The sequence below is a fragment of the Pseudomonas spartinae genome, assembly GCF_965197125.1.
In the GTDB taxonomy this organism is placed as follows: Bacteria; Pseudomonadota; Gammaproteobacteria; order Pseudomonadales; family Pseudomonadaceae; genus Aquipseudomonas; species Aquipseudomonas composti_A.
This window is the reverse complement of sequence record NZ_CBDAMB010000008.1, coordinates 55,737-272,669: the sequence shown is the minus strand read 5'-3', so window position 1 is coordinate 272,669 and position 216,933 is coordinate 55,737. Positions and strand designations below refer to the sequence as shown.

Annotated in this window: 223 protein-coding genes, 4 tRNA genes, 2 pseudogenes and 3 riboswitches (2 of these 232 running past the window's edge); of the genes and pseudogenes, 112 read left to right on the top strand and 117 right to left on the bottom strand. The window is 63.0% G+C overall.

Annotated elements, in window-relative coordinates:
- Positions 1 to 124: the 5' end (the start) of an OprD family porin gene (locus ACN8M7_RS18600; protein ID WP_490261725.1), read on the bottom strand. It extends 1,148 nt beyond the left edge of the window; only the first 124 of its 1,272 coding nucleotides appear in the window; it begins with the start codon at positions 122 to 124; its stop codon lies beyond the left edge, outside the window.
- Between the two features lie 657 nt (positions 125 to 781).
- On the opposite strand from ACN8M7_RS18600, the gene ACN8M7_RS18595 reads away from it, so the two are divergent.
- A complete protein-coding gene (locus ACN8M7_RS18595; protein ID WP_061241809.1) occupies positions 782 to 1,213 on the top strand; it encodes an HIT family protein in 432 nt (143 codons plus the stop codon).
- Positions 1,210 to 1,416: a SlyX family protein gene (locus ACN8M7_RS18590; RefSeq protein ID WP_061241807.1), complete on the top strand. Its 207-nt coding sequence runs from the start codon at positions 1,210 to 1,212 to the stop codon at positions 1,414 to 1,416. Before ACN8M7_RS18595 ends, ACN8M7_RS18590 begins: the two co-directional genes overlap by 4 nt.
- Positions 1,417 to 1,458: 42 nt before the next feature.
- Here ACN8M7_RS18590 and ACN8M7_RS18585 read toward each other — a convergent pair whose 3' ends face one another.
- From ACN8M7_RS18585 to ACN8M7_RS18565, 5 genes and pseudogenes are all read right to left on the bottom strand, one after another.
- Positions 1,459 to 1,683, bottom strand: coding sequence for a cold shock domain-containing protein (locus tag ACN8M7_RS18585; RefSeq protein WP_197432222.1), 225 nt, complete (start codon positions 1,681 to 1,683; stop codon positions 1,459 to 1,461).
- 81 nt (positions 1,684 to 1,764) lie between these two features.
- Positions 1,765 to 2,073 (bottom strand): annotated as a pseudogene (locus ACN8M7_RS18580) (cold shock domain-containing protein membrane protein); the annotation flags it as partial.
- Positions 2,074 to 2,245: 172 nt separating this feature from the next.
- Positions 2,246 to 3,313 carry a GGDEF domain-containing protein gene (locus tag ACN8M7_RS18575; RefSeq protein ID WP_490261724.1) on the bottom strand — a complete coding sequence of 356 codons (1,068 nt, stop codon included), beginning with the start codon at positions 3,311 to 3,313 and terminating at the stop codon, positions 2,246 to 2,248.
- A 96-nt stretch (positions 3,314 to 3,409) separates the two neighbouring features.
- The gene (locus ACN8M7_RS18570) at positions 3,410 to 3,880 is read right to left on the bottom strand and encodes a Dps family protein (protein ID WP_037003703.1); all 471 of its coding nucleotides are present in this window, start codon (positions 3,878 to 3,880) and stop codon (positions 3,410 to 3,412) included.
- A 174-nt stretch (positions 3,881 to 4,054) separates the two neighbouring features.
- Positions 4,055 to 5,173: an HD domain-containing phosphohydrolase gene (locus tag ACN8M7_RS18565; protein ID WP_490261723.1), complete on the bottom strand. Its 1,119-nt coding sequence runs from the start codon at positions 5,171 to 5,173 to the stop codon at positions 4,055 to 4,057.
- A 198-nt stretch (positions 5,174 to 5,371) separates the two neighbouring features.
- Between ACN8M7_RS18565 and aspS the strand changes: the two genes are divergently transcribed.
- The 16 genes from aspS to nadA all read left to right on the top strand — a co-directional run bounded on the left by aspS (position 5,372) and on the right by nadA (position 18,573).
- The gene (gene aspS / locus ACN8M7_RS18560; protein WP_490261722.1) at positions 5,372 to 7,147 is read left to right on the top strand and encodes an aspartate--tRNA ligase; all 1,776 of its coding nucleotides are present in this window, start codon (positions 5,372 to 5,374) and stop codon (positions 7,145 to 7,147) included.
- 94 nt (positions 7,148 to 7,241) lie between these two features.
- Entirely contained in the window at positions 7,242 to 7,991 is a 750-nt protein-coding gene (locus tag ACN8M7_RS18555) for a YebC/PmpR family DNA-binding transcriptional regulator (protein WP_490261721.1), read from the top strand.
- A gap of 154 nt (positions 7,992 to 8,145) precedes the next feature.
- On the top strand, positions 8,146 to 8,670 hold the full coding sequence (gene ruvC / locus ACN8M7_RS18550; protein WP_061241795.1) for a crossover junction endodeoxyribonuclease RuvC: 525 nt from the start codon (positions 8,146 to 8,148) through the stop codon (positions 8,668 to 8,670).
- Between the two features lie 21 nt (positions 8,671 to 8,691).
- Positions 8,692 to 9,297: a Holliday junction branch migration protein RuvA gene (ruvA, locus tag ACN8M7_RS18545; protein ID WP_061241793.1), complete on the top strand. Its 606-nt coding sequence runs from the start codon at positions 8,692 to 8,694 to the stop codon at positions 9,295 to 9,297.
- Positions 9,298 to 9,310: 13 nt separating this feature from the next.
- Positions 9,311 to 10,363: a Holliday junction branch migration DNA helicase RuvB gene (gene ruvB, locus ACN8M7_RS18540; protein WP_061241790.1), complete on the top strand. Its 1,053-nt coding sequence runs from the start codon at positions 9,311 to 9,313 to the stop codon at positions 10,361 to 10,363.
- 53 nt (positions 10,364 to 10,416) lie between these two features.
- Positions 10,417 to 10,869: a tol-pal system-associated acyl-CoA thioesterase gene (gene ybgC / locus ACN8M7_RS18535; protein ID WP_490261720.1), complete on the top strand. Its 453-nt coding sequence runs from the start codon at positions 10,417 to 10,419 to the stop codon at positions 10,867 to 10,869.
- A gap of 2 nt (positions 10,870 to 10,871) precedes the next feature.
- Positions 10,872 to 11,567 (top strand): protein TolQ, encoded by a 696-nt coding sequence (tolQ, locus tag ACN8M7_RS18530; RefSeq protein WP_490261719.1) that lies wholly within the window; start codon positions 10,872 to 10,874, stop codon positions 11,565 to 11,567.
- A 27-nt stretch (positions 11,568 to 11,594) separates the two neighbouring features.
- Positions 11,595 to 12,047, top strand: coding sequence for a protein TolR (tolR, locus tag ACN8M7_RS18525; protein WP_061241785.1), 453 nt, complete (start codon positions 11,595 to 11,597; stop codon positions 12,045 to 12,047).
- Positions 12,044 to 13,030: a cell envelope integrity protein TolA gene (gene tolA, locus ACN8M7_RS18520; protein ID WP_490261740.1), complete on the top strand. Its 987-nt coding sequence runs from the start codon at positions 12,044 to 12,046 to the stop codon at positions 13,028 to 13,030. The genes tolR and tolA overlap by 4 nt, the downstream gene beginning before the upstream one ends.
- Before the next feature lie 5 nt (positions 13,031 to 13,035).
- Entirely contained in the window at positions 13,036 to 14,334 is a 1,299-nt protein-coding gene (tolB, locus tag ACN8M7_RS18515; protein ID WP_490261718.1) for a Tol-Pal system beta propeller repeat protein TolB, read from the top strand.
- Between the two features lie 54 nt (positions 14,335 to 14,388).
- A complete protein-coding gene (gene pal / locus ACN8M7_RS18510; protein WP_061241778.1) occupies positions 14,389 to 14,886 on the top strand; it encodes a peptidoglycan-associated lipoprotein Pal in 498 nt (165 codons plus the stop codon).
- 6 nt (positions 14,887 to 14,892) lie between these two features.
- Positions 14,893 to 15,702 carry a tol-pal system protein YbgF gene (gene ybgF / locus ACN8M7_RS18505; RefSeq protein WP_490261717.1) on the top strand — a complete coding sequence of 270 codons (810 nt, stop codon included), beginning with the start codon at positions 14,893 to 14,895 and terminating at the stop codon, positions 15,700 to 15,702.
- Between the two features lie 216 nt (positions 15,703 to 15,918).
- Positions 15,919 to 16,566 carry a 7-carboxy-7-deazaguanine synthase QueE gene (gene queE / locus ACN8M7_RS18500; RefSeq protein ID WP_061242148.1) on the top strand — a complete coding sequence of 216 codons (648 nt, stop codon included), beginning with the start codon at positions 15,919 to 15,921 and terminating at the stop codon, positions 16,564 to 16,566.
- Between the two features lie 2 nt (positions 16,567 to 16,568).
- The gene (gene queC / locus ACN8M7_RS18495; RefSeq protein ID WP_061241774.1) at positions 16,569 to 17,243 is read left to right on the top strand and encodes a 7-cyano-7-deazaguanine synthase QueC; all 675 of its coding nucleotides are present in this window, start codon (positions 16,569 to 16,571) and stop codon (positions 17,241 to 17,243) included.
- Between the two features lie 58 nt (positions 17,244 to 17,301).
- Positions 17,302 to 17,377, top strand: a tRNA-Lys gene (locus ACN8M7_RS18490).
- Positions 17,378 to 17,514: 137 nt separating this feature from the next.
- The gene (gene nadA, locus ACN8M7_RS18485) at positions 17,515 to 18,573 is read left to right on the top strand and encodes a quinolinate synthase NadA (RefSeq protein ID WP_061241772.1); all 1,059 of its coding nucleotides are present in this window, start codon (positions 17,515 to 17,517) and stop codon (positions 18,571 to 18,573) included.
- Between the two features lie 120 nt (positions 18,574 to 18,693).
- On the opposite strand, the gene ACN8M7_RS18480 is transcribed toward nadA, so the two are convergent.
- Together ACN8M7_RS18480 and ACN8M7_RS18475 are read right to left on the bottom strand one after the other, a co-directional pair.
- On the bottom strand, positions 18,694 to 19,767 hold the full coding sequence (locus ACN8M7_RS18480; protein WP_490261716.1) for an LOG family protein: 1,074 nt from the start codon (positions 19,765 to 19,767) through the stop codon (positions 18,694 to 18,696).
- Positions 19,768 to 19,899: 132 nt separating this feature from the next.
- On the bottom strand, positions 19,900 to 21,303 hold the full coding sequence (locus ACN8M7_RS18475; RefSeq protein WP_490261715.1) for an MBL fold metallo-hydrolase RNA specificity domain-containing protein: 1,404 nt from the start codon (positions 21,301 to 21,303) through the stop codon (positions 19,900 to 19,902).
- A gap of 381 nt (positions 21,304 to 21,684) precedes the next feature.
- Here ACN8M7_RS18475 and ACN8M7_RS18470 point away from each other — a divergent pair, with 381 nt between their 5' ends.
- Positions 21,685 to 21,879, top strand: coding sequence for a hypothetical protein (locus ACN8M7_RS18470; RefSeq protein WP_061241767.1), 195 nt, complete (start codon positions 21,685 to 21,687; stop codon positions 21,877 to 21,879).
- Positions 21,880 to 21,892: 13 nt separating this feature from the next.
- Here ACN8M7_RS18470 and ACN8M7_RS18465 read toward each other — a convergent pair whose 3' ends face one another.
- Complete coding sequence (locus ACN8M7_RS18465) at positions 21,893 to 22,294, bottom strand: quorum-sensing-regulated virulence factor family protein (RefSeq protein ID WP_061241765.1); 402 nt, start codon at positions 22,292 to 22,294, stop codon at positions 21,893 to 21,895.
- Between the two features lie 292 nt (positions 22,295 to 22,586).
- On the opposite strand from ACN8M7_RS18465, the gene ACN8M7_RS18460 reads away from it, so the two are divergent.
- Positions 22,587 to 24,284 (top strand): OmpP1/FadL family transporter, encoded by a 1,698-nt coding sequence (locus tag ACN8M7_RS18460; RefSeq protein WP_061241763.1) that lies wholly within the window; start codon positions 22,587 to 22,589, stop codon positions 24,282 to 24,284.
- 59 nt (positions 24,285 to 24,343) lie between these two features.
- On the top strand, positions 24,344 to 25,066 hold the full coding sequence (locus tag ACN8M7_RS18455; protein WP_490261714.1) for a tRNA-uridine aminocarboxypropyltransferase: 723 nt from the start codon (positions 24,344 to 24,346) through the stop codon (positions 25,064 to 25,066).
- Here ACN8M7_RS18455 and ACN8M7_RS18450 read toward each other — a convergent pair.
- Positions 25,026 to 25,952, bottom strand: coding sequence for a DMT family transporter (locus tag ACN8M7_RS18450; RefSeq protein ID WP_490261713.1), 927 nt, complete (start codon positions 25,950 to 25,952; stop codon positions 25,026 to 25,028). The two genes, ACN8M7_RS18455 and ACN8M7_RS18450, sit on opposite strands and share 41 nt — an antisense overlap.
- Before the next feature lie 204 nt (positions 25,953 to 26,156).
- On the opposite strand from ACN8M7_RS18450, the gene erdR reads away from it, so the two are divergent.
- Positions 26,157 to 26,807, top strand: coding sequence for a response regulator transcription factor ErdR (erdR, locus tag ACN8M7_RS18445; protein ID WP_061241757.1), 651 nt, complete (start codon positions 26,157 to 26,159; stop codon positions 26,805 to 26,807).
- A 137-nt stretch (positions 26,808 to 26,944) separates the two neighbouring features.
- Entirely contained in the window at positions 26,945 to 27,310 is a 366-nt protein-coding gene (locus tag ACN8M7_RS18440; protein WP_061241755.1) for a diacylglycerol kinase, read from the top strand.
- A gap of 5 nt (positions 27,311 to 27,315) precedes the next feature.
- Here the strand turns inward: ACN8M7_RS18440 and ACN8M7_RS18435 are convergent, their stop codons facing one another.
- Positions 27,316 to 28,242 carry a LysR family transcriptional regulator gene (locus ACN8M7_RS18435; RefSeq protein ID WP_490261712.1) on the bottom strand — a complete coding sequence of 309 codons (927 nt, stop codon included), beginning with the start codon at positions 28,240 to 28,242 and terminating at the stop codon, positions 27,316 to 27,318.
- Positions 28,243 to 28,354: 112 nt separating this feature from the next.
- Between ACN8M7_RS18435 and fpr the strand changes: the two genes are divergently transcribed.
- Positions 28,355 to 29,134: a ferredoxin-NADP reductase gene (fpr, locus tag ACN8M7_RS18430; RefSeq protein WP_490261711.1), complete on the top strand. Its 780-nt coding sequence runs from the start codon at positions 28,355 to 28,357 to the stop codon at positions 29,132 to 29,134.
- Between the two features lie 246 nt (positions 29,135 to 29,380).
- On the opposite strand, the gene ACN8M7_RS18425 is transcribed toward fpr, so the two are convergent.
- The 3 genes from ACN8M7_RS18425 to ACN8M7_RS18415 are packed head-to-tail and all read right to left on the bottom strand — an operon-like array spanning position 29,381 to position 31,675.
- The gene (locus ACN8M7_RS18425; RefSeq protein ID WP_490261710.1) at positions 29,381 to 29,935 is read right to left on the bottom strand and encodes a peptidylprolyl isomerase; all 555 of its coding nucleotides are present in this window, start codon (positions 29,933 to 29,935) and stop codon (positions 29,381 to 29,383) included.
- A gap of 5 nt (positions 29,936 to 29,940) precedes the next feature.
- Positions 29,941 to 30,738, bottom strand: coding sequence for an alpha/beta fold hydrolase (locus tag ACN8M7_RS18420; protein ID WP_061241749.1), 798 nt, complete (start codon positions 30,736 to 30,738; stop codon positions 29,941 to 29,943).
- A 10-nt stretch (positions 30,739 to 30,748) separates the two neighbouring features.
- A complete protein-coding gene (locus ACN8M7_RS18415) occupies positions 30,749 to 31,675 on the bottom strand; it encodes a PA3225 family LysR-type transcriptional regulator (protein ID WP_061241747.1) in 927 nt (308 codons plus the stop codon).
- A gap of 77 nt (positions 31,676 to 31,752) precedes the next feature.
- On the opposite strand from ACN8M7_RS18415, the gene ACN8M7_RS18410 reads away from it, so the two are divergent.
- From ACN8M7_RS18410 to rarD, 4 genes are all read left to right on the top strand, one after another.
- Positions 31,753 to 32,067: a hypothetical protein gene (locus ACN8M7_RS18410; protein ID WP_061241745.1), complete on the top strand. Its 315-nt coding sequence runs from the start codon at positions 31,753 to 31,755 to the stop codon at positions 32,065 to 32,067.
- 135 nt (positions 32,068 to 32,202) lie between these two features.
- Complete coding sequence (locus ACN8M7_RS18405; protein WP_490261709.1) at positions 32,203 to 32,802, top strand: FMN-dependent NADH-azoreductase; 600 nt, start codon at positions 32,203 to 32,205, stop codon at positions 32,800 to 32,802.
- 163 nt (positions 32,803 to 32,965) lie between these two features.
- Entirely contained in the window at positions 32,966 to 33,838 is an 873-nt protein-coding gene (locus ACN8M7_RS18400; RefSeq protein ID WP_490261708.1) for a carboxylate/amino acid/amine transporter, read from the top strand.
- The gene (gene rarD / locus ACN8M7_RS18395; RefSeq protein WP_490261707.1) at positions 33,838 to 34,743 is read left to right on the top strand and encodes an EamA family transporter RarD; all 906 of its coding nucleotides are present in this window, start codon (positions 33,838 to 33,840) and stop codon (positions 34,741 to 34,743) included. Before ACN8M7_RS18400 ends, rarD begins: the two co-directional genes overlap by 1 nt.
- Here rarD and ACN8M7_RS18390 read toward each other — a convergent pair.
- Together ACN8M7_RS18390 and ACN8M7_RS18385 are read right to left on the bottom strand one after the other, a co-directional pair.
- On the bottom strand, positions 34,730 to 35,308 hold the full coding sequence (locus ACN8M7_RS18390; protein WP_061241737.1) for a dihydrofolate reductase family protein: 579 nt from the start codon (positions 35,306 to 35,308) through the stop codon (positions 34,730 to 34,732). The genes rarD and ACN8M7_RS18390 overlap by 14 nt on opposite strands.
- A 98-nt stretch (positions 35,309 to 35,406) precedes the next feature.
- Positions 35,407 to 35,814: an anti-virulence regulator CigR family protein gene (locus ACN8M7_RS18385; RefSeq protein WP_061241735.1), complete on the bottom strand. Its 408-nt coding sequence runs from the start codon at positions 35,812 to 35,814 to the stop codon at positions 35,407 to 35,409.
- A gap of 197 nt (positions 35,815 to 36,011) precedes the next feature.
- Between ACN8M7_RS18385 and ACN8M7_RS18380 the strand changes: the two genes are divergently transcribed.
- Positions 36,012 to 37,337, top strand: coding sequence for a DEAD/DEAH box helicase (locus tag ACN8M7_RS18380; protein WP_061241733.1), 1,326 nt, complete (start codon positions 36,012 to 36,014; stop codon positions 37,335 to 37,337).
- 102 nt (positions 37,338 to 37,439) lie between these two features.
- Here the strand turns inward: ACN8M7_RS18380 and ACN8M7_RS18375 are convergent, their stop codons facing one another.
- Both ACN8M7_RS18375 and ACN8M7_RS18370 read right to left on the bottom strand, forming a co-directional pair.
- Positions 37,440 to 39,275: an ABC transporter ATP-binding protein gene (locus ACN8M7_RS18375; protein ID WP_490261706.1), complete on the bottom strand. Its 1,836-nt coding sequence runs from the start codon at positions 39,273 to 39,275 to the stop codon at positions 37,440 to 37,442.
- 46 nt (positions 39,276 to 39,321) lie between these two features.
- Complete coding sequence (locus ACN8M7_RS18370; RefSeq protein WP_490261705.1) at positions 39,322 to 40,386, bottom strand: metal-dependent hydrolase; 1,065 nt, start codon at positions 40,384 to 40,386, stop codon at positions 39,322 to 39,324.
- 131 nt (positions 40,387 to 40,517) lie between these two features.
- On the opposite strand from ACN8M7_RS18370, the gene arfB reads away from it, so the two are divergent.
- Complete coding sequence (arfB, locus tag ACN8M7_RS18365) at positions 40,518 to 40,931, top strand: alternative ribosome rescue aminoacyl-tRNA hydrolase ArfB (RefSeq protein ID WP_490261704.1); 414 nt, start codon at positions 40,518 to 40,520, stop codon at positions 40,929 to 40,931.
- Here arfB and ACN8M7_RS18360 read toward each other — a convergent pair.
- Both ACN8M7_RS18360 and gap read right to left on the bottom strand, forming a co-directional pair.
- Complete coding sequence (locus ACN8M7_RS18360; RefSeq protein ID WP_061241726.1) at positions 40,928 to 41,392, bottom strand: methylglyoxal synthase; 465 nt, start codon at positions 41,390 to 41,392, stop codon at positions 40,928 to 40,930. The two genes, arfB and ACN8M7_RS18360, sit on opposite strands and share 4 nt — an antisense overlap.
- Positions 41,393 to 41,405: 13 nt before the next feature.
- Positions 41,406 to 42,407, bottom strand: a complete 1,002-nt coding sequence (gene gap / locus ACN8M7_RS18355; RefSeq protein ID WP_490261703.1) for a type I glyceraldehyde-3-phosphate dehydrogenase — start codon at positions 42,405 to 42,407, stop codon at positions 41,406 to 41,408.
- Positions 42,408 to 42,537: 130 nt separating this feature from the next.
- Between gap and edd the strand changes: the two genes are divergently transcribed.
- A complete protein-coding gene (gene edd, locus ACN8M7_RS18350) occupies positions 42,538 to 44,361 on the top strand; it encodes a phosphogluconate dehydratase (protein WP_490261702.1) in 1,824 nt (607 codons plus the stop codon).
- A 77-nt stretch (positions 44,362 to 44,438) separates the two neighbouring features.
- On the opposite strand, the gene rdgC is transcribed toward edd, so the two are convergent.
- Positions 44,439 to 45,359 (bottom strand): recombination-associated protein RdgC, encoded by a 921-nt coding sequence (gene rdgC / locus ACN8M7_RS18345; protein ID WP_045734751.1) that lies wholly within the window; start codon positions 45,357 to 45,359, stop codon positions 44,439 to 44,441.
- Between the two features lie 294 nt (positions 45,360 to 45,653).
- Here rdgC and ACN8M7_RS18340 point away from each other — a divergent pair.
- The 4 genes from ACN8M7_RS18340 (at position 45,654) to ACN8M7_RS18325 (ending at position 47,517) form a co-directional block, all read left to right on the top strand.
- A tRNA-Val gene (locus ACN8M7_RS18340) sits at positions 45,654 to 45,729 on the top strand.
- Between the two features lie 15 nt (positions 45,730 to 45,744).
- A tRNA-Asp gene (locus ACN8M7_RS18335) sits at positions 45,745 to 45,821 on the top strand.
- Positions 45,822 to 46,009: 188 nt separating this feature from the next.
- Positions 46,010 to 46,738, top strand: coding sequence for a BamJ family beta-barrel-assembly machinery protein (bamJ, locus tag ACN8M7_RS18330; RefSeq protein WP_490261701.1), 729 nt, complete (start codon positions 46,010 to 46,012; stop codon positions 46,736 to 46,738).
- Positions 46,739 to 47,073: 335 nt separating this feature from the next.
- Positions 47,074 to 47,517 carry a YkvA family protein gene (locus tag ACN8M7_RS18325; RefSeq protein WP_061241718.1) on the top strand — a complete coding sequence of 148 codons (444 nt, stop codon included), beginning with the start codon at positions 47,074 to 47,076 and terminating at the stop codon, positions 47,515 to 47,517.
- Here ACN8M7_RS18325 and ACN8M7_RS18320 read toward each other — a convergent pair.
- Positions 47,468 to 48,238: a substrate-binding periplasmic protein gene (locus ACN8M7_RS18320; RefSeq protein ID WP_490261700.1), complete on the bottom strand. Its 771-nt coding sequence runs from the start codon at positions 48,236 to 48,238 to the stop codon at positions 47,468 to 47,470. The genes ACN8M7_RS18325 and ACN8M7_RS18320 overlap by 50 nt on opposite strands.
- Before the next feature lie 170 nt (positions 48,239 to 48,408).
- On the opposite strand from ACN8M7_RS18320, the gene ACN8M7_RS18315 reads away from it, so the two are divergent.
- The 3 genes from ACN8M7_RS18315 to ACN8M7_RS18305 are packed head-to-tail and all read left to right on the top strand — an operon-like array spanning position 48,409 to position 49,572.
- Positions 48,409 to 48,732 (top strand): helix-turn-helix transcriptional regulator, encoded by a 324-nt coding sequence (locus ACN8M7_RS18315; RefSeq protein WP_490261699.1) that lies wholly within the window; start codon positions 48,409 to 48,411, stop codon positions 48,730 to 48,732.
- On the top strand, positions 48,729 to 49,094 hold the full coding sequence (locus ACN8M7_RS18310) for a hypothetical protein (protein ID WP_061241712.1): 366 nt from the start codon (positions 48,729 to 48,731) through the stop codon (positions 49,092 to 49,094). Before ACN8M7_RS18315 ends, ACN8M7_RS18310 begins: the two co-directional genes overlap by 4 nt.
- The gene (locus ACN8M7_RS18305) at positions 49,087 to 49,572 is read left to right on the top strand and encodes an SEL1-like repeat protein (protein WP_061241710.1); all 486 of its coding nucleotides are present in this window, start codon (positions 49,087 to 49,089) and stop codon (positions 49,570 to 49,572) included. Before ACN8M7_RS18310 ends, ACN8M7_RS18305 begins: the two co-directional genes overlap by 8 nt.
- On the opposite strand, the gene ACN8M7_RS18300 is transcribed toward ACN8M7_RS18305, so the two are convergent.
- Positions 49,561 to 51,315, bottom strand: a complete 1,755-nt coding sequence (locus ACN8M7_RS18300) for a bifunctional diguanylate cyclase/phosphodiesterase (protein WP_061241708.1) — start codon at positions 51,313 to 51,315, stop codon at positions 49,561 to 49,563. The two genes, ACN8M7_RS18305 and ACN8M7_RS18300, sit on opposite strands and share 12 nt — an antisense overlap.
- 97 nt (positions 51,316 to 51,412) lie before the next feature.
- Positions 51,413 to 53,491: a carboxy terminal-processing peptidase gene (locus tag ACN8M7_RS18295; RefSeq protein ID WP_197432216.1), complete on the bottom strand. Its 2,079-nt coding sequence runs from the start codon at positions 53,489 to 53,491 to the stop codon at positions 51,413 to 51,415.
- Between the two features lie 128 nt (positions 53,492 to 53,619).
- On the opposite strand from ACN8M7_RS18295, the gene ACN8M7_RS18290 reads away from it, so the two are divergent.
- From ACN8M7_RS18290 to ahpF, 3 genes are all read left to right on the top strand, one after another.
- Entirely contained in the window at positions 53,620 to 54,582 is a 963-nt protein-coding gene (locus ACN8M7_RS18290; protein WP_490261698.1) for a zinc-binding dehydrogenase, read from the top strand.
- 156 nt (positions 54,583 to 54,738) lie between these two features.
- Positions 54,739 to 55,302 (top strand): alkyl hydroperoxide reductase subunit C, encoded by a 564-nt coding sequence (ahpC, locus tag ACN8M7_RS18285; protein WP_061241701.1) that lies wholly within the window; start codon positions 54,739 to 54,741, stop codon positions 55,300 to 55,302.
- Positions 55,303 to 55,556: 254 nt separating this feature from the next.
- Positions 55,557 to 57,113, top strand: a complete 1,557-nt coding sequence (gene ahpF, locus ACN8M7_RS18280) for an alkyl hydroperoxide reductase subunit F (protein WP_490261697.1) — start codon at positions 55,557 to 55,559, stop codon at positions 57,111 to 57,113.
- 121 nt (positions 57,114 to 57,234) lie between these two features.
- Here ahpF and ACN8M7_RS18275 read toward each other — a convergent pair whose 3' ends face one another.
- Positions 57,235 to 58,077: a bifunctional allantoicase/(S)-ureidoglycine aminohydrolase gene (locus tag ACN8M7_RS18275; RefSeq protein WP_061241698.1), complete on the bottom strand. Its 843-nt coding sequence runs from the start codon at positions 58,075 to 58,077 to the stop codon at positions 57,235 to 57,237.
- 143 nt (positions 58,078 to 58,220) lie between these two features.
- On the opposite strand from ACN8M7_RS18275, the gene ACN8M7_RS18270 reads away from it, so the two are divergent.
- Positions 58,221 to 59,075, top strand: coding sequence for a LysR substrate-binding domain-containing protein (locus ACN8M7_RS18270; protein ID WP_490261739.1), 855 nt, complete (start codon positions 58,221 to 58,223; stop codon positions 59,073 to 59,075).
- A gap of 52 nt (positions 59,076 to 59,127) precedes the next feature.
- Here ACN8M7_RS18270 and ACN8M7_RS18265 read toward each other — a convergent pair whose 3' ends face one another.
- The 6 genes from ACN8M7_RS18265 to ACN8M7_RS18240 form a co-directional block, all read right to left on the bottom strand.
- Complete coding sequence (locus ACN8M7_RS18265; RefSeq protein WP_490261696.1) at positions 59,128 to 59,781, bottom strand: HAD family hydrolase; 654 nt, start codon at positions 59,779 to 59,781, stop codon at positions 59,128 to 59,130.
- Positions 59,781 to 60,767 (bottom strand): ABC transporter ATP-binding protein, encoded by a 987-nt coding sequence (locus ACN8M7_RS18260; RefSeq protein ID WP_490261695.1) that lies wholly within the window; start codon positions 60,765 to 60,767, stop codon positions 59,781 to 59,783. Before ACN8M7_RS18260 ends, ACN8M7_RS18265 begins: the two co-directional genes overlap by 1 nt.
- Positions 60,764 to 61,561, bottom strand: coding sequence for an ABC transporter permease (locus ACN8M7_RS18255; RefSeq protein WP_490261694.1), 798 nt, complete (start codon positions 61,559 to 61,561; stop codon positions 60,764 to 60,766). The genes ACN8M7_RS18260 and ACN8M7_RS18255 overlap by 4 nt, the downstream gene beginning before the upstream one ends.
- Entirely contained in the window at positions 61,548 to 62,393 is an 846-nt protein-coding gene (locus ACN8M7_RS18250; protein WP_490261693.1) for an ABC transporter permease, read from the bottom strand. Before ACN8M7_RS18250 ends, ACN8M7_RS18255 begins: the two co-directional genes overlap by 14 nt.
- Entirely contained in the window at positions 62,390 to 63,196 is an 807-nt protein-coding gene (locus ACN8M7_RS18245) for an alkaline phosphatase family protein (RefSeq protein ID WP_490261692.1), read from the bottom strand. The genes ACN8M7_RS18250 and ACN8M7_RS18245 overlap by 4 nt, the downstream gene beginning before the upstream one ends.
- A 201-nt stretch (positions 63,197 to 63,397) precedes the next feature.
- Entirely contained in the window at positions 63,398 to 64,456 is a 1,059-nt protein-coding gene (locus ACN8M7_RS18240; RefSeq protein WP_061241686.1) for an ABC transporter substrate-binding protein, read from the bottom strand.
- A 316-nt stretch (positions 64,457 to 64,772) separates the two neighbouring features.
- Between ACN8M7_RS18240 and ACN8M7_RS18235 the strand changes: the two genes are divergently transcribed.
- The 4 genes from ACN8M7_RS18235 to ACN8M7_RS18220 all read left to right on the top strand — a co-directional run bounded on the left by ACN8M7_RS18235 (position 64,773) and on the right by ACN8M7_RS18220 (position 67,263).
- On the top strand, positions 64,773 to 65,489 hold the full coding sequence (locus tag ACN8M7_RS18235) for a UTRA domain-containing protein (protein ID WP_490261691.1): 717 nt from the start codon (positions 64,773 to 64,775) through the stop codon (positions 65,487 to 65,489).
- Positions 65,490 to 65,647: 158 nt separating this feature from the next.
- Positions 65,648 to 66,010, top strand: a complete 363-nt coding sequence (locus tag ACN8M7_RS18230; protein WP_490261690.1) for a YciI family protein — start codon at positions 65,648 to 65,650, stop codon at positions 66,008 to 66,010.
- 28 nt (positions 66,011 to 66,038) lie between these two features.
- Positions 66,039 to 66,818, top strand: coding sequence for a DUF899 domain-containing protein (locus tag ACN8M7_RS18225; RefSeq protein ID WP_490261689.1), 780 nt, complete (start codon positions 66,039 to 66,041; stop codon positions 66,816 to 66,818).
- 22 nt (positions 66,819 to 66,840) lie between these two features.
- A complete protein-coding gene (locus tag ACN8M7_RS18220) occupies positions 66,841 to 67,263 on the top strand; it encodes a YybH family protein (RefSeq protein WP_490261688.1) in 423 nt (140 codons plus the stop codon).
- Between the two features lie 16 nt (positions 67,264 to 67,279).
- On the opposite strand, the gene ACN8M7_RS18215 is transcribed toward ACN8M7_RS18220, so the two are convergent.
- The gene (locus ACN8M7_RS18215; RefSeq protein WP_061241676.1) at positions 67,280 to 67,816 is read right to left on the bottom strand and encodes a tetratricopeptide repeat protein; all 537 of its coding nucleotides are present in this window, start codon (positions 67,814 to 67,816) and stop codon (positions 67,280 to 67,282) included.
- A 247-nt stretch (positions 67,817 to 68,063) separates the two neighbouring features.
- On the opposite strand from ACN8M7_RS18215, the gene ACN8M7_RS18210 reads away from it, so the two are divergent.
- On the top strand, positions 68,064 to 69,191 hold the full coding sequence (locus ACN8M7_RS18210) for a M14 family metallopeptidase (RefSeq protein WP_490261687.1): 1,128 nt from the start codon (positions 68,064 to 68,066) through the stop codon (positions 69,189 to 69,191).
- Between the two features lie 25 nt (positions 69,192 to 69,216).
- On the opposite strand, the gene ACN8M7_RS18205 is transcribed toward ACN8M7_RS18210, so the two are convergent.
- From ACN8M7_RS18205 to soxR, 3 genes are all read right to left on the bottom strand, one after another.
- Entirely contained in the window at positions 69,217 to 69,672 is a 456-nt protein-coding gene (locus ACN8M7_RS18205) for a GNAT family N-acetyltransferase (RefSeq protein WP_061241670.1), read from the bottom strand.
- Positions 69,673 to 69,859: 187 nt separating this feature from the next.
- Positions 69,860 to 71,119, bottom strand: a complete 1,260-nt coding sequence (locus ACN8M7_RS18200) for an OprD family porin (RefSeq protein WP_061241668.1) — start codon at positions 71,117 to 71,119, stop codon at positions 69,860 to 69,862.
- A 732-nt stretch (positions 71,120 to 71,851) separates the two neighbouring features.
- A complete protein-coding gene (gene soxR / locus ACN8M7_RS18195; protein ID WP_156458639.1) occupies positions 71,852 to 72,304 on the bottom strand; it encodes a redox-sensitive transcriptional activator SoxR in 453 nt (150 codons plus the stop codon).
- Positions 72,305 to 72,388: 84 nt separating this feature from the next.
- Here soxR and ACN8M7_RS18190 point away from each other — a divergent pair, with 84 nt between their 5' ends.
- Positions 72,389 to 72,967 (top strand): NADPH-dependent FMN reductase, encoded by a 579-nt coding sequence (locus ACN8M7_RS18190; protein ID WP_061241664.1) that lies wholly within the window; start codon positions 72,389 to 72,391, stop codon positions 72,965 to 72,967.
- A gap of 126 nt (positions 72,968 to 73,093) precedes the next feature.
- On the opposite strand, the gene gcvT is transcribed toward ACN8M7_RS18190, so the two are convergent.
- From gcvT to gcvH, 3 genes are all read right to left on the bottom strand, one after another.
- The gene (gene gcvT, locus ACN8M7_RS18185) at positions 73,094 to 74,218 is read right to left on the bottom strand and encodes a glycine cleavage system aminomethyltransferase GcvT (protein ID WP_490261686.1); all 1,125 of its coding nucleotides are present in this window, start codon (positions 74,216 to 74,218) and stop codon (positions 73,094 to 73,096) included.
- A 312-nt stretch (positions 74,219 to 74,530) separates the two neighbouring features.
- Complete coding sequence (gene gcvP / locus ACN8M7_RS18180) at positions 74,531 to 77,383, bottom strand: aminomethyl-transferring glycine dehydrogenase (RefSeq protein WP_490261685.1); 2,853 nt, start codon at positions 77,381 to 77,383, stop codon at positions 74,531 to 74,533.
- A 9-nt stretch (positions 77,384 to 77,392) separates the two neighbouring features.
- Positions 77,393 to 77,776, bottom strand: a complete 384-nt coding sequence (gcvH, locus tag ACN8M7_RS18175; protein WP_490261684.1) for a glycine cleavage system protein GcvH — start codon at positions 77,774 to 77,776, stop codon at positions 77,393 to 77,395.
- Positions 77,777 to 78,119: 343 nt separating this feature from the next.
- Here gcvH and sodC point away from each other — a divergent pair, with 343 nt between their 5' ends.
- Positions 78,120 to 78,671, top strand: a complete 552-nt coding sequence (gene sodC / locus ACN8M7_RS18170; RefSeq protein ID WP_061237561.1) for a superoxide dismutase family protein — start codon at positions 78,120 to 78,122, stop codon at positions 78,669 to 78,671.
- Between the two features lie 103 nt (positions 78,672 to 78,774).
- Here the strand turns inward: sodC and ACN8M7_RS18165 are convergent, their stop codons facing one another.
- Positions 78,775 to 80,295: a sigma-54-dependent transcriptional regulator gene (locus ACN8M7_RS18165; RefSeq protein ID WP_061237560.1), complete on the bottom strand. Its 1,521-nt coding sequence runs from the start codon at positions 80,293 to 80,295 to the stop codon at positions 78,775 to 78,777.
- A gap of 73 nt (positions 80,296 to 80,368) precedes the next feature.
- Between ACN8M7_RS18165 and ACN8M7_RS18160 the strand changes: the two genes are divergently transcribed.
- Positions 80,369 to 80,566 (top strand): hypothetical protein, encoded by a 198-nt coding sequence (locus ACN8M7_RS18160; RefSeq protein ID WP_490261683.1) that lies wholly within the window; start codon positions 80,369 to 80,371, stop codon positions 80,564 to 80,566.
- A gap of 103 nt (positions 80,567 to 80,669) precedes the next feature.
- Here the strand turns inward: ACN8M7_RS18160 and ACN8M7_RS18155 are convergent, their stop codons facing one another.
- Together ACN8M7_RS18155 and ACN8M7_RS18150 are read right to left on the bottom strand one after the other, a co-directional pair.
- Positions 80,670 to 81,368 carry an endonuclease gene (locus ACN8M7_RS18155; RefSeq protein ID WP_490261682.1) on the bottom strand — a complete coding sequence of 233 codons (699 nt, stop codon included), beginning with the start codon at positions 81,366 to 81,368 and terminating at the stop codon, positions 80,670 to 80,672.
- 111 nt (positions 81,369 to 81,479) lie between these two features.
- Entirely contained in the window at positions 81,480 to 82,931 is a 1,452-nt protein-coding gene (locus ACN8M7_RS18150) for a high affinity choline transporter 1 (protein ID WP_061242826.1), read from the bottom strand.
- Between the two features lie 96 nt (positions 82,932 to 83,027).
- Here ACN8M7_RS18150 and ACN8M7_RS18145 point away from each other — a divergent pair, with 96 nt between their 5' ends.
- Entirely contained in the window at positions 83,028 to 83,360 is a 333-nt protein-coding gene (locus ACN8M7_RS18145) for a hypothetical protein (protein ID WP_156458653.1), read from the top strand.
- On the opposite strand, the gene ACN8M7_RS18140 is transcribed toward ACN8M7_RS18145, so the two are convergent.
- Positions 83,357 to 84,490 (bottom strand): mechanosensitive ion channel family protein, encoded by a 1,134-nt coding sequence (locus ACN8M7_RS18140; RefSeq protein ID WP_490261681.1) that lies wholly within the window; start codon positions 84,488 to 84,490, stop codon positions 83,357 to 83,359. The genes ACN8M7_RS18145 and ACN8M7_RS18140 overlap by 4 nt on opposite strands.
- Before the next feature lie 925 nt (positions 84,491 to 85,415).
- Here ACN8M7_RS18140 and ACN8M7_RS18135 point away from each other — a divergent pair.
- The 13 genes from ACN8M7_RS18135 (at position 85,416) to ACN8M7_RS18075 (ending at position 92,544) form a co-directional block, all read left to right on the top strand.
- Positions 85,416 to 85,694 (top strand): hypothetical protein, encoded by a 279-nt coding sequence (locus ACN8M7_RS18135; RefSeq protein WP_153020740.1) that lies wholly within the window; start codon positions 85,416 to 85,418, stop codon positions 85,692 to 85,694.
- Between the two features lie 86 nt (positions 85,695 to 85,780).
- A complete protein-coding gene (locus ACN8M7_RS18130; RefSeq protein WP_061237386.1) occupies positions 85,781 to 86,014 on the top strand; it encodes a hypothetical protein in 234 nt (77 codons plus the stop codon).
- Positions 86,015 to 86,123: 109 nt separating this feature from the next.
- Positions 86,124 to 86,612: a contact-dependent growth inhibition system immunity protein gene (locus ACN8M7_RS18125; RefSeq protein ID WP_490261680.1), complete on the top strand. Its 489-nt coding sequence runs from the start codon at positions 86,124 to 86,126 to the stop codon at positions 86,610 to 86,612.
- A 119-nt stretch (positions 86,613 to 86,731) separates the two neighbouring features.
- Positions 86,732 to 87,040: a hypothetical protein gene (locus ACN8M7_RS18120; RefSeq protein ID WP_490261679.1), complete on the top strand. Its 309-nt coding sequence runs from the start codon at positions 86,732 to 86,734 to the stop codon at positions 87,038 to 87,040.
- Positions 87,041 to 87,125: 85 nt separating this feature from the next.
- Positions 87,126 to 87,329 carry a hypothetical protein gene (locus ACN8M7_RS18115; RefSeq protein ID WP_490261678.1) on the top strand — a complete coding sequence of 68 codons (204 nt, stop codon included), beginning with the start codon at positions 87,126 to 87,128 and terminating at the stop codon, positions 87,327 to 87,329.
- Positions 87,330 to 87,384: 55 nt separating this feature from the next.
- Complete coding sequence (locus ACN8M7_RS18110) at positions 87,385 to 87,771, top strand: hypothetical protein (RefSeq protein WP_490261677.1); 387 nt, start codon at positions 87,385 to 87,387, stop codon at positions 87,769 to 87,771.
- Between the two features lie 571 nt (positions 87,772 to 88,342).
- A complete protein-coding gene (locus ACN8M7_RS18105; protein WP_266208074.1) occupies positions 88,343 to 88,561 on the top strand; it encodes a DNA-binding protein in 219 nt (72 codons plus the stop codon).
- Positions 88,558 to 88,722, top strand: coding sequence for an Arc family DNA-binding protein (locus ACN8M7_RS18100; protein WP_490261676.1), 165 nt, complete (start codon positions 88,558 to 88,560; stop codon positions 88,720 to 88,722). Before ACN8M7_RS18105 ends, ACN8M7_RS18100 begins: the two co-directional genes overlap by 4 nt.
- A complete protein-coding gene (locus tag ACN8M7_RS18095; RefSeq protein WP_074940771.1) occupies positions 88,719 to 88,934 on the top strand; it encodes a hypothetical protein in 216 nt (71 codons plus the stop codon). Before ACN8M7_RS18100 ends, ACN8M7_RS18095 begins: the two co-directional genes overlap by 4 nt.
- Positions 88,927 to 89,268 (top strand): hypothetical protein, encoded by a 342-nt coding sequence (locus ACN8M7_RS18090; RefSeq protein WP_490261675.1) that lies wholly within the window; start codon positions 88,927 to 88,929, stop codon positions 89,266 to 89,268. Before ACN8M7_RS18095 ends, ACN8M7_RS18090 begins: the two co-directional genes overlap by 8 nt.
- Positions 89,261 to 89,659, top strand: coding sequence for a hypothetical protein (locus ACN8M7_RS18085; RefSeq protein WP_490261674.1), 399 nt, complete (start codon positions 89,261 to 89,263; stop codon positions 89,657 to 89,659). Before ACN8M7_RS18090 ends, ACN8M7_RS18085 begins: the two co-directional genes overlap by 8 nt.
- A 542-nt stretch (positions 89,660 to 90,201) precedes the next feature.
- Positions 90,202 to 91,449 carry a hypothetical protein gene (locus ACN8M7_RS18080; protein ID WP_490261673.1) on the top strand — a complete coding sequence of 416 codons (1,248 nt, stop codon included), beginning with the start codon at positions 90,202 to 90,204 and terminating at the stop codon, positions 91,447 to 91,449.
- A gap of 69 nt (positions 91,450 to 91,518) precedes the next feature.
- Positions 91,519 to 92,544: a phage integrase gene (locus tag ACN8M7_RS18075; RefSeq protein ID WP_490261672.1), complete on the top strand. Its 1,026-nt coding sequence runs from the start codon at positions 91,519 to 91,521 to the stop codon at positions 92,542 to 92,544.
- A 25-nt stretch (positions 92,545 to 92,569) separates the two neighbouring features.
- On the opposite strand, the gene ACN8M7_RS18070 is transcribed toward ACN8M7_RS18075, so the two are convergent.
- The 9 genes from ACN8M7_RS18070 to ACN8M7_RS18030 form a co-directional block, all read right to left on the bottom strand.
- A tRNA-Gly gene (locus ACN8M7_RS18070) sits at positions 92,570 to 92,643 on the bottom strand.
- A 73-nt stretch (positions 92,644 to 92,716) separates the two neighbouring features.
- A complete protein-coding gene (locus tag ACN8M7_RS18065; protein WP_490261671.1) occupies positions 92,717 to 93,604 on the bottom strand; it encodes an alpha/beta fold hydrolase in 888 nt (295 codons plus the stop codon).
- A gap of 395 nt (positions 93,605 to 93,999) precedes the next feature.
- On the bottom strand, positions 94,000 to 94,692 hold the full coding sequence (locus ACN8M7_RS18060; protein WP_490261670.1) for a pseudouridine synthase: 693 nt from the start codon (positions 94,690 to 94,692) through the stop codon (positions 94,000 to 94,002).
- A gap of 3 nt (positions 94,693 to 94,695) precedes the next feature.
- Positions 94,696 to 94,899, bottom strand: coding sequence for a cysteine-rich CWC family protein (locus ACN8M7_RS18055; protein ID WP_061242849.1), 204 nt, complete (start codon positions 94,897 to 94,899; stop codon positions 94,696 to 94,698).
- Entirely contained in the window at positions 94,899 to 96,365 is a 1,467-nt protein-coding gene (locus ACN8M7_RS18050) for a sensor domain-containing diguanylate cyclase (RefSeq protein ID WP_061242851.1), read from the bottom strand. Before ACN8M7_RS18050 ends, ACN8M7_RS18055 begins: the two co-directional genes overlap by 1 nt.
- Before the next feature lie 648 nt (positions 96,366 to 97,013).
- Entirely contained in the window at positions 97,014 to 100,724 is a 3,711-nt protein-coding gene (gene uca, locus ACN8M7_RS18045; protein WP_490261669.1) for an urea carboxylase, read from the bottom strand.
- A 466-nt stretch (positions 100,725 to 101,190) separates the two neighbouring features.
- Positions 101,191 to 101,826 carry an urea amidolyase associated protein UAAP2 gene (locus ACN8M7_RS18040; RefSeq protein WP_061242855.1) on the bottom strand — a complete coding sequence of 212 codons (636 nt, stop codon included), beginning with the start codon at positions 101,824 to 101,826 and terminating at the stop codon, positions 101,191 to 101,193.
- Between the two features lie 10 nt (positions 101,827 to 101,836).
- The gene (locus tag ACN8M7_RS18035; RefSeq protein WP_490261668.1) at positions 101,837 to 102,565 is read right to left on the bottom strand and encodes an urea amidolyase associated protein UAAP1; all 729 of its coding nucleotides are present in this window, start codon (positions 102,563 to 102,565) and stop codon (positions 101,837 to 101,839) included.
- Positions 102,566 to 102,660: 95 nt separating this feature from the next.
- A complete protein-coding gene (locus ACN8M7_RS18030; RefSeq protein ID WP_490261667.1) occupies positions 102,661 to 103,728 on the bottom strand; it encodes a putative urea ABC transporter substrate-binding protein in 1,068 nt (355 codons plus the stop codon).
- Between the two features lie 68 nt (positions 103,729 to 103,796).
- Positions 103,797 to 103,896, bottom strand: a riboswitch (guanidine-I (ykkC/yxkD leader).
- A gap of 332 nt (positions 103,897 to 104,228) precedes the next feature.
- Between ACN8M7_RS18030 and ACN8M7_RS18025 the strand changes: the two genes are divergently transcribed.
- Both ACN8M7_RS18025 and ACN8M7_RS18020 read left to right on the top strand, forming a co-directional pair.
- Positions 104,229 to 105,254, top strand: coding sequence for an isopenicillin N synthase family dioxygenase (locus ACN8M7_RS18025; protein WP_490261666.1), 1,026 nt, complete (start codon positions 104,229 to 104,231; stop codon positions 105,252 to 105,254).
- The gene (locus tag ACN8M7_RS18020; protein ID WP_490261665.1) at positions 105,251 to 106,183 is read left to right on the top strand and encodes a hypothetical protein; all 933 of its coding nucleotides are present in this window, start codon (positions 105,251 to 105,253) and stop codon (positions 106,181 to 106,183) included. Before ACN8M7_RS18025 ends, ACN8M7_RS18020 begins: the two co-directional genes overlap by 4 nt.
- 298 nt (positions 106,184 to 106,481) lie before the next feature.
- Here the strand turns inward: ACN8M7_RS18020 and ACN8M7_RS18015 are convergent, their stop codons facing one another.
- The 3 genes from ACN8M7_RS18015 to ACN8M7_RS18005 all read right to left on the bottom strand — a co-directional run bounded on the left by ACN8M7_RS18015 (position 106,482) and on the right by ACN8M7_RS18005 (position 109,689).
- Positions 106,482 to 107,297, bottom strand: coding sequence for an ABC transporter ATP-binding protein (locus tag ACN8M7_RS18015; protein WP_490261738.1), 816 nt, complete (start codon positions 107,295 to 107,297; stop codon positions 106,482 to 106,484).
- 41 nt (positions 107,298 to 107,338) lie between these two features.
- Positions 107,339 to 108,154, bottom strand: a complete 816-nt coding sequence (locus ACN8M7_RS18010) for an ABC transporter permease (RefSeq protein WP_061242866.1) — start codon at positions 108,152 to 108,154, stop codon at positions 107,339 to 107,341.
- A gap of 199 nt (positions 108,155 to 108,353) precedes the next feature.
- Positions 108,354 to 108,454: riboswitch (guanidine-I (ykkC/yxkD leader) on the bottom strand.
- 173 nt (positions 108,455 to 108,627) lie between these two features.
- Entirely contained in the window at positions 108,628 to 109,689 is a 1,062-nt protein-coding gene (locus ACN8M7_RS18005; RefSeq protein ID WP_490261664.1) for a putative urea ABC transporter substrate-binding protein, read from the bottom strand.
- Between the two features lie 52 nt (positions 109,690 to 109,741).
- A riboswitch (guanidine-I (ykkC/yxkD leader) is annotated at positions 109,742 to 109,859 on the bottom strand.
- A gap of 233 nt (positions 109,860 to 110,092) precedes the next feature.
- Here ACN8M7_RS18005 and ACN8M7_RS18000 point away from each other — a divergent pair.
- Positions 110,093 to 110,533, top strand: coding sequence for a hypothetical protein (locus ACN8M7_RS18000; protein ID WP_490261663.1), 441 nt, complete (start codon positions 110,093 to 110,095; stop codon positions 110,531 to 110,533).
- 8 nt (positions 110,534 to 110,541) lie between these two features.
- On the opposite strand, the gene ACN8M7_RS17995 is transcribed toward ACN8M7_RS18000, so the two are convergent.
- Positions 110,542 to 111,462 carry a LysR family transcriptional regulator gene (locus tag ACN8M7_RS17995; protein ID WP_490261662.1) on the bottom strand — a complete coding sequence of 307 codons (921 nt, stop codon included), beginning with the start codon at positions 111,460 to 111,462 and terminating at the stop codon, positions 110,542 to 110,544.
- Positions 111,463 to 111,558: 96 nt separating this feature from the next.
- On the opposite strand from ACN8M7_RS17995, the gene ACN8M7_RS17990 reads away from it, so the two are divergent.
- Together ACN8M7_RS17990 and ACN8M7_RS17985 are read left to right on the top strand one after the other, a co-directional pair.
- On the top strand, positions 111,559 to 113,346 hold the full coding sequence (locus ACN8M7_RS17990; RefSeq protein ID WP_490261661.1) for an alkyl/aryl-sulfatase: 1,788 nt from the start codon (positions 111,559 to 111,561) through the stop codon (positions 113,344 to 113,346).
- A 77-nt stretch (positions 113,347 to 113,423) separates the two neighbouring features.
- The gene (locus tag ACN8M7_RS17985; RefSeq protein WP_231740211.1) at positions 113,424 to 113,672 is read left to right on the top strand and encodes a DUF1145 domain-containing protein; all 249 of its coding nucleotides are present in this window, start codon (positions 113,424 to 113,426) and stop codon (positions 113,670 to 113,672) included.
- Between the two features lie 83 nt (positions 113,673 to 113,755).
- On the opposite strand, the gene mmsB is transcribed toward ACN8M7_RS17985, so the two are convergent.
- From mmsB to ACN8M7_RS17950, 7 genes are all read right to left on the bottom strand, one after another.
- Positions 113,756 to 114,640: a 3-hydroxyisobutyrate dehydrogenase gene (gene mmsB, locus ACN8M7_RS17980; RefSeq protein ID WP_061242875.1), complete on the bottom strand. Its 885-nt coding sequence runs from the start codon at positions 114,638 to 114,640 to the stop codon at positions 113,756 to 113,758.
- A 134-nt stretch (positions 114,641 to 114,774) separates the two neighbouring features.
- Positions 114,775 to 115,611 (bottom strand): isocitrate lyase/PEP mutase family protein, encoded by an 837-nt coding sequence (locus tag ACN8M7_RS17975; protein WP_490261660.1) that lies wholly within the window; start codon positions 115,609 to 115,611, stop codon positions 114,775 to 114,777.
- Positions 115,612 to 115,703: 92 nt separating this feature from the next.
- Positions 115,704 to 116,807, bottom strand: coding sequence for an enoyl-CoA hydratase/isomerase DspII (gene dspII / locus ACN8M7_RS17970; RefSeq protein ID WP_490261659.1), 1,104 nt, complete (start codon positions 116,805 to 116,807; stop codon positions 115,704 to 115,706).
- Positions 116,808 to 116,908: 101 nt separating this feature from the next.
- Positions 116,909 to 117,727: an enoyl-CoA hydratase gene (locus ACN8M7_RS17965; RefSeq protein WP_061242884.1), complete on the bottom strand. Its 819-nt coding sequence runs from the start codon at positions 117,725 to 117,727 to the stop codon at positions 116,909 to 116,911.
- Between the two features lie 83 nt (positions 117,728 to 117,810).
- On the bottom strand, positions 117,811 to 118,974 hold the full coding sequence (locus ACN8M7_RS17960) for an isobutyryl-CoA dehydrogenase (protein ID WP_061242887.1): 1,164 nt from the start codon (positions 118,972 to 118,974) through the stop codon (positions 117,811 to 117,813).
- 6 nt (positions 118,975 to 118,980) lie between these two features.
- Entirely contained in the window at positions 118,981 to 120,228 is a 1,248-nt protein-coding gene (locus ACN8M7_RS17955; RefSeq protein WP_490261658.1) for an ABC transporter substrate-binding protein, read from the bottom strand.
- Between the two features lie 97 nt (positions 120,229 to 120,325).
- Positions 120,326 to 121,822, bottom strand: coding sequence for a CoA-acylating methylmalonate-semialdehyde dehydrogenase (locus ACN8M7_RS17950; RefSeq protein ID WP_490261657.1), 1,497 nt, complete (start codon positions 121,820 to 121,822; stop codon positions 120,326 to 120,328).
- Positions 121,823 to 121,942: 120 nt separating this feature from the next.
- On the opposite strand from ACN8M7_RS17950, the gene ACN8M7_RS17945 reads away from it, so the two are divergent.
- The gene (locus ACN8M7_RS17945) at positions 121,943 to 122,824 is read left to right on the top strand and encodes an AraC family transcriptional regulator (RefSeq protein WP_490261656.1); all 882 of its coding nucleotides are present in this window, start codon (positions 121,943 to 121,945) and stop codon (positions 122,822 to 122,824) included.
- Positions 122,825 to 122,835: 11 nt separating this feature from the next.
- Here the strand turns inward: ACN8M7_RS17945 and ACN8M7_RS17940 are convergent, their stop codons facing one another.
- Together ACN8M7_RS17940 and ACN8M7_RS17935 are read right to left on the bottom strand one after the other, a co-directional pair.
- Complete coding sequence (locus tag ACN8M7_RS17940) at positions 122,836 to 123,249, bottom strand: PaaI family thioesterase (RefSeq protein WP_490261655.1); 414 nt, start codon at positions 123,247 to 123,249, stop codon at positions 122,836 to 122,838.
- Between the two features lie 98 nt (positions 123,250 to 123,347).
- Positions 123,348 to 124,160 carry an HDOD domain-containing protein gene (locus ACN8M7_RS17935; RefSeq protein ID WP_490261654.1) on the bottom strand — a complete coding sequence of 271 codons (813 nt, stop codon included), beginning with the start codon at positions 124,158 to 124,160 and terminating at the stop codon, positions 123,348 to 123,350.
- A 141-nt stretch (positions 124,161 to 124,301) separates the two neighbouring features.
- Between ACN8M7_RS17935 and ung the strand changes: the two genes are divergently transcribed.
- Positions 124,302 to 124,991 (top strand): uracil-DNA glycosylase, encoded by a 690-nt coding sequence (gene ung / locus ACN8M7_RS17930; RefSeq protein WP_490261653.1) that lies wholly within the window; start codon positions 124,302 to 124,304, stop codon positions 124,989 to 124,991.
- A gap of 8 nt (positions 124,992 to 124,999) precedes the next feature.
- Here ung and ACN8M7_RS17925 read toward each other — a convergent pair whose 3' ends face one another.
- From ACN8M7_RS17925 to ACN8M7_RS17900, 6 genes are all read right to left on the bottom strand, one after another.
- On the bottom strand, positions 125,000 to 125,860 hold the full coding sequence (locus tag ACN8M7_RS17925) for a DUF6279 family lipoprotein (RefSeq protein ID WP_490261652.1): 861 nt from the start codon (positions 125,858 to 125,860) through the stop codon (positions 125,000 to 125,002).
- 978 nt (positions 125,861 to 126,838) lie between these two features.
- The gene (locus tag ACN8M7_RS17920; protein WP_036998952.1) at positions 126,839 to 127,540 is read right to left on the bottom strand and encodes an ABC transporter ATP-binding protein; all 702 of its coding nucleotides are present in this window, start codon (positions 127,538 to 127,540) and stop codon (positions 126,839 to 126,841) included.
- Positions 127,541 to 127,543: 3 nt separating this feature from the next.
- Positions 127,544 to 128,311 carry a high-affinity branched-chain amino acid ABC transporter ATP-binding protein LivG gene (livG, locus tag ACN8M7_RS17915; protein WP_061242910.1) on the bottom strand — a complete coding sequence of 256 codons (768 nt, stop codon included), beginning with the start codon at positions 128,309 to 128,311 and terminating at the stop codon, positions 127,544 to 127,546.
- Positions 128,308 to 129,579 carry a high-affinity branched-chain amino acid ABC transporter permease LivM gene (locus ACN8M7_RS17910; protein WP_061242913.1) on the bottom strand — a complete coding sequence of 424 codons (1,272 nt, stop codon included), beginning with the start codon at positions 129,577 to 129,579 and terminating at the stop codon, positions 128,308 to 128,310. Before ACN8M7_RS17910 ends, livG begins: the two co-directional genes overlap by 4 nt.
- Positions 129,576 to 130,499, bottom strand: a complete 924-nt coding sequence (gene livH / locus ACN8M7_RS17905; protein WP_061242916.1) for a high-affinity branched-chain amino acid ABC transporter permease LivH — start codon at positions 130,497 to 130,499, stop codon at positions 129,576 to 129,578. The genes ACN8M7_RS17910 and livH overlap by 4 nt, the downstream gene beginning before the upstream one ends.
- 119 nt (positions 130,500 to 130,618) lie before the next feature.
- Positions 130,619 to 131,740, bottom strand: coding sequence for a branched-chain amino acid ABC transporter substrate-binding protein (locus tag ACN8M7_RS17900; RefSeq protein ID WP_061242918.1), 1,122 nt, complete (start codon positions 131,738 to 131,740; stop codon positions 130,619 to 130,621).
- 295 nt (positions 131,741 to 132,035) lie between these two features.
- Here ACN8M7_RS17900 and ACN8M7_RS17895 point away from each other — a divergent pair, with 295 nt between their 5' ends.
- A complete protein-coding gene (locus tag ACN8M7_RS17895; protein WP_061242921.1) occupies positions 132,036 to 132,353 on the top strand; it encodes a DUF2288 domain-containing protein in 318 nt (105 codons plus the stop codon).
- Positions 132,354 to 132,449: 96 nt separating this feature from the next.
- Positions 132,450 to 132,818: a DUF5064 family protein gene (locus ACN8M7_RS17890; RefSeq protein WP_061242924.1), complete on the top strand. Its 369-nt coding sequence runs from the start codon at positions 132,450 to 132,452 to the stop codon at positions 132,816 to 132,818.
- 77 nt (positions 132,819 to 132,895) lie between these two features.
- Here ACN8M7_RS17890 and ACN8M7_RS17885 read toward each other — a convergent pair whose 3' ends face one another.
- The 3 genes from ACN8M7_RS17885 to pyrC all read right to left on the bottom strand — a co-directional run bounded on the left by ACN8M7_RS17885 (position 132,896) and on the right by pyrC (position 135,007).
- Positions 132,896 to 133,114, bottom strand: coding sequence for a bacterioferritin-associated ferredoxin (locus tag ACN8M7_RS17885; RefSeq protein WP_004423711.1), 219 nt, complete (start codon positions 133,112 to 133,114; stop codon positions 132,896 to 132,898).
- Between the two features lie 175 nt (positions 133,115 to 133,289).
- Positions 133,290 to 133,964: a ribonuclease T gene (gene rnt, locus ACN8M7_RS17880; RefSeq protein WP_490261651.1), complete on the bottom strand. Its 675-nt coding sequence runs from the start codon at positions 133,962 to 133,964 to the stop codon at positions 133,290 to 133,292.
- Positions 133,961 to 135,007, bottom strand: coding sequence for a dihydroorotase (pyrC, locus tag ACN8M7_RS17875; protein WP_061242931.1), 1,047 nt, complete (start codon positions 135,005 to 135,007; stop codon positions 133,961 to 133,963). Before pyrC ends, rnt begins: the two co-directional genes overlap by 4 nt.
- Before the next feature lie 153 nt (positions 135,008 to 135,160).
- On the opposite strand from pyrC, the gene ACN8M7_RS17870 reads away from it, so the two are divergent.
- The 3 genes from ACN8M7_RS17870 to gloA all read left to right on the top strand — a co-directional run bounded on the left by ACN8M7_RS17870 (position 135,161) and on the right by gloA (position 138,048).
- Positions 135,161 to 136,108, top strand: coding sequence for a flagellar protein MotY (locus ACN8M7_RS17870; protein ID WP_061242934.1), 948 nt, complete (start codon positions 135,161 to 135,163; stop codon positions 136,106 to 136,108).
- A 117-nt stretch (positions 136,109 to 136,225) separates the two neighbouring features.
- Positions 136,226 to 137,443, top strand: a complete 1,218-nt coding sequence (locus ACN8M7_RS17865; protein WP_490261650.1) for an argininosuccinate synthase — start codon at positions 136,226 to 136,228, stop codon at positions 137,441 to 137,443.
- 212 nt (positions 137,444 to 137,655) lie between these two features.
- Entirely contained in the window at positions 137,656 to 138,048 is a 393-nt protein-coding gene (gloA, locus tag ACN8M7_RS17860; protein WP_490261649.1) for a lactoylglutathione lyase, read from the top strand.
- Positions 138,049 to 138,103: 55 nt separating this feature from the next.
- Here the strand turns inward: gloA and ACN8M7_RS17855 are convergent, their stop codons facing one another.
- The 10 genes from ACN8M7_RS17855 to metG all read right to left on the bottom strand — a co-directional run bounded on the left by ACN8M7_RS17855 (position 138,104) and on the right by metG (position 148,138).
- The gene (locus ACN8M7_RS17855) at positions 138,104 to 138,283 is read right to left on the bottom strand and encodes a PA3496 family putative envelope integrity protein (protein ID WP_004423730.1); all 180 of its coding nucleotides are present in this window, start codon (positions 138,281 to 138,283) and stop codon (positions 138,104 to 138,106) included.
- Positions 138,284 to 138,394: 111 nt separating this feature from the next.
- Positions 138,395 to 139,033 carry an endonuclease III gene (nth, locus tag ACN8M7_RS17850; RefSeq protein WP_490261648.1) on the bottom strand — a complete coding sequence of 213 codons (639 nt, stop codon included), beginning with the start codon at positions 139,031 to 139,033 and terminating at the stop codon, positions 138,395 to 138,397.
- Complete coding sequence (locus tag ACN8M7_RS17845; protein ID WP_061242947.1) at positions 139,030 to 139,737, bottom strand: electron transport complex subunit E; 708 nt, start codon at positions 139,735 to 139,737, stop codon at positions 139,030 to 139,032. Before ACN8M7_RS17845 ends, nth begins: the two co-directional genes overlap by 4 nt.
- Complete coding sequence (gene rsxG / locus ACN8M7_RS17840) at positions 139,734 to 140,369, bottom strand: electron transport complex subunit RsxG (RefSeq protein WP_490261647.1); 636 nt, start codon at positions 140,367 to 140,369, stop codon at positions 139,734 to 139,736. Before rsxG ends, ACN8M7_RS17845 begins: the two co-directional genes overlap by 4 nt.
- Before the next feature lie 2 nt (positions 140,370 to 140,371).
- Positions 140,372 to 141,403: an RnfABCDGE type electron transport complex subunit D gene (locus ACN8M7_RS17835; RefSeq protein WP_490261646.1), complete on the bottom strand. Its 1,032-nt coding sequence runs from the start codon at positions 141,401 to 141,403 to the stop codon at positions 140,372 to 140,374.
- Positions 141,404 to 141,545: 142 nt separating this feature from the next.
- A complete protein-coding gene (gene rsxC, locus ACN8M7_RS17830) occupies positions 141,546 to 144,035 on the bottom strand; it encodes an electron transport complex subunit RsxC (RefSeq protein WP_490261645.1) in 2,490 nt (829 codons plus the stop codon).
- Positions 144,032 to 144,607 carry an electron transport complex subunit RsxB gene (gene rsxB, locus ACN8M7_RS17825; RefSeq protein ID WP_061242956.1) on the bottom strand — a complete coding sequence of 192 codons (576 nt, stop codon included), beginning with the start codon at positions 144,605 to 144,607 and terminating at the stop codon, positions 144,032 to 144,034. The genes rsxC and rsxB overlap by 4 nt, the downstream gene beginning before the upstream one ends.
- Positions 144,604 to 145,188: an electron transport complex subunit RsxA gene (gene rsxA / locus ACN8M7_RS17820; RefSeq protein ID WP_061242958.1), complete on the bottom strand. Its 585-nt coding sequence runs from the start codon at positions 145,186 to 145,188 to the stop codon at positions 144,604 to 144,606. The genes rsxB and rsxA overlap by 4 nt, the downstream gene beginning before the upstream one ends.
- 124 nt (positions 145,189 to 145,312) lie before the next feature.
- Positions 145,313 to 146,080 (bottom strand): DUF4349 domain-containing protein, encoded by a 768-nt coding sequence (locus ACN8M7_RS17815; RefSeq protein WP_490261644.1) that lies wholly within the window; start codon positions 146,078 to 146,080, stop codon positions 145,313 to 145,315.
- Between the two features lie 21 nt (positions 146,081 to 146,101).
- The gene (gene metG, locus ACN8M7_RS17810) at positions 146,102 to 148,138 is read right to left on the bottom strand and encodes a methionine--tRNA ligase (protein ID WP_490261643.1); all 2,037 of its coding nucleotides are present in this window, start codon (positions 148,136 to 148,138) and stop codon (positions 146,102 to 146,104) included.
- Positions 148,139 to 148,298: 160 nt separating this feature from the next.
- Between metG and apbC the strand changes: the two genes are divergently transcribed.
- The gene (gene apbC, locus ACN8M7_RS17805; protein WP_490261642.1) at positions 148,299 to 149,387 is read left to right on the top strand and encodes an iron-sulfur cluster carrier protein ApbC; all 1,089 of its coding nucleotides are present in this window, start codon (positions 148,299 to 148,301) and stop codon (positions 149,385 to 149,387) included.
- A 400-nt stretch (positions 149,388 to 149,787) separates the two neighbouring features.
- Here the strand turns inward: apbC and ACN8M7_RS17800 are convergent, their stop codons facing one another.
- Positions 149,788 to 149,997, bottom strand: coding sequence for a cold-shock protein (locus ACN8M7_RS17800; protein WP_013714598.1), 210 nt, complete (start codon positions 149,995 to 149,997; stop codon positions 149,788 to 149,790).
- Positions 149,998 to 150,297: 300 nt separating this feature from the next.
- On the opposite strand from ACN8M7_RS17800, the gene dcd reads away from it, so the two are divergent.
- On the top strand, positions 150,298 to 150,864 hold the full coding sequence (gene dcd, locus ACN8M7_RS17795; RefSeq protein ID WP_061242969.1) for a dCTP deaminase: 567 nt from the start codon (positions 150,298 to 150,300) through the stop codon (positions 150,862 to 150,864).
- A gap of 55 nt (positions 150,865 to 150,919) precedes the next feature.
- Here the strand turns inward: dcd and nadE are convergent, their stop codons facing one another.
- From nadE to ACN8M7_RS17780, 3 genes are read right to left on the bottom strand one after another with little or no spacing between them, the layout of a single operon-like run.
- On the bottom strand, positions 150,920 to 151,747 hold the full coding sequence (nadE, locus tag ACN8M7_RS17790) for an NAD(+) synthase (RefSeq protein ID WP_490261641.1): 828 nt from the start codon (positions 151,745 to 151,747) through the stop codon (positions 150,920 to 150,922).
- A gap of 10 nt (positions 151,748 to 151,757) precedes the next feature.
- Entirely contained in the window at positions 151,758 to 152,957 is a 1,200-nt protein-coding gene (pncB, locus tag ACN8M7_RS17785) for a nicotinate phosphoribosyltransferase (protein ID WP_061242974.1), read from the bottom strand.
- Entirely contained in the window at positions 152,954 to 153,598 is a 645-nt protein-coding gene (locus ACN8M7_RS17780) for a nicotinamidase (RefSeq protein WP_490261640.1), read from the bottom strand. Before ACN8M7_RS17780 ends, pncB begins: the two co-directional genes overlap by 4 nt.
- A 141-nt stretch (positions 153,599 to 153,739) precedes the next feature.
- Between ACN8M7_RS17780 and ACN8M7_RS17775 the strand changes: the two genes are divergently transcribed.
- Entirely contained in the window at positions 153,740 to 154,432 is a 693-nt protein-coding gene (locus tag ACN8M7_RS17775; RefSeq protein WP_490261639.1) for an NUDIX hydrolase, read from the top strand.
- Positions 154,433 to 154,679: 247 nt separating this feature from the next.
- Here the strand turns inward: ACN8M7_RS17775 and ACN8M7_RS17770 are convergent, their stop codons facing one another.
- From ACN8M7_RS17770 to ACN8M7_RS17755, 4 genes are all read right to left on the bottom strand, one after another.
- Positions 154,680 to 157,193: a penicillin acylase family protein gene (locus tag ACN8M7_RS17770; RefSeq protein ID WP_490261638.1), complete on the bottom strand. Its 2,514-nt coding sequence runs from the start codon at positions 157,191 to 157,193 to the stop codon at positions 154,680 to 154,682.
- 98 nt (positions 157,194 to 157,291) lie between these two features.
- Positions 157,292 to 157,756, bottom strand: coding sequence for a DUF2489 domain-containing protein (locus tag ACN8M7_RS17765; RefSeq protein ID WP_490261637.1), 465 nt, complete (start codon positions 157,754 to 157,756; stop codon positions 157,292 to 157,294).
- Between the two features lie 7 nt (positions 157,757 to 157,763).
- Positions 157,764 to 157,958, bottom strand: a complete 195-nt coding sequence (locus tag ACN8M7_RS17760; RefSeq protein ID WP_037049080.1) for an SEC-C metal-binding domain-containing protein — start codon at positions 157,956 to 157,958, stop codon at positions 157,764 to 157,766.
- A gap of 4 nt (positions 157,959 to 157,962) precedes the next feature.
- Entirely contained in the window at positions 157,963 to 158,460 is a 498-nt protein-coding gene (locus ACN8M7_RS17755; protein WP_197432236.1) for an LEA/WHy family protein, read from the bottom strand.
- Positions 158,461 to 158,650: 190 nt separating this feature from the next.
- Here ACN8M7_RS17755 and ACN8M7_RS17750 point away from each other — a divergent pair, with 190 nt between their 5' ends.
- Entirely contained in the window at positions 158,651 to 159,205 is a 555-nt protein-coding gene (locus tag ACN8M7_RS17750) for a hypothetical protein (RefSeq protein WP_490261636.1), read from the top strand.
- A gap of 69 nt (positions 159,206 to 159,274) precedes the next feature.
- Here the strand turns inward: ACN8M7_RS17750 and ACN8M7_RS17745 are convergent, their stop codons facing one another.
- The 3 genes from ACN8M7_RS17745 to ACN8M7_RS17735 form a co-directional block, all read right to left on the bottom strand.
- Complete coding sequence (locus ACN8M7_RS17745; RefSeq protein WP_490261635.1) at positions 159,275 to 160,390, bottom strand: hypothetical protein; 1,116 nt, start codon at positions 160,388 to 160,390, stop codon at positions 159,275 to 159,277.
- 66 nt (positions 160,391 to 160,456) lie between these two features.
- Positions 160,457 to 160,939: a YchJ family protein gene (locus ACN8M7_RS17740; protein WP_490261634.1), complete on the bottom strand. Its 483-nt coding sequence runs from the start codon at positions 160,937 to 160,939 to the stop codon at positions 160,457 to 160,459.
- A 4-nt stretch (positions 160,940 to 160,943) separates the two neighbouring features.
- A complete protein-coding gene (locus ACN8M7_RS17735; RefSeq protein WP_061243001.1) occupies positions 160,944 to 161,441 on the bottom strand; it encodes a DUF6231 family protein in 498 nt (165 codons plus the stop codon).
- Positions 161,442 to 161,880: 439 nt separating this feature from the next.
- On the opposite strand from ACN8M7_RS17735, the pseudogene ACN8M7_RS17730 reads away from it, so the two are divergent.
- The 4 genes and pseudogenes from ACN8M7_RS17730 to ACN8M7_RS17715 form a co-directional block, all read left to right on the top strand.
- Positions 161,881 to 162,231 (top strand): annotated as a pseudogene (locus ACN8M7_RS17730) (OmpA family protein); the annotation flags it as partial.
- A gap of 141 nt (positions 162,232 to 162,372) precedes the next feature.
- On the top strand, positions 162,373 to 163,104 hold the full coding sequence (locus ACN8M7_RS17725) for a PA1041 family peptidoglycan-binding anchor lipoprotein (protein WP_490261633.1): 732 nt from the start codon (positions 162,373 to 162,375) through the stop codon (positions 163,102 to 163,104).
- A gap of 152 nt (positions 163,105 to 163,256) precedes the next feature.
- Complete coding sequence (locus ACN8M7_RS17720) at positions 163,257 to 163,562, top strand: DUF1145 domain-containing protein (RefSeq protein WP_490261632.1); 306 nt, start codon at positions 163,257 to 163,259, stop codon at positions 163,560 to 163,562.
- Positions 163,555 to 164,316 carry a collagen-like protein gene (locus ACN8M7_RS17715; RefSeq protein ID WP_490261631.1) on the top strand — a complete coding sequence of 254 codons (762 nt, stop codon included), beginning with the start codon at positions 163,555 to 163,557 and terminating at the stop codon, positions 164,314 to 164,316. Before ACN8M7_RS17720 ends, ACN8M7_RS17715 begins: the two co-directional genes overlap by 8 nt.
- Before the next feature lie 49 nt (positions 164,317 to 164,365).
- Here the strand turns inward: ACN8M7_RS17715 and ACN8M7_RS17710 are convergent, their stop codons facing one another.
- Entirely contained in the window at positions 164,366 to 164,830 is a 465-nt protein-coding gene (locus ACN8M7_RS17710) for a CopD family protein (RefSeq protein WP_061243018.1), read from the bottom strand.
- A 139-nt stretch (positions 164,831 to 164,969) separates the two neighbouring features.
- On the opposite strand from ACN8M7_RS17710, the gene dinG reads away from it, so the two are divergent.
- Positions 164,970 to 167,114, top strand: a complete 2,145-nt coding sequence (gene dinG, locus ACN8M7_RS17705; RefSeq protein ID WP_061243021.1) for an ATP-dependent DNA helicase DinG — start codon at positions 164,970 to 164,972, stop codon at positions 167,112 to 167,114.
- A gap of 3 nt (positions 167,115 to 167,117) precedes the next feature.
- Here the strand turns inward: dinG and mnhG are convergent, their stop codons facing one another.
- From mnhG to mbhE, 6 genes are read right to left on the bottom strand one after another with little or no spacing between them, the layout of a single operon-like run.
- Entirely contained in the window at positions 167,118 to 167,459 is a 342-nt protein-coding gene (mnhG, locus tag ACN8M7_RS17700; RefSeq protein ID WP_490261630.1) for a monovalent cation/H(+) antiporter subunit G, read from the bottom strand.
- Positions 167,456 to 167,767, bottom strand: coding sequence for a monovalent cation/H+ antiporter complex subunit F (locus tag ACN8M7_RS17695; RefSeq protein ID WP_490261629.1), 312 nt, complete (start codon positions 167,765 to 167,767; stop codon positions 167,456 to 167,458). Before ACN8M7_RS17695 ends, mnhG begins: the two co-directional genes overlap by 4 nt.
- Positions 167,764 to 168,261, bottom strand: a complete 498-nt coding sequence (locus ACN8M7_RS17690; protein WP_490261628.1) for a Na+/H+ antiporter subunit E — start codon at positions 168,259 to 168,261, stop codon at positions 167,764 to 167,766. The genes ACN8M7_RS17695 and ACN8M7_RS17690 overlap by 4 nt, the downstream gene beginning before the upstream one ends.
- Complete coding sequence (locus tag ACN8M7_RS17685) at positions 168,261 to 169,757, bottom strand: proton-conducting transporter transmembrane domain-containing protein (RefSeq protein ID WP_490261627.1); 1,497 nt, start codon at positions 169,755 to 169,757, stop codon at positions 168,261 to 168,263. Before ACN8M7_RS17685 ends, ACN8M7_RS17690 begins: the two co-directional genes overlap by 1 nt.
- Complete coding sequence (locus ACN8M7_RS17680; protein ID WP_061243036.1) at positions 169,754 to 170,158, bottom strand: sodium:proton antiporter; 405 nt, start codon at positions 170,156 to 170,158, stop codon at positions 169,754 to 169,756. Before ACN8M7_RS17680 ends, ACN8M7_RS17685 begins: the two co-directional genes overlap by 4 nt.
- Complete coding sequence (gene mbhE / locus ACN8M7_RS17675) at positions 170,158 to 172,878, bottom strand: hydrogen gas-evolving membrane-bound hydrogenase subunit E (protein ID WP_490261626.1); 2,721 nt, start codon at positions 172,876 to 172,878, stop codon at positions 170,158 to 170,160. Before mbhE ends, ACN8M7_RS17680 begins: the two co-directional genes overlap by 1 nt.
- A gap of 240 nt (positions 172,879 to 173,118) precedes the next feature.
- On the opposite strand from mbhE, the gene ACN8M7_RS17670 reads away from it, so the two are divergent.
- From ACN8M7_RS17670 to ACN8M7_RS17605, 14 genes are all read left to right on the top strand, one after another.
- Positions 173,119 to 174,264 carry a serine hydrolase domain-containing protein gene (locus ACN8M7_RS17670; protein WP_490261625.1) on the top strand — a complete coding sequence of 382 codons (1,146 nt, stop codon included), beginning with the start codon at positions 173,119 to 173,121 and terminating at the stop codon, positions 174,262 to 174,264.
- Positions 174,265 to 174,346: 82 nt separating this feature from the next.
- Entirely contained in the window at positions 174,347 to 174,997 is a 651-nt protein-coding gene (locus tag ACN8M7_RS17665; RefSeq protein ID WP_061243045.1) for an OmpA family protein, read from the top strand.
- A 95-nt stretch (positions 174,998 to 175,092) separates the two neighbouring features.
- Positions 175,093 to 175,740: a pyridoxamine 5'-phosphate oxidase gene (pdxH, locus tag ACN8M7_RS17660; protein ID WP_061243048.1), complete on the top strand. Its 648-nt coding sequence runs from the start codon at positions 175,093 to 175,095 to the stop codon at positions 175,738 to 175,740.
- A gap of 77 nt (positions 175,741 to 175,817) precedes the next feature.
- The gene (locus ACN8M7_RS17655) at positions 175,818 to 176,945 is read left to right on the top strand and encodes a sugar diacid recognition domain-containing protein (RefSeq protein ID WP_490261624.1); all 1,128 of its coding nucleotides are present in this window, start codon (positions 175,818 to 175,820) and stop codon (positions 176,943 to 176,945) included.
- A gap of 185 nt (positions 176,946 to 177,130) precedes the next feature.
- Positions 177,131 to 178,498, top strand: coding sequence for a GntP family permease (locus ACN8M7_RS17650; protein ID WP_490261623.1), 1,368 nt, complete (start codon positions 177,131 to 177,133; stop codon positions 178,496 to 178,498).
- Between the two features lie 55 nt (positions 178,499 to 178,553).
- Positions 178,554 to 179,687 (top strand): glycerate kinase, encoded by a 1,134-nt coding sequence (locus ACN8M7_RS17645; RefSeq protein ID WP_490261622.1) that lies wholly within the window; start codon positions 178,554 to 178,556, stop codon positions 179,685 to 179,687.
- A 113-nt stretch (positions 179,688 to 179,800) separates the two neighbouring features.
- A complete protein-coding gene (locus ACN8M7_RS17640) occupies positions 179,801 to 180,262 on the top strand; it encodes an outer membrane lipoprotein (RefSeq protein ID WP_490261621.1) in 462 nt (153 codons plus the stop codon).
- 296 nt (positions 180,263 to 180,558) lie between these two features.
- The gene (locus tag ACN8M7_RS17635) at positions 180,559 to 183,351 is read left to right on the top strand and encodes a monovalent cation/H+ antiporter subunit A (protein WP_490261620.1); all 2,793 of its coding nucleotides are present in this window, start codon (positions 180,559 to 180,561) and stop codon (positions 183,349 to 183,351) included.
- Position 183,352: 1 nt separating this feature from the next.
- Positions 183,353 to 183,682 (top strand): Na+/H+ antiporter subunit C, encoded by a 330-nt coding sequence (locus ACN8M7_RS17630; protein ID WP_061243067.1) that lies wholly within the window; start codon positions 183,353 to 183,355, stop codon positions 183,680 to 183,682.
- Positions 183,679 to 185,190: a monovalent cation/H+ antiporter subunit D gene (locus ACN8M7_RS17625; protein ID WP_061243070.1), complete on the top strand. Its 1,512-nt coding sequence runs from the start codon at positions 183,679 to 183,681 to the stop codon at positions 185,188 to 185,190. Before ACN8M7_RS17630 ends, ACN8M7_RS17625 begins: the two co-directional genes overlap by 4 nt.
- Complete coding sequence (locus ACN8M7_RS17620) at positions 185,187 to 185,684, top strand: Na+/H+ antiporter subunit E (RefSeq protein ID WP_490261619.1); 498 nt, start codon at positions 185,187 to 185,189, stop codon at positions 185,682 to 185,684. The genes ACN8M7_RS17625 and ACN8M7_RS17620 overlap by 4 nt, the downstream gene beginning before the upstream one ends.
- Entirely contained in the window at positions 185,669 to 185,938 is a 270-nt protein-coding gene (locus ACN8M7_RS17615) for a K+/H+ antiporter subunit F (protein WP_061243076.1), read from the top strand. Before ACN8M7_RS17620 ends, ACN8M7_RS17615 begins: the two co-directional genes overlap by 16 nt.
- 12 nt (positions 185,939 to 185,950) lie before the next feature.
- A complete protein-coding gene (locus tag ACN8M7_RS17610; protein ID WP_061243297.1) occupies positions 185,951 to 186,289 on the top strand; it encodes a Na+/H+ antiporter subunit G in 339 nt (112 codons plus the stop codon).
- A 109-nt stretch (positions 186,290 to 186,398) separates the two neighbouring features.
- Positions 186,399 to 186,908, top strand: coding sequence for a GNAT family N-acetyltransferase (locus tag ACN8M7_RS17605; protein WP_490261618.1), 510 nt, complete (start codon positions 186,399 to 186,401; stop codon positions 186,906 to 186,908).
- Positions 186,909 to 187,005: 97 nt separating this feature from the next.
- On the opposite strand, the gene ACN8M7_RS17600 is transcribed toward ACN8M7_RS17605, so the two are convergent.
- From ACN8M7_RS17600 to ACN8M7_RS17590, 3 genes are all read right to left on the bottom strand, one after another.
- Positions 187,006 to 188,619: an NAD(P)/FAD-dependent oxidoreductase gene (locus tag ACN8M7_RS17600; RefSeq protein ID WP_490261617.1), complete on the bottom strand. Its 1,614-nt coding sequence runs from the start codon at positions 188,617 to 188,619 to the stop codon at positions 187,006 to 187,008.
- Between the two features lie 95 nt (positions 188,620 to 188,714).
- The gene (locus ACN8M7_RS17595) at positions 188,715 to 189,914 is read right to left on the bottom strand and encodes an MFS transporter (RefSeq protein ID WP_490261616.1); all 1,200 of its coding nucleotides are present in this window, start codon (positions 189,912 to 189,914) and stop codon (positions 188,715 to 188,717) included.
- Between the two features lie 115 nt (positions 189,915 to 190,029).
- Complete coding sequence (locus ACN8M7_RS17590) at positions 190,030 to 190,701, bottom strand: COG3650 family protein (protein WP_490261615.1); 672 nt, start codon at positions 190,699 to 190,701, stop codon at positions 190,030 to 190,032.
- 126 nt (positions 190,702 to 190,827) lie between these two features.
- Between ACN8M7_RS17590 and ACN8M7_RS17585 the strand changes: the two genes are divergently transcribed.
- Entirely contained in the window at positions 190,828 to 191,709 is an 882-nt protein-coding gene (locus ACN8M7_RS17585) for an RluA family pseudouridine synthase (protein ID WP_490261614.1), read from the top strand.
- A gap of 69 nt (positions 191,710 to 191,778) precedes the next feature.
- Here ACN8M7_RS17585 and ACN8M7_RS17580 read toward each other — a convergent pair whose 3' ends face one another.
- The 9 genes from ACN8M7_RS17580 to ACN8M7_RS17540 all read right to left on the bottom strand — a co-directional run bounded on the left by ACN8M7_RS17580 (position 191,779) and on the right by ACN8M7_RS17540 (position 201,997).
- On the bottom strand, positions 191,779 to 192,753 hold the full coding sequence (locus ACN8M7_RS17580) for a Bug family tripartite tricarboxylate transporter substrate binding protein (RefSeq protein WP_061243091.1): 975 nt from the start codon (positions 192,751 to 192,753) through the stop codon (positions 191,779 to 191,781).
- A gap of 105 nt (positions 192,754 to 192,858) precedes the next feature.
- Complete coding sequence (tcuB, locus tag ACN8M7_RS17575; protein WP_490261737.1) at positions 192,859 to 194,025, bottom strand: tricarballylate utilization 4Fe-4S protein TcuB; 1,167 nt, start codon at positions 194,023 to 194,025, stop codon at positions 192,859 to 192,861.
- 4 nt (positions 194,026 to 194,029) lie between these two features.
- Entirely contained in the window at positions 194,030 to 195,484 is a 1,455-nt protein-coding gene (gene tcuA / locus ACN8M7_RS17570) for an FAD-dependent tricarballylate dehydrogenase TcuA (protein ID WP_490261613.1), read from the bottom strand.
- 132 nt (positions 195,485 to 195,616) lie between these two features.
- The gene (locus ACN8M7_RS17565) at positions 195,617 to 196,552 is read right to left on the bottom strand and encodes a LysR family transcriptional regulator (RefSeq protein ID WP_490261612.1); all 936 of its coding nucleotides are present in this window, start codon (positions 196,550 to 196,552) and stop codon (positions 195,617 to 195,619) included.
- A gap of 104 nt (positions 196,553 to 196,656) precedes the next feature.
- Positions 196,657 to 197,679 carry an AbrB family transcriptional regulator gene (locus ACN8M7_RS17560; protein WP_490261611.1) on the bottom strand — a complete coding sequence of 341 codons (1,023 nt, stop codon included), beginning with the start codon at positions 197,677 to 197,679 and terminating at the stop codon, positions 196,657 to 196,659.
- Entirely contained in the window at positions 197,663 to 199,183 is a 1,521-nt protein-coding gene (locus ACN8M7_RS17555) for a tripartite tricarboxylate transporter permease (protein ID WP_061243104.1), read from the bottom strand. The genes ACN8M7_RS17560 and ACN8M7_RS17555 overlap by 17 nt, the downstream gene beginning before the upstream one ends.
- A gap of 1 nt (position 199,184) precedes the next feature.
- Positions 199,185 to 199,628, bottom strand: coding sequence for a tripartite tricarboxylate transporter TctB family protein (locus ACN8M7_RS17550; protein ID WP_061243107.1), 444 nt, complete (start codon positions 199,626 to 199,628; stop codon positions 199,185 to 199,187).
- A gap of 90 nt (positions 199,629 to 199,718) precedes the next feature.
- Entirely contained in the window at positions 199,719 to 200,699 is a 981-nt protein-coding gene (locus tag ACN8M7_RS17545) for a Bug family tripartite tricarboxylate transporter substrate binding protein (protein ID WP_061243110.1), read from the bottom strand.
- A 32-nt stretch (positions 200,700 to 200,731) separates the two neighbouring features.
- Complete coding sequence (locus ACN8M7_RS17540; protein ID WP_061243303.1) at positions 200,732 to 201,997, bottom strand: OprD family porin; 1,266 nt, start codon at positions 201,995 to 201,997, stop codon at positions 200,732 to 200,734.
- A gap of 267 nt (positions 201,998 to 202,264) precedes the next feature.
- Here ACN8M7_RS17540 and ACN8M7_RS17535 point away from each other — a divergent pair, with 267 nt between their 5' ends.
- On the top strand, positions 202,265 to 202,936 hold the full coding sequence (locus tag ACN8M7_RS17535; protein ID WP_490261610.1) for a response regulator: 672 nt from the start codon (positions 202,265 to 202,267) through the stop codon (positions 202,934 to 202,936).
- Positions 202,933 to 204,330, top strand: a complete 1,398-nt coding sequence (locus ACN8M7_RS17530) for a sensor histidine kinase (RefSeq protein ID WP_490261609.1) — start codon at positions 202,933 to 202,935, stop codon at positions 204,328 to 204,330. The genes ACN8M7_RS17535 and ACN8M7_RS17530 overlap by 4 nt, the downstream gene beginning before the upstream one ends.
- Here ACN8M7_RS17530 and ACN8M7_RS17525 read toward each other — a convergent pair.
- The 3 genes from ACN8M7_RS17525 to ygfZ form a co-directional block, all read right to left on the bottom strand.
- Positions 204,313 to 205,068 carry a substrate-binding periplasmic protein gene (locus ACN8M7_RS17525; RefSeq protein ID WP_061243115.1) on the bottom strand — a complete coding sequence of 252 codons (756 nt, stop codon included), beginning with the start codon at positions 205,066 to 205,068 and terminating at the stop codon, positions 204,313 to 204,315. The genes ACN8M7_RS17530 and ACN8M7_RS17525 overlap by 18 nt on opposite strands.
- A gap of 139 nt (positions 205,069 to 205,207) precedes the next feature.
- The gene (locus tag ACN8M7_RS17520; protein ID WP_061243117.1) at positions 205,208 to 206,044 is read right to left on the bottom strand and encodes an HDOD domain-containing protein; all 837 of its coding nucleotides are present in this window, start codon (positions 206,042 to 206,044) and stop codon (positions 205,208 to 205,210) included.
- Between the two features lie 46 nt (positions 206,045 to 206,090).
- Positions 206,091 to 207,032: a CAF17-like 4Fe-4S cluster assembly/insertion protein YgfZ gene (ygfZ, locus tag ACN8M7_RS17515; protein ID WP_490261608.1), complete on the bottom strand. Its 942-nt coding sequence runs from the start codon at positions 207,030 to 207,032 to the stop codon at positions 206,091 to 206,093.
- 145 nt (positions 207,033 to 207,177) lie between these two features.
- On the opposite strand from ygfZ, the gene ACN8M7_RS17510 reads away from it, so the two are divergent.
- Complete coding sequence (locus tag ACN8M7_RS17510; RefSeq protein ID WP_013714656.1) at positions 207,178 to 207,432, top strand: FAD assembly factor SdhE; 255 nt, start codon at positions 207,178 to 207,180, stop codon at positions 207,430 to 207,432.
- The gene (locus ACN8M7_RS17505) at positions 207,416 to 207,883 is read left to right on the top strand and encodes a protein YgfX (protein WP_490261607.1); all 468 of its coding nucleotides are present in this window, start codon (positions 207,416 to 207,418) and stop codon (positions 207,881 to 207,883) included. The genes ACN8M7_RS17510 and ACN8M7_RS17505 overlap by 17 nt, the downstream gene beginning before the upstream one ends.
- Here the strand turns inward: ACN8M7_RS17505 and nadB are convergent.
- Positions 207,837 to 209,468 (bottom strand): L-aspartate oxidase, encoded by a 1,632-nt coding sequence (gene nadB / locus ACN8M7_RS17500; protein WP_490261606.1) that lies wholly within the window; start codon positions 209,466 to 209,468, stop codon positions 207,837 to 207,839. The two genes, ACN8M7_RS17505 and nadB, sit on opposite strands and share 47 nt — an antisense overlap.
- A gap of 367 nt (positions 209,469 to 209,835) precedes the next feature.
- Between nadB and rpoE the strand changes: the two genes are divergently transcribed.
- The 8 genes from rpoE to ACN8M7_RS17460 all read left to right on the top strand — a co-directional run.
- Positions 209,836 to 210,417 carry an RNA polymerase sigma factor RpoE/AlgU gene (rpoE, locus tag ACN8M7_RS17495; protein ID WP_037001376.1) on the top strand — a complete coding sequence of 194 codons (582 nt, stop codon included), beginning with the start codon at positions 209,836 to 209,838 and terminating at the stop codon, positions 210,415 to 210,417.
- A 30-nt stretch (positions 210,418 to 210,447) separates the two neighbouring features.
- Positions 210,448 to 211,020: a sigma-E factor negative regulatory protein gene (locus ACN8M7_RS17490; RefSeq protein ID WP_061243129.1), complete on the top strand. Its 573-nt coding sequence runs from the start codon at positions 210,448 to 210,450 to the stop codon at positions 211,018 to 211,020.
- A 15-nt stretch (positions 211,021 to 211,035) separates the two neighbouring features.
- Positions 211,036 to 211,983 (top strand): MucB/RseB C-terminal domain-containing protein, encoded by a 948-nt coding sequence (locus tag ACN8M7_RS17485; RefSeq protein WP_061243132.1) that lies wholly within the window; start codon positions 211,036 to 211,038, stop codon positions 211,981 to 211,983.
- Entirely contained in the window at positions 211,980 to 212,435 is a 456-nt protein-coding gene (locus ACN8M7_RS17480) for a SoxR reducing system RseC family protein (RefSeq protein ID WP_490261605.1), read from the top strand. The genes ACN8M7_RS17485 and ACN8M7_RS17480 overlap by 4 nt, the downstream gene beginning before the upstream one ends.
- A 35-nt stretch (positions 212,436 to 212,470) precedes the next feature.
- Complete coding sequence (locus ACN8M7_RS17475) at positions 212,471 to 213,895, top strand: DegQ family serine endoprotease (RefSeq protein ID WP_490261604.1); 1,425 nt, start codon at positions 212,471 to 212,473, stop codon at positions 213,893 to 213,895.
- Positions 213,896 to 214,045: 150 nt separating this feature from the next.
- Positions 214,046 to 215,845, top strand: a complete 1,800-nt coding sequence (gene lepA / locus ACN8M7_RS17470; protein WP_490261603.1) for a translation elongation factor 4 — start codon at positions 214,046 to 214,048, stop codon at positions 215,843 to 215,845.
- 6 nt (positions 215,846 to 215,851) lie between these two features.
- Complete coding sequence (gene lepB / locus ACN8M7_RS17465; protein ID WP_061243143.1) at positions 215,852 to 216,706, top strand: signal peptidase I; 855 nt, start codon at positions 215,852 to 215,854, stop codon at positions 216,704 to 216,706.
- A gap of 87 nt (positions 216,707 to 216,793) precedes the next feature.
- On the top strand, positions 216,794 to 216,933 hold the start of the coding sequence (locus tag ACN8M7_RS17460; protein ID WP_490261602.1) for a DUF4845 domain-containing protein. It continues 238 nt past the right edge of the window; 140 of the gene's 378 nt are visible here — the first part of the coding sequence; it begins with the start codon at positions 216,794 to 216,796; its stop codon lies off the right edge, out of view.

Here is a 216,933-nt window from a genome sequence, read left to right as displayed (position 1 = left end):
TGAAGATGTTGAAGCTGCTGTCTTCGATGAAACCGTTCGACTCGGACTGGCTGGAAGCCACTGCCATTTGGCTGGTGCCCGCGGCTACTGCCAGGGCGATTACGCTCCACTTCATCACTTGCATCGTGATTGCTCCTTGGGTTTAGAAGAGTTGTGCTGCCCACTGTTTTGTTATATGGGCGGCTCTTTCTTTTTGTGTCGGCGGTAACTTATAGCACGCAGCCAATATTGGCGATAGTTGCAGTCTATTCAGTGCGACTTCATTCATGTCGGTGTCGCATCGAGTCATGAGGAATGTCGCAAATCTGTAGCTCTGTACTTGCGCTTCGTTATGCCAACGCTTTCGCGGCTCTGAGGTGCCTGGGGCCGCTGTTATTGATCGACTGCACGGCTTGCCGAGCATTGATCTCACCGGTAGCAAAAGTCGTGCTCAAAACCCGAATGCGCTTCTAAAACCTTGATTTTCTGGCATGCAGTGCACCTCGTAGAGGCGTTGACGCCGCGCCCGGTGCGGGTTTGGCCAAGCGTTGCGCAGTTCTTGTGATCAGTCGGTGACACGTGCTGCCACCTTCGTTCACATCGCTCTCGCGGTAACGCTTGGGGATGTCTATTACGGGAAGAAACAAAATGGTGCACGCCGGCGGTGCGTGTGGGGGTGGGGTGCCTTGCCGTGGTGCGCGTCCTGCGAGTGAATTGTCCACCGAGGCGGCGTATGCTGCGCGCCATTGCGCGGCTCTCTTGGTGCTGCGCTCGAATGATCCGTTTACAAAGGAGGGCCGCCATGTTCACTCTGGATTCACGCCTTCAGCAGGATTGCCTGCTGGTCGGGGACTTTCCCCTCTGTCACCTGCTGTTGATGAATGACGCCAGCTATCCCTGGTTCATCCTCGTGCCGCGCCGCGAGGAGGTCAGCGAGTTGTTCCAGCTCGATGCTGCCGACCAGCGCCAGCTCTGGCACGAAACTACTCTGTTGGCTGAAACGCTGAAGGACACCTTCGCAGCTGACAAGATGAACGTGGCCACGCTCGGTAATGTAGTCAGCCAGCTGCATATGCATGTGATCGTGCGCCGGCGCGAGGACGCTGCCTGGCCTGCTCCGGTTTGGGGGCGGCATCCGGCGCAACCTTATAGTGAGCAGCAGGTGGTACAGGTCGTCGACAAGCTGCGTCTGGTGCTGACCGAGGATTTTCAGTTCACCGGAGCCTTCGCATGAACTTCGAGTCGCGGATCATGGAGCTGGAGAGTCGTCTGGCTTTTCAGGACGACACCATTCAGGCGCTGAGCGATGAACTGCTCGAACAGAATCGCCGCATCGAGCGGATGCAGTTGCAATTGACGGCACTGGCGCGGCGTCAGGAGGAGCTCAATGGGCTGTCGGGAATTGCCGAAGACGAGGCGCCTCCACCGCATTACTGATATGAAAAAGCCCGGTTTCCCGGGCTTTTTCATGCGCGTTGCTTAACGCCGCGCGGGGGCTGCTGCGATCACGTCTTCCGCCTGCAGGCCTTTGTCGCGCTGCATGACCGAGAACTCCACGCGTTGACCTTCGATCAGCACGCGGTGGCCTTCACCACGAATGGCGCGGAAATGCACGAAGATATCCTCGCCCGAGTCGCGGGAAATGAAGCCAAAGCCCTTGGAGGTGTTGAACCACTTGACCGTGCCGGTCTCGCGGTCTTCCAGAGGGGCGCTGGGGCTGGTTTGCGCGAAAGGCTCCTGCTTCTGCGGGCGCGGCTGTGTGCTCAGCTGCGCTGCAAGGCTCAGTGCCACGGCGACGACGATGATCAGCAGCGGCAACCAGATGGCCGGTTGGCCGCCAATGCTGGGCAATGGAGCGAGCAGGATAAGGCTCTGTACCACGGTGGCCAGGATCAGTAGTGCGGAGGTCAGGCCCAGCAGTTGCTGGCGTGCGGTGGGCGTGTTCTGTTGCAGCGACGCGGCGAGCAGGTTGAGCAGGCCGGTCAGGGCCAGGTAGATGGCATCCGGAGTGGAGAGCAGTGAAGTGGAAAAACCGGGTACGGCAGACAACAGTAGGGCGGCGAACCCTGTGACGAGATGGGCGATCTTCAACATCTTTGATGAACTCACTGATTGAATGATGACTCAAGGTGCTGCGGAGGGAGCGCACTTTGCTGGTGGCCAGATGAAAGGCCACCGCGCGCGCCGGCAAACAAGGTTAGTGGCGCCGCGAGATGGTAGCGCGGCGCGCGGAGCTATTTAACAGCAAAGCCGAGGGCTTCTCAAATCAAGCGCTTAGCATCGTTTCGCTGGTAGTCGGGTGCACCTGGTTGCGTCCGGCCCGCTTGGCCTGATAGAGCGCATCGTCGGCGCGCGTCAGCAGCGATTCGAGCGTGTCGTCGGCTTGCGCCATGGAGCAGCCGAAGGAGGCGGTTATGCTGTCGAGAACCTGATCGGTACGGCGAATCTTCACCCGCAGTGACTGGATCTTGTGGCGCAGCCGCTCGGCGAAATCGAGCACTTCGCTGAGGTTGGCGCAGTTACGCAGTACCACGCAGAACTCTTCGCCACCGTAACGTGCAGCGAATGCGCCGGGTGGCAGAAGGTCGCGCAGCAGTTGTCCGACATGCTGTAGTACGCGGTCTCCCAGCGGATGGCCGTACTGGTCGTTGAACTGCTTGAAGTGGTCGATATCCAGGATCACCAGCGCCAGGCCCTGCTGCGACTCGTTCAGGGCGCGCTCCAGCAAACGAGTGAAGGCATGGCGGTTGAACACGCGGGTCAGGCTGTCCAGCGTTGCGGCCAGGTGCGCGCGTTCCAGTTGACTGCGCAGGTGGCTGATCTCCTGTTGCGCGGCGCGCAGGCGATAAAGGAACTTCTCCTGATGCTCATGCATCATCTGGGTACTTTCCTGCAGCTCGCTGAGCACGCTGGGCAAATCGTCGATGATCGGCTCCTGCAGTGCGCTGAGACCCTGGCTCAGGCTTTGCTGGTAATGCTGGCTGCCGAGCACGCTGCGTGAAACATCGCCTTCGATATCGTCGACCAGTTCGATGACTTGCTGCTGTCCAGCGCGTGCTTCTTCCAGCTCGCCGCGGATGATGTAGTCGCGAAACAGCCGGCTGGCGGTTTCCGGGGGGAATACGTCGAAGTCTTCGACTACCTTGTCCAGGCGGCGATTGAGTTCTGGTTCGCTACCTCTGCTGTAGGTGTACCACAGCGCGTAGTGCACGGGGTTCGGCGGTATATCGTGACGCATCATCAGCGGCACGGCCTGCTTCAGGAGTTCGGCCGCCTTGCGGGTTTCCTCCGGATACAGGTCGATGATGCTGGGCGATTTGGTTGGCTGACTCATGGATGCTGGAAACTCACTGGCGAATGGCCAGAGCATAGATCAGGCTGGGGCTGCATGCCTAATGAAAAGGCCCGGATAGCCGGGCCTTAGAGTTTCTCAGGCAGCAAGTAGGCTGCGCAGCATCCAGGCGGTTTTCTCGTGCACCTGCATGCGCTGGGTCAGCAGGTCCGCGGTGGGCTCGTCGCTGACCTTGTCCAGCAGCGGGAAGATGCCACGGGCCGTGCGTACGACGGCTTCCTGGCCTTGTACCAGCTGCTTGATCATGTCTTCGGCGCTGGGTACACCTTCCTCTTCCTTGATCGAGGACAGGCGAGCGTAGGCGGCGTAGGTGCCAGGCGCCGGGAACCCCAGGGCGCGAATGCGCTCGGCGATGGCGTCGACGGCCAGCGCCAGTTCGGTGTACTGACCTTCGAACATCAGGTGCAGGGTATTGAACATCGGGCCAGTGACGTTCCAGTGAAAGTTGTGGGTCTTCAGGTACAGGGTATAGGTGTCAGCCAGCAGGCGCGAAAGGCCTTCAGCGATTGCGGCGCGGTCCTGTTCGGCGATTCCGATATTGATTTCCATGGTTTTTCTCCTTTCAGGTGAGCCCAGGGTTTCTATCCCGCAGTGTTGGAACGAGCCTAACACGCAGGGCGTCGAGATGATCTTGGCTTATATCAATGGAAGCGATGTTTAGAGGCTATTGATAACTCGCGGTTCAATTCTGGCCAGGAAATCTTACCGCTCGTCGCGGGCTGTTCAGCGACGGGCCAGTGTTGGCCTCTGCTGCAGGGTATGGTTGAAGGCCTCTACCCAGCGGGCACTGAATTGCTGGCCAGACAGGTTGTTGATTTCGAGGATGGCGCGAAGCAGTGGGCGTTTGCTCAAGGTCTGATGCGCGCGCTCATGGGTGCGTGCGTCGAAGGTGTCGACTATATGAAGGATCAGGGCGCCGGGGGTGATCTCCACTTCGCGCAGGCCTTTCGGGTAGCCGCTGCCGTCCGCGTGTTCCTGGTGCTGCACGATGATCTCCATCGCGGCTGACCAGCCAGGCATGCGTTTGAGCAGGTCACTGGCCAGGCGAGGGTGGCCTTGCATCATGCGCCGTTCCTCGCGGCTGAAGTGGCTCTGCTTGTGCAGCAGTTCCAGCGGTAGAAACGCCATGCCCAGGTCATGCAGGCAGACTGCTGCGGCCAGTTGCTCCGGCTGCTCCGCGTAACCGCCTGCGGCGTTGATGCTCAGCGCCAGCTCCAGCAGGCGCAGGGTGCGCCCGTGCCAGTATGGCGAGCGCTGCTCCGCCGCTTCTGCAAGGGCGTAGAAGAATTGCAGGTCGGACGTAGGGTCGATTTCGTGGCGGGCAAACAGCGCCTCGGCATGGCTGGGCTCTGCTGTTTCCGGCGCTTGCAGGCGAGTGCCCGGGTCCAGTTGCTGTAGCAGTTCGCTGCGCCGCTCGGTCTGCTGCGTGGGGGGAGCCATGGCCAGCGCCTGCAGCGCGCCGCACAGTTGCTGTGTTTGTGCGTCCTCTGGCGGCGCTGCCGTTCCAGCCAACGCCTGAGCTATCAGTGCGCGCAGGCGGTCGAGGCTAAGCAGCAGGATGTCGCCGAGCAGGCTGTCGAAGGTCATGCGACCTGAGCGCAGGGCATCGAGCACATCCTCCATGGCCTGCGGCAATGGCATCAGTTCGTTGAGCTCGACGTAACCGAGATTGCCCTTGAGCGTATGGATCAGGCGAAACAGTTCGCGCAGTCGCTCCGCGCTCCTCGGGGCTCGTTCCAGTTCGATCAGTAACTGTTCGCAGCGGGGAAACTGCTCGGCGGCGTCAAGGCGAAAGTCTTCCAGCAGATCATTGGGCAGGTCGCTGTGATGGGGGAGGGCCATGCTCGTTCTCCAGGCAGGAGGCGCTGTTCATTATAGAAGCCATCTGCCGGGCGGCTGCGTCATGACGATTTAAGCTATATAATCCCGCTCTTTATCGAAGCGCGGCGTGCGGTTGGACGTTCTCCGCGGTGTAGCTCCTGCCCAGGGCGTTGGGGGCTGCCTGACCTATCCAAGACCTTAGAGAAGCGAAACACGATCATGATGCGCAGCCACTATTGCGGCCAGTTGAACGAGAGCCTGGATGGCCAGGAAATCACCCTTTGCGGCTGGGTACACCGTCGCCGCGACCATGGCGGGGTGATCTTCCTCGATATTCGTGATCGTGAAGGCCTGGCTCAGGTGGTTTTCGACCCGGATCGTGCCGACACCTTCGCCAAGGCCGACCGCGTGCGCAGCGAGTATGTGGTCAAGATCACCGGCAAGGTGCGTCTGCGTCCGGAAGGCGCGCGCAACCCGAACATGGCCTCCGGCGCCATCGAAGTGCTGGGTTACGAGCTGGACGTGCTCAACGAGGCGGAAACCCCGCCGTTCCCGCTCAACGAATACACCGACGTCGGTGAAGAAACGCGTCTGCGTTATCGCTTCATCGACCTGCGTCGTCCGGAAATGGCCGAGAAGCTCAAGCTGCGTTCGCGCATCACCTCGAGCATCCGTCGTTACCTCGACGAGAACGGTTTCCTCGACGTCGAGACGCCGATCCTGACCCGCGCCACCCCGGAAGGCGCGCGCGACTATCTGGTGCCGAGCCGTACTCACGCTGGCAGCTTCTTCGCCCTGCCGCAGTCGCCACAGCTGTTCAAGCAGCTGCTGATGGTGGCCGGCTTCGACCGCTACTACCAGATCGCCAAGTGCTTCCGCGACGAAGACCTGCGTGCCGACCGTCAACCGGAATTCACCCAGATCGACATCGAGACCAGCTTCCTCGATGAAAAAGACATCATGGGCATCACCGAGACCATGGTGCGCAACCTGTTCAAGGAAGTGCTGGACGTCGAGTTCGGTGAGCTGCCGCACATGACCCTGGCCGAGGCCATGCGTCGCTTCGGTTCGGACAAGCCGGACCTGCGTATCCCGATGGAACTGGTGGATGTCGAGGACCAGCTCAAGGACGTCGAATTCAAGGTCTTCGCCGGCCCGGCCAACGATCCCAAGTGCCGCGTCACCGCGCTGCGCGTTCCGGGCGGGGCGAGCATGCCGCGCAAGCAGATCGACGACTACACCAAGTTCGTCGGCATCTACGGCGCCAAGGGCCTGGCCTACATCAAGGTCAACGAGCGTGCCGCCGGCGTCGAAGGTCTGCAGTCGCCGATCGTCAAGAACATCCCGCTGGACAACATCAACGTCATCCTCGACCGCGTCGGTGCCGTTGACGGCGATATCGTGTTCTTCGGCGCCGACAAGGCCAAGATCGTCAGCGAAGCCCTGGGCGCGCTGCGCATCAAGCTGGGTCACGATCTGAACCTGCTGACCTGTGAGTGGGCGCCGCTGTGGGTCGTCGACTTCCCGATGTTCGAGGAAAACGACGACGGCAGCCTGACTGCCATGCACCACCCCTTCACCGCGCCGAGCTGCAGCCCGGCCGAGCTGGAGGCCAATCCGGCCGCCGCGCTGTCGCGTGCCTATGACATGGTGCTCAACGGCACCGAACTGGGTGGCGGTTCGATCCGTATCCACGACAAGGCCATGCAGCAGACCGTGTTCCGTGTACTGGGCATCAGCGAAGACGAGCAGCAGGAGAAGTTCGGCTTCCTCCTCGATGCGCTGAAGTACGGTGCGCCGCCCCATGGTGGCCTGGCCTTCGGTCTGGATCGCCTGGTGATGCTGATGACCGGCGCGCAGTCGATTCGTGAAGTGATCGCCTTCCCGAAAACCCAGAGTGCAGCCTGTGTCATGACCCAGGCGCCGGGCGAGGTGGACAACAAGTCGCTGCGCGAGCTGCACATCCGCTTGCGCGAGCAACCCAAGGCCGAATAAGCCTGTACAAGAAGCCTGGATTTCCAGGCTTCTTCGTTATGGGGCATGCACATCCATGCCTTGGCAATCATCAGTGGAAAAGACGGAGTGAGTTATGGCTGGTCATTCCAAATGGGCCAACATCAAGCACCGCAAAGGGCGCCAGGACGCCAAGCGCGGCAAGATCTTCACCAAGCTGATTCGTGAGCTGACCGTGGCGGCCAAGCATGGCGGCCCGATTCCGGCAGACAACCCGCGCCTGCGCCTGGCCGTAGACAAGGCGCTGACCAACAACATGTCGCGTGACGTGATCGATCGCGCCATCGCCCGCGGCGCTGGCAACAACGAAGCCGACAACGTCGTCGAGTTCAGTTACGAAGGCTATGCGCCGAGCGGCGTGGCGATCATCGTCGAAGTGATGACCGACAACCGCAACCGTACCGCCGCCGAAGTGCGGCATGCCTTCACCAAGTGCGGTGGCAACCTGGGTACCGACGGTTCGGTCGCCTACATGTTCGACCGCAAGGGACAGATCAGCTTCGCGCCAGGTGTCGATGAAGATGCTCTGATGGAAGCGGCGCTGGAGGCGGGTGCCGATGACGTGGAAATGGGCGAGGATGGCTCCGGCCTGGTATCGACCAGCTTTACCGACTTCCATGCGGTCAACGAAGCGCTGAATGCGGCTGGCTTCAAGGCAGAGGAAGCGGAAATCGCCATGATTCCTTCGATCAGTGCGCCGATTGCCGATCTGGAAACTGCGCAGAAGGTGTTCAAGCTGATCGACATGCTCGAAGACCTTGATGACGTGCAGAATGTCTACCATAACGCCGAAGTTGCCGACGAGATCATGGAGCAGTTGGGCTGAGGCTCTGGTCTCCACCGAACTGGATTCAGGATTCGACGAAGCCGGAAGCGCTGCAAGGCGCTTCCGGCTTTTTTCGTCAGGTCGGCGCTTGGCGGATGACGTTGCCAAGGGCGGCCCGTATACTCGCCAACTGGATAAATAGACAGTTGCTGATATGACTCTGATCCTAGGCATCGATCCCGGCTCGCGCATCACCGGTTATGGCGTGGTGCGCGATACCGGGCGTAGCTGCGAGTACGTGGCCTCGGGCTGCATACGCACCGGTAACGGCTCGTTGGCCGAGCGCCTGCAAATCGTCTTCCGTGGCGTCAGTGAGGTGATTCGCACCCACGGCCCGGTGACCATGGGCATCGAGCAGGTGTTCATGGCGCGCAATGCCGATTCGGCGCTCAAGCTGGGGCAGGCGCGAGGCGCTGCCATCGTCGCCGCAGTGGAAGCCGGGCTGGAGGTCAGCGAGTACACCGCCACCCAGGTCAAGCAGGCCGTGGTCGGTACTGGGGCCGCGGACAAGCAGCAGGTGCAGATGATGGTCATGCACCTGCTGGGGCTGGTGCAGAAGCCGCAGATCGACGCCTCCGACGCCCTGGGTATCGCCTTGTGCCATGCGCACCACCGGCAGAGTCTTATTCCCCATGGGCTGGCCGGCGCCAAGCGGCGCGGCGGCCGTCTTCGTTTGTAATCGATATAAAGGAAAGCGCTGGTGATCGGACGTTTGCGCGGCACCTTGGCGGAAAAGCAGCCGCCGCATTTGCTTCTGGATGTGAATGGCATTGGTTATGAGCTGGAAGTGCCGATGACCACCCTTTATCGTCTGCCTGCGGTGGGTGAGCCGCTGACGCTGCACACTCATCAGGTGGTGCGTGAGGATGCGCATCTGCTGTATGGCTTCTTCGAAAAGCGTGAGCGCGAGTTGTTTCGCGAGCTGATTCGTCTCAATGGCGTCGGCCCCAAGCTGGCGCTGGCGTTGATGTCGGGGCTGGAGGTCGATGAACTGGTGCGCTGCGTGCAGGCACAGGACACGGCGGCGCTGGTCAAGGTGCCTGGGGTGGGCAAGAAAACCGCAGAGCGTCTGCTGGTCGAACTCAAGGATCGCTTCAAGGCCTGGGAGTCGATCCCGTCCATTGCGCCCCTGGTGGTTGAACCTCAACTGGCTCAGGCAGTCTCAAGCGCGGAGAATGACGCCGTCAGTGCCCTGATTTCCCTCGGTTACAAGCCGCAGGAGGCCAGTCGAGCCGTTGCAGCGGTCAAGGAAGAAGGTATGAGCAGCGAAGATTTGATCCGACGCGCACTGCGCGGCATGGTTTAGTGGAACCTTATTGATGATCGAAGCCGATCGCCTGATTACCTCCAGCCCACGAGAGCGCGAAGAGCAGCAGGACCGTGCCATTCGTCCGCTGCGCCTGGCCGACTACATCGGTCAGCCCGTCGTGCGTGAACAGATGGCGCTGTTCATCCAGGCCGCACGGGGCAGGGCGGAAGCGCTCGACCATACATTGATCTTCGGCCCGCCAGGTCTGGGCAAGACCACCCTGGCCAATATCATTGCCGAAGAAATGGGCAGCTCGATCAAGAGCACCTCCGGCCCGGTGCTCGAACGCCCGGGGGATCTGGCTGCGCTGCTGACCAATCTGGAAAGCGGCGATGTGCTGTTCATCGACGAAATTCATCGTCTTTCCCCGGTGGTCGAGGAAGTGCTGTACCCGGCCATGGAAGATTTCCAGCTCGACATCATGATCGGCGAAGGCCCTGCAGCGCGCTCGATCAAGCTGGACCTGCCGCCCTTTACCCTGGTTGGCGCTACCACTCGCGCCGGCATGCTGACCAACCCGCTGCGTGACCGCTTCGGCATCGTCCAGCGCCTGGAGTTCTACGGCATCGATGACCTGGCCACCATCGTCTCGCGCTCTGCCGGGATTCTCGGCCTGGCTATCGAGGCCAAAGGTGCTTACGAGATTGCCCGACGTGCCCGTGGCACTCCGCGTATCGCCAACCGCCTGCTGCGCCGTGTGCGCGATTTCGCTGAGGTGCGCGGGAACGGACAGATCTCCCAGGCTACTGCCGATCAGGCATTGAACCTGCTGGACGTCGATGAGCGTGGTTTCGACCATTCCGACCGGCGTCTGCTGCTGGCCATGATCGAGAAGTTCGATGGCGGTCCGGTGGGGCTCGATAGCCTGGCAGCAGCCATCGGCGAAGAGCGTCACACCATCGAGGATGTGCTCGAGCCGTACCTGATTCAGCAGGGCTACATGATGCGCACGCCGCGCGGGCGCGTGGTGACCCGTCACGCCTACCTGCACTTCGGCCTGAATATCCCAAAACGCTCGGGTGAACAGCCCGGTGGCGATCTGTTCTCGGCAGGTGATCAATGACGAAAAAATTGTTATCAGCCCGGATTGGCAAGCGGCAGGCCGGAGACTAGAGTATGCGCGCGCCAAACGAAGTGCAGCCGTTCAGCCACCGCTGCCGGGTCTATTACGAAGACACCGATGCGGGCGGCATCGTCTACTACGTCAACTACCTCAAATTCATGGAGCGGGCTCGCACCGAGCGCCTGCGTGAGCTGGGTTATGCCCAGTCGACGCTTGCCGGTGAGGGCCTGTTGTTCGTCGTGCATTCAGCCGAAGCGCGTTACCACGCGCCGGCGCGACTGGACGACGAGCTACTGATCAGCGCCGATGTGATCGAATTGAACCGTGCCAGCCTGCGTTTTCGTCAACAGGTCAGGCGGGCTGCGGATGATGTGCTGCTCTGCGAAGGGCAGTTCCTGGTGGCCTGTGTGCGCGCCGACAACTTGAAACCCCGGGCTATCCCCGAAACCCTGCGACACGCGTTCGCCGGGACGCAGGCACCGGGTTTAATTGCAGCAGGAGAGTAAGCGTGGAAGCTAACGCCGTTGACCATATGTCGATGTGGAGTCTGATCAGTAACGCCAGCTTCGTGGTTCAGCTGGTGATGCTGACCCTGGTGGCCGCCTCGGTCATTTCCTGGGTGATGATCTTCCAGCGCAGTAATTCGATTCGCGCCGCCAAGCGTGCTCTGGACAACTTCGAGGACCGCTTCTGGTCCGGCATCGACCTGTCCAAACTGTATCGCCAGGCGGGCAGCAACCCCGATCCGGATTCCGGTCTGGAGCAGATCTTCCGTGCCGGCTTCAAGGAGTTCTCCCGTCTGCGTCAGCAGCAGGGCGTCGATCCGGATGCGGTGATGGACGGCGTGGCCCGTGCCATGCGTGTGGCGATTTCCCGTGAAGAAGAAAAGGTGGAAACCGCGCTGCCATTTCTCGCCACTGTCGGTTCCACCAGCCCGTACATCGGTCTGTTCGGTACCGTGTGGGGCATCATGAACTCCTTCCGCGGCCTGGCTCAGGTGCAGCAAGCGACCCTGGCCACTGTAGCGCCGGGTATTGCCGAGGCGCTGATCGCTACCGCCATCGGCCTGTTCGCGGCCATTCCGGCAGTTATCGCCTACAACCGCTTCTCGGCCCGTGGCGAAATGCTGATCGGTCGTTACTACACCTTCGCCGACGAGTTCCAGGCCATCCTGCACCGCAAAGTGCACACCTCGGAAGACTAAGGCGAGCGAAGAGGACAGGTTTTTACCATGGCGAGAATTCGCAACAGACGCAAGCCGGTCGCCGAGATGAACGTGGTGCCCTACATCGATGTGATGTTGGTACTGCTGGTCATCTTCATGGTCACCGCGCCGATGCTCAACCAGGGGGTCAAGGTCGATCTGCCCAAGGTCAGCAGTGAAGTGCTGCCGCAGGACAACGACGCGCAGGTGTTGACCATCTCCATCAAGGCCGACAAGACCTATTACTGGAACATGGGTAGCGAGGTCGACGTCGACACCGAGCAGGAGCGTGCCTCCACGCTGCCGCAGATGACTCAGGCGGTAACGGCAATCATTGCCGAGAACCGTCGTCAGGGTAAGCAGGTGCAAGTGTTCGTGCGCGGTGACAAGTCGGTCGACTACGGCACCGTGATGGCGGCCATGGGTGGTCTGCAGCAGGCCGACGTGGGTAACGTCGGATTGATTACCGAGGCTCCCTGATGCAGCAAACCGAGCGTCCGCAATCGGAAAGCTACTTCTGGCCCATCGTCTGGGCCGTGGGTTTGCACGTCCTGATGTTCGCCATGCTGTTCGTCAGCTTCGCCTTCACGCCGGAGCTGCCGCCGGCGCGTCCGGTGGTACAGGCTACGCTGTACCAGTTGCAGTCGCAGAGCCAGGCCACGACGCAAACCACGCAGAAGGTCGCAGGCGAAGCGCAGAAGACTTCTGCGCCGCAGTTCGAGACCGAGCGACTGGAGCAGAAGAAGGCCGAAGAGCAGAAGCAGGCTCAGGCCGAGGCGCAGAAGGTCGCCGCAGCCAAGAAAGCCGAGGAACAAAAGCAGGCTGAGGAGGCTCGAAAGGCCGAAGCGGCGAAGAAAGCCGAGACCGAGAAGGCCGCTGAGCAGAAACGCCAGGCCGATATTGCCAAGAAGCGCGCCGAAGAAGAGGCGAAGAAAAAAGCCGCCGAGGATGCCAAGAAGAAGGCAGCCGAGGACGCGAAGAAGAAAGCGGCGGAAGAGGCCAAGAAGAAGGCCGCTGCCGAAGCTGCGAAGAAAAAGGCAGCCGAGGACGCCAAGAAGAAAGCCGAAGCCGCCAAGCGCAAGGCCGTTGAGGATCAGAAAGCGGCGGCGCTGGCCGAGCTGCTGTCGGACAACGTGCAGAACCAGCAAGCGCTGGCCGAAACTCATGGCGATCAGGTCGCGGGTAACCTCGATGACCTGATCATCAAGTTGATCACCGAAAACTGGCAGCGGCCCATGTCGGCGCGCCGTGGCATGAGCGTCGAGTTGCTGATTCAGATGCTGCCTGACGGCACCGTGACCAACGCCAGCGTATCGCGCTCCAGTGGCGATGCGCCGTTCGACAACTCAGCCGTTGCCGCTGTACGTAACGTCGGGCGTATTCCCGAGATGCAACAATTGGATCGCGCTACCTTCGACCGTATGTACAGGCAGCGTCGCGTCATTTTCAAACCGGAGGATTGAGCTCTGTGAACAACCTGATTCGTATCGCCCTGCTGGGGCTGGTCATGCTGGTCGGTAGCGTCCAGGCGGCCGATCCGCTGGTGATCTCGCAAGGCGCTGACCGTGCCACACCTATCGCCGTCGTGCCGTTCGGCTGGCAGGGTGGCTCGGTGCTGCCCGAGGACATGTCGCAGATCATCGGCAACGACCTGCGCAACTCCGGCTACTTCGAGCCCATCCCGCGACAGAACATGATCAGCCTGCCGACCCAGGCCAGCGAAGTCATCTATCGCGACTGGAAAGCCCTCGGCGCCCAGTACGTACTGGTCGGTAACATCGTGCCCAACGGTGGCCGTCTGCAGGTGCAGTACGCGCTGTTCAACGTCAATACCGAGCAGCAGGTCATGACCGGCAATGTCGGTGGCGGCACCGACCAGCTGCGCGATATGGCCCACCACATCGCCGACCAGTCGTTCGAGAAGCTGACGGGCGTGAAAGGCGCCTTCTCCACTCGCTTGCTCTATGTCACAGCAGAGCGCATGGGGACCAACAACACTCGTTATACCCTGCAGCGCTCCGACTACGACGGTGCCCGTGCGGTGACGCTGCTGCAATCGCGTGAGCCGATCCTGTCACCGTCGTTCGCGCCGGATGGCCGCCGTATTGCCTATGTGTCCTTCGAGCAGCGCCGCCCGCGCATCTTCGTGCAGCACATCGACACCGGCCGCCGCGAGCAGGTCACCAACTTCGAGGGTCTCAACGGTGCGCCGGCCTGGTCGCCGGATGGTTCGCGCCTGGCTTTCGTGCTGTCCAAGGACGGCAACCCGGAGATCTACGTGATGGACATGGGCAGCCGGCAGATGCGCCGCGTAACCAACCATTACGCCATCGATACCGAACCCTTCTGGGGCAAGGATGGTCAGACCCTTTACTTCACTTCGGATCGTGCGGGCAAGCCGCAGATCTACAAGACCAACATCAATAGCGGGGCCGTGGAGCGAGTGACCTTCGTCGGTAACTACAACGCCAACCCGAAATTGTCGGCGGATGAAAAAACCCTGGTGATGATCCATCGCCAGGATGGTTTTACCGTGTTCAAGGTGGCGGCACAGGACCTGGAAACCAACCGTTTGCGCATACTTTCAGACACAAGTTTGGATGAGTCGCCCACTGTTGCGCCCAATGGCACCATGCTAATCTACGCCACCCGCCAGCAGGGCCGGGGAGTCTTGATGTTAGCGTCCACAAACGGTCGCGTGAGGCTCCCTCTTCCTACCGCTCAAGGCGAAGTTCGAGAGCCTTCTTGGTCCCCTTACCTGAACTGATGCGGCGCTACACCTTTTTGCTTAACACAACTGGGGTTCATTAGGAGTTACATGATGGAAATGCTGAAATTCGGTAAGTTCGCTGCACTGTCCCTGGCTCTCGCTGTTGCCGTAGGTTGCTCCTCCAAAGGCGGCGACGCTGCTGGCGAAGGTGCTGTTGACCCGAACGCTGGCTACGGCGCCAACACTGGCGCTGTTGACGGCAGCCTGAGCGAAGAAGCGGCTCTGCGCGCTATCACCACCTTCTACTTCGAGTACGACAGCTCCGACCTGAAAGCCGAAGCCATGCGCGCTCTGGACGTACACGCCAAGGACCTGAAAGCCAACGGCGCTCGCGTCGTTCTGGAAGGCCACGCTGACGAGCGCGGTACCCGTGAATACAACATGGCTCTGGGCGAGCGTCGCGCCAAGGCCGTTCAGCGTTACCTGGTTCTGCAGGGCGTTTCCCCGGCTCAGCTGGAAGTCGTTTCCTACGGCGAAGAGCGTCCGGTTGCCACTGGCAACGACGAGCAGTCCTGGGCTCAGAACCGTCGCGTAGAGCTGCGTAAGTAAGCTGCCATGCGAGATTGCCGTCGTATCCTGACCCTTCTGACGCTCGCCTTGCCGCTCGCGGCGATGGCGGAAGTTCCCGTACTGGAAAGCAGCTCCATGCAACAAGGCAGCAGCTATCCACCGGCGGGTTATGGTACGACCGGCGCCTCCGCCGGAGCGGGCGCGCAAGCGCCCGCTTCTGCGCAGGGTATGCTGTTCAACCAGCTCCAGCAGATGCAGCAGGAACTGGCGCAACTGCGTGGCATGGTCGAAGAACAGCAAAATGAAATCCAGCGCCTCAAGCAGGAAGGGCTGGAGCGTTACCAGGATCTGGATCAACGTATTTCTTCCGGTGCTGCCGCCGATGGAGCTCCCGCACAGAATTCAGCCGATGGCGCAGTCAACGCCAATGGCACTCCGACGCCGCCTGCCGCGCAGCAGAGCAGCGCAGAGCCGGGTGATCCGGCCAAGGAAAAACTCTACTACGACGCCGCCTTCGACCTGATCAAGGCCAAGGATTTCGACAAGGCGTCGCAGGCATTCGCTGCCTTTCTCAATCGCTATCCCAACAGCCAGTACGCCGGCAACGCGCAATACTGGTTGGGTGAGGTGAATCTGGCCAAGGGTGATCTGCAGGCTGCCGGTCAGGCCTTTGCCAAGGTCAGCCAGGCTTATCCAAGCCATGCCAAGGTGCCGGATTCTCTGTTCAAGCTGGCCGATGTCGAGCGTCGCCTGGGGCACAACGACAAGGCCCGTGGCATTCTTCAACAGGTCATCGCCCAGTATCCCGGCAGCTCTGCCGCTCAACTGGCTCAGCGTGACTTGCAACGGCTGTAAGCTGATCGCCGCAGAACGAACCCGCGCTTGTCGCGGGTTTTTCTTATCCGTCACTCGCGACTTCCATTAGAATGCCTGCTCGCGTGGCGCGCATGGTTTCAGCTCGGCTGATTTCCTTGCCTCTATGCTCTGTCGAATGCAGGCCCAGGCCTGCGTTCCTGTCTTTCAACGCAACGGAGGCGGATGGCCTGTTTCGTCATCACGCCCGTGGCTACCATGCAAGAAACCCTGCGTATCACCGAGATTTTCTACTCGCTGCAGGGGGAAACGCGTACCGCCGGCTTGCCGACGGTATTCGTGCGCCTGACCGGCTGTCCCCTGCGCTGCCAGTACTGTGACACTGCCTACGCCTTCAGCGGCGGTGAATTGCTTCAGCTGGGCAGCATCCTTGATCAAGTGGCCGCCTACCGGCCGCGTTATGTCTGTGTGACTGGCGGCGAGCCGCTGGCTCAGCCCAACTGCATTGCCCTGCTCGCGCGCCTGTGCGACGCAGGCTACGAAGTGTCGCTGGAGACCAGTGGTGCGCTCGATGTCTCGGCGGTCGATCCGCGGGTCAGCAAGGTGCTCGACCTGAAGACCCCCGGCTCTGCCGAAGTGCAGCGCAATCGCTACGAAAACATCCCGTTGTTGACGCGCAACGACCAGGTCAAGTTCGTCATCTGTTCGCGTGAAGATTACGACTGGGCGGTCTCCAAGCTGATCGAGTACGACCTGGCCGCAAGGGCCGGTGAGGTGCTGTTTTCGCCCAGCCATCAGCAGGTCAATGCCCGTGCGCTGGCTGACTGGATCGTGGCCGACAACCTGCCGGTGCGCCTGCAGCTGCAGTTGCACAAGATCCTCTGGAACGACGAGCCGGGACACTGATCATGAGCGAGAAAAATGCGGTCATCCTCCTTTCCGGAGGGTTGGATTCGGCCACCGTGGTCGCCATGGCCAAGGCTGAGGGCTACAGCTGCTACAGCATGAGTTTCGATTACGGGCAGCGCCATCGCGCCGAGTTGCAGGCAGCCGAGCGCGTAGCCCGGCAGTTGGGTGTGGTCGAGCACAAGGTGATTGGTCTGAATCTCAACGGTATCGGCGGGTCGGCGCTGACCGACAGCAGCATCGCGGTGCCCGAGTCGCCAACCGAGGGCATTCCGGTGACCTACGTGCCGGCACGCAATACGGTGTTCCTGGCGCTCGCCCTGGGTTGGGCCGAGGTGTTGGAGGCGCGCGACATCTTCATCGGCGTCAACGCGGTGGACTACTCGGGTTACCCGGATTGTCGGCCGGAGTTCGTCGACGCCTTCGAGCGCATGGCCAACCTGGCGACCAGAGCGGGGGTAGAGGGGCAGGGCTTCACTATCCGTGCGCCGTTGCAGCAGATGAGCAAGGGCGAAATCATCCAGGCAGGCACGCGCCTTGGGGTCGATTACGCGCTCACGGTGTCCTGCTACCAGGCCGATGATGAGGGCCGTGCCTGCGGCAAGTGCGACAGCTGCCGCCTGCGTGCAGCCGGTTTCGCCGCTGCCGGCGTAGCCGATGCAACCCGGTATTTCTGAAAAAGTTTTCGCGAAGTGTTGATTTCCTGAATTAAATCAGTATCATGCGCCTCGCGTTGGGTCGTTAGCTCAGTTGGTAGAGCAGTTGGCTTTTAACCAATTGGTCGTAGGTTCGAATCCTACACGACCCACCAGATCGCAAAAGCCAGTCGTGAGACTGGCTTTTTTTTGCTCTCGGAAAAGCCCGGTAGCCGATGCTGCCCTGCCTGTGGCGGTGGTCGGCCAGGGGGTATACTCGCAGCTCGCTCAAGAGCGCCGCAGGTTCGATGATATGACGCAGATTTCCGAACGCCTTCTGGTCCAGGCTCACCTCGATGCCAAGCAGCCCAAGCCGCTGACTGCCGAGGAGGAAGCTTTCTATCGCCGCGAAATCGCCGCCGAGCTGAAGAAGCAGAACGCGGTGCTGGTGGCGCATTATTACTGCGACCCGGTGATCCAGGCCCTGGCCGAGGAAACCGGCGGTTGCGTCTCCGACTCCCTGGAAATGGCCCGCTTCGGCAATCAGCACTCGGCGCAGACCGTGGTGGTGGCCGGGGTCAAGTTCATGGGCGAGACGGCGAAGATCCTCAACCCGGAAAAGCGTGTGCTGATGCCGACGCTGGAGGCGACCTGTTCGCTCGACCTGGGTTGCCCGGTGGACGAATTCTCGGCCTTTTGCGATCAGCACCCGGAGCGCACCGTGGTGGTTTACGCCAACACGTCGGCGGCGGTGAAGGCGCGTGCCGACTGGGTGGTCACCTCCAGCTGCGCGCTGGAGATCGTCGAGAGCCTGATGGACAACGGCGAGACCATCATCTGGGCGCCGGACAAGCACCTGGGTAACTATATCCAGCGCGAGACCGGGGCCGACATGCTGCTGTGGGACGGTGCCTGCATCGTGCATGAGGAGTTCAAGTCCAAGCAGCTGCTGGATATGAAGGCCTTGTACCCTGACGCTGCCATCCTGGTGCACCCCGAGTCGCCACAGAGCGTGGTCGAGCTGGCTGACGCCGTGGGCTCCACCAGTCAGCTGATCAAGGCGGCGCAGACCCTGCCGAACTCGACCTTCATCGTCGCCACCGACCGCGGCATCTTCTACAAGATGCAGCAGCTGTGTCCGGACAAGACCTTCATCGAGGCGCCGACGGCCGGAAACGGGGCTGCATGTCGCAGCTGTGCGCACTGCCCATGGATGGCGATGAACACTCTGGAACGCGTATTGACCGGCTTGCGCCAGGGCTCTGGCGAGATTCACGTCGACCCGGCACTGATCCCCAAGGCGATCAAGCCGCTCAAGCGTATGCTCGACTTCACCCAGGCCGCCCGGATGAAGGTCGCGGGTAACGCCTGACCGCTAGCCGTCAACAAGAAGCCCAGCCAATGCTGGGCTTCTTGCTTTGCGTAGCGCGGATGCACTCCGCGAGTGGCGAGTCGGCAATGCCCGCGGATTTCACCCGGGCAGCTCGTCAACTCAGGTCGCCCAATTCTCCGGTTCGTTGACCACATCGAGTAGCGCTCGCAAGCGGCCGTAGTCGCGTCCGTTGAATACGAACGCCAGGCGGGTCAGGTGGCAGAGCTCAGGCTCGTCGCGTTCCTGCTCGCAATAGGGCTGCTGGATGAAACCACCTTCCTTGCACAGGCTGGCGAAATCGTCCTGCAGTCTCGCCAGCGTGGCCTCGTTGAGCGCATGGTTGAGGCGAATCACGAAGCGATCCTTGAGCCAGCGACTGGAGTGAAAGTTGCGGTAGAAGCGGGCAATTTCATCGACGGCTTCTTCGGCGCTGTAGACCAGGTGCATCAGGTTGAGGTCGGCAGGCAGGATGTAGCCATTGTCGCCGAGCTGGCGGCGGATGAAGTCCAGCGCGTCTTTCCAGTAGCTGCCACCTGGTTGGTCGAGCAGCACTACGGGTACCAGCGGACTTTTGCCGGTCTGGATCAGTGTCAGGACTTCCAGCGCCTCGTCGAGCGTGCCGAAGCCGCCGGGGCAGAGCACCAGGCCATCGGCCTCCTTGACGAAGAACAACTTGCGCAGGAAGAAGAAATGGAATGACAGCAGGTGATTGCTGCCGCGCATCGTCGAGTTGGCCGTCTGTTCGAAGGGCAGGGTGATGTTGAAGCCCAGGCTGTTTTCCACGCCGGCGCCCTCATGGGCGGCGGCCATGATGCCGCCGCCAGCGCCGGTGACTACCATCAGGTCGCGGTGTGCCAGCAGTGCGCCCAGCTCGCGAGCCTGCTGGTACAGCGGATGGTTGGCGGGCGTACGCGCCGAGCCAAATACGGTGACCTTGCGACGTCGCTTCAGTTGTTCCAGTACACCGAAGGCGTGCTCCATCTCGCGCAGGGTCTGCAGCATGATTTTGGCGTCCCAGCGGTTGCGATCCGCCTGAGCCATATGGATGACGGTCGTCAGCATTTCGCGGTAAAGCTGCAGATTCGGGCTATTGCCGGGGGCTGCCAGCGCCACCAGCTCGTCCACCTTGCTGGTCAGATCGACTTCGCTGGTTTGCACATGACGGGACAGATAATCGTCCGCTTCGTAGGGCATGAAGGCTCTCCTGTTCTGAGCTCAGCGAGGCGTCGATGACATTCTCGCTGAGCCGGTTCCTTGATTATGGAGTGTCCCTGAGCTTGCCACAGCCCGCTTGCCATTTCGCCGTCAGCTTTTCGTAAGCACTGGTTACAGAGCGATCTGTTCGCCCGGTTCAGGAATGTTGGCGATCCAGTTCAAACGCTCGCGCAGGGCGTGTTGCAGGGTCTGCATTTTCTCCAGTTCGCCATGTACCAGGTACAGCTCGGGGTGATGTTCGAACTGGCTGGCCCAGTCGAGCAGCTGCGATTGCCCGGCATGCGCGGAGAAGCCGCCGAGGGTATGCACCTGGGCTTTCACCGCGATGCGCTGATGCAGCACCTTGACCGTCTCGGCGCCGTCGACGATCAGCCGGCCGAGCGTGCCCTTGGCCTGGAAGCCAGGAAATACCAGGTGGCAGTTCTCGCGCCAGAGGTTGTGCTTGAAGTGATGGACGATGCGCCCGCCATTGCACATGCCGGCGCCGGCGATGATGATCGCGCCGCTCTTGATCCGGTTGATCGCCATCGATTCTTCGGCTGTCGGCGTGCAGCGCAGGATCGGCAGCCAGTCTTCGATGCGTTTGACACCCCTGGCTTGCAGCGCTGCGCGATCAGCGGCCGCGAACTGTTCGTGAAAGCGGCTGTAGATGGCGTTGGCGCGAATGGCCATGGGGCTGTCGAGGAACACCGCCTGTTGTGGCAGTCGGCCTTCCTGGTAGAAACGCCCGAGGTAGTAGATCAGATCCTGGGTGCGGCCGACGGCGAATGAAGGGATCAGTACATTGCCGCCTTCCTTGTGAGCCTGCTGAAGAATCTCGGCCAGCTCCTCCAGGGTTTCGTCGCTGGCGCGGTGGTCGCGGTCGCCGTAGGTCGACTCCATCAGCAGCACGTCTGCCTGCTTCAGTTGTGCAGGTTCCTGCATCAGTGGCGAACAGGTATTGCCCAGGTCACCGGAGAACACCAGATGGCGGTGCAGGTGGTGATCCTCTACCTGTATCTCGACGATGGCCGAGCCGAGGATATGGCCGGCATTGTGAAAGGTGACCTGCACGCCCTTGGCTACCTCGACCGTTGCACCGTAGGCATGTGGACGACGCTGGCCGAGCGCCTGTTCGGCATTGGCAATCGTGTACAGCGGTTTGACCGCCGCCTTGCCCTGGCGTGCGCGCCAGCGGTTCTCCCATTCAGCGTCTTTTTCCTGCAGGAAGGCCGAGTCCAGCAGCATCAGTTCGAGCAGTTCGCAGCTGGCTTCGGTGGCGTGGATCGGCCCACGGTAACCCTCGGCGACCAGGCGGGGCAGCAATCCGCTGTGATCGAGATGGGCGTGGGAGATGACCACGGCATCCAGGGCTGTGGGATCGAAGGGGAAGGCGCTGCGATTCTGATCCTCCTCCTGGCGACGGCCCTGGTGCATGCCGCACTCGAGCAAGACCTTGGCTCCGTCGCGGCTCTCTATCAGATAGCAGGAGCCCGTGACTTGTTGGATCGCGCCAATGAAGGTGAGCAGGGCCATGGTTCTGTCCTCGTCGTGATGATGAGAAGAGTCTGCCGGTTCCGCGCGTTGCCGGCCTTGATGCAGGTCAGCCGGCGTCTGGGGCGATTCTCTCGGCGCAGCTGACCTGTGCCCTGCCATTCGTCCGAGCGAGCAAGCTCCGGACGTGCGTCTGATTTACTTGCATAGAGCAGGATGCGTTCCGGGCAGTGCTCTCTGGAATGTAGCGCAAAGCGCCGGGTGCGGCGGCTTGCAGCTGCCACGCATCGATCGGCCGTCAATTGCTGCTGAGGTTCTTCGCTCGAGGCTGGCGGGCGGGAAATTGGGCGGCCCCGACGGCTAGGTGGAACCTCATCCGTCACGTCGAGTCTGCTGTGTGTGAACAGGAAGGGAGTGGCAGGTATGCCCAAGTTGATTCTGGAGATCGAACCGGACCTCCATCGTATGCTGCAACAGGCTGCACGAACCAATCAGATGAGTCTGGAGGATGAGTGCATGCGTCGCCTCGAAGGCGGCATACGGCGTTCGCGCTACATGGAGGCCTTGCTGGCCGAACTGCGCGCCGATGACGCGCAGCGCCGAGCGCAAAGGGGCTGAGTTCAGCCCCGGATCAGAGGCCGCAATCGCTCTTGTCGAAAACTTCGACGGTAACCGGGCGATTGCTGCGGTACTCGCTGAACTGGTAGCGCAGTTGCGCGCCCTTTGCCAGCAAACTGCGGTAGCCCGGGTTGCGGCAGACGCTGGCTGCCAGCTGCGTGCGCACGGTATCGGGGTTGCCGCGCATCTTCGCGGCATGCGCTTCACGCACGCTGAGGTGGTTGATCAGCGTGTGACCTTCCACGGTATAGCCCTGATCGAGAATGTCCTCGTTGATCGCCCGCGGCGTGCCTTCGCTGCTTTGCCGGGCGACCTGCTCCAGAGTGCGAGTCAGCTCCATCTCCTTCAGCGAAGCCGCCTGGGCAGTGGGAAGCATCAGGCTGAGCGCAAGGGCGGGAAGGATGTAACGCAACATGTAGTGTGACTCCTGAAAGCGTGGACGAGGGTTGGACAGGCCTTCGCCGCGAATGTTCGCGCTGATAGCCAGTTGCCTGCCTGAAACAATGTGTTACCGATGGGGACATGCTGGCCTCTGGCCGCCGTCCGTCACCACGACCAAAGGCTGGGGATCGTCAGCCAAACCTGTACGTCACAAACATTGAGCCGCCGTCGTAGCCGGACCTCGTCGCCAGTGCAGACCTGCCTGAAGTCTGTCGCTGGTGTTCGCCGGGCTGCGTGGTGTTCAAGCAGCGTGCAGGAGAATAACAATGACAATGCTCTTTCGGCGCTGGCCATCGCGAGTGATGGTCGGCAGTTTACTGGTTTTGCCCACCGCGCAGGTGCAGGCATCCGGTTATCACTTTGGTTCACAGTCAGTGGCAGCGCAGGGTTCGGCGCATGCCAACGGTGCCGAAGCCGCCGACCCCTCGACCATCTTCTACAACCCGGCCGGCCTGGCCCGGCTCAAGGGCACCCAGGTGACCTCCGGTCTTACCGTTGTGCTGCCAGACGGTGATTATGAGGACAAGGGAAGCCGCGACGTGTTCGGCAACCCGGTGTCTGGAGATGCGGGCGAGTTTCTGCCCGATGCCGCCGCCGCGCCCAACTTCTATTTCTCTCACGAGATCAACGACCGGGTAACGATCGGCCTCGGTATTTTCACCCCGTTCGGTGCCAAGCTTGATTACAAGGAGGACTGGGCCGGGCGCTATGGCATCCAGTCGGCCAGCCTGGAGACGGTGACCTTCAATCCGAGCATTTCCTTTCGTTTCAACGAGCACCACAGCGTCGGTTTCGGTGTGTCGGCGCAGTACATCAAGTCGGTGCAGCGCGGTGCCGCCGATGTGAAGGGGGCTTCGAGGCAGTTGGCGGGGCAGTTCGTCGAGGCGAACTATGAAAGCACCAGAAATGCTGCCGATCCGATCCTGGGGCCTATCGTAGGGGGCATCGCGGGGGTTCCGGTGCCGGATGAAATCACGTCCTGTCGCGGCGTGGCGGATAGAGATGGATTCGTTGACTGCGTGGCGGGCAATTTCGCTGACAACGTACAAGGTGACGGTTATTTCCGGGTCAAGGGCGATGACTGGGGCTTTGGCTGGAATATCGGTTACCTGTGGGAACCGACCGAGTCGACGCGTTTCGGCGTGTCCTATCGCTCCAATATCCGCCACACCCTCGAAGGGGAGACCAAATGGAGCTTCGCCGATGTGCAGGGTAGCGTCCCCTCGCCGGATACCTCGCTGGAGGGTGGTTTCACCATCCCCATCGTCGATATCTACGTCCCCCCGACCGACGCCCTGCAGGAGTTGTTCGATCAGGGCAACTGGGTCAACCCTGGGGAGTTCGCCGCCACCCGGCTGCATCCCAACTCCAAGGCCAAGACTGCCATCGATACACCGGAGATGCTCTCCTTCAACGCCTTCCACCAACTCAACGACAAGATCGCGCTGATGGCGGATCTGACCTTTACCCGCCATTCGCGGCTCGATGAAGTGCGTATCGGTATCGATCAGGTCGCCGGCTACCCCTACTTCAATGGGGTTACCGAGGGCGATCTGAGCGTCAAGCAGGACTGGAAGGACAGCTACAAGATCTCCCTGGGCATGAACTACCAGTACAGCGATGATCTGCTGCTGCGTACCGGTGTCGCCTATGACCGCTCACCGGTCAGCTCGCCGCAGTTGCGCCACCCGGCCTTTCCCGATGCCGATCGCTACTGGCTGTCGTTCGGCGCCAACTACAAGGTGACACGCGACACCTCGGTGGACCTGGCCTACAGCTACGTGCAGTTCTCCAGCGGCAAGATGGATTACCACGATGGTTGTTCCCCGGCTGGCTGGGCGCCAGGGGCCGGTGGTCTGTATCAGGACAGCGGCGTGCGCTGTACCGGCAATGGCGGCAACTACACCGGTGAGTACGAGACGCGCATTCATTTCATCGGCCTGGCCTTGAACCACAGGTTCTGAGCGGCAGAGCGGCGATCGGGGGTGGTAGAATCCTGCCCCCGTTCGCTGTCGCGCCTTCCATGACCCATCCAGCCCCACATGCCGTTGCCCGCCTGCGCACAGAACGTCTGGCGCGCAGCCTGAAACCCTTCGTCGCCCGCGGCTCGCGTGCCGAGCGCTGCCCGCATTGCCGCGTGCAGCCGACGCATTGCCTGTGCGCCTGGCGCCCGCAGGTCGAAGCCAATGCCGCAATGTGCCTGGTGATGCACGATATCGAGGCACTGAAACCGAGCAATACCGGTTGGCTGATCGCTGATGTGGTGCCAGAAACTCACGCCTTCGGCTGGACGCGCACTGCTGTCGATCCGGCACTGCTGGAGCTGTTGGCCGATCCGCAGTGGCAGCCTTATCTGGTCTTTCCCGGCGAATACGTGGCGCCGCAGCGCGTGGTCGAGGAGGTGACGCTGGCGCCCGGCAAGCGGCCGCTGTTCGTGCTGCTCGATGCCACCTGGACCGAGGCGCGCAAGATGTTTCGCAAGAGCCCCTATCTGGATGCGCTGCCGGTGCTGAGCCTGACCCCGGCGCAGCTATCGCGCTATCGTCTGCGTCGCTCCACTCGCGGCGAGCACCTCTGTACTGCCGAAGTGGCCGCCATGTGTCTGGAGCTGGCTGGCGATCTGCGCGCCGGTGAGGCGCTGGACGATTACCTGGATGTCTTCAGCCAGCACTACCTGGCTGCCAAGCGCCGCCTGCCGCTGGATCTCAACGACGCTCTGCACCTGCGTTTGCAGTCATATCGCTGAGTTCGCTGGGTAGTGGCTTGGGCCACAGCTGAGCCAGCAGCATGCCGCCAAACATCAGTGCGCAACCCAGGTAGCCGCGTATTTCCAGCACTTCGCCCAGCAGCAGAGCACCGGCGATGGCCGCGAACACCGCTTCCAGCGAGAGAATGATCGCTGCATGCGAGGCGATGGCATGCTGTTGCGCCACCACTTGCAGAGTGAAGCCGACCGCCACGCCGAACAGGCCGCCGTAAAGGATGGCCGGGCCGGCAGCCAGGATGCCGGCCAGCGTTGCCGTCTCGAACAGCGCTGCGAGCAACAGGCTGATCGCCGCGCAGGTGGCGAACTGGATGAATGCCAGGCGTAGCGGATCGTGGCGGCTGGCGAAGAATCCCACCAGCAACACGTGAATCCCCCAGACGAAGGCGCCGGCCAACTGCAGCCAGTCGCCGGAGGCTACGCTGAAACCTTCGCCGACGCTGAGCAGGAACATGCCGATCACTGCCAGGCTGGCGCCCAGCCAGATGCCCGCGCTGCTGCGCTGGCCGATCAGCAGGCCGAGAATCGGCACCACGATCACGTACAGGCCGGTGATGAAACCGGAGTTGGTCACCGTGGTGAACAGCAAGCCGACCTGCTGCAGGTTGATCCCCAGCGACAGTGCCAGGCCCATCACCACGCCGCCGATCAGCAGGTTGCGATTCAGCGGTGCAGCGGGGCGTTGCTGGCGACGTTGCAGCAGGGCCAGCACCGGCAGCAGTGCCACGCAGGCGAGGGCAAAGCGCAAGCCTGTATAAAGGAAGGGGCCGATGTTATCCATGCCCAGGCGTTGAGCGACGAAGGCGCTGCCCCAGATCATCGCGGTAATCAGCATCAACAGGTCGGCGCGCAGGGCTTGGCTTCGCATTGGAGCGTCTCGGCAGGAAAGCTGCGCATCCTGCCGCAAAAGCATTGAGCTTGACCACCCCGCCACAGCTCGGCATGCTGAGCGCCGCCGTCGGTCCGAGTGGGGAGTCTGTGATGCAGCATGTGCAGGCTTGAGCGGGTCTTCAGGCGAAAAGCACTGCCATACTTACCTCGGTGCCTCTCATAACAAGAACAGGATCTGCCAATGGCTGCCTACGAAATCCTGATTGCCGACGACCATCCGTTGTTTCGCAGCGCCTTGCAACAAGCTCTGACCCTGGGGCTGGGGCCTGAGGTGCGTCTGGTAGAAGCTGCCAGCATCGCCGAGCTTGAAGGCCACCTGGCTACCAAGAACGATTGGGACTTGGTCCTGCTCGACCTCAACATGCCCGGCGCCTACGGTTTTTCCGGCCTGGTGCTGTTACGCGGTCAGTATCCGCACATCCCCGTGGTGATGATTTCCGCCCAGGAAGAGGCTTGCGTGGTCAACCGCTCCCGCGAGTTCGGTGCCAGCGGTTTCATTCCCAAATCCAGTCCTCTGGAAACCCTGCAGCAGGCCGTGCGCCAGGTGCTCGATGGTGACACCTGGTGGCCGCCTCTGGCCGAGGAGGGCGCACCGGTTTCCGACGAGGCCAGGGCCGCCAGCGCCGGTCTCGCCAGCCTGACACCGCAGCAGTTTCGTGTGCTGACCATGGTCTGTGAAGGCCTGCTGAACAAGCAGATCGCATACGAGTTGAGCGTGTCCGAAGCGACGGTCAAGGCGCATGTCACGGCGATTTTCCGCAAGCTTGGCGTGCGCACCCGCACCCAGGCGGCGTTGTTGCTGCAGCAGATGGAGTCGATCCCTGCGCAGTGAGACGCTATCTGCTGCGCGTCGGTGCGCCGCGGTAAAGTCAGTAAACTGCGCGGCCTCCTTGCAGCCCTCTGGCTCGCATATGCTCTTGCGCCGCGGATGCAGTAAGCTGCGCGCCTCTTCCAGCAGGAGTGAGGCGCATGTCGCCATTCAAGGGCCAGACCGGCCTGAAACGTATCCTCAACGCCGCCAGTTATTCACTCGATGGCCTGCGCGCAGCGTTTCTCGGCGAAGCGGCCTTTCGTCAACTGGTGCTGCTCAATCTGGTACTGATTCCGTCGGCTTTTCTGCTCGACGTCAGCCGAGGCGAGCGCGCCTTGATGGTGGCCGTGTGTCTGCTGGCGCTGATCGTCGAGTTGCTCAACTCGGCCATCGAGGCAGCCATCGACCGTATTTCCCTTGAACGCCACCCGTTGTCGAAGAACGCCAAGGACATGGGCAGTGCCGCGCAGTTGGTGGCGCTGGGCATGATCGCCTCGGTCTGGGCGATCATCCTGCTTGGCTGAAACACTCAGACGATCGGCGGCAGCACGATCTGATCGCTACGACTGACGCCGGCAGTCAGCGCGCGACACTGCTCGAGAAACTCGCGCATGGCTGCCGTCTGGTACTTTTGCTTGTGCCAGATGAAGTAGAACTGCCGACGCAGATCCAGTTCCGGCGTTTCCACCGGCATCAGGCTGCCGCGACGGAAGGCGTCGCGCAGCGCCAGGCGCGAGATGCAGCCGATGCCCAGGCCGGACTCCACGGCGCGCTTGATCGCCTCGGTGTGTTCCAGCTCCAGGCGAATATTCAGATTGCGCGGGTGATGACGCATGGCCTGATCGAAGGTCAGCCGCGTGCCCGACCCTTGTTCACGCAGGATCCAGGCTTCGTGCGTCAGTTCTTCCAGGGTCGCGCTGCCGCGCTGGGCCAGTGGGTGTTGCGGCGCGCAGAACACCACCAGCTCGTCCTCGACCCAGGGCTGCACTTCGATATCCGGGTGCTGGCAGTCGCCTTCGATCAAGCCCATATCCAGTTCGTAGTGCGCGATCTGCTGCACCACGTGGGCAGTGTTATGCACCTGCAGCTTCACCCGACATTCGGGATGGTGCTGCATGAAGCTGCCGATCAGCAGGGTGGCGAGGTAGTTGCCCACGGTGAGGGTAGCGCCGACGTTCAGCGATCCATAGCCACTCTTGCCGCCCAGCAGGCGTTCGATCTCGCGGGCCTGGTCGATCAGCGCCACCGCCTCGGGTAGCAACTGTCGGCCCAGGGCGTTGAGCGCAAGGCGTTTGCCGGCGCGGTCGAACAACTGGCAGTCGGACTGGCGCTCCAGTTCTGTCAGCGAGGTGCTGGTGGCCGACTGCGACAATGCGAGCGACTGCGCCGCGCGCGAGACGCTTTCATGCTGCGCCACGGCAACGAATACCTGAAGTTGTCTGAGGGTAAATCGCATATCTATATAACCGATAACCTATATCTTGATAATCCACTTAACAGATATTGTTGTCGCGAATAGAATGCCGCGCAACAGCGCTCTTGGCGTCGTAGTATTCGAGGAAATCATCATGAGCAATATGAACGTCGAGCGCGTGCTCAGCGTCCACCACTGGAACGATACGTTGTTCAGCTTCAAGTGCACCCGTGATCCGGGCCTGCGCTTCGAGAATGGCCAGTTCGTGATGATCGGTCTGCAGCAGGACAGCGGCCGTCCGCTGATGCGTGCCTACTCCATCGCCAGCCCGAACTGGGAAGAGCACCTGGAGTTCTTCAGCATCAAGGTGCCGGACGGCCCGCTGACCTCGCAGCTGCAGCACCTAAAGGAAGGCGACGAGATCATCATCAGCAAGAAGCCCACCGGCACGCTGGTGCTCGATGACCTCAACCCCGGCAAACACCTCTATCTGCTCAGCACCGGCACCGGCCTGGCACCGTTCATGAGCGTGATCCAGGACCCGGAGACCTACGAGCGTTTCGAGAAGGTGATTCTGGTTCATGGTGTGCGCTACGTGAACGAAGTCGCCTACCGCGAATTCATCACCGAGCATCTGCCGCAGAACGAGTTCTTCGGCGAAGCGCTGAAAGGCAAGCTGATCTACTACCCGACCGTGACCCGCGAGCCGTTCGAGAATCAGGGACGCCTGACCGACCTGATGCGCAGCGGCAAGCTGTTCGCCGACATCGGCCTGCCACCGATCAACCCGCAGGACGACCGCGCCATGATCTGCGGTAGCCCGAGCATGCTCGATGAGACCAGCGAAGTGCTCGACAGCTTCGGCCTGAAGATCTCCCCGCGCATGCGTGAGCCGGGTGATTACCTGATCGAGCGCGCCTTCGTCGAGAAATAAGCTTTCGATCTGCTGCGCGTCGGCCCTGCTGCGTTAAAAACAGGCTCGAAATGCTCATGTGCTACAGCACACTCCGCTTTCTCGCCTGTTTTTGCCTTGCATGACTCTAGCTCGCGAGATCGAATGAAAAGCCGCCCAATTGGGCGGCTTTGTCGTTCGTGGGGCTTGTAGCCAGGATGCAATCCGGGGAGAGCGTAATTGCAATCTCCTGAATTGTGCATCCGGGCTACGGGTTACATCAGCGTCTTACAGGCGCTTGGCGTCGATGATCAGCACCGGCTCGCGCGGTACGTTCTGGTGCATGCCGCGGTTGCCGGTGGGCACCTGGGCGATTTTGTCCACCACCTCCATGCCGCGGGTCACCTTGCCGAACACGGCGTAGCCGAAATCGCGTGAACTGTGGTCGAGGAAGGCATTGTCCTTGTGGTTGATGAAGAACTGGCTGGTCGCCGAGTCGCGGGCCTGGGTACGGGCCATGGCCAGGGTGCCACGTACGTTGTGCAGGCCGTTGTCGGCCTCGTTCTTGATCGGCGCTTCGGTGTCCTTCTGACGCATGTCGGCATCGAAACCGCCACCCTGGACCATGAAGCCCGGGATCACCCGATGGAACTGGGTACCGTTGTAGAAGCCGCTGTCGACGTACTTGAGAAAGTTTTGCGTGCTGATTGGTGCCTTGTCGGCAGCCAGCTCCACTTCCACTTCACCCAGGCTGGTGGTCAGCAGAACCTTGGGGTTTTCCGCGGCCAGCAGGCTGGAGGACAGCAGCAGGGCGCCGGTGGCGAGAACGAGTTGCTTGAGCATGATGGTCAGTTTTCCTTGTTGGCAGTCTCGCCGAGAAAGGCGAGCAGGGCGTTATTAAAGCGTTCCGGTTGATCCATTGGTGTGGCGTGGCGCGAGTTTTCGATGATCAGCAGGCGCGCGTTGGGCATTTCTGCCACGTACTCGCGTTTGCGTTCAACGGGCGTGTAGTCGTGGTCGGCGGCGATCACCAGGGTAGGACAGGTGATGCGTTTGAGGCGTTCCCGCACCCCCCAGCCGATGATCGCATCGAGGCTGGCGAGGTAGGCACGCTTGTCGTTCTGCGGCCAGCGCTCTTCGATCTTGCGCCGCAGCTCGGCCTGTTCCGGGTGCGGGAACAGCAGCTTGGCCAGGGCCTTGGCGATGGTCTCCAGGCTGAGCAGGCGCGATAGCGTCCAGCGCTTGCCGATCTCCAGCCAGTCGCGTGCGCTCTTGGCCTTCACCTCGGGGGCGCTGTTGATGATGGTCAGGCTGCGCAACAGCTCGGGGTGGTCGACGCCAATCTGAAAGCCGATCATGCCGCCCATGGAAATGCCCACCAGGTGCACGGCGGGCAGCTGCAGGTGTTCGATCAGGGCGGTGACATCCTCGGCGAAGTCGATGATGCGATAGGCTCCGCGCGGCTTGTCCGAGCGGCCATGGCCGCGCACGTCGAGAGCAATCACCCGGTAGTGCTGGGCGAGCAGCGGGATCTGATATTCCCAGTCGCGCGTACTCGAGCCCAGACCGTGGACCAGCAGCACGGGCGCACCGTGACCGTAATCCTCGTAATGCAGCTGGCAACCATCGTTGTCGAAATAGGGCATGGCGCAATGCTCAGTTGGTGGACTGCGGTGCGGCGAAGGGCGCGTCCAAGGGGACGGCATCGAAGTTCTTGATCAGCTCGATGAGGATCTGCGTAGCCGGGCCCAACACGCGATCCTTGTTGCTGTAGAGGAAGAAGCGCGGCTTGCGGATGGCGCCCTGGCCCAGCGGCAGTGGTTTGAGCAGGCCTTCCTGGACTTCGCGGACGATCAGATGGCGGGGCAGCCAGGCGAAGCCCAGGCCACTGCTGACGAAGGTGCGCGCGGTCGGCAGGCTGCCCACCGTCCAGCGCTGCTCGGCGCCCAGCCAGCCGGCGTCGCGCGGTTGCAGGCGGCCACTGTCGCGGGTGACCACCTGCATCTGGCCTTCCAGATCCTGAAAGCTCAGCTCGCGTTGCAGGCGGTGCAGCGGGTGCTCCGGATTGGCCACGGCAACGAATTCGACCTCATTGAGCTCGATGCCCAGATGGCCGGTGATGTTCAGCGCGCTGATGGCCAGGTCGGCGGTGCCTTCGAGCAGGACCTCCTCGACCCCGGACAGCACCTCCTCACGCAGGCGCACGCGGCAGCCGCGGCTCTGCGGCATGAAGGCGGTCAGTGCGCGGACGATATTGGCGGTGGGGTAGGCGGCGTCCACCACCAGGCGCACTTCGGCTTCCCAGCCTTGTTCCATGTGGTGGGCCAGGTCTTCCAGCTGGCTGGCTTGCTTGACCAGTTGCCGTGAGCGACGCAGCAGCACGTCGCCGGCCTCGGTCAGTACGGCCTTGCGCCCATCGATGCGCAGCAGCGGTACGCCGAGCTGTTCCTGCATGCGGGCCACGGTATAGCTGACCGAGGACTGCGAGCGGTGCAGCACTTCGGCGGCCTGGGCGAAGCCGCCCTGGTCTACCACTGCCTGCAGCGTGCGCCATTGATCCAGGGTTACGCGAGGAGCTTTCATTGCATCATCCTGCCTGAGTCGACTGTTATCGCCGACGATCTCCACCTACACTGGCTCTCCCATGTTGGAGAGCACCGATGAAAAAAATAATCTGCTTGCTGTTCGCTTTCGTGCCCCTGGCTGCCAATGCCTACCCCATCGAGGTGGAAAAACAGTTCAACGGTGCCGAGGTCTCCGCGACCACTCAGGAAATAGACCACAACATGGCGGCGTTGATGCTCTACAACTACGGTCAGAGCGAGGCCGAGTGCAGCGCCGTGTTCCGCAATGGCCCCGAAGCGCCACGCACCCGGCGTACCCTGTTGGCGCCCGGCGCGAGCAACAACATGACGGTCAAGTTCACCCGTAGCGTGATTCGCCTGCGGGTCAATCTGACCTGCAATCTGAAGTGATCAAAGCCTAGATGCGGCGAAGTAATAAATCAAATTAGTCGATATATGTAAGCGGATATTTACGCTTTTTAATCGAAAGTTGCATCTCTACTCTGTGCTCCATCGACTCTTGTTCACCTCGATGGAGCCTCAGACATGTCCCGTATTCTCGTAATCGAAAGCAGTGCCCGCCAGCAAGGTTCGGTCTCCCGCGAGCTGACCCAGCAATTCATCGCCAACTGGCAGGTTGCGCACCCGGCTGATCAGATTCAGCTACGTGACCTGGCAGCCGAGCCCGTACCGCACCTCGACGCCACGCTGCTGGGTGGCTGGATGACGCCGAGCGAGCAGCAGAGCGAAGCCGAGAAAGCTGCCCTGGCGCGCTCCAATCAACTGACCGATGAACTGCTGGCCGCCGATGTACTGGTGCTGGCCGCGCCGATGTACAACTTCGCCATCCCCAGCACCTTGAAGGCCTGGCTGGATCATGTGCTGCGCGCCGGGGTCACCTTCAAGTACACCGAAACCGGCCCGCAGGGCCTGCTGACCGGCAAGCGTGCCTTCGTGCTCACCGCCCGCGGCGGCATCTACGCCGGCAGCGGCCTGGATCACCAGGAACCCTACCTGCGTCAGGCGCTGGCCTTCATCGGTATCCACGATGTGCAGTTCATTCACGCCGAAGGCCTGAACATGGGCGCCGAGTTCAGCGAAAAAGGTCTGGCCCAGGCCAAGGCCAAGCTGGCTGACGTGGCCTGATAACGTTCCGACTCTCCTGAGCGCCCGTTCGCGGGCGTGCTATGCCGGTCGCTTCCCCTGAAGTGGCCGGCTTTTTTATAGGGCTGCCCAGCGGCCTGCCGGGGTATGGATTGTCCGGCGCGGGGGAACGCGCTAAGGTCGCCGCCTTCGTTCGGAGGTGGCTGTGCGATATCTGCTGATAGTGACCCTGCTGTGGGCTTTTTCCTTCAGCCTGATCGGTGAGTACCTGGCTGGTCGGGTCGACAGCTACTTCGCGGTACTGACGCGCATCGTCATCGCCGGTCTGCTGTTCGTGCCGCTGACCCGCTGGCGTGGTCATGCCCCGGCCTTCGTGCGCGGCATGCTGCTGATCGGCGCACTGCAGTTCGGCATCACCTACGTCTGCCTGTATCTCAGCTTCTCGGTGCTCAGCGTGCCGGAAGTGCTGCTGTTCACCATACTCACACCGCTGCACGTGACGCTGATCGAAGATGCGCTCAATCGCAGGTTCAACCCCTGGGCGCTGGCCGCCGCGCTGGTGGCCGTGATGGGGGCGGGCATCATCCGTTACGACGGCATCAGCAGCGGCTTCCTGCTCGGCTTCCTGCTGCTGCAGGTGGCCAACTTCACTTTCGCGGCCGGTCAGGTGCTGTACAAGCATCTGCTGCTCAGGCACCCCTCGAGCGAGCCGCAATACAAGCGCTTCGGTTTCTTCTATCTGGGCGCGCTGCTGATTGCGCTGCCAGCCTTCCTGCTGCTGGGTAACGGCGAGCGTCTGCCCAGCACCCCGTTGCAGTGGGGCGTGCTGGTCTGGCTCGGCGTGGTCGCCTCAGGGCTCGGCCTGTATTGGTGGAACAAGGGCGCCAGCCTGGTCGATGGCGGCACTCTGGCGGTGATGAACAACGCGCTGGTGCCGGCCGGATTGCTGGTCAATCTGTTGATCTGGAACCACGATGCCGATCTGCTGCGCCTGGCGTTGGGCGGGGCGGTGATCGCGGCGTCGCTGCCACTGGTCAATCTGGGGCGTACGCGCCGACCGCCTACCGAGGTGCATTGATGCAACTGTCCGGGCGTGGTGTGGCGCTGTCGGTTACCGCTTCGGTGCTGTTCGCTGTGCTGCCTGGCTATGTGCAGTGGCTGGCGCCGCTCGATGGCGTGCAGATATTCGCTCAGCGCGTGCTCTGGTCGATTCCTCTGGTCCTGCTGCTGGTGGTGCTGGCGGGGCAGACCGCATTGCTGCGCGAGACCTTCTTGCGTCTGCGCCGCGAGCCGCTGCTGTTGGTCGCCTGTCCGGTGGCGGCGGCGCTGATCGGCGTGCAGTGGGGGCTGTTTCTCTGGGCGCCGCTGGCAGGACACATGCTGGAAGTGTCCATGGGTTACTTCCTTCTGCCCTTGGCGATAGTGCTGACCGGCCGGCTGTTCTATGGCGAGCGCCTGCGGCCGTTGCAGCAGCTGGCGGTAACCTGCGCGGTGCTCGGCGTACTGCACGAACTCTGGCGCACCCAGGCGTTCTCCTGGCTGACGCTGATCACCGCGCTGGGCTATCCGCCTTACTTCATCTTGCGCCGCTGGATGCGTCTGGATGCGCTGTCCGGATTCGTGTTGGAGATGCTGATGCTGGCGCCGCTGGCGATCTGGCTGATCGTCGCCTACGGTCCCGCTGGCGCATTCGCCGAGCGCCCGCTGCTATGGCTGCTGGTGCCGGTGATGGCGTTGATCGGCACGCTGGCCTTCGCCGCCTACATGGCGTCCAGCCGGATGCTGCCTTTGGGGCTGTTCGGCATTCTCAGTTATGTCGAGCCGGTGTTGCTGTTCGCCGTGTCGCTACTGGTGTTGGGCGAGAGCTTCGATACCGGGCAATGGCTGACCTACCTGCCGATCTGGGTGGCTGTGCTGCTGGTGGGGTGGGACAGCGCCCGGCTGCTGCGCAAGCAGCAGCTCGAGAACATCAGGCCGCGCTGATACGCGGCGCTGGGATCTGCGTTGGCATGCTGAGCGGCTTCTGCACCTGGTAGTGCACCTGCAGCGTGCCGCTGTTGAAGCGGCGCTGGTCACTCAGCGTCAGGCTGCGCTCCATGCCGGTCGCCAGCAGCGGAATACCGGCACCGAGCAGGTGTGGCACCAGGTTGATCACCACTTCGTCGATCAGGCCGGCGGTGTAGCAGTTGCCTGCCAGCAGGCTGCCGCCAACCAGCCAGATACGCTGAAAACCGGCCTCGTTCAGCGCCGCCACGGCCTGGGCGGGCGTGCAGTGGGTCAGCTGGATTTCGTCCGCAGCGCGTGGCAGGGCGAGGCGCGTCAGCACCACGCAGGGCTTGCCGGGGTAGGGCCAGGGGCCGCCCCGCTTGAGCAGCGCTTCGTAGGTGCCACGGCCCATCAGCAGGGCATCGATAGCGGAGTAAAAGTACTGAAACGCGTACTCTTCATCGGCCTTGCGTAGAGAGTCGAACCAGTCGAGGCGGCCATCGGGGCGAGCGATGTAGCCATCAAGGCTGGACGTGACGTGGTAGATCAGTGACGTGTTCATCGTTGCACCTCGGCGGGCCATCCGAAAATTGGAGTGGCGCCGCCGGGACAAGTTCGTCGTACGCCGTGCCGCTTGTCGGCTGGCTGTGCGATAACTGATCAGTCCAGCACGTTGCGCAGGATTTCGTAGATGATCCCCGTCGCGACAGCGACCAGCACCACGTCGCGGCCGATCTGCTTCCACTCGTAGCCGTCGTAATGGGGTAGGCGCGAGGTCACGCGGCTGTCGAAGTTCTTGGCGATGCCCGGGGGCAGTGGTTTGCCGCGGGCCAGATTCTTGGCGATGCCAGGCGGAAGTGAAGAGGTCGGGCCGATCAGCTGACGATTGTCGCCAAGGATGATGCGCACCTGGCCGATGTCCACGCTGGGGCCGCGCATGTCGATACGTACGCCGTCGTCGTGCTGGCCTGGCTTGCCCTTGCCGGGAGGTGGGCTGGCCAACGCTGGCGATGCCGCGAGCAGGATGCACAGGCCGATGCTGAGGGTGGTTTGAATTCTGTTGGTCATGGCGCACGACTCTTTGGTTGGTGCTGATTGGATATCAGCTTAGCCCTCCCGGTTCCTCGTCACCCATTGTGGATGTTGCCCGGATTTTGCCGTTCGTCGTCGCCTGAATGCGAGTTTCATGCAAAGAAATTCGGCCCCGACGGCGGAAACCGTTAGGCTATGCACCGTTTTGTCGATTTCTTTGAGGTAGTGCCCCCGTGTTTGCCCAATTCGCCCTGCATGAACGCCTGCTGAAAGCCGTGGCCGAGCTAAATTTCGTCGAGCCAACTGCGGTGCAGGCGGCAGCGATTCCGCCTGCGCTGGAGGGCAAGGACCTGCGGGTGATCGCCCAGACCGGTAGCGGCAAGACCGCCGCTTTCGTCCTGCCGCTGCTCAATCGTCTGCTCGGTGACGGCAATTCCAAGCAGCGCCTGAGCATTCGTGCGCTGATCCTGCTGCCGACCCGCGAACTGGCCCAGCAGACACTCAAGGAAGTCGAGCGCTTCGCCCAGTTCACCTTCCTCAAGGCTGGCCTGGTGACCGGTGGCGAGGACTTCAAGGTGCAGGCTGCGGTCATGCGCAAGATCGACATTCTGATTGGCACGCCGGGCCGTCTGATCGAGCACGCCAACGCTGGCAACCTGCCTCTGGAAGAGGTCGAAGTGCTGGTGTTCGACGAGGCCGACCGCATGCTCGACATGGGCTTCGCCGAAGACGCCCAGCGCCTGGCCGAGGCCTGCGGCCCGCACCAGACCCTGCTGTTCTCCGCCACGACCGGTGGCAACGGGCTGCGCGAGATGGTCGCCAAGGTCCTCAAGGACCCTCAGCACCTGATGCTCAACAGCGTCAGCCAGCTCAACGAAGGCACCCGTCAGCAGATCATCACGGCCGACCACAACTACCACAAGGAGCAGCTGGTCGACTGGTTGCTGACCAACGAGGCCTACGACAAGGCCATCGTCTTCACCAATACCCGGGTGCAGGCCGACCGCCTCTACGGCAAGCTGGTGACCGCCGGAATCAAGGCTTTCGTACTGCACGGCGAGAAGGATCAGAAGGATCGCAAGCTGGCCATCGAGCGTCTGCGCCAGGGCGCGGTCAAGGTGCTGGTGGCCACGGATGTGGCGGCGCGCGGCCTGGACGTCGAAGGCCTGGATCTGGTGATCAACTTCGACATGCCGCGCTCCGGCGACGAGTACGTGCACCGTATCGGTCGTACCGGCCGCGCCGGTGGCGAGGGCCTGGCGGTATCGCTGATCTGCCATACCGACTGGAACCTGATGTCGAGCATCGAGCGCTACCTCAAGCAGCGTTTCGAGCGCCGCACCATCAAGGAGCTCAAAGGCGTCTACCAGGGGCCGAAGAACCTCAAGGCTTCCGGCAAGGCCGCCGGCAGCAAGAAGAAAAAGACCGAGAAGAAAGACCCGAAGAAGGCCACCGCGTCCAAGCGCAAGACCGGCCCGCGTCCGGCTGGCAAGCCGTCAGGTCTGGTCAGTGCAGACGGCAGCGCGCCACTCAAGCGCAAGAAGCCGGCTGCAGAGTGATCACAGAGCGGTGGACGACGCTTCATCCGTCCACCGCTCTGTGATCGCGATGGTGGATGAAAAGAGCGTCATCCACCCTACTGCCTGAAGCCCCCTACCGTTTCACTCCACCCCGACGAAACCACCGGTCTGATGCTGCCACAGGCGTGCGTACAGGCCGCCACGGGCGATCAGTTCGGCGTGGGTGCCGGTTTCGATGACCAGGCCTTGGTCGATCACCACCAGGCGATCCATGCGGGCGATGGTCGACAGGCGATGAGCGATGGCGATCACCGTCTTGCCCTCCATCAGGCTGTCCAGGCTCTCCTGAATGGCCGCTTCCACTTCCGAGTCCAGCGCCGAGGTGGCTTCGTCCAGCACCAGGATCGGCGCGTCCTTGAGCAGTACACGGGCGATGGCGATGCGCTGACGCTGGCCGCCGGACAGTTTCACGCCACGTTCGCCCACCTGCGCATCCATGCCGCGTCCGCCCTGGCTGTCATCGAGCGTGGGGATGAAGGCATCGGCGCGTGCCTTGCGCACCGCTTCCCAGAGCTCGTCGTCGCTGGCGTCGGGTTTGCCGTAACGCAGGTTGTCGCGGATCGAACGGTGCAGCAGGGAGGTGTCCTGCGTCACCACGCCGATGTTGGCGCGTAGGCTCTCCTGCGTAACCGTGGCGATGTCCTGGCCGTCGATCAGGATGTGGCCGCTTTCCAGGTCGTACAGGCGTAGCAGCAGGTTGACCAGGGTCGACTTGCCGGCACCGGAGGGGCCGACCAGGCCGATTTTTTCGCCGGGTGCGATGGCAATGTCCAGGCCGCTGATCACGCCGCCCTGCTTGCCGTAGTGGAAGTGGATGTCCTCGAAGCGCACGCTGCCCTGCTGCACTTCGATCGGCTTGGCGTTGGCGCGGTCGAGCACCTGGCGCGGCTGAACGATGCTTTGCATGCCGTCCTGCACCGTGCCGACGTTCTCGAAAATGCCGTTGACCACCCACATGATCCATTCGGCCATGTTGTTGATGCGGATCACCAGGCCCAGTGCCAGGGCGATGGCCCCTGTGGTGATCAGCGACTGGCTCCACAGCCACAGGGCCAGGGCGCCAGTGGCGACGATCAGCACGCCGTTGAGGCAGGTGACGAGAAAATCCAGTGCGGTGATGGTGCGCGACTGCAGGCGGAATTTTTCGAGCAGGTCCTGCATGGCTTCGCGGGCGTAGCTTTCCTCCTCTTGCGAGTGGGCGAACAGCTTGAGCGTGGCGATGTTGCTGTAGCCATCGACCACTCGCCCCATGACCTTCGAGCGCGCCGAAGAGGCGGCAGCCGAACGCGCCTTGATGCGTGGCACGAAATACCACAGTGCCGCGCTGTAACCGACGATCCACAAGGCCAGTGGCACCACCAGACGCAGGTCGGCGGCAGCGAACAGGTACAGCGCGCTGCCGGCGTAGACCACCACATGCCACAGCGCGTCGATCACCTGCATCGCCGAGTCGCGTAGCGAGGGGCCGGTCTGCATCACCCGCTGGGCGATGCGCCCGGCGAAGTCGTTCTGGAAGAAGTTCAGGCTCTGCTTGAGCACGTAGCGGTGGTTCTGCCAGCGAATCAGGTTGGTCAGGCCCGGGTTGATCGCCTGATGGGTGAGCAGGTTGTGCAGGCCGAACACGATGGGGCGGATGACCAGCGTCACCAGCAGCATCCACAGCAGCTCGTTCCGGTGTTCGCTGAAGAAGCTGTTGGCATCCGTGCTGGCCTGGGCCATGTCGATCAACTGGCCGAGGAAGCTGAACAGCGCCACCTCGATCAGGGCGGCGAAGAAGCCGATGACCAGCACTGCCAGCATCAGCGGCCATACCTGTTTCAGGTAGTGGCCGTAGAAGCGCAGCATGCCGGTTGGCGGAGCGACGTCGGGGCTGGGTTTGAAGACGTCGATCAGGGATTCGAAGCGGCGAAACAACATTGCAGGCATCCTGCCTCAATAGGGTTGGACGCCGATAGTAGCGCCGTTAGTGCGAGCGAGTCTCAGTTAAAAGCGGTTTCTGCAGTCCACCGGCCCAGGCCAGCAGTGGAACCTTCAGCTCGGGGTGCCAGATGCGCTTGAACAGCAGGGCCAGGTGTTCGATCTCGCCGCGCTCGAACGGCAGGCGGTCGATACGTTCGTGGACCTGCCATTGGCCGTCCCGCAGCTGAGCGAAGTCGAAGCGGAAGGGGTGGAAGCCGGTCATGCCCAGACGCAGGTCCGTGACGATCAAGTGCCCATCGACCTGGTCGTAGCGCAGCACGCCACCGGTGAACCATTGCAGTCTCTGGTGCATGGGCGCATCCGCCAGCAGCTCGCGCAGGTGCGTGCCGCGCGGCAAACGTTGCAGCGGCGGCGGCTCGTCGTCGAACCAGCCGACCAGCGCTTCGTGATAGTCCTCGCCATCGAGCACGATGACGCGCCACAGCAGGGTGTTGAACGGCGTTGGTGTGGTGAACAATTGTTCGGCCTGGATGCCCTGGCGCGCCAGCTCGCGCTCCACACGCTGTTCGGCCATGAATTTGCCGGCCAGGCTGAAGCCGATGTACAGCGTCGATATCGCCAGCGCCACAGCCGGCACGCGCCAGCTCTGTTCGCGTAGCCCGGTGAACAGGCTGATCAGTACCGCGGCGATCAGCGGCACGGTGTACAGCGGGTCGATGATGAACAGGCTCGACCAGGCCGTGGGCGTCGGCATCAGCGGCCAGAACAGCTGGGTGCCGTAGCTGGTGAAAGCGTCCAGCAGCGGATGGGTGATCAGTACCAGCCAGAGGGTCAGCAGGAGGCGATTGGCCGAGTATCCCGGGTGAGGGCGAAAGCGCCTGGCCAGCCAGGTCAGCAGCAGGGCAAAGCCGCTGAGGACGAACAGCGAGTGGCTGAAACCACGGTGGTAGGTCATGTTGGCAACGGCATCGCCGTACTCCATGACCACGTCCAGGTCGGGCACGGTGGCGAGTATGGCGCCGTACAGCAGCGCCTTGCGCCCTTGCCAGCGGCCGAGCAGCGCGCCCTGGATGCTGGCGCCAAGTACTGCCTGGGTTATGGAGTCCATCACGTGCTTCCGGAAAAAGACAGGCTGCTACGTTAGCCGAGGCGCCGCGCGAATGCCGTGGGGAAATTTCAAGCAAAGATTACAGCTGTGACAGGTATCCTGATGATCATGACCTTCAAGAAAACATGGCCATGCTGATCGTCTCCAACAGTGTTCACATTCCCGATGAAGAAATCGAACTGACCGCCATCCGCGCCCAAGGAGCTGGTGGGCAGAACGTCAACAAGGTGTCCAGTGCGGTGCATCTGCGTTTCGACAGCCAGGCGTCGTCGCTGCCGCCGTTCTACAAGGAGCGCCTGCTGACGTTTGCCGACAGTCGCATCACCGCTGACGGCGTGGTGATCATCAAGGCGCAGCAATACCGTACCCAGGAGCAGAATCGTGCCGACGCCCTCGAGCGCCTTGCCGAGTTGATCCGCACGTCCGGCAAGGTGGAGAAGAAGCGCCGCCCGACCAAGCCGACCCTCGGCTCGAAAAAGCGCCGCTTGGATGGCAAGAGCAAGCGCGGGGCGATCAAGGCGGGACGGGGCAAGGTGGATTTTTAGCCGCGCGCTGCCAGATACGCCTGGTAGTCGGGAATGCGGTACTCGTGCTGTTGCTCCAGCAGGGCGCTGCTGAGCATGTAATCGGCGCTGCTCTCGTTGCAGGCCACCGGGATGTTCCACACCGCAGCCACCCGCAGCAGGGCCTTGATGTCCGGGTCGTGTGGCTGTGGCTCGAACGGGTCCCAGAAGAACACCAGCATGTCCACGCGTTGCTCGGCGATGCGCGCGCCGATCTGCTGGTCGCCACCCAGCGGGCCGCTGATCATGCTCTCCACCGGCAGGTCCAGGCGCTTGCTCAGAAGCAGGCCGGTGGTGCCGGTGGCCAGTAGCTGATGCTTGGCCAGTCGCTCGCGCTGACGTTCGCACCAGTCCAGCAGGAAGCCTTTGCAATGATCATGCGCCACCAGGGCGATACGCTTGCGCGCCGGCAGCCGGGCAAGGGTGAAGCTGATACGGCTCATCGAGCCTCCTCGTTCAGTCAAGGCGGGCCAGGGCCCTGCAGTTGTCCAGCATACGGTTGGAGAAGCCCCACTCGTTGTCATACCAGGCCATGACCTTGAGCAGCCTGCCGCTAAGCTTGGTGTGGTTGGCGTCGAAGATCGATGACAGCGGGTTGTGGTTGAAGTCGCAGGACACCAGCGGCAGCGCGTTGTAGCCCAGCACCGGCGACTGCTCGCTGGCGGCCTTGAGCAGGGCGTTGACTTCCTCGGCGGTGGTCTCGCGCTTGATCTGCAGGGTCAGGTCGACCAGCGAGACGTTGATCACCGGTACTCGCACCGCCATGCCGGTGAGCTTGCCAGCCAGCTCCGGCAGCACCAGGCCGACCGCTTCGGCAGCACCGGTTTTGGTCGGGATCATCGACTGGGTCGCCGAGCGTGCTCGGTACAGGTCGCTGTGGTAGACGTCGGACAGGTTCTGGTCATTGGTGTAGGCGTGGATGGTGGTCATCAGGCCCTGTTCGATACCCAGTTCACGGTGCAGCACCTGCGCGACCGGCGCCAGGCAGTTGGTGGTGCACGAGGCGTTGGAGATGATCTGCATGTCGGGGGTCAGCACCTGCTCGTTGACGCCATACACCACGGTGGCATCGGCGCCCTTGGCGGGGGCGGAGATCAAGACCTTGCGCGCACCGGCGGCGAGATGCGCAGCGGCCTTGTCGCGATCGGTGAACAGCCCGGTGCATTCCAGCACGACATCCACCTGATGGCTCTTCCAGGGCAGTTCCGCCGGGTTGCGAATGGCACTGACGGCGATGCGATCACCCTTGATCCACAGGCTTTCACCGTCGACCCTGACCTCTTCGGCGAAGTGGCCGTGAACGCTGTCGTACTGCAGCAGGTGAGCGTTGATGGTGCTGTCGCCGAGGTCGTTGATGGCCACGACCTGCAGGTCCTGACGATAATTCTGGGTATAGAGTGCACGTAGTACATTGCGGCCGATACGGCCGAAGCCATTGATGGCGATTCGTAGTGTCATGGCGAGGGTCTCGTAAATTTGTTGTTAGAATTACAAGATTATGCCCATTGCTCTAGAAATCAAGCCCACTGAGTGGCAGTATTTTGTTGTAAATACAAACAGACGCTAGCTGCTAGCCTGGAGATTCCCCATGCATCCCCGCGTTGTTGAAGTTACCGAACGTCTTGTCGAGCGCAGTCGCGCCACGCGTCAGCGCTACCTTGAGATGATCCGCGCCGCCGCCAGCGAGGGGCCGCAGCGTGGCAAGCTGCAATGCGCCAACTTCGCTCACGGGGTGGCCGGCTGCAGTGGTGACGACAAGCAGACCTTGCGTCTGATGGATGCGGCCAACGTGGCCATCATTTCTGCTTACAACGACATGTTGTCGGCGCATCAGCCTTACGAGACCTTTCCTGAACAGATCAAGCAGGCCCTGCGTGAGCTGGGTTCGGTTGGGCAGTTCGCCGGTGGCGTACCGGCCATGTGCGATGGCGTCACCCAGGGCGAGCCGGGCATGGAGCTGGGCATTGCCAGCCGCGAGGTGATCGCCATGTCCACCGCTGTGGCGCTGTCGCACAACATGTTCGACGCTGCGCTGTACCTGGGGGTGTGCGACAAGATCGTGCCAGGGCTGGTGATGGGCGCCCTGCGTTTTGGTCATCTGCCGTCCATGTTCGTGCCGGCAGGGCCCATGACCTCGGGGCTGTCCAACAAGGAGAAAGCCGACGTGCGTCAGCGTTATGCCGAGGGCAAGGCGACGCGCGACGAGCTGCTGGCCGCGGAGATGGCTGCTTACCACGGGCCAGGTACCTGTACGTTCTACGGTACGGCCAACACCAACCAGTTGCTCATGGAGGTGATGGGCCTGCACCTGCCGGGTGCATCCTTCATCAATCCGGGTACGCCGCTGCGTGATGCACTGACCCGTGAGGCGGCGCAGCAGGTTACGCGTCTGACCAAGCAAAGCGGCCAGTTCATGCCCATCGGCGAAATCGTCGACGAGCGCTGCCTGGTCAACTCCATCGTGGCCCTGCATGCCACCGGTGGCTCCACCAACCACACCCTGCACATGCCGGCCATCGCCCGCGCCGCTGGCATTCTGCTGACCTGGCAGGACATGGCCGATCTATCGGAAGTGGTACCGACCCTGGCGCACGTCTATCCCAATGGCAAGGCCGACATCAATCACTTCCAGGCCGCAGGCGGCATGGCCTTCCTGATCCGCGAGCTGCTCGACGCCGGGCTGCTGCATGAAGAGGTCAATACCGTGGCCGGGCGTGGCTTGTCGCGCTACACCCGGGAGCCTTTCCTCGAGGATGGCAAGCTGGTCTGGCGCGACGGGCCAAGCGAAAGCCTGGAGGAAGGGGTGCTGCGTCCCGTGGCGCGGCCGTTCTCGGCAGAAGGCGGCTTGCGCCTGATGCAGGGTAACCTCGGGCGTGGGGTGATGAAGGTGTCCGCAGTGGCGCCCGAGCATCAGGTGGTACAAGCACCGGCGCTGGTTTTCGAGGATCAGCTGGATCTGGTCGAGGCGTTCAAGGCGGGCAAGCTGGAGCGCGATTTCGTCGCCGTGGTGCGTTTTCAGGGGCCGCGTTGCAACGGCATGCCGGAACTGCACAAGATGACGCCCTACCTGGGCGTGTTGCAGGATCGCGGTTTCAAGGTGGCGTTGGTGACCGACGGGCGGATGTCCGGCGCCTCGGGCAAGATTCCGGCCGCCATTCATGTCTGCCCGGAATCCTTCGATGGCGGGCCGCTGGCGCGGGTGCGCGATGGCGATCTGATTCGCGTCGATGGCCAGACCGGCGAGCTGTTGCTGCAGGTCGACGAGGCCGAGTTCGCCTCGCGCCAGCCGGCAGCGCGGCCTGCTCCGGCCAGTGGCTGTGGGCGCGAGCTGTTCGCCTTCATGCGCCACAACTTCAGCCCAGCCGAGCAGGGGGCCAGTGCCTTTACCGAAAGCCTAGAGTCGCTGGTCTGAACAGGTAGGGTGGACAACGCGAAGCTTGTCCACCGTCTGTCCGAGTGGTGGATAAGCCTCATCCACCTTGCGGCTCATCAGATGCCCTGCGGAATCTCTTCGCCGCCCAGAGCGGTGAACAGCTCTGGCAGGAACTCCACCAGGGTCATCATCATCAGGATGAAGCTGGCGTCCTGCTGAGCCAGGGCGTCGTCACCGCCGTCCTGTTCGGCCTGTTCCTGCAGCACGTCCTCGAAGCGCAGGCGCTTGATGGTCAGTTTGTCGTCGAGCACGAAGGACAGCTTGTCCTGCCAGGCCAGCGACAGCTGGGTGACCTGCTTGCCGGTGGACAGGTGCAGCTGGATTTCTTCACTGGTCAGATCCTGACGCTTGCAACGCACCACACCGCCGTCTTCGTGGGTGTCGCGCAGCTCGCACTCATCGAGCACGAAGAAGCCTTCGGCAGCGCTCTGGTTCTTCAGCCAGTCGGTGAGGGTAGCGGTCGGCGCGATCTTCACCGACAGCGGGCGCACCGGCAGCGAGCCAATGGCTTCACGCAGGGTGGAAAGCAGGTCTTCGGCTTTCTTGGCGCTGGCGCTGTCGACCAGGATCAGGCCCTGCTTCGGCGCGATGGCGGCGAAGGTGCCGGATTTGCGGATGAACGCGCGCGGCAGGAAGGCCTGGACGATCTCGTCTTTGATCTGGTCGCGCTCTTTCTTGTACACCTTGCGCATCTGGGTGTTCTCGATCTCGTCGACCTTTTCCTTCAGTGCATCACGCACCACCGAACCCGGCAGGATGCGTTCTTCCTTGCGCGCGCCGATCAGCAGGAAGTCGCCGCTGACGTGCACCAGCGGAGCATCCGCGCCTTTGCCGAAGGGGGCGGTGAAACCGTAGGTGGTCAGCTCCTGGCTGGCGCAGGGACGTGCCGGCTTGCTCGACAGTGCTGTCTCCAGCGCTTCGGCGTCGAAAGGGATGTCCTGAGTGAGGCGGTAGACCAGCAGGTTACGAAACCACATGGGCGGGTGACTCTCCATTGATGATGAAGTCGCGGGGCGGCGCCGTCCTTGGGCAATTGCTTCGAGGAAAGCCGGCGCGCAGCGACGGATAAGGGTGGCGGGCCAACAACGGCAACCGCCGACACAGAGCGCGCATTATTCTCCGCTGGCGTGCTCAGGCCAACCCTGACAACGAGTCCTGCAGGAAATTCGCCGGTAGCGCCTAAGTTCTTGCTGCGCCGGTAAATTTTTTTGCGAAGGGGGCTTGCCAAGGTGCGGATCGCTCTCTAGAATGCGCCCCACTTCGAGAGTGAAGGGTGATTAGCTCAGCCGGGAGAGCATCTGCCTTACAAGCAGAGGGTCGGCGGTTCGATCCCGTCATCACCCACCAATCTCGCAGTTACGCGCAGCGGTAGTTCAGTCGGTTAGAATACCGGCCTGTCACGCCGGGGGTCGCGGGTTCGAGTCCCGTCCGCTGCGCCATTCTTTTCCTCGCTTCATCCCCTCCTGTGACAACATCTCGGCGTCCGCCGAATTTTTTCGAAAAATCCCTTTGTTTGCTTGAACTTATGCGCATCGCACGGCTCCTATGCCGTAGCCAGTGATTGCGGCGTACTGCTAAGCTCGCGCTTTCACACGACGGCCTTCGGGCGCATCTACAAGGAACAAGCATGAAACAGCATCGTTTGGCGGCAGCGGTTGCCCTGGTGGGCCTGGTGCTTGCCGGTTGCGATTCGCAAACCAGCGAAGTCGAACTCAAGAGCCCTGCGCAGAAAGCCTCCTACGGCATCGGCCTGAACATGGGCCGCAGTCTGTCCGAGGAAGGCATGGACGATCTGGATTCCAAGGCCGTCGCTCAGGGTATCGAGGACGCGCTGGCGAAGAAGGATCCGCGCATCAAGGATGAAGAGATGGTCGAGGCCTTCTCCTTCCTGCAGAACCGTGCGCAAGAGCGCATGACTGCGTTGAACAAGGAAGCCGCTGAAGCAGGCAAGAAATTCCTCGAAGAGAACGGCAAGCGTGAAGGTGTCGTCACCACCGCTTCCGGTCTGCAATACGAAGTGATCAAGAAGACCGACGGCGCCCAGCCGAAGGAAAGCGACGTAGTGACCGTTCACTACGAAGGCAAGCTGACCGATGGTAGTGTCTTCGACAGCTCCGTCGCTCGTGGCACCCCCATCGACCTGCCGGTCGGTGGCGTGATCCCGGGTTGGGTGGAAGGTCTGCAGCTGATGCACGTTGGTGAGAAGTACAAACTGTACATCCCCAGCGAGCTGGCTTACGGCGAGCAGAGCCCGTCCCCGGCAATTCCGGCCAACTCGGTGCTGGTGTTCGATCTGGAACTGATCGGCATCAAGGACCAGGCGGCTGCCGAGCAGACCGAGCCGACCGAGCAGTAACACTCGTTGCTCGATGAAAACGCCCCGTCTTGACGGGGCGTTTTCGTTTCAGGGATTGACCGGCAGGTTCGTGACGTTCGGGGTGTTACGCTTATGCACATTATGGGAAGCATTCCTAACAAGTTTGCACTACCGCCGAGCACTGCTCGTGTCAATCAGCAACTTGTTGATTTTAATGGATTTTATATGCTGTATAAAAAATATCCGATCTGAGCCGGGGCCCCGTGCCATGGGGCTTTGATAAGCTTGTCGAAAGTCTTTGCACAGATTTATCCACAGCTTCTGTGGGTAAGCGTGGCAAGCCCAGATAGCGCCTGGGTTGCCGAGGAGGTCGAATGAAAACTCCCTGGAAACTGACCCGTTACCTGCCGCTGGCTGCCCGCTTTCTACGCGAGGGCAGGTTGCCTGAGTTGCTCCGTGCCGTCGGTGACAAGCGCACGCCACAAGGACAACGCTTCGCCGCTCTGAAGGAGGATCTGCAGTTGTTGCGTGCGCTCAGCCTGGCCTGGTTCAAGGGTGAGTACCGGCAGATCAGCAGTCAGGCGTTGCTGATGGTGGTGGCTGCACTGCTGTATTTCATCACCCCGTTCGATGCCATCCCCGATTGGCTGGTTGGCGTTGGCTTCGTCGATGACCTGGCCGTTCTGGCCTGGGTGATGCGTACCTGGCGTGGCGAGCTGGAAGCCTTCAAGGCGTGGCGCGACGAGCAGAGTCCGGAGCGCCTGGCGCTCATTGAGCATCTGCCGAATGCTGAACGGGTCGATCCGCTGAACTCCTGAAGGCTTCATCCCGCCAGCGGTCGATCAGATGTCGATCACGTAGTTCCTGAAAAAACTCGTCCATTCGCTCGGCTGCAATGGGCAGGTGGCGGCTATAGGCACAGTACACCTGATAGCGCTGCACCACCCAGGGGCTGAAGCGCAGGTGCATCTCCGGGTGCTGGGCGAGCTTGTAGGCCAGGTTGCGCCGCATATCGATGACTGCATCCAGCCGCGCCTTGTCGAGCATGTGCAGGCTGGTCTCGAGGTCGCGCACGTCCTGCCTGCTGACCTGGCCGCTGGCTAAGGCGTTCATCAAAGGTTGGCTGTAGGTATAGCCGAGGCTGGTACCCAGCACCTTGCCATAGAGACTGTTCAGGTCGGTCAGCTCCGGTTGGTCCGTACGCTGCAGCAAGGCGTCTTCTTCGTCGTACAGCGGCGGTGACCAGTGATACTGCTGCGGCTGGCTGACCCACTCGGGGTTGCTGTTGCAGATCAGGTGCAGGCGACCCTGTTGCAGGTAGGGTTCCAGGCGATTGTTGGGGGTTTCGCGAAACTCAACGGGCAGCCCGAAGCGTTTGCTTATTTCCTGGCCGAGGCTGTGAGCCAGCCCATATTGCACCTGCTGCTGCTCAACGCCCACATAAGGCATGGTGTCGGCCGGGCCATAACCCCACAGCAGGCTCTCGGCATTAGCGAAGCTGCTCAGCAAGCCCAGCGACAATGCGCAGTACGTTCTCAAGACGACTCCCACGTGCAGATATCAGGCGCCGCTCCCGCGTGATCCGGCCATGGGAACCGTGCTCATACCTTGGCAGTATAGATCACGCCCTTGGCGCTACACGCCTGTTAAGATGGCCGCTACAAGGAAGGGGTCGAGGTCGTCGGCCCTGCTTTCCAACGGAGAGACTCATGACTGTGCAAATCATTGCCCGTGATGGCGAGCCGGAATATGCGGTGCTGCCCTGGGCTGACTATCAGGCCTTGTTGCAGGCCGCTGGGCGCCAACCTGCAGCAGCGCCCAGCGCAGCTGCGCGGGTTGTCGAGGCGCAGCGGCCAGGGCTCGATCAGCTTCGCGTGCTGCGAGAGGCCAAAGGGCTGGCGGCAGAGAGCCTGGCGCGCAGTGTCGGGATCAGCCCGCACTACCTGGCGATGATCGAGAGTGGCGAGCGCCAACCCGATGCCGCGATTCTGCGCTCGCTGGCCTGGGAACTGGGGCTGGAGGGCTGGTCTTGAGTGTACGTATCAGTCGCCAACACTGGCAGGCATTGCTGACCGAACTGGACGACGCGCGCCGTCAGCGCCATCTGCTTACCTATCGGGCACTGATCGAGCGACTCGATTTGCCGACGCCGGCCATGCAGACCCTGACTGCTGCGTTGGAGCACCTGGCCGCACTGGATGCGCGCGCTGAACGACCGCTGCGCAGCGCCCTGGTCATCAGCCAGGGGGCCAGCCGCCTGCCGCGCACCGGGTTCTTCGACTGTGTCACCCGTCTGGGGCGTTTCAGCGGTGCCTCCGACGGTGTGGCCGCTGCTTCCTGGCATGCCGCCGAAGTGGTCAGGGTGTTCGAATTCGATTATCCCGCCGATGTCTAGGTGGCTCTGGCAGTTACGTGCGCAGCTGGGCTATTGGCTGGCTCGGCGCCTGTTTCATTGGCCTGCGGCGTTGCGTCAGCCACGTCTATGGCAATGGATGCAAGGCCAGTACGGGCGCATGGCCAATCTTGGTGATACCCGTGCACAGAGCTTCTATGGCCACATCCTGCTGTTTCGTGGTCAGGGTCTCGGGGCGCGCGAGGAAGGGCTGAGGCTGTTGCGCCTGGCGGCCAATGGCGGGGATGGCAAGGCCGCCTATCAGCTGGGCGTGCAATCCTTGCAGGGTGACACTCGCCAGGCGCCGGATGCCATGCAAGCGGTGCGCTGGTGGGAGATGGCGCTGGCGGCCGGCCATCCTCTGGCTGCTAGCCGCCTGAGCCAGCTCTATCGCGAGGGGGCTTGCGGCTTGGAGCCGGATGCGCAAACCGCCGAGCGCTATGCCGCCATGGCGCAGCACGGCGCTCGTTCAGGCCACTGAGCCTTCGATAATATGCAGGCTGTAGCCGGGAACGGCCTTGGCATGGCGCTTGGCTTCGGAGGCCAGCTCCGCCAGGCGCGAGGCATCGAGCTGTGCGCAGTCTTGCGTTCTCACGTGTACCACGCCGATCGAAAGCGACAGCAGTGCATATTCCTGGCGCTGCCCGTGGCGATTGTGGGCGATGAAACAGCCGGCCTGCAGATGCTCTTCGCGATAGAAGCGTCGGCACTGATTCTGGAAGTCCTCGATCAGTTTGCCTAGCTTGTCGCGCCACTGCGTCGAGCCAAGTACCAGCATGAAATCGTCCCCCCCGATGTGGCCGACGAAATCGCGCGCCGGGTCGACTCGGTCGTTCAGGCATTGCGCCAGGCAAAGCAGCACCTCGTCGCCCTTGGCATAGCCATAGAGATCGTTGAAGGGCTTGAAACTGTCGATGTCGACATAGCACACCGCCGCCTCGCGCTGCTGCTGCAGCAGACGGCCAAGGCATTGCTGGATCGGTACATTGCCTGGCAGCAGCGTGAGCGGGTTGGCGTGACGGGCCTGCTGCAGCTTCTGTTCGGTGATCAGTTTGAGTACGTCGATCACCCTGCCCAGGCCCAGATAGCGGCCATTCTGGATGATGATGAAGTCTTCTTCGATGCGCTGGCGCGCCCGGCTGGTAAGCAGGCGGCTGACCTTTTGCAGTGATTGCGTCAGCTCAACAGCGAGAAAGTCCTGGCTCATCAGGCGGCTTATGGGTTTGCGTGCGAACAGATCGGTGGCGAATGGCTTGAGTAGCGCTTCGGACAGCGAATGGCGGTGGACGATACCGACTGGCTGGTGCTGCGCATCCAGCACGGCGAGAGAGTTGAGGTTGGCCTGGGCACGGAAGACATCCAGCACCTCGGCGATGGCCGTGTGCTGGTCGACCGCTGGTTGCTCGTTGAGCAGGGCGCTGAGGTCATGATTGTCTTCGCTGAGACTGGTCTGGTTGCTCATCACCTGAGGCAGCAGTTGGCGCGCATCGCGTGGCGGTTTTTCCTGCGGCCTGCTGAGCAGGTAGCCCTGTACCAGGTCAACGCCCATCTCCGTCAGCACGGCCAGCTCTTCGGGCAGTTCGATCCCTTCGGCGATCACCTGGGCGCGCGAGGCTTCGGCCATTTTCAGGATGGAGCCGACGAATTCGCGCTTCACCGCATCCAGGTGGATACCGTCGATGAAGTGGCGATCGATCTTCACGTAGTCCGGGCGCAGCTCCGACCACAGGCGCAGGCTGGAATAGCCGGCGCCGAGGTCGTCCAGGGCGATGGAAAAGCCCATGGCGCGATAGTGATGCAGGGCATTGTCGAGTAGGGCAAAGTCTTCGGTGGGCGACTGTTCGGTGAGTTCGATCACCACCTGGCTGGGCGGGATGCCGAAGGCCTGCAGCAACTTCAGGGTGCGTCCCGGCTGGTGGCGGGGGTCGAGCAGCGACTCCGGCGAGACGTTGAGAAAGAGCTTGCCGCCCAGGCCCAGTGCACTGAAGCCTTTGCAGGCGCTCTTGCGACAGGCCATTTCCAGTTCGCTCAGGCGGCCTGCGTGGCGGGCCACGGCGAACAAGGTCAAGGGTGAGTGCAGCGGGCTGTTGGAGGGGCCTCGGGTCAGCGCCTCGTAGCCAAGAATGCGCTGTTCGGACAGCGAAACGATAGGTTGGAACAGACTGCTGAGGTCGCCGTGAGCAAGGATATTTCCCAGTGCGCTCAACTGCTCGGTGACGGTCATGGTGTTCTCGATCTGCCGGAAACGAAAGGGCCGGCGATGGCCGGCCCTTCATTTCACGACAGTTCGATGACGATTTGATGACGCTAGTGGAAACGCCTCAATGCAGCGCCAGGGATGGGTTCAGCCCCAGGTAGTCGATGAGGATATGCCCGGACTCCGAGAGATAGGCATCGTCCTCTGGTGTGCCCTTGTCCTCGACAGGCAGCGCGTCTTCATCTTCCTTGGCTAGCGCCGCGAGCGGTTTCTCGCCCTTGGCAACGCGGCGATCATTTTCCAGCTTGAGCTGCTTGGCCTCGATATCGGCTTGCCGTGCCCGGCGCTTCGCCTCATTCAGGCTAACGGTGGTTTCGGCCATCAGCTGTTTCGACAGGTCGATGCTGGCGCGGGTGAAGAGGAAGTCCGGATCGTGCGCGGTGCGCTGGTCATGCTTGCTCTGCAGTTGCTTGAGGAACGGCTTGATCGGGTCCAGCTCCGGTTTGATTGCCGGGCGGATGCTGTCCCAGGGCATGGCCGCGGGCAGGGCGCTCTCGCCGATGTCCTTGGTGTGCATGACGTCAGGGTAGGCGATATCCGGCAGTACGCCCTGGTGCTGGGTGCTCTGCCCGGAGACGCGATAGAACTTGGCCAGGGTCAGCTTCAGCTCGCCGTGGTTGAGCGGCTGGATAGTCTGCACCGTGCCCTTGCCGAAAGTCTGGCCACCGAGAATCAGTGCGCGGTGGTAGTCCTGCATGGCACCGGCGAAGATCTCCGAGGCTGACGCGGACAGGCGATTGACCAGTACGGCCAGAGGGCCGTTGTAGTAGATCCCCTTGTTCTCGTCGGCCAGCACGTCGACACGGCCGTCGGCATTGCGCACCAATACGGTCGGGCCCTGTTCGATGAACAGGCTGGTCAGCTCGGTGGCTTCCTGCAGAGAGCCGCCGCCGTTGTTGCGCAGATCGATGACCAGGCCATCGACTTTCTCTTCGCGCAGCTCATCGATCAGGCGTTTGACGTCGCGAGTGGTGCTCTTGTAGTTCGGGTCGCCGGCGCGGAAAGCCTTGAAGTCAAGGTAGAAGGCCGGCAGTTCGATCACGCCGAGCTTGTAGTCGCGGCCATCCTGGGTCAGGTGCAGCACTTTCTTCTTCGCTGCCTGCTCTTCGAGCTTGACCGCCTCACGGGTGATAGTAACTACCTTGCTGCTCTGGTCGCTGGGCGGATTGCTGGCCGGGATGACTTCCAGGCGCACGGTGGAGCCTTTCGGGCCGCGAATCAGCTTGACCACTTCGTCCAGGCGCCAGCCGATCACGTCGACCATTTCATCGTTGCCCTGGGCAACGCCGACGATCTTGTCGGCCGGTGCGATCTGCTTGCTCTTCTCGGCCGGGCCGGCAGGCACCAGGCGTACCACCTTGACGTGCTCGTTATCGCTTTGCAGGACGGCACCGATGCCTTCCAGCGACAGGCTCATGTTGATGTCGAAGTTTTCCGCGTTATCCGGCGACAGATAGGTGGTGTGGGGGTCGTAAGTGGTGGCGAACGCGTTGATGTAGGCCTGGAATACGTCCTCGCCACGGGTCTGCTTGAGACGCTTGAGCTGGTTCTTGTAACGCTTGGTCAGCAGCTCCTGGATGTCCTTGGTTTCCTTGCCGGCGATTTTCAGGCGCAGCACTTCATCTTTGACGCGCTTGCGCCACAGCTCGTCGAGCTCGGCGCGGTCTTTGGCCCAGGGCGCTTTCTCACGGTCGACCTGGAGGTCCTCGTCGACGCTGAAATCGATCTTGTCGACACCCTTGGCCAGCTCGGCCAGGGCGAAGTCGAGACGCTCCTGCAGGCGCGTCAGGTGACGGCGATAGATGGTGAAGCCTGGTTCGAGGTCGCCGCTTTTCAGCAGGTCGTCGAACTTGGTGCGCCACTGGTTGAATTCGGCGATATCGGCCGCGGTGAAATAGCTACGAGACGGATCGAGCAACTTCAGGTAGTTGTCATAGATCTGAATCGAACGCTCGTCATTGAGTGGCGGCTTGTTGTAGTGGTGGCGCTTGAGCAGTTCCACTACGTTGAGACTGGCGATCACCTGGTCACGATCCGGCTGCAGGTAGTCCCAATTGGTCGCTGTGGTGGTCTTGGCCGCCAGCGGCAGGGCACTGAAGCCGAGTACGAGGGCGAGGGCGGTGCTTGCTAGAGATCGCTTCATGCTGATTCGACGTAGTGGCAGTTGATAACGCATATTAGGCCGCATCTGAGGGCGCCAGGTTCCGTTGGCGCTAGGCAAAAGCCCAGCGGTCAGCGCTGGGCTCGGTTCACTTGCACTATGGAGGCAGCATGAAGGCATTGCAAGGCGTCGAAGGGCGTGCAGAGTGGCTGGAACAACCGGCACAGGCCTGTGATGCGGGGCAGATTCGGGTGAAGGTGGCTGCCGCTGGGCTCAATCGGGCTGACCTGTTGCAGCGTGCCGGGCTTTATCCACCGCCGCCTGGTGCCAGCCAGGCGCTGGGGCTGGAGTGTTCCGGGGTGGTTGTCGAGGTCGGCGCCGGTAGCGCCTGGCAGGTGGGGGATCGGGTCTGTTGCCTGCTCGCCGGCGGCGGCATGGTCGAAGAGGTGGTGCTCGATGCCCGCCACGCCATGCCGGTGCCCGAGGGGCTGAGCCTGGCCGAAGCCGCGGTGGTGCCGGAGGTATACGCCACGGCCTGGCTCAACCTGTTCCAGCTCGGTGCCCTGCGCCCGGGTGAGAAAGTCCTGCTGCATGCCGGTGCCAGCGGCGTGGGTTCGGCGGCGATCCAGCTGTGCAAGGCGTTCGGCAATCCGTGCTGGGTCAGCGTTGGCTCTGCCGAGCGATTGGCCTACTGCGAGGCGCTAGGCGCTCAGGGTGGCGCCCTGCGCGGCGAGGATCTGCAGGCATTGCGTGATTTCGGGCCGTTCGACGTGATTCTCGATCCGGTCGGCGGGAACTATGCGGCACTGAATCTGGAGTTGCTGGCCCGCGATGGTCGTTGGATCAATATTGGCTTGATGGGTGGGCGCGAGGCCACATTGGACCTGGCTCAGGTGCTGGGCAAGCGCATCCAGCTGATCGGCTCGACCCTGCGCAATCGTGATGACCAGTTCAAGGCCGACCTGTTGCGCGACCTGCAGCAGCAGGTCTGGCCGCTGTTCGCCGAAGGGCGATTGAAGCCGCAACTGGAGCGCAGTTTTGCGTTCAAAGACAGTGAAGCGGCGTTCGAGACACTCGCTGGTAATCAAGTCGCGGGTAAACTTGCGCTGCTGATTGACCCCAGCCTGGTCTGATCCAGCGCTGCAGCCCGCGTCTGGCGCAGGCTGCCACATCGATTGGTGCATTCAATCGATATCATGGTCGTAATCAATAAGCTTTTTTCCGTTAGGTAGCTAATATAGCGACCGTAGATTTTCTAACCCTCACAGAAACCTCAGAAGGAGTCAGAGATGTCCCTCATCAATACTCAAGTTCAGCCGTTCAAGGCCAACGCTTTCCACAACGGCGAATTCATCGAAGTCACCGAGCAGAGCCTGCAAGGCAAGTGGTCCGTACTGATCTTCATGCCGGCTGCCTTCACCTTCAACTGCCCGACCGAAATCGAAGACGCGGCCAACAACTACGCCGAGTTCCAGAAGGCCGGTGCCGAGGTCTACATCGTGACCACCGACACCCACTTCTCGCACAAGGTCTGGCACGAAACTTCGCCTGCCGTTGGCAAGGCTCAGTTCCCGCTGATCGGTGACCCGACTCACCAGCTGACCAACGCTTTCGGCGTGCACATCGCTGAAGAAGGTCTGGCTCTGCGTGGCACCTTCGTGATCAACCCGGAAGGCGTGATCAAGACCCTGGAAATCCACTCGAACGAAATCGCTCGTGACGTTTCCGAGACCCTGCGCAAGCTGAAGGCCGCCCAGTACACCGCCGCCAACCCGGGTCAGGTTTGCCCGGCCAAGTGGAAAGAAGGCGAAGCCACTCTGGCTCCTTCGCTGGACCTGGTTGGCAAGATCTAAAAACGGCTTCAGAGCTGCTGCGCTCGGCTAGGCAGCGTTGTAATCAGACTCGGGCTTGTCATGTACTTCAGTACACTCCGCGCCCTCGCCAGATTACGCCTTGCCTAGCCGTCGCTCGCGACGCTCTGAATTCCGTTTTGCAATTGCTACCTGCGCTGTTTGGGCCATTACCGGCCCTTGTGGTGCCCGATGCCCGGGCGCGATCCGTCCGGGCATTTTATTGCCCGAATTTTCGTATTTGAGGAATTTCCGCCATGTTGGACGCCAATCTTAAAGCCCAGTTGAAGGCCTACCTGGAAAAGGTCACCCTGCCGTTCGAGATCGTCGCGTCCCTCGATGACAGCGCGAAATCCCAGGAGCTGCAGGGCCTGCTCGAAGACATCGTCGGCCTGACCGACAAGATCACCCTGAAGACCGACGGCAGCGATGCCCGCCGCCCGTCGTTCTCGCTGGTGCGCCCCGGCGCGGATATCGGCCTGACTTTTGCCGGTATCCCCATGGGTCACGAGTTCACCTCGCTGGTGCTGGCATTGCTGCAGGTGGGCGGCCATCCGTCCAAACTGGATGCCGAGACCATCGAGCAGATCAAGAGCATAGAAGGCAAGTTCGAGTTCGAGACCTATTTCTCGCTCTCCTGCCAGAACTGCCCGGACGTGGTTCAGGCACTGAACCTGATGGCAGTGCTCAACCCCAATATCCGCAACGTCTCCATCGACGGCGCGTTGTTTCAGGAAGAGGTCGAGCGTCGCCAGATCATGGCCGTGCCGAGCATTTACCTGAACGGTGAGGTCTTCGCGTCCGGCCGCATGGACGTGAAGGAAATTCTCGCCAAGATCGATACCGGTGCCGCCAACCGCGACGCCGAGAAAATGAGCGCCAAGCAAGCCTTCGACGTGCTGGTGGTCGGCGGTGGCCCGGCCGGCGCTGCTGCGGCCATCTACGCCGCACGTAAAGGCATTCGCACTGCTATAGCCGCCGAACGCTTCGGTGGTCAGGTGCTCGATACCATGGCCATCGAGAACTTCATCTCGGTGAAGGAGACCGAAGGCCCGAAACTGGTGCGCGCTCTGGAAGAGCACGTCAAGGAATACGAAGTCGACGTGATGAACCTGCAGCGTGCTTCGGCGCTGGTACCTGCCAGCAGCGAAGGCGGCCTGCACGAAGTGAAGTTCGAGAACGGTGCGTCGCTCAAGGCCAAGACCGTGATCCTCTCCACCGGCGCACGCTGGCGCGAGATGGGCGTACCCGGCGAGCAGGAGTACAAGGCCAAGGGTGTGTGCTTCTGCCCGCACTGCGACGGCCCGCTGTTCAAGGGCAAGCGCGTGGCGGTGATCGGCGGCGGTAACTCCGGTGTCGAGGCAGCTATCGACCTGGCCGGTATCGTCGCCCACGTCACCCTGCTGGAATACGACAGCCAACTGCGTGCCGATGCCGTGCTGCAGAAGAAGCTCTACAGCCTGCCGAACGTCGACGTGATCACCAGCGCCCTGACCAGTGAAGTGACCGGCGATGGTCAGAAGGTCAACGGTCTGGTTTACAAGGATCGTAATTCCAGCGAGTTCCACGCTCTCGAACTGGAGGGCATATTCGTGCAGATCGGCCTGCTGCCCAACAGCGACTGGCTCAAGGGCACGGTGGAGCTGAGCCCGCGCGGCGAGATCATCGTCGATGCCCGCGGCCAGACCTCGCTGCCGGGGATCTTCGCGGCTGGCGACGTCACCACGGTGCCTTACAAGCAGATCGTCATCGCCGTGGGCGAGGGTGCCAAGGCCTCGCTGAGCGCCTTCGACCACCTGATCCGCCATAGCTGATCAAGCACTGCAGAAACGCAAAGGCCACCCCGAGGGGTGGCCTTTTTTGTTCGTGCTCTGTTGGGGCGCTTGAGCGGCGATCTGATCGCGGCTGAAGCCGCTCCTACGGGCACGCGATCATTCAGCGTTTGAGGCCACCCAGGGTCAGCGGCATCTGGCGGTTCACGTCCTTGTACAGCAGGTAGCGGAAGCGGCTCGGGCCGCCGGCGTAGCAGGCCTGCGGGCAGAAGGCGCGCAGCCACATGAAGTCGCCGGCTTCCACTTCGACCCAGTCCTGGTTGAGGCGATACACCGCCTTGCCTTCCAGCACGTACAGGCCGTGTTCCATGACGTGGGTTTCGGCAAAGGGGATCACGCCGCCCGGCTCGAAATTGACGATGTTGACGTGCATGTCATGGCGCATGTCGCTGATCTCGACGAAGCGCGTGGTGCTCCAGCGACCTTCGGTGCCGGGCATGACGATCGGCTCGATGTCCTGCTCGTGGGTGACGAAGGCTTCCGGGTAAGGCACGCCTTCGACCGGTTGATAGGCCTTGCGCAGCCAGTGAAAACGCACGGCTTCGCTGCCGTTGTTGCGCAGCGACCAAGCGCTTTCTGGCGGAATGAAGGCGTAGCTGCCAGGACGCAGGGCGTGCTGGGTGCCGTTCAGAGTCAGGTCGCAGGTGCCTTCGACGACGAAGATCACGCCTTCGGCGGTCGGGTCCAGCTCGGGTTTGTCGCTGCCGCCATTCGGGCTGACTTCGACGATGTACTGCGAAAAGGTTTCGGCGAAGCCGGTCAGCGGGCGGGCGATGACCCACATGCGCATGTTGTCCCAGAACGGCAGGTGGCTGGTGACGATGTCACGCATCACGCCTTTGGGGATCACGGCATAGGCTTCGGTAAACATGGCGCGGTCGGTCAGCAGTTGCTCCTGACCGGGATGACCGCCATGCGGTGCGTAGTAGTAGGGCGATTTGCTCATCGAGAGATTGCCTCGGCGGGTGAAGGGCGCAGGGATCGAACCCGGCGCGGAAAACTGACTCCCCTGCACTATAGGAATTCGCGGCTGGATTCGGAAATTAAATAGTAGAATGCCTGCCAGTGGCTTTCATGATGGGTGGCGATATGCTCGATCCGGTGCTGTTGCGCAGTTTCCTCGCCGTGGTGCAGACCGGCGGCTTTACCCGCGCGGCAGCCAGCCTGCACCTGACGCAGTCCACGGTCAGCCAGCAGGTTAGGCGACTGGAAGAGCAGATCGGCGCAGAGCTGCTCGACCGCAGTGGCCGCTACGTAGTGACCACCACCGAGGGCGAGCGCCTGCTGGGGTATGCCAACCGCATCGTCGCGCTGATGGACGAAGCCATGCTGGCGCTGGGGCAAAGCGCGGTGGAAGGCGAAGTGCGTCTCGGCGTGCCGGATGATTTCGCCGCCAACAGCTTGACGCCTTACCTGGCCGATTTCGCCGATGCGCATCCGGGCATTCGTCTGGAGATCACCAGCGGCCTCAGTCATGACGTGTGGCGTGCCTTCAACGCTGGTGAACTCGACCTGGCACTGATCAAGCAGCGCGCCGGCAGCGCCAAGGGTATGGCCAGCTGGGCCGAGCCGCTGGCCTGGCTCGACAGCCGGGCGCGCCCGGTGCTGGCACGCAACCCGGTGCCGCTGGCGGTGTTTCCACCCAACGGCCTGTATCGCCTGGAGATGACCCACGCCCTGGATGCCATGGGCAAACCCTGGCGTATCGCCTATGTCAGCAGCAGCTTGCCCGGCGTCAGCGCCGCAGCCGAAGGCGGGTTGGGCCTGACCCTGCTGCCGCGCCGATTGATCACGGCCGAGCACCGCGAACTCGGCGAAGCCGAAGGTTTTGCCCCGGTGGCGCCGGTGGAAGTCGCGCTGCATGCGCGCAACCAGTTACCCGGTTACGCGCGCGAGTTGGCAGCGGCGTTGATCGAGGCCTGCGCAGGCATCATGGCGCTGTAGGCACGGCTGCGCCTGCGCGTACCTGATACAGCGCGTCGGTTGTAGCCTGCCTTCAACTCCAGCTCAGAATGGGCCAGCCGGCCTGCTCGGCATGGGCGCGCAGGGTTGGGTCGGGATTGACGGTGAAGGGCTTGTCGACCCGTTGCAGTAGCGGCAGGTCGTTGCGCGAGTCGGAGTAGAAGCTGGCGCCGGCCAGGCTTTCGCCCTGCTCGGCGAGCCAGGCGTTCAGACGTGTGACCTTGCCTTCGCGGTAGGTCAACACGCCCTGGGTCCGACCGGTGTAGAAACCGTGCTGCTGCTCCAGGTCGATGGCCAGCACCTCGTCGATGCCGAAACGCTCGGCGATAGCGCTGACCAGAAAATGCGCCGAGGCGGAGATCACCAGCAGGCGGTCGCCGGCTGCGCGGTGCGTGGCCAGTGTGCGGCTGGCGTCGCTGTAGAAGATCGGCTCGATCACGTCCTCGACGAAGGGCTCGACCACATGGGCGACTTCCTCGGGCGTGCGGCCGACCAGTGGCGACAGGGTGAAGGCCATGTAGTCCTCCATGGCCAGGGTACCGGCGGCGTACTGGCGCATCAGTTCCTGCTCGTGGGCGAGGAAGGATTCACCATCGGCCCAGCCGATCTTCACCATTTCCGCCGTCCACAGGCTGGCGCAGTCGCCATGGATCAGGGTTTCGTCGAGGTCGAAAATCGCCAGGGCCATCACGCCACCTCCCGGATCGCACTGGCATCGATCTGCAGGCTGACCGTCTGGCCGTTGCCATGCAGGTCGGATGCCGAGCGGTTGAGCACGTCCACCAATAGCTGGCAGCCCTCGGCTTCGACGCGGTAGCGGATGACGTTGCCGAGCAGGCTGTGGCTGATGATCCGTGCAGCGATGCCGTTGCCTGCGAAGGCGATGGCCTCCGGGCGGATGGCCACGCGCGAGGTCAGCGGCTGGCCGAGCAGGCGGCTGGCGACGTCGGCTTCGAGCAGGTTGTAGTTGCCGATGAAACCGGCGGCGAAGGCATCCACTGGCGCGGTGTAGAGGGTTTCTGCATCGCCGCTCTGGACGATCTGGCCGGCATTCATCAGGAAGATACGGTCGCTCATGGTCAGCGCCTCTTCCTGGTCGTGGGTGACGAAGATGGTGGTCAGGTTCAGTTCCTGCTGGATGGCGCGGATCTGTTCGCGCAGGTGCTTGCGGATGCGCGCATCGAGGGCCGACAGCGGTTCGTCGAGCAGCAGCAGGCGTGGGCGGGTGACCAGCGAGCGGGCCAGGGCCACACGTTGGCACTGACCGCCGGAGAGCTGGTGCGGGTAGCGTGCGGCGAACTCGCCCAGCTCGACCATCTCCAGCGCCTCGCGCACACGCTGCTCGCTTTCCGCCTTGGCCACCTTCTGCATGCGCAGGCCGAAGGCGACGTTTTGCGCCACGCTCATGTTGGGGAACAGCGCATAGCTCTGGAACACCATGCCGATGCCGCGCTTCTGCGGTGGTAGCGGCACCAGGTCCTGCCCGTCGAGCAGGATCTGGCCGCCATCCACACCAGTCAGGCCGGCGATGCAGCGCAGCAGGGTGGATTTGCCGCAGCCGGAGGGTCCGAGCAGGGTGACGAACTCACCCTGGCCGATCTCGCAGTTGATGTCGCTGAAGATACGGGTGTCGCCGTAGCTTTTATGCAGGTTCTGGATGCTCAGCAAGCTCATGCCTTGTCCCTGTTCAAACGGTTGGCCGCCCAGGTGAACACCAGGACGAAGAAGAAGTAGGAAATCACCAGCGCACTGTTGAAGTGGCCGCTGCTGTTGCGCATGTTGTTCAGGTACACCTGCAGCGTTTCGTAGCGGGTGCCGACCAGCATGTTGGCGAAGACGAACTCGCCGAACAGAAAGCTGAACGAGAGGAACAACGACACCATCAGGCCCTTGCGCAGGTTCGGCAGCACCACCAGCAAGGCCGCCTTCCAGGTGCTGGCGCCGAGCAGGTGGGCGGCGTCCATCAGGTCGCGCAGGTTGATCGCCTGCAGGTTGTTGGCGATGGCGCGGTACATGAACGGCAGAGCGATGGTGAAGTAGCAGCCGAGCAGAATCCACGGCGTGCCGGTCATCGCCAGCGGCCCGGAGCCGTAGAGCTGCAACAGACCTACCGAGGACACCACCGGCGGCACGGCGAACGGCAGCAGGATCAGCACGTTCATCAGCGTGTCGAGTTTGGGGAAGTGGTAGTGCACCACGAACATCAGCGGCAGGATCAGCACCACCGACAGCGCCAGGGCGCCGAAGCACACCAGCAGCGACTGGCCGAAGGCGCGCAAAAAGCGCTCGTCGCTCCACAGCGCGGCGTACCACTTGAGCGTCAGGCCGTCCGGCAGGATGGTCGCCGACCAACTGGTGGACAGCGAGTAGAGCAGGGTGCCGGCCAGCGGCAGCAGCAGGATGAGAAACAGCAACCAGACCACGATGCGGTGGTAAAGGCTGGCGGTGGTGGCATCAGCGCGTGACATGCCGGCTCCTTTTCAGCAGTAACTGGTGAACGACGGTGATCAGCACCATCAGCCCGACCAGGATCATCGACAGGGCGCTGGCCAGGTTCGGGTCCAGCGAGATGTCGCCGGAGACCATCGCCGCGATGCGGATCGGCAGCACGTTGAAGTTGCCGGTGGTCAGGTAGTACACCGTGGCGTAGGCACCCAGGGCGTTGGCCAGAAGGATGACGAAGGTGCCGAGTAGTGCAGGCGTCAGCACCGGCAGGCCGATGTGCCGCCAGAAGTCCCAGGTGCCGGCGCCGAGCAGCGCGGCCGACTCGCGCCAGTCCTGGCGCAGGGCATCGAAGGCCGGGTAGAGCAGCAGCACGCCGAGCGGGATCTGGAAGTAGGTGTAGAGCACGATCAGGCCGTTCTTCGAGTAGAGATTGAAGCTCTCGATCAGGCCGAGCTGGATCAGCAGCAGGGTCAGCGCGCCGTTGAAGCCGAGCAGGATGATGAAGGCGAAGGCCAGCGGCACCCCGGAGAAGTTGCTGGTCATGTTGGAGAAGGCGATGACGAAGTCGCGCAGCTTCGAGTCCACCTGGCGCAGCGAATAGCTGCCGAGAATGGCGATGGCCATGCCGAAGAGGCTCGACCAGAAGGCGATCTGCAGGCTGTGCTTGATCGCCTGCAGGTAGAACCTGGAGGCGAAGATCTTCTCGAAATTACCCAGGCCCCAGCCGTTGGGACTGTTCAGGCTGTTGATCGCCACCCACACCAGCGGCGCCACCTGGAACACCAGGAAGAACAGGGCGAAGGGCAGCACGAACAGCAGCGGCAAGCAGCGCCGCAGGGAGGAGGGCGCGCTCATTTCAGCAACTCCGCGCAGTAGGGTTTGTCGTGCGGCACGCCGAGCAACTGACAGATGCTGCCGCACAGTTCGAGCTGGCGTGGGCGTGCACTGGCATCGAGGCTGAAGGCGTCGCCGATGACGAACAGCGGCACCTGGCGCTCTTCCGGCAGCAGGCCGTTGTGCGAGCGGTCGACGTTCATGCCGTGGTCGGCGGTGACCAGCACCTGGTAGCCGGCATCGATCCAGTTCTGCAGGTAGTCGGCCAGCAGCACGTCGGCCATGCGCGCGGCGTTGCGGTACTGTGGGCTGTCCAGACCATGCTTGTGGCCGGCGTCGTCGATGTTCATCGGGTGCACCAGCAGCAGGTCGGGGGCGTGCTGCAGGCGCAGGCTCTCGGCGTCGACGAACAGGTGCGAGTCCGGGTAATGGTCGGCGTAATAGAAGTGGCCGTACTGGATCGGCAGCGACTCATCGCAGGTGTGGCGGTCGCGCACGGCATTGAACGGCGAGCGGTTGTACAGCTCGCTGACCCAGTGATAGGCCGCTGCAGCAGTGCTCAAGCCGGCATCGCGGGCGTAGTGAAACAGGCTGCGTTCGCGTGACAGGCGCGAGACATCGTTGTGCACGATGCCGCTGTCGATGGGGCGCACGCCAGTGAGAATGGCCTCGTACAGCGGGCGCGACAGGGCCGGCAGCTCGCAGTCGAGGCGGTAGAAGGCCGCACGCCCGGCGTCGCACCAGGCATGCAGGTGGCCCATGGCGTGTTGCGCGACCGAGTGGCTAAGGCCGTCGAGCACGACGAGGATGACCTTGGAAGGCATGGGGAATCCTGAAAAACGTAGGGCGGATCGCGCTTCATCGATCCACCGCATGGGTAAACGCCAAAACGGCAAGGTGGACGGATGAAGCGTCAGCTACGCGCCCCGGTCCACCCTACGCGCTCCTACAGGTATCAGGAGCAGCTTGTGGGAGGGGCTTCAGCCGCGACTGTCGCCGCTGAAGCGCCTCCCACCGAGCGCGGGTTATTCCATATTGATGATCACGTTCTCCTGCCACATCTGCGGCAGTGCCTTGGAGGTGGCTTCCCAGGCCGCTGCGTCGGTGATCGGCTTGACCTTGGCGTACTGCTCGTTGGGCAGCAGCTTGGCCTGCACTTCGGCCGGCAGGGTCAGGTGCTCGGCGCGGATCGGCCGGGCATTGCCCTTGGCCAGGTTGATCTGGCCGGCGTCGGAGAGGATGTACTCACGCGCCAGCTTGGCCGCGTTGGGGTGCTTGGCGTACTTGTTGATGATGGTGGTGTAGCCGGAGATCACCGAACCATCGGATGGGATCAGCACCTCGAAGCGGCTCGGATCGATCTGGTCGCGGTAGGACAGGCCGTTGAAGTCCCAGACGATGCCGACTTCCACTTCACCCTTCTCCAGGGTCTGGATAGTCGGATTGGACAGCGACAGGCGGCCCTGCTCGGCGATGGCGGCGAAGAAGTCCAGGCCCGGCTGGATATTTTTCTCGTCACCGCCATTGGCGATAGCCGCGGCCAGTACGCCGTTGACGGCCTGGGCAGCAGCGCTGACGTCACCGATGGCGACGCGGTACTTGCCATTCTTCAGGTCGGCCCAGGACTTCGGTACTTCCTTGACCAACTGCTTGTTGACGATGAAAGCGATGGAGCCGGTGTAGGCCAGCATCCAGTGACCGTCGGCGTCCTTGGCCCAGCTCGGGATCTGCTCCCAGGTGCTCGGCTTGTACGGTTGGGTCACGCCCTGTTGCACGGCGATGGGGCCGAAGGCGGCGCCGACGTCGCCGATATCGGCGGTGGCGTTGTCCTTCTCGGCAGCGAACTTGGCGATCTCCTGCGCCGAGCTCATGTCGGTGTCGGAGTGCTTGAGGCCGTACTTGCTATTGAGGTCGTTCCAGGTGTCCTTCCAGTTGGCCCAGCTGTCGGGCATGCCCACGCTGTTCACGGTGCCCTCGGCGCGAGCGGCTTTTTCCAGCGCCTGCAGGTCGGTGCCTGCAGCCATGGCGGAAGTGGCCAGAGCAATGGCCGAACCCATCAGAGAAGCCAGCAGCAGTTGTTTCATCGGAAACTCCTTTGCGGTGTGAGTGTTGGTCTAGATCAGCAATACCCGAGCCAATCTAGGCGCCTTCGATGACAGTTTTATGTCCGGTTGCCTGTGGCAGATGTCTAGGCCTGTCCGGGCGGTGCGCTCATCAAGCGTAGACCATGGATAAGTCGCTGATTTTGCTGGCTGCGAGTGCGTGTGGCGGTGGCATGCGGCGTGCTTGCAGCAAAGCTGTCATCTACCGGTCATCTAGACTACCTAGTCTTGTAACCCGTCTAAGCGAGCGACTTTTGCCCTGTGATGGGGCTGGACTAGTCCAAAAGGGGAAATATTGATGCGCGAAGAAGCGCCGCGGGCTGTCACCCTCATCTGCCGCGCACTGCAGGAGCAGATCGACCGGGGCCTGTTGCCCTCCGGCAGCAAGTTGCCGGCCGAGCGCAAGCTCAGTGAGCTGTTCGACACCACGCGCATTACCCTGCGCGAAGCACTTGGTCAACTGGAGGCGCAGGGGCTGGTCTATCGCGAGGAGCGTCGTGGCTGGTTCGTTTCGCCGCGACGGGTGGCCTACAACCCGCTGGTGCGTACCCACTTCCACGCCATGGTCGCCGAACAGGGACGGGTGCCCGCCACCGAAGTCCTGAGTGCGCGGCTGATGCCGGCCAGTGCGCAGATCTGTCAGGTGCTCGAGCTGCCGGCGCTGTCGAGCGTCTATCAGGTGTGCCGCGCGCGGCGTATCGACGGGCGCCTGGTGCTGTATGTCGAGCACTACCTCAACCCGGCCTACTTCCCCGGCATTCTCGAATTCGATCTGACGCGCTCGCTGACCGACCTGTATGCCAGCGAATACGGCATTCACTATGGCCGGGTGCGTTTCGACATGGTGCCCACGGCCCTGCACACCGAGGCGGCTGCCAGCCTGCGCGTCGCCCCCGGCAGCCCGGCGCTACGCATTACGCGGGTCAACCGCGACCAGCACGGCCGCATCATCGACTGCGACCTGGAGTTCTGGCGCCATGACGCCATTCACGTCAGCGTCGAGGTCCCCGAGTAGGGCGCCGCGCATGCCCTTCAGGTAGTCGCGAACGGACGCCGGTGCGCATGGCGTGCCCTGCCGTTCGTCGGCTCAGAGAGTGTTTTTCCGGCCAATGTCGAAATGCGCTCGCCGCGTTCGACTATCCAGTATCCACCGCCAAGGAACTGGAGCGCGTCATGAAATACCTCTGCCTCGTCTACGCCAACGAACAGGAGCTGCACGGCTCCCCCGAAAGCCCGCATGACAGCGAATGTCACGCCTATGCCCAGCGTGTGCAGGAGAGCGGGCGCATGCTCGCCGCCGAGGCGCTGCAGTCGGTGCAGACTGCCACCACGGTACGCATGCGCAGCGGCAAGCTGGCCGTTACCGATGGTCCCTTCGCCGAAACCAAGGAGCAGCTCGCTGGCTTCTACCTGATCGAGGCTCGCGATCTCAACGAGGCCATACAACTCGCCGGCCATATTCCCGCCGCCCGTGTCGGCTGCGTGGAAGTGCGGCCGATTCGCCAACTGGATGTCGACCCGGTCGCTCAGCACTGAGCCGCCATCGTTGAGCAGGAGAACCCTCATGGACCGTCGCTATATTCCCGAAGTCGCCACGCGAGAGCAGTGGCTGGCCGTTCGCAAGAGCCTGCTTGAGCAGGAAAAGGCGCTGACCCGTCAGCGTGATGCGCTCAACCGTGCTCGTCGCGCGCTACCCATGGTGCTGGTCGAGGAGGATTACCGCTTCGACGGGCCTCAGGGCGAGGTCGGGCTGGACGCCCTGTTCGACGGGCGCAGCCAATTGATCGTCTACCACTTCATGTACCACATGGACCGCGGCGAGGGCTGCGACGGCTGTTCCTGCCTGGTGGACAACATCGGCCACCAGTCCCACCTGCACGCCCGTGATACCAATCTGGTGCTGGTCTCACGCGCACCGCTGGCCGATCTCGAAGCCTTCAGGCGACGCATGGGCTGGACGCTGCCCTGGTACAGCTCCTATGGCAGCCGTTTCAACTACGACTACCACGCCACCACCGACGAGCAGGTCGCACCGGTCGAGTACAACTACCGCGATAAAGAAGAGTTGCAGCGCCTGGGCCTGAACTACCACGTCCAGGGCGAGCAGCCTGGTGTCAGTGTGTTCCTGCGCGATCAGGGGCGCATCTACCACACCTATTCCACCTATGGCCGAGGCGTGGAGATGCTGATGAGCAGCTTCCATTTCCTCGACTTCACGCCCTTTGGCCGCGCTGAAGGGTGGGACGGCATGCCCGATCTGGACGGCAAGGGGCTCAACTGGACGCGTCTGCACGATGAGTACGAGCAGCACGTGCCTGCCCGCGATTGCTGCCACAAGGCCTGAACCCCAGCGAAGGAGAAACAACATGAGTCAGCACGAACTGCAAGACGCACTGAATGATTGGACCGACGCCTGCCGCAGCAAGGACGTGGCGCGCATCATGAGCCACTACATGGAAGGCGTGGTCGCCTACGACGCCGTGGGGCCGCTGCGTTTCCAAGGGCGCCCGGCGTACCAGGCGCATTGGCAGGCCTGTATGGAAATGTGCAGCGGCGAAGGCCGCTTCGAACCGCACGAGCCGACTTTCACCGCCGATGGCGATCTTGGCGTCACCCACTATCTGCTGCACTGCGGTGTCACCAATGACAAGGGCGAGCTGGAAACCTGCTGGATGCGCGTGACTCAGTGCCTGCGCCGCCAGGGCGGCCGCTGGCTGATCGTTCACGAGCATTTCTCCGCGCCCTGCGATATGGAAAGCGGCAAGGCGCTGTTCGATCTACAGCCTTGATACAGTGCCGCTCGGATCACTGACGACCCAGCGCCGCGCAGGACGGCTCGTAGTTCTGCTGGCAGGCGCTCTGGTAGAGGCGCTGGGCCTGGTCGGGGTCACGCGGTACGCCGCCCTCGCCGCGGCGGTAGAGATTGCCCAGCACATGCTGCGCCATCGGGTTGCCGGCAGCGGCTGACTGGTTGAGGTACTTGAGCATGTCGCGCTGGTTGGCGAACTCCGGCGCATCACGCCCGGTATAGAGGTAGGCCAGGCTCACGGCAGCCATGGCATGGCCCTTGTCTGCGGCCTGCTTCCACCAGTATTCGGCCTGCTTGAGGTTTTTTTCCGGCTGGCCGACGAAGTAGCTGCTGCCGAGCTGGAACTGGCTGTCCAGATCACCGCGCAGGGCCTGCTGGCGCAGTTGGTCTTGCTCGGTCTGGGTGATCGGCTGTTCGCTCTGCGGCTGTTTTTCCGGCGTGGCGGAGTCAGGTTCACGTCCGGCGCAGCCGGCCAACAGCGCGAGGGCGAGCAGGGCGGTGGCGGCGAGACGCAGATTGGTCGGGCTGGGCATGGCAGTGACTCCGTAGGCGATAAACAGGGCAAGTCGCTATTAGGCTGACCCTGACCACCTTAGTTCGCTGGCCGGCTGTTGAAAAACGATCTCGGCCTTGGCTTTCTGCATCGCTCTGCTTCCTGCATTCATGCAGGCGTCCAGGTTCTACACCAGCGGGCAGTCGTTGATCGGCCTGTTTCGCGGCGACTTCACACTTGCGCCATGAGCTGCAATCCTGAGCACTGATTTCGCATACGAGGCAGTCATGAAGATCAGCGCGGATTTCGACAGCGGCAACATCCAGGTCATTGACGCCAGTGACCCACAGCGCGTGCTGCTGGCCATGCGGCCGGACCTCAATAGCCATCATTTCCAGTGGTTTCACTTTCTGGCCGATGGCCTGCAGCCGGGGCAACGCCACAGCTTCAGCCTGAACAATGCCGCACAGTCGGCGTACAACAGCGCCTGGGACGGTTACCAGGCCGTGGCCAGCTATGACCAGCAAGACTGGTTTCGCGTGCCGACGCGTTACCAGGATGGTCAGCTTCACTTTGAATTGCAGGCCGAGCACGAGCGCGCCTGGTTCGCTTATTTCGAGCCCTATTCCCGAGCGCGGCATGAACGCCTGGTTGCCACGGCGCTGGAGCGCGGTGCGGCGCTCGTGGCCTGTGGCAGAAGCCTCGAAGGGCGCGATATCCAGCTGCTGCGCATCGGCGGCCAGTCCGGCGCCGCGCGCAAGCTGTGGATCATCGCCCAGCAGCATCCCGGCGAGCACATGGCCGAATGGTTCATGGAGGGGCTGATCGAGCGTTTGCAGAATCCGCAGGATGCCGAGATCGCTGCGCTGCTGGCCGAGGCCGAGTTCTATCTGGTGCCGAACATGAACCCGGACGGCGCCTATCGCGGTCATCTGCGTACCAACTATGCCGGGCAGGACCTCAACCGCGCCTGGCAGTCGGCCAACTCCGAGCACAGCCCTGAAGTGTTGTTCGTGCTGCAGCACATGCAGCGCATTGGCGTCGACCTGTTCCTGGATATCCACGGCGACGAGGAAATACCCCAGGTGTTCACCGCCGGTTGTGAGGGCAATCCGAGCTACACGCCGCGCCTGGCTGCCTTGGAGGAGGACTTCCGCAGCCGTCTGGTCGGTATCGGCGCCGAGTTCCAGACCCGTTTCGGTTACCCGCGTAGCCAGCCCGGCCAGGCCAACCTGACCCTGGCCTGCAACGCCGTGGGCGAGGCCTTCGACTGCCTGTCGTTCACCATCGAGATGCCGTTCAAGGACCACGATGACAGCCCGCAGCCGCGTACCGGATGGAACGGTGCCCGCTCGCAGCAGCTGGGGCGAGATGTGCTGACAGTGCTGGCGCAGATGATCGGGCGCTTGCGCTGAGTCCCTTGGGTTACATCGTGGGGGCTTACCGCGTGTGCAGGATTGGCCTGGCGACAAAGGCCTGTTTGTCGTTCGGGTCAAAACCTGCTGCCTGATAGAAACCCAGCGTCGCTTCGTCCTTGCGCCCGGTCATGAGCATGACTTTGTAGCAACCTTCCTCCCAGGCTAGCTCCAGCGCATGGGCCAGCAGCTTTTTGCCAAGGCCGCGCTGACGGTACTCGCCATGCGTCACGACATTTTCGATCAAAGCGTATGGTTTGCAGCCATGTGTCAGGTTTGGCACCAGCGTCAGGACGCAACTGGCGACCAACTGGTTTGCGTGGAATGTGCCGAGGTATTGGTAGCGTGGATTGCCCATCAGCTCGTGCCATGTCGAGTTGACCGATTCCATCTCGGTAAGAGGCTCGTCCTGTGGATGAAGATGTTGATACAGGGCCAATAGCTGCTCTAGCTCGTCCTTTGCGATACGCCGAATGTGCATTGTGTCGCCACCTGTTGTCGGTTGGATCACCCAAGGGGGCTCTCGAATCTCAATTGTCCGAGAAAAATATGGCAGCTTCAGTCACGGGGCGGGCGGATCTGTCGGGCATAAAAAAGCCCGTCACGAGGACGGGCATAAAGTGCCGTTAACACACAGGAGTCAATAGGACGCAGTGCTGCGTCCGGTGTTACAGAATCGACAGCGGATAGTTGATGATCAGACGGTTCTCGTGCAGATCCTGGCCAACGTCGCGGCGGACGTTGGAGTTACGCCAGCGTACGTTCAGGTTCTTCAGCGTGCCGTCCTGAATGGTGTAGCCCAGCTCGGTTTCGCGGCTCCATTCTTCGGCATCGGTGCGGCCACCGGCATGGATGTTGGAGCCGCTGGTGTAGCGGTTCATCAGGACCAGACCGGGAATGCCGAGACCCGCGAAGTTGTAGTCGTGACGCAGCTGCCAGGAACGCTCCTGCGGGTTATCGAAGGCCGACAGGTAGCCGTCGTTGACCAGCGAGCCACCGCTGGCGCCGTCGATACGCAGGAACTTGGTGTCACCGCTCAGACGCTGGTAGGTGACCTGGAAGGTATTGCTGCCTCTCTTGGCCGACAGCGCGCCCTGATAGACCTTGTTGTCCAGCTCGCCGGCTTTCGAGGCGCCTTCGTCCTTGCCGTTGAAGTAGCCGAGGTTGGCGCTCAGTACCCAGTCACCCACCGGCTGGCTGTGGGTCAGTTGCAGGAAGCTTTGCTGGTAGACGTCTTCCAGGCGTGCATGCCAGGCGCCGACCATGGTGCGGTTGTCATTGAAGCGGAACTCACCGCCGCCGAAGTTGAAGTCATCGCCTTTCACTCCGCCGAAGGACATGTCTTCGCGGCTGGCATCTTGACGCTGGCTGTTCTTCCAGAACTGACCGCCGTACAGGGTCAGACCATCGATCTCGTTGGAGGTCAGCTGCGCGCCCTGGAACGTCTGCGGCAGCGAGCGGCCGTCATCCGCACGCAGAATCGGCAGTACGGCGAACCACTCGCCGACCTTCAGCTCGGTCTTGGAGATCTTAGCCTTGGCAGCCACGGCCGTGCGGCCGTATTGGTCGGCGGCTTGACCATCGTCGTGGATGGGCAGCAGGGTGGTGTTGGCAGTGCCACGGTTGCCATCGAGCTTGATGCTGTACAGGCCGAGCACATCGAGGCCGAAGCCGACGGTGCCTTCGGTATAGCCGGAGCGGGCATCGAGGATGAAGCTCTGGGTCCAGCCTTCGGCCTGGCCCTGGCGTTCGCCCTGGATCAGCGGATCGGTGCCGTTCAGGTAGTTGCGGTTGAAGTAGTAGTTGCGCAGGTTCAGTGAGACCTTGGCGTCCTCGATGAAACCGGCAGCATGCGTGGTGGCAGGCAGAATCAGCGCCAGCGCGGTGCTACCGAGCAGAGCCAAGGGAAGGATGTTGCGTGCGGTCATTGTTGTTGTGCTCCCAGTTTTTGAACGAACCTTCCCCTGCTGGCTGTTGGTAGCCTGCATGTCGGGTTGGTGGTTGAAGTGCCCCGCAGGGCAGGCCGGCCTGACGCGACCGGTCATTGCCAGTGGCTGGTTTCAGCCTCCGGCGAATCCGGTTCTATGGCGTGTGGCGGCGATGGATGCCGGGCAGGTGAGGAGCTGCTGCGCTGAAGGGAAGGCGAGGGTAGTCATGTTCTGGCCCTGATTCTTGTTGTTATGGTTGTCATATGTCGTCATACAACTTGTCGGATTATCGACAGCCTTTCCGGCGCTTGTCAACGCATGGATAGACTAAAGTCTGAGTGGATTTTCCCCGTATTGCGGCGTTATTGGTGAGATAGACGGCTTTCGGCACGGTTCTGCGCAGAGTGAGCAAGGCATCTGTTATCGAGTTTGTCGTGTGATAACGTATGACTTGTTTGCTGGCATCGAGGGTTATTCGTGCCGCACTGCCTGGTCGAAGCCGTCTGCGAGGTGAGTGAGTCGATGGCGCCACGGGAGCGAGAGCAATCGGCGCATGACCAGGCGGACGAGACTGGGCCTGTTCGTGCACCTGACCTGCTACGTGCTGGCCGGCCGCAGTGACGTCGACGAACGGGGGCTGGTGCAGCGCTTGCCGCAGGTGCCGGCCATTTCCCAGGACGTGCGCGGCAGTCGTCGCGCGGTATTCAGCAGCAGGCGCAACTGCATGGACGATCAGTCCGTTTCCAGCAGACGTGCCCCGGCACCCTGTTCGCCGAGTTCGTCCCCGGGATTGCGCAGCGGACAATCCTGCATCGACAGACAACCGCAGCCGATGCAGCCGGTGAGCTGGTCGCGCAGTCGCGTCATCTGCGCGATGCGAGCGTCCAGATCGCGCTGCCATTGCGCCGACAAGTGCTGCCAGTCCGCTGCCGTGGGTAGGTGATCGCGGGGCAGGGTGGCGAGTGCTGCACCGATGTCGGCCAGCGCAATTCCCAGGCGCTGCGCCACTTTGATGAGTGCCACGCGGCGTAGCACGTCACGCCGATAGCGCCGCTGGTTGCCGGCATTGCGCTGGCTCTGGATCAACCCCTTGCTTTCGTAGAAGTGCAGCGTGGAAACCGCCACACCGCTACGCTCGGCGACCTGGCCGACGCTCAGCGGGCGTTCGTGGAAGGGACGATGCATGTCCATGAAAAATCCCTGTTGACCTCAAGTTAAGTTGAGGTTTTACCCTCGCTGGCCTTGATAGACAACCCCGAGGGTATTTCCATGCAGGATCGCATCCGACTGGTAGTGATTTACGGCAGCGTGCGTGAAGAGCGCTTCTGCGATCAGGTAGTGGCCTGGGCACGTGAGCAGATCGAGCAGCGCAGCGAATTCGAGCTGAGCCTGGTCGACCCGGCCGTGATGCTGCGTCAGCCCGGCGAGCCGCAGGCGCATGCCGAGCAGCGTCATCAGTCGTTGCAGCAGTTGCTGCGTGCTGATGCCTTTCTGATCGTCACGCCGGAGTACAACCACGGCTATCCGGCTGCGCTCAAGCAGTTCATCGACGAGGTGCCGGCCTCCTGGGAAGCGCGGCCGGTGGGGTTCGTCAGTTATGGCGGGGTATCCGGCGGGCTGCGTGCGGTCGAGCAATTGCGCCAGGTGCTGGCTGAGCTGCACGCTATGACGGTGCGTGGCTCGGTGAGTTTCACCAATGCCTGGGAACAGTTCGACGACAAGGGCGAGCTGAGCGAACCGCGACGTGCCAACTCGGCGCTGGCGCATACGCTGGTGCAACTGAACTGGTGGGCGCAGACGCTGCGTGCAGGACGCGAGCGCGTGCCCTATGAGCGGATCAGGGGGTAGAGACGACGTAGCCCGGATGCAATCCGGGAGCTTTTCAGGGCATCCCCGGATTGCATCCGGGCTACGGAGCAGAGCGCGAGCCTCGCCGTGAGGCGCGGCTCCTACAGCGCAGGTCTACGTTGCGAATCAGCCGCGGTAGTAGCGCTGCGGCACGAACGGGGTCTTGGCCACTTTCATCGCCACGCGCTTGCCGCGCACCACCGCCCAGACATTGCTGTCGATAGCGGCGTGGCTGGCGTTGATGTAACCCATGGCCACTGGTGCGCCGAGGCTCGGGCCGAAGCCGCCGCTGCAGACCTGGCCGATCACCTGGCCGTCCGCGTCGACGATTTCCGCGCCTTCACGTACCGGTACGCGTTCCTGCGGCAGCAGGCCGACGCGTTTGCGTGCCACGCCTTTGAGCTGTTGCTCGAACACGCGCTCGGCGCCCGGGAAGTTGCCGGCGCGCTCGCCGTCTGCGCGGCGCACCTTGGAGATGGCCCACAGCAGGCTGGCTTCGATCGGCGTGGTGGCGCTGCTCATGTCGTGGCCGTACAGGCACAGGCCGGCTTCCAGGCGCAGCGAGTCGCGCGCACCGAGGCCGATGGCCTCGACTTCGGTTTCGGCCAGCAGGCTGCGCGCCAGGGCTTCGGCCTGGTCGCCGGCGACGGAAATCTCGAAACCGTCTTCGCCGGTGTAGCCGCTGCGGCTGACGATGCATTCGCTGCCCAGCAGGCGCACGCGAGCGACCTGCATGAAGGTCATCTTGCTCACTTCTGGCGCCAGGCGCGCGAGTATGTCGGCCGCCTTCGGGCCTTGCAGGGCGAGCAGGGCGCGCTCTTCGAACAGGCATTCGATCTGGCACTGTGCGCCGATGTGCTTGTTCAGGTGCGCCAGATCCTGATGCTTGCAGGCGGCGTTGACTACCAGGTACAGGGTGTCGTCACCCAGGTTGGCGACCATCAGGTCGTCGAGGATGCCGCCCTGGGCGTCGGTGAACATGGCGTAGCGCTGCGTGCCCACCGGCAGATCAATGATGTCCACCGGTACCAGGGTTTCCAGGGCGCGCGCCGCGTGCTCGCCACGCAGCAGGATCTGGCCCATGTGCGAGACGTCGAACAGGCCGGCGGCGTCGCGGGTGTGCAGGTGTTCCTTCATCACGCCCAGCGGGTACTGCACGGGCATGTCATAGCCGGCGAACGGCACCATGCGCGCGCCGAGTTCGAGGTGCAGGGCGTGCAGTGGCGTTTTGGCGAGGGTTTCAGTGGTCATCGGGAAATCCTTGAAAAGGCCCGGCGCCGATGGCACCAGGCGTTTCGCGAGTTGAGGTAGCCCGGATGCAATCCGGGAGCTTTTCATGGCATCCCCGGATTGCATCCGGGCTACGGCTGGACGCTGAACAGTCCCCTCTCCCCTCGGGGAGAGGGTTAGGGAGAGGGGGCGGCGGATGCAGCCGTTTTACCCTCTCCCCGACCCCCGCTCCGCGCCCCAGCCCTTCGCAGAGCTCAGGGCGCTTCAGCGGGCGAAGCAGTGCTTCACTATTTCCGCTTTCGCCCCACAAGCGGGAGAGGGGAGACACGCTCATCACGCGTCCTGATACGCCTCGATGGACGGGCAGGCGCAGACCAGGTTGCGGTCGCCGTAGACGTTGTCCACGCGGCCCACCGGCGGCCAGTACTTGGCCTCGATCAGGCTGGCGACCGGGTACACGGCCTGCTCGCGGCTGTAGGCGTGGTTCCACTCGCCAACCAGCTCCAGGGCAGTGTGCGGCGCGTTCTTCAGCGGGTTGTCGTCTTTATCCAGACGGCCTTGCTCGACTGCGCGAATTTCCTCGCGGATAGCGATCATGGCGTCGCAGAAGCGATCCAGTTCTTCCTTGGACTCGCTCTCGGTCGGCTCGATCATCAGGGTGCCGGCCACCGGGAAGGACATGGTCGGGGCGTGGAAGCCGAAGTCGATCAGGCGCTTGGCCACGTCGTCGACGCTGATGCCGCTGCTGTCTTTCAGCGGACGTATGTCGAGGATGCACTCGTGCGCCACCAGGCCGCCTTCGCCGGAGTAGAGCACCGGGTAGTGCTCTTCCAGACGACGGGCGATGTAGTTGGCGTTGAGGATGGCCATCTGCGAGGCGCGCTTGAGGCCCTCGCCACCCATCATGGTGATGTACATCCAGGTGATCGGCAGGATGCTGGCGCTGCCGAACGGTGCGGCACTGACTGCACCTTCCTTGCGCGCCATGTTGGCGTGGCCGGGCAGGAACGGCGCCAGGTGCGACTTGACGCCAATCGGGCCGACGCCCGGGCCGCCGCCGCCGTGCGGGATGCAGAAGGTCTTGTGCAGGTTCAGGTGCGAGACGTCGCCGCCGAACTGACCGGGGGCGCAGAGGCCGACCATGGCGTTCATGTTGGCGCCGTCGATATACACCTGGCCGCCGTTGGCATGGATGATCTCGCAGATTTCGCGAATGCCTTCCTCGAACACACCGTGGGTGGACGGGTAGGTGATCATGATCGCGGCGAGGCGATCCTTGTGCTCTTCGGCCTTGGCTTTGAGGTCGGCGATGTCGACGTTGCCACGGCTGTCACAGGCGGTTACCACCACGCGCATGCCGGCCATGGAGGCGGTCGCCGGGTTGGTGCCATGGGCCGATTGCGGGATCAGGCAGATGTCGCGCTGATCGTCGCCACGGCTCATGTGGTAAGCGCGGATGGCCAGCAGACCGGCGTATTCGCCCTGGGAGCCGGCGTTGGGCTGCAGCGACACGGCGTCGTAGCCGGTGGCGGCGCAGAGCATGGCTTCCAGTTCGGCGGTCAGCTGGGTGTAACCGGCGGCCTGCTCGGCGGGCGCGAACGGGTGCAGGTTGCCGAATTCCGGCCAGGTCACCGGGATCATCTCGCTGGCGGCGTTGAGCTTCATGGTGCAGGAGCCCAGCGGGATCATGCTGCGGTCCAGGGCCAGGTCCTTGTCGGCCAGTTTGCGCAGGTAGCGCATCAGCTCGGTTTCGCTGTGGTAGCGGTTGAACACTTCGTGCGTGAGGATCGCCGATTGGCGCAGCAGGTTCTGCGGCAGGCGGCTGGCGATCTGCGCAGCCAGGTCGCTGACGGCAGGGGCAGCCTGCTCACCGGCGAACAGTGCCAGCAAGGCCTCGACGGCAGCCTGGTCGGTGGTTTCGTCCAGCGACAGGCCGAGACGCTCGGCATCGATCTCGCGCAGGTTGATGCCGGTAGCACGAGCCTTGGCATGCAGCTCGGCGGTCTTGGCGCCGGTCTTGATGCTCAGGGTGTCGAAGAAGTGCTGCTGTTCGACGCTGTGGCCCAGCTTGGTCAGACCCAGGGCGAGAATGGCGGTGAAGCTGTGTACGCGCTGAGCGATTTCGCTCAGGCCTTTGGGGCCGTGGTACACGGCGTACATGCTGGCGATGTTGGCCAGCAGCACCTGGGCGGTACAGATGTTACTGGTGGCCTTCTCGCGACGGATGTGCTGCTCGCGGGTCTGCATGGCCAGGCGCAGGGCCGGCTTGCCGAAGCGGTCGACCGACATGCCGACCAGGCGGCCCGGCATGTCGCGCTTGAACGCGTCGCGGGTGGCGAAGTAGGCAGCGTGCGGGCCACCGAAGCCCAGCGGCACACCGAAGCGCTGGGCGCTGCCCAGGGCGACGTCGGCGCCGAACTCGCCCGGCGGGGTGAGCAGGGTCAGGGCCAGCAGGTCAGCGGCGACGGCGACCAGAGCATTGGCCGCGTGGAAACGCTCGACCAAGGCGCGGTAGTCGAAGATGTCACCGTTGCTGGCCGGGTATTGCAGCAGCGCGCCAAAGTAGGCGCTGGCGTCGGTAATAGTGGCTTCGTCGCCCACGTGCACTTCGATACCCAGCGGTTCGGCACGGGTGCGCAGCACGTCAAGGGTCTGCGGGTGGCAGTGCTGGGAGGCGAAGAAGGTGTTGCTGGCCTTGTTCTTCGACAGACGCTTGCAGAAGGTCATGGCCTCGGCAGCGGCGGTGGCCTCATCGAGCAGCGATGCGTTGGCGATCTGCATGCCGGTGAGGTCGCTGATCAGGGTCTGGAAGTTCAGCAGCGCTTCCAGGCGGCCCTGGGAAATTTCCGGCTGGTACGGGGTGTAGGCGGTGTACCAGGCCGGGTTTTCCAGTAGGTTGCGCAGGATCGGGCTCGGCGTGTGGGTGCCGTAGTAGCCCTGGCCGATGAAGTTCTTGAACTGCTGGTTCTGCGCGGCGATGGCCTTGATGCGCGCCAGGGCGTCGGCTTCCGACAGGCCCGGCTGCGCGCCGAGGATGCTGGTGCCCTTGATGCTCTCGGGGATCACGCTGTCGGTCAGGGCATCGACCGAGTCATAGCCGAGCAGCTGCAGCATGGCTGCGGTGTCGGCATCGCGCGGGCCGATGTGGCGAGCGATGAATTCGTTCTGGGTATCGAGCTTGGTCATGGCGGTCACTCAGGCGTCGGCGTTGGCGTTCAACAGACGATCATAGCCGGCCTTGTCCAGCAGGTCGGCCAGCACGGCGTTGTCGGCCAGGCGCATGCGGAAGAACCAGGCCTTGTCCAGCGGCGACTCGTTGACCAGCTCCGGGGCGCCTTCCAGCTCGCCATTGATTTCGACGATCTCGCCGTCCAGCGGCATGACGATGTTGCTGGCGGCCTTGACCGATTCCAGCACCGCTACTTCCTCGCCCTGGGCATAGGACTTGGCGTCCGGCAGTTGCACGTACACCACGTCGCCGAGCGCGTCCTGGGCGTAATGGGTGATGCCGACGGTCACCAGACCATCGTTGTCCAGACGCAGCCATTCGTGATCGGCGGTGAAACGCAACTCGCTCATGTCAACTCCTCAAGGGGTAAAGGTGTCCGCTTCTAGGTGGCGGGCAGGTGGTAGTGTGTAAGCAATGCCAATGCCATGATTATAAAATCCAATAAAATCAATGGCTTATGTTGTTATTCGGTGGTTTTTGATCGGTGCCTGAGAAGGTTGTGGAACGTTATCGATACGGAATGTCGTGTCGCAAATGGAAAAGTCAGCGTCGCGCTAGGCGTAATGCGGGTTTCACCCGTCTGTTGCTTAATCGTTACGGTGGAATGAAATCGATACATTGATTGTCTAGAACTGCTGATCACCTCGGTGGGTCGGCATGCAGACAGTTCATCGACAAGGAGCTCGACCCAGCATGAAACCTCTGATTCCTCTGGCTTTCGCCCTGCTTGGCGCCGCCTCGGTGCAGGCCAGCGAGACCATCAACGTGACTATGGAACAAGCGACCGAGAAGGGCCCGGGCGCGGCGGTGGGCACCGTGACCATCAGCGAGTCCGCCTACGGGCTGGTCTTCACCCCGGATCTGAAAGGCCTGGAGCCTGGCATTCACGGCTTTCATGTGCACGCCAAGGCCAACTGCAACGCCATGGAGGTCGATGGCAAGCTGACACCGGCTGGCGCCGCAGGTGGGCATTGGGATCCGAAGGATGCCGGGCGCCATGGCTTCCCCTGGGAGGATGACGCGCACCTTGGCGATTTGCCTGCCCTGTATGTCGGGGCGGACGGCACTGCCAGCCAGCCGGTGCTGGCGCCGCGACTCAAGAATCTGGAGGAGCTGCATAACCGTGCGCTGATGATTCACGCCGGTTCGGACAACCATGCCGACCATCCGAAGCCGCTGGGCGGCGGCGGTGCGCGTGTGGCTTGCGGGGTGATCAAGGTGCCGACCAGCAGCACGCCGATCTAAGCCATCGCCAGGACGCCTAGGGTGGGGCAGCGGTGCTGATCGGCGAGTGAGCTGGCAGCGCGGTGGTGCTGCGCCGGCTAACCCACCCTGCAGGGCGAGTGCGTCAGTGCTTGCCCGGTATGCCGTACTTGCGCAGCCGCTTGGCGATGGCGGTGTGCGATGTGCCCAGGCGCACGGCGAGCTGGCGGCTGGATGGATGGCTGTCGTAGAGCTTTTCCAGCAGCGCCTTCTCGTACTCGTCCATGGCCTGTTCCAGGCTGGCCACTTCACCTTCGACCCTCGGCGCTACCTCGGTGCCGGCAATATCCAGGTCGTCCATTTCCACCCAGTTGCTGTCGCAGATGGCGGCGGCGCGGAAGATCACGTTCTGCAGTTGGCGCACGTTGCCCGGCCAGCGTCCGACCAGCAGCGCCGGGAAGGTAGCGGGCGCCAGGCGGCAGGGCAGGCGCTGGATCTGCGCGCAGGCCTGGGCCATGAAGTGCTGGGCCAGCAGTAGGATGTCCTGGCCACGCTCGCGTAGCGGCGGCACTTCCAGGTTGAGCACGTTGAGGCGGTAGAACAGATCCTCGCGGAAGCTGCCTTCGGCGACCATCTTCTCCAGATCGCGGTGGGTGGCGCTGAGGATGCGCACGTCCACCTTCACCTCGCGATCGCCGCCGACGCGGCGGAAGCTGCCGTCACTCAGAAAACGCAGCAGCTTGGCCTGCAGGTAGGGCGACATTTCACCAATCTCGTCGAGAAACACTGTGCCCTGGTTAGCCAGCTCCAGCAGCCCCGGCTTGCCGCCGCGTTGGGCGCCGGTAAAGGCGCCGGGGGCGTAGCCGAACAACTCGCTCTCGGCCAGGTTCTCCGGCAGAGCAGCGCAGTTCAGCGCCAGAAAAGGTGCGGTGCGGCGCACGCTGGCGGTATGGCAGGCGCGCGCCACCAGCTCCTTGCCGGTGCCGGTTTCACCGTGGATCAACAGCGGCGCATCGAGCGACGCCACACGCAGGGCGCGGGCCTTGAGCGCACGAATCGGCGCCGACTCGCCGAGCAGCGAGTCGAAGCCCTCGGCATGGTCGTGATGCAGGGCAGCCAGGCGCTGACCCATGCGGCTCGGCGCATAGAGAGTGAGCAGGCCGCCGGTGAGGCGACCGTCCTCAGTGATCGGCTGGGCGTCGAGCAGCAGCGGCTGGCCGGCGAAATGCACCTCGCGCAGGGGCTGGTGGAACCCGGCGGCGAGCAGCGAGTGTTGCAGTGCATCATCGGCGAACAGCGCAGCGATGTTCATGCCCTCGGGAGCGCGCCCATACAAATCGATCAGTGCCGGATTGGCCAGCAGTACGGTGGCGCGGTCATCCACTGCCAACACCGGGTCGGGCATGGCCGCGAGCAAGGCGTCGAGCTGCAGCCGGCGGCGCTGGCCGGGGAGGATGTCCACCACCTCCACGCTCTGCACGCCGTGCACCTGCAGCAGCGCACCGCGCAGTTCCTCGAGCACCGCAGCGCTCAAGGTCGGTGCGTCGATGTAGACGTTTGGCGGTACCATCTCCACCGCATCGAGGTTCAGATTGCGCCCGCCAAGCAGCGCCAGGACTTCCTGGGTGATGCCGACGCGGTCGATGAAGCTGACGTGGATGCGCATTGATGACGGTCGAAATGGGCGAACAGGCGGCGATTATGCCTGCTCTGCCGCGCATGAGGAAAAGGGCGACACCGTGAGTACAGAAAAACCGAGCCGCGCCGACTACCACCGCGAGCACCAGGCGCGCGCCGAAGCCGAGGCCCAGCGCCTGTTGGCGCGCAAGGAAGAGCTGCAAGGGCGCTGGTTGCCCTGGGTGGCGCAGGAGCTGTATCAGCTCAGCCCAGCGGAGTTCGCCAACATGGTGCGGCGCGAGTTACAGCGCCTGGCGTAGCCCGGATGCAGTCCGGGGACTGTTTGGAGTATGCCAAAGCTGCCGCGGCTAAAGCCCCTCCCACAAGTCTCCCGCATCTGTGGGAGGGGCTTTAGCCGCGACCCTACGCGCGTTTGCGCGCACAGCGGCTCATCTCCACCTTGCCCACATAGGGGTTGCCCCAGCCCATCACGCACGCCACCTGCTGGTTGCGTTGCTGCTCCCAGGCCTTGGGCGGGTAGGCCTTGCTCCAGGCTTCGTAGAGCTGCCGATCCTGTTTCGACAGGCGCAGCTTGTAGCGGTCGGCCATATAGAAATAGGTGCGGGCGATCATCCCGCGGATGGCCGGGCGCGGCATGACCTTGCGCGCCTTGAAGTCCACCACCGTCTCGCAACGACCATATTGATGCGGCTTCTGCGGTAGCCAGGCAAAGCTGTAGTTGCTGCGGTCGCCGTTTACCTCGCCGATGCTCGGCACCAGGTTGTGCAGGTCGGCCTCGGCCTTGCGGAACTGCGTATCGTGGGCCGTGCAATTCTTGCGTCCGCCTTTCTGCCAGCACTGGCGCTGATGGCCGATCACCCAGGCCGGGACGATATGTTCCCACTCGATGCGCTGGGCGCGATTGGCGTTCTTGCGCGGCGTGTAGCCACATGAGCGCAGGTCGACGCGATTACCGCTGTACTTGCAGCCGCAATAGAACTCGGTGGATTGCTGCTCATACAGCGGCCAGGCCAGGCGCTTGGCCTCGGCAAAGGTCGCGGGTGCAGCGTGCAGGGAAAGGGCGGTGAAACCGCACAACAGAGGGAGTAGGCGTCGAATCATGGGGCGGCAGAGTAGCCGCCACAGCCGTCGATGTGAAGATGGAAAATCAAGGTTTTTCAACGACTTATATAGTGGCAAAGCGCCCTCCTGCAGGCAGGAGGGCGCCGGCGCTCACGCCTTGGCCGCGGCGGTGATGGCCTGCACGCTTTCGCCACGATGGCGGCTGAACTGCGGCAGCAGCGAACCGATCAGCATGCCCGCCAGGCTCAGCAGCAGACCCGCCAGTTGCGGCGGCCAGAAGTCGGTTTCCTGGTAGGTCAGCTCCAGGGCTGCCCAACTCGTCAGACCGAAACAGATGGCCAGCAGCGCGCCCTGGGTGGTCGCACGCTTCCAGAACAGGCCGGCGAACAGCGGCACCACCGCGGCCACCAGGGTCACCTTGTAGGCATTGCCGACCATCTCGTAGATGCTAGCCGTGGAGTTCAGGGCGAAGATCGAGGTGGCGATGGTCATGGCCACCACGCTGACGCGCATGGCCAGCAGGAACTGGCGGTCGCTCATCACCGGCACGAAGTTCTTCAGGATGTTCTCGGTGAAGGTCACCGACGGTGCCAGCAGCGTGCCCGAGGCGGTGGACATGATCGCCGAGAGCAGCGCGCCGAAGAACATCACCTGGGCGAACAGCGGCGTGCGCTCCATGATCAGGTGCGGCAGGATCATCTGCGCGTCCTCCGCCAGCCACTGCTGGACCATCGCCGGATCGATCAGCGAGGCGGCGTAGGTGAGGAAGATCGGCAGCATGCAGAACGACAGGTAGAACACCGCGCCGGCCATCGAGGCGCGTGCGGCGATGTTCTCGGTCTTGGCCGACATCACCCGGGCGTACACGTCCTGTTGCGGGATGGAACCGAGCATCAGCGTCACCGCCGCAGCGATGAAGGCGACGATGTCGCGTGGCTCGAAGGCATGCATGAAGGTGAACTTGCCTTCGGCAGCGGCATGGCTGATCACCACATCGGCGCCGCCGGCCATATCGCCGATCAGCCAGGTCAGGTAGCACAGGCCGGCGACGATGATGATCATCTGCATGAAGTCGGTCAGCGCCACCGACCACATGCCGCCGAACAGGGTGTAGAGCAGCACGATGGCGGTGCCGATCAGCATGCCCTGGGTGGTGCTGATCGAGCCGTCGGAGAGCACGTTGAACACCACGCCCAGCGCGGTCAGCTGCGCCGCGACCCAGCCCAGGTAGGAGCCGATGATCACCAGGCTGGTGAAGATCTCCACGTGTGGGCCGTAACGCTTGCGGAAGAAGTCGCCGATGGTCAGCAGGTTCATGCGGTACAGCGGCCTGGCGAAGACCAGGCCAACCAGCATCAGGCAGCCAAAGGAGCCGAACGGGTCCTCGATGATGCCGGCGAAGCCTTCCTCGATGAAGGTGGCCGGGATGCCCAGCACGGCTTCCGAACCGAACCAGGTGGCAAACACCATGGCCGCCACCAGCGGGAAGGACATGCTCCTGCCGCCGGCAGCGAAATCCTTGGAGTTTTTGACGCGGGTGGATGCATAGAAGCCGACACCGACGGTGAACAGCAGGTAGATCGCAACAAACCAGATCAGCATGGGATGAACACCAGTGGCTCGCCCGTCGTCCGGCGTGGGCAGTGCCCGCTAGGCCGCCTGGACAGACAGAATTGTTGTTTTCATGGCGCGTCACGAATGGCGATCGGTACCCCGCAGGCAATCGCCATAGCGGGTTCACGGCCACCTGCCGCAACGGGCGAGCAGTCTGCCAAAAACGTAAAATATGTCAAACAGATGAAGGGCTTTTTTTTGTGCAAAAGCGATAAACGACAAGCCCTTGATGCGGTGATTACAGCCAGATTGCGCGCCCAGGTGAATTTTCTGGATGACTGTTGTGGATATTTTACGAATGTGCTTGCCACCAATACTGCTGATCGCCAGGCGTCGCGCACGCGTTGGTCGCACCTCAAGGGACGGGCCAGGGACGATGGGGGCTGCAGCAATGGCCTGCCTTGCAGGCGTGGCTAACTGAAGCGTGGCAGGCGCCCATCGCTGGCGGTATCGGCGCGCTCGGTTTGCTGCGGCAGGCCGGCGACCTTGAGTACCGGCATCTTCTCGCCCACCAGGCGCAGGTCGCGGCGAGGCAGGGCGAAGCGCACGTCCAGCTCGCGCAGGGCATCGAGCAGTTGCAGATTGATCTCCTGCTGGACGTCCATGTACTGGTTGTAGTCCGAGCTCAGCACGATATACACCACCTCGAAGGTCAGCTGGCTTTCATCGAAGCCAAGAAAATGCGCGCGGTCGAAGCGGGTCTTGGGTGTGGCGCGGATAATCTCGCCGACCTTGTCGGCCACCTGACGCACCTTGTCGCTCGGGGTGTCGTAGTTGATGCCGAACTTGAAGACGATACGGCGGGTGTCCATGCGCTTGTAGTTGTGCACGATCTGCCGCAGCAGATCGGCGTTGGCGCACACCACCTGCTCGCCACTGAGGCTGCGGATGCGCGTGGTCTTCAGGCCGATATGCTCGATGGTGCCGGCCACCTCGCCGAACACCACGAAGTCGCCGATCTCGAAGGGCTTGTCGACGCCAATCGATAGCGAGGCGAACACATCGCTGAGCACCGTCTGCACCGCCAGCGCCACGGCGATACCGCCAACCCCGAGGCTGGCCACCAGCGCGGTGATATCCACACCCAGATTGGCCAGGATAGACAGCAGCATCACCGACCACACCACGATCAGGATCATGATGCTCATGATGGTTGTCATCACCGGGTTGTAGTGACCGCCGCTCTTGCCCATCACCAGGCTGCGCGACCACAGCCGCACGCCGGTATCGACCCACAGCGCGACCTGCAGGGCCAGAGCGACGAACCAGGTATGGCTCAGCGCGCTTTGCCAGGCGAGCGGCAAGTCCGCCAGACGCAACGCCAGCAACAGGGAAAACGCCAACAACAACAGACGGTTGGTACGGCCGATGACCATGGCGATGAAATGCGCCCAACTGCTCTCCCGATCCTTCGACCCGGCCTTCAGCCGCTTGTGCAGGGTGTTCACCAAGGTGCGCAGTACGCTGTAGATCAGCGCTGTAGCGACCAGGACAATCGCCACGTTGAGCCAGATATCGCGGTTCAGCCAGATATTCCACTGCTCCATCGCCAGGGGCCTCCAGAAAAAGACGTATAGGGTTCTGGTGGCGTTGGGGGGCAGAAGTTCCGGAGGATGGGTGAGTGGTTTGGGTTAGTTCAGTGTTGGGGTAATCGAACCCTTTCCAGCCACGTGCAGTGATCCGCAATGCCCGGCTTTTCTGGCCTTGCAGTCCTGCGGCTACAGCATTTTTCCGCTATCCCTTGCAGTGATTTCGACACTTTTTCGACACGCTTCCTCGCTGTCCTTGCACCGTCGCAGTGCTTTTGTGTATATCTGCCCAGTAGTAATGAAAGCGCAAAATGTGGAAGTCAAGCGAATACGCTCAGTCGTATAGCCTTCTGTGTAAGTTATTGATTTGTAAGTGTTTGCTATGGATGGTTGCACCCTGCGGTGCCGTAGTTATACCGCCGGCTCTACTAATGTGTTAGTGAAGAAGACTATCTAATCACTGTTAGGTGAAATGATAATGGCCGTCGGATACGAACTCGTAAATTTTACTCGGTGCGAGGTGCTCACCTTCGCGCATATATCGGCGTCCACGAAATTAGAGCTTGCAGGTAATGCTGCAGCAGCAGCGATGAGCACTTGGTACATGCTGGAATGTGCAGGTGATCAGATGGCATTTGTGTCAGACACTTACGGAGAATGGCCATTTCCCGGCGGAAGCTCGTCTGATGTTGCGTCCTATGTGGACGTTACCGATCGAGTAGTAGCTGAGTTGGTCGGTGCCGGTATCCTCAAAGATCTCGGACGGAAGCACTACTCCGACGACCTGACTGAATATACTAGGGTCTTAGAGAACATCTGGCTACAGAGCTAATACGCCATTTGTCACTTACACCAGATAGCAGCCTAACTAGTGGTTCAAATCGTTCGCTGCGCTCACTGGGACGGGCTAAAGCCCGCCCCTTAACCAAACGTTAGGTATCACATGGAAACGTGGCGCCCTCTCACAGTACAGCTAGCCATTGCACTAGCTTATGCATCTATATTCCCCATCACCAACCTATTAGGTGGCGGCATCATGATGCTCGGCATAATTTTATCTATTCCTTTCCTACCTATTGGTTGGATAACTGGCATGGCCTTCGTCCATGTTTTCGGTTCCGAATCTGCATATTTACCAGGAGCTTTCATTGCAGTGGCAATTCAGGCCTTTCTATTTATTCATTGGCTTGCAGCCGGTAGAAGAAATGAGGTGAATACCTAACAAATGGTTCAAGCCGCTCGCTTCGCTCACTCGGGACCGGCTAAAGCCGGCCCCTTAACCAAACGTTATGTGCCAAAGGAAGGCTTATGTCGTTGCCTAAAGATAGAGTTGTAGTCGCAAGCGATGTGAATCCTCGAGACGGGATCGGCGTTGAAATCTACCGAGATAACGAATTAATCGTTGAGATTTTCAGAGATGATACGGACAGAACTCGAACCATAACTGTGTTCAAAGAATCAATTTCGCTTGAGCTAATGGAAGAGTCTATTCAAATTTTCAAAAAAGAGATTCCTTGGGATTTCATTGAATACGATGAGTAGGCACATAACAATGCGCTCAAATCGCTCACTCCGTTCGCTGGGACGGGCGAAAGCCCGCCCCTTAGCTTAATCGTTATGCGATTGTGAAATATTCCAGTGGTGATTGATTGTGATAGACGGAAGTAAAAATGCCTCGATTCGAGCCATCAAAGGAATGTTCATAATTGAATCGTTGTCTGGCTATAGAATGATGTTCTCTGATCCAGACTCCTTTCACTGTTTTCTTCCCCTAGATGTAGATGCAAGTCTGTTGGGAGAGAAGATTAGGCGAGCGCTTGAATCGAGCAGAACCATGACAATCGAAGAAGCGCAGGAATATAGAACTTCTGATGACCGCTGGAGCCAATGGGTTTCCACTATGCTTGCACACACAAAGATAAGTAACGAGCAGAAGCTTTTCCAAAAAATGGCTCTTTGTAATGTTCGCGAGCATGATGGATTAATTGTGTTTTCTCCGAATATAAAGCGTAGAGGTTCGGCCTGGGAGGGCCGCGGAGAGGCTCATAAGCTTAGTCTGGAGTCCTTGTCAGATAATCTAACCCTCGGGCAATTTGCTATAGAGGCTATAAAAAAATGCGTTCCTGCAGTACTCGCATAACAAGTTGCTGTACTCGGACCCAACTACGCGTCGCAAGCTTGTGGTTTGCTGCGCAAACTTTACCACAAGCTTGCTCTGCTCCGTTGGGCCGGTAAGCAAGGCGTTAGGCTACCGCAGTTATGAGAACCGAACGTGCCAAAAAGGTACTGACCGAAAACACCAAAGTTCTTTATGGTATTTTCGGCGTCATTGAGTGCTCACCCTTCTTTCCTCCTTGTGGCTTTCTAAATGAATTTTTCAAGAAAGGTTCTGATCCTTGCGACCAAGACTCAAGAATGGGGAGCTGGGAACCATTTGAGTTAAACGCACAAGAGTATGAAGCCGTAGCGTCTTGGTGGCTAAAAAAACATCCTAACTCTACTGTCGATGCACTTGGAGTTAAAAATTGGGATGATTGGCAGATTAAAATCATCGAAGCAAATTACTAACAGCCTAACAAATGGTTCAAGCCGTTCGCTTCGCTCACTCGGGACCGGCTAAAGCCGGCCCCTTAACCAAACGTTAGAGAACACTATGGAAGTCCTCGCTCGTACGCTGATCCTTGCATGCAAACACATCAATGCTCGAAGTAACTCGGACAGCGATGATGACGTGGCGCTTTTGGAAGCAATTGCTGCCGAGCTTGGTTCAGCATCCGAGGCTGAAAAGCAGTGCCTAGTTAAATCTGCCAAGTCATTAGGTGATGAGGCATGGCCTGAAGAAATGGGTATTCTCTAACCATGCGCTCAAATCGCTCACTTCGTTCGCTGGGACTGGCTAAATCGTTAGCCACATGAACATACCAGCATTCACACCTGAACAATTTGCTACCCGGCCTGGAATGGCGCAGGTTGAGTCGGATTTGAAAAAATGGCTTCTATCTCTTGATGTAGAGGAACGCATCGAATTCATTAAGCAACTATGGCCTATAAATTTTCGATTCGCTTTGGTTCTCGTACAGGCATCACAGCTACCTAGAAAGGAGCTAGATAAAATATTCCGGCACTGGCTGCGTGAAGGTCATCACAACACAGCCCAAGAATTAATTAAGCGCTTTGTCCCAATACTCGGCGAAAGGAAATTTTGGCGAATTGCCTCTCAAGAGAATATTACCCCTGCAATGCGAGACTTTCTTAATTATCACAGTCATGGTCGCCTTGATGCAGAGCCCAATGGTTAAACCTATGCAACTCTCCAAGCGGCTAACAACTGCTTCAAACCGTTCGCTTCGCTCACTGGGACGGGCTAAAACCCGCCCCTTAACCAAGCGTTACCATCCGAATCGATTCAATCGCACTTGGCTCCATGTGCTCGGGCATACCAGCGTCTAGCTGCTTCCTGGGTGATTGCTATCCCGCGTTGGGTTGGCTCAAGTTTCGGTTGGCTTCGTCGTAGGTCGGGCTGGTTTGGCCAGCTGCAGGTGCAATCTGGCCGCTAGCCAGCCATAGGGCGTATTGGGGGTAGATCTTCACCAGTACGTCGATCTCTTCAGTGCTGATTCGCACTGCGCCTTTGCTAAGGCTTTTCCAACGGTTGTGGTCAGTACCGCTTTCGGTGCTGATCCTCTTGGGGCCATACATCTTGATCAATAGACGAGCCCTATCGCCTGAGCTTTCCATATAGATATTGATTTTCTCTTAATTGGGGGGGCAAATGTTGCTCTCACTCACGGTGGGGGCTATATTTGCTCCGAGGGTTATATTTGCTCCCTCGGAATGCTGAACATTGCCGAACATAGTGGATTAAAGCTTATGGATACGGAAGGTCTCGACCCGCAAAAGCTGCACGGTGCACCGCCCTTGATGCCGTGGCAGAAGTTCGCCGAGTGGATCGGCATGGGCGACGAACCCATCGTGGTGCGCACCTGGGTGGAACGTAACTACCTGCCTTCCAAGAAGGTGGGTAAACGCACCCTGGTCAACGTGGCCTTGTTGACCCAGCAACTACTGGAACAGGAGTGGACGCTGTGAGCCGAACAGACCCGCAATTCAAGCTGCGCGTACCGCCCGAGCTGCGCGCCAAGATCGAACAGTCCGCCTTCGCCTCGCGCCGTTCGATGAACTCGGAAGTCGTCATTCGCCTGGAAGCGAGCTACGCCCAGGACAAAGCCGCCAAGGAGGGCACCCAATGACCGCCACTAACGAAAGCCTCGACCTGTGCAGCGTGAAGACCTTCGCCGAGCTAAGTGGCGTGACGGTCGAAGAGGTCATCAACTGGGTAGACAGCCAGACCATTCCCAGCATGAAGCTGGCCGACTTCCGCATGGTCAACCTTGCCCGCCTGCGTGCTGATCTGGAGAAGGGTAAGACCGTGTTCAAAGCGGGGGACTACGCCCATGTCTAAGCCCGCCCTGGTGTTCGATCCCATCACCGCTATCGGCTTCATAGGCCAGACCGTGCTCGTCGAACTGCGCTGGGGCGGCGACAACGACATGCTCTGGCGCTGCTACCACATCGTAGGCGTGGTGCTGCCGGTGCCGGGTGTGTTTGAAGACGGCTACTTCCTCGTCATGCCGTTCGATGGCAGCGAAGACCTGCCGCTAGAGGTCTACTTCGACAACATCAACACCCTCCGCGTCGTGCGTGATCGTCACGCAACCGGCAAGGTGCTGGATCGCCTACCGCTGCCGCACCTGTTCCAGGACCAAGCCAAGGAAGGGGAGTGCAGCCATGCGTAAGCCACGTATCCAGCTCGATGCTGCTACTGCCCTGAGCTATGTCGGCAAGACCGTGCTGGTTGAAACCGCCTGGGACGCTGAGCCGGAATCCTTCTGGCAATGCATCCAGATTGTCGGCGTGCTGATCCCGACGCCGGATATGCAAGGTGCGCCGTGCTTCCTGGGCGTCGAACTCAGCTCCAGCACGCGCAACCCCAACGAGTTCTACTTCGATGACATTTGCTCTATCAGGGCGATGCGGCACCGCGACCGGCAGGGTTCCGGCAACGTACTGGACCGCATGACCCTGACCCATTCCCCCGATGCTGCCGGGTCAGGGGCCGCGCTCCCGGCTCGTCGGAACAGCTCCACCGTTCCGGCGAACGGAAGCACGGGCGCAGCGCACCCTTGACCCCACGCCATGAGAACGAGCCTGACCACGGGAGAGTGGGGCAGCTTCACCGCCCCGCGCTCCCGAGCCCTCGGCGGCAAGAGTGGGATGACAAGGGCAAAGCCCTTGGTGTTGATCAAGTCCCGCCCGCTGCACTTCGCTGACTGCCTGCACCTTGTATTCCTGGCGCTGCTGAGCGCCTTCCTCTGGTACGCCAGCCTCCCGCCCTTTGAACGTCCCCAGGTGCCTTCCTACATCCAGGAACAACCGTGCTTGTTCGACCAGCAAGACCGCAGTGAGTACCCCGAGCCCTGGAGGGAGAGAGAAGCGTGCGAAGCCGCTAGCGCACGTACGCACGCCGAGGCACGAGGCGCGCGTGCGCGCGACAGCGGCGGTGCGCACGGCGCGCACGGGGAGGGAACCCGCTTGCGGGCGGGGCCCCCGGCGGGCGCCGCGCGCCGCCTGACGCCCCTGTAACACGTCAGAAAGTAAGACGAAAACTTCCGCAGTAATCAGCAATAGGTGACTGAGTGAAAAAGCCAAAAGATTTCCTGAGACTCGACATGCTGGCACGTGAAGACGCGACCGGTCGGCTGTTCGTAGACCCGGGCAACGCCCGCATTGTCGACCTGTCGAAAGTCCGCTTGCTGCACTGCGGCGTGGATACCGTCCGCCAGCTCTACCGTGGTCTGCTCCGACCGGAGCTGCTGTGCCTGTTCGATAAGCCCGGCACCATCGTCGACTTCGCGGGAGAGCGCTGGCATGCAGGCCGTGTGAGCAAGGATTCTGGCTATCAGTACAAGCTGCAGAACGCCGACCTAGGCTTCGTGCTGCTGCTCAAGAACTACAACGCCAAAGTCGAGAACATCGGCCCACACCTGAAAATCGAAGTGTCACCCCATGCCATCGACAGCCTGTCGCCCGAGCGCCTCCAGGCCCGCATGGACTTCTATGCCGAGCAGATCCTTACCAACATTGAACGCAACCAATGCGCGGTCCATCTCGCCCTGGATGTTCAAGGCTGGCAACCGCCCGCTGATCTGGTCGCCCGCATGCACTGCCGCGCACGATCCGCCCGCGATATCTCCGGCATCAAGGAGATTACCTGGGACACGAAAAGCAGCGTCTACGGCCGCGGCGAGACCTACATGTTCGGCTCAGCCGGTGGTGTGCAATTGGCGATCTACAACAAGACCGAACAGGCCAAGGCCACCGACAAGCTCGACTACTGGGAAGGCGTCTGGCGGCGTCGTGACAGCTTCGACGAAGGCGATCCGGACAACTACAACCGGGACCAGGCTGTCTGGCGTATCGAACTGCGTTACCACCATTCGGTTATCCAGCAATTCGCCAGCGGCTCGGTCGATCTGCACACCGGCAACGCCATCGATACGAACAGCTACGCCGCCTTCACGCCTCACTTGGATGGCCTCTGGCGCTACGGCATGCAGCAATTCAAGTTGCTGGCTCGCCCTGGTTACTACGAACCGATCTGGACCCTGCTGCGTGAAGATGCCCGCGTCGACCTGCCGGTCGATTCGCTGCTCGATGACACTGAGTACAAGCGCAACTACAAAACGTCTCGGGGCTTCTCCGGCAAGAACGTGGAACTGTTCCTGGGAAACTTCGTCAGCCTGCTGGCACGGGAGCGAGTGGGCGCTAGAAAGGGTTTTTACCGGCTCAAGGATTGGGAATGCTGGCCGGTGATTCGTGACCACTACGCCGCCAAGGGCATGGATGAGGATGGGCTGTACAAGCACCTCAAGAACATCCTGGAGGAACGGCATGTCAGGTGGGGTAGGGCTGTGTGATGTTTGTTTGCCAAATACACAAACAAGACAAACACGCTGACGTTAATGCTCTTGGCCGGGGCCGACATCATGGCAATTGATCAGCTACCGGATGGCCGCTGGAAGGTTGATGTAGAACCCATCAAGGGCCGTCGCTTCCGTAAGACGTTCAAGACCAAGGGTGAGGCGCAACGGTTTGAGGTCGCCTGCAGGGCCAAGGTGATGGAAACACCCGACTGGGCGCCCAAGCCAAAGGATCGCCGCAAGCTCTCTGAGGTGTTCACCCGCTACTACGATCTGCACGGCCACACCCTGGCAGACTGCAAGCGCTTGAAGCATGTGCTGCGGAACATCGCCCGCGACCTGGGCGACCCGATAGCGGTCAAGTTCACCGCTGACCAGTTCTGCACTCTGCGGGGCAAGCTGCTGGCTGAAGGCATCAACGGCAAGACGCTGAACAATCGCCTGGGCTACGTGAAGTCGGTATTCAACGAGCTGCATCGCCTGGGCGATATCGACTACCCGAACCCGTTGGCCAAGGTGCGTCCGTTACGCCTGCAGGAACGCCCGCTGTCGTATCTCACCCAGGAACAGATAACCGAGCTGTTGCACGCCTTCGACAACTACCCGAACTGCACGCATATGGCGCTGATCGCTCGCGTCTGCTTGGCCACCGGGGCACGTTGGGGAGAGGCTCAGGGGCTGGTGCCATCCAGGGTGAAGAATGGCGCGGTGACCTTCGCCAATACCAAGTCGAGACGCACCCGAACCGTGCCGATCGCGCCGGCCCTGGAGCGAATGCTGTTGGACTACTTCAAGGAATACGGAGCCTTCCCGAACTGCATCCGGCATTTCAGTCGAGTGCTGCAATCGACGTCGATCACGCTGCCGGCCGGACAAGCCACGCATGTTCTGCGGCACACGTTCGCCAGTCACTTCGTTATGGCCGGTGGCAACATCCTCACGCTGCAGAAGGTCCTGGGACACTCCTCGGTGACGATGACCATGCGCTATGCACACTTGTCGCCCGATCACCTGCAGGACGCGGTTCGGCTGAATCCCATCTTCGACACTTTATCGACACTTCCGAAACCCGGAAACGAAAAAGCCCTGTAAAAACAGGGCCTTAAAGCTGCGATTTTGGAGCGGGTGATGGGAATCGAACCCACGGCTCTAGCTTGGGAAGCTAGGGTATTACCATTATACGACACCCGCAGCGGGTGCCTTTATACCGGAAGCGGCGGCGGAAATGAAGCGCAAAGCGTATCCGCTTTGCGCTCGGTGCCCGTCATACCGCTATCGCCTGGAGGTCGCGCAGGTCGCCTTTGACCGGCAGTTGCAGGCGCCGGCTGGGGGCGTTGAAGAAGTCCAGCAGCACGCGTTGGGTCTGCAGCCAGGCGGCCTTGTGTTCCATGTCGAGGAAGTGGCCGGCGTCGTCGATCACGGCGAACTGGGCGTGGTCGATGTGCTGGGCGAACAGGCAGGCGTCTTCCACTGAGGTGTATTCGTCACGGTCGCCGTTGACGAATACCAGCGGAATGTCGATGGCCTGCAGGCATTCCTTGCTGCAGTTCGCTTCCATGTTCAGCACTTGCTTGATGTGCGTGTACATCTGCCGGTACTCGTGCTCGTCCAGGGTGCTGATGTGCTTGTGGTTGAAGCGCTTGAACAGCGACGGCAGGTGCTTGCCGATGGTGCTGTTGACCAGCAGGGCGACGTTGTCGCGGTCTATCGAGCCGAGGAAGCGCAAGCCTTTGTGCAGGTAGTCGAGCATCGGCACGTTGAGGATCGGTGAGAAGGAGCAGATGGCTGCCTTCTCCAGCGTCGCCGGGCGTTGGGCCATGGCGAGCATGGAAGCGACGCCACCCCAGGAGAAGGACATCAGGTAGTTGGCGCCGTAGTGGTCGATCAGCTTCAGCAGGATCGCCGCTTCATCTTCCTTGGTGATGGGCGTGAAATCGCTGTTGTGCGGTTTCGACTGGCCGGCGTAGGGCAGGTCGAAGGCCACCACGTTGTACTGTGGTTGCAGGTACTTGACCGTTTGCGCGAACGAGGCCGTGGTCGCCAGAGAGCCATTGACCAGGATGATGGTCTTGCTTGCTGCCGGGTTGCCGTAGAACTCCGTGTGTACCTTGTGCTTCCTGTTGATCTCGACGACTGCGGTTTCTGGCCTCATGTCGTTTCCTCCTGGCGCAAGTGTGTCAAGACGAGCGGGCAACCGTTCGCGTTGTTTTGAGCAGTTAGAAAAGCGCCTGAGCGTGACAGCTTGATGTCAGGCTGGAGATTCTTATAAGTCTAGGAATTTCAATCAGTTAGGATCGAAACAGGCGAGCGCTCCAGGCCTTTTCGAGGGCCGGGAGAGGGCGGTGTTACCAGGCAGGAATCCAGTCGGTGCAGAGCACCAGCAACCGAAAAACATTTTCATCCGTCTAGCTGTGACCGATCAGTCACGCAAAGACTTGTGATTCGATTCAAGCAGCTCCCTTGCAGCCATGCAAGGCCGAGTCACATCTTTATGGACGATTGAGCTGACCGTTGGTCGGGTAGTCAGATTCCGGCGCAGGATGACGATCAAACGCTGGCGATTTCCGCATCCGTCAGGGCGCGGTATTGGCCCGGGGCGAGCTGCGGATCGAGAACGATATCGCCCATGCTTTCGCGGTGCAGGGCGACGACGCGGTTGCGGAAGTGGCCGAACATGCGCTTGACCTGGTGGTAGCGGCCTTCGAACAGGGTCAGGCGGGCTTCGTAGCTGCTCAGCACGTCGAGCTGGGCGGGCAGGGTGGTGAGGTCTTCGAAGGCGAAGTACAGGCCGCGTGCGAAGACCTCGGCGTACTCGGTGGTGATCGGCTGGTCGGTAGTGACGTGGTAGACCTTGGGCTTGCGTTGCTGCGGCTGGGTGATACGCCGCGACCAGCGCCCGTCGTTGGTGATCAGCAGCAGGCCGCTGGTGTTCAGGTCGAGGCGGCCGGCCAGGTGCAGCTCGTGTTTGTCCGGCTCGTCGAGCAGGTCGAGTACGGTGCGGTGTTCGTCGTGCTCGGTGGCGCTGACCACGCCGACCGGTTTGTGCAGCATCCAGTAGCGCGCACTGCGCCCGGCCTGCAGCAGTTCGTCATCCAGCTCGACGCGCTGGAAGTCGCGTACGTCGAAGCGCGGGTCGTGCACCACCGCACCGTCCACACGCAGGCGTCCGGCACTGATCAGCAGTCGGCTGTCCTGGCGGCTGAAGCGGGGGAGGTTACTGAGGAAGCGATCCAGGCGCATGGCTCAGTGCTGCTCGCCGCGCTCGACTGCATCCTGCACGCCGGCGCAGGCGGGGCACAGGCAGGCCTGGTCACGTTGCTCGGGTGTCAGACGCTGCAGCGCGGCCGGGTCGATCTGTGCCTCGAAACACCAGCAGGGTTCGTCGCGGCCGGCGGCGACACTGCACTGGTTGGCCTTGCCGCATAGCGGGCAGCGTTGGGTGTCCATCAGTTATCGACGCAGACGCGGTCGCGCCCGGCCTGCTTGGCGCGGTACAACGCGCGGTCGGTGCGGCCGAGCAGGGCGTGCAGGCTTTCGCCGGCTTGCCACTGGCTGAGGCCGAGGCTGACGGTGACCTGCAAGGTCTGGCCTTCGACCTGATAGCGCTGTTCGGCGCATTGCTGGCGCAGTTTTTCGGCCAGGTCATGGGCGGCCTGGCGGTCGGTGTTTTTCAGCAGCAGGATGAATTCTTCGCCACCCCAGCGGCAGAGAATGTCGGACTGACGCAGCCGCTCGCGCAGTTGCTGAGCGAAGCGTTGCAGCACTTCGTCGCCGGCCAGATGACCGTACTGGTCGTTGATCGACTTGAAGTTGTCCAGATCCAGCAGTACGGCGCACAGCGGGCTGGTGTCGCGCTGCGCTTCCTGCAGGGCCTGTTCGGCGAGGATGTCAAAGCCACGGCGGTTGGGCAGCTCGGTGAGGCTGTCGGTGGTGGCCAGGGCCTCGATGCGCTGCTGGTATCGACGAATCGCCAGGTTGACCAGGACAAGGACGATGCTGGTGACCAGCAGGCACAGCAGCAGGTTGATGTAGAGCCCTTGGCGGATGCCGGCCAGGGCCTTGTCGTGCTTGTCGACGAACAGGTACCACTCCAGTTCGGGGATGTAGCGCACGTTGAGGAAGTGTTCGTGGCCCTGTTCCTGATACTCGAACTGGCCACTCTGCGGCGTTGGCAGTTTCTCCATCAGGTTTTCCAGACCGGGGATGTCGACCAGTTTGTCGCCGACCTTGGCGCCCAGCGGCCCGCCCTGGGCGCCGGTGAGGGTGATGCGCCCGGTGGTGTCGACGAAGTAGACGCTGCGCGAGTAGCGCTGCTGGTATTCATCGATCAGCTTGACCACCGCATCGACGGCCAGGCCGACGCCGGCAGCGCCGATGAAGTTGCCCTCGTAGTCGAGCACCTTGTAGTTGATGAAGATGGTCAGGCGGTCGGCGTTGGCCATGTCGACGTCGACATTGATTTCATAGGGCTCCGGCAGCATGCGCACGCGGTAGTACCAAACGTCGCGTGGCTCGTTCGGTTTGACCTTCTTCAGCACGCCCTTGGACTGGTAGTAGACGCTGCTCTTGTCGGAGACGAAGAAGCTGGTGAAGGCGCCGTAATGCTCCTGCACTTCGCGTAGGTAGCGGGTCATCTGCTCGGTGTCCTGCTCGCCGGCCAGCACCCAGTCACGCAGGAAGGTGTCGCGGGCCATCATCGAAGAGATGAGCGTGGGGCGTACCAGGTCTTTCTGGATTTCCGAATAGACGGTGTCGGAGGTCAGCGGCAGTTCGGTGTTGATGATGCTGTCGCGGATCGAGTCGCGCGAGGCGTAGTAGCTCAGCAGCGAGGTGGTGAGAAAGCCGCTACCGAGCAGGAACAGGAGCAGTAACACCAACGAGGTTTGCGTGTGCCTTTTGGGGCGCAAGGGCATGGGAGAATCCGGGAGCGGGTGGATGGCGTGATGCTAGCTTGCCGGAAGGGGATAGCGCCAGTTGTGATCACAATCGGCGCTGTTTATCGGTTGCGAATGTCTGGGGGGAGGGTTCCCGGATTGCATCCGGGCTACGGGGCTATGTAGGAGCGGATTTATCCGCGATTGGAGTTGCCGGTATTGCGGTGGGGCATGAGGTTGTCGCGGCTGAAGCCCCTCCCACAGGGGGCGCTTGGGGCTTTGGTGAGATCGCGGCTGAAGCCGCTCCTACAAGGTGTGGGTGGTCTTGGGGGCGCTGGTATATCGCGGCTGTAAGGGAATGCCGACCAGCCGCTCCTATGGAGCGCTGCTGGTCGTGGGGAGAGCGCCTCCCGCAAGGACTGGTCAGGTCCTGTGGGAGGCGCTTTAGCGGCGAGCTTGTCGAAGCAGTCGCGGCTAAAGCCCCTCCCACAGCGGGCGCTTGGGGCTTTGGCGAGATCGCGGCTGAAGCCGCTCCTACAAGGTGTTAGTGGTCTTGGGGGCGCTGGTGTATCGAGGCTGTAAGGGAATGCCGACCAGCCGCTCCTGTGGGGCGCTGCTGGTCGTGGGGAGAACGCCTCCCGCAAGGACTGGTCAGGTCCTGTGGGAGGCGCTTTAGCGGCGAGCTTTTCAGGCTTCTTCAAGCACCACCACGCGCTGCCCGGCACGCACCGGCGAACCCGGTTGCACGCGCACTTCGCGCACGGTACCGGCCATTGGCGCGGTCAGTGGGATCTCCATCTTCATCGACTCGAGGATCACCAGCACGTCGCCGGCCTGCACCTGGGTGCCGGCCTCGACCTGCACCTGCCAGAGGTTGCCCGCTACATGGCTTTCGATGGCGTGTTGGCCGGCGGCCAGTGGCGCATCCTCGTCCTGTTCGGGCGCGGCCTCTTCGACCTCGAAGTGGGCCTGGCCGTTGTCGATCCAGCGCTGACGTTCGGCGTCGAAGGCGGCGCGCTGCTGCTGGCGGAAGGCGGCGATGCCCTCGGCTTCGTCATCGAGAAACTGCTGATAGTCGGCCAGCGCCAGTTCGCTCTGTTCGATGTGCAGCGGGTAGCGGCCCAGCGGGAAGTCGCGGCGGATGCGCAGCAGCTCGTCGGCCGAGACCGGGTAGAAGCGGATCTGGTCGAAGAAGCGCAGCAGCCACGGCTTGCCGTCGAAGGCCTCGACCGCGCGGTAGCGGTTCCACATCTGCAGGGTGCGGCCGACGAACTGGTAGCCGCCGGGGCCTTCCATGCCGTACACGCACATGTAGGCGCCGCCGATGCCGACGGAGTTTTCCGCCGTCCAGGTGCGCGCCGGGTTGTACTTGGTGGTGACCAGGCGGTGGCGCGGATCGAGCGGGGTAGCCACCGGCGCACCGAGGTAGACGTCGCCCAGGCCCATGACCAGGTAGCTGGCGTCGAACACCGTGCGGTAGACCTCGTCCAGATTTGGTAGGTCGTTGATGCGGCGGATGAATTCCAGGTTGCTCGGGCACCAGGGCGCGTCCTTGCGCACGGTGGTCATGTACTTGTCGATGGCCAGCTGGCAGGCCGGGTCGTCCCAGGACAGCGGCAGGTGGACGATACGCGACGGCACGCGCAGGTCTTGCGCGGCGCAGACGGCGTCCCACTCGCCGGCGACGATGTCGAGCAGCGTCTGCAGCGCCAGGGTTTCCGGTTGGTAGTGCAGCTGCAGCGAACGGATGCCGGGGGTGAGGTCGATCACGCCGTCGAGCTGCTTGGCTTGCAATGCCTGCATCAGCGCGTGGCCGCGGAAACGCAGCACCAGATCGAGCTCGGGCTGGCCAATTTCCAGCAGCAGATGGGTGTCGCCGGACAGGCGCGCGACCAGGCGGGTGTCACCTTCGCCGAGGTCGAGGACGATAGGACTTTGCAGCCCGGATGCAATCCGGGGTTCAGGTGCTGCGATATCCCCGGATTGCATCCGGGCTACGGTCGCACCTGTAGGAGCGGATTTATCCGCGATTACGCTGCCGCCTGCATCGCGGCTGAAGCGGAGCGCCGCCCGGCCGTTCCCACGGAGAGTGTTGCATTCGTTGGCACTGGCTTTGGCTAGCTCTCGTGCCGAAGCGATATCCACTGGCACGAAGCGTACCTTGTCGCCGGCCTTGAGTTGGCCGAGCTGCCACAGGTCGGCCTCGATGATGGTTACCAGGCAGACGAAACCGCCCAGGCTGGGGCCGTCCGGTCCGAGGATCACCGGCATGTCGCCGGTAAAATCCACCGCGCCGATGGCGTAGGGGTTGTCGTGGATGTTGGACGGGTGCAGGCCGGCTTCGCCGCCACTGTCGCGCACCCATTCCGGTTTTGGACCGATCAGGCGCACGCCGGTGCGGCTGGAGTTGAAGTGCACTTCCCAGTCGGTGGCGAGGAAGTTGTCGACATAGGCGGGCGTGAAGTATTCCGGCGCGCCGTGCGGGCCGTAGATCACCCGCAGTTCGCGCACCGCCGGCAGGGCCGGGCAGAGTTCGGCGGGCAGTTGTGCGCCGGCCTCACGGCTATCGAGCGGCAGCAGGTGCAGCACGTCACCGGCACGCAGGGCGCGGCCGCCATGGCCGCCGAACTGGCCGAGGGTGAAGGTGCTCTTGCTGCCCAGGTAGTCCGGCACCTGGATGCCGCCACGGATGCTCAGGTAGCTGCGCGCGCCAGCACCCGCGATGGTGCCGAGGGCCAGGGTGCTGCCGGCCTTGACCAGCAGCGCGGTGTTCATTGGTTGCTGCACGCCATCGACGCTTAGCGGTATCTCGGCGCCGGTGACGGCCAGCATGGCATCGCAGTTGAAGCGCAGGCTCGGGCCGCTCATGGTGATTTCCAGGCCGGCGGCGCCTTCTGCGTTACCCAGCAGGCGATTGCCCAGGCGCAGCGCGCGGTCATCCATCGGCCCGGATGGCGGTACGCCTACTGCCCAGTAGCCGAGGCGGCCGGGGAAGTCCTGCACACTGGTCTGGGTGCCGGCGCTGAGCACCTCGAAGGTGCTGGCCTGGTAAACCAGATTCTCCAGGCAGCGCGTCCACGGTGAGCCGCTGGCGAACGGCGCGTCAGTGAGGATCTGGCGTAGGTAGTCGCGGTTGCATTCCACGCCGTACAGCAGGGTGCCTGCCAGCGCCTGATCCAGTGCGGCGCTGGCCTGTTCGCGGGTCGGCGCCCAGGTGATCAGCTTGGCGATCATCGGGTCGAAGTAGGGCGGAATCTCGCAACCGGCCTCGACCCAGGTGTCGATGCGCAGGGCCTTGCCGTCGGCTTCGGGAAACTGCACGGCGGTGAGCAGGCCGGGGCTGGGCTGGAAGTCGCGGCCCGGGTCTTCGGCGTAAAGGCGGGCCTGGATGGCGTGGCCACTGGGCTGCAGGCGTGCGGCCAATTCGCCGAGCGGCGCCAGGTCGCCAGCCGCCAGCTCGATCATCCAGCGCACCAGGTCGACGCCCCACACCTGTTCGGTGACGCCGTGCTCGACCTGCAGGCGGGTGTTCACTTCCAGGAAGTAGAAGCGCTCGGCCTCGCTGTCGTAGACGAATTCGACGGTGCCGGCGCTGCGGTAATTCACCGCCTTGGCCAGCTTGATCGCGGCGGCGCACAGTTCATCGGCCATGCCGGCGGGCAGGTTGGGTGCCGGGGTTTCCTCCAGCACCTTCTGGTTGCGCCGCTGCACCGAGCAGTCGCGCACGCCGAGGGCGAGCACCTCGCCCTGGCCGTCGCCGAACACCTGCACTTCCAGGTGGCGGGCGCGCTGGATGTATTTCTCGATAAATACGCCTGAGTCGCTGAAGTTGTTCTGCCCCAGACGCTTGACCGCCTCGAAGGCCTCGGAGAGTTCTGCTGCCGAGCGGCACACGCGCATGCCGATGCCACCACCGCCGGCGGTGCTTTTCAGCATCACCGGGTAGCCGACCTGTTCACCGGCCTTGAGCGCGGCGTCGAGGTTTTCCAGCAGCTCGGTGCCTTCGAGCATCGGCACGCCATGCTGTTTGGCCAGGGCGCGGGCCGTGTGCTTGAGGCCGAAGACGCGCAGCTGTTCTGGTGTTGGGCCGACGAAGGCGATGCCGGCCGCTTCGCAGGCTTCGGCGAAGGCCGCGTTTTCGGAGAGAAAACCATAACCGGGGTGAATGGCCTTGGCGCCGCTGGCTTTGGCAGCGGCGAGAATCTTGTCGACCACCAGGTAGGTCTGCGCGGCCGGGCCGTCGCCGAGGGAGAAGGCTTGATCGGCCTGCTGGATATGCAGGCTGGCGGCGTCGGCTTCGGAGTACACGGCCACGCCACCGACGTTCAGCTCACGCAGGGTGCGCAGGATGCGGCAGGCGATGGCGCCACGGTTGGCGATTAGAAGTTTCTCGAACATATCCGCTCCCGAGACAGTTCAAAGCTGCTGCGCTCCACCATGCGGCGTTGGCAGGCAGTTCGAAATGCTCATTTGCTCCAGCAAACTCCGCTTTCTCACTGGCTGCCGCCTTGCCTGATGTTCGCTCGCGACGCTTTGCTTCTGCCTCGTATAAGGTGGCGGGCCGTCCCGCCGTCATTTGTCATGTGCCACGGTCGTCCGTGGTGAAATCCGGTGATGCGTGATGCCTGTGTCGGAGCGCTCGGGCGGCGTTCCGCTTCAGCCGTGAACCGGCGCAGCCGGTGGATGTAGAAAGCGACATCCACCCTGCGGGTTACCGCGGCTGAAGCCGCTCCTACAGATCTTGCGGCCCCACAGCCCGGATGCGATCCGGGCTACTGCTGTAGGAGGGGCTTTAGCCGCGAGCTCTTGAATGGCTGTCGCGGCTGAAGCGAAACGCCGCTCGGCCCTTCCCACAGGAAAATCATCAATCCCACACCAGCACTTCGGCGGGCGTCGGGTTCCAGCCGTTGCAGGGGTTGTTCAGCTGCGGGCAGTTGGAGATCAGTACGATCACGTCGGTCTCGGCTTTCAGCTCCACGTACTTGCCGGGGGCGGAGATGCCGTCCTCGAAGGTCAGGCCGCCCTCCGGCGTTACGGGAACGTTCATGAAGAAGTTGATGTTGGCGCCGATGTCGCGCTTGCTCAGGCGACCGTCGTGCAGGCTGGCGCGCAGGAAGTTGTCGCGGCAGCTGTGCATGTAGCGCTTGTCCAGGGCGTAGCGCACGGTGTTGCTCTCCTGGGCGCAGGCGCCGCCGAGGGTGTCGTGGCGGCCGCAGGTGTCGGCGACTATGGTCAACAGCGGCTTGCCGAGGTTGGAATAGAGCACCGTGCCGGTGCTCAGGTAGACCTTGTTCTGCTTGCGCAGGGTGCGTTGCGGGTCGAAGCGCTCGCGCGGATTACGGGCGGCGAAGAACAGGGTGTCGATGGCCTGGTTGCCTTCCAGATCATGCAGGCGCAGGGTCTGCCCGGCCTTGACCTCGAACAGGTAGGGTTCGCCCGCCGGGATGGTGTGGCGGAAGCTGGCGGTTTCGGGATGCAGGTTGCTTGCGGTCAGGCTCATGTCGGCATCCTCAGAGGTACTGGCGTTCGGTGTTGTGGAAGGCGCGGCCGTTCTCCGGGCGCGAGGTGCGGCAGAGCACGCTGATGCCGTCGCTGGCGACCTTGCTCCAGCTCAGCTGCACGGGCTTGGGCGCGTACTGCGGGTTGGGGTCCATCGGGTGCTGCAGGGCGGTGAGCACAACCAGGCAGTCCATCGGCGCGTATAGCTCGATGTAGTCGCCGGCCTTGCTGTTATTCGGCTGGAAGTGGAAGGCGCCTTCGGCGTCGACATCCACGCGGCTGAACAGGTTGAGGTTCATCAACAGGTCTTGCAGGTTCAGATCCCACTTGCCCATTTCCACCAGCAGGTTGTCCATGCCGTTGCGGAAGAAGCCATTGCGCAGTTCCTGGTAGCGGCCCTGGCCATATTTCTCCAGCGTTTCCTCGGCATTGAGCACGCCGCCGAAGCTGTCGTGCCAGCCGCAGGTGTCGGCGGTGACGGCGGCGAGTACCTTGCCCATGTCCGAGTACAGGCAGTGGCCGGTGGTGAGCTTGGCGGTGTGCTGGCCCTTGAGGGTGTCCGGCAGGTTCAGCCGTTCGCTTTTCTCAAGGGCGTTGAACAGCAGCAGGCTGACGTTGGCGCCGCCTTCGAGATCGGTCATGCGCAGCAGTTGACCGCGCTTGAGGACGAAGGAGGTGTGGCCGCCGCCGGGAAGGGTTTCCTCATAGAGGGTGGCGCGCAGGGTGGGGGCAGTTGTCATGGGTACCTCGGAATCAAAGCCTGGTCGTCAGGCGCCGGCAGTGGCGCCTGATCATCGTTGCGATGGGGTTCAGGGCGGGCTTTTAGCGCTGCCCGTCAGAGCTTGCCGTCGACGGCCATCTGTATGTAGCTCGGGTCGAAACGCAGCTTGATGTTGGCGCTGTCGCCGGTAGTCACGTCGTCGGCGAAGGTCATGCCGATGGCGTCGGCGATGCGCGCGCCTTCACCAAGGATGCCGTGTTCGAAGCTGAAGTTGGCAACCTTGGTCATGGTCTCCGGCAGGGCCGGGCTGGTGACGAAGTCCAGGGTTTCCTGCGGCGTGTAGAACAGCTTGGTGGTCGCCAGCTGGGCCTGGAAACCGGCCAGGTCGGTGCCGGAGGCCTTGGCCATGTCGGTCAGGGCTTCGGTGGCTTCCGGCGTGCCGGACTGCATCAGTTCGAGAATCTCGAACCAGGCGCCGACCAGGGCCTTGCCGAAGTCCGGGTTGTCCTTCAGGGTCTGGGTGTTGACCACCATCATGTCGAGGATCTCGCCGGGAATCTTCGACGAGTCGAACACTTCGGTGCTGCCGGGCTGGGCTTTGATCTCGGCGAGCATCGGGTTCCAGGTGGCGGCAGCCTGCACGCTCGGGGTGGAGTAGGCGGCGATGATGTCGGCATCGGAGGTGTTCACCACCGTCACGTCGCGCTCGCTCAGGCCAGCGGTTTCCAGAGCGCGGGCGAGGAAGTAGTGGGAAACCGACAGCTCCACCAGGTTCACCTGCATGCCCTTGATATCGGCCAGGGTCTTGCCTTCACCCTTGATCAGCAGGCCATCGTTGCCGTTGGAGTAGTCGCCGACGATCAGCGCGGTGCTGTCTACGCCACCGGCGGCGGGGATGGTCAGGGCGTCCATGTTGGTCATGGTGCAGCCGTCGAACTGGCCGACGCTGTACTGGTTGATCGACTCGACGTAGTCGTTGAGCTGCACCACATCGATGTTGATGCCGTACTTCTTCGCCCATTTGTCGATGATGCCGGAGGTGCTGACATGGCCCCAAGGCATCCAGCCAGCGTAGAGCGTCCAGCAGACGCTGAAGTTGTCTTTCTTCTCGGCGTGAGCGCTGAAGCTGAGCACCGCGGCCAGACCGGCAGCGGCGAAGGAGAGCAGACGGTACTTGCGCATTTGGAACCTCCAGTCTTGATGAGTACGGGCAGGAGTCGCGGCACGTTTCGATGCGTTCGAAAGGCGCGTTCTCCCGGGCTTTTATCCCGCCGTGTAACCTCACTGGAGGTCGATGACTCTCGGACCAGTCACCCGCTTGCGCGGATCGGAACCCTAGTCATCCATTTCGCAAATTGTGGTGCCGCGATTCCGGGAAACCCCGGTGAAAACCTGCACACTCAGGCTTTAGCGAATAGCGTGCCAGCTCGCCCAGGCCCGTGATTTGGCGCTCTGCCGGCGCAGCTGGCAGATTGCGTGCTGCCTGATGGGGCTGGCGCGGTGCGATTTGCACCGTTGCGGGGCGATTTGTTGCTGGCAGTGCCGGTTGCTGTCGCCATGGTGATGGCATGGAAATCGCTATCGACTCCTGTGCAGGGGCGAGCAGGCGATCGCCCTCGGGACGACCCGGCCCGCTGCTCGTCTGGACGACCAGGTAACTCACTTGTTCAAGGGAGATTGCCATGGCGCATACCCATTTCACCTCCATCCCTCTGGTCGACGTTGCCGGCCTGTACGCCGACGACCTGGCTCAGCGCCAGCGCGTTGCCGATGAGCTGGGCCGCGCTGCCCGCGAGGTCGGCTTCCTGCAGATCAGCGGGCACGGTATTGCCCGCGAGCTGCGCGCCGGGCTGATCGACCAGGCACGCAGTTTCTTCGCCCGTCCGCTGGAGGAGAAGATGCGTTTTTATATCGGCCAGTCGAGCAACCACAGCGGCTACGTGCCGGAAGGCGAGGAGCAGTTCGCCGGCGGTAGCCAGGATCTGAAGGAAGCCTACGACGTCAATTACGACTACACCGAGGCGGCCCAGGTCTACCCGCTGCTGGGGCCGACGCAGTGGCCGGACTCGGCGGATTTCAAGCGCGCGGTCAGCGCCTACTACCGCGCCGCGCTGGCGCTGGGCGACACGCTGTTCCGCGGTTTCGCCCTGGCCCTGGGGCTGGCCGAGGACAGCTTCGCTGGCATCACCCGGCATCCCACCAGCCAGTTGCGCATGATCCATTACCCGCTCGACCCCGACCCGGTGGCTGATCGCCCGGGCATCGGCGCGCACACCGACTATGAGTGCTTCACCATCCTGCTACCGACTGCCGAAGGATTGCAGGTGCTCAACGGCGACGGGCAGTGGATCGATGTTCCGCTAGTCGAGGACGCCTTCGTGATCAATATCGGCGACATGCTCGAGGTGCTCAGCAACGGCCATTTCGTCGCCACCTCGCATCGCGTGCGCAAGGTCAGCGAGGAGCGTTTCGCCTTCCCATTGTTCTGCGCCTGTGACTACCCGACGCGTATCGCCCCGATTGCCGGTCTGCCGCCGCGTAGTGAGCGGGTGTACACGCCGGTGAGTTGCGGCGACCACCTGTTCGCGCAGACGGCGCAGACCTTTCGCTACCTGCGCCAGCGCCTGGAGGATGGTTCGCTGCAGTTGCCCGATGGCACGGCAGGCCTGTCCAGCTTCGGCGCAGCCAGCCGGGAGGTGACGGCATGAACCTGCTGCAACTGGCAGCACGTTACCCACAGCGTGCCGAGGGTGGTGTGCCGGACTGGATGCTTGGGCACTTTCGCCGCCGAACCATCAGCTTCGCCGATGGCCGCAGCGACGAGCGCACTCAGGTGCACTGGCTGCAGAGCCGCAGCTTCACCATCGACCTGCGCCTGCCGGACGCACCGGCGCTGCCGCCGCGTGCCTGGCACGACTACGACGCCGCCGAGCTGCGCGTGCTGGCCAATCACGAAGGCTGGCTGGCCGACAGCGTCTGGGAGAATGGCTACCTGAGCTGGCGCGGTGGTGTGTCTCTGCAGCTGCACAACCGCTGGCCGGAGCCGGCGCAGTTGCAGCGCATCGGCAACTGCATGATCGAGTTCGGCACCACGGGCGCCTATATCGAGGACTGGCGTCTGCAGGCCAGCAGCGGACCATTGATCGGCCTGCGTCTGCTGGAGGAATGCGACGCGCAAAGCGGCCAGGTGCTGCATTGCGGCGGCGGCCTGATTCTCTGTGGCGAACAGCTCGGCTGGGTGCAGGGGCGGGCGGTCGAGCCGAGTGAATCAGCCTTGCAACTGCGCGAGCAGGCGCAGCGTGCGCGCGGCGATGGTGCTGCCCTGGCGGCATTGTTCGGTTGCGAGACCTCGCTGGCCTACGCCGATCAGCAGGGGCGTTATCAGGTGACGCTGTCCACGCTGCCTGCGCGGGTAGGGCAGGGCGTTTCCCTGGACGGCTTCGAGATGCTGGAGGCGGGGCACGTGCGTCAGCACCTGCAGCGTGCCGACGGGCGTGAGGTGGTGCGTACTTTCATCATCGATACGCTGGAGCCGAATTGGCGGGCAGAGCTCGCCACGCCGTGCAACGACCAGGCGCAACGCTGGTTCGCTGCGGAGGGCGAAACGCTGTCGCGGTATCTCGAGGTGTTGAGTTAGCCAGATGCTGACCGCCTGATTCACCGCTGAAAAGCTCGCCGCTGAAGCGCCTCCCACGGGGCGGGGTCCGCCACGATTCGTGGGAGGGGCTTTCGGCTCGGGCATCCTGCTTCGCTCTACCTCCTGCATCCATGCAGTCGTAGCCGCGAGGCTGTGGCTGCAGAAGTGATGCGCCGAAATACGCTACATCTCTGGTCCGTAGCCCGGATGCAATCCGGGGACAATGTGCCGGTTATTCCCCCGGATTTCATCCGGGCTACGGTGTTGAGTTGATCGGCAACGTCTTCGGGGCGGACGATCAGCGTGCGGCAATACGCTCGGCCACTTCGCTGGGCAATTGCGCCTGCGCGCGGCGTGCGGCGTTGAGCGGAATGTCGTAGGTGATCCGCGCGCCATAGGCGTTGGGCGCCTGCGGATCAATGCGTACCTTGTCGAATACCAGCAGGCGGGTGCCAAGGCTGAAACCTTCGGACAGGTCATGGGTGACCATGAACACCGTCAGGCGGGTTTCCTGCCACAGCTCCAGCAGCAGCGCGTGCATGTCCTTGCGGATGCCGGGGTCGAGGGCGCCGAAGGGCTCGTCGAGCAGCAGCATGCGCGGTTGCATCACCAGCGCCTGGGCGATGGCCAGGCGTTGCTGCATGCCGCCGGAAAGTGCGCTGGGGTATTTGTTCAGGGCATGGCCGAGGCCGACCTTGCTGAGGATTTCGGCAGCGCGCTCGCGCGCTTCGCGCTTGGCCGCGCCGAACAGCCGGCCCAGCAGCTTGGATTTCGGCAGCTCCAGGCCCAGGGCGACGTTGTCCAGCACGCTCAGGTGGGGGAACACCGAGTAGCGCTGAAACACCACGCCACGGCTCGGGTCGGGCTCGTTGGGCAGCACTTGGCCGCTCAGCAGCAGCTCGCCACGGCTCGGGCGTTCCTGGCCGAGCAGCATGCGCAGGAAGGTGGATTTGCCGCAGCCGGAGGCGCCGACCAGGGTGCAGAACTCACCTTCGTTGACCTTGAGGTTGAGGCCTTCGAGCACGACCAGATCGCCGTATTCCTGCCACAGGTTGCGCGCCTCGATAAAGGCGGCATTCGAGGTGCCGCGTGCGGCGGCGCTTGAGTCAGTCATGGCAGGTTCACTCAGCGGGACGACGTGTTGGCTGAACAGGGTCATGCCTTGCCTCCTTCATGCCAGGGGAAGCACAGGCGTAGCACCTGGCGCAGGCCCAGATCCATCAGCCAGGCCAGCAGGGTGATCCACAGGACGTAGGGCAGGATCACGTCCATGGCCATGTAACGACGTACCAGAAAGATTCGGTAACCGAGGCCGTCGGTCGAGGCGATGGCCTCGGCGGCGATCAGGAACAGCCAGGCCGAGCCAAGCATCAGGCGCAGCGAGATCAGCAGGCGCGGCATCAGTTGCGGCAGCACCAGGCGCAGGATCAGCGTCCAGGAATTGGCGCCCAGGGTCTGCGCTTTGATCAGCAGTTCGCCGGGAATCTCGCGCGCGCGTTGCTCGATGTCGCGGGCGATGCAGGGGGTGATGCCGATGACGATTAGCATGACCTTGGACAGCTCGCCGAGGCCGAAGACGATGAACAGGATCGGCAGGATGGCCAGCGGCGGAATCATCGACAGCACCGTGAGCAGCGGTGACAAGGGCGCGCCGAACAGCGGCACGCTGCCGGCGGCGATACCCAGCACCAGGCCCAACAGCGCGGCGATGCCGATGCCGAGGGCCAGGCGCTGCAGGCTGGAAGCGGTGTCCTGCCAGAACAGGTACTGGCCGCTGCGTTTGTCTTCGCTGAAGGCCAGGCGGTCGATGGCATCGACCATCTGACTGGCGCTGGGCAGCAGCTTGTCATTGGGGTTCTCGGCCAGGCGGCTGGTCGAGGCGCTGAAGTAGACGAACAGCAGCAGCGCGAAGGGCAGCAGGATCAGCAGCAGGCGGCCGCTGCGATCCGGGTGGCGGTTGATCAGGCGCATGGGGAGTCCTCGTCGGGCCTTGGGCGGATGCGTGCGCGGCTAGCGTGCGAAGAGGGCGCAAGAGGCCAGGCGCACGGGCGTCTGGCCGTTCTGGTAGGCGGCTGGCTGCCGCTGTTGCGAGTGGGGCGTACCCATGGTGAACCTCCAGTTTGACAGGGGCGGACAGGAGTTCGCGGCGGTTCCCCACGGATGGGGCGCGTTCTCCCGGGCTTTTGTCCCGCCGTGTAACCTCGCTGGAGGTCGCTAGCTCTCGGACCAGTCGCTCGCGCGTGGCGAGCCGGAACCCTAGCCGGCTATTGGCAAATTGTGGTGCCGCGATCCCGGTGAGCCGGGGTGTTCCTGCACCAGAGATTCTTAGCGAACATCGTGCCATGCGCCGCAAGGTGCAGCGCTTGGCGCTGCGCTGCGGTTCGTCGCTGGCGCCGTGCGCCGTGCTGGTGCGTGGTGTGGGTGGCGTGCTGCCTGCTGGGGCGCTACAGGGCGCCGTCGGCGGCCAGCTGCATGTAGGCGTGGTTGAAGCGCAGCAGGATGCGCTGCGGGCTGCCAATGGTCTTTTCACCGCTGAACTCGATACCCAGGTTGGTCAGGCCCTGGCCACGCTTGCCCAGCAGGCCATGAGCATCGGCAAAGTGGGCGACGCGTCGCATCGTGTCCGGCAGCTTGCCGGTGCGGGCGAAGTTGAGGGCCGAGCGTGGCGAATAGAACGAGCGCAGGGTGACCAGCTGTTCCTCGAAGTCCTCGGGGCTGGTGTCCGCAGCGGCGGCCATGCGGGCTCGGGCTGCGCGCCCGGCAGCTGTCGGCAGGCCAAGCAGGCGCTGGGTCTCGAACCAGGCACCGGTCAGCGCCCGGCCGAACTCGGGGTGCTGGGCCAGGGTCTGGCTGTTGACCACGGTGAGGTCGAGTATCTCGCCGGGGATGCGGTTGGAGTTGAACACCATGCTGACCTGCGCCTTGCGCTGGATTTGCGAGAGGATCGGGTTCCAGGTGATCACCGCATCGCCCTGGCCGGAGAGAAAGGCGTCGGCGATCTCGGTGTCGGAGACATGCTGGATGGTCACGTCGCTTTCCTCCAGCAGTGCCCATTCCAGTGCGCGGCTGAGCAGGTAATGGGACACCGAGTTCTCTACCAGCAGCACGGTCTTGCCCTTGAGGTCGCGGATGCTTTTGCCGTTGCCGCGCAGCAGCAAACCGTCGGCTCCATTGGAGAAGTCGCCGATGATCAGCGCGGTGCTGTCCGTGCCGGCAGCGGCGGGGATGGTCAGGGCGTCCATGTTGGTGATGGTGCAGGCGTCGAACTGACCCGCGCTGTAGCGCTCGATGGAAGCGACGTAATCCGGCACTTCCTGCACCTGAATGTCAATTCCATACTTGTCTGCCCACTTCTTCACGATGCCTTGCTCGGCGGCGTAGCCCCAGGGCATCCAGCCGGCGAATATCGACCAGCACAACTTGAAGGTTTTGGGGGCGGCCTGGGCTGTCGGAGCGCCGAGCAGGCAGGCGCAGAGCAGGACGGTGAGCAGGGAGCGAATGGACATGGATACCTCGGGTTATGGACGAAAGCTGGAAAGCCGGCAGCCGTGCTGCGCGTTCTCCCGGGCTTTTGTCCCGCCGTGTAACCCCGCGACTTCCGGCCGCTGCATGAGGTCGCCGACTCTCGGACCAGCCACTCGCCCTACGGCGAGCCGGAACCCTAGTCGGCCATTGCGATTCGCTAACACTGACGATCCTGGGCGTGGATCGGCTTTCCGCTGCGCTCAGTAAGCGAATGCCATGCCAGCGACATGGCAATGGTCCTGTGCTCTCGTGGTTTTGCGCCGTCGGTCACAGCCGACGAAGTGAATCGCACCTGTTGTGGGCGGCGCTGTCTGATGAGTCAGGGATCACCATCCCGGAGGCCGACATCGGTCGGCGTCGTCCCAGCGGTCACAGGAGGCCGCCATGCCCTACAAGATGCTGTTGTCCGCGCTGTTCTTGCTGCTTTCCGGTTGTGCCGTCTATGGCGATGGCTACGACCGTAGTTATCACAACGGTCATGGCTATCGTTATTACGACGGTTACCGGCGTGATTACTACTCGCCGCCCGTCTACGTGACGCCGCGCTACTACTATGAGGATCGCCGGCATAGCTATTACTCCGCCCCTCCGCGCTACGTGCCGGCGCCGCCGCCGCGTTACCACTACGGACACGAGCAGCGCTATCGCGAAGGCTACAAACGTGATGCCCAGCCGCGGCACGACTATCGCCGAGACCAGCGCCGTCAGGAGTATCGCGGCGGGCAGGTTCAGCGCGGCTGGGAAACCGGCCGCAGCACGCAGCAGCGCTTTTCCAGCGGGCGCAGTCATGACCAGCCGCGGCGCAGCAACGAGCGCCGCTGGTAAGCCTCGGCTCAATCCGCCGCGTGTTCAGCACGCGGCGTTTGTTCATCTACCCGACGAATCGCCTCGACCATGGCTTGCGCCGCTGGCGACAGGCTGTGGCCGGCGCGGCTGACCAGGCCATAGGCCGAGTGCTGGTGCAGCCCCTCCGCCTGCATGGGTAGCAGGCACAGCTGGCCGCTGCGAACTTCTTCGGCAATCACATCCCAGGGCGCCATGCTCAGTACGTCGCTGCCCGCGACCAGGCGCTTGAGCACCAGAAAATTGTCGCACTCCACGCTCAGCGGCTGCAGACGGCCGCTGGCACTGCTCAGGCTGCGCTCGACCACGTGCGGCAACTGCGTGCCGGCCAGGGGGAAGTCGAGCAGGTCGCCGAGTCTCAGCTCGCGCCGTTGCAGCAGGGGGTGCGCCGGACGGCAGAACAGCACGCCGTGATGCACCCGTAGCGGCTCGATGTGCAGTTGCGCATCGCCTTGCAGTTCGCGGATGTCGGCGACGAACAGCTCGATGGTCGACTCCAGCAGCGCGTCGCGCAGCTCCAGCCAGTTGCCGATGTTCAGTTTCACCTGCACGCGCGGATAGCGCTGCAGCAACTGACCGAGCGCCTGCGGTACCAGCCTGGCGGCGGGGTAGGGGCCAGCGCCCAGGCGCAGCTCACCGGCCTGCAGGTTGCCCAGCTGATTGACCGCATTGCTCAATGCCAGGCTGCCGGCCAGCAGGCGCCGGGCATGCTCCAGCACCAGCCGGCCATGGGCGGTGAGGGTGACGCCACGGTTGTGGCGATCCACCAGGGTGCAGCCGAGCTGGCTCTCCAGGGCCTGGATGCTGCGGCTCAGGGCGGGTTGGCTGAGGTGCACGGCGGCAGCGGCACGGGCGAAGTGCTGGTGCTCGGCGAGCGCGACGAAGTGGCGAAGCTGGCGTAGATCGTTCATGTGCGTTGTGCATCAACTTGCTTATTCGAATGCATTGGAATTATCGAACAGGCTTTGCCAACCTGCCAGCACTCCAACAACAAGACGTCCATCGCCATGAGCACATTCTTTCGCTTGAGCGGCCTGCTGCTGGCCGCCTCCCTGCCCTTGAGCGCCTATGCCGAGCTGCCGGCCGAGCGCATCGAACCGAGCATCAATGCCGAGCTGGCGGCCCACACCAAGGTCTTCGCCCAGCAGATCTACCGCGTCGCCGACAACGTCTATTCCGCCGTGGGCTGGCAGCTTGGCAACGTGGTGATGATCGAGGCGCCGGAGGGGCTGATCATCGTCGACACCGGCGAGTCGGTCAGCGAGTCGCGCAAGATCATGGCCGAGTTTCGCAAGATCACCGACAAGCCGGTGAAGGCGGTGGTCTACACCCACTTCCATCCGGACCATATCAATGGCGTGCAGGCGTTCGTCACGCGCGAGCAGGTCGAGTCCGGCGACGTGCAGATCTACGCCCATGACACCCTGCTGGCCAACGTCGTGGCCCAGGGCGCGCTGGTCGGGCCGATTCTCGGTGTGCGCTCGGCCTACAGTTTCGGTTCCTTCCTCGAGGCGCAGGACGAGCAGGACATGAACGGCGGTATCGGCCCGCGGGTCACCCCGGAGCCTTCCACCTTCATCGCCCCGACGGTGACCTTCGCGGACAGGCTCGACACCACCATCGCCGGGCTCGACGTGCAGTTCCTGCATGTCCCCAGCGAGGCGCCGGACGAGATCGTGCTCTACCTGCCGGCCAATCGCGTGCTGATCAGCGCCGAGGTCGATCAGGGGCCGACGCTGCCGAATATCCACACCTTGCGTGGCACCAAGTTCCGCGATCCGGTGCAGTGGGTCGACAGCCTGGACAAGCTGCGCGCCTACCGGGCCGACTACATGGTGCCGCTGCATGGTCGCCCGGTCAGCGGTCAGGACGCGGTGGAGGAAGTGCTGCGCATGACCCGCGACGGCATCGCCTACATCCATGACCAGACCGTGCGCTGGATGAACAAGGGGCTGACGCCGGACGAGCTGGTGGAGAAGGTCAAGCTGCCGCCGCACCTGGCGGGCTACACGCCCTACCTGCGCGAGTACTACGGCACGGTGAAGCACAGCGTGCGGCAGATCTACAACGGCTACCTGGGCTGGTTCCAGGGTGACCCGGTGGACCTCGACCCGACGCCGCCACGGCAGAAGGCCGAGCGCCTGATCGCCATGATGGGCGGGCGCGAGAAGCTGCTGCTGGAGGCCGGCAACGCCTACCTCAAGGGGGATTACCAGTGGGCCGCCGAGCTGGCCGGCTATGCCATCCGGGTCGATCACGACGACCAGCTGGCGCGCGACATCAAGGCGCGCTGCTTCCGCAAGCTGGGCTACGCCAGCATGAACATCAACTGGCGCAACTGGTACCTGATGAGCGCCATGGAGCTGGAGGGCAAGCTCGACGGTGACGAGATCAGCCAGCGCTCGATCGAGATGCGCAAGGTCTTCCTCTCGCCGGACATGGTGCGCAGCTTCACCCCGCAGAGCTTCCTGCAGAACTGGGTGACCCGTATCGATCCAGACAAGGCCGGTGATGTCGAGCTGACCCTGGGTTTCAACTTCCCCGATGTGGACGAACAGTGGGCGCTGGAGGTCCGGCGCGGTGTCGCGCAACTGCACAAGGGCATTCCCGAGGGTACGGGTTTGCGCCTGAGCATGGACAAGCGCTTCATGGAAACCCTGCTGACTGGCGAAGGTGGCCTGGTCAAGGGTGCGCTGCTCGGTGATGTGCAGGTCGATGGCAACCTGCTGGAGATTCGTCGCTTCCTCAGCTGCTTCGACTTCAGCGACGAAGCATTTGGCCTGACCTTGCGCTAGGACTTGCGCCAGTCGAAAGAGGGGCGGCCTCTTGCGGATCAGCCCGGCACACTTCGGGCTCATCCACTCGGAGGCTCATGATGAACCTGCTGTCTTTCGCCAAGGGCGCCCTGGCCATGTTCTGGCTGGTGGCGCTGCTCAATCTGTTCTATCCCTTCGCCACGCCGCTTGGCGGCTGGGTCAACTGGGCGGCGCTGCTGGTGCTGCTGGCACATGTCGGCGAGCTGTTGCTGTTTCGCACGCGCCTGCAGGGGTTGCCGGGGCAATGGTGGCAGCGCCTGCAGGTGCTGTTGTTCGGCATGTTGCATCTGCAGCACCTGCGCTGAGCGCTGATGCCAAAGGTGACGACCCTGCCGGGGTTGCCGCGTGGCGTAGCCGGCTTGCCGGCACGCAGCGCTGTTGCCCAGCGTTATTCCACGAACAGCTGCTGCACCACCGAGAAGTCCTGTTTGCCCTTGCCCTGCTTGAGCAGCAGGCGGTAGAGCTGCAGCGCCAGGGCGCCCATCGGTGCGCTGTTGCCTTTGTGGCTGGCGGTTTCCTGGGCCAGGCCGAGGTCCTTGGCCATCAGCTCGGCCATGAACCCGCCGCTGTAACCTTTCGAGGCCGGTGCGCTCTCCATCACCCCGGGCCAGGGGTTGTACTTCTCCAGCGTCCAGTTGCCGCCGGAGCTCTGCCGCATGATCTCGGCCAGCACGGCCGGATCCAGGCCATTGGCCACGCCCATGGCCATGGCTTCGGCAGTGGCGATCATCTGCACAGCGAGTACCTGGTTGTTGCACACCTTGGCCACCTGGCCGGCGCCATCCGGGCCGGCGTGGAAGATGTTCTTGCCCATGGCCGCGAGCAGCGGTCGGGCCTGTTCCAGAGTCTGCGCCTCACCGCCGACCATGAAGGTCAGGGTGCCGGCCGCTGCGCCGCCAGTACCGCCGGATACCGGTGCATCCAGCAGGGCGACGCCGCGCTCGCGAGCGGCGGCGTGCACCGTGCGCGCGGACTCCGGGGCGATGGTGGAACACTCGATCACCAGGGTGCCGGCCGCCAATCGACTGAGCAAACCATCTTCGCCCAGATAAAGGCTCTCCACGTGGCGACTGGCTGGCAGCATGCTGATCACTACCTGCGCCTGATCGATGGCGTCGGTGGCACTGCATGCCGCCAGAGCCCCCTCGCTGGCCAGGGTATCGACAGCGCTGCGTACCAGGTCGAACACTTTCAGCGGATAACCCGCCTTGAGCAGGTTGCGGGCCATGGGCAGGCCCATGTGGCCAAGGCCAATGAAGGCGATCTGGGTCATGTCGGTTCTCCTTTTCTTGTTTTGGCAGCGTGGGCCATTGCCCGGTTTTGAACGGTTCCTACAGATCCGTAGCCCGGATGAAATCCGGGGGCGTGCAACCCATTTCCCGGATTGCATCCGGGCTACGGCCAGTATTACTGCCCGGTTTTGAACATCTCGTTGAGTTCGGCGAAGGAGGCGGCGTTCCTGGCGAAGCCGGCATCGCCCTGCTGCAGCACGCGTGCGGCCTGCAGAAAGCCGCCGAAGGCTGCGCGTGCCAGGCTGGAGCCGACGCTGACGCGGCGCACGCCCAGCTCATTGAGATCATCGAATGTCAGTGCGCAGGACGACAGCCCCAGCAGCACGTTGACCGGCCTGGGCGCCACGGCCCGCACCACGGCATCGATCTGCGCGCGGGTGCTCAGGCCGGGGGCGTAGAGCACATCGGCGCCGGCCTCGGCATAGGCTTCCAGGCGGCGCAGGGTGTCGGCCAGGTCTTCGCGCCCGTGCAGGAAGTTTTCCGCGCGGGCACAGAGGGTGAAGGGAAAGGGTAGGCTGCGCGCGGCCGCCGCCGAGGCGCGGATGCGTTCTACGGCCAGCTCCAGCGGGTAGATGGGCGCCTGCGGATTACCACTGGCATCCTCGATGGAGCCGCCGACCAGTCCGCAGGCCGCGGCCTGCAGCAGGGTGTCGGCGCAGCCTTGTGGCTCGTCGGCGAAGCCGTTTTCCAGATCGGCGGCCACGGGCAAGGACGTGGCTTCGACGATGGTGCGGGCGTTGACCAGAGTCTCCTCACGGCTGATCAGGCCTTCGCCGTCGGCACGCCCGAGGCTGAAGGCCAGGCCGGCGCTGGTGCTGGCCAGGGCTTCGAAGCCCAGCGTGGCAAGGATTTTCGCCGAGCCGGCATCCCAGGGGTTGGGCAGCACCAGCAGTTGCTCGCGCCGGTGCAGGGCCTGGAAGGTCAGGGCTTTTTGCAGTTGTGTATCGGCCATGCCAGCTCTCCTTGGTAAGTGTCGTGCCTGTAGCTCCTCGGGTTGCGGCTAAAGCCCCTCCCACAAAAGCCCTGCTACAGAGCCCGGAAGCATCACAAATCCGCCAGCGGATGCTCGCCGTCCCAGGCCGGGGCGAAATGCGCGTCGATCACGGCCTGTGGAATCGCCGCCACGTCGGGCCAATGCCAATGCGGCGTCTGGTCCTTGTCGATCAGGCGGGCGCGCACGCCTTCGGGAAATTCCGGGTGGCGGCAGCAGTTCAGGCTCATGGCGTATTCCATGCGGAACACTTCGGCCAGCGACAGATGGCGCGCACGGCGGATCTGTTCCCAGACCAGATGGGTGGTCAGTGGGCAGCCGTGGGCCAGGGTCTTGGCGGCGCGGGCAAGCAGGGTGTCTTGGTCGTGCTGCAAGGCGCAGAGGTTGGTCACGGCAGCCGGCAGGTCGGCGACGTCGAGCAGCTCGTCGATGCGTTCGCGGCGTGGCAGCCACTGCGCGCCCGGCAGTTCGGCGCGGGCCTCGCTTTCCAGCGCACGTAGCAGGCTGTGCAACTGGGCATCGGGCTGCTCGCGCCAGTTCAGTTGCACCAGACCGTCGAGCAGCGCGCCTTGCTGGTCGTCACGCAGGAAGCGATCGGCCAGGTTCAGGTCCAGCGCATCACGGGCGTTGATGCTGGCGGCGGTGAGCCCGAGGAACAGGCCCAGGCGACCCGGCAGGCGGGCGAGGAACCAGCTGCCGCCGACATCCGGGTACAGGCCGATATTGATCTCCGGCATGCCCAAGCGGCTGCTCGGGGTGACGATGCGGATGCCGGCGCCCTGCATCAGGCCCATGCCGCCGCCCAGCACATGGCCGTGCGCCCAGCAGATGAAGGGTTTGGGGTAGGTATGGATGCGATGGTCGAGGCGGTATTCGTCGGCGAAGAAGCGGCTAGCCAGGGGCGGCACCTCGCCGGGGTGTTCGCGACACTGGTGCACCAGCTGGACCACGTCGCCGCCGGCGCAGAAGGCCTTGGGGCCGTTACCGCGCAGCATCACGCAGGCGATGGTCGGATCTTCGGCCCAGGCTTTCAGGCGCTCGTCGAGTGCCTCGATCATCGGCAGCGACAGGGCGTTGAGGCTTTTCTCGGCGTCCAGGCTGGCGATGCCGATGCGGTAGCCGTGCAGGCTTTGGCGTTCTTCGAATTGCAGGTTCATGAGGTTTTCCCGCGTAGGGTGGATGGCGCTTTATCCATCCACCGTGTGGGTTGGGGTGGATGTAAAAGGCGACATCCACCCTGGGTATGCAGACACTGGACTTATTTGTTACGCCACTGCGGATCGCGTTTTTCCAGGAAGGCGTTAACGCCTTCGCGGGTGTCGTCGGCGTCGAACAGGTCGACGAAGCGCTCGCGCTCCTCCGGCAGCCAGGTGTTCGGGCCGCGCTGACGCGCGCCCTGGATCAGCGGCTTGATGGTGCGTACCGCCACCGGGCTTTGTCGTGCCACCTTGGATGCCAGCAGCAGGGCGGTGCCGCGTGCCTCGCCGGTGTCCACCACCTGTTCGACCAGGCCGATACGCAGGGCGGTGTCGGCGTCGATGCGTTCGCCACAGAGGATCATGCGCTTGGCCCAGCCTTCTCCCACCAGCCAGGGCAGCGCCTGGGTGCCGCCGGCGCAGGGCAACAGGCCCACGGATGCTTCCGGCAAGGCCATCTGCGCCTGGCGCTCGGCGATACGGATATCGCAGGCCAGCGCGCACTCCAGGCCGCCACCCATGGCGTAACCGTTGATTGCGGCGATGGACACACCACGGAAGTCGCGCAGGCTCTCGAAGGCCTCGCCAAAGCGCCGCGCCATCTCGCGGGCGCGGGCCTTGTCGCCATCGGCGAACATGTTCAGGTCGGCGCCGGCGCTGAAGAACTTCGGCCCCTGGCCGGTCACCACCAGCGCGTACACCTCGTCGTCACGGTTGAGGTGCTCGATCACCTGCTTGAGGCCGATCAGCGAGTCGCGATCCCAGGTGTTGGCTGGTGGGTGGTTGATGGTGATCAGCGCGGTGTGGCCATGCTTCTCCACGGTGAGCTTGTGGGTCAGGTCGAAGATGCCGGATTTGTAGGTTTCCAGTGCAGTGCTCATAGCGATTCCTCGTCGATCATCGCCCCTTTTCCATTCACGGGAGAGGGGCGGGGCGGCCCGCGTGGGGAGAGGGCATTAAATGGTCAGAGCAGGCGATCGAGCATGCCGCCCTGCAGGAGCAGGCGGCGGGCGACGATCACCCGCATGATTTCGTTGGTGCCTTCCAGGATCTGGTGCACGCGAGCGTCGCGCACCCAACGCTCCAGTGGATAGTCGTTGAGATAGCCATAGCCACCATGAAGTTGCAGGGCTTCGTTGCATACCGTGAAGCAGTGGTCGGTGGCGAAGCGCTTGGCCATGGCGCAATACAGGCTGGCTTCAGCGTGGTCGTGATCGAGCTTGTGTGCGGCCAGGCGCACCATCTGCCGGCTGGCAGTGAGGTCGGTGAGCATGTCGGCCAGCTTGAACTGCAGGGCCTGGAACTGGCTGAGCGCTTTGCCGAACTGCTTGCGCTCCTCGACGTAGCGCAGGCTCTGCTCCAGCGCTGCCTGGGCTGCGCCGAGCGAGCAACTGGCAATATTGAGGCGGCCGCCATCGAGGCCTTTCATGGCATAGACGAAGCCTTCGCCTTCCGGGCCGATACGATGGCTGGCAGGAATACGGACGCCCTCGAAGGTGATGGTGCGGGTCGGCTGCGCCTTCCAGCCCATCTTGTCCTCGTTGCGGCCATAGCGCACACCGGGGGCATCGGCTGGCACCAGGAAGCAGGAGATGCCCTTGGCACCATCCTCGCCACTGCGCGCCATGACGATCAGCACATCGGTACTGCCGGCACCGGAGATGAAGCACTTGCTGCCGTCGATCACGTAGTCGTCGCCATCGCGGCGTGCGCGGGTGCGCAGGTTGGCCGCATCGGAGCCGGCGTCCGGCTCGGTCAGGCAGTAGGACGCCAGTGACTGGCCGCTGATCAGCCCCGGTAGCCAGGCGTCTTTCAGCGCCTGGTCAGCGAAGCTGGCGAGCATCCAGGTGGCCATGTTGTGGATGCTCAGGTAGGCGGTGGTGGCCACGCAGCCGGCCGCCAGTTGTTCGAAGATCAGTGCGCTGGAGAGCCGCGACAGCCCCAGGCCGCCGTCCTCCTCGGCGATGTACAGGGCCAGGTAGCCCTGTTCGGCGGCGCGGCGGATTACCTCGACGGGGAAGTGGTGGTCGCGGTCCCAGTCGGCGGCGTGTGGTGCCAGTTCCCGCGCGGCGAAGGCGCGGGAACTGTCGGTTAGCAGGCGTTGCTCATCACTGAGTTCGAAGTCCATGGCATCTCATTGCAAGGTCAAAGGTTGGCCGCCGGCGCGCCGTTCGGCCTGCCATTCGGCGAGGCTGGGCAGCGCCGTGTTGGCGTCGAGGCGGTCGACGATTTCGAAGTAGTCCTGTTTCAACGGGTCCTTGAGCACGTCCTCGCGTGGCTTGACCTTCACCGCGTAGACGGTCTGCAGGTTCTGATGGTCGAAGGCGCGCCATTGCTGCTCGTCTTTGAGCAGGCTGTAGCGGTGGCCTTCGAGTGCCTTGATCAGCGCCTCGCTATCGAGGCTGTTGGCGCGCTTGGCGGCGTCGGCCCATTGCTGGACGATGCTGTAGGCCGATGCGGCAGAGCTGGACGGGTACATCTCGTAGCGGGTCTTGAATGACTGCACGAAGGCTTCGCCGCGCGCGGACTTCTCCAGCGCCGGGACGCGCCAGGTCCAGGGTTCGGTGCCGATCACGCCCTGCATCAGATTGGGGCCGGCCTGCTCGACCATGCTCTGGGTCAGGTTGGGCGCGATGACCTGCATGCGCTCGGTCAGGCCCAGGTCCTTGGCGATACGCATGGCGCGCACCAGATCTTCACCGAACAGCACCAGCGCCAGGACCTCGGCATTGCTGGAGGCAGCCTGGGTCAGGGCATCCTGGTAGTCGGCCAGGCGGGCGCCGGGGAAGGGCACGCGCACGCCCGCATGCTGGCCGATGTTGTCGGTGGCCGTGGCCTGGCGCAGCGAGGCCTCGGTGGTGTGGCCCCAGGTGTAGTCGGAGGTCACGTAGAAATAGCGCTTGTTCGGCAAGGTCTTGCTCAGATACTGGCCAAGCACCTTGGCGCTCATCCAGGCGTTGTTGCACTCGCGGAACATGTAGCGGTGGCCATCCTTGCCAGTGGTGTCGTTGGAGTAGGTGAGGGTGCCGAAGTACAGCAGCCCGTGCTCCTTGGCACGCTTGCCGGCCGCGATGGCGACCGCGCTGGAAGAGCCGCCGAACAGCACCGCCACCCCTTCGGCGGCCAGCTTGTCGACGTTCTTCACCGCCTTGGCCGGGCGCGAGGCAGTGTCCTTGCTGGACAGGCGCAAAGGCCGTCCCAGCACACCGCCTGCGGCATTGATTTCATCGATGGCCAGCAGGGCTCCACGCATTTGCGCCAATCCCTCCTCCTTGTATGGTCCGGTGCGCGGATAGTTGAGCCCGAGGGTAATGGGCTCGGCAGCCTGCGCACAGGCAGTGATCGCGGCCCACAGGGCCAGCATGGCAGACAGTTGGCGCATTGCAGTTCTCCTTATTCTTGTTCTGCTGAGAACCCTTTTACGCCGCTTGTCCAGTTCAGGTGATCGTCTATTGGTCTAAGGTCACGCTACCCCGTTCTCATTTCAGTGAAATGGTCATGTTCGGCCCATCGCCCAGCGGCTCGTCATCGAACCAGCGGCTGGTCACCGTCTTGGTCTCGGTATAGAAGCGCACCGCCTGTTTGCCGTAGGCATGCAGGTCGCCGTAGAACGAGCCCTTCCAGCCGGTGAAGGAGAAGAACGGCAGCGGTACCGGGATCGGTACGTTGATGCCCACCTGGCCCACTTCGATCGCATGCTGGAAATGCCGTGCGGCGCCGCCGGAGCGGGTGAACAGGCTGGTACCGTTGCCGTAGGGGCTGGCGTTGACCAGTTCGATGGCCGCTTCCAGGCTGTCCACCTCCATGCACACCAGCACCGGGCCGAAGATTTCCTCGCGGTACAGGCCCATCTTCGTGGTCACGCCACGGAACAGGGTCGGCCCGACCCAGTTACCGTTCGGATAGCCCTCGACCGTGCACTGCGAGCCATCGAGCAGGCAGTCGGCGCCCTCGGCCTTGCCTTGTTCGATCAGGCGCAATACGCGCTGGCGCGCCTGCGGGCTGATCAGTGGGCCATAGGCGGCGCCGTTGTCCTGCCAGTGACCGGGGCGCAGCGCGGCCATCTGCGTCGCCAGTTCGTCGATCCAGTGTTTCGACTCGCCAACGAACACCGCCACGCTGATCGCCATGCAGCGTTGCCCGGCAGCACCGCAACTGGCACCGAGCAGGTTGCTGATCACCTGATCCTTGGGCGCGTCCGGCATGATCACCATATGGTTCTTGGCCCCGGCGAAGGCCTGCACGCGTTTCAGGTGCTGGGTGCCGGTACGGTAGACATGCTGGCCGACGGTTACCGAGCCGACGAACGACACCGCGCGCACGGCCGGATGCACCAGCAGCGCGTCGACCTGCTCGCGCCCGCCATGCAGCACCTGCAGCACGCCTGCTGGCGCACCAGCCTCGATAAAGAGTTCGGCGAGGCGGTTGGGTGTCAGCGGATCCTGCTCGGACGGTTTGAGGATAAAGGTATTGCCGCAGGCGATGGCCAGCGGAAACATCCACAGCGGAATCATCGCCGGGAAGTTGAACGGGGTGATGCCGACACACACGCCCAGCGGCTGGATCCAGCTGGCGGTGTCGATCTCGCGGGCGACGTTTTCCACCGTCTCGCCCATCATCAGGCTGGCGATATTGGCAGCGTGCTCGGCCACTTCGATGCCGCGCCAGACGTCGCCCTTGGCATCGGCGAAGGTCTTGCCGGTTTCCGCTGCGAGAATTTCCGCCAGCTCGTCGTGATGCTCCTTGAGCAGATGCTGATAACGCAGCATCAGGCGGGCACGTTCCGATACCGGCACCTCGCGCCAGGCGAGGAAGGCCTGCTGCGCACCGCTTACTGCCGCCTCGATTTCCTCGGCGGTGGCCTTGGGCGCCAGGGCGATCACCTCCTGGGTGGCCGGGTCAGTGACTTCGATCAGGTCCGTGGCCTGGCTTTCACGCCATTGGCCGTCGATCAGTTGCGGCAGGTTACGGGGCATCGTCGCCTCCTGTTGTTCTTGTTGTGTTCTGTTATAGCCCTTGGCGACGGCCTTGTGGATTGACGATCTTGGTCTGCGGATGGACGATCTTGTCATTCGATTGAATGGTGTGAGGTGCACATGGGGATGCGTGTGGAAACGTCCAACTGGCCACTGCCGGTGGGTGGGCAGCGCTTCATCACGCCGCCGCGTCTGCGTCGCCTGCTGGCGCACCATGCCCTTAGCAGCGGTTGCTATCCGCTGGCCATGGGCTTCTATCCGGAGGCTGCCGGCCATCAGATGCGCCGCGAGCGAGCGGACGACCACCTGCTGATCTACTGCCGTTCGGGGAGAGGTTGGTTGCACTGCACGGATGGACGATTCGATGTCGGCCCTGGCGACCTGCTGCTGCTGCGCAAAGACATGGCGCATGCCTACGGCGCCGATACGCAAAGCCCCTGGACGATCTACTGGGTGCACTTCGACGGCGCTCTGAGTGACGACTTCCTGCGTCTGCTCGGCAAGCAGCCGCTACGCCGGATCGGTGTGCAGCCGCGCCTGCTGGGGGATTTCGAGGCGCTGCTCGCCGTGCAGCGCCAGGGGCTCAATGCAGCGCCGTTCATCCATGCTGCACACCGTTTGCAGGCGCTGCTCAGCTCGCTGGCGGTGCTGCCGGCGCGGGTCAATCTCAAGTTTGGCCGGGTGCTGGATATCGAGGCGGTGCACGCGGTGATGCGTGAACATCTGCGTGGCAGCCTCAATCTCGACGAGTTGGCCGCGCAGTTCAAATTGTCGCGCTTTCATTTCGCCAAGACTTACCGCGCGCTGACCGGGCATGCGCCGATTCAGGATTTCATCCAGCTGAAGATGGCGCTGGCTTGCCGCCTGCTCGATCGGGGCGAGATCGAGGTGCGCCAGGTGGCCGAGCAACTGGGCTATGACGATCCCTATTATTTCTCGCGGCTGTTTCGCAAGGTGGTGGGCATGGCGCCCAGTCATTACCGGGCGCTACATCAAGGCTAGTCGCGCGCCCGCTACACCCGTGCGATGGTCGCCAGGCCGGTAGCCACCAGTTTTTCCTGACCGTCCTTCTCGGCGAACACGTCGGCTCGGCAGACTGCCTGGCGTTGACCGGCCTTGAGCACTTCAGCGCGGCAGATCAGACGCTCGCCAACGGCAGGGGCGAGCAGGTTGAGCTTGTATTCGCTGGTGACCACGTCTCCGACCATCGAGGCCGCGGCCCAGGCGCAGCCGCTGTCGACCATGAAGCCGACCACTGCGCCATGCATGTAGCCATGGTGCTGGCACAGATCGCGGCGGCTGCGCACTTGCAGGCTGACCCGGCCTGGCGCGAACTCGAGCAGTTCGGCGCCGAGCAGCTGGGCGAAGGTGGAATGGGCGAGCGCCTGTTCCAGACGCTCGCGGCTGATGCCGTTCGAGTCGCTCATATGATTTCCTGCACGAGTTGTGCGGGAGAGTCTCGACCTGCTCTCAGGCTTGGGCAAGCTGCATCCACCTGCCTGATAAGGCTGCATAGCAGGAAGCCTCAGGCGAGCAGGCGCTTCCACAGTTGCAGTTCGCCGGCCAGCTCCTGCCGCAGTTCAGCGAGCGGTTGCTCCAGGCCAAGCTTTGCCTGCGCCGGTAGCGGCTCGGGTAGAGGAGCGTTGCTCTGCAGGGCGCTGGCGAGCAGGACCAGATCGGCCAGGTCGGCTGCGCCGTCATGCTGGCGTTGCCATTGGCCGTAGAGGCGAGTGGATTCGATCACCGCCGACGGCAACTGCCAGCGCGTGAGGATCAGCGCGCCGAGGTCACCGGACAGCTGTTCGCACAGCCGGTACAGCGAGTCGGCGTCGCGCGGCACATCCGGCCAGTGTTCCAGCTCCGAGAGCAGCGGCAGGCTGCCGATGTCCTGCAGGAGCCCGCCGAGCATGGCGTCGTCCAGAGACAGACCCGTGCGCTGGGCCAGTGCCGCACAGTAGGCGGCGCGCTCGCGGGCATGCTTCCAGCGCGCGCGGAAGGCCTGTTGCAGCGCAGGGTCCTGACTGGTGAACAGGTGCTGCAGGCTGAAGCCCAACACCAGGTCAGCCAGCTGCCGGGTGCCGAGGCGACCGAGCAGGTCACGCAGTGAGGTGCAGGCGCGGTTGCCGCGCAACAGCGGCGTAGTGGAAAACTGCATGAGATAGGCGGCCAGCGGGGGATCGCTGTTGATCACGCGGGTCAGCTGTTCCAGCGAGGTGCGTGGGTCGTCCAGCAGCTTCTTGATCCGTACCGCGGCCTCGGGCATTTGCGGAATTCTGGCTTCGCCCTTGAGAAAGCGGTTCAGTAGCGCCAGGCGCAGGGTATCGACAGGGGTTGTCATCGTCTTGGGGTTCGTTCTCGGCGTCTATGGTTGCAAGGCTAGCAAAGCATCTTGCCGCGTGCCGGGGCAGCCTTCCTTGACTTGCCGCAACCCCTTCTCTAGCGTGCCTGCATTTGTGAAGATTCAGGCAGGAAAAAGTCCATGACCGACGACCGCATCAAACTCGACGCCAGCTGGAAAGAGGCTTTGCGCGAGGAATTCGACAAGCCTTACATGAGCGAACTGCGAGAGTTCCTGCGGGCGGAAAAGGCGGCAGGCAAGGAGATCTACCCGCCGGGCCCGTTGATCTTCAATGCGCTCAATTCCACGCCGCTGGACAAGGTGAAGGTGGTGATCATCGGTCAGGATCCCTACCACGGCCCTGGGCAGGCCCACGGCTTGTGCTTCTCGGTACAGCCGGGCGTGCAGACGCCGCCGTCCTTGCTGAACATCTACAAGGAGCTCAAGCGCGACCTCAATATCGACATCCCGGCACACGGCTACCTGCAGAGCTGGGCGGATCAGGGCGTGCTGCTGCTCAACACCTCGCTGACCGTGGAGCGCGCCAACGCCGGCTCGCATGCCAAGATGGGCTGGCAGTTCTTCACCGACCGGGTGATCGAAGTGGTCGGCGCGCAGCAGGACAAGCTGGTGTTCCTGCTCTGGGGCAGTCACGCGCAGAGCAAGCAGCGCCTGATCGACCCGACCAAGCACCTGGTGCTGCGCTCGCCGCATCCGTCGCCGCTATCCGCTCACCGTGGCTTCATCGGCAACGGTCACTTCAGTCGCTGCAATCAGTTCCTCAGCCAGAACGGCATGCAGCCGATCGACTGGCGCCTGCCAGCGCTGTGAAAGCCGCTTCAGCGCTGCACGACGGCCTCGTCAGCCGTGCATTGCTGTGCGGCCAGGTCGGCATGAAGGCTTTGCAAACGGTTTTCGGCCCGCTGCATCTGTTTTGAGTCGGCCTGCTCGACCAGGTCGACGATCAACTCGGCCATTGCCTGACGATTCTTCTCATAACTGGCCTGATAGGCGCGGGTGTAGAAACGCTCGCGTTGCTGCAGCAGGGCCGTCATGCGCGGGGCGAAGTCGTCGCCGCGGCGAACTTCCAGGGCTTCATGCAGGGCCTGCTGCCAGGCGATGCGGTTATCCAGCCAGATCCGGTTCTGCTCGCCAAGGCCCTGTGCCCAGCTCTGCACCCGTTCTTGCTGCGCGGCATTGAGTGTGCCGAACCAGGGCTGCAGGCGCTCCTCCATGCGTTCGGCACGGTGGCTGATCTGCTCTTGTACGGGCGGGTCGAGAAACTCCTCACGCAGTTTGCCGTTCTGCTCGTCCAGAGCAGCCATCAACTGCTCGACCTGGCGCGGACTGAGACCGCGCAGCAGCTCGATGGCGCTGGGGGTGATTTCCACGGCGATACGCTGCATGGCCTGTTCGAAGTCGGCCAACTGGCTGGCCATCAGCTCGCTGTCGCGGCGGCTGAGCGCCAGTTGGCTGCGTTGCAGCCAGTCGAGATAGCCCGGCAGTTCTACGCTGCAATGCCAAGTCAGGTGTTCCTGCAACTGGGGCTTGAGCCACGCGCTCTGCTCGCTGGTCAGCGCCACATAATCGCTGAGCTTCCAGGGGATCAGCCAATCGAGATTGCGATAGGCCAGGCCGACGCGGCTGCAGGCGCTCAATAGCAGGGTGGCGGTCAGCAGAAGAAGCAGGGATTTGCGCATGAACGCAGTCTCGCGAGGGCAGAGTCCTTGAGACTAATACTCGTCGAACCTGATGCAAGAGGGCGGAAATATCCGCTTATGACTTCGGTGATGTGAGGTTCGGATCGTGGGCAAAAGGGATTCTTTGCATGGATTGGGAACGTGCAGATTGATACCGGACTGGTAAGTTTGTGCGTTCTTTTGCGCTATTTACATCAGGGCAAAGATCATTGGCGCGTCGATCTTTCGTCCTGGTTTCGCCCCTCACGGGCGAGTCACTTTCTCTTGCTTGCCCAAGAGAAAGTAACCAAAGAGAAGGGCACCCCGTTCATCCGGCCCCGGCTACGCCGGGGTTCCCTCGCTCCATCACCACTCCAGGGGCGCGCCACGAAGGGCCATCCCTGGCCCATCGTGGCTCTCGCGACATCCATGTCGCTCAACCCCTTACGCGGCGATTCCACTCAGCCTCCTGAAGGGGATTTCGGCGTCGCCTGTAACATTGCGGTTGAAAAGCAAAGGCCAGACGCCGCCAATTTCAACTCAGCGAAAATTACGAAAGCTCGAGACCTGGTCCCCTTCAGGAGGCCGAGTGGAGGTGTTGCGTAGGGGAGCGAGCCGCATGGATGCGGCGAGAGGCTTAATGGGCCAGGGATGGCCCATGTAAGCCGGCCCCCGGAGCGGCACCGGCGTGAGGGAAGTTTCGCGTAGCGAAACCCGGATGTCGGGGTGCCCTTCTTTGGCACACCTTTCTTGGGCAAGCAAAGAAACGCAGCGAAGCGCAGTAACAGCCGCAGGCTGGCCCGAAGGGTGAGCGCAGCGAATCAAGGTGTGGCGCCCGTAAGGGGCGCAACCCAAACGCTCAGCAAACGCTGTAATGGATAATGCCAAGCCCGTGAGCAATACGCACACAAACTTACCAGTCCAATGTCAAACGCATCCAAATACGAACAACCAATAAAAAACCGCCCCGAAGGGCGGTTTCGATGGTGCCGGCAGCGCTTAGCCGCCGAGGTAGGCGTCGCGCACCTTGGGGTCGTTGAGCAGCTCTTCGCCGCTGCCCTGCATGACGATATGGCCGTTCTCCAGCACGTAACCGCGGTCAGCCAGTTTCAGCGCCTGGTTGGCGTTCTGCTCGACCAGGAACACGGTCACGCCGTCCTTGCGCAGTTGCTCGATGATGTCGAAGATCTGCTGGATGATGATCGGCGCCAGGCCCAGCGACGGCTCGTCGAGCAGCAGCAGGTTGGGCTTGCTCATCAGCGCGCGACCGATGGCGAGCATCTGCTGTTCGCCGCCGCTCATGGTGCCGGCACGCTGGGCGAAGCGTTCCTTCAGGCGTGGGAACAGGTGCAGGACCTTGTCCAGTTGCTCCTGGTTGTCCGCCTTGTTACCGAAGAAGCCGCCCATGGCCAGGTTTTCCTCGACCGTCAGGCGAGCGAACACGCGACGGCCTTCCGGCACGATGGCGATGCTCTTGCGCATGATCTCCGGGGTGTCCATGCCCACCAGCTCTTCACCCAGGTAACGGATGCTGCCGCTGGTGGCGCGCGGGTTGCCGCACAGGGTCATCAGCAGGGTCGACTTGCCCGCGCCGTTGGCGCCGATCAGGGTGACGATCTCGCCTTTCTGCACCTCGATGCTGACGTCGTGCAGGGCCTGGATCTTGCCGTAGAAGGTTGAGACGTTGTTGAAACTCAGCATGGATTACGCCTCCCCCAGATAGGCTTTGATCACGTCCGGGTTGTTGCGGATGTCGTCCGGCGTGCCGTCGGCCAGGGGAGTGCCCTGGTTGATCACGTAGATGTGGTCGGAGATGCTCATCACCAGCTTCATGTCGTGCTCGATCAGCAGCACGGTGACATTGTGCTCGTCGCGCAGCATGCCGATCAGCTCTTTGAGGTCTTCGGTCTCGCGCGGGTTGAGGCCGGCAGCCGGCTCGTCGAGCATCAGGATGCTCGGCCGCGTCATCATGCAGCGGGCGATTTCCAGGCGACGCTGCTGACCATAGGCCAGGGTGCCCGCTTCACGGTTGGCGAAGTCCACCAGGTTGACCTTCTCCAGCCAGTAGCCGGCGAACTCCATCGCCTCGCGTTCGCTGCGACGGAAGCCCGGCGTCTTGAACAGGCCGGCCAGATAGCTGGTGTTGAGGTGGCGGTGCTGGGCGATCAGCAGGTTTTCCACCGCAGTCATGTCCTTGAACAGACGCACGTTCTGGAAGGTCCGCACCACACCCTTGCGGGCGATCTTGTGCCCCGGCAGGCCTTCGATGGCCTCGCCATTGAGGCGGATGCTGCCCGAACTCGGCTGGTAGAAACCGGTCAGGCAGTTGAACACGGTGGTCTTGCCGGCGCCGTTCGGGCCGATCATCGACACCACCTGCTTTTCCTTGACGTTCAGGCCCACCCCGTTGACGGCCAGCAGGCCGCCGAAACGCATGGACAGGCCGCTTACTTCGAGAATCGTGCGGCTCATCGCTTCAGCTCCAGGTGGGGACGTTGCATCGGCAGCAACCCTTGCGGGCGCCAGATCATCATGAAGATCATGACCAGACCGAAGATCAGCATGCGGTACTCACTCAGCTCCCGCATCTCCTGCAGCATCACCATGACGATGGCTGCGAGGATCACGCCGAGCTGCGAGCCCATGCCGCCGAGTACCACGATGGCGAGGATCATCGCCGACTCGATGAAGGTGAACGACTCCGGTGTCACCAGGCCCTGGCGCGCGGCGAAGAAGCTGCCGGCGAAACCGGCCAGGCTGGCGCCGATGGTGAAGGCCGAGAGCTTGATCACCGTGGGGTTCAGGCCCAGCGCGCGGCAGGCGATCTCGTCTTCGCGCAACGCTTCCCAGGCTCGCCCGATCGGCATGCGCAGCAGGCGGTTGACCAGAAACAGGGTCAGCAGCACCAGTAGCAGGGCGATCAGGTAGAGGAAGATCACCTTGTACTGCGAGTTGTAGGCGATCTCGAAGTAACCGTGGAAGGTCGGCATGTCGGCGGGTACACGGCGTTCGAAGGACAGACCGAACAGGGTCGGTTTGTTTTCGTTGGCGATGCTCAGGCCGTTCGGGCCGCCGGTCAGGTCGGTGAGGTTACGCAGCAGGATGCGGATGATCTCGCCGAAGCCCAGGGTGACGATGGCCAGGTAGTCACCGCGCAGGCGCAGCACCGGGAAACCGAGCAGGAAGCCGAACAGCGCCGCCATCATCCCGGCGATTGGCAGGCACATCCAGAAACTCAGGCCAAAGTAGTGCGAGAGAATCGCGTAGCTGTAGGCGCCGACTGCGTAGAAGCCGACGTAGCCCAGGTCGAGCAGGCCCGCCAGGCCGACCACGATGTTCAGGCCGAGGCCGAGCATCACGTAGATCAGGATCAGTGTGGCGATGTCCACCGCGCCGCGGCTGGCGAAGAACGGCCACACCAGCGCCACCATGACCATTGCCAAAATGATCCAGCGTTGGGTGGAGGGCAGGGTGAGGAAGTTGCCGATCTGGCCGCTGCCGCTGGGCAATTGGGGACGTTTGGCCCAGACCGGCGTGATGCGATCGCGCAGCAGTTGCCAGAGGAAGATCAACGTTGCCGCGCCGCCGATGCACCAGAGTTCGAACGCAGTGGCACCGTGCACTTGCAGGCCGATGCCGACGGTGGTGAGTTTCAGACCCAGGACCGGGTAGGCAACGATCAGCACCAGCAGGGCGCTGAAAATCGCCGATTTGAGGTTCTTTACGCTGGAGGTGCTCATACCTTCTCCACCTCCGGACGGCCGAGGATGCCAGTGGGGCGGAACAGCAGCACCAGCACCAGCAGGCTGAATGCGACCACGTCCTTGTATTGATCACCGAAGATATCGGCACCGAAGGCTTCGGCCACGCCGAGCAGCAGGCCGCCAAGTACCGCGCCGGGGATGCTGCCGATGCCGCCGAGTACCGCAGCGGTGAAGGCCTTGATACCGGCGAGGAAGCCTAGGTGCGGGTTGATCACGCCGTATTGCATGCCCAGCAGCACCGAGGCGATGGCCGCCAAAGCGGCACCGATGACGAAGGTCAGGGCGATGATGTTGTTGGTGTTGATACCCAGCAGGTTGGCCATCTTCAGATCTTCGGCGCAGGCGCGGCAGGCACGGCCCAGGCGCGAGCGGGAAATGAACAGGGTCAGACCGATCATGGCGACGAAGGTGACGATGAAGATCAGCACCTGCATGTAGGAGATGACGACGCCGTTGGTAGCACTTTCACCGAAGATGAAATTGCCAGGCAGCAGGCTGGGAATGGCCTTGTCCTTGGAGTCCTGCGAAAGCAGCACGGCGTTCTGCAGGAAGATCGACATACCGATCGCGGAGATCAGCGGAATCAGGCGGTTGCCGCCGCGCAGCGGGCGGTAGGCGACGCGCTCGATGCTGTAACCATAGGCGCTGGTCACGATCATGGTGACGACGAAGGCGCCGATCATGATCACCGGCACGGCTTCGATGCCGAACATGGAGAGACCGGCGATCACGATGAAGGCGACGTACGCGCCGATCATGTAAACCTCGCCGTGGGCGAAGTTGATCATGCCGATGATGCCGTAGACCATGGTGTAGCCGATGGCGATCAGGGCATAGGTGCTGCCAATGGTCAGGCCATTGAGCAACTGTTGCAGGTAGTGATAAAGATCAGGCATAGCCTAACTCCTGGGCAGCGCGTAAAGCGGCGCTTGTGGCGCAGCGCGAGGCCGGAATTCTTCTAATAGACAAAGCCCACTGCGGGAGGCGCAGTGGGCTTTGAGTTCAGACAGGAAACTTACTTGGCTTCGGACTTGGTGCCGTCCTGGTGCCACTCGTACACCACGAAGCTGAAGTCTTTCAGGTCGCCCTTCTCGTCGAAGGCCAGGGTGCCGGTGGGGGTGTCGAAGCTGTTGGAACGCAGCGCAGCCGCTACCTTGGCGGTATCGGTGTCGCCGGCTTTCTCGATGCCTTCAGCGATGACCTGAACGGCAGCGTAGGCCGGGAACACGAACGGACCGCTCGGGTCTTCGTTCTTGGCCTTGAAGGCCTCGACCAGCGCCTGGTTCTTCGGATCCTGGTCGAAGGACTTCGGCAGGGTGACCAGCAGGCCTTCGGAAGCCGGGCCGGCAATGGCCGAGATTTCCTTGTTACCCACGCCTTCCGGGCCCATGAACTTGACGTTCAGGCCGCGCTCTTTGGTCTGGCGCAGCAGCAGGCCCAGTTCCGGGTGGTAGCCGCCGTAGTAGACGAAGTCGACACCTGCCTGGTTGAGCTTGGCGATCAGGGCGGAGAAGTCCTTGTCGCCGGCGTTGATGCCTTCGAACATGGCGACTTTCACGCCTTTGCTTTCCAGGGTCTGCTTGACCGCGGTAGCGATGCCTTCGCCGTACTGCTGCTTGTCATGGATGACGGCAACGCTCTTCGGCTTGACGTGGTCGGCGATGAAGTTGCCGGCGGTCGGGCCTTGCAGGCTGTCCAGGCCGATGGTGCGGAAGACCAGCTCGTAACCACGAGCGGTGATGTCCGGACTGGTGGACGCCGCGGTGATCATCAGGATGCCTTCGTCTTCGTAGATGTCGGAAGCCGGCTGAGTGGAGCTGGAGCACAGGTGGCCAACCACGAACTTGACGCCGTCGTTGACGATTTTGTTGGCAACGGCAACGGCTTGCTTCGGATCGCACGCGTCGTCGTAGACCACGCCTTCGAGCTGAGCGCCGTTCACGCCGCCGGCCTTGTTGATCTGCTCGATGGCCATCTTGGCGCCGATGAATTGCATTTCACCGTACTGAGCGACAGCACCGGTCACCGGACCGGCCAGGCCGATCTTGATGGTGTCGGCTGCCATCGAATAGCTGGCCGCCCCTGCCAGCGCCATTGCCGCGAACAGCTTGGAAATCTGCTTAGTAGCCTTGTTCATGAGTGCTCCACTCTTATGTTTTTCGTTGTTGTAGTTCTTGCGGCCGAAGCTGCAGAACCGGGTCAGTGACCCCGGTCGTGCCCCCGGCAACTGTACCGGAACAGTGTAGAGCGCCGGTTTGCGCCTTGAAAAGCCGGCAGCCGGAGGCGAAACGTGGGGTTGTCGCTAAATTGCAAGGAATGTATAGAAAAACGGCGTGGCCTGAGCCAGCTGACGAGCGTCGTGCGGTTGCCAGGGCATTTGCTGACGCTATCATTGCGCGCCTGCATTCAACGCCATCGACACGGGACACACCATGACGGATCAATCTAGCACCCTCTATGCCAAGCTGCTCGGTGAGACAGCGCCGATTCGCTGGCAGGAACTGCAGCCGTTCTTCGCTCGCGGTGCGTTGCTCTGGGTCGAGGGCAGTCAGGATCTGGTGGCGGTTGCGCAGGCCGTGGCCGAGAACGATCAGGCGCGTGTCGCGCAATGGATGAACCAGGGGCTGTTGTGTGCGTTCGAAGATGCACGGGCCGAAGATCTGCTCACGCGTGACCCTCAGTTGTGGGCGGTCGTGGTTGCGCCCTGGGTGCTGGTGCAGGAAAGGGCAGGGGACTCGACCCTGCACTGAAACGGCGCGCTGAAGGGCTGAAAGTGGCGGGCTAGACTCTTCCGCGTTCTTTTCGGGGTAGCCCTGTCGCAGTGCTATGGCAAAGGAGTGAGCGCCATGTTCGAACCTGGTCATCTGCATCGCAGCAACCTGCCAGCCCTGGGCGGGCAGCCCGGCTACAGCATCGACTTCTACTACGAGGTACGTCAGGACCCGAAAGAGGGGGCCATGCTGCATGGGCGCCTGGTTGGAGAAGTCGAAGGCAAGGCATTCGAGGACGTCTTCGAAATGCACCGCGATACCGCTTTCAATTTTGCCAGTGTGATCTCGCGGCTGATGGCCAAGCATGGCTTGCCGCCCAACCATAGCCCGATCATGCGGGAACATGCCGAGTACGATGCGATCTTCGAGGACATCCGCGCCAAGCTGCACGCCAAGTCAGGGGATGCGGTGAATTTCGAACACCTGGAGCGTGACGGTCTGTAAGGGCTGGTTCGAAGCCTGAGTGAGGGCGAAAAAAAACCGGACTCTGAAAGTCCGGTTTTTTGTCTGCGAGCTACACGTCAGGCTGCGACGAACCCGGCTGGGTAGGCAAGCGATGCCTGGCTGCTCTGTACTTCGGCGATGGTTTCGCGAACGACCTGCTTGGCCAGGCAGGCACACTTGCCGCACTGGCTGGCGATGCCTAGCGTGCCGCGTACTTCACGGTAGCTGCAGCAGCCTTCATAGACCGCATCGCGGATCTGAGTATCGGTGACACCTTCACACAGGCAGACGTACATAAGCAGGGCTCGTCTTGGTGGTTCTGTTCGATGGATCGGATACTAATGTTAATGAGAATGCTTGTCAAAGATCGTATGTGAATGATCGCAGCAGCTGACGAACGGTATTGCGCCGTTGAGCGCGCATTAAAAAACCGGCCGAGGCCGGTTTCTTAATGCGTGCGAACGTTAGCGGTTACTGGTCGAATTCATCCCAGCCGCCCATTTCCTTCCAGCGGTTGACGATGCCGCAGAACAGTTCGGCGGTCTTCTCGGTGTCGTAGCGCGCCGAGTGTGCTTCCTTGCCGTCGAACTCGATGCCGGCCGTCTGGCAGGCCTTGGCGAGTACGGTCTGGCCATAGGCAAGGCCGGCCAGGGTGGCGGTATCGAAGCTGGAGAAGGGATGGAAGGGGTTGCGCTTGATGCCGCAACGCGCCACCGCCGCATTGAGAAAGCCCAGGTCGAAACTGCTGTTGTGGCCAACCAGGATCGCGCGTTTGCAACCAGCCGACTTGATCGACTTGCGCAGGCCTTTGAAGATTTCCCCCAGTGCATGCTCCTCGCTCACCGCCATGCGCAGCGGGTGGTCGAGCTTGATGCCGGTGAACTCCAGTGCCGCCGCTTCGATATTGGCGCCCTCGAAGGGCTCGATGCGGAAGAAGTGGGTGTGGTCCGGGTAGAGGAAACCACCTTCGTCCATGGCGATGGTGGTCGCGGCGATTTCCAGCAGCGCGTCGGTGGCACTGTTGAAACCGCCGGTCTCGACGTCCACGACCACTGGCAGATAGCCGCGAAAGCGCGCCGCCATCGGCGTGCGCGGGCCGGACGGCAGGCTCGGTTCGAGTTCGTCTTCGTACTTGTCCTCGCTCACGCCTGACCCTCCAGCAGTTTCCAGCGCAGGGTTTCGCCAGCGCGCAGCGGTACGACGCTATTGTCGCCCAGTGGCAGGGTGGCCGGTACGGTCCATTCCTCGCGCACCAGGGTGATGCTGTCGCTGTTGCGCGGCATGCCGTAGAAGTCCGGGCCGTGGAAGCTGGCGAAGGCCTCCAGCTTGTCCAGCGCATTGCGCTGCTCGAAAGCCTCGGCATACAGCTCGATGGCGGCATAGGCGGTGTAGCAGCCGGCGCAGCCGCAGGCGGCTTCCTTGGCGTGCTTGACGTGCGGCGCCGAGTCGGTGCCGAGGAAGAACTTGACGTTGCCGCTGGTGGCGGCATCGAGCAGGGCTTCCTGATGCACATTGCGCTTGAGGATCGGCAGGCAATAGAAGTGCGGACGAATGCCGCCAACCAGCATGTGGTTGCGGTTGTACAGCAGGTGATGCGCGGTGATGGTGGCGCCAACGTTGGCCGAGGCCGCCTCGACGAACTGCACCGCGTCACGGGTGGTGATGTGCTCGAACACCACCTTGAGCGTCGGGAAGCGTTCGACCACGCGGGTCAGGTGTTCGTCGATGAAGGCCTTCTCGCGATCGAACACGTCGATCTCGGCGCGGGTCACTTCACCGTGTACCAGCAGCAGCATGCCGACTTCAGCCATGGCTTCGAGGGCCGGGAAGATCTTGTCGATGCTGGTCACGCCCGAGTCGGAGTTGGTGGTGGCGCCGGCCGGGTAGAGCTTGGCGGCATGCACGAAGCCGCTAGCCTTGGCCGCCCGCACGTCCTCGGGGCTGGTGTTGTCGGTGAGGTAGAGCACCATCAGCGGTTCGAAGCGGCTGCCGGCCGGGCGCGCCGCGAGGATGCGCTGGCGATAGGCGTCGGCTTCGGCGGCATTGCGCACCGGCGGAACCAGGTTGGGCATGATGATGGCGCGGCCGAAAGTGCGCGCGGCATCGCCGACTGTGTGTGGCAGCACTGCGCCGTCGCGCAGGTGAATGTGCCAGTCATCGGGACGCAGAAGAGTCAGGCGGTCGGACATGGAGGCTTCCAGGCGGGTAAAACGTGGCCGCATGGTAACTGAAAAGCGCCTGTTCGCGCTCGCGCCGACGCGACAATCGAACGCAGGGGGTCAAGTTTCCGCGCGCCTGACCGATACCCCTTGGGAATGCCGTGAACCGCCGTGGAGTCGACCGTGCGTGTGCCCAATTTGCTTCTGATCAGCCTGCTGGCTGGCATGCCGCTGTGTATGCCAGCACATGCCATCAGCTTCCAGACGCGGCTGGAAAAGGTGGAGTGGACCGTCGAGGGTGATCGGTTCGAATGCCGCCTGAGTCAGACGATCAGCAATTTCGGCAGTGGCGAGTTCGTGCGCCGGGCCGGGGAGCAGGTCACCTTTCGCCTCAAGGCACGTGAGCGCTGGATGGGCGCCGGTTCGGCTACCTTGCTGGCAGCGGCGGCGCCCTGGCAGCCTGGTCGCGGCGACATCAACCTGGGTGTGGTCAGTGTCGGCAATGGCGAGGTGCCGTTCAACAGCTCCCAGGAGCAGGGCGCGCGCCTGCTTACCGGCTTGCTCGAAGGGCGCAGCCCGCTGGTGCGCCACCGCACCCTCAACGGCAGCGAGAATCTGGAGGTGCGGCTGCTGCCGGTGAAGTTTCACAAAGCCTATGACGACTACCAGGCCTGTACCGCGAAGCTGTTGCCAGTCAATTTCGACCAGATTCGCCAGGCGCAGATCGGCTTTCCCGGTGGCGGCATCGACCTCGATCCGATGGCCAAGGCCAAGCTCGATATCATCCTCGACTTCGTCAAGGCCGACCCGAGCATCAACAGTTTCCAGATCGACGGCCATGCCGACAACACCGGCAATCGCCTGACCAATCGCGACCTGTCACGCCGCCGTGCCCTGGCCGTGCAGGAGTATCTGGTGGCCGGTGGCATACCGGTGGAGCAGATCACCATGCGCTTTCATGGCGAGCGTTACCCGCTGGTGCCGAACAACAGCGAAGCCAATCGCGCCAAGAACCGCCGCGCGACCTTGCGCCTCGATCGGGTGCCCGCAGCGCAAGCCCCGTCTCAGAGCGCGCCGCAGACCGCTCCCTCGAGTACACCGGTCGACCCGGCGGGAAGTGCGCCCTCCTGAGCAAAAAAAGCGGGTTGTCGCCGTCGCTTCGTCGTCACAAGCTGTCGCGCCCCTGTAAATTGAGGCGCGAGGCCAGTAGAATCACGGGTTTTACCGTACAACCCGTGGAGTGATGGCATGGCGGACGTCAAAAAGGTAGTTCTGGCCTATTCCGGTGGCCTGGACACCTCGGTGATCCTCAAGTGGCTGCAAGATACCTATAACTGTGAAGTGGTGACCTTCACCGCCGACCTCGGCCAGGGCGAGGAGGTCGAACCGGCCCGCGCCAAGGCCCAGGCTCTGGGCGTCAAGGAAATCTACATCGACGATCTGCGCGAAGAATTCGTGCGTGATTTCGTCTACCCGATGTTCCGTGCCAACACCATCTACGAAGGCGAGTACCTGCTGGGTACGTCCATTGCCCGCCCGCTGATCGCCAAGCGCCTGATCGAAATCGCCAACGAGACCGGCGCTGACGCCATCTCCCATGGCGCCACCGGCAAGGGCAACGACCAGGTGCGTTTCGAGCTGGGTGCCTACGCGCTCAAGCCAGGCGTCAAGGTCATCGCCCCGTGGCGCGAGTGGGATCTGCTGTCACGCGAGAAGCTGATGGACTATGCCGAGAAGCACGCCATCCCGATCGAGCGCCACGGCAAGAAGAAGTCGCCGTACTCCATGGACGCCAACCTGCTGCACATCTCCTACGAAGGCGGTGTGCTGGAGGACACCTGGACCGAGCACGAAGAAGACATGTGGCGTTGGACCAAGTCGCCGGAAGCGGCGCCGGACGTTCCGACCTACATCGAGCTGACCTACCGCGCGGGTGACATCGTTGCCATCGATGGCAAGGAAATGACCCCGGCGCAGGTGCTGACCGAGCTGAACCGCATCGGTGGCGAGAACGGCATCGGCCGTCTCGACATCGTCGAGAACCGTTTCGTCGGCATGAAGTCGCGTGGCTGCTACGAGACCCCCGGTGGCACCATCATGCTCAAAGGTCACCGCGCCATCGAGTCGATCACCCTCGACCGCGAAGTCGCCCACCTGAAAGACGAGCTGATGCCGAAATACGCCAGCCTGATCTATAACGGTTTCTGGTGGAGCCCGGAGCGTCTGATGCTGCAACAGATGATCGACGCCTCCCAGGCCAGCGTGAACGGCGTGGTACGCCTGAAGCTGTACAAGGGCAACGTCATCGTCACCGGTCGCAAGTCCGACGATTCGCTGTTCGACGCCAACATCGCGACCTTCGAGGAAGATGGCGGCGCTTACAACCAGCAGGACGCGGCGGGCTTCATCAAGCTCAACGCCCTGCGCATGCGCATCGCTGCTGGCAAGGGCCGCAAGCTGGTCTAATCTGAGCGACCTGCGCCACAAGAACCCCGGCCATGTGCCGGGGTTCTGCTTACAGGCTGTTGAAAAAACGTAGGCGAGGCAGCCAGTACAAGGAAAAAATAGGCGAGGAAGCGGAGTGTACTTTTGTACATGAGCATTCCGAGCCTGTTTTTAACGCAGTAATGGCAACGCAGGTAGTTTTTCGACAGCCTGTTAAAGAGGAGTAAAACCTGATGAGGCTACTGCACACCATGCTGCGCGTCGGCGATCTGGACACATCCATCGCCTTCTACACCGAAGTGCTGGGCATGACCCTGCTGCGCCGCAAGGATTACCCGGACGGCCAGTTCACCCTGGCATTCGTCGGTTATGGCGACGAGGCGCATAACAGCGTGATCGAGTTGACCCACAACTGGGGCGTCACTGACTACGAGCTCGGCACTGGCTACGGCCATATCGCCCTGGAAGTCGAGGATGTCTACAAGGCCTGCGAGGATATCCGTGGCCGTGGTGGCAAGATCACCCGCGAGCCCGGCCCGATGAAGCATGGCACCAGCATCCTGGCCTTCGTCGAGGACCCGGACGGCTACAAGATCGAGTTGCTCTCGCCCTCTCGCCGTGACTGAACGAGAGATACGAAAAGCCCCGCATCAGCGGGGCTTTTTCTTGCAGCGTCCGACTTCAGATATCGAAGTCGTATTCAGCCAATTGCTTATGCAGGCGACGTTCTTCGAGGAAGTTGTCGATGATGCGGCGCTTGGTCAGGTTGGTTTTGGCAACTTCCACCGCAGGCTCGGCATCGTCTGCATCGTCCGCGACAAAGTCTTCGTCCAGCTCGAGGTCTTCTTTGTCAGTGCTCATCTATTCCACTCCAGGCCAGTTACTGAGGCCATTTGCGCACCTTATAGCGGCAAAAATTGAGCGGGTAAAAAAGATTTTTTCAATCAGGAGATCGTCGGATTCTATAGACGATCAATCGTCGGAAGTCTTGGCCTTGTACTCGCACAGGTCTTCGATGCGGCAGGCGCCGCAGCGGGGTTTGCGCGCGGTGCAGACGTAGCGTCCGTGCAGGATCAGCCAGTGGTGGGCGTCGAGCAGATAATCCCTGGGCACGAACTTGAGCAGCTTCTTCTCCACCTCGACCACATTCTTGCCCGGCGCAATGCCGGTGCGGTTGCTGACGCGGAAGATATGCGTGTCCACGGCCATCGCCAACTGGCGGAAGGCGGTGTTGAGCACCACGTTGGCGGTCTTGCGGCCGACACCGGGCAGGGCTTCGAGATCCTCGCGGTTGTCCGGCACCTGGCTGCCGTGCTTCTCGATGAGTAGGCGGCAGGCCTCGATGACGTTCTTCGCCTTGCTGTTGTACAGGCCGATGGTCTTGATGTACTCGGAAAGTCCCTCGACGCCGAGGGCGTAGATGGCTTCGGGCGTATTGGCCACCGGAAACAGCTTGGCCGTGGCCTTGTTGACGCTGACGTCGGTGGCCTGGGCCGATAGCGTCACCGCTACCAGCAGCTCGAAGGGCGTGCTGTAGGTCAGCTCGGTCTTCGGCTCGGGGTTGTCCTCGTGCAGGCGGCGGAAGATTTCCAGGCGTTTGGCGGCGTTCATTCGATCACTCCGGTGACGCGAACGCGACGACTTTGCGCAGGCAGCTCAGGCGCAGCGGCCTGGGCCCGTTCGGCGGCGATCTGGTCGATGCGGTTCTTGCCGGCGATCAGCAGGCCGAGGACGATGAAGGCTCCCGGCGGCAGGATGGCCAGCAGGAAGCCGCGGTAGTCCTGCACAAGCGTGAGTTTCCAGTCGGCGGCCATGGGGCCGAACAGCAGATGCATGTTGGCGAACAGCGCGCCGGTGCCGAGCAGTTCGCGAATGGCGCCGATCAGCACCAGCACCGTGCCGAAGCCCAGGCCCATCATTAGGCCGTCGTAGGCGGCGCGGGCCGGGTCGTGCTTGGCGGCGAAGCCGTCGGCGCGGCCGAGGATCACGCAGTTGGTGGTGATCAGCGGGATGAAGATGCCGAGGATCTGGTACAGCTCGTAGGTGTAGGCCTGCATCAGCAGTTCGATACAGGTGGTCAGCGCGGCGATGATCATGACGAAGGCCGGCAGGCGCACGGCGGTGTTGACCACGCCGCGCACCAGCGACACGGCGGTGTTGGAACAGATCAGTACCACGGCGCTGGCCAGGGCCAGGCCAAGGGCGTTGACCGTGGAGTTGCTCACCCCCAGCAGCGGGCAGAGGCCGAGCAGTTGCACCAGCGCCGGGTTGTTCTTCCACAGGCCGTTGAGGCTGATTTCGCGGTAGCTGGTCATTGCTCGTCCTCTACCAGGCCCAGCAACTGGGCGCGGTGCGTGTCGAAGTAGCGCAGGGCGCCGTGCACGGCCTTGACCACCGCGCGCGGGGTGATGGTGGCGCCGGCGAACTGGTCGAAGTCGCCGCGATCCTTCTTCACTGCCCAGCCTTCCTCGGCGGGATCGTTCAGGGATTTACCGGCGAAGCCGAGTATCCAGTCGCTCTTGGCCAGCTCGATCTTGTCGCCCAGGCCTGGGGTTTCCTTGTGACTGAGCACGCGCACGCCGGCCAGACGGCCGTCGGCGTAGATGCCCACCAGCAGATGAATGGCGCCGCTGTAGCCGTCCGGCGCGGTCACCGGCAGGATCAGCGCGCTGGGCTGGCCGGCCTTGAGTGCCAGGTAGGCGGACTGTGGGCTGCGGTGGCCCAACTCGGGGGCGTTGAGTTCGATGCGGTTGTCCAGCAGGTGATTGTCGTAGCTGCCGGCCGGCAGGATTTCGGCCAGGGCGCGTACCTGCGCTTCGCGTTCGGCGGCGGCGATACGCTCGGCCGTACCCTGCTGCAGCAGGGCGACGCTGCCGACCGTGCCGATGGCGAACAGGCCAAGCACCAGGGCATTTTTCAGCATCGAGCGGCTGATTTCCGGCAGCATGCTCATTCTCCCAGCTTGAAGCCGCTATTGGGCTTGCGGTGGCCGTAGCTGCGCGGCCGCGTGTAGTAGTCGATGGTCGGTGCCGCCAGGTTCATCAACAGCACGGCGAAGGCCACCGCGTCCGGGTAGCCGCCCCAGGTGCGGATCACATAGACCAGCACGCCGACACCGATGCCGAACACCAGGCGCCCGCGATTGCTGGTCGCGCCGGACACCGGGTCGGTGACGATGAAGAAGGCGCCGAGCATGGTGGCGCCGGTCAGCAGATGGAACAGCGGCGAACCGTTGGAGTCCGAGCCGCTGCCGTTCCAGAACAGCAGGCTCATGACGAACAGCGCGGCGAGCATGCCCACCGGCGCGTGCCAGGTGATCAGGCGCTTGTGCAGCAGGTACAGGCCACCGGCGAGGAAGGCCAGGTTGACCGCCTCGCTGCCGGCACCGCCGAAGTGGCCGAAGGCCGGGTTGCTGGCGTGCAGCTCGTCGATGGTCAGGCTCTTGTTGACCTTGAGCGCGTCCAGCGCGGTGGCCTGGGCCCAGCCGTCCGGCAGATTGGCGATGCCGAGGATGTGCTTGAGGCCATCCAGTGCGGCAACGGCATGTGGCGCTGGCCAACTGGTCATGTCGACAGGGAAGGAGATCAGCACCACCACGTAGCCGACCATGGCCGGGTTGAACGGGTTCTGCCCGAGCCCGCCATAGAGCTGCTTGCCGAGGCCGATGGCGAAGCCGCAGGCGATCAACGTCAGCCACCAGGGCGAGTAGGGCGGCAGGGCCAGGGCCAGCAGCACGGCGGTGACCAGGGCGCTGTAGTCCTTGAGGAAGAAGGCGATCGGGCGCTGGCGCGCAGCCAGCAAGGCGGCCTCGAAGCCCAGGGCGCAGAGGCTGGCCCAGACCAGGTTGAATAGGGTGCCGGCACCGAACAGCCAGGTCAGGGCGAGGATGCCCGGCACGCAGGCCAGCAGCACCTGCAGCATGACCTGCTGGGTACGGTTGCTGCCCGTGGCGTGGGGCGATGTGATGCGGGGCAGGGCCATCGGCGCTCCTGTTACTGCGTTCGTATTGACCGCAGTGGTGTTCATTCCCCGGATTGCATCCGGGCTACGGTTGTCTGTGCCGCCCGGATGATCCGGCGCGACGGGGTATCTTTTGTAGCCCGGATGCAATCCGGGAAAGTTGTCAGGCTTGGTATTCCGCCAGCTTGCGTTCGGCTTCGGCCAGACGCGTGCGGGCTTGCTCCAGCGCATCGGCGGCGGCGTTGTCGTCACGCTCCAGCTTGCGCAGGTCGGCGCGGGCGAAGGCGACTTCGGTCTTCAGGGCTTTCAGCTCGGCATCCACGCCAGGGCGTTCGGTGCGCACCAGCTCTGGCGCGGGCTTGCCCGACGCTGCCTCGGCGGCATGCAGGGCCTGCTCAGCGGCAGCCAGGGCATCGCGTAGCGGCTGCAAGGAGGCTTCATCGGCGCCGGCCTTCTCGGCCTTCTTCAGTTCGGCGCGTTTCATCGCCAGTTCGATCTTGGCTTTCTTCAGCGCTTCGTCGCCGGCGGGTTTAGCAGCGGCAGCGGGCTTTTGGCTGTCCAGCTCGGCCAGCGCTTTCTCGGCGGCATCTAGCTGCTGGCGCACACGGGCGATTTCGGCCTGCTGCTCCTCGTCCGGGGTCTCGAGCTTCTCCAGCTTGCGCAGCTGGGCCTTGAGCATGGCGGCTTCGATCTTGGCCTTCTTCAGTGCCTCGTCGCCGGCGGGTTTGGCAGCGGCAGCGGGTTTCTCGCTGTCCAGTTCAGCCAGGGCCTTTTCGGCGGCTTCCAGCTGCTGGCGCACACGGGCGATCTCGGCCTGCTGTTCGTCGTCCGGGCTGTCGAGCTTCTCCAGCTTGCGCAGCTGGGCCTTGAGCATGGCGGCTTCGATCTTGGCCTTCTTCAGCGCCTCGTCGCCGGCGGGTTTCGGTGCTGGCACGGGTGCCGCTGCCTGGGCGTTGGCCAGCGCCTTTTGTGCGGTTTCGGCTGCAGCACGCAGTTCGGCGACCTGGGCTTGCAGCTCCGGCGTGTCGTGGGCGGCCAGTTGCTTTTCCGCCTTTTTCAGCGCGACCTGGGCCATGCTGGCTTCGATCTTGAGTTTTTTCAGCGCTTCGTCCGCCGGTGAAGCCGCCGCTACCGGAGGGGCTTCGGCTTGCGCCGCCTTGGCACGGGCGGCTTTCTCGGCGCGCGCCTTGCGCTCGGCTTCCTTCTGCTCTTCGGCGCGGCGCAGGCGTTCCTGGCGTTGCTCGAAACGCTGCTTGGAGTGTTCGGCCTTGAGCTGCTTCTGTTCCAGCTCGCGGATTTCCGCCTTGGCCACGCGGTAGTACTGCACCAGCGGAATGCTCGATGGACAGACGTAGGCGCAGGCGCCGCACTCGATACAGTCGAACAGGTTGTGCGCCTTGAGCTGCTCGTGTTCCTGGCCCAGGGCGAAGAAATGCAGCTGCTGCGGCAGCAGGCTGGCCGGGCAGGCCTCGGCGCATTCGCCGCAGCGGATGCAGGGCATGGCCGGTGGTGGTGGCGGCAGCTCGGCGGCGGTGCTGGCCAGCAGGCAGTTGCTGGTCTTGATCAGCGGCACGTCCAGCGAGGGCAGGGTGAAGCCCATCATCGGTCCGCCCATGATCAGGCGATTGAGCTTGCCCTGATCGAGCCCGGCAAAACTCAGCAGTTCGCCCACGGGCGTACCGATCAGCGCCTCGACGTTGCCGGGCCGCACCAGCGCTTCGCCGGTCAGTGTGGTGATGCGCGAGATCAGCGGCTTGCCTTGCAGCACGGCATCGTGGATGGCCACGCAGGTGCCAACGTTCTGGCAGAGGATGCCGATATCGGCGGGCAGGCCGCCGCTGGGCACTTCGACGCCGGTGAGAATCTGGATCAGCTGCTTCTCGCCGCCGGACGGGTACTTGGTCGGGAACACCCGCACCTGATAGTCGCGCCCGGCACAGGCGGCTTGCACTGCGGCGATGGCTTCGGGTTTGTTGTCCTCGATGCCGATCAGCACCTGCTGTGGCTGGATCAGGTGGGTGAGCACGTCGATACCGGCCACCAGTTCGGCGGCGCGTTCACGCATCAACAGATCATCGGCGGTGATGTAGGGCTCGCACTCGGTGCCGTTGATGATCAGTGTGTGGATCTTCTGCGTCGGCCGTGCGGTGAGTTTGACCGCCGTGGGGAAGCCAGCGCCACCCAGGCCGTTGATGCCGGCCTCGCGGATCAGCGTCAGCAGTTCGGCCGGCTCCAGGCTGCGGTAATCGGCGGGTGGCGCCAGCTCGATCCACGCATCCAGACCGTCGCTGTCGATGACGATGGCCGGCGCCAGCATGCCGGAGGCATGGGGGTAGGGCTGCTCACCGATCAAGGCGATGGTGCCGGAGGTCGGTGCGTGCAGCGGCACGCTGACGACACCGTTGGCATTGGCGATCTTCTCGCCCTTGCGCACGCGCTGACCAACCACCACGCAGGGCTCCGCAGCCGCGCCGATATGCTGGCCGAGCGGCAGCACCAGGCGCCTGGGCAGTGGCGCCGGCTGGATCGGCGTGCGGTTGGACAGCTCCTTGCGTTCGGCCGGATGAATGCCGCCCGGAATGTCCCAGATCTTCATGGCGTCAGCGTGGCTTGCCCGCGCTGCGCCCATGTCGTCTTTCGATATGGCGCTCATGCTGCCTGCTCCCGGTCACTGGCGATCAGTTGGCCGGGCGTCAGCGGCTTGTCCCATTTCCAGCTTTGCACGCTGCTACCGACTTCGAGCATGTCGATGCAGTCCACCGGGCAGGGTTCGACGCACAGGTCGCAGCCGGTGCATTCGCTGACGATGACCGTGTGCATCTGCCGCGCCGCACCGACGATGGCATCCACCGGGCAGGCCTGAATGCATTTGGTGCAGCCGATGCACTCGGCTTCGCGGATGAAGGCGACCATCTGCGGCTTCTCGCCTTCCACCGCATCCAGCGGCTCGGCCTCGACGTCGAGCAGGTCGGCCAGTGCAGCAATGGTGGCCTCGCCGCCAGGCGGGCACTTGTTGATCTTGTCGCCGCCGGCAATGGCCTCGGCGTAGGGTTTGCAGCCGGGGTAGCCGCACTGGCCGCATTGGGTCTGCGGCAGCAGGGCGTTGATCTGCTCGGCGATGGGGTCGCCCTCGACCTTGAAGCGCACGGCGGCAAACCCGAGGATGGCGCCGGCGATCAGGCACAGCGCGAGCAGGGCGAGTACGGCGACCAGAACCAGGCTCATAGCTTGATCAGCCCGGAGAAGCCCATGAACGCCAGCGACATCAGCCCGGCGGTGATCATGCCGATGGCCGCGCCCTGGAAGGATTTCGGCACGTCGGCGATGGCGATGCGTTCACGCATGGCAGCGAACAGCACCAGCACCAGGGAGAAGCCCAGGCCAGCGGCGAAACCGTTGACGGTGGCGGTGATGAAGGTGAACTCGGCCTTGTTGGCGTTGAGCAGGGCCACGCCGAGAACGATGCAGTTGGTGGTGATCAGCGGCAGGAAGATGCCCAGCACGCGGTACAGCAGCGGGCTGGTCTTGTTCACCACCATCTCGGTGAATTGCACGGTCACGGCAATTACCAGGATGAAGCTGATGGTACGCAGGAATTCGAGGTCCAGCGGTTTCAGTACGTACTGCTGCACCAGGTAACTGCACATGGCCGCCAGGGTCAGCACGAAGGTGGTGGCCAGCGACAGGCCGATGGCGGTTTCGATCTTCTTCGACACGCCCATGAACGGACACAGGCCGAGGAACTGTACCAATACGAAGTTATTGACCAGGATGGCGCTGACCATGATCAGGACGAGTTCGGTCATCGGGTTGCCGTCGAGTGCACAAAGGCCATAGGAAAAGGGCGCCTATTATCGGGAAGCAGCCCTGGCCATACAAGCCGGATGCGGCGAATCGCCTGCACTTGGCGACCATTCGTCACAGCTCGATTCAGTGGCGGGTGAGGCGTCGCCACAGTTTGCGCAGGCCGAGGGCCACGGGAAACAGCACGATGAGGAAGGGCAGACTGTAGCCGATGAACTCGATCAGGTTGGCAGTGCCTTCGGCGAGATTGTCCTGCAGGCGCGAGAACGCCTCGCCAATGCGGCCCAGGGGTGAACGCTCGTAGGGGCTGCTGAAGCTCAGGGTCAGCAGGTTGGTATCCAGACGCAGCTGCTGCTGGGCGGCTTCTTGCGCTATGGCCTGCAGCTGTACCTCCAGTGCTGCCTGCTCGCGGGCCAGGGCCAGCAGATCGGCCACGGCGAGGTCATCGCGTTGCTCGAACTGTTGCAAGGTTCGTTGCTGGTGCAGCAGTTGTTCATGTTGACGACGGTTGTCGCTCACGGCCTGGGCCAGGTCCTCGGCGCGAGTGCTGCGGCTGACCAGCTCGCCGCCTTCGCTGGCCAGCGCGGTGATCGGCTCGACCCCCTCAGGCACTATGCGTAGGGTGAGGTCGCCACGTGGCGCCTGGCCGCTGCTTTGCTGCGCGGAGATCAGGCTGCAGGTGCCGAAACGCTCGCTCAGGCAGGCTTCGCGGGTGGCGGCGATATGCTCACCAATGCGCTCGGCGGGCAGCTCGATGGCTACATGGTGTTCATAGGCCAGGTAGCTGCCGGCCTTGTTGCGTTCACCTTGCAGGGCGCCGCCAGGTGGAGCCCCCGATTGCTCGGAGCACCCGGCCAACGCGGCCAGCAGCGCCACTACCATCCATGGCTTCATCCTTGCCTCCTGGCGTGTGCCTTACTTGACGCGCTGGCCTGGCTTGGCGCCGCTGTCCGGGCTGAGCAGGTAGATCTCTTCGCCGCCGGGGCCGGCAGCCAGCACCATGCCTTCGCTGACGCCGAACTTCATCTTGCGCGGCGCCAGGTTGGCGACGTACAGGGTCAGGCGGCCCTCCAGTTTGCTCGGGTCCGAGTAGGCGGACTTGATGCCGGAGAACACGTTGCGCTTCTCGTCGCCGATATCCAGCGACAGGCGCAGCAGCTTGTCGGCGCCCTCGACGAACTCGCACTTCTCGATCAGGGCGATACGCAGGTCGACGGCAGCGAAGGCATCGAAGTTGATCTCGGCAGCCAGCGGGTCTTTGCTCAGCTCGCCGTTACCCTGTGGTTTCGGCGCTTCGGCGGCCAGGTCTTCCTTGGAGGCTGCGATCATGGCTTCGATCTTCGCCGGCTCGATGCGGGTCAGCAGCGGGTTGAACGGATTCAGCTGATGGTTGGCCAGCGGCAGCGCCAGTTCGGACCAGGTTTGCGGCTTCACGTTGAGGAAAGCTTCGGCCTCGGCGGCCAGCTTTGGCAGCACCGGTTTGAGCATGATCACCAACTGGCGGAACAGGTTGATACCCAGGGCGCAGATTTCCTGCACCTCGGCCTGCTTGCCTTCGACCTTGTTCAGGGCCCAGGGCGCCTTGTCGGCGATCCAGGCGTTGGCGCGGTCGGCCAGTGCCATGATCTCGCGCATGGCGCGGGAGAAGTCACGCGCCTCGTAAGCTTCGGCGATGCTCGGTGCGGCAGCCTGGAAGGCTTCCCACAGCTCGGGCTCGGGGTTGGCGGCAACCAGCAGGCCGGCATTGCCCTTGTGAATGAAGCCGGCGCAGCGGCTGGCGATGTTGACCACCTTGCCGACCAGGTCCGAGTTGACCTTCTGCACGAAGTCCTCGAGGTTCAGGTCGAGGTCATCAACGCCGCGGCTCAGCTTGGACGCGTAGTAGTAACGCAGGTATTCCGGGTTCAGGTGATCCAGGTAGGTGCGCGCCTTGATGAAGGTGCCGCGCGACTTGGACATCTTCTGACCGTTGACCGTCAGGTAGCCGTGTACGTTGACTGCGGTCGGCTTGCGGTAGCCCGCGCCTTCGAGCATGGCCGGCCAGAACAGGGCGTGGAAGTTGACGATGTCCTTGCCGATGAAGTGGTACAGCTCGGCGCTCGAATCCTTGCCCCAGAAGGCGTCGAAATCCAGCTCCGGGCGTTTGCTGCAGAGGTTCTTGAAGCTGGCCATGTAGCCGATCGGCGCGTCCAGCCAGACGTAGAAGTACTTGCCCGGCTCGTCGGGGATCTCGAAACCGAAGTAGGGCGCATCGCGGCTGATGTCCCACTCCTGCAGGCCGCTATCGAGCCATTCGGCGATCTTGTTGGCGACCGCTTCCTGCAGCGCGCCGGAGCGCGTCCACTGCTTGAGCATGGCCTCGAAGTCCGGCAGCTTGAAGAAGAAGTGCTGCGACTCCTTGAGCACCGGCACCGCGCCGGAGATGGCCGAACGCGGGTTCTTCAGCTCGGTCGGCGAATAGGTCGCGCCGCATTTCTCGCAGTTGTCACCGTACTGATCCTCGGTGCCACACTTCGGGCAGGTGCCCTTGATGAAGCGGTCGGCGAGGAACATGCCTTTCTCGGGATCGAAATACTGGGTCACCGCGCGGGTGGCGATGTGGCCTTTGTCGCGCAGCGCCAGGTAGATGGACGCCGACAGCTCGCGGTTTTCGTCCGAGTGGGTCGAGTGGTAGTTGTCGAAGTCCACGCCGAAATCGGCGAAATCGGCCATGTGCTCGGCACGCACGCCATCGATCAATTGTTCGGGTGTGATGCCTTCTTTCTCGGCGCGCAGCATGATGGCAGAGCCGTGGGCGTCGTCGGCGCAGACGTAGATCGCCTGGTTGCCGCGCAGCTTCTGGTAGCGCACCCACATGTCGGTCTGCACGTACTCGAGCATATGGCCGAGGTGGATGGAGCCGTTGGCATAGGGTAGGGCGCTGGTAACGAGAATCTTGCGGGCTTCGGTCATGGTGATCGGCTGCACTGGTAAAACGAGGGAAGTCGACAACTATAAGGGAAGCGACAAGCTTCAAGCTACCTGCGGCAAGGAAAAGCCCGTGCTGCATTGCACCGGAAGGCTGCTGTTATGATGACGGCCTGATTTTTTGCCTGCCTTCTGGAGTTCTTGCATGAGTGCCGTCACCCGCGAAGCGGTCGAAGCCTGTCTGCGTCAGTTCACCGACCCCCATCTCGATCAGGACCCGGTCAGTGCCGGTTGTCTGCGTGAAGTCGACATTCAGGGCGCGCGCGTATCCGTGCGTTTGGAACTCGGTTATGCCGCCGGGTTGTTCAAGAATGGCTGGGCGCAGATGTTGCAAATGGCGCTGGAGAACCTTGATGGTGTCGACAGCGCTCAGGTGCAGGTCGATTGTGTGATCGACTCGCACCAGGGCCAGGCTCAGGTGGCCGCCCTGGCCGGGGTGAAGAACGTGATCGCCGTGGCCTCCGGCAAGGGTGGTGTAGGAAAGTCCACCACCGCCGCCAACCTGGCGCTGGCCCTGGCGCGTGAAGGGGCACGTGTGGGCATTCTCGATGCCGATATCTATGGTCCGAGCCAGGGCATCATGTTCGGCATCGCCGAGGGCACGCGACCGGAAGTGCGTGAGCAGAAGTGGTTCGTGCCGCTCGAAGCCCATGGCGTGCAGGTGATGTCCATGGCCTTTCTCACCGACGACAACACGCCGATGGTGTGGCGCGGGCCGATGGTCAGTGGTGCGTTGCTGCAGCTGATCACCCAGACGGCCTGGAACGATCTCGATTATCTGGTGGTGGACATGCCGCCGGGCACCGGCGACATCCAGCTGACCCTGGCGCAGAAGGTGCCGGTGGCTGGCAGCGTGATCGTCACCACCCCGCAGGACCTGGCCTTGCTCGATGCCCGCAAAGGCGTGGAAATGTTCCGCAAGGTGCACATCCCGGTGCTCGGCGTGGTGGAGAACATGGCGGTGCACATCTGCTCCAACTGCGGCCATGCCGAGCACCTGTTCGGCGAAGGTGGCGGCGAAAAGCTCGCCGCGCAGTACGGCGTCGAATTGCTGGCCTCGCTGCCGCTGTCGATGGCCATTCGTATGCAGGCCGACGATGGCAAGCCGACCACCATTGCCGATCCGGAAAGCCAGATCGCCATGATCTATCAGGACCTGGCGCGCAAGGTCGGCGCGCGTATCGCTATGGCGGGCAAGCCGGTCATGCCGAATATCGAGATCAGCGAGGACTGAAAGCAGCCGCGTGGCGGCATCTGATGACCCTCTCCCATTTATGGGGCGAAGAGGCGCGTTTTGGAAGCATCGCTTCCTGCGCCTATGAGTGCCTGATCGCGAAGCGATCAGGCCGGGGCGCGGAGCGGGGTGCCCGAAGGGCGGGAGAGGGTAGGCAGGCGGCTCGCTCCTGGCTTGGCGAATCTCCAATTGCCCTGTGGCGTGGGCAAGCTGCAGCGTTCCACCTCTCTGTTCAAGCACTTGGCACCGAAGTGCGGCGACAGCGTTAAGTAATCGATGCACCGATCCCCCCCTTTTTGTAGGAGCGGCTTCAGCCGCGAATCGCGGATTGCAGGGCATGCAAACAGGCATAAAAAAACCCCGCACTAGGCGGGGTTTTTTTCAAGCGGGGTAGTGCAGGTTAGATAACCTGAACTTCCTCAGCCTGCATGCCTTTCTGGCCACGGGTAGCCACGAAGGAGACCTGCTGGCCTTCCTTCAGGGTCTTGAAACCGTCGCTCTGGATGGCTTTGAAGTGTACGAACAGGTCGTCACCGGATTGCGGAGTGATGAAGCCGTAGCCTTTCTCATCGTTGAACCACTTAACGGTGCCAGTCTGACGATTGGACATGTGATGTCTCCTAACAAAAGTAATAACAGCCCTGGAAAAGCCCAGGCCGGGACTGAGTGCAACGAGTACTAGGAGTCGGACGATGTTTGGATCGAAATCTAGGCATCTAGTAGCGATTCGCGGTGACACATGCAGCACAGTGGGGACACCATACGTGTTTTTATCGCCAAGTGCGAATAGTCGATGCAGCTTTTTTGCAAATAATGGCTTGAGGGCGCGCCGGCAATCTTTGAAGCGTGGCCTCTGCATCGGTAAGATGCGCTCACTTTTCTCGTAACCGCCCACTCAGGACACCTCGCCATGAGCATCAAATCGGACAAGTGGATTCGCCGCATGGCCCAGGAACACGGCATGATCGAGCCGTTTGTAGAGCGTCAGGTGCGTGGCGCCGACGCCAGTCGGGTGATCTCTTACGGTGTATCCAGCTACGGCTACGACGTGCGCTGCGCCGATGAATTCAAAGTGTTCACCAACATCCACTCGGCCATCGTCGATCCGAAGAATTTCGATGAGAAGAGCTTCGTCGACATCAAGAGCGACGTCTGCATCATTCCGCCGAACTCCTTCGCTCTGGCCCGTACCGTCGAATATTTCCGTATTCCACGCGATGTGCTGACCATCTGCCTGGGCAAGAGCACCTACGCGCGCTGCGGCATCATCGTCAACGTCACGCCGCTGGAGCCCGAGTGGGAAGGGCACGTGACCCTGGAGTTCTCCAATACCACCAACCTGCCGGCGAAGATCTACGCCAACGAAGGCGTGGCGCAGATGCTGTTCCTGCAGTCCGACGAGGCCTGTGAGGTGTCGTACCGTGATCGCGGCGGCAAGTATCAGGGCCAGACCGGCGTAACCCTGCCCAAGGCCTGATTTACTCGAACGCACAAAAAAGCCGGGCAATGCCCGGCTTTTTTGTGCCCGCTGTTCAGGGCACCAGCGGCAGCTCGCGTTTGTGGCGGGTGTTGTCGTAGGTGCGCACGATGGTGGCGTAGGCTTCGTCGCTGACTTTCTCGCCATGCAGAAAGGCGTCGATTTCGGCGTAGGTGACGCCATGCGCCTCCTCATCCGGTTTGCCTGGGCGCAGCTCTTCCAGGTCAGCGGTCGGTGTTTTCATCACCAGGTGCTGCGGCGCGCCAAGATGCTTGGCTATGGCGCGCACCTGGTTCTTCACCAGGCCGGACAGGGGGGCGAGGTCGCAGGCGCCGTCGCCGAACTTGGTGAAGAAGCCCATCACCGCCTCGGCGGCGTGGTCAGTGCCGATCACCAGGCCATTGTTGGCGTTGGCGATGGCGAACTGGGCGACCATGCGAATGCGCGCCTTGATATTGCCGACGACGAAATCGCGGCGGGCGTCGGCCAGCTTCTGTAGGTGCGTGACCTGCTCGCCGAGACCGCTGACGCTGGCGGCGATATTGACCGTGTCTTCTTCATCCGCGCGGATGAATTGCAGCGAGTCCTGGGCGTCGTGTTCGTCGTGCTGGGCGTTGTGCGGCAGGCGCACGGCGATGAAGCGGTAGCCGGTGTCAGCCGTTTCGGCGCGCAGTTCCTCGACCGACAACTGGGCCAGACGCCCGGCCGTCAGCGAGTCGACGCCGCCGCTGATGCCCAGAACCAGCACTTTGAGGCCGGACTGCTTGAGGGTGTTCTTGATAAAACGCTTGCGGCGCTCGATCTCAGCGCTCAGTGCTGCCTCATCGGCGAACGGTGGCACCACGTCGAGGGCGGCGGCGATTTCGGCTTGGCGATTGCTCATGTCTGGGTCCTCACTGGTTCACGCGAAAGACGTGTTTCAGGTAACTGACGAAATTCTCGTCGCGGCATTGGGTCTTGCCGGGCGTGTCGGAAATCTTCGCCACTGGCTGACCGTTGCAGGCGACCATCTTGATCACGATGTTCATGGGGGTGACGCCGGGGATGTCGCAGGTCAGGTTGGTGCCGATGCCGAAGCTTACGTGGATTCGCTCGGAAAGTGCACGGTAGAGCTGTAGCGACTTGGGCAGGTCGAGCCCGTCGGAGAACACCAGGGTTTTGCTCATCGGGTCGATGCCGAGTTTCTCGTAGTGGGCGATGGCTTTTTCTGCCCAGATCAGCGGGTCGCCGGAATCATGGCGCAGGCCGTCGAAGAGCTTGGCGAAGTACAGGTCGAAATCGGCCAGGAAGGCATCCATGGTGATGCAGTCGGTCAGCGCGATGCCGAGCAGACCGCGGTACTCGCGCACCCAGCAGTCGAGCGCGGCGATCTGGCTGTCGATCAGGCGCGGGCCAAGCTGCTGGTGTGCCATCAGCCATTCGTGGGCCATGGTGCCGATGGGCTTGAGGTCGAGCTCACGGGCCAGGTGCACGTTACTGGTGCCGACGAAACGCCCAGGAAAGTCGCGCTTGAGAATGTGCACGGCTTGCTCCTGCGTACGGTAGGAGAAGCGCCTGCGGGTGCCGAAGTCGGCCAGTTGGAAACCGGCCAGCTCGCTCGGCGAGGCTTCGGCCTTGAGCCAGTCGAGCTTCTCGTACAGTCGCTCGGCGGCCTGCTCGAGCAGCACTTCGCGGTAGCGATAGCGGTTGCGCACTTCGCTGACGATGGCCAGCAGCGGCACTTCGAAGAGAATCACGTGCAACCAGGGACCGCGCAGGCGGATGTTCAACTGGCCGTCTTCGATGCTGGTGTGTACGTAGCGCAGGTTGAAGCGGAACAGGCTGAGGAAGCGAATGAAGTCCGGTTTGATGAAGGGGATGCGCTCGAGGAACGCCAGCTGATCGACGCTCAGGCTCAGCTCGCTGAGGCGTTCGATCTGGTAGCGGATCTCGGCCAGGTAGGGCGTCAGGTCCTCGCTGCTGCGGCAGCGAAACTCCCATTCCACTTCGGCGTTGGGGTAGTTGTGCAGCACCGCCTGCATCATGGTCAGCTTGTACAGGTCGGTGTCCAGCAGGTTCTGCACGGTGCGGTCGGCGAAGATACTCTCGCTCATCGCAGATTCTCCTTGGCGAGGGTGCCATCCAGCTGTTCCAGGCTGGCGGCAAGTGTAATGCCCTGTTCGCGCATGGCGATGCAGGCGGTTTCGGCTGTTTCACTGGCGATTGCGCGGCAGGCTGGCAGGTAGACGATGACTTCGAAGCCGGCGCGGCGCAGCTGCAGGGCGGTGGTCTTGACGCAGTAATCCAGGGCCAGGCCGCCGACCAGTACGAGGCTGACGTCATTGTGCCGGAGAAACTCGATCACGCCCGTGCTGCGCTTCTCGGCCAGATCGTGGTAGCAGGCGCCGTAGGGGTGCAGGTCAGGCTCCACACCTTTCCATACGAAGTAATCGTAATCCAGCGGCGCCGGCAGCTCGTCGAGCAGCTCGAAGCCCGGCGTGCCCGGCACGCAGTGGCTGACCCAGGTCAGGTCGGCATTGGCCAGCGGCAGGGGGCGCAGCATCTCATCGTGGCTGTCGACGACCCAGGGCGCCTGCGGGCTGTGCGCGTCCTTGCTGCCGATACGCAGCTGGGCGCGTGCGGCCAGCTGATTCAGCGCCGGGGCGATGGTGTCGCCCCCGGGTACCGGCAGTTCGCTGGGGCACAGCGGGGTGAAGCCTTTCTGGGCGTCGACATCGAAGCTGGCAATCTTCATGGTGCGCCTCCTTCTCTTGGGTGAGTGACTACATATTTCACCTGGTGAAATATGTAGTCAAGCGTTTTTACCAATTCCTGCGTGAAAAGTGACGAGTTATTGGTCAAGATGAAATAAGTACATGAAGGAACAGGGGGCAGGATGAGTGCAGTGGAGGTTCTGGCCGGGGTGGATATCGTCGCCCTGCGTCTGAGCGAGGAGGGTGCGCTTCAGGTGCTCCTGTTGCGTCGCCAGCGCGAACCCTACGCCGGGCAATGGGCGCTGCCGGGAGTGTTGATCAACGGCCGATGCGCCGATGCCAGCCTGAATGCAGCAGCAGCTCGGGCGCTGGAGGACAAGGCGCGCCTGCAGCCGCACTATCTGGAGCAGGTGGCGACGGTCGGAAATGGTGTGCGCGACCCTCGCGGCTGGTCGTTGAGCACGTGCTATCTGGCGTTACTGGCGCCCGATGCCGAGCCGCAGGATGACAATCTGCGATTCGTCGAATTGTCCGGCCTTACCGCCGGTGCGCAGGCATTGCCATTCGATCACACGCAGCTGGTGCGTCTGGCGGTCGAGCGGCTACGGGGCAAGTCGGTCTACAGTTCGCTGCCGCTCTACTTGCTGGCGCCGCGATTTACCGTGACCGAGGCGCTGACGGCGTTTCAGGCCTGTCTGGGTGAGCCGGTGCAGCACACCACCTTGCGCGGAAGGCTGGAGCGGATGAAGGCGCAGGGCTGGATCAGCGACACCGGGCAGAAGAACTACCCGAAGATGGGGCGGCCACAGAATCTGCTGGAGCATGGCCCGCACACGGGCGAGGCCTTTATTTTCGACCGCAGCCTTCTGGCTTAGCAGGCGTTCGCTGAATTGCAGGCAAAAAAATAGGCGCCAGAGGCGCCAGGGGAGCATTTCAATCGATGCATAGTCTCTGAGCCTGCCTGCGTCGAGAAGTTCCATCTGATGATGGAGAAAAGCCATCATTTTTCTGCAGGCAAAAGAAAAGGCGCCAGGGGCGCCTTAAACGATGATCTATGGAGTAAGTCGATCATTCAGAGTGAGACGCTGGCGCAAAGGTTCAGCGCTACCCGACGAACGGTCGCTACTTCGCCGGCATCAGCAGCAGTCGCTGGTTGCCGTAGACCTTGTCCAGATTCTCCGCCTTGAACGGGAAGCTCATGTAGCCGCCCTTGAGCCATGACTCGATGCCGTCGGCATAGTGCGGGCTGGCGGGGTTGCCGGACTGGCCCGAGCTGTTGACGCCGACCAGCGGTTCGTCGGCGGCGAAGTCCACCACGATGCGCATGGCGGGAATCAGGAAGGTGTCGAAGTCCTGACCCCAGGCATAGGCCGCAACGTTCAGCGTGCTGTGATCGCCGCCGGCCGGATAGGGGCCGCGATCCAGGTAGCCTTTGAGCGCATTGATGCTGCTGCGCTGACTGGCGCTCATATAGGGCGCCATGCGTGTGGTGTCCGTTACCCACTCGTAGGTGTGCAGCTTGCCCCACTGCCAGTTGTGGCGCTGCGTGCCCAGTCGGCTCTCCAGCAACTCGATGCTGGCCGCCAGGCTGCGGGCCAGGATGGTCGGCTTGTCTTCCTGCTGCGGCGTGCGGATGTCGTTCCAGAATGGGCTGTCAGCGCGGCCAAGCAGATGATCGGCCTGTGCGGAGTAGGAGGTGTTGGCGGTTTCCACCAGCGCCTTCCACGCTGGGCTGTCTTCCGGACCCAGCTCATCGAGGAAGATCTGTCGCGCGCTCTCATGCAGGAAGGCGCCATAGATGGCGGCGTCGGCCGAGCTGGCGGCGAGTTTGCCGTCGAACGCCAGCAAACGTGTCAGCGCCTCGTCGGCACGTGCGCGCTGGCCTTCGGGCAGGGCGGCGATGGCCTGGCGCAGCGAGTCGTGCATGAGCGGGTCGTTGAACATGGCCTGCAGCTTGGCGACGAAGGGCGAGGTCTGGTCGTACTGCATGGCGATCATGCTGCGGCCATCGTGGCGGCCATTGCCGGCCAGTTCGGCGATGCGCTCGGCGCGCTCCGGGTAGTACCAGGAACTGGACAGCTGCATGCCGTAACCGGGCGGTACGCTGCGTTCGCTGGCCGTGCCCAGCCAGCCCTGTGGCGGGTCCTGGTCGTAGGGGTGCAGCATCGGGTCGGCGAAACCATCCCAGGCGTAGCGGTCGTCCCAGCCGGGTGATGGCAGCAGCCCGCGACCTTCGCGGCGATTCGGGTAGCGACCGCTGACCTGCCAGCCAATGTGCTGGGCGTCGGCGAAGACGATGTTCAGCGGCATGGCGCGGATTTCCCGCGCCGCTTCGAAGGCCTGCTCGACCGACTGCGCGCGCGATAGGTCGAAGAAAGCGTCGAGGCTCTTGTCACGTTCGAACTGGGTGGTTTTCAGTGCCAGGCCATAGCCGCTCTGCAGTGGCAGGGGCTGCAGTAGGTGCTTACGTTCGCCGAGTACCGTGTTGAGCAGCGGACCGTTGCGGGTCTCGTAGAGCGTTTCGCGAATCGGGCGCTGGCCGCGGATGAAGAAGGTCTCCTGGCGCTCGCTGACCGGCAGCCACTTGCCGTCGGCCTGGTACATCAGGCGACTGCCCTCGCGTTTGATGCGTTCGAGGAAGATGTCCTGATTGTCGCCCATGACCATGGTCATGCCCCAGGCCAGCTTGCCGTTGTAGCCGGATACCACTGCCGGCACGCCCGCCAGGGAGATGCCCGCCGCCTGATATTTGGGCGAGCGGATCTGCACGAAATTCCACAGCGACGGCATGCTCAATGGCAGGTGGGTGTCATTGGCCAGCAGGCTTTTGCCGCCACGGCTGCGCTCGGGCGCGATTGCCCAGTTGTTCGAGGCGGCGACGCCGAGCATATGTCGTTCGGCGATCTGCGCTGCGGTGCGGGAAATCGCCTGCAGGCCCGGCAACTGACCGTTGAGGTCGAGACCGGCGAGTTTTTCTGCCTCGGCGAAGGGCAGCGGCTCGTCCGGGTAGATCGGCAGCAGCCAGGGCAGTTTGTCGGCGCCCACGCGCTGGGCCATGGTCAGTGCGGCGATCTCTTCCTGCAGGTTCACCGCCAGGCCGAAATTGAGCAGGCAGAACAGCAGCACCGAGTCCTCGGGCTTCCAGTACTCGGGGCGATAGCCGGACTCGGCGAGATCCATCGGCAGGCGATCACGGTAGCGGAACAGGTAGGCGTTGACGCCGCGTGAATAGACTTCGAAGAAGCGTTTCAGGCGCGGAGATGCATCGGCATAGAGAATTTCCGCACTCTTCTTGAGGTTGACCGCACGCATGAAACGGTCCATTTCCAGCGCGCCGGGGCCGGCCATCTCGGCCAGTCGGCCTTGAGCCAGCAGGCGCATGCCGACCATCTGGCTGAGGCGGTCGCCGGCATGCACGTAACCCAGGGTAAACAGAGCATCGTGGAAGGTGCTCGACTCGATCAGCGGCATGCCGAGCGCGTTGCGTCGTACCGATGCACTTTCCGCCACGCCCTGAATGCGCTCGACGCCACGGGTGGGCGGCACGCTGTCGGCATAACGGCTGTTGAGCAGAGACTGGCAGCCGGTAAGGCTGGCCAGTGAGGCGGCGAGAGTCAGGCAGGCCAGCGGGCGCATGGCGAATTTCCTTGGTGTGGGTCGGTCGCGGCCGGTCCTGCACTGACCGGCCACAAAGGCGCCAAGGTAATGAGGCCGGTGATGCCTGGCAAGAGGCCTCAGGCGTTTGCCGGAGACCTCTTCAGCCCTTCGTCCAGCAACCAGCGTGCGGCAATTCGTGCCGCGGCCTTGTGTTGCAGTTCCAGCTCGTTGAAGCGCTTTTCGAAACGGCGCCGTTCGGCTTTGTCCAACGCTTTCCAGTCCGCATGGGTGGGCACGTCGTGAGTGGCGTCGAAGAGCAGGTGAAACACCTGGCAGCGACTGTCATTGCTCAGGGCGCTGTCGTAGTTGTCGAGCAACACCTTGATGCGAATGGCGCCTTCGATCAGCGGCAGTTGCTCGTCGAGCAGGCTGCTGGCGAGGATGTTCAGGTCGCCGCCGAGGCGTTGCTGGCGCTCCTGCTGCGCTTGCTGGTGGGCGCGCTGGTTCGCCCATACGCGGCGCCACAGGTGCCAGGCATAGGCGGCCAGGGCGGCGATCAGCAGCAGGCCGGTCAGTAGCAGGATGAGGGTCAGAGCATTCATGCGCGGCTCAGGCGCCGTGGCATTTCTTGAACTTCTTCTGGCTGCCGCACGGGCAGGGATCGTTGCGGCCGACGTCCTTCAGCGCGTTGCGCACCGGCTCCTGGTGGCCGTGGTTGCAGTGCGGACCGTGCACATGACCATGGTCGTGATGATCGTGGTCATGGTTGCAGTCTGGGCCGTGGACGTGGGGTTGGTTGCTCATGGTGTTACTCCGGTATGAAATCGCCGGGAATTATCTCGCCATTGCGCGCCATGTGCACGCTGCGGCCGAACAACATGCCAGTTTTTACTTCGCCCTTGAGGCTATAACGAATCGGCACGTCCGGTTTTTCCAGCGCCTTGACGATCTGTCGGACATGCCGCCAGAGGTTGGTGCGTACCGGTATCTCGAAGGTGTGATGGCCGTGGGCGGGAACGGTGAACCACTCATTGGAGTAGCCCGTGGCCAGCTGGATGCCGTTGAGATGGACGTCGTAGTCCAGTCCGCGTACCGGCAGGCTGACGCCATTGGGGTTGTCGATTCGAAAGCGCAGGCGGAACTGCTGTTCGAGCAGCCTGGCTTTGACCACATCAACTTTGATGAGTTGGACATCCGGGTCCTTGAAGCCACCTGTCATCCAGGTGGAACATCCTGTCAGGCCCGTAAGCAGGCCGAGAAACATCAATAGGCTGGTAATTCTTATCATTTGCGCCTGAGAAAACATTTCATACCCCCATTGCCGCCAGTGTAACAAGCAAGTGCACGGCTGCAACGGGGGGCATCACCATTTTCAATGTGATAGCGTGAAGTTCTCGAGGGCGTTGGTGATCGCGATGGCATGGATGAGAAGCCTGCAGTGTCAGGGCAAGGGAACCTGCGCCATACTGAGCGGCGAATAGGACAGGAGTGTGACCATGAGTCGCTATGAGATCGCCTTCTCCGGGCAACTGGTGCCGGGCGCCCAGCCGGAGCTGGTCAAGGCCAACCTGGCCAAGCTGTTCCAGGCCGATGCGCAGCGCATTGCCCAGTTGTTCTCCGGGCGCCGCATCGTGATCAAGAACAATCTCGATGCCGCAGCTGCGGAGAAATACCGCGTGACTCTCGAACGCGCCGGTGCGCGGGTCGAAGTCGTCGACATGGACATGCTGGTCGAGGAGGTCGAGCTGGCACCCCCACCGCCGGCCGATCCGGTTGCGGCTCCGGCTGCTGCGCCGGTAGCGGCCACGCCGGGGCGCTTGCAGGTTGCGCCGCGTGATGAATACATGGCCGCATTCAGTGATGTGGATGCACCGGATTTCGGTATCGCTCCGGTGGGCACCGACCTGCAGGACGCCAGGCCAGAGGCCCAGGCGCCGAGGGTCGACCTGTCGCAATTCAGTTTGGCGCCCGTGGGCAGTGATATGGGGCAGGCCAAATCCACTGCCCCAGCGCCTGCGCCGGATACATCGCATCTGAAGCTGCAGGACTGAGCATTCAGTCGCCTCACTGCAAACGCCGTGACTGCCTGGGCAGTCACGGCGTTTTTCTGCCTGATGTGGCTAACCTGCCTTGCACTTGGCCGCCGCCGCCTCAGGCTTGAGGTTGCGCACGCTGGTGAAGAACAGCTCGCAGGTTTGCACTTTTTCCGTCACCTGCCATTTCGTCGTACAGGCATTGAGTGTCTGCGCCGGATCAGCGGTCGGCTGCTGGCCCATGCCGGCCTGCCAGCAGGCGGCGCTCAGGTCCTGCCCCATCACCTTGAGCCCGGCCGCATTGGCGGCATCTTCGCTGCCGTGATTGTTGGCCGGGTCGGCGGCGTACCAGATGTAGCTGGGGTGATTGGCGCCGAGCACGGAGACCTGTCGCCCAGGCGCAGCATCGATTTGACCAAGGCCAAGCACGGGTAGGGTCACACCATATTGTTGCTGGATCCAGCTGCGCACCGGGCTGCCGAAGGCGACCATGGGCAGGCTGGCATTGGCTGGGCCGGCACTGAGTTCGCTGACCATCTGCCGTTGATACGTGTTGAAGTAGCCGTACACGCCTTCCAGTGTGCTGCCGGCACTGGCTGGAGCGGCGATGGGGGCGATATCGACGATGGTCTGGTAGCCAGGGGTATGCTCAGGCCTGATGCCGTTGTAGCTGAGCAGTGCGGCCCAGCGATCAGTAGTGCTCGAACGCAGGTAGTCCTGGGCCTGGGTCAGCGAGTAGTCCGGTGGGAAGTGCAGCAGCTCGACGCTCTTGCGGTTGTCCAGAGCCATGCCCAGGGGCAGGAAGAAGTACCAGTTGTATTGCCATTTGCCGTCACGATTCAGCTGGCTGGCGCCCTGATAGGCGAGATCGCCTGCATCGAGCAATTGCAGCAGCGGCTGGCCGTAGTCCGCAGGCGTGCCTGCGAAGTGCGCACGTATGCGTTCCCCCTCGCGAGTGACCTGTACGCGGGCCTCTGGGTAGCCGTCGCGAGTCAGGCTTTGCTGTAGGTAGTGTTCGACCGTCTGCTCCAGGGTCCAGTCGCGATAGCAGATCACGCTGCAGTTGTTCGGGTAGGCGAACAGGCGGCTGACGCGCTGGCTGTCACCCAGATCCAGACCTTCCCCTTGCAGCCCGCCGGGTTGATTGGCGCAGCCTGCCAGCAAGCTGGCCAGGATAAGAGCGATACCACTTTTCTTGTGCATGGCTTTCTCCTTGTTGAGTGTCCTCCGGGACGCTTCAACTCAAGCAGAAAACAGCGTTAGCGCCAGTCAGTTGCTCAGGAAGGAGGCACAGCACTTCTTGAATTTCTGTCCGCCCTGGCAGGGGCAAGGGTCGTTGCGACCGGCCTTGAGCGGGACTGTCGGATCGAGGAAGAACCAGCGTCCGTCCACCTGAACGAAAGCGGAGCATTCGCGGTGGCAATGCTCACCCTGCTCGTCATGCCAGCGAGCGACGAACGTGACCTGGGCGTGCTCCGGCTTGCCACCGAACACTTCGCTGCCCTCGACCTGCAGACCGAGCCAGGTGCTCTGGGCGCTCCAGGCCGCCATTGCGTCACGGTCGAGTGCCTGTTGCTGGGCGGGAAGGGTGGTGGCGATCAGATAATCCACCAGGCCCAGTACATAAGCGGTATAACGGGAGCGCATCAGCAACTCGGCACTGGGTGCAGGGGTGCCGGCGTGATAGTGACCGCAGCACTGGCTCAGCGGCTTGCCAGTTCCACAGGGGCAGTTGGGATCGACAGGGTTCATCGCTCTACCACCAGTATTTCCCGAAGTTTTGTGGATTAGCCCAGAATTTTGCGTTTAACCAGTCGGGAACTTGCTTGTAATCAAGCAGATCATAGGTGAACAGATGCAGGGTCTGTCCCTCGCGCTGGAACTGTTCACTGGCTTGCAGGGCCAGGGCGAAAAAGTCGGTTTCCTGCCAATCACATGCCTTCAGGTCGACCAGTACCGCGACCCGGCTGGCGTTGAGATTGCGGATACCACCCAGTAGTTGCAGTCCGTCGCGTTTGGGTAAGTGCTCCAGGCAGTCGACCAGAATTGCCAGGTCGAATCGCTGTGCGGCCAGTTCGGACGCCAGGGGAGCAGCAGGTGCGGTGGTGACCTGACACTGCGGGTGGGCGCCGTGAAAGGCGCTGACTGCGGGTAGTTCGCTGGCCCCGAGTAATAGCAGTTTCTCGGGGGTATAGCGGGCAAGCAGTGCCGCAATGGCCTGCTGTGGAGTACGGGTGCTAAGGCTGGCGGTCATCGAACTTCCTCGAAAAGTCTGCAAAGACTAACGTGGTGTCGGTATCAGGCCTAGAGTGAGAGAAAATTATCCGCAGAAGCTGCTATAGCTGGCGGATTGTACAACTCCTGTCTTTACTACTATTGAGTCGGTTATGGGCCGATGAACATTGGAGACCTAAAGTATGAGTATCACAAGGAACGCAGTACCCCTGATTCTGGCTAGTACCCTGCTGACCGGCTGTGCCGGCCTGCAGAAAACCGACTGGCCCACCTGTGCCGCTGTAGGTGGCGTGGGTGGTGCTGCGCTCGGGGCAATCGAAAGCTCCACCTGGGCGGGTGGCGGCGCGGTGGTAGGTGCTGGTATGGCCGCCGCCTACTGCTGGGTACATGGTGCCGAGGCGCAGCAGGTTGCCGTCGTTGAAGAAGAGGTCATGGTCGAAGAGGTTATGGAGCCGGTCGAAGCCGTACGCGTCGAACTGGATGTCAAGTTCGACTTCGACAAGGCCCAGGTCAAGCAGGAAAGCTACGGCGACATCAAAGCCCTGGCCGACTTCATGAAACAGTACCCACAGACCAGTACCGTGGTTGAAGGCCACACTGACTCCGTGGGCAGCGATGCCTATAACCAGGGCCTGTCCGAGCGCCGCGCCACTGCCGTTCGCGACGTTCTGGTCAACCAGTACGGCGTCGAATCCGGTCGTGTGCAGGCTGTAGGCTACGGCGAGAGCCGTCCGGTCGCTGACAACGCCACTGCCGAAGGTCGTGCCATCAACCGTCGCGTGGAGGCCGAGGTTGAAGCCCAGCCGTAAGGCGCATTGCTAGCTGCTCAAGGCGTTACCTGCAAAGGCCCGGCCGATTTCCATCGGTCGGGCCTTTGCTTGTGTGGAGTCCTGCCGCCGTCTTTACTTCTGTGATACCGGCAACATGCCGGTATCACAGGAGACACCGCCATGAGAATCGAGCTTTCGAGGGTTTTACCCTTTCTCCTGGTCAGCAGTGTTCTTACCGGTTGTGCCACGACTTCCAGTACGGGAGACGCGCCGCTCAACCAGGGGAACTGGCCCCTGTGCAGTGCGGTTGGAGCCCTGGCCGGTGGCGGCCTCGGAGCAATCGAGAGTTCTACCTGGGCTGCAGGCGGCGCCGTCGCTGGCGCTGTGCTGGGCACCATCATCTGTTACGCGCAGGACGGCGATGAGGACAACGACGGTGTGTTCGATCGTCGTGACCGCTGTCCGGGTACACCCGCGGGCACTGCTGTCGGGCATAACGGCTGTCCGTTGCCGCAGTACCCCGCCAGTGCGACTGCCGAACCCGCTATGCAGCCTGCTCAGGATGAGGTCATCGTTCTCAGCGATCTGGGAAATGTGTTGTTCGCCTTCGACTCTGCCGAGTTGACCAGCGAGGCGCAGCGTCTGCTCGCCGATGTCGGCACGCGACTGACCGGCGCCAATCTGGTCTCGGTCAGGGTCGTCGGGCATACCGACAGCGTGGGCTCCGATGCCTACAACCAGGCGCTATCCGAGCGTCGGGCCCGCAGTGTCGCTGACTTCCTGGTCACTCGAGGCGTGCCTGCCGGCAAACTCAGTACCGAAGGACGTGGCGAGAGCCAGCCGGTAGCGGACAACGCCTCGGATGTTGGACGTGCAGAGAATCGCCGTGTGGAGTTGCACGTTTCCCGCTGATAGTGCGCCATGCTCCCGGCGTGTTCCGCCGGGAGCATTGGGCGGCAGCCGGGAGGCACAGGGCCATGAAAAACACCCGCCGCTCTGGTGGTCCGCGTTGCGAGCGGTTAACGTGCAGCGCTATTAGAAAGTAGCTGCACGAGAGGGCGGGGATGAAAGCGATGTTGAGTGTGGGCAAGGCACTGGCCTTGGCCTTCTGGCTGGTGTTCGGGGCGGCGCTGGCCAAGCGCGTCGGCGCTCCGTTCGAACACCTGATCTACCTGCTGGCCGGTTTTCTTGCGCTGCTGCATGGCGCGCAACTGTGGCTGTTCTCCGGTCTTCTGTCAGGGCGTCGCAGCCCCAGGCTGGATCGTGCGCAGGTGCTGCTGTTCGGTATTTTTCATCTGTACCCGCTCAAGGCTGAGCAACCGAGCGACGCCGATGCTGTGGCCGTGAACGAGGGGGCTGCTCATGCGTAGCCTCGCGTTGGTGCTCTGTCTGTTTGCCGGCACGTCGATGGCCGCGACGCAGATCAAGGTGGCGCCCAATACCCTGATGCGCTTGCCCGTCGCCAGCAGCAGTCTGCAGCTTGAGCGTCTGGAAGTGGCGGACCAGGCCACCCTGATGGTTCCGGCAAGCGTGACCGAATTGCGTATCGGTGAACTGCTGATGGGCCGTGACGCGCGCATCGGTGTGGCGCCGGGTGAACAGCCACTGCGGCTCGTCATTGAGGATGCCGATATCGGTGCAGGCGCCTGGATCAGTGCCAAGGGCGCGGCCGGGACTTATACGCGGCCGGCTACCCCGGGGCGCGAGATCAACCTCAAGCTGCACAAGCTGACGTTCGAGTCATTGACGGTGGATGTGCGAGGGGGACAAGGCAGACCAGGGTATGCCGGCCTGGATGGCGCGCACGGCCGACCGGGCGGTTGCGCCTGGGGGCAGGCCAGTGCTGGCTACGATGGTCAGGATGGCACCGATGGCCATGCCGGCGCTGCTGGCGGCAAGGTGACGCTCGAGGTGCCGCACTATGTCGAGGTCGAGCGCATGCAGGTGTTGCTCGACGGCGGCGCCGGTGGTGCTGCAGGTTCGGCGGGCCGCCCCGGCCGTGGTGGCGCCGCCAAGGGCTGTTTGGTCTATGGGGTCGAGGGTGCGGCAGATGGCAAGCCTGGTCAGCCCGGGCGAGAAGGCGCCGCAGGTCAAAGTGGCTCAGTGCAGGTGTTTCGTTTCTAACCCGCTGCAGCCCTCGCTCGCTCATGGCCGGCGAGGGCTGCGTGGTCGATCAGAATGACGGGCGCATGGCCACCAGCGTCATCAGCGCCAGGCCGATCAGCAGGTTGCTGCCTACGACCCTGCGAATGCGCCCCAGCACTTCGCCGCCTGCCGGCCAGTTCTCGCTCTCCACGGCACGCCGCAGTTCCGGCAGTTGCAGGGCCTGAACACGCAGGAACAGCGCGAGCATGACCAGGTACAAGCCCATCATGATGTGCACATAGCGCGGCGCCGCATCGAAGCCGCTGTAACTCATGTGCAGCATGCCCATGCCGGTCACCGGCAAGACCAGCACGGCCAGCCAGACCCAGACGAAGAAACGCTTGAATACGCTCAGCCACAGGCGCAGCCGCGCGGGAGGCTCCAGGGTCTCGACCGCCGCAGGGCGCAGGATCATCCAGGCGAAGAACATGCCACCGACCCAGATCACGGCGGCCAGCAGGTGTAGTGCGTAGAGCGGGGCGTAGGGCGTCACGGGGAATCTCCATTGGTCCGTTTGGCAGCTAATTTCATTCGATTGGCACACGGGTCAGCGCCAGATCGGCGGGCGCGTTATGATAGCCGCCGCTCCGCGAATACTGAAAATTTATCCAGCCTTTTTCGTTTCAGAATCCATGCTCAGTACCGAACTCAAGTCCCAGATTCAGGGCGCCTATTCGCGCTTCCTCGAGGCCAAGTCGCTCAAGCCCCGCTATGGTCAGCGCCTGATGATCGCCGAGATCGCCAAGGTGCTCGGCACCATCAGGAGCGACGACGAGGGCAAGCGCCTGGGCGACCCGGCCGTGGTGGCGGTGGAGGCGGGGACGGGTACCGGCAAGACGGTGGCCTACAGCCTGGCCACCATTCCCACCGCCAAGGCGGCGGGTAAGCGCCTGGTGATCGCCACCGCCACCGTGGCGCTGCAAGAGCAGATCGTGCACAAGGATCTGCCCGACCTGCTGCGCAACAGCGGCCTGAATTTCAGTTTCGCCCTGGCCAAGGGGCGCGGGCGTTACCTGTGCCTGTCCAAACTCGATCACCTGCTGCAGGACGGCGCCGCGCAGAGCGCCACCGCGCAATTGTTCGAGGAAGAAGGATTTCGCATCGACGTCGACGAGCAGGGCCAGAAACTGTTCACCGCGATGATCGAGAAGCTCGCCGGCAACAAATGGGACGGTGACCGTGACAGTTGGCCCGAAGAGCTGGAAGACAGCCGCTGGGCGCAGTTGACCACCGACCACAGCCAGTGCACCAACCGCCATTGTCCGAATTTCCAGCAATGCGCTTTTTACAAGGCGCGCGAGGGCATGGGCAAGGTCGACGTGATCGTCACCAACCACGATATGGTGCTGGCGGATCTTGCACTCGGCGGCGGGGCGGTACTGCCCGACCCGCGCGAAACCATCTACGTCTTCGACGAAGGCCATCACCTTCCGGACAAGGCCATCGGTCACTTCGCCCACTTCACCCGCCTGCGTTCCACGGCCGACTGGCTGACCCAGATCGACAAGAACCTGACCAAACTGCTGGCGCAGAACCCCTTGCCGGGCGATCTCGGCCGCCTGATCGAGCAGGTGCCGGAGCTGACGCGCGAGCTGAAGACCCAGCAGCAGTTCATGTTCGCTGCCTGCGAGCAGGTCGCCGACTTCAAGGCCGGCGAGGATATGGAAGGTCGTGAGCGTCCGCGTCACCGCTTCGTTGGCGGCGTGGTGCCGGAGCATCTGACCGAGCTCGGGCTGGAGTTGAAGAAGGGCTTCTCCAAGCTCAATGACCTGTTCACTGGCGTCACCGAGTTGCTCAAGGAGGCCATGGACGGCGAGGGTGCTGTGGGCATTGCCAGTCACCAGGCCGAGGAATGGTATCCGTTGTTCGGCAGCCTGATGGCGCGCGCCAAGGGCAACTGGGAACTGTGGCTGGCGTTCACCGCCGAAGACCCGGAGGAAAGCCCGCCGATGGCGCGCTGGCTGACCCTGGCCGAGAGCGGTGCGCTGTTCGACATTGAGGTCAACGCCAGCCCGATCCTGGCGGCCGAGACCTTGCGTCGCAACCTGTGGAACGTCGCTCACGGCTGCCTGGTGACTTCCGCGACGCTCACTGCGCTGGGCACCTTCGACCGTTACCGCATGCGCGCCGGCCTGCCCAAGGTGGCGGTGACTGCCGTCGTGCCGAGCCCCTTCCATCATGCCGACGCCGGCGTGCTGCGCGTGCCGGATCTGAAGGCTGACCCGCGTGAGGCGGCCGTGCATACCGCCGCCATCGTGCGTGAATTGCCGGCGCTGGTTGCCGGTAGCCGGGGCACCCTGGTGCTGTTTTCCTCACGCAAGCAGATGCAGGACGTGTTCGACGGGCTGGAGCGCGACTGGCGCAAGCGCGTGTTCATCCAGGGCAACCTGTCCAAGCAGGAAACCCTCAACAAGCACAAGGCGCGCGTCGACTCGGGCGAGGAGAGCGTATTGTTCGGCCTGGCCAGCTTCGCCGAAGGCGTCGACCTGCCTGGCGCCTATTGCGAGCATGTGGTGATCGCCAAGATTCCCTTTGCCGTACCGGACGACCCGGTGGAAGCGGCGCTGGCTGAATGGATCGAAGCGCGCGGCGGTAACCCGTTCATGGAGATCGCCGTGCCGGACGCCTCCTTGCGTCTGGTACAGGCCTGCGGTCGCCTGCTGCGCACCGAGGCGGACCGCGGCACCATCACCTTGCTCGACCGGCGCGTGGTCACCCAGCGCTACGGCAAGGCGATTCTCAATGCTCTGCCGCCGTTTCGCCGGCAGATCGACTGAGACTTACTCGCCGCCCTTGTTGCGTCGCTCCAGCTCATCGCCCAAGCGGCCCAGCACAGGCCGGATACCGGCGCGATGAGCGGCGCGGGCGATGGCGTGAGCCGCCAGCGGGGCGCTGGCCAGCAGAATCAGCAGGCCGACAAAGGCTTCCAGCGCCAGTTCGCCGCTGCTGGCCAGGGCCACTGCGCCGAGTAGCAGGACCGCGCCGAGAACGCCGGCCTTGCTCGCCGCATGCATGCGGCTGTAGCTATCGGGCAGGCGCAGCACGCCAATGGCGCCGAGCAGGGAAATCAGCGCGCCGCTGAGCACCAGCAACGAGGCCAGCCAGGCTTGCACTTCGTTCATGGGCGATCCTCGCGTTTCTCCGGCATCCGGCTGTGGGCTTCATCGAACAGGAAGGCAAAGGCAGCGGTGCCGAGAAACGACACCAGCGCCAGCAGCACGGCAACGTCGAGGAACAGCGCCTCGCCGCGTATCAGGCAGAGCAAGGCCATGGCGGCGACCGCCAGCAGGGTAAGGGCGTCGATGGCGACCGCGCGATCCGGACGGCTTGGCCCGCGTAACAGGCGATACAGCGTGATCAGGCCGCTCAAAGCGAGCAGGGTGGCAGCCAGGGGCAATACCCAGGCAGCGCCAGCCAGGTGCAGGGTCATGGCGTTACTCCTTCGGCTTTGCCGGCATCGAGCCAGGCCAGCTGGCGGCGTTCCAGCTCGACCAGGGTGTCGGTCACGTCCTCGCGGCGTCGTGCATCGAGGGCGTGGATATAGAGCAGTCCTTGCGCCTGGTCATAGTCCAGCGCCAGGGTGCCGGGGGTCAGGGTCAGCAACGTGCCGAGCAGGGTCACCTTGTCCATCTCGCGGCGGGCCACCGGGTAAGCCAGTATCGCTGGCTCCACGTCGACCCGACGTGCCAGCACCAACCTGGCGACCTGGTAGGTGGCGAGAAACACCTGGGCGATGAACCACAGGCCAAAGCTGATGCCATGCTCCAGGCTGCGTGAATAACGGCGCAGGCGCGCAACTGCCAGTCCGAGCGCGCGGGCCAACAGGTAGAGCAGGGCGAAGGCCAGCAGGCCACCGCCCAGATGCCCGGCGCCGAGGCTCCAGGCCAGGGCTGCACTGGTCAGCAGATGGATGAGAAACGACATCAGGCACCTCCTGCGCCAGCGAAGGGTTGCAGATAGGCCTGTGGATCGGTGAGCTGCGCTGCGGCAGCCACGGCGTAGTCGATCAGCGGGCCGGCGCCGAGGCCGATCAGTACGGTCAGCAGCGCCAGTGCGCCCATGCCCAGCCAGGCCGCGCGCATGCCGCCAAGCGGTTGCAGCGCCTCTTCACCCTGTGGGTGCGGCTTGAGGAATGCCTCGTTCCAGATCTTGTTCATCGACAGCAGGGTGAACACGCCGGTCAGCAGCGCGATGCCGGCTGCCCACCAGGCCGCAGCGTCCAAACTGGCCTTGACCAGCAGGAACTTGGCCCAGAAGCCGGACAGCGGCGGAATGCCGGCCAGCGACAGCGCCGGAATGGCGAACAGCAGCGCCAGCCAGGGCATGCGCTTATACAGTCCGCCCATGTCGGCCAGACGTTCGGAGCCGCAGATGCGCGCTGCCACGCCGCCGATGAAGAACAGGTTGGCTTTCACCACGATGTGGTGAATCAGGTAGAACACCGCTCCGGCCAGCGCCAGCGGTGTGGCCAGGGCCAGGCCGAGGATCATGTAGCCGACCTGGCTGACGATATGGAACGACAGGATGCGCCGTACCTCGGTCTGTGCCGCCGCGCCAAGTACCCCCACCAGCATGGTGGCGCAGGCGACCCACAGCAGCAGTTGATGGGGCAGGCCATGTTCAGGCCAGAGCAGGGTCACCAGGCGGACCAGCGCGTACACCCCGACCTTGGTCAAGAGCCCTGCGAACATCGCTGACACCGCCGTCAGGGCGACGTGATAGGTGGCCGGCAGCCAGCCGAACACCGGGAACAGCGCGGCCTTGATGGCGAACGACAGCAGCATCAGCAGCAGCGCCGGTGTCACTCCGGGCGCTGCCTCGCCGCTGCGCATGATCACCGCCAGCTCGCCCATGTTCAGTGTGCCGCTGGCGCCGTAGACCAGGCCGGCGGCGAACAGGAAGATCAGCGTGGCGAACAGGTTCAGGGCCACGTAGGTCATGCTGCCGGCCAGCCGGCGGCTGCCACCGCCGAGCGCCATCAGGGCGAAGGAGGCGATCAGCAGCACTTCGAACCAGACGTAGAGGTTGAAGATGTCGGCGGTGATAAAGGCGCCGCAGATACCGGTCAGCAGACCCTGGATGAACAGGTGGAAGTCGCGGCCGACCTTGGTGTCGTTGTCCTTGGCGACGCCATAGAGCAAGGTGACCAGCGCCACCAGGGCGCTGATGGCGATCATCACCGCCGAAAGTCGGTCGATCACCAGGCTGATGCCGAACGGCGCCTGCCAGCCGCCGACCTGCCCGCTGAGCACCACGCCCTGAGCGGCCTGCCAGACCAGCGCCAGGCCCACTGCCAGCAGCACGGCGGTACCGCTCAGGCTGAGCACGCGCACGGCCAGCAGGTGACGGCGCAGGATGATCGCCAGCAGCAGGCTGCACAGGGGCACGAGGATCGGTGCGACGAGTAACGCGTGGTTCATCGGCGAGCCTCCGTGGTGTTGGCGTCGCCTTCATGCTCGCTGTCGTGCCAGTCCGGCGCCGGTTGCTCGGTGATCGAGCTGAGCGAGTCGGTGGTCTTGTCGCCATGCAGTTCGCGGGTGCGCTTGAGCAGCGCCAGGGCGAAGATGAACAGGCTGAAGCCGATGACGATCGCCGTCAGCACCAGCGCCTGCGGCAGTGGGTTGGCCGTGCTGGCCGTATTGCCGGCCTCGACGAAGGCCGGGCGTTCACCGAAGAAGCGCCCGGCGGTGAGTACTCCCAGGTTGATCGCATTGCCCAGTACCACGACACCCAGCACGACGCGCTTGAGGTTGCGATCCAGAAGCATCCACAGGCCCAGGCCTGCCAGGCATCCAGTGGTGATTGCGGCTAGCCATTCCATCAGTGGCGAACTCCCGTCAGCTTGTCGATCATGTGCAGCGCGGAGCCGAACACGGTGAGGAACACGCCGATATCGAAGAGCAGGGGCGTGCCCAGCGGCAGCCCGCCAGGAAAGGTCCAGAGACCGCTGAGAAAGGCACCACCGGCGAGCAGGCCGAGGATGCCGGCGCCCGCCGCGCAGCCCAGACCGATGCCGATCAGTTGCGCGGGCGCTACCGGTAGCACGCGGCGAATCTGCCCATGGCCATAGGTCAGCACCAGCAGGATCAGGCCGCAGGCGGCCACCAGTCCGCCGATGAAGCCGCCGCCCGGCAGGTTGTGGCCACGCCAGAGCAGCAACAGCGAGGCGGCCAGCATCAGCCAGGCCAGCGGGCGCAGGCCCTGGCGCAACAGGCCTGAGGTGAAGGCATCTTCACCACCGTGTTCACTGCCGACGCGCCGGCCGCTGCCCAACAGGCTGGCTGCGGCCAGGGCGGAGAGTGCGACCACGAGGATTTCACCGAGGGTATCGAAGGCACGGAAGTCCACCAGGATGACGTTGACCACGTTGTGTCCGTGGCCACCCGGCAGGCTGTTGGCCTGATACCACTGGGCGATATCGCCCGGCAGCGGCAGGCTGACCGCCGCTAGCAGAGCTCCCGTCACGCAGAGGCCAAAGAGGATTGCCACGCCGGCATGCAGGCGGCGCTTCCAGGGGGTGCGTGCACCGCTGGCCGGAACCCTGGGCATCTTGCGAAACACCAGGGCGAGGAAGATCAGGCTGAGGGTTTCCACCATCAATTGAGTCATTGCCACGTCCGGTGCATTGACCGAGACGAACACCAGTGCCAGGCCCAGGCCGCAGGCGCCCAGCGCCGCCAGCAAGGTCAGGCGGCCGGGCAGGAAGGCGGCCGCCACGCCACCGGCCAGGGCCAGTAGGCAGCCGGCCAGGCCCAGCAGCGAAATGGGGCTGTAGCTGCCCTGTAGCAGTTGCGGCAGCACCGGTAGCAGGCCGACGGCGAGCAGGCCACCGACTGCCAGTGCCAGCAGCACCAGATGCTGGCGCAACGAACCGTGCTGGAAGCTTGCGGCGAGCAGACCAGCGAAGTGAAAGACACGCTTGAGCAGACGATCCCAGATCAGGTCACCACTGACGTTCCAGGCCGCATTGGCGCGATCGAGCAGGTGCCTGACTCGCTCACGCATCAGGTAGAACAACACCCCCAGCGACAGGGTCAGCAGGCTGGCCAGCAGCGCCGGCGTGATGCCGCCCCAGAGATAAAGGTTCACATCCACCGGGCCGCGTGCCACGGCTTGCACAGCATTGTTCACCAGCCAGGTTTCCGGCCAGGCATTCCAGGCGCCGAGCAGGAAGCCGCCGACGGCCAGCAGCATTGGCCCCAGCCACATCGGCAGGCCGACCTCATGCGGCGTGCGCGGGTAGTCGCCGCGCTTGCCGAGGAAGGTCTGCACGAACACCAGTCCGGCGGCGGCGAACAGCAGGGCATTGGTGAGGATCATCACCAGCGTCACCGCCCAACCGATATGCCCCATCTCGATCAGGCCGGTGTACTTGAACTCCTTGGCGATGAAACCGAAGAACGGGGGCAGGCCCGCGTTGGAAAGTGCTGCCAGAGCCACGGCGGCGCCGGTCAGCGGCATGAAGCGGATCAGCCCACCAAGGCGCGCCAGTTCACGGGTGCCGGTGGCGTGGTCGATAGCACCGACGGCCATGAACAGCGAGCCCTTGTACAGCGAGTGCGCCACCAGGTAGAGCACGAACGCTTGCAGGCCGTAGCTGGTGTTGGTGCCGATCAGCATGGTCAGCTGGCCCAGGACGGTGACCGTGGTGTAGGCCAGCAGGCGTTTGAGGTCGGTCTGACGGAAGGCGAGGAATGCGCCAAGCACTGCAGTCGCTGCGCCGAAGGTGATCAACAGCGTTCCCCAGCCGACCGAGCCGCCGAGCACCGGGTTGAGGCGGGCCAGCAGGTAGATGCCGGCCTTGACCATGGTCGCCGAGTGCAGATAGGCCGACACCGGCGTCGGTGCGTTCATCGCGTTGGGCAGCCACAGGTGGAAGGGCACCTGCGCCGACTTGGTAAAGCAGCCCAGTAGCACTAGTGCGATGATTGCAGGCAGCAGTACGTGACCTTCTATCTGCTCGGCACTGAGATCGGAAAACTGCCAGTTGCCGGTGGCGCCACCGAGCAGGATCAGACCGGCCAGCAGCGCCAGGCCGCCACCGCCAGTGATCAGCAATGCCTGCAGGGCGGCGCGACGAGACACGGCTTTCTCGTGCTGAAAGCTGATCAGCAAGAACGAGGCGATGCTGGTCAGTTCCCAGAACACGAACATCGCCACCAGGTCGTCGGCCAGCACCAGGCCGAGCATCGCCAGCATGAACACCAGCAAGTAAGCGTGGAAGCGACCGAGGTGGACATGGCTGGACAGGTAGCTGCCGGCATACAGCACGATGAGGCTGCCGATACCGCTGATCAGCAGTGCGAACAGCAACGAGAGACCGTCCAGGCGCAAGCTCAGGTTGATACCCAGCGCAGGAATCCAGCTTACGCTTTGCATGAGCGCATCGCCGCCGGCGATCAGCGGAACCTGCAGCACGAACCAGATGAAGGCTGCCAGTGGTGCCAGCATCAGCAGCCAGCCCGTGCGTGCACCCAACAGACGCGTCAGGCCGGGTGCCATGATGGCGGCCAGGGCGATCAGGGACAGTAGGTAAAGCACTCGTTTCTCCTGTGCCGAGCATCGGATCCAGGGCTGCCGATAGACCTTGTGCTCAGCTACAGCTGGCGTATGCCAGGCTGAAGCGGGATGCATGGCGTATTGGTCATATCAGGCCGCACTTTTTCCAGCATAGAAAAAACCAATCGAAGACCGCTATTTTATGAAGTTTCAGAACATTGCATGATAGGCGGCTGCCAGCATGGGGCAGCATTCGGTCACGCAGCGAAACGGGAGAACAACGTGCAGATTCAGGGCTATTTCGACTTGCGCTTCGAGGCGGTAAGAGACGCGTTCGCTGCATTGTTCGACGATACGCAGGAGCGCGGCGCGGCCCTGTGCGTCAAGGTCGGTGGTGAGACTGTGGTCGACCTGTGGGCCGGGGTGATGGACAAGGACGGCCAGCAAGCCTGGCACAGCGACACCATCGCCAATCTGTTCTCCTGCACCAAGCCCTTCGCTGCTGTCGTGGCTTTGCAGCTGGTGGGCGAGGGCAAGCTCGATCTGGATGCGCCGGTGGCGCGCTACTGGCCCGAGTTCGCCGCGGCCGGCAAGGAGCGCATCAGCGTACGCCACCTGCTCTGTCATCAGGCCGGCTTGCCGGCGCTGCGTCAGGCGCTTCCCGCCGAGGCGCTGTACGACTGGCAGGCCATGACCGATGCGCTGGCAGCCGAAGAGCCCTGGTGGGCGCTGGGCGAAGGCCACGGCTATGCGCCCATTACCTATGGCTGGCTGATCGGCGAGCTGATTCGCCGCATCGAGGGGCGCGGCCCCGGTGACAGCATCGCGGCACGCATCGCCAACCCCCTGGACCTGGATTTCCATGTTGGCCTGGCCGATAGCGAATTCGACCGCGTTGCCCATATCGCGCGCGGCAAGGGCAATCTCGGCGATGCCGCCGCGCAGCGCCTGCTCAAGGTGATGATGAGCGACGCCAGTGCCATGAGCACGCGCTCGTTCACCAACCCGCCGTCGATCATGACCAGCACCAACAAGCCACAGTGGCGGCGCATGCAGCAACCGGCGGCCAACGGGCACGGCAATGCACGGAGCCTGGCGGGCTTTTACGCCGGCCTGCTCGATGGCAGCTTGCTCGATGCCGAGCTGCTCGGCGAAATGACGCGTGAGCACAGCGTGGGTGATGACAAGACCTTGCTGACCCGCACGCGTTTCGGCCTGGGTTGCATGCTCGATCAATCCGATGTGGCCAACGCCACCTACGGCATGGGCGCCAAAGCCTTCGGTCATCCCGGTGCCGGTGGTTCCAGTGGTTTCGCCGACCCGGAGCGCGACCTGGCTTTCGGCTTCGTTACCAACAATCTAGGACCGTTCGTCTTGATGGACCCTCGCGCGCAGAAACTTGCGCGCCAGATTGCGGACTGTACCTGATTGAAACGGCTAAACTCGCGCCAGCCGTTCGGTATCAACGATAACGAACCGACCATTAGATCTGTGTGACCCCGGGGGCTACATGCGTGCCAACAAGATTTTTGCCTTTACCTGCTGTCTGCTGATTGCGGGCTGTGCCGGCTCGGAAAAGAAGGAGGTCAAGCCGGCTGTCATGCCAGCGCCCGAGGTGACCCGCGCCTGGCTCGACGAGTACGAGCCGAAGCTGCGTGAAGCCGTCAAGGGTAGCCATTTCGAGCTCGAGCGCCGCGAGAATCTGCTGGTCGTGACTGCGCCGGTGCAGGGCTCCTTCAATCCGGATCGCCCGCAGATGCTGCTGCCGGTGAGCCTGGGCCCGATCAGTCGTGTGGCCAAACTGCTGGAAACCGATCAGGACATCGCCGTGGTCGTGCTCGGCCATGCCGACTCTAGCGGTGACGATGCGAAAAACCGCGAACTGAGTCAGCAGCGCGCACGCGCCGTGACCTCGATTTTCCGTCTCAGCGGCCTCAAGCAGAACCGCCTGCAGGTCATGGGCCTTGGCTCCGACGCCCCCCGTGCCGCCAACGACAGCGCTGCTGGTCGTGCCCTCAACCGCCGCGTTGAAATTCTCCTGACCTCGCGTGACACCATGCAGGGGCTGATCGCCAAGTACAGTCAGCCGGCCAAGGCGCAGCTCAAGGATGCGCCCAAGGTAGCTGCCGTAGATCAAGGAAAACAGGGCAAGTCGGAGTAAGCTTGGCAGCATCTCCACTCTGTTGAGGGAGCCTCCAAAAACCAGGCGAGACAATCGGCACAGTTGGTTTTTTGGAGGTTCCCAGAGGAACTGCCATGACCCAGACCCTGGCCGATATGCGCCGCGACTACACCCGCGACGGCCTGAGCGAGACTCAGGCCCCGCTGGAACCCTTTGCCCTGTTTCGTCAGTGGTTCGATGATGCGGTCAAGACCGAGCAACTGCCGGTCGAGCCCAATGCCATGACCCTGGCGACCGTCGATGAGCAGGGCCGCCCGCACTGCCGTGTACTGTTGCTCAAGGGCCTCGATGAGCGCGGTTTCACCTTCTTCAGCAATTACGACAGCGCCAAGGGGCGTCAGATGGCGGCCCGTCCCTTTGCTGCCATGACATTCTTCTGGCCCAGCCTGGAGCGCCAGGTGCGCATCGAAGGTCGCATCGAGCGCGTGACTGCTGGCGAGTCCGACGGTTACTACCAGGTGCGTCCCCTGGGCAGCCGGATCGGCGCCTGGGCTTCGCCGCAGAGCAAGGTGATTCGCGATCGCGCCGAGCTCGAAGGCCTGCTGGCCGAGACCGAGAAACGCTTTCTCAATCAGGCGCCGCACTGCCCGCCGCACTGGGGCGGTTATCGCCTGCTGCCGGATCGCGTCGAGTTCTGGCAAGGGCGCCCGAGTCGTCTGCATGACCGCCTCAACTATCGTCTGCAGGGCGAGGCCTGGCTTCGCGAGCGCCTCGCGCCCTGAACAGGCACTGCGGCGCGGGATCGTGAAGCGCCGCTGATCTGCCTACAATGGCGGCCTCACCCGCGAGGCCGTTCCCGATGCTCGAACTCGACTCCACGTTGGCGCAGCATATCGTCGACCGCGCCATGGCCATCCTGCCGCACAACATCAATGTGATGGATGCGCAGGGCATGATCATCGGCAGCGGCGACCGCAGTCGCCTGCATACTCGTCATGAAGGCGCCCAGTTGGTGCTGGCCAATCGTCGCGTGGTGGAGATCGATGCTCAGGCTGCGGCCTGCCTGCGTGGCGTCAAACCCGGAGTGAATCTGCCGTTGCTGCATGCCGAGCGCCTGATCGGCGTGCTCGGTATCACCGGTGATCCCGAGACCGTGCGTCCCTATGCCGAGTTGGTGCGCATGGCCGCCGAGATGCTGGTCGAGCACCGCGTGTTGCAGGCCGAGCGGCACTGGCAGCGGCATCAGCAAGAGGCCTGGTTGCGCCAACTGCTCGATGCGCAGCTGCGCCTGTCCAGTCTCGAGGTCGATGCCGAACGCCTGGGCCTGCAGCTCACCTGGCCGCGGCAGATCTGCCTGCTGCAACTGGACGGGGAGGGCGATCCGTTGCCGCGCCAGGCCCGTCTGCTGGCGGCGCTGGGGGGCAAGAGCGAGCACCTGGTGGCGCCGCTCGGGCGTCACGAACTGCTCTGGTGCAGGCCTTACAGCGCCGCGCGTGATGATCGGACCTGGCTGCAGCAGGCCGACGAGCGTGAGTGGGGCGTGCGCTCATTGGCGCTCAGCGACCCGCTGCATGATCTTGCCGAGTTGCGCCAGGCCAGCCTGGTGCTGCGTGATCTGCAGGCCTATGGCCAGGCGCGTTTTCCCGAGCGGCGTCTGCTGCGCCTGGATGAGCTGCGCTTGCCAACCCTGCTCTATGCCCAGCGCCACAGTTGGCTGCTGCAGGGCTGGCTGGCACCGCTGCGCCATGTGCTGGCGCAGGACCCGCAAGGCACGTTGCGTGCGACGCTGGAGGCCTGGTGCGCCCATGACGGCCAGGTGCAGGCCTGCGCTCAGCAGCTGGGCATTCATCGCAATACCCTGCGCTATCGCCTGGAGCGCATCGCCGAACTCAGCGGCCTGGACCTCAACCGTCTGGACCAGCGCCTGCAGCTATCCTTGGGCCTGGGCTTGCTCGAGCCCGACGAGGTGTCGCCGCGCGATCGGTAGGGCGTACCTGGTAGAGCCAGCGGGCTCTTCGGCTTTGTGCGGCTGCACAGCCGGCCGGGTTGGGGGCGTTCGTTTTTGGTGCTGCCGCACAGGGTGAGGCACGGCAGGCTGGGCCACAATGTGCTGCCTGTCGGCATTCCCATCCGGGCCTCGCGCCCGCCATAACAACAATGAGGAGACTGGTCATGGGCCTGGTCCTGATCCTGGTGGCACTGATTGCATTCATCGTGCTGTCCACTACCCGTTTGAAATTGCACCCCTTCCTGGCATTGCTGGCCGCTGCACTGATTGCCGGCTTCGCCTATCAACTGCCCAGCGGCGAAATCATCAAGACCATGACGGCCGGCTTCGGCGGCATTCTCGGTTACATCGGTATCGTCATCGTTCTCGGCACCATCATCGGCGTCATCCTCGAACGCAGTGGCGCCGCCATTACCATGGCCGAAACCGTCATTCGACTGCTGGGGCAACGTTTCCCCACCCTGACCATGTCGATCATCGGCTATCTGGTATCGATTCCGGTGTTCTGCGATTCCGGTTACGTCATCCTCAACTCGCTGAAAAACGCCCTGGCCGCGCGCATGAAGGTTTCCGTGGTGGCCATGAGCGTGGCGCTGGCGACCGGCCTGTATGCCACCCATACCTTCGTCCCGCCGACTCCGGGGCCGATCGCCGCAGCCGGTAATCTGGGGCTGGAAACTTCCCTGGGCCTGGTGATTCTGGTTGGCCTGCTGGTGGCAGCGGTCACCGCCGTGGCCGGCATGCTCTGGGCCAATCGCTTCCTCAAGCAGAACGACCAGCAGTTGCTGGAGGAGGCGCCAAGCGAACTGCTGGCCGATGACGTCGACTTCGATGCACTGCGTGCCCGCTACGGCAAACTGCCCAGCGCCTGGCAGGCGTTTTCGCCGATCTTCGTGCCTATCATCCTGATCTGCCTGGGTTCGGTCGCGGCGTTCCCGAGCAAGCCTTTCGGCACTGGGGCTTTCTTCGATGTGCTGAGTTTCCTCGGCCAGCCGGTCGCCGCTCTGCTGGTAGGCCTGGTCCTGGCGTGCTCGCTGCTCAAGGGTGAGGGCAAGTGTCAGCAGTTCCATGATCATGTGGCTCATGGCCTGAAAGAGGCCGCGCCGATCCTGCTGATCACCGGTGCTGGTGGCGCCTTCGGGGCCATCCTCAAGGCCACCGCACTGACCGGCTACCTGGGCGACACCCTGTCTGTGCTGGGGATTGGCCTGTTCATGCCGTTCCTGGTCGCTGCAGCGCTGAAGAGCGCTCAGGGTTCCTCTACCGTCGCGCTGGTCACCACCTCGGCCATGGTCGCGCCACTGCTGGGCAACCTGGGGCTCGACAGCGAGATGGGCCGCGTACTGACGGTAATGGCCATTGGGGCAGGGGCGATGACCGTGTCCCACGCCAACGACAGCTTCTTCTGGGTCGTGACCCAGTTCAGCCGGATGAAAGTCTCCACTGCGTACCGCGCCCAGACCATGGCGACCCTGATCCAGGGCGTTGCCGGTATGGCCACTGTGTGGCTGCTTAGCCTGGTTTTGCTGTAATCCCGCTTTAGCGGCAGGCGACTGCGGTCGCCTGCCTCCTTTCGAGGTACCTATCATGAAAATCGTCATCGCTCCCGACTCCTTCAAGGAGAGCCTCAGCGCGCCCGATGTCGCCGCGGCCATTGCGCGAGGCTGGCAGCAGGTTTTTCCCGAGGCCGAATGTTTGCTGAGGCCAATGGCCGATGGCGGCGAGGGTACGGTCGACGCACTGCTGGCTGCCGTCGGCGGCGAGCGCCGCGAGTGCGAGGTGCGTGGCCCCATGGGGACGTCGGTCAAGGCGCATTGGGGCTGGCTGGGGCAGGGCACTGCGGTGATCGAGATGGCGGCAGCCAGCGGTCTGCACTGGGTCTCGCGTGAGCAGCGTGATGCGCGTCTGGCCAGTAGTTTTGGCACTGGTGAGCTGATCCGCGAGGCGCTGGACGCGGGGGGCACTCGTATCATCCTGGGGCTGGGCGGCAGCGCTACCAACGACGCTGGCATGGGCCTGCTGCAGGCGCTGGGGATGCGCTTTCTCGACGCGCAGGGCCGTGAGCTGGCGCCAGGTGGCGCGGCGCTGGCCGATCTCGATCAGCTCGATCTGAGCGATCTCGATGCGCGCCTGATCAAGGTGCAGATCGAGGTCGCTGCTGACGTCGACAACCCTCTGTGTGGGCCGCGCGGCGCCTCTGCTGTGTTCGGACCGCAGAAGGGGGCGACCCCTGGGCATGTCGCGCAGCTCGACACGGCGCTCGGCCGCTTCGCTCGCATCGCGGCGAAGACCCTGGGCGAGGATCACGCCGAGTTTCCAGGGGTTGGCGCAGCCGGTGGCCTTGGGTTCGCGGCTCGCGCTTTCCTCAAGGCGAGTTTCCGTCCGGGCATCGAGTTGGTTGCTGAACTCTCCGGTCTGGCTGCCGCTATCGAGGGCGCCGATCTGGTGATAACCGGGGAGGGGCGCATGGATGACCAGACCCTGCATGGCAAGACGCCGGTGGGCGTGGCACGCGTGGCGCGCGCGGTCGGGGTGCCGGTTATCGCGTTATCCGGTAGTCTGGGCGACAACTATCAGGCGCTGTACGAGGCCGGTATCGAGGCTGCATTCAGTCTGGCACCGGGGCCTGTGTCGCTGGAACAGGCGATGGCGGGCGCGGCAGGCGAGCTGCAGGCACGTACCACGGATATCGCCCGGCTATGGCGTCTCGCACGGGCCTGATAGGCGAACCTAGCTGAACTCGGTCTGTCTGAAACTATTATTGTTCAGGCTCGACCGTGACAGTTACTCGCACCCGGCGTCTAATGGATCGAGATACCTCTGGAGGAATTGCTATGCGTAAACCCACTTTGCTCATCACCTCGCTGGCTGCGCTGCTGGCCCTTGGCGGTTGCCAATCCAGCCTGACCGGCGATACCTACAGCCGTGACGAGGCTCGAGCAGTGCAAACGGTGCGCATGGGGACCATCGAATCGCTGCGCCCGGTGAAGATCGAAGGCACCAAGACGCCAATCGGCGCAGGTGCTGGTGCCGTGGTCGGCGGTATCGGCGGCAGTGGCCTCGGTGGTGGTCGCGGCAGCGCGGTCCTGGCAGTGATTGGCGCAGTGGCGGGTGGTTTGCTCGGCGCCGCTGCCGAAGAAGGCCTGACCCGTACTCAGGGCGTGGAAATCACCGTCCGTGAAGACGATGGCACCATGCGTGCCTACGTGCAGGAAGTCGAGCCGAACCAGGTGTTCCGTGTCGGTGAGCGCGTGCGCATCATGACCGTCAACGGTACCAGCCGCGTGACTCACTGATCGTTGTACACAGGCCGGAGCAGCCCTGGTTGCTCCGGCTTTTTTGTGCCCTCGCCACAGTGAGGGACGGTTGCCGGGCGCACTTCGCGCCCGTGTGCATGTTACCAAGTGTGTTTTACGCTAGTTCAATGCATGACGTTGCGTTGATAGTTATGGATAATCGGCCGTTATGCTTGTGCTGACAACGACTTAGCTGCTCCGTTGTGGTGCATGGAATATCACCGTCAGGGAGTTGCGACTCCAATTCTCGTCGTTGGGTCAGCAAGCTCGACGTACCTGCATAAGGGGTTTTTCCGATGGCGCTTGCGCTGATTGTCGCCTTGCCATTTCTTGGGTTGTTTCTGCCGGTGCTGGCCGACCGGCTCGGACGCTCGGCCTGTGCCGCTGCGGCGGCGGTCGCGCCCATCGTGGCGCTGGTGCTGCTGTTCAACTATCAATCGGCGGTGTTCGCCGGTGAGGTGCTGCGGGTCAAGCTGGAATGGCTGCCCCAGCTGGGGCTGAATCTCAGTCTGCGTCTCGATGGTCTGGGCTTCCTGTTCGCCCTGTTGATTCTCGGCATCGGTTTGCTGGTGATCCTCTACGCCCGTTATTACCTGGCCAAGACCGAGCCGATGGGGCGTTTCTTCGCCTTCCTGCTGCTGTTCATGGGCGCCATGCTCGGTGTGGTGCTGTCGGAAAACCTGCTGCTGATGCTGATGTTCTGGGAGCTCACCAGCCTGTCGTCGTTTCTGCTGATCGGCTTCTGGGGTTCGCGCTCCGATGCCCGGCAGGGTGCGCGCATGGCGCTGGCGATCACCGGTGGCGGCGGTCTGGCGCTGCTCGCGGGCATCCTGCTGATCGGCCACATCGCCGGCAGCTTCGAGTTGTCTCAGGTCCTGGCGGCTGGCTACGCGATCCGCGCGCACGAGCTGTATCCGCTGGCGCTGGTGCTGGTATTGCTTGGCGTATTCACCAAGTCGGCGCAGTTCCCGTTCCACTTCTGGCTGCCGCACGCCATGGCGGCTCCGACACCGGTGTCGGCCTATCTGCACTCGGCGACCATGGTCAAGGCCGGGGTGTTCCTGCTGGCGCGCCTGTACCCCGCGCTGGCTGGCTCCGAGTGGTGGTTCTACATGGTCAGCCTGACCGGCCTGGCCACTCTGCTGGTGGGGGCGTGCATGGCGCTGTTCCAGCATGACCTCAAGGGCCTGCTGGCCTATTCGACCATCAGTCACCTGGGCCTGATCACCTTGCTGTTCGGCCTGGATACCCAGCTGGCCGCCGTCGCGGCAGTGTTCCACATCATCAACCATGCGACCTTCAAGGCTTCGCTGTTCATGGCCGCAGGGATCATCGACCACGAAACCGGCAGCCGCGACATGCGGCGCATCAACGGACTGTGGAAGTACATGCCGCACACCGCGGTGCTGGCCATGGTGGCGGCCTCGGCCATGGCTGGCGTGCCCCTGCTCAACGGCTTCCTGAGCAAGGAAATGTTCTTCACCGAAACCCTGCACCAGCATCTGTTGGGCGGTTTCAACTGGGTGATTCCTGCTGCTGCGACCCTGGCCGGGGTGTTCTCGGTGGCCTATTCGCTGCGTTTCATCCACGACGTCTTCTTCAACGGCGAGCCGATCAACCTGCCCAAGTACCCGCCGCACGAACCACCGCGCTACATGAAGGTGCCGGTCGAAGTGCTGGTATTCCTGTGTCTGCTGGTGGGCGTGGTTCCGGCCTATACGGTGGCGCCGCTGTTGGCTGCTGCCGCTTCCTCGACCCTCGGTGGTGAGCTGCCCGAGTACAGCCTGGCAGTTTGGCACGGGCTCAACCTGCCGCTGCTGATGAGTGTCATCGCCCTGTTCGGCGGGATCATCGTCTATGCCTGCCGCCAACCCCTGTTCCGCTGGTACGAAGGCTTGCCGAACCTCGATGCGAAGGATGCCTTCGCCAAGGTGGTGGGTTATATGACGCGCCTGTCGGTGCGCATTACCGCGCTGCTCGAGAGTGGTTCGCTGCAGCGTTACCTGGCCTGGATGCTGGGCAGTGCACTGACCCTGGTGGTCATCGCGCTGTCGCCGCTGGAGGAACTGGCCGGTAGCGTGGAGATGACGCCGCTCGATCCGCTGACGACTATCGGCATGCTGATTCTGATGGTCACGGCCGTGCTTACCGTGGTCTTCCATCGCCGTCGCCTGGTCGCGCTGATGATCCTCAGCGGTGCCGGTCTGATGGTGGCGCTGGCCTTCGCCCGCTTCTCCGCTCCTGATCTGGCACTGACCCAGCTTTCGGTAGAGGTGGTGACCATCATCCTGCTGATGCTCACGCTGTATTTCATGACCGACCGCACCCCGGCCGAGTCGAGCAGCCTGCGCGGCCTGCGCGATATGGTCCTGGCGCTGGGCAGCGGCACCATGGTGTCGATGCTGACCTACGCGGTGCTGACGCGTCCCTATGAGAGCATCTCTTCGTTCTTCCTTGAGAACAGTGTCTCCGGAGGCGGCGGTACCAACGTGGTCAACGTGATCCTGGTGGACTTCCGCGGTTTCGATACCCTGGGCGAGATCACCGTGCTGGCGATCGCCGGCATCGGCATCTATGCGCTGCTGCACGGTTTGCATCTGCCGCATCCGACCCACGACAAGAACGGTCGCCCGTGGTCCACCGATGCGCACCCGATGATCCTCGACAACCTGGCGCGTGCCATGCTGCCGATGGCGCTGCTGATTTCCGCGTTCATCTTCCTGCGTGGCCACAACCTGCCGGGTGGCGGCTTCATCGCCGGCCTGATCACTTCGGTGGCGCTGATTCTGCAGTACATCTCGCATGGTGTGGCCTGGACTCAGGAGCGCCTCAGGTTCAGCTATCACGCCACCGCCGGTTGGGGTGTGCTGATCGCCGGGCTGACCGGCCTGGGCAGTTGGGCCTTCGGTTCGCCGTTCCTGACGTCGGCCTTCGGTCATTTCCATATTCCGTTGATCGGTGAAATCGAACTGGCTACCGCCATCCTCTTCGATCTCGGGGTGTTCCTGGCCGTGGTCGGCGCCACTCTGTTGATTCTTTCCAACATCGGCCATGTCAGTCAGGACGAGTCGTGCAAGGAGGTCATCTGATATGGAGGCTGTATTCGCAATCACCCTCGGGGTGCTGACCGCCAGCGGGGTTTACCTGGTGCTGCGCGCGCGCATCTTCCCGGTGGTGATGGGGCTGACCCTGATCTCCTATGCGGTCAACCTGTTCATCTTCTCCATGGGCCGCCTCGGGACGGGCGTGCCGGCCGTCATTGGCAAGAGCGCCGAGTACGGTGATCCGCTGCCGCAGGCGCTGGTGCTGACCGCGATCGTCATTGGCTTTGCCATGACGGCGTTCGTGGTGGTGCTGGCGCTGCGTGGCATGGGTGAGCTGAAAACCGATCACGTCGATGGCGAGGAGCCGCGCGCATGAGTCACGCCATCATCCTGCCCATTCTGCTGCCGCTGTTCTTTGGCGCGCTGCTGTTGGTCGGCCACGGCTGGTCGCGTCAGGTCAAGCGCGGTATCTCCCTGGTCGGCTGTCTGGCGTTGCTGCCGGTGTGCATATACCTGGTGCAACTGGCCGGGACAGGGCAGTTGCAGGTCTACGCCCTGGGCAACTGGGCAGCGCCGTTCGGCATCATGCTGCTACTCGACCGCTTCAACGCCGCGTTGCTGCTTCTGACTTCGGTGCTTGCCGGCTTTGCGCTGATCTACGCCTGTCGCGGCGACGACGAGCGTGGGCCGAATTTCCATGGGCTGTTCCAGTTCCAGCTGCTCGGCATCAACGGCGCATTCCTCACCGCAGACCTGTTCAACCTGTTCGTGTTCTTCGAGATCCTGCTGATCTCCTCCTACGCGCTGCTGCTGCATGGCAACCGCGCCAATCAGGTCAAGGCGGGCGTGCATTACGTAGTGCTCAACCTGCTGGGCTCGTCGTTCTTCCTGATCGGCGTCAGCCTGCTGTATGGCCTGACCGGTACCCTGAACATGCCGGACCTGGCTGCGCGCGTGGCCAGCGCCAATGTCGCCGATGCGCCGCTGCTCAAGGCCGCTGCTTATCTGCTTTTGATCGTCTTCGGCCTCAAGGCCGCGGTGTTGCCGCTGTGCTTCTGGCTGCCGCGTGCCTATGCCGCTGCACCGGCTTCGGTCGCAGCCTTGTTTGCGATCATGACCAAGGTGGGTTTCTACGCCATCGTCCGAGTGTTCACGCTGGTGTTCGGCGAGCAGGCCGGGCCACTGGCCAATCTTGGTCATGAGCTGCTCTGGTGGTTGGCCTTGCCGACCATTGCCTTCGGTGTGTTCGGTGCGCTGGGTGCGCGTCAGTTGCAGTCGTTGCTGGCGTATCTGGTGGTGGTTTCGGTGGGCACGCTGATGGCCGGCTTCGCCATGGGCACCCCGGCGGCGCTGAGCGGCGCTCTGTATTACATGCTGCACAGCACGTTGATCAGCGCTTCGCTGTTTCTGCTGGCTGGCCTGGTGGTTGCCCAGCGTGACAGCGCCGGCGGCGACCTGCAGCAGGAACGCGCGCTGCGCCAGCCACTGGTGCTGGGCTGCATGTTCTTCTTCGCCTCGATTTCCGTGGCGGGGCTGCCGCCGTTCTCTGGATTCCTCGGCAAGATGATGCTGCTGCGTGCAGCAGAGCCGGGCTGGCAGGCCTGGAGCCTGTGGCCGGTGGTACTGATCGGCGGGCTGCTGACGCTGGTGGCGCTGAGCCGGGCCGGCACCAGCCTGTTCTGGCTGGGCCAGCAAACGGAGGGCAAGACCTCGACCGCCCAGCCGGCTGATCGCGTGAGTCTCCTGGCGGCGCTGGGCCTGTTGCTGGCCAGCCCGCTGCTGATGATCGCTGCCGCCCCGATACTGGCGTACCTGGAGGCTGCCGCGGCGCAGTTGCTCGATCTGCAACCCTATCTGTCGATCATCGCTGGAGGTGCGGCATGAGGCGCTTGTTTCCCCATCCGCGGATGATGCTGCTGTTGGCGGTGCTGTGGCTGCTGCTGGTCAATACCCTGAGCCTTGGCCACATTCTGCTCGGCCTGTTCCTGGGCTGGTCAATCGTGCACCTGTGCGGCGATTTCCTGCTGACGGTGCCGAAGGTGCGCAAACCCCTGGGGCTGCTGCTGTTCATCGGCAAGGTGTTCTACGACATCGTGGTGGCCAACCTGCAGGTGGTCAGGCTGGTGCTGGGGCCGAAGTCGCGCCTCGAGCCTGCATTCGTCGAGGTGCCAGTCGAGATCGAGAACGAATTCATCCTGTCGACCCTGGCCTGCATCATTTCGCTGACGCCTGGCACGGTGTCCGCAGGGCTCAGCTCCGATCACAAGACCCTGTTGCTGCACGGGCTCGACGTGCCGGATCACGATGAGCTGATCGCCACGGTCAAGAGCCGTTACGAAACGCCGCTGCTGGAGATTTTCGAATGCTCGAGAACGTAGTCTTTGTGTGCATGGGCATCGTCACGCTGGCGATGCTGCTCAACGTCGCGCGCCTGGTCGAAGGCCCGAGCATGGTCGACCGTGTCCTGGCACTGGATACCCTGTACATCAACGCATTGGCGCTGATCGTACTGTTCGGCATCTGGCTGGCATCGGATCTGTATTTCGAGGCAGCGCTGCTGATCGCGGTGATGGGCTTCGTTGGTACGGTCGCGGTAGGCAAGCACCTGCTGCACGGCGACATCATCGATTAAGGGAGAATGACCATGCCATTCTGGCTGGAACTGTTGATTTGCGCCTGCCTGATCCTGGGCAGTCTGTTCGCCCTGGTCGGTGCCATCGGCCTGTATCGCCTGCCGGACTTTTTCACCCGGCTGCATGGCCCGACCAAGGCCACGACACTGGGGGTCGGCGGTACGCTGATCGCCTCCATGCTGTTCTTCGCCCACCATACCGGCAGCCTCAGCCTGCATGAACTGCTGATCACCCTGTTCCTGTTCCTCACTGCGCCGGTCAGCGCGCATATCCTGTCCAAGGCCGCGATGCAGCAGAAGGTGCAGCTGTTCGAGCAGACCCGTGGCCAGCCGTGGGACGATGATCACTGATCGACTGTCAGGTATTTCTCGCGCCTGGCTGTAACTGTCGCCGGGCGCTGGCTCACCCTAGACTGCGCCCTTGAATCAAGCGACGTATCGGGTCAGGGGAGTCAGGAGCATGAGCGAGCCGAGCATTCGTCAGGCCTGTGCCGAGGATATCGATGCGCTCTGCGCGCTGATTCTCGAGCATGGGCCCAACCCCTGGAATCATCTGCCCGAAGTCGAGGTGCGCGAGCACCTGCAGGGTATTGCGACCAACGCGACGCTGGCCGTGTTGGCCGAGGAGCAGGGGCGGCTTCTGGGGTTCGTCAGTTATCGCCTGACCCGGGATTTCGCCGTTCACCAACCTGCCGCGAGTGCCAGCCAGTTGCATGGCTACATCTGCGAAGCGGTGGTGCATCGCGACTGCGCCGGTCGCGGAGTTGGCGCTCATCTGCTCACGGAGGCGGTGCAGGACCTCTGGCGGCGGGGCGTGCACGATGTCTATATCGACCGCCATGAAGAGAACGCCGCATCGGCAGGCATGATGCGCAAGGCCGGTTTCAGCGAGCTGCTGACTTATGCCGACTCGGCCCGGCGTGCCAATGGTTCGGGGCGTTCGACGCTGTGCTGCCTGCGGGCCAGGTAATGATCCAGCGACTGCCTGCCACGGCTTTGCCGGCGGTCATGCAGATTCGCTTCAGAAGGCCCGGCCAGGTCGCTGACGTCCGGCCGGGCGACCCTGCTTAGCGATTCAACCCGAGCATGTCCTTGGCCACGGCCTCGGCCACGCGAATACCGTCGACCCCGGCTGAAAGAATGCCGCCGGCGTAGCCCGCGCCTTCGCCGGCCGGGTACAGGCCCTTGAGATTCAAACTCTGCATGTCATCGCTACGGGTGATGCGCACCGGCGAAGAGGTGCGCGTCTCGATGCCGGTGAGCACCGCATCGGCCAGGTCGAACCCCTTGATCTGCTTGCCGAAGGCCGGCAGGGCTTCGCGGATGGCCTCGATGGCGAAATCCGGCAGCGAGGGCGCCAGATCGCCCAGCTTCACGCCCGGCTTGTAGGACGGCTGCACTTCACCCAGCGCGGTGGATGGGGTGCCCTTGATGAAGTCGCCGACCAGTTGCCCGGGCGCCTCGTAGTTGCGTCCGCCGAGCACATAGGCGTGCGATTCGAGGCGCTCCTGCAGTTCCACGCCGGCCAGCGGGCCGCCCGGATAGTCCTGCTCGGGGGTGATGCCGACGACGATGCCGGCGTTGGCATTGCGCTCGTTGCGCGAGTACTGGCTCATGCCGTTGGTTACCACACGCTCCGGCTCGGAGGTGGCGGCGACCACGGTGCCGCCCGGGCACATGCAGAAGCTGTAGACCGAGCGACCGTTGCTGGCGTGGTGCACCAGCTTGTAGTCGGCAGCGCCGAGTTTCGGGTGGCCGGCGTATTTGCCCAGGCGTGCGCGGTCGATCAGCGACTGCGGGTGTTCGATACGAAAGCCCACCGAGAACGGCTTGGCTTCCAGGTACACGCCACGGGCATACAGCATGCGGAAGGTGTCACGCGAGCTGTGGCCGAGGGCCAGCACGACATGGCGGCTGAGCAGTTGCTCGCCGTTGTCCAGCACCACACCGGTCAGTTGGCCGTCGTCGATGAGCAGATCGCTGACGCGCTGCTGGAAGCGCACTTCGCCGCCCAGGGCCTTGATCTCCTCGCGCATGGTGGCGACCACGCCGGTCAGGCGGAAGGTGCCGATATGCGGCTTGCTGACGTAGAGAATCTCGTCCGGCGCGCCGGCCTTGACGAACTCTTCCAGCACCTTGCGTCCATGGTGGTTGGGATCCTTGATCTGGCTGTAAAGCTTGCCGTCGGAGAAGGTGCCGGCGCCGCCTTCACCGAACTGCACGTTGGAGGTCGGGTCGAGCACGTTCTTGCGCCACAGGCCCCAGGTGTCCTTGGTGCGCTGGCGCACTTCCTTGCCGCGCTCGAGCACGATCGGGCGCAGGCCGGCCTGGGCCAGGATCAGCGCGGCGAAGATGCCGCAGGGGCCGAAACCGACGACGATCGGGCGTTCGTCCAGCGGTGTTTCGGCCTTGCCGACCGGTTTGTAGGCGATATCCGGTGCCGGGCCGACATGCCTGTCGTCCGCCAGGCGGGCGAGCAGCGCGGCTTCGTCTTTCACCTGGCAATCGAGGGTGTAGATGAACGGCATGTCGCCGTACTTCTTGCGCGCATCGTAGCTGCGCTTGAACACGCTGAAGGCGATCAGCTCGGCGTCATCGATGCCCAGACGCTGGACGATGGCCGGGCGCAGTGCGTCATCGGCGTGGTCGAGGGGCAGTTTCAGTTCGGTCAGGCGAAGCATGGGCAGTGTCCTGGTTGGCCGGTGGTGATCCGGCAAGGTGGAGAAGGGCGACGATTGTACGGGATTGGCTGGCTAGAGTGGGCGAACCGGCGGGCTCAGGTTCGCCGGCGTTCGATGGCGCGGCCCTGCACGAGCATCAGCGCCGCACCTGCGCCCGCCGCCACTGCGGCATAGATGATCACGGCCAGCGTACTGAAACGGTCGATGAGCAGGCCGCCGAGAATGGCGCCCGCCGCAATGGCCACCTGGAAGGTCATTGACAGCAGTGCGCCGGCACTTTCGGCGTGATCGGTGGCGGCGCGAGCGTTCCAGATCGAGATCGAAACCGGGAAGGCGCCGAAAGCGAAGCCCCATAGCGCAATCGCCGGCAACGCCACGTCGGCCTGCTTGCCGAACAGGATCAGTGCGAGCGCGACCGTGCTGATCAGGAACGCGCAGCTGCTGACCGCCCAGGCCGGGCTGCGCGCCGCGACAGCGCCCCCGGCCAGGTTGCCGAAAAAGCCACTGACACCGAAGGCCAGCAGGGCAAGGGAAACGGTCGGGACATCCAGGCGCGGCACTTCTTCGAGGAAGGGGCGAATGAACGTCAGTGCGGCGAAGTGCCCGGAGATGATCAGAAGGCCGGCTGTCAGGCCAATGGCCACTGCCCGACGGGTCAGGGCCGCCTTGAAGGAGGCCAGGTTCGGCGCTACGTTGGCCGGCAGTTTGGGCAGCGTCAGCATCTGGATGGTCAGTGCCACGATGGCAATCCCGGAGGCGGCCAGAAAGGTGGGTCGCCATCCCCATAGTTCACCGAGAAAGGCGCCCAGCGGTGCGGCGAAGACCGTGGCCAGGGAAATGCCCATGAGAATGATCGAGATGGCTTTCGGCACCTTGTCGGGCGGCACCAGGCGCAGCGCCAGCGGGGTCATCATTGCCCAGAAGCTGCCAAGGGAGAAACCCAGCAGGCCACGTGCGATCAGCAGCACCGAGATGTTCGGTGCCCAGGCCGAGAGCACGCAGGAGAGCAGCAGAACGATCATCAGGCCGCAGATGATCATTCGTCGATCCAGTCGGCCCGAACACAGCACCACCAGCGGCCCGGCGAATGCCGCGACCACGGCCGTCGCCGTGATGGCCTGACCCACAGCGCCATTGGAGGCGTTCAACTCGCTCGCCATCGGCGTCAGCAGGCTGATCGGCAGAAACTCGGCGGTCACCAGGCCGAAGGCGCCGAGGGCCAGAGAGATGACGGCCCACCACGCAGCAGGGCTGGAGCCGGGGTCGTCAGTAACCGCTGAAGCGGTATGGGGCATTGTGCAATCCTTGGTTTTCGTCTGGCAGCAGCGTGCGGCCGGACCGCGCAGGTTCGCCGTGAGGATGGTGCGCGGTGTTGGCAATTGCCGGTGCGATGCACCGGCAAGGCGAGGCTCAGTTACGCATGGCACCGAAATAGGCGCAGCCACGCAGCACCTGGCCATCGAGGCGCAGTTCGGCCGTGAGGTGGTTGACCGTGCCACTCATGTCATCGACGCAGCGCTGCGGTGCGACCCATAGGTCAAGACGCTGGCCGTTGGCTTCGCTGCTGAAGCTGAGGCGGCCGTCCGGCAGCTGTTCTTCCAGGTAGGGCAGGGCCAGCGGGGGCTTTTCGGGGCGATTGAGTACCAGGCCCTTGCTGCCGACTTCCAGGTGCCAGGACGGCTCGTTGCCGCCGGCGCGCAGGGTAAGGCGCTTGAAGTTGAGGTCTTCGCAGCCATGCCCTTCGCCTTGCAGGCGATAGATCTGGCTGATCTCGAAACGGCCGTCGCTGCCTTTGGCCTGACTGCCGCCCAGGCGCCCGGCCAGGTCGGCGAACAGGCTGGCGTGGCCGTCGCTGCCGAGGCGCATGATTTCTCGTTCGACTGAACTGTTGCCGCCGTCTACCAGCACGAAGCGGCGCTGCTCCTGGCACGGGGTGAAAACCAGCTGACCATTTTCGGCCTGGACTTGCCCTTGCAGGCGTGTCGCTGGCGGCGGGCCTTCCGGCTTGCCGGTGTAGACCTGGCAGGCAGCCAGAAGTGGGAGCAGGGCGACGCTGGTCAGCAGGGAGCGGGTGATGGACATCGGTATCTCCAAATACGAGCGGCCACCATAGCCACAGCGCGACCTTGGCTCAAGCCGTTTGCTTTGACTGAGCCCTGCGAGTGCGGCCTAATTCGCCCGTCCCAATCCGATCGAGCAGCGTCTGCAATGCCCAGCCCCATCATGCGCCCCAGCACGCTTCATTTGCCCCAAGGCGACTGGGCGACGGTACTCGATTGCCTGTGCGATCACTTCCCTGCCATCGGCCGCGCCATCTGGCTGCAGCGTATGGCGCGCGGTCGGGTGCTGGATGCGGCCGGCGCGCCCATCGATGCCACGCATCCCTATCGGGTCGGCCTCAAGGTGCGCTATTTCCGCGAGGTGCCAAACGAGACGCCGATTCCCTTCGCCGAGCAGGTGCTGTGGCAGGACGAGCACCTGCTGGTTGCGGACAAGCCGCATTTTCTGCCGGTGATGCCGGCCGGTGAGTACGTCGAGCAGACGCTGCTGGCGCGCCTGATCAAGCGCACTGGTAATCCCGACCTGGTGCCGATTCACCGCATCGACCGGCTCACCGCCGGCCTGGTGCTGTTCTCGGTCGAGCCGCGCAGTCGTGGCCAGTACCAGGCGCTGTTTCGCCAGCGTGCGGTGGAAAAGTGCTACGAGGCCATCGCTCCGGCGTTGCCGCAGCTGCAGTTTCCCTACCTGCATCGCTCGCGCATGGTCGAGGGCGAGCCGTTCTTTCGCATGCAGGAAGTCGCGGGCGAGGCCAACAGCGAAACGCGTATCGAGGTGCTGGAACGACGCGGCGAACTGTGGCGTTACGGCTTGTCGCCAGTGACCGGGCGTAAACATCAGCTGCGCGTGCATCTGGCCGGGCTCGGCGCGCCAATCGTCGGCGACGACTTCTATCCGCAGTTGCTGGAGTCGCGCAACCTGCCGGACGACTACAGCAAGCCGCTCAAGCTGCTGGCGCGCGGCCTGCGCTTCGTCGATCCGCTCAGTGGGCAAGCGCGCGAGTTCGCCAGTCAGCTGCACTTGCAGTGGTAGCTATGGCGCAGGCGGGGAGTGGGCCGTGAAAAGGCCCGCGCGAGGCGGGCCAGGCTCGAGCAGCGCAGGCTACTGAATCAGCCCGAACTCATCGGCCAGTTTTCGGTACTCGGCTACCTGCTCATGGACGAACTGCTCCAGCTCTGTGCCGGTCTTCGACAGCGGCAGCAAATCGAACTGTTCGCGCTTGGCATTGAAGCCGTCATCGGCCAGTAGCGTTTCGAAACGCTGCTGCCACCACTTGAAGTCCTCGTCACTGACTTGCGGGCCCATGTAGAAGCCTCTGACTATCGGCCAGACAACGTCGTAGCCTTGTTCCTTGGCCGTGGGAATGTTGGCCATCTTTCCTGGCAGTCGCTCTTCGGCCAGCACGGCGAGAATACGAACATTGCCGGCATCGAGCTGTGCAGTCGCCTCGCCGAAGCCGCTGACGATCGCCTGAACGTGGCCGCCGAACAGGGCCGTCATGGGTTCGCCGCCTCCTTCGAAGGCCACGTACCTGAGCTTGTCAGGTGCGATGCCGGCACTGCGTGCGATCAGCGCAGCCTGCATCCAGTCCTGGCTACCGACGGTGCCGCCAGCGCCGATCACCAGGTCTGACGGTGCTTCTTTGAGTCGTGCAATCAGGTCATCGAAGGTCTGCAGCGGTGAGTCACGATGAACGATAACGGCACCGTAATCCGTGCCGATGGCGGCCAGCCAGCGAACGTCATTTTCGCTGTAGCGCCCGAACTTGCCTTGCGCCAGATTCAACAGCGAACCACTCGACCAGGCGGTGATGACGCCTGCCGCTTTGGGGCGTAAGGCAACCACGGCGTTGTAAGCCACAGCACCTATGCCGCCGGGCATGTAGGTGACGCGCATCGGAGCCTTGAGCAGGCCGGCGTCCTTCAGCCCGCTCTGCGCGAGCTTGCAGGTGATATCGAAGCCACCGCCGGGCTTGGCCGGGGCGATGCATTCCGGACGTTTGGGCTCGGCGAGCGCCATGCTGGCTGCAAGCAGACCCGAGGTCAGCAGCGCTGCGTAGGTGAGGCGATTGTTCATGCGTTCTCCTGTGGAGTTTTATTGTGGTTCAGGCTGAGACACCGCTGGCGGCGTCGGGACAACGAGCGGGCTGCACTGTGCATCCCGCCTGTATGGGGCAACCGCTCAGTCACTGCCGAGCTTGAGGTGGTCCGGCTGACGCTTCTCGATCGCATGCTTGAGCAGCGCCGCGCTGCGGAAGATGCCATGGGCGAACTTGCCGTAGGGCATGGTGAGGAAGAACGCCATCACCGTGCCGAGGTGAATGGCCAGCAGCACCGCCATCGCGCCGCTATCGCGCCAGGCCAGCAAAGCCAGGCCGGTCAGGCTGATCAGCAGCAGTAGCAGGATGAAGCCGCGGTCCATCGGCGCCTGGGCGCGGTCGCCATGCTCCGGGTCACGCCGATAATTGAGCCACAGCAGCCCGGCAGGGCCGACCACAAGGCCGATGCCGCCCAGCGTGCCGAGCAGGACCGGCACGCTCAGCAGCGGATAGGGCGCGTGCAGGCCGAGCAGGTAGTGATAGAGCGTGGCGACACTGGTGGAGGCCAGGCACAGCATGAAGCCGTAGAAGGTGAAGTGGTGAAAGCGCCGGCGCCACAGGGTGAAGCGATCGCTGTCGTTGTTGCAGCCTTCGCCATGGCCGCCGTCGAGGTACTTGAGCTTGAGCACCGCGCCGGAGGCTTCGGCGATGGCCGCACCACTGGCCAGCGCTTGTGCATCGGCTGGGCTGATCGCCCGCCAGAAGCGGGTGACGCCGATGGCCAGGGCGAGGATGGCGAAGCCAAAGGCGCCGCCGAACATCAGGGCCAGGGTGTTGTGCGGGAAGATCGCGTAGAAGTTACCGGCCAGTGGCCCGGGAAACAGCGTGCCCTTGACCAGCAGCGTGAGCAGCAGGAACAGCGCCAGCGAAGCGGCCAGGGCCAGCGACAGGGTCAGGCCGTTGCGTTGGTAGAGCGTGCCCAGCTTGCCGGGCCAGGCGTATTCGACGTAGGTGTTGAGGCGCACCTTGGCCATCGCCTGCGGCACGTTCACGGCGAACTCGTGCGGCGAGGCGTACTGGCAGGCATGCAGGCAGGCGCCGCAGTTGTGGCAGAGGTTGGCCAGGTAATGGATGTCGGCCTTGGCGAAATCCAGGCGCCGGGTCATGGCCGGGAATACCGCGCAGAACCCTTCGCAGTAACGGCAGGCGTTGCAGATATGCATCTGCCGGTCGACTTCAGCTTCGTGGACGTTGAGCAGAGGAATCAGGTCTTGCTGCGCCGCGCTCTGGCTGGCAGCGGCGACTTGTATGACTTCAGGCGATTGCACGGGACTCTCCAGCGCTTGTTGTAGTGGGGCCATGACCGGCTGCCGCAGCGGCCTGAGTACCGGCGATGCGGCCGAAGGCGGTGCCGATGGACATGCCGACGCCCGCCGTGTAGCCCTTGCCGAGCACGTTGCCTGCCATCATTTCGCCGGCCACGAACAGGTTCGCGCTGGGCTTGCCGGCAAAGCGCACGGCGGCGCTGTCGTCGGTCTTCAGGCCGAGGTAGGTGAAGGTCACCCCCGGCTTGAGCGGGTAGCCATAGAAGGGTGGGGTGTCGATGGGGCGCGCCCAGTGGGTCTTGGCCGGCGTCACGCCTTCGGTGTGGCAGCCGTCGAGACGGGTGTGATCGAAGTCATTGCCCACGCAGGCCTGGTTGTAGGCCTCTAGGGTTTTGACGAAGGCCTCGACCGGCAGGCCGAGTTTGCTGGCGAGTTCCTCCAGGCTGTTGGCGGTGGTGCCGGGGAATACCGGCGGCATGAAGCGGCCGATGGCCTTCTGGTCGATGATCGAGAAGCCGACCTGGCGCGGCTGCTGGGCCACCAGCCGGCCCCAGATGGCGTAGCGCTTGGGCCAAAAATCCTCGCCCTCGTCGTAGAAGCGCTCGCCCTCGCAGTTGACCACCACGCCCAGCGATACGCAGTCGATACGGGTGCAGATACCACCGTCGTAGAGCGGGGCGCGAGCGTCGATGGCGACCATGTGCGCCTGGGTCGGATCGCCGATGGTCTCGGCGCCGGCATCGATCAGGCGACGCAAAAGCACGCCGTTGTTGAAACGGGTGCCACGGATCAGGAAGTTGTCCGCCGGGTATTCGCCGCGTTCGTTGACGCCCCAGGCTTCGCGCAGCCACTGCCGGTTGGACTCGAAACCGCCCGCGGCCAGCACGCAGGTGCGCGCTTCGATGCGCTCGGCCGGATGTTGCTTGCCATCGATCTGCCGCGCGGGGATGTGCGCCGCGACGAAGCGGTCGCCGTCGAGTTCGATGTCATCGACCGGTGCGTCGTAGCGAATCTGTACGCCGAGGCGTTCGGCGCTGCGGTAGTAGGCGTTGACCAGCGCCTTGCCGCCGCCCATGAAAAAGGCGTTGGTGCGCGCCACGTGCAGGGCTCCGGACAGCGGCGGCTGGAAGTGCACGCCATGGCTGCGCATCCAGTCTCGGCAGTTGGACGAAGCGCGGATGACCAGGCGCGCCAGGTGCTCGTCGGTCTGCCCGCCGGTGACCTTGAGCAGGTCTTGCCAGAATTCTTCTTCGGGGTAGGACTCGACCAGCACGTCCTGCGGGGCGTCGTGCATACAGCGCAGGTTGCGGGTGTGCTGCGAGTTGCCGCCGCGCCACTGGCGCGGAGCGCCTTCGAGCAGCATGACGCTGGCCCCCGCTTCACGCGCCATCAGCGCCGCGCACAAGGCGGCGTTGCCACCACCTATCACCAGAACATCGATCATCTCGTCTCCTCGTTTGCAGAGGAGCACTACGTGAAAGCCCCTCTGTGGCTGGGGACTTTAAGAGGCGGCTATGGGGCCCGAAAGGCCAGGAACGCCGGGGGGTGTTCAGTATTTCTAAACACCGCGGCGAGCTCAGGCGTCGTGTTCGTCCAGCAGATGAGCGCCTGGCCAGCGGCCGTTGGCGACCAACTCGCGAGTGGTCTCCAGAATCGCCACGCGTGCGGCCAGCGCTGCCGGGGACAGTTCATCGTCGGGCAGGGACACCAGCAGATTGCGCCGGCCGGCATGGGCATCGGCGATCTGCACCACGTGCAGGCCCTGTTCGCCGGCTCTGGCGGCCACGGCGCCTGGCTGGATGGTGGCGGCGTAACCGGCCTTGACCGTCTCCATCAGCAGCGCCAGGCCGTCGACATTCATCACCACGCTGGGTTCGCAGCGCGAGTGGGTGAAGGCATTGTTGATGGTGCTGCGCAAGCCGTGCTGGTCGCTCGGCAGCACCAGTGGCACCTGCGTCAGCTCGGCGAGCGTGACGCTGTCGCCGCTGGGCACACCCGGCAGGCCGCTGGGCGAGATCAAGAACAGCTTCTCGTCAAGCAGCGGCCTGACACGGCAGCGCCTGCCCGGGTCGCTGTGAAAGAGGATGGCCAGATCCAGCTGGCGTGCCTGCAACTGGCTGCTCAGGTAGCCAGAGAGCATTTCCACCATATGCAGCTGGATGTTCGGGTAGCGCTGGCGCATCACCGCGATCAGCGGCAAGGCCAGAACCGAAGAGGTGCTGGGCGCGAAGCCCAGACTCACGTAACCACTCATGCGCTCTCGCTGCGCGGCCTGGGCGGCGTTTTCCGCCTGGCGCAGGGTGAGCTGGGCATGATGCTGGAAGGCGATGCCGGCGGGGGTGGGCGAAACACCGATGCTGCTGCGTGTCAGCAGCCGGGTGCTGAGTTCGTTTTCCAGCTTGCTGATCTGCTGGCTCAGTGCCGAGGTGCCGACGTTCAGCTCCAGAGCCGCACGGCCCAGGCTGCCGTGTTCGACCACCTTGAGAAAGTAACGCAGTTGTCTGAGCTCCATCGCCTGTCCGTCCTCGCTGGGGGAGTGCCGAGGATAGTGGCCTGGTCCGGGAAGGAAAGAGTCGAATGCTTGTCAGGGGCAAAAAAAAGCCCGCACAAGGCGGGCTAAGCGTGGTTCTTGCACCAGAGCTTGAATAAGGGTTCGGCGAGAAACATCACCAGGAACAGTCTGAGCACCTGCAGTGCCGTGACCAGCGCCACCGAAAGCTGAAGTGCCTCAGCAGTCAGGCACAGTTCGGTGATGCCGCCGGGCATCATGCCGAGCATCAGTGACAGGTGATCTTCGCCGGCCAGCCAGCCGAGTACCTCGCCCAGCAGGGCAGCGGTAAGCATGGCCAGCAGGGTGAAGGCCAGGACGCGGGCGAGAAAGCCCGGCGCACTGCGGAAGAAGGCCCGGTCGAAATGGCAGCCCAGAGCGCAGCCGATCAGCCACTGGCCGAACTGGCCCAGGCCTGCCGGCAGGCCCAGGTGCAGATCGAAACTGGCGCTGGCCACCGCGCTGGCGACCAGCGGGCCGAGCATCCAGGGATTGGGCTGTTTCAGCCGTCCCCAGAGCAGGGCCAGCAAGGCGCCGGCAGTCAGCAGGCCTGCGAGCCAGGCCAAGTCCACTGGCGCGCGCGCCGGAGCGGGAACGTCCGGCAGGCTCCAGGTGAAGATGGCCGGGATCAGCAGCACCACCAGCAGTAGACGCAGGCTGTGCGCGGCAGCCACACGGGCTGGTTGGGCATCGTGGCGCAGCGCCAGGTTGACCATCTCGCTGGCACCGCCGGGCATGCTGGCGAAGAAGGCCGTGGCGCGGTCGACACCGCTGCGGCGCAGGATGGCAATACCGATCAGGCTGAGCAGGGTGGTGCCGATGGCACCCATGACGATGACCGGGAAATGGCTGATGACCTGTTCCAGCACCTCGCTGGTGAAGTGCAGGCCGATCCCGGTTGCAACCAGCCACTGGCCGGCCTTGCGCCCGCCCGGCAGTTCACTGAAGGCGCGGTTGGTCAGGCAGCGCACGAGGATCACTGCCAGCAAGGAGCCGACCATCCACGGCAAAGGCCAGCCGGCGAGGCTGGCCAGGTAACCGCCGACCGCACCGGCCAGCGGCGTTACCCATAGATCACGCGGCAGGGGCATCAGCCTGTGCCTTGATCTGCTTGCGTCGACGCATCCAGCGGATGCCCGGCAGGGCCAGCATCAGTACGACAAGTGCCCACAGTACCAGGGTGATCGGGCTGCCCCACAGGATGCTCAGGTCACCGGCGGAGATCGACAGGGCGCGACGCAGGTTGTCCTCCATCATTTCACCCAGTACGAAGCCGAGGATCACTGCCGAAAGCGGGAAGTCCAGCTTGCGCAAGATATAGCCGAACACACCCAGGGCGATCATCAGGACCAGGTCGAAGGTGGTGCTGTGCACTGCATAGACACCGACCATGCTGATCACGGTGATGGCAGGTACCAGCACCCAGTTCGGCACGCTGAGCATGCGCGAGAACAGGCCGACCAGCGGGATGTTCATCACCAGCAGGATGACGTTGCCGATGAACAGCGAGGCGATCAGGCCCCAGACCACGTCGGGCTGCTGTTCGAACAGCAGCGGGCCGGGCGTGATGTTGTACAGGGTCAGTGCACCGATCATCACTGCCGTGGTGCCCGAACCGGGTACACCAAGGGTCAGCATCGGGATCAGCGAGCCACAGGCCGAGGCGTTGTTGGCCGACTCGGGAGCGGCCAGGCCGCGCAGGTCGCCCTCGCCGAACTTGCCGCTGTCACCTGCCAGGCGTTTTTCGGTCATGTAGGTCATGGCGCTGGCGATGGTTGCGCCGGCACCCGGCAGGACGCCGATGACGAAGCCGGCGACCGAGCTGCGGATCATGGTCCAGAAGGTGAAGCAGTATTCCTTGAAGTTGAACAGCACACGGCCGCTCGCCTTCACGGCTTTCTGGCCGTTGTGGGTGTTTTCCAGCATCAGGAGGATTTCGCTGACGCTGAAGAAACCGATCACCACGATGACGAACTGGATGCCATCGGACAGGCTGACGCTGTCGAAGGTGAAGCGATACACGCCGGTGGTCGAGTCCACGCCGACCGTGGCCAGGGCCAGGCCGATCAGTGCCGAGAGCAGGGTCTTGACCGGCTTGTCGCCGACCATGCCGCCCAGGCAGGCGATGGCGAAGATCATCAGCACGAAGTATTCGGCCGGACCGAAGGCCACTGCCCATTTCGCCAGGATTGGCGCGAACAGCACCACGCCGCAGGTGGCAATGATACTGCCGGTGAAGGAGCTCACGGCCGACAGCGACAGGGCGATACCCGCCTTGCCCTGACGTGCCAGCGGGTAGCCGTCGAGGGTGGTCATCACCGCAGCAGCATCGCCAGGCACGTTGAGCAGGATGGCGGAAATACGGCCACCGTACTCGCAACCCAGATACACCGCGGCGAGCAGAATCAGTGCGGTTTCCGGCGGCAGGCCAAGGGCGAAGGCCAATGGCAGCAGCAGGGCAACGCCGTTGATCGGGCCCAGGCCCGGCAGCAGACCGACGATGGTGCCAACGAAGGCACCGAATAATGCAACCAGCAGGTTGGTCGGCCGGGTGGCGACGTCAAAACCCTGCATCAGAAAATGTAATGTATCCATCTCAGCTCTCCACCAACGCTTCGAACACGCCCAGTGGCAGCGGAACGTCTAGCGCATAATCAAACAATGCATACAGCAGTACGCCCATCAGGACGCCGCTAATCAGGCACGGCAGCACACGACCCGTGAACAGCAGACCGAGGACGAAGGTGGCCAGCGCGGTGCTCAGGACGAAGCCCAGGGGCTCGAAGAGAAAGGCGTAAGCCAGCAGGGTGAGGATGCACAAGCCTGCACGCTGCAGCGCTTGGCGGCTGAGCGCCTCAGTCTGCGGACCCGGCTTGAACACCAGCCAGGCGGAACCGGCAGCCATCAGTGCCAGCAGCAGCAGCGGGTAGGCCCTGGGGCCGACAGGGTCGTAGGCGAAGGGGGCCTGGAAGCCCCAGGCGATGACTGCGAGACAGGCGCACAGCAGCAACCAGATCGCAGCGAACAGGCGAACGTACATAACAGTGGTCTCTTGCGTTGGGACAGGATCGAGCGGCGAGGCGCTCAACTACAGGTTCGGCGTTGGGCGACGCCGAACCTGTCGATGCAGTTATTCCTGCATCAGGCCGAATTCACCGGCCAGGGCCTTGTACTCAGCAACCTGCTTGTGAACCAGGGCATCGAGCTCATCACCCGTAACCGACAGTGGCAGCAGGTCACGCTGTTCACGCAGCTTGGCGAACTCTTCGCTGGCCAGCAGGGTGTCGAACTGCTGTTTCCACCAGTTGAACTGCTCGTCGCTGACTTCCGGGCCCATGTAGAAGCCACGGATGACCGGCCAGCTGATGTCGTAGCCCTGCTCCTTGGCAGTGGGGATGTCGGCCAGCTTGCCCGGCAGACGCTCGTCGGACAGCACGGCGAGGATGCGCACTTTCTTCGCTTCCAGCTGCGGGGTGACTTCGCCCAGGCCACTGCTGGTGACCTGGACATGGCCGCCGAGCATGGCAGTGAGGGTTTCGCCGCCGCCTTCGAAGGCGACATAACGCAGGTTTTTCGGGTCGATACCGGCCAGGCGAGCGATCAGCGCGGTCTGCATCCAGTCCTGGCCACCGATGGTGGCGCCAGCGCCGAAGACGATGCTGGACGGATCTTTTTTCAGCGCCTGAACCAGGTCGTCGAGGTTTTTGTACGGAGAGTCTGCGCGCACGGTGATCGCGCCGTAGTCGGTACCGACCGCAGCCAGCCAGCGCACTGCGTTCTCGTCATAGCGACCGAATTTGCCCTGGGCCAGGTTCAGCAGCGAGCCGCTGGAGAAGGCGGTGATGGTGCCCGGATCCTTGGCGCGCTGGGCGACCACGGCGTTGTAGGCCACGGCGCCAACGCCACCGGGCATGTAGGTGACGCGCATCGGCGCCTTGAGCAGGCCTTCATCCTTGAGACCACTCTGGGCCAGCTTGCAGGTCAGGTCGAAACCACCACCGGGTTTGGCCGGGGCGATGCATTCGGGGCGCTTGGGTTCGGCAGCCATCAATTGGCTGGCGAAGGCCAGGCAGGCGGTCGCCAATGCGGCGCGAGTCAGTACGGATTTCATGATCAGTGATTCCTCGTGAGTCTTGTTGTTGTTTACCAAATCGGCAGGGTGTAGCCGACGATTACACGGTTCTCGTCCGCGTCGCGGGCGAAGTCGGAGCGGAAGCTGGCGTTGCGCACACGTACGTAAAGGTCCTTGAGCGGGCCGTTCTGCACGACGTACTTGAACTCGATGTCACGTTCCCATTCGCCGCCACGGTCATCGGAACCGGCGACGCGAGCATCGTCACCGCGAATGTAGCGGGTCATGAAGGTCAGCCCGGGAACACCGATGCTGGCGAAGTTGTAATCATAGCGGGCCTGCCAGGAGCGCTCGTCGGCGTTGGCGAAGTCATTGATTTGCACGAAGTTGGCCAGGAACGGGTCGCTGCCATCGATGTAGGCAAAGCCGGTGTCGCCGCTCATGTCCTGGAACCCCAGGCCGAACTTGTGCGCGCCCAGGCCGTAGCTGACCATACCGTTGATGGCGCGGTTGTCGACCTTGCCGGCCTTGGCAGCACCGCTGTCGCGGCTGTAGATCAGGCGCAGGTCGCTGCTCAGGGTACCGGGGCCGATCTTGTGGCTGGTGAGCAGGCCGAGGAAGTGCTGGCGATAGATGTCGTCAAGGTCGGCGAAGTAGTAACGGCCGGTGAGACCGGGAGCGAACTTGTAGTCGACACCGGCCAGATCGAGGTGGTCAGCCTGGATGCCACCGGCAAAGCGGCGGTTCTTGCTGTTGAGCACCAAGTCTTCTTCGTCGGTCGAGGCGCGGTCGATGACCTTGTCCAGACGACCGCCAGTGAAGGTCAGACCTTCCAGCTCGGAGGAGGTCAGCAGCCCCCCTTCGAAGACTTGCGGCAGCAGGCGACTGTCGCTGGCCTTGACCACCGGCAGCTCGGGAACATGCGAGCCATAGCGGAACTCGGTGGCGGAGACCTTGACCTTGGCCGTCAGACCTACGCGGCCGAATTCGTCGGCGGAGCGACCGTCGTCATGCACGGGCAGCAGGTCGGTGCCAGTGCGGCCGCGGCCGGAGTCGAGCTTGAGGCCGAGCAGGCCCATGGCGTCCAGGCCGAAGCCGACGGTTCCTTCGGTGAAGCCGGACTGCAGATCGAGGCGAAAACCCTGGCCCCATTCTTCGCGCTTGTTCTGACCGTCGAACTGACGGAAGTCGCGATTCAGGTAGATATTGGTGGCAGTCAGGCTGGCTGTGCTGTCTTCGATGAAGGCGGCGTTGGCAAGAGGGGCAGCGCCGATAGCGGCGATTGCCAGGCAGAGCAGGCGGACAGGCGGCAGGGCCTGGCGTGAGGCTGCGAGCATCATGTGGTCTCCGTTTTTGTTCTTGTCGCCACTTGGCACCACTGCCAAGTCGCTTGAGCAGGTGGATCGAGCCACCTTGCAATGATGCTATGAGCGCAAGCTTTCACTAGGCTTTCATGGGCGAAAGAATTTCACGGCGCTATTCGCGGCGTTATGACGAGGCGGGCGAGGCCGTGTGAATTCGCTGCTTTGGCAATTGGGCAATTCACAGCGGCTGCCGGGGCGCTACACTGCGCGCCTTTGACGATGCTGCAGTTGGAGGTAGTGGTGCGGATTCTGCTGGTCGAAGACCATCCGCAATTGGCGGAAAGCGTGGCCCAGGCGCTGAAAGGCGCCGGTTGGACCGTGGACGTTCTGCACGACGGCGTTGCCGCTGACCTTGCGCTTTGCAGCGAAGAGTACGCCTTGGCAATCCTCGATATCGGTCTGCCGCGTCTGGACGGTTTCGCGGTGCTGTCACGTCTGCGTGGCCGTGGCCAGACTCTGCCTGTGCTGATGTTGACTGCGCGCGGCGAGGTCAAGGATCGCGTGCATGGCCTCAACCTCGGCGCCGATGACTATCTGGCCAAGCCCTTCGAGTTGACCGAGCTTGAGGCGCGGGTCAAGGCGCTGTTGCGGCGCAGCGTGCTCGGGGGCGAGCAACTGCAGCGCTGTGGCGATCTGGTCTACGACCTTGGCGCGCGCCGCTTCAGTCTCAAGGGTGAAGCGCTCAGCCTGACCGCGCGCGAGCAGGCCGTGCTGGAGGCGATGATCGCCAGGCCGGGCAGGGTGATGAGCAAGGAGCAACTGGCGGCGCAGGTATTCGGTCTGGACGAGGATGCCAGTCCGGATGCCATCGAGATCTACATCCATCGCTTGCGCAAGAAACTCGAGGGCAATGCAGTACGCATCGTCACGTTTCGCGGTTTGGGCTACCTGCTGGAAGCCGTCGAGGCATGAGTCGTGGCGTCAGCTTGCGCGGGCGTTTGCTGCGACGCCTGGCCCTGCTGCTGTCGCTGATCCTGCTGCTGAGCAGTATCAGCGCCTACTGGAGTGCGCGTCGCGCAGCCGACACCGCCTATGACCGTACGCTGCTGGCGTCGGCGCGGGCGGTCGCCGACGGTCTATACGCCGAGGACGGCCGGCTGCGCGCCAATGTTCCCTACGTGGCACTGGATACCTTCGCGTACGACAGTGCCGGGCGCATCTACTACCAGGTGCTCGATCCGCAGGGCAATCAGGTTTCCGGATACGAGGATCTGCCGCCACCGCCGCCGGCCACGCCGCGCACCGATGATTATCCGGCGCTGGCGCACTTCTACGATGCCGAGTACCGCAATCAGGGCATACGCGTGGTCAGCTTTCTGCAGCCAGTCAGTGATCCACAGCTCAACGGTATTGCCGAAATCCGCGTGGCGGAAACGCAGGGCGCGCGCGAGCGGATGGCCCGTGAACTGTTGATCGGCACCCTGTGGCGCATGGGCCTGCTGTCGGTCAGCGCGCTGCTGCTGGTGTGGCTGGCCGTGAACCTGGCCTTGCGGCCGCTGGAGGCATTGCGCCGGGAGGTGGCCGAGCGGGCCAGCGACGATCTGCAGCCGCTGCCGGACGGCGATCTGCCCCGTGAGGTGCTGCCGCTGGTGGCAACGCTGAACCAGTTCAACGAGCGTTTGCAGGGGTTGTTCGAGCGCCAGTCGCAGTTCATCGCCGATGCGGCGCATGAGTTGCGTACGCCGCTGGCAGCGCTCAAGGCTCGTATCGCTCTGGGCTTGCGCGCCGAACAGCCCGAGGAGTGGCGCAGCACCTTGGAGCAGGTGGCGCAGCAGGGCGATCGGCTGACGTCGCTGGCTAACCAATTGCTGTCCCTGGCGCGTATCGAGAGCGGTGCGCGAGCTATCACCGAGGGCGGCGCGCAGCGTATCGATCTCAGCTTGCTGGCGCGTGAGCTGGGTCTGGCCATGGCCCCTCTGGCCCATGCCCGTGGTGTCGCACTGGCGCTGGAGGCTGATCAGCCGGTCTGGATCGACGGCGAGCCGACGCTACTCAACGAACTGCTGAATAACCTGCTGGACAACGCGTTGGCGCACACGCCGGCCGGCGGCAATCTGGTTATCCGCGTCCTGGCTCCGGCGTTGCTGGAGGTCGAGGACGATGGGCCGGGGATTCCTGAGGCCGAGCACGAGAAAGTCTTCGAGCGTTTCTACCGGCGCAGCAACCTGGGCAGTGGTGCGGGCCTGGGCCTGGCCATCGTTGGCGAGATCTGTCGTGCTCATCAGGCTCGGGTCAGCCTGCATCAGGTGCAGCCGCATGGTCTGCGGGTGCGTGTCGAGTTTCCGCCTTCAGTGGTTGAGGCTTAGCGGCTGCTGAATTTCCAGCAGGTACTGGGACAGCTTGCCGCTTTCGCGCAGCTGGCGCAGGCCGCGATTGAAACGCTGCATCAGTTCGGCATTGCCGGCTACCTGGCGCGACAGCAGCAGGTGCAGGCTGTCGCTGCGCAGGGGCGTGCGGTGAAAACTCAGGCGCTGGCGCTCGGCGGCGCTGAATTTCTGATAGAGCAGGTCGAAGCCCACCACCTTGTCCACGGGAAACAGGTCGATACGCCCGGCCAGCAGTTGGCGTAAGCCCTGCTCGTCGCCATTGAGGCGCGTTACCTTGAGTTCGCCGGCGGCTTCGGCGCGTTGGAACGCCTCGCCGTAGTCATAACCACGCGTACCGGCGATGCGCAGGTCACGCAGATCCTCGACAGTGTTCCAGTCAAAGGCATCAGCCTTGCGGTGAAACAGGTAGTAACCGCTTTCGACTACCGGCTCGCTGATATGAAAGCGTTGCTCGCGCTCGGGGTTGGCCAGCCAGACGGCGCTGCCGTCGCGCTGGCCTTGCTCGGCCATCTTCAGTGAGCGTGCCCAGGGGTGAAATTCCCATTGCACGTCTATTCCCTGCAGCGCAAACGCCTCGACCACGATGCGCGAGGCCACGCCATGGTGGGGCAGGGTTTCACCGAGGTAGGGTGGCCACTCGCCGTTGGTCAGGCGTACCTGTTCGGCGGCCTGGGCGCTGCCGAACAACAGGGCGAGCAGGAGAAATGCATGACGCATGACGCTACGTCGTCGAGCGAATGACTCGAGTGTAGAGGCATTTTGTGACCTGCATCCCTGCAGATCACCCTTCGGGCCGTCGCGCCGCGACGTCAAGAAGTGTTCCCGACAATTTTTTGCCATCCGTGGCGAGGCGCTTTTACTGCAGCATGCTCATGGCCGCTTCCATGGCGGCGGAAAGGTCTTCGTCGGCCTGCATGTCGACCTGTGGGTCCAGGCCGAGCTTGGCGAACGCCGGCACCTTGCTCCAGTCCAGCTGGGTGTAGGGGTGCTCGCTACCCAGGTAGCTCTGCAGCGTGGCGACCTGGACGATATCGACGTAATCGACCTTGGCCGAGTCGCGCGTGAAGTCCAGGTACTGGCTCGGCACGATGGCGATGGGCTCGGGAAATTCCCAGGTGCGCAGGATCTTGTCGCCGATGATCGGATGGATCTGCTCGATCACGTGGTTGAGGCTGATGGAGTCGGCCAGCAGCTCATTGTGCTCTTCGGCGTAGGTGAGGATCGGCAGTACGCCGATCTGGTGCACCAGGCCGGCGAGGGTCGCCTGGTCGGGCATCAGGCGAGTGTAGTGACGGCACAGCACGTGGCAGATACCGGCGATCTCGGTGCTCTTGTTCCACACCTCGCGCATCTTGCGGTCGACCACGTCGCTGGTAGCCTGGAACATCTGCTCCATGGCCAGGCCGGTGGCCAGGTTGCAGGTGTAGTTGATGCCTAGACGGCTGACGGCCATCTGCAGGTCGGTGATTTCCTTGTTGCTGCGCAGCAGGGGGCTGTTGACCACCTTGATGATGCGCGCGGTCAGGGCGGCATCGTTGCCGATCACCTTGCTGATCTGCGGGATGCCCACGTCCGGATCTTCCGCGGCCTCACGAACCTTCAGCGCCACCTCGGGCAGGGTGGGCAGCACCAGTTCATCGTTCTCGATGGCGTGGATCAGTTCCTGTTGGACTTTTTCGGCAAGCTTGCTCATGAAATGGCTCTCTTAGGCGATCCGATGCGGCGCCAGGGAAGTTTAGTCAGCGCTGGATTTCCTGGTCGGCATCCAGCTGATAAGGCAGGTCGAGCAGGGTCAGTGTCGGGCCGTCGCTGCTGCCGAGATGGATGCGACCATCGTGTTGCGCATCCTCTTGCAGTACCGCGAGCAGCTCGACGGCATCGCCGGTTTGGGCGGCCAGCACCACTTCTCCAACGCTGGAGCCATGCACCGGGGAGAACAATTCGACGCCGACGGCCGGTAGCTCGGCAGCGACCAGGCGCAGGCGCTGCAGGCGACGCTTGAGTTTGCCCAGGTACTGCATGCGCGCGATGATTTCCTGGCCGGTGTAGCAGCCTTTCTTGAAACTCACGCCGCCCAGGGCTTGCAGGTTGATCATCTGCGGGATGAACAGCTCACGGGTGGCGCCGAACACCTGGCCCACGCCGGCGCGAACCTGAGCCAGCAGCCAGTCGTTCAGTGGTGCCTGCGGCAGTTGTGCGGCCAGGCGGCTATGCAGCCGCTCGGCGTCGGCTGCTGGCGCCCACAGCTCGGCACGGCCGTCGCTCAGGCGTACCGCCAGCAGCGTGCCGGTGCTGGCCAGAGAATCACTGGCATCGCTCAGCTGCAGGCCAAGTTCGCTCAGTACGGCATCGCCACCTGCCAGGCCGAAGCGCACCCAGGCGCTACTCTCGTCGCTGAGCTTGGATTTGGAGAACACCGCGTATTTCTGCAAGTCGGCTTGCTGCGGCTCGATCAGTTCGCGTGCCATGGCCAGCAGGTAGCCATCTTCCTGCGGGACGATGCGAAAGCTCGACAGCATGCGGCCCTTGGGCGTGCAGCGGGCGCCAAGGCTGGACTGGCTGGCATTCAGGTAGTTGAGGTTGCAGGTCACTTGGCCCTGCAGGAACTTGGCTGCGTCCGCGCCGCGTACTGCGAGCAGGCCTTCGTGATCGAGGCGGGTGAAGTAAGCGCTATCGGCCATGGTGCAAATCGAGTCACTGAATAAAGGACAGGGGCGTCATCATAGTGGGCGTGGCAGGGGCTTGTCAGCGCAATTGCGCAGTGTCTCGGTGAACAGTTGGGCAATTCGCCGTTATACTGCCGCCCTCGTTCGAGGAGTCCGTTGCATGGTTGAGCAAAGTGAACTGAATCGCCTGTTCTGGCATAGCCGTCGTGGCATGCTGGAGCTGGACGTACTGCTGGTGCCTTTCGTCCAGGAGGTATACCCGACTCTGGATGCCGAGAACCAGGCGCGCTATCGCAAGCTGCTGGAGTGCGAAGATCAGGACATGTTCGGCTGGTTCATGCAGCGCGGCGAGCCTGAGGACGCCGACCTGCGCCACATCGTGCGCATGATCCTGGATCGTGTCCAACCCAAGTGATGTCTTCGAGTGCCATTGGCAGCCCTCTCGCTGGCTGCTGAGGCTCTACCTGTCGGTCCTGGCGCTTGCCCTGCTGGCGCCCTGGCTGGCCGACATTCCCCTCTGGTCGAAACTGCTGTCGCTTGCGGCGTGCCTGCTGCATGCGAGCTGGGTATTGCCGCGGCATATGCTGCTGACCGCTCCGCAGGCTGTCACCGGCTTGCGTCGTGATGCCTTTGGCTGGCATCTGTACAGTGCCGCCGCGGGCTGGCAAGCGGTGCAGCTGCGCCCTGACAGCCTGGCCTTGCCGCTGCTGGTGGTGTTGCGCTATCGCTTGCCGGGCCAGCGCCTCAGTCGCGGGGCGTGCGTGCCGCGTGACGCGCTGGCGCCCGAGCAGCACCGGCGCCTGCGTTTGCGTCTGAAGTTCAGCCGGCGTCGCTGGGCGCAGCCTGGGGCGTCGGCGTCAGGATAGTGTCTCGGGCTTCGGCCAATTGCTCCGGGTAGTCGAGGGTGTAGTGCAGGCCGCGGCTTTCGTGGCGCTGCATGGCTGAACTGATGATCAGCTCGGCGACCAGGGCGAGGTTGCGCAGCTCGATCAGGTCGCGACTGACTTTATAGTTCGAATAGAACTCATCGATCTCGTCCAGCAGCAGTCGTACGCGATGCTGTGCGCGTTGCAGGCGTTTGTTGGTGCGCACGATACCGACGTAGTCCCACATGAACCGGCGCAGCTCGTCCCAGTTGTGGGCGATGATCACGTCTTCGTCCGAGTCGGTGACCTGGCTGGCATCCCAGCACGGCAGGCCGCTCGGCATGCTCACGCTGTCCAGTTGATCGGTGATGTCGGCGCAGGCGGAGCGGGCGTAAACGAAGCACTCCAGCAGCGAGTTGCTGGCCATGCGATTGGCACCATGCAGGCCGGTGAAGCTGGTCTCGCCGATGGCGTACAGGCCTGGCACGTCGGTGCGACCATGTTGATCGACCACCACGCCGCCGCAGGTGTAGTGCGCAGCAGGGACCACCGGAATGGCTTGCTTGGTGATGTCGATGCCGAAGCTCAGGCAGCGCTCGTAGACGGTGGGGAAGTGACTCTTGATGAACTCTGCGGGTTTGTGGCTGATGTCCAGGTAGACGCAGTCTATCCCCAGGCGCTTCATCTCGTGGTCGATGGCGCGGGCAACGATGTCGCGTGGTGCCAGTTCGGCGCGCTCATCGAAGCGCTGCATGAAGCGCTCGCCGTTGGGCAGCTTGAGCAGACCGCCTTCGCCGCGCACGGCCTCGGTGACCAGGAAGCTCTTGGCCTGCGGATGGTAGAGGCAAGTGGGGTGAAACTGGTTGAACTCCAGATTGCCTACGCGGCAGCCGGCGCGCCAGGCCATGGCGATGCCGTCGCCGCAGGCTCCATCCGGATTGCTGGTGTAGAGGTAGACCTTGGCGGCCCCGCCAGTGGCGAGAATCACGAAACGGGCGTTGAACGTGTCCACTTCGCCCTGCGCTCGGTCCAGTACATAGGCGCCCAGGCAACGCTCTCCGTCGAGGCCCAGTTTGCGCTCGGTGATCAGGTCCACCGCTACGCGTTGCTCCAGTAACTCGATGTTCGGGCGCTGTCGCGCCTGCTCCAACAGCGTATTGAATATCGCTGCGCCGGTAGCGTCGGCTGCGTGAATGATGCGTCGGTGGCTGTGGCCGCCTTCGCGGGTGAGGTGGAACTCGAAGCCACCGTCTTCGCGCGCGGTTTCATCGTCACGAGTAAAGGGAACGCCCTGGTCGATCAGCCACTGGATGGCTTCACGGCTGTGTTCTACCGTGAAGCGCACGGCGTCCTCGCGGCACAGGCCGGCGCCTGCATCGAGGGTGTCGGCGACGTGGGATTCGACCGTGTCGGTATCGTCCAGTACCGCCGCCACACCCCCTTGCGCCCAATAGGTCGAGCCATTGGCCAGGTTGCCTTTGCTCAAGACCGCGATGCGCAAGTGGGTAGGCAGGGTGAGGGCTAGGGTCAGGCCGGCGGCGCCGCTGCCGATAACCAGAACGTCGTGCTGGAAGTGTTGGCTCATGTCCGAGTTCCGCGTGAAAGCGAGCCCTAGTATATAGAGAGGGGCGGCGGCACAATAGGTGGCTTATGACCGACTGCAGTGCTCGGGAACTTTCTTAGTCGTTAAGGTTCCATAGAGGGTCGCCCATATAAGGGAGAGCGCTTGCGCGTGCCTGCATCCGAAGTAAGCGGAGGATGTGGAAATGAGCGGCGATAAGATTATTTGCGCACGCGAAAAAAGTTTCGTTTGCGCCATTCCTGGCAGAGAAAAGAAATCTCTGCGGGAAGCTTGCTTGGAGGGGAGAACTTTTGCGTAAGGCCCGAGTCTATCTTGGCAAGCTGATTCGCTTTTGGGCGCAGGCCTCCTTCAAGCCATATGAGGAGAGTGCATGCTAACCCAGGAAGATGATCAGCAGCTGGTCGAGCGAGTGCAGCGTGGTGACAAGCGCGCCTTCGATCTGTTGGTGCTGAAGTATCAGCACAAGATCCTCGGTTTGATCGTGCGATTCGTGCACGACACCCACGAGGCTCAGGATGTCGCTCAGGAAGCGTTTGTCAAAGCTTACCGAGCGCTTGGAAACTTTCGCGGTGACAGTGCGTTCTATACATGGCTGTACCGCATCGCCATCAACACGGCGAAGAATTATCTGGTTTCCCGCGGTCGGCGGCCGCCAGATAGTGATGTCAGTAGCGATGACGCGGAGTTCTACGACGGCGACCATGCCCTCAAGGACATCGAGTCACCGGAGCGGGCATTGCTGCGCGACGAGATCGAGGCCACCGTGCATCGAACCATCGCCCAGCTGCCGGACGATTTGCGCACAGCTCTGACTTTGCGCGAGTTCGAAGGTTTGAGTTACGAGGACATTGCCAGCGTCATGCAATGTCCGGTAGGTACGGTACGTTCGCGGATCTTCCGCGCACGTGAAGCAATTGATAAGTCCCTGCAACCTCTGTTGCAGGACGCCTAAGGCAGCGGCGACAGCCAAGAGAGGAACACCATGAGTCGTGAAACCCTGCAGGAATCGCTGTCCGCGGTGATGGATAACGAAGCGGACGAACTGGAACTGCGGCGTGTGCTCGCAGCCAGCGAGGAAGGCGAGCTGCGTGGCACCTGGTCACGTTATCAGATCGCCCGTGCAGCCATGCACCGTGAGTTGCTGGTGCCGCAATTGGACATCGCTTCTGCGGTTTCCGCGGCGCTAGCCGACGAGGCAGCGCCGGCCCGCAAGACGCCAATCTGGCGTAGTGTCGGGCGAGTGGCAGTGGCTGCATCGGTGACCGTTGCAGTGCTGGCGGGTGTGCGTTTCTACAATCAGGATGATTTGGCTGGCGCCCAACTGGCCCAGCAGGATGCTTCCCCGGTGCTCTCGGTGCCGCAGGTGCAAGGTCCTGCACTGCTGGCTGGTTACAACAGCAGCGAGGAAGTCGGCGAGCCAGCCAAGATTGGCACTGCCAGCTGGCATGAGCAGCGCCTGCCGAGCTACCTGCGTCAGCATGCGCAGGAAGCCGTGATGGGTGCAGGTGAAACTGCTCTGCCCTATGCTCGGGCTGCCAGCTTGGAAAACCGCTAAGCGCTGAGGAGTCACATGCGCGCGATTCCCCTCTACCTTCTCGGCGGTCTGCTGGCGTTGCCAGTACAGGCTGCCGAGGTGCAGGACTTGCTCGGACGCCTCGCTGCGGCTGAGCGTCAACAAAGCTTCCAGGGTACGTTCATCTATGAGCGCAACGGGAGTTTCTCCACCCACGCCGTTTGGCATCGCGTGGAGGAGGGGGGCGACGTTCGCGAGCGCCTTCTGCAGCTCGACGGTCCTGCCCAGGAAGTGCTGAAAGTCGACGGTCAGGCGCAGTGCGTCACCGGCGCTCTGGCCGATGAGATCAGTGAAGGGCAGGCATGGCCTGCTCGCCAGCTTGATGCCGAGCAGTTGAGCAACTGGTACGACATTCGCGTCGCGGGTCAATCGCGCATCGCCAACAGGCCGGCGGACGTGCTGGTGTTGGCTCCCAAGGATCAGCACCGGTATGGCTTCGAGTTGCATCTTGATCGGGAAACCGGTCTGCCGTTGAAGTCCCTGATGCTGAATGAGCGCGGTCAGCTTCTGGAGCGTTTCCAATTCGCCCAGCTGGATACCACGGCACCTGCCGAAAATGCGATGCAGCCGAGTTCCGCTTGTGTTCCGGTGCGTTTTCGTCAGGCTGAGAGCATGGCTGAGGGTAGTTGGCGATCGGACTGGTTGCCGCCAGGTTTCACCCTGACCACTGCGCAGTTGCGCCATGGGCCTTCCCCGGATGATTCCGTCACCTATTTGATGTACGGCGATGGTCTGGCTCGATTCTCGGTTTTTCTCGAGCCGCTGAAAGGTAGCGTTGTCGAAGATGCACGCAGCCAGCTTGGGCCGACCGTCGCCGTTTCGCGGCGCATGAGCACCGATTCCGGTGATGTGATGGTCACCGTGGTGGGTGAAATTCCTCTGGGTACTGCCGAACGCATTGCCTTGTCCATGCGTGCGGGAGTGCCTGCACAGGCTAGCCAATGATCGAAGAGCAGGGGCGTGTAGTGGCGCTCGAGCCCGGCGCCGTCTGGGTCGAAACGCTACGCAAGAGCACCTGCTCGAGTTGCTCGGCCAATGCGGCCTGCGGTCAAGGTCTGATGGACCGCCTGGGTGTTGGTCGACAGCGCGGTTACGTTCGCGCCCTCAGTCAGAAGCAGCTGGCAGTGGGCGATACCGTGGTTATCGGTGTGCGCGAAGACCTGCTGGTGCGTAGTTCGCTTCTGGTTTATCTGCTTCCTCTTCTTGGTCTGTTCGCCGCGTCGCTGCTGGCGGACGGTCTCGGTCTGCCTGAGCCTCTGGTGATTGTCGCCGGCCTGAGTGGTCTGTTTGTCAGTTGGCTGCTGGTTCGTTGGCGCGCTGCTCGTGTCGCCGAGAACCCCTCGTTGCAACCCGTTGTCCTACGTACGCTGCTGGCGCCGTTGCCAGTGGCGGGTTGAGTGTGTCCGAGTTTTACATGGGGAGTCGTAGTACGATGAGAAAACTCAAGTCCATTGCGCCGCTGCTGGCAGTTGCCCTGCTCTGGGGGCAAAGTCTGTTGGCCCAGGCCAGCCTGCCTGATTTCACCAATCTGGTAGAGGAAGCCTCGCCTGCGGTAGTCAATATCAGTACCCGCCAGAAGATGCCTGAGCGCGCGGTTGCCGGTCAGCCGGGGCTGCCTGATCTCGAGGGCTTGCCTCCGATGTTCCGCGAGTTCTTCGAGCGCAGCATTCCGCAGGCTCCGCGCAATCCCGGTGGTCGCCAGCGTGAGGCGCAGTCGCTGGGTTCCGGATTCATCATTTCGCCGGACGGCTACATCATGACCAACAATCATGTGGTCGCCGACGCCGACGAGATCATCGTGCGTCTATCCGATCGCAGTGAGCTCGAAGCCAAGCTGGTGGGTGCCGATCCGCGTAGCGATGTCGCGCTGCTCAAGGTCGAGGGCAAGGATTTGCCCGTGGTGCGTCTGGGCAAGGCTGATGATCTGAAGGTCGGTGAGTGGGTGCTGGCCATCGGTTCGCCGTTCGGCTTCGATCACTCGGTAACAGCCGGCATCGTCAGCGCCAAGGGGCGTAACCTGCCGAGCGACAGCTACGTGCCGTTCATTCAGACCGACGTGGCGATCAATCCGGGTAACTCCGGTGGCCCGCTGTTCAACCTGCAAGGTGAAGTCGTTGGGATCAACTCGCAGATCTTCACCCGTTCCGGTGGCTTCATGGGCTTGTCTTTCGCTATCCCGATGGAAGTGGCCATGCAGGTGGCCGATCAGCTCAAGGCTGACGGCAAGGTCACTCGCGGCTGGCTCGGCGTGGTGATTCAGGAAGTGAACAAGGATCTGGCCGAGTCCTTTGGTCTGGACAAGCCGGCTGGTGCGCTGGTCGCGCAGGTGCTGGAAGATGGGCCGGCGGACAAGGGCGGCCTGCAGGTCGGTGACGTCATCCTCAGTCTCAACGGCAAGCCGATCATCATGTCGGCAGACCTGCCGCACCTGGTCGGTGGCCTGAAGCCGGGCGAGAAGGCCGAGCTGGATGTCGTGCGTGATGGTTCGCGCAAGAAGCTCAACGTCACCGTCGGTACGCTGCCGGAGGAAGGCCAGGAGCTGGCGTCATCCGACTCGGCGCAGGGTGGCGAGCGTAGCAACAACCGTCTGGGCGTCACCGTAGTGGAGCTGACCGCCGAACAGAAGAAAGGTCTCGACCTGAAAGGCGGTGTGGTGGTCAAGGAAGTGCTCAACGGCCCTGCTGCCATGATCGGCCTGCGTCCGGGTGACGTGATCACTCATCTGAACAACCAGGCCATCGACTCCACCAACACCTTCAGTCAGGTGGCGCAGGAACTGCCGAAGAATCGTTCGGTGTCCATGCGTGTGCTGCGTCAGGGGCGTGCCAGCTTCATCACGTTCAAGTTGGCTGAGTAATACCGGCAACACTGAAGAGGGGCGCTTTCAAGCGCCCCTCTTCGTATCTGCCCTGCGCTGCGCGGACGTGACGCGGTCGCGAGGGATCGGGTACAATCCGCGGCTATTTTCGGCAAGCGTCTTGCCCGTGCCCTCTTCGAGTGTTGATCTGTGAGTGACCTGAGTCATATCCGCAATTTTTCCATCATTGCCCACATTGACCACGGCAAGTCCACCTTGGCTGACCGTTTCATTCAAATGTGCGGCGGCCTCACCGCGCGTGAAATGGAGGCGCAGGTCCTGGATTCCATGGACCTGGAGCGTGAGCGCGGTATCACCATCAAGGCCCACAGCGTCACGCTTCACTACAAGGCGCAAGACGGCAAGACCTACCAACTGAACTTCATCGATACCCCCGGGCACGTCGACTTCACCTATGAGGTCAGCCGTTCCCTGGCCGCCTGCGAAGGCGCGCTGCTGGTGGTCGATGCCGGTCAGGGCGTCGAGGCGCAGTCGGTCGCCAACTGCTACACCGCCATCGAGCAGGGCCTGGAGGTCATGCCGGTGCTGAACAAGATGGACCTGCCGCAGGCCGATCCGGATCGCGTCAAGGACGAGATCGAGAAGATCATCGGCATCGACGCCACTGACGCGGTGGCGTGCAGCGCCAAGAGCGGCATGGGCGTGGACGAGGTGCTCGAGCGCCTGGTGCATACCATCCCCGCGCCGGTCGGCGAGATCGATGCGCCGCTGCAGGCGCTGATCATCGACTCCTGGTTCGATAACTACCTGGGCGTGGTGTCGCTGGTGCGCGTGCGCCAGGGGCGTGTGAAGAAGGGCGACAAGATTCTGGTCAAGTCCACCGGCAAGGTGCACCTGGTCGACAGCGTCGGCGTCTTCACCCCGAAACACACCGCGACTGCCGATCTCAAGGCGGGTGAAGTGGGCTTCATCATTGGCAGCATCAAGGATATTCACGGTGCGCCGGTCGGTGACACCCTGACGCTGTCCTCGACGCCTGAGGTCGAAGTGCTGCCTGGCTTCAAGAAGATCCAGCCGCAGGTCTACGCGGGTCTGTTCCCGGTCAGCTCCGATGATTTCGAGGACTTCCGCGATGCTCTGCAGAAGCTGACCCTGAACGACTCGTCGCTGCAGTACGCGCCGGAGAGCTCCGATGCGCTGGGCTTCGGCTTCCGTTGCGGCTTCCTCGGCATGCTGCACATGGAAATCATCCAGGAGCGCCTGGAGCGCGAGTACGACCTGGACCTGATCACCACTGCGCCGAGCGTGATCTACGAGATCGAACTCAAGACCGGTGAAACCATCACCGTCGACAACCCCTCCAAGCTGCCGGACGCCGCGGCGGTCGCCGATTTCCGCGAGCCGATCGTCACCGCGACCATCCTGGTTCCGCAGGAGCATCTGGGTAACGTCATCACTCTGTGCATCGAGAAGCGTGGCGTACAGCGCGACATGCAGTTCCTCGGCAGCCAGGTGCAGGTGCGTTACGACATGCCGATGAACGAAGTGGTGCTGGACTTTTTCGACCGCTTGAAGTCGACCAGCCGCGGTTATGCGTCGCTGGACTATCATTTCGATCGCTACCAGTCTGCCAATCTGGTCAAACTGGACGTACTGATCAATGGTGACAAGGTCGATGCCCTGGCATTGATCGTGCACCGTGATAACGCAGCCTATAAAGGGCGTGCGTTGACCGAGAAGATGAAGGAACTGATTCCTCGGCAGATGTTCGATGTGGCGATCCAGGCAGCCATTGGCGGCCAGATCATCGCGCGGACCACTGTCAAGGCGCTCAGAAAGAACGTACTGGCCAAATGTTACGGTGGCGACGTGAGCCGTAAGAAGAAGCTGCTCGAGAAGCAGAAGGCCGGTAAGAAACGCATGAAGCAGGTCGGTAACGTGGAAATTCCACAAGAAGCCTTCCTTGCTGTGCTCAGGTTGGATAGCTAAGGCTCTATGTCGATCAATTTCCCGCTTCTGTTGGTTATCGCGGTCGCCGTTTGCGGCTTCCTGGCCCTGATCGATCTGATTCTGCTGGCTCCGCGCCGCCGTGCGGCGATTGCGGCGTACCAGGGGCGGGTCGACGATCCCGACGACCGGGTGCTGGAGCGCCTGAGCAAGGAGCCCTTGCTGGTCGAGTACGGCAAGTCCTTCTTCCCGGTGCTGGCCATCGTGCTGGTATTGCGTTCGTTCCTGGTCGAGCCGTTCCAGATTCCTTCCGGGTCGATGAAGCCGACCCTGGAAGTGGGTGATTTCATCCTGGTGAACAAGTTCGCCTACGGCATTCGCCTGCCGGTGATCGATCAGAAGATCATCGAGGTGGACAACCCGCAGCGCGGCGATGTCATGGTGTTCCGCTACCCCAGCGATCCGAGCATCAACTACATCAAGCGTGTGGTGGGTCTGCCGGGCGACCGCATCGAGTACACCCAGGGCAAGCGCCTGTTGATCAATGGAGAGCCGGTCGCCGAGAAGCTGATTGGCGAAGAGCCTGGCAGCCTGGGCAGCGCGACGCTCTATCAGGAGCGTCTGGGCCAGGTCGAGCACACCATCCGCAAGGAAATGACCCGCATGCGCCGCGACCCTGGCGGCCAGTGGGTGGTGCCTGAAGGGCACTACTTCATGATGGGCGACAACCGTGACAATTCCAACGACAGCCGTTACTGGCGTGATCGTCATATCCCTCAGGAGCTGTGGGGCATGGTCCCGGACGATCATATCGTCGGCAAGGCCTTCGCCATCTGGATGAGCTGGCCGGAGCCCAAGACCAGCAATCTGCCCAACTTCTCTCGGGTCGGCCTGATTCATTGAGCACTGGCGCGCTGTTCAATACAGCGCCGCAGGCTATAAATAGTCTACGCCGCAAGGCTTCAACTAGACCGTCTATTGGGGATACACATGACTTTCGCGCGCTCGCAGCAGGGGCTTTCGATTCTGGGTTGGCTGGTGGTTCTGGCCGTGGTGGCGTTCTTCGCCAGTACGGCGTTCAAGGTGCTGCCGCATTACCTGGACTACATGTCCATGGAGAAGATCATCAC

What these genes read in the sequence shown, in the direction of transcription:
- ACN8M7_RS17985 (WP_231740211.1), top strand. Translation starts at nt 113,424, where the DNA reads ATGATGAACCTGCTGTCTTTCGCCAAGGGCGCCCTGGCCATGTTCTGG.
- ACN8M7_RS18225 (WP_490261689.1), top strand. Translation starts at nt 66,039, where the DNA reads ATGGACCGTCGCTATATTCCCGAAGTCGCCACGCGAGAGCAGTGGCTG.
- ACN8M7_RS18410 (WP_061241745.1), top strand. Translation starts at nt 31,753, where the DNA reads ATGAAAAAAATAATCTGCTTGCTGTTCGCTTTCGTGCCCCTGGCTGCC.
- fpr (WP_490261711.1), top strand. Translation starts at nt 28,355, where the DNA reads ATGAGCAATATGAACGTCGAGCGCGTGCTCAGCGTCCACCACTGGAAC.
- ACN8M7_RS17585 (WP_490261614.1), top strand. Translation starts at nt 190,828, where the DNA reads ATGCCCAGCCCCATCATGCGCCCCAGCACGCTTCATTTGCCCCAAGGC.
- ACN8M7_RS17885 (WP_004423711.1), bottom strand. Translation starts at nt 133,114, where the DNA reads ATGTACGTCTGCCTGTGTGAAGGTGTCACCGATACTCAGATCCGCGAT.
- ACN8M7_RS17480 (WP_490261605.1), top strand. Translation starts at nt 211,980, where the DNA reads ATGATCGAAGAGCAGGGGCGTGTAGTGGCGCTCGAGCCCGGCGCCGTC.
- ACN8M7_RS17645 (WP_490261622.1), top strand. Translation starts at nt 178,554, where the DNA reads ATGAAAATCGTCATCGCTCCCGACTCCTTCAAGGAGAGCCTCAGCGCG.
- ACN8M7_RS17945 (WP_490261656.1), top strand. Translation starts at nt 121,943, where the DNA reads ATGGGGATGCGTGTGGAAACGTCCAACTGGCCACTGCCGGTGGGTGGG.
- ACN8M7_RS18590 (WP_061241807.1), top strand. Translation starts at nt 1,210, where the DNA reads ATGAACTTCGAGTCGCGGATCATGGAGCTGGAGAGTCGTCTGGCTTTT.
- ACN8M7_RS18085 (WP_490261674.1), top strand. Translation starts at nt 89,261, where the DNA reads ATGCGTAAGCCACGTATCCAGCTCGATGCTGCTACTGCCCTGAGCTAT.
- gap (WP_490261703.1), bottom strand. Translation starts at nt 42,407, where the DNA reads ATGACACTACGAATCGCCATCAATGGCTTCGGCCGTATCGGCCGCAAT.
- ACN8M7_RS17800 (WP_013714598.1), bottom strand. Translation starts at nt 149,997, where the DNA reads ATGTCCAATCGTCAGACTGGCACCGTTAAGTGGTTCAACGATGAGAAA.
- livG (WP_061242910.1), bottom strand. Translation starts at nt 128,311, where the DNA reads ATGAGCCGCACGATTCTCGAAGTAAGCGGCCTGTCCATGCGTTTCGGC.
- ACN8M7_RS17845 (WP_061242947.1), bottom strand. Translation starts at nt 139,737, where the DNA reads ATGACCAGCTACCGCGAAATCAGCCTCAACGGCCTGTGGAAGAACAAC.
- ACN8M7_RS17550 (WP_061243107.1), bottom strand. Translation starts at nt 199,628, where the DNA reads ATGTACGTTCGCCTGTTCGCTGCGATCTGGTTGCTGCTGTGCGCCTGT.
- ACN8M7_RS18135 (WP_153020740.1), top strand. Translation starts at nt 85,416, where the DNA reads ATGGAAACGTGGCGCCCTCTCACAGTACAGCTAGCCATTGCACTAGCT.
- nth (WP_490261648.1), bottom strand. Translation starts at nt 139,033, where the DNA reads ATGAACGCCGCCAAACGCCTGGAAATCTTCCGCCGCCTGCACGAGGAC.
- ybgF (WP_490261717.1), top strand. Translation starts at nt 14,893, where the DNA reads ATGCGAGATTGCCGTCGTATCCTGACCCTTCTGACGCTCGCCTTGCCG.
- ACN8M7_RS18230 (WP_490261690.1), top strand. Translation starts at nt 65,648, where the DNA reads ATGAAATACCTCTGCCTCGTCTACGCCAACGAACAGGAGCTGCACGGC.
- ACN8M7_RS18090 (WP_490261675.1), top strand. Translation starts at nt 88,927, where the DNA reads ATGTCTAAGCCCGCCCTGGTGTTCGATCCCATCACCGCTATCGGCTTC.
- ACN8M7_RS17565 (WP_490261612.1), bottom strand. Translation starts at nt 196,552, where the DNA reads ATGGAGCTCAGACAACTGCGTTACTTTCTCAAGGTGGTCGAACACGGC.
- ACN8M7_RS18220 (WP_490261688.1), top strand. Translation starts at nt 66,841, where the DNA reads ATGAGTCAGCACGAACTGCAAGACGCACTGAATGATTGGACCGACGCC.
- ACN8M7_RS17780 (WP_490261640.1), bottom strand. Translation starts at nt 153,598, where the DNA reads ATGAAGATTGCCAGCTTCGATGTCGACGCCCAGAAAGGCTTCACCCCG.
- tcuA (WP_490261613.1), bottom strand. Translation starts at nt 195,484, where the DNA reads ATGATCGATGTTCTGGTGATAGGTGGTGGCAACGCCGCCTTGTGCGCG.
- ACN8M7_RS18415 (WP_061241747.1), bottom strand. Translation starts at nt 31,675, where the DNA reads ATGAAAGCTCCTCGCGTAACCCTGGATCAATGGCGCACGCTGCAGGCA.
- ACN8M7_RS17555 (WP_061243104.1), bottom strand. Translation starts at nt 199,183, where the DNA reads ATGGATACATTACATTTTCTGATGCAGGGTTTTGACGTCGCCACCCGG.
- ACN8M7_RS17910 (WP_061242913.1), bottom strand. Translation starts at nt 129,579, where the DNA reads ATGAGCACCTCCAGCGTAAAGAACCTCAAATCGGCGATTTTCAGCGCC.
- ACN8M7_RS18105 (WP_266208074.1), top strand. Translation starts at nt 88,343, where the DNA reads ATGGATACGGAAGGTCTCGACCCGCAAAAGCTGCACGGTGCACCGCCC.
- pdxH (WP_061243048.1), top strand. Translation starts at nt 175,093, where the DNA reads ATGACCCAGACCCTGGCCGATATGCGCCGCGACTACACCCGCGACGGC.
- ACN8M7_RS17735 (WP_061243001.1), bottom strand. Translation starts at nt 161,441, where the DNA reads ATGACCGCCAGCCTTAGCACCCGTACTCCACAGCAGGCCATTGCGGCA.
- ybgC (WP_490261720.1), top strand. Translation starts at nt 10,417, where the DNA reads ATGCGCGCGCCAAACGAAGTGCAGCCGTTCAGCCACCGCTGCCGGGTC.
- ACN8M7_RS17690 (WP_490261628.1), bottom strand. Translation starts at nt 168,261, where the DNA reads ATGTCGTTTCTCATCCATCTGCTGACCAGTGCAGCCCTGGCCTGGAGC.
- ACN8M7_RS18420 (WP_061241749.1), bottom strand. Translation starts at nt 30,738, where the DNA reads ATGCCCTATTTCGACAACGATGGTTGCCAGCTGCATTACGAGGATTAC.
- ACN8M7_RS18210 (WP_490261687.1), top strand. Translation starts at nt 68,064, where the DNA reads ATGAAGATCAGCGCGGATTTCGACAGCGGCAACATCCAGGTCATTGAC.
- ACN8M7_RS18000 (WP_490261663.1), top strand. Translation starts at nt 110,093, where the DNA reads ATGCCCTACAAGATGCTGTTGTCCGCGCTGTTCTTGCTGCTTTCCGGT.
- ACN8M7_RS18260 (WP_490261695.1), bottom strand. Translation starts at nt 60,767, where the DNA reads ATGAGCTTGCTGAGCATCCAGAACCTGCATAAAAGCTACGGCGACACC.
- ACN8M7_RS17920 (WP_036998952.1), bottom strand. Translation starts at nt 127,540, where the DNA reads ATGCTGAGTTTCAACAACGTCTCAACCTTCTACGGCAAGATCCAGGCC.
- ACN8M7_RS17750 (WP_490261636.1), top strand. Translation starts at nt 158,651, where the DNA reads ATGAGTCGCTATGAGATCGCCTTCTCCGGGCAACTGGTGCCGGGCGCC.
- ACN8M7_RS18020 (WP_490261665.1), top strand. Translation starts at nt 105,251, where the DNA reads ATGAACCTGCTGCAACTGGCAGCACGTTACCCACAGCGTGCCGAGGGT.
- ACN8M7_RS18575 (WP_490261724.1), bottom strand. Translation starts at nt 3,313, where the DNA reads ATGAGTCAGCCAACCAAATCGCCCAGCATCATCGACCTGTATCCGGAG.
- pyrC (WP_061242931.1), bottom strand. Translation starts at nt 135,007, where the DNA reads ATGTCCGACCGCCTGACTCTTCTGCGTCCCGATGACTGGCACATTCAC.
- ACN8M7_RS18240 (WP_061241686.1), bottom strand. Translation starts at nt 64,456, where the DNA reads ATGAAACAACTGCTGCTGGCTTCTCTGATGGGTTCGGCCATTGCTCTG.
- ACN8M7_RS18150 (WP_061242826.1), bottom strand. Translation starts at nt 82,931, where the DNA reads ATGCTGATCTGGTTTGTTGCGATCTACCTGCTGTTCACCGTCGGTGTC.
- ACN8M7_RS17975 (WP_490261660.1), bottom strand. Translation starts at nt 115,611, where the DNA reads ATGGCCGATACACAACTGCAAAAAGCCCTGACCTTCCAGGCCCTGCAC.
- ACN8M7_RS18325 (WP_061241718.1), top strand. Translation starts at nt 47,074, where the DNA reads ATGAAAACTCCCTGGAAACTGACCCGTTACCTGCCGCTGGCTGCCCGC.
- ACN8M7_RS18565 (WP_490261723.1), bottom strand. Translation starts at nt 5,173, where the DNA reads ATGGCCCTCCCCCATCACAGCGACCTGCCCAATGATCTGCTGGAAGAC.
- ACN8M7_RS17755 (WP_197432236.1), bottom strand. Translation starts at nt 158,460, where the DNA reads ATGTTTTCTCAGGCGCAAATGATAAGAATTACCAGCCTATTGATGTTT.
- arfB (WP_490261704.1), top strand. Translation starts at nt 40,518, where the DNA reads ATGCTGATCGTCTCCAACAGTGTTCACATTCCCGATGAAGAAATCGAA.
- ACN8M7_RS17895 (WP_061242921.1), top strand. Translation starts at nt 132,036, where the DNA reads ATGACGGATCAATCTAGCACCCTCTATGCCAAGCTGCTCGGTGAGACA.
- ACN8M7_RS18050 (WP_061242851.1), bottom strand. Translation starts at nt 96,365, where the DNA reads ATGCCCTTGCGCCCCAAAAGGCACACGCAAACCTCGTTGGTGTTACTG.
- ACN8M7_RS17605 (WP_490261618.1), top strand. Translation starts at nt 186,399, where the DNA reads ATGAGCGAGCCGAGCATTCGTCAGGCCTGTGCCGAGGATATCGATGCG.
- rarD (WP_490261707.1), top strand. Translation starts at nt 33,838, where the DNA reads ATGCAACTGTCCGGGCGTGGTGTGGCGCTGTCGGTTACCGCTTCGGTG.
- ACN8M7_RS17595 (WP_490261616.1), bottom strand. Translation starts at nt 189,914, where the DNA reads ATGCCCCATACCGCTTCAGCGGTTACTGACGACCCCGGCTCCAGCCCT.
- ACN8M7_RS17620 (WP_490261619.1), top strand. Translation starts at nt 185,187, where the DNA reads ATGAGGCGCTTGTTTCCCCATCCGCGGATGATGCTGCTGTTGGCGGTG.
- rsxB (WP_061242956.1), bottom strand. Translation starts at nt 144,607, where the DNA reads ATGAGCCTGGTTCTGGTCGCCGTACTCGCCCTGCTCGCGCTGTGCCTG.
- ACN8M7_RS17815 (WP_490261644.1), bottom strand. Translation starts at nt 146,080, where the DNA reads ATGAAGCCATGGATGGTAGTGGCGCTGCTGGCCGCGTTGGCCGGGTGC.
- ACN8M7_RS18025 (WP_490261666.1), top strand. Translation starts at nt 104,229, where the DNA reads ATGGCGCATACCCATTTCACCTCCATCCCTCTGGTCGACGTTGCCGGC.
- ACN8M7_RS18055 (WP_061242849.1), bottom strand. Translation starts at nt 94,899, where the DNA reads ATGGACACCCAACGCTGCCCGCTATGCGGCAAGGCCAACCAGTGCAGT.
- ACN8M7_RS18480 (WP_490261716.1), bottom strand. Translation starts at nt 19,767, where the DNA reads ATGCCCTACGAAGCGGACGATTATCTGTCCCGTCATGTGCAAACCAGC.
- ACN8M7_RS17650 (WP_490261623.1), top strand. Translation starts at nt 177,131, where the DNA reads ATGGGCCTGGTCCTGATCCTGGTGGCACTGATTGCATTCATCGTGCTG.
- ACN8M7_RS18435 (WP_490261712.1), bottom strand. Translation starts at nt 28,242, where the DNA reads ATGCGATTTACCCTCAGACAACTTCAGGTATTCGTTGCCGTGGCGCAG.
- ACN8M7_RS17890 (WP_061242924.1), top strand. Translation starts at nt 132,450, where the DNA reads ATGTTCGAACCTGGTCATCTGCATCGCAGCAACCTGCCAGCCCTGGGC.
- ACN8M7_RS17580 (WP_061243091.1), bottom strand. Translation starts at nt 192,753, where the DNA reads ATGAACAATCGCCTCACCTACGCAGCGCTGCTGACCTCGGGTCTGCTT.
- ACN8M7_RS18250 (WP_490261693.1), bottom strand. Translation starts at nt 62,393, where the DNA reads ATGAGCGCGCCCTCCTCCCTGCGGCGCTGCTTGCCGCTGCTGTTCGTG.
- ACN8M7_RS18005 (WP_490261664.1), bottom strand. Translation starts at nt 109,689, where the DNA reads ATGTCCATTCGCTCCCTGCTCACCGTCCTGCTCTGCGCCTGCCTGCTC.
- ACN8M7_RS17835 (WP_490261646.1), bottom strand. Translation starts at nt 141,403, where the DNA reads ATGGCCCTGCCCCGCATCACATCGCCCCACGCCACGGGCAGCAACCGT.
- ACN8M7_RS17720 (WP_490261632.1), top strand. Translation starts at nt 163,257, where the DNA reads ATGAAAGCGATGTTGAGTGTGGGCAAGGCACTGGCCTTGGCCTTCTGG.
- ACN8M7_RS17600 (WP_490261617.1), bottom strand. Translation starts at nt 188,619, where the DNA reads ATGCTTCGCCTGACCGAACTGAAACTGCCCCTCGACCACGCCGATGAC.
- ACN8M7_RS18165 (WP_061237560.1), bottom strand. Translation starts at nt 80,295, where the DNA reads ATGCGCATCCACGTCAGCTTCATCGACCGCGTCGGCATCACCCAGGAA.
- uca (WP_490261669.1), bottom strand. Translation starts at nt 100,724, where the DNA reads ATGTTCGAGAAACTTCTAATCGCCAACCGTGGCGCCATCGCCTGCCGC.
- ruvB (WP_061241790.1), top strand. Translation starts at nt 9,311, where the DNA reads ATGATCGAAGCCGATCGCCTGATTACCTCCAGCCCACGAGAGCGCGAA.
- ACN8M7_RS18475 (WP_490261715.1), bottom strand. Translation starts at nt 21,303, where the DNA reads ATGGCCCTGCTCACCTTCATTGGCGCGATCCAACAAGTCACGGGCTCC.
- ACN8M7_RS17490 (WP_061243129.1), top strand. Translation starts at nt 210,448, where the DNA reads ATGAGTCGTGAAACCCTGCAGGAATCGCTGTCCGCGGTGATGGATAAC.
- dinG (WP_061243021.1), top strand. Translation starts at nt 164,970, where the DNA reads ATGCTCAGTACCGAACTCAAGTCCCAGATTCAGGGCGCCTATTCGCGC.
- ACN8M7_RS17485 (WP_061243132.1), top strand. Translation starts at nt 211,036, where the DNA reads ATGCGCGCGATTCCCCTCTACCTTCTCGGCGGTCTGCTGGCGTTGCCA.
- metG (WP_490261643.1), bottom strand. Translation starts at nt 148,138, where the DNA reads ATGACCGAAGCCCGCAAGATTCTCGTTACCAGCGCCCTACCCTATGCC.
- ACN8M7_RS17965 (WP_061242884.1), bottom strand. Translation starts at nt 117,727, where the DNA reads ATGAGCACTGCACTGGAAACCTACAAATCCGGCATCTTCGACCTGACC.
- ACN8M7_RS17640 (WP_490261621.1), top strand. Translation starts at nt 179,801, where the DNA reads ATGCGTAAACCCACTTTGCTCATCACCTCGCTGGCTGCGCTGCTGGCC.
- ACN8M7_RS17960 (WP_061242887.1), bottom strand. Translation starts at nt 118,974, where the DNA reads ATGGACTTCGAACTCAGTGATGAGCAACGCCTGCTAACCGACAGTTCC.
- ACN8M7_RS18375 (WP_490261706.1), bottom strand. Translation starts at nt 39,275, where the DNA reads ATGTTGTTTCGCCGCTTCGAATCCCTGATCGACGTCTTCAAACCCAGC.
- ygfZ (WP_490261608.1), bottom strand. Translation starts at nt 207,032, where the DNA reads ATGGCCGATAGCGCTTACTTCACCCGCCTCGATCACGAAGGCCTGCTC.
- ACN8M7_RS18205 (WP_061241670.1), bottom strand. Translation starts at nt 69,672, where the DNA reads ATGCACATTCGGCGTATCGCAAAGGACGAGCTAGAGCAGCTATTGGCC.
- ACN8M7_RS18460 (WP_061241763.1), top strand. Translation starts at nt 22,587, where the DNA reads ATGACAATGCTCTTTCGGCGCTGGCCATCGCGAGTGATGGTCGGCAGT.
- ACN8M7_RS18190 (WP_061241664.1), top strand. Translation starts at nt 72,389, where the DNA reads ATGCAGGATCGCATCCGACTGGTAGTGATTTACGGCAGCGTGCGTGAA.
- rsxC (WP_490261645.1), bottom strand. Translation starts at nt 144,035, where the DNA reads ATGAGCGCCATATCGAAAGACGACATGGGCGCAGCGCGGGCAAGCCAC.
- ACN8M7_RS17530 (WP_490261609.1), top strand. Translation starts at nt 202,933, where the DNA reads ATGAGTCGTGGCGTCAGCTTGCGCGGGCGTTTGCTGCGACGCCTGGCC.
- ACN8M7_RS18470 (WP_061241767.1), top strand. Translation starts at nt 21,685, where the DNA reads ATGCCCAAGTTGATTCTGGAGATCGAACCGGACCTCCATCGTATGCTG.
- ACN8M7_RS18300 (WP_061241708.1), bottom strand. Translation starts at nt 51,315, where the DNA reads ATGACCGTCACCGAGCAGTTGAGCGCACTGGGAAATATCCTTGCTCAC.
- ahpC (WP_061241701.1), top strand. Translation starts at nt 54,739, where the DNA reads ATGTCCCTCATCAATACTCAAGTTCAGCCGTTCAAGGCCAACGCTTTC.
- ACN8M7_RS17760 (WP_037049080.1), bottom strand. Translation starts at nt 157,958, where the DNA reads ATGAGCAACCAACCCCACGTCCACGGCCCAGACTGCAACCATGACCAC.
- ACN8M7_RS17635 (WP_490261620.1), top strand. Translation starts at nt 180,559, where the DNA reads ATGGCGCTTGCGCTGATTGTCGCCTTGCCATTTCTTGGGTTGTTTCTG.
- dcd (WP_061242969.1), top strand. Translation starts at nt 150,298, where the DNA reads ATGAGCATCAAATCGGACAAGTGGATTCGCCGCATGGCCCAGGAACAC.
- ACN8M7_RS17900 (WP_061242918.1), bottom strand. Translation starts at nt 131,740, where the DNA reads ATGAACAAGGCTACTAAGCAGATTTCCAAGCTGTTCGCGGCAATGGCG.
- livH (WP_061242916.1), bottom strand. Translation starts at nt 130,499, where the DNA reads ATGCCTGATCTTTATCACTACCTGCAACAGTTGCTCAATGGCCTGACC.
- ACN8M7_RS17865 (WP_490261650.1), top strand. Translation starts at nt 136,226, where the DNA reads ATGGCGGACGTCAAAAAGGTAGTTCTGGCCTATTCCGGTGGCCTGGAC.
- ACN8M7_RS18115 (WP_490261678.1), top strand. Translation starts at nt 87,126, where the DNA reads ATGGAAGTCCTCGCTCGTACGCTGATCCTTGCATGCAAACACATCAAT.
- ACN8M7_RS17935 (WP_490261654.1), bottom strand. Translation starts at nt 124,160, where the DNA reads ATGACAACCCCTGTCGATACCCTGCGCCTGGCGCTACTGAACCGCTTT.
- ACN8M7_RS18275 (WP_061241698.1), bottom strand. Translation starts at nt 58,077, where the DNA reads ATGAGCAAATCGCCCTACTACTACGCACCGCATGGCGGTCATCCCGGT.
- ACN8M7_RS18255 (WP_490261694.1), bottom strand. Translation starts at nt 61,561, where the DNA reads ATGTCACGCGCTGATGCCACCACCGCCAGCCTTTACCACCGCATCGTG.
- ACN8M7_RS18155 (WP_490261682.1), bottom strand. Translation starts at nt 81,368, where the DNA reads ATGATTCGACGCCTACTCCCTCTGTTGTGCGGTTTCACCGCCCTTTCC.
- ACN8M7_RS17510 (WP_013714656.1), top strand. Translation starts at nt 207,178, where the DNA reads ATGGTTGAGCAAAGTGAACTGAATCGCCTGTTCTGGCATAGCCGTCGT.
- lepB (WP_061243143.1), top strand. Translation starts at nt 215,852, where the DNA reads ATGTCGATCAATTTCCCGCTTCTGTTGGTTATCGCGGTCGCCGTTTGC.
- ACN8M7_RS17695 (WP_490261629.1), bottom strand. Translation starts at nt 167,767, where the DNA reads ATGACCCTGCACCTGGCTGGCGCTGCCTGGGTATTGCCCCTGGCTGCC.
- ACN8M7_RS18455 (WP_490261714.1), top strand. Translation starts at nt 24,344, where the DNA reads ATGACCCATCCAGCCCCACATGCCGTTGCCCGCCTGCGCACAGAACGT.
- ahpF (WP_490261697.1), top strand. Translation starts at nt 55,557, where the DNA reads ATGTTGGACGCCAATCTTAAAGCCCAGTTGAAGGCCTACCTGGAAAAG.
- ACN8M7_RS18555 (WP_490261721.1), top strand. Translation starts at nt 7,242, where the DNA reads ATGGCTGGTCATTCCAAATGGGCCAACATCAAGCACCGCAAAGGGCGC.
- ACN8M7_RS17655 (WP_490261624.1), top strand. Translation starts at nt 175,818, where the DNA reads ATGCTCGAACTCGACTCCACGTTGGCGCAGCATATCGTCGACCGCGCC.
- ACN8M7_RS18290 (WP_490261698.1), top strand. Translation starts at nt 53,620, where the DNA reads ATGAAGGCATTGCAAGGCGTCGAAGGGCGTGCAGAGTGGCTGGAACAA.
- ACN8M7_RS17990 (WP_490261661.1), top strand. Translation starts at nt 111,559, where the DNA reads ATGAGCACATTCTTTCGCTTGAGCGGCCTGCTGCTGGCCGCCTCCCTG.
- nadB (WP_490261606.1), bottom strand. Translation starts at nt 209,468, where the DNA reads ATGAGCCAACACTTCCAGCACGACGTTCTGGTTATCGGCAGCGGCGCC.
- ACN8M7_RS17995 (WP_490261662.1), bottom strand. Translation starts at nt 111,462, where the DNA reads ATGAACGATCTACGCCAGCTTCGCCACTTCGTCGCGCTCGCCGAGCAC.
- ACN8M7_RS17610 (WP_061243297.1), top strand. Translation starts at nt 185,951, where the DNA reads ATGCCATTCTGGCTGGAACTGTTGATTTGCGCCTGCCTGATCCTGGGC.
- ACN8M7_RS18465 (WP_061241765.1), bottom strand. Translation starts at nt 22,294, where the DNA reads ATGTTGCGTTACATCCTTCCCGCCCTTGCGCTCAGCCTGATGCTTCCC.
- rdgC (WP_045734751.1), bottom strand. Translation starts at nt 45,359, where the DNA reads ATGTGGTTTCGTAACCTGCTGGTCTACCGCCTCACTCAGGACATCCCT.
- ACN8M7_RS18245 (WP_490261692.1), bottom strand. Translation starts at nt 63,196, where the DNA reads ATGCCTTCCAAGGTCATCCTCGTCGTGCTCGACGGCCTTAGCCACTCG.
- ACN8M7_RS18235 (WP_490261691.1), top strand. Translation starts at nt 64,773, where the DNA reads ATGCGCGAAGAAGCGCCGCGGGCTGTCACCCTCATCTGCCGCGCACTG.
- ACN8M7_RS18200 (WP_061241668.1), bottom strand. Translation starts at nt 71,119, where the DNA reads ATGACCGCACGCAACATCCTTCCCTTGGCTCTGCTCGGTAGCACCGCG.
- ACN8M7_RS17745 (WP_490261635.1), bottom strand. Translation starts at nt 160,390, where the DNA reads ATGCACAAGAAAAGTGGTATCGCTCTTATCCTGGCCAGCTTGCTGGCA.
- ACN8M7_RS18145 (WP_156458653.1), top strand. Translation starts at nt 83,028, where the DNA reads ATGGCGATCGGTACCCCGCAGGCAATCGCCATAGCGGGTTCACGGCCA.
- ACN8M7_RS18570 (WP_037003703.1), bottom strand. Translation starts at nt 3,880, where the DNA reads ATGGAAATCAATATCGGAATCGCCGAACAGGACCGCGCCGCAATCGCT.
- ACN8M7_RS18385 (WP_061241735.1), bottom strand. Translation starts at nt 35,814, where the DNA reads ATGACCAACAGAATTCAAACCACCCTCAGCATCGGCCTGTGCATCCTG.
- ACN8M7_RS17770 (WP_490261638.1), bottom strand. Translation starts at nt 157,193, where the DNA reads ATGCGCCCGCTGGCCTGCCTGACTCTCGCCGCCTCACTGGCCAGCCTT.
- rsxA (WP_061242958.1), bottom strand. Translation starts at nt 145,188, where the DNA reads ATGACCGAACTCGTCCTGATCATGGTCAGCGCCATCCTGGTCAATAAC.
- ACN8M7_RS18595 (WP_061241809.1), top strand. Translation starts at nt 782, where the DNA reads ATGTTCACTCTGGATTCACGCCTTCAGCAGGATTGCCTGCTGGTCGGG.
- ACN8M7_RS17940 (WP_490261655.1), bottom strand. Translation starts at nt 123,249, where the DNA reads ATGAGCGACTCGAACGGCATCAGCCGCGAGCGTCTGGAACAGGCGCTC.
- ACN8M7_RS18370 (WP_490261705.1), bottom strand. Translation starts at nt 40,386, where the DNA reads ATGGACTCCATAACCCAGGCAGTACTTGGCGCCAGCATCCAGGGCGCG.
- dspII (WP_490261659.1), bottom strand. Translation starts at nt 116,807, where the DNA reads ATGAACCTGCAATTCGAAGAACGCCAAAGCCTGCACGGCTACCGCATC.
- ACN8M7_RS18110 (WP_490261677.1), top strand. Translation starts at nt 87,385, where the DNA reads ATGAACATACCAGCATTCACACCTGAACAATTTGCTACCCGGCCTGGA.
- bamJ (WP_490261701.1), top strand. Translation starts at nt 46,010, where the DNA reads ATGAAACAGCATCGTTTGGCGGCAGCGGTTGCCCTGGTGGGCCTGGTG.
- ACN8M7_RS18080 (WP_490261673.1), top strand. Translation starts at nt 90,202, where the DNA reads ATGCTGGCACGTGAAGACGCGACCGGTCGGCTGTTCGTAGACCCGGGC.
- ACN8M7_RS17740 (WP_490261634.1), bottom strand. Translation starts at nt 160,939, where the DNA reads ATGAACCCTGTCGATCCCAACTGCCCCTGTGGAACTGGCAAGCCGCTG.
- ACN8M7_RS18425 (WP_490261710.1), bottom strand. Translation starts at nt 29,935, where the DNA reads ATGCTCAAGCAACTCGTTCTCGCCACCGGCGCCCTGCTGCTGTCCTCC.
- ACN8M7_RS17560 (WP_490261611.1), bottom strand. Translation starts at nt 197,679, where the DNA reads ATGCCCCTGCCGCGTGATCTATGGGTAACGCCGCTGGCCGGTGCGGTC.
- ACN8M7_RS18120 (WP_490261679.1), top strand. Translation starts at nt 86,732, where the DNA reads ATGAGAACCGAACGTGCCAAAAAGGTACTGACCGAAAACACCAAAGTT.
- ung (WP_490261653.1), top strand. Translation starts at nt 124,302, where the DNA reads ATGACCGACGACCGCATCAAACTCGACGCCAGCTGGAAAGAGGCTTTG.
- rsxG (WP_490261647.1), bottom strand. Translation starts at nt 140,369, where the DNA reads ATGCTGCCGGAAATCAGCCGCTCGATGCTGAAAAATGCCCTGGTGCTT.
- ACN8M7_RS18075 (WP_490261672.1), top strand. Translation starts at nt 91,519, where the DNA reads ATGGCAATTGATCAGCTACCGGATGGCCGCTGGAAGGTTGATGTAGAA.
- soxR (WP_156458639.1), bottom strand. Translation starts at nt 72,304, where the DNA reads ATGCATCGTCCCTTCCACGAACGCCCGCTGAGCGTCGGCCAGGTCGCC.
- nadE (WP_490261641.1), bottom strand. Translation starts at nt 151,747, where the DNA reads ATGAGCAATCGCCAAGCCGAAATCGCCGCCGCCCTCGACGTGGTGCCA.
- ACN8M7_RS17715 (WP_490261631.1), top strand. Translation starts at nt 163,555, where the DNA reads ATGCGTAGCCTCGCGTTGGTGCTCTGTCTGTTTGCCGGCACGTCGATG.
- pncB (WP_061242974.1), bottom strand. Translation starts at nt 152,957, where the DNA reads ATGAGCGAGAGTATCTTCGCCGACCGCACCGTGCAGAACCTGCTGGAC.
- ACN8M7_RS18130 (WP_061237386.1), top strand. Translation starts at nt 85,781, where the DNA reads ATGTCGTTGCCTAAAGATAGAGTTGTAGTCGCAAGCGATGTGAATCCT.
- ACN8M7_RS18270 (WP_490261739.1), top strand. Translation starts at nt 58,221, where the DNA reads ATGCTCGATCCGGTGCTGTTGCGCAGTTTCCTCGCCGTGGTGCAGACC.
- ACN8M7_RS18440 (WP_061241755.1), top strand. Translation starts at nt 26,945, where the DNA reads ATGTCGCCATTCAAGGGCCAGACCGGCCTGAAACGTATCCTCAACGCC.
- tolR (WP_061241785.1), top strand. Translation starts at nt 11,595, where the DNA reads ATGGCGAGAATTCGCAACAGACGCAAGCCGGTCGCCGAGATGAACGTG.
- ACN8M7_RS17630 (WP_061243067.1), top strand. Translation starts at nt 183,353, where the DNA reads ATGGAGGCTGTATTCGCAATCACCCTCGGGGTGCTGACCGCCAGCGGG.
- ACN8M7_RS18295 (WP_197432216.1), bottom strand. Translation starts at nt 53,491, where the DNA reads ATGAAGCGATCTCTAGCAAGCACCGCCCTCGCCCTCGTACTCGGCTTC.
- ACN8M7_RS17765 (WP_490261637.1), bottom strand. Translation starts at nt 157,756, where the DNA reads ATGAATGCTCTGACCCTCATCCTGCTACTGACCGGCCTGCTGCTGATC.
- ruvC (WP_061241795.1), top strand. Translation starts at nt 8,146, where the DNA reads ATGACTCTGATCCTAGGCATCGATCCCGGCTCGCGCATCACCGGTTAT.
- ACN8M7_RS17950 (WP_490261657.1), bottom strand. Translation starts at nt 121,822, where the DNA reads ATGCCCCGTAACCTGCCGCAACTGATCGACGGCCAATGGCGTGAAAGC.
- ACN8M7_RS18450 (WP_490261713.1), bottom strand. Translation starts at nt 25,952, where the DNA reads ATGCGAAGCCAAGCCCTGCGCGCCGACCTGTTGATGCTGATTACCGCG.
- ACN8M7_RS18065 (WP_490261671.1), bottom strand. Translation starts at nt 93,604, where the DNA reads ATGAGGCCAGAAACCGCAGTCGTCGAGATCAACAGGAAGCACAAGGTA.
- ACN8M7_RS18140 (WP_490261681.1), bottom strand. Translation starts at nt 84,490, where the DNA reads ATGGAGCAGTGGAATATCTGGCTGAACCGCGATATCTGGCTCAACGTG.
- ACN8M7_RS18015 (WP_490261738.1), bottom strand. Translation starts at nt 107,297, where the DNA reads ATGACTGACTCAAGCGCCGCCGCACGCGGCACCTCGAATGCCGCCTTT.
- mnhG (WP_490261630.1), bottom strand. Translation starts at nt 167,459, where the DNA reads ATGAACGAAGTGCAAGCCTGGCTGGCCTCGTTGCTGGTGCTCAGCGGC.
- ACN8M7_RS17775 (WP_490261639.1), top strand. Translation starts at nt 153,740, where the DNA reads ATGAGTGCAGTGGAGGTTCTGGCCGGGGTGGATATCGTCGCCCTGCGT.
- ACN8M7_RS17725 (WP_490261633.1), top strand. Translation starts at nt 162,373, where the DNA reads ATGAGAATCGAGCTTTCGAGGGTTTTACCCTTTCTCCTGGTCAGCAGT.
- ACN8M7_RS18390 (WP_061241737.1), bottom strand. Translation starts at nt 35,308, where the DNA reads ATGAACACGTCACTGATCTACCACGTCACGTCCAGCCTTGATGGCTAC.
- rpoE (WP_037001376.1), top strand. Translation starts at nt 209,836, where the DNA reads ATGCTAACCCAGGAAGATGATCAGCAGCTGGTCGAGCGAGTGCAGCGT.
- gcvT (WP_490261686.1), bottom strand. Translation starts at nt 74,218, where the DNA reads ATGACCACTGAAACCCTCGCCAAAACGCCACTGCACGCCCTGCACCTC.
- ACN8M7_RS17475 (WP_490261604.1), top strand. Translation starts at nt 212,471, where the DNA reads ATGAGAAAACTCAAGTCCATTGCGCCGCTGCTGGCAGTTGCCCTGCTC.
- ACN8M7_RS17545 (WP_061243110.1), bottom strand. Translation starts at nt 200,699, where the DNA reads ATGAAATCCGTACTGACTCGCGCCGCATTGGCGACCGCCTGCCTGGCC.
- ACN8M7_RS17615 (WP_061243076.1), top strand. Translation starts at nt 185,669, where the DNA reads ATGCTCGAGAACGTAGTCTTTGTGTGCATGGGCATCGTCACGCTGGCG.
- apbC (WP_490261642.1), top strand. Translation starts at nt 148,299, where the DNA reads ATGAGTGCCGTCACCCGCGAAGCGGTCGAAGCCTGTCTGCGTCAGTTC.
- ACN8M7_RS17590 (WP_490261615.1), bottom strand. Translation starts at nt 190,701, where the DNA reads ATGTCCATCACCCGCTCCCTGCTGACCAGCGTCGCCCTGCTCCCACTT.
- ACN8M7_RS18360 (WP_061241726.1), bottom strand. Translation starts at nt 41,392, where the DNA reads ATGAGCCGTATCAGCTTCACCCTTGCCCGGCTGCCGGCGCGCAAGCGT.
- ACN8M7_RS17540 (WP_061243303.1), bottom strand. Translation starts at nt 201,997, where the DNA reads ATGCTCGCAGCCTCACGCCAGGCCCTGCCGCCTGTCCGCCTGCTCTGC.
- ACN8M7_RS18095 (WP_074940771.1), top strand. Translation starts at nt 88,719, where the DNA reads ATGACCGCCACTAACGAAAGCCTCGACCTGTGCAGCGTGAAGACCTTC.
- ACN8M7_RS18315 (WP_490261699.1), top strand. Translation starts at nt 48,409, where the DNA reads ATGACTGTGCAAATCATTGCCCGTGATGGCGAGCCGGAATATGCGGTG.
- gcvH (WP_490261684.1), bottom strand. Translation starts at nt 77,776, where the DNA reads ATGAGCGAGTTGCGTTTCACCGCCGATCACGAATGGCTGCGTCTGGAC.
- ACN8M7_RS18060 (WP_490261670.1), bottom strand. Translation starts at nt 94,692, where the DNA reads ATGCGCCTGGATCGCTTCCTCAGTAACCTCCCCCGCTTCAGCCGCCAG.
- ACN8M7_RS17665 (WP_061243045.1), top strand. Translation starts at nt 174,347, where the DNA reads ATGCGTGCCAACAAGATTTTTGCCTTTACCTGCTGTCTGCTGATTGCG.
- edd (WP_490261702.1), top strand. Translation starts at nt 42,538, where the DNA reads ATGCATCCCCGCGTTGTTGAAGTTACCGAACGTCTTGTCGAGCGCAGT.
- gcvP (WP_490261685.1), bottom strand. Translation starts at nt 77,383, where the DNA reads ATGACCAAGCTCGATACCCAGAACGAATTCATCGCTCGCCACATCGGC.
- sodC (WP_061237561.1), top strand. Translation starts at nt 78,120, where the DNA reads ATGAAACCTCTGATTCCTCTGGCTTTCGCCCTGCTTGGCGCCGCCTCG.
- ACN8M7_RS17680 (WP_061243036.1), bottom strand. Translation starts at nt 170,158, where the DNA reads ATGGAATGGCTAGCCGCAATCACCACTGGATGCCTGGCAGGCCTGGGC.
- erdR (WP_061241757.1), top strand. Translation starts at nt 26,157, where the DNA reads ATGGCTGCCTACGAAATCCTGATTGCCGACGACCATCCGTTGTTTCGC.
- pal (WP_061241778.1), top strand. Translation starts at nt 14,389, where the DNA reads ATGGAAATGCTGAAATTCGGTAAGTTCGCTGCACTGTCCCTGGCTCTC.
- mmsB (WP_061242875.1), bottom strand. Translation starts at nt 114,640, where the DNA reads ATGACCCAGATCGCCTTCATTGGCCTTGGCCACATGGGCCTGCCCATG.
- ACN8M7_RS18035 (WP_490261668.1), bottom strand. Translation starts at nt 102,565, where the DNA reads ATGACAACTGCCCCCACCCTGCGCGCCACCCTCTATGAGGAAACCCTT.
- queC (WP_061241774.1), top strand. Translation starts at nt 16,569, where the DNA reads ATGAGCGAGAAAAATGCGGTCATCCTCCTTTCCGGAGGGTTGGATTCG.
- ACN8M7_RS18305 (WP_061241710.1), top strand. Translation starts at nt 49,087, where the DNA reads ATGTCTAGGTGGCTCTGGCAGTTACGTGCGCAGCTGGGCTATTGGCTG.
- ACN8M7_RS18040 (WP_061242855.1), bottom strand. Translation starts at nt 101,826, where the DNA reads ATGAGCCTGACCGCAAGCAACCTGCATCCCGAAACCGCCAGCTTCCGC.
- ACN8M7_RS18030 (WP_490261667.1), bottom strand. Translation starts at nt 103,728, where the DNA reads ATGCGCAAGTACCGTCTGCTCTCCTTCGCCGCTGCCGGTCTGGCCGCG.
- ACN8M7_RS18215 (WP_061241676.1), bottom strand. Translation starts at nt 67,816, where the DNA reads ATGCCCAGCCCGACCAATCTGCGTCTCGCCGCCACCGCCCTGCTCGCC.
- ACN8M7_RS17855 (WP_004423730.1), bottom strand. Translation starts at nt 138,283, where the DNA reads ATGAGCACTGACAAAGAAGACCTCGAGCTGGACGAAGACTTTGTCGCG.
- ACN8M7_RS18405 (WP_490261709.1), top strand. Translation starts at nt 32,203, where the DNA reads ATGTCCCGTATTCTCGTAATCGAAAGCAGTGCCCGCCAGCAAGGTTCG.
- ACN8M7_RS18010 (WP_061242866.1), bottom strand. Translation starts at nt 108,154, where the DNA reads ATGCGCCTGATCAACCGCCACCCGGATCGCAGCGGCCGCCTGCTGCTG.
- ACN8M7_RS17685 (WP_490261627.1), bottom strand. Translation starts at nt 169,757, where the DNA reads ATGAACCACGCGTTACTCGTCGCACCGATCCTCGTGCCCCTGTGCAGC.
- aspS (WP_490261722.1), top strand. Translation starts at nt 5,372, where the DNA reads ATGATGCGCAGCCACTATTGCGGCCAGTTGAACGAGAGCCTGGATGGC.
- ACN8M7_RS17525 (WP_061243115.1), bottom strand. Translation starts at nt 205,068, where the DNA reads ATGCGTCATGCATTTCTCCTGCTCGCCCTGTTGTTCGGCAGCGCCCAG.
- nadA (WP_061241772.1), top strand. Translation starts at nt 17,515, where the DNA reads ATGACGCAGATTTCCGAACGCCTTCTGGTCCAGGCTCACCTCGATGCC.
- ACN8M7_RS18265 (WP_490261696.1), bottom strand. Translation starts at nt 59,781, where the DNA reads ATGGCCCTGGCGATTTTCGACCTCGACGAAACCCTGATCCATGGCGAC.
- ACN8M7_RS17925 (WP_490261652.1), bottom strand. Translation starts at nt 125,860, where the DNA reads ATGCGCAAATCCCTGCTTCTTCTGCTGACCGCCACCCTGCTATTGAGC.
- ACN8M7_RS17520 (WP_061243117.1), bottom strand. Translation starts at nt 206,044, where the DNA reads ATGAGCAAGCTTGCCGAAAAAGTCCAACAGGAACTGATCCACGCCATC.
- ACN8M7_RS17955 (WP_490261658.1), bottom strand. Translation starts at nt 120,228, where the DNA reads ATGCGCCAACTGTCTGCCATGCTGGCCCTGTGGGCCGCGATCACTGCC.
- queE (WP_061242148.1), top strand. Translation starts at nt 15,919, where the DNA reads ATGCAAGAAACCCTGCGTATCACCGAGATTTTCTACTCGCTGCAGGGG.
- gloA (WP_490261649.1), top strand. Translation starts at nt 137,656, where the DNA reads ATGAGGCTACTGCACACCATGCTGCGCGTCGGCGATCTGGACACATCC.
- ACN8M7_RS17625 (WP_061243070.1), top strand. Translation starts at nt 183,679, where the DNA reads ATGAGTCACGCCATCATCCTGCCCATTCTGCTGCCGCTGTTCTTTGGC.